Annotated in this window: 195 protein-coding genes and 11 pseudogenes (1 of these 206 only partly in view); 95 read left to right on the top strand and 111 right to left on the bottom strand. The window is 42.0% G+C overall.

The window, feature by feature from the left end; genetic code table 11:
- The first annotated feature begins 2 nt into the window (after positions 1 to 2).
- The 5 genes from hetZ to D1367_RS03960 all read left to right on the top strand — a co-directional run bounded on the left by hetZ (position 3) and on the right by D1367_RS03960 (position 6,464).
- Positions 3 to 1,208 (top strand): heterocyst differentiation protein HetZ, encoded by a 1,206-nt coding sequence (gene hetZ, locus D1367_RS03980; RefSeq protein WP_118163212.1) that lies wholly within the window; start codon positions 3 to 5, stop codon positions 1,206 to 1,208.
- Positions 1,201 to 2,178 (top strand): PatU, encoded by a 978-nt coding sequence (locus tag D1367_RS03975; protein ID WP_118163209.1) that lies wholly within the window; start codon positions 1,201 to 1,203, stop codon positions 2,176 to 2,178. Before hetZ ends, D1367_RS03975 begins: the two co-directional genes overlap by 8 nt.
- 649 nt (positions 2,179 to 2,827) lie before the next feature.
- Positions 2,828 to 5,131 (top strand): transglutaminase TgpA family protein, encoded by a 2,304-nt coding sequence (locus D1367_RS03970; protein WP_181985062.1) that lies wholly within the window; start codon positions 2,828 to 2,830, stop codon positions 5,129 to 5,131.
- A 328-nt stretch (positions 5,132 to 5,459) separates the two neighbouring features.
- Positions 5,460 to 5,597: a hypothetical protein gene (locus D1367_RS03965; RefSeq protein ID WP_181985061.1), complete on the top strand. Its 138-nt coding sequence runs from the start codon at positions 5,460 to 5,462 to the stop codon at positions 5,595 to 5,597.
- Between the two features lie 81 nt (positions 5,598 to 5,678).
- Positions 5,679 to 6,464 (top strand): DUF4058 family protein, encoded by a 786-nt coding sequence (locus tag D1367_RS03960; RefSeq protein ID WP_118163201.1) that lies wholly within the window; start codon positions 5,679 to 5,681, stop codon positions 6,462 to 6,464.
- A gap of 282 nt (positions 6,465 to 6,746) precedes the next feature.
- Here D1367_RS03960 and D1367_RS03955 read toward each other — a convergent pair whose 3' ends face one another.
- The 5 genes from D1367_RS03955 to D1367_RS03935 form a co-directional block, all read right to left on the bottom strand.
- Positions 6,747 to 7,085: a type II toxin-antitoxin system PemK/MazF family toxin gene (locus tag D1367_RS03955; RefSeq protein WP_276469604.1), complete on the bottom strand. Its 339-nt coding sequence runs from the start codon at positions 7,083 to 7,085 to the stop codon at positions 6,747 to 6,749.
- Complete coding sequence (locus D1367_RS03950) at positions 7,085 to 7,321, bottom strand: CopG family ribbon-helix-helix protein (protein WP_118163193.1); 237 nt, start codon at positions 7,319 to 7,321, stop codon at positions 7,085 to 7,087. Before D1367_RS03950 ends, D1367_RS03955 begins: the two co-directional genes overlap by 1 nt.
- A gap of 302 nt (positions 7,322 to 7,623) precedes the next feature.
- A complete protein-coding gene (locus D1367_RS03945) occupies positions 7,624 to 7,725 on the bottom strand; it encodes an NINE protein (RefSeq protein ID WP_244944979.1) in 102 nt (33 codons plus the stop codon).
- Between the two features lie 73 nt (positions 7,726 to 7,798).
- Positions 7,799 to 8,134, bottom strand: a complete 336-nt coding sequence (locus tag D1367_RS03940) for a hypothetical protein (protein WP_118163186.1) — start codon at positions 8,132 to 8,134, stop codon at positions 7,799 to 7,801.
- A gap of 202 nt (positions 8,135 to 8,336) precedes the next feature.
- Complete coding sequence (locus tag D1367_RS03935; RefSeq protein WP_118163183.1) at positions 8,337 to 9,017, bottom strand: uracil-DNA glycosylase; 681 nt, start codon at positions 9,015 to 9,017, stop codon at positions 8,337 to 8,339.
- Positions 9,018 to 9,208: 191 nt separating this feature from the next.
- Between D1367_RS03935 and D1367_RS03930 the strand changes: the two genes are divergently transcribed.
- Positions 9,209 to 9,907, top strand: coding sequence for a phosphoribosyltransferase (locus tag D1367_RS03930; RefSeq protein ID WP_118171097.1), 699 nt, complete (start codon positions 9,209 to 9,211; stop codon positions 9,905 to 9,907).
- Positions 9,908 to 10,060: 153 nt separating this feature from the next.
- Here D1367_RS03930 and D1367_RS03925 read toward each other — a convergent pair.
- From D1367_RS03925 to D1367_RS03910, 4 genes and pseudogenes are all read right to left on the bottom strand, one after another.
- A pseudogene (locus D1367_RS03925) lies at positions 10,061 to 11,160 on the bottom strand (tetratricopeptide repeat protein).
- A 514-nt stretch (positions 11,161 to 11,674) separates the two neighbouring features.
- Positions 11,675 to 12,145, bottom strand: coding sequence for an NADAR family protein (locus D1367_RS03920; protein ID WP_118163180.1), 471 nt, complete (start codon positions 12,143 to 12,145; stop codon positions 11,675 to 11,677).
- A gap of 330 nt (positions 12,146 to 12,475) precedes the next feature.
- Positions 12,476 to 13,318 carry a cyanophycinase gene (locus tag D1367_RS03915; protein WP_118163177.1) on the bottom strand — a complete coding sequence of 281 codons (843 nt, stop codon included), beginning with the start codon at positions 13,316 to 13,318 and terminating at the stop codon, positions 12,476 to 12,478.
- Between the two features lie 310 nt (positions 13,319 to 13,628).
- Positions 13,629 to 13,832 (bottom strand): hypothetical protein, encoded by a 204-nt coding sequence (locus D1367_RS03910; protein WP_118163174.1) that lies wholly within the window; start codon positions 13,830 to 13,832, stop codon positions 13,629 to 13,631.
- 309 nt (positions 13,833 to 14,141) lie between these two features.
- On the opposite strand from D1367_RS03910, the gene D1367_RS03905 reads away from it, so the two are divergent.
- Positions 14,142 to 16,052 carry an acetate--CoA ligase family protein gene (locus D1367_RS03905; RefSeq protein WP_118163169.1) on the top strand — a complete coding sequence of 637 codons (1,911 nt, stop codon included), beginning with the start codon at positions 14,142 to 14,144 and terminating at the stop codon, positions 16,050 to 16,052.
- 373 nt (positions 16,053 to 16,425) lie between these two features.
- Here the strand turns inward: D1367_RS03905 and D1367_RS03900 are convergent, their stop codons facing one another.
- Entirely contained in the window at positions 16,426 to 18,030 is a 1,605-nt protein-coding gene (locus D1367_RS03900) for a tetratricopeptide repeat protein (protein ID WP_118163164.1), read from the bottom strand.
- A gap of 288 nt (positions 18,031 to 18,318) precedes the next feature.
- Between D1367_RS03900 and D1367_RS31560 the strand changes: the two genes are divergently transcribed.
- The 7 genes from D1367_RS31560 (at position 18,319) to D1367_RS03870 (ending at position 24,559) form a co-directional block, all read left to right on the top strand.
- A complete protein-coding gene (locus D1367_RS31560) occupies positions 18,319 to 18,456 on the top strand; it encodes a hypothetical protein (RefSeq protein ID WP_220451003.1) in 138 nt (45 codons plus the stop codon).
- A 92-nt stretch (positions 18,457 to 18,548) separates the two neighbouring features.
- Positions 18,549 to 18,947 carry a VOC family protein gene (locus D1367_RS03895; RefSeq protein WP_118163159.1) on the top strand — a complete coding sequence of 133 codons (399 nt, stop codon included), beginning with the start codon at positions 18,549 to 18,551 and terminating at the stop codon, positions 18,945 to 18,947.
- Between the two features lie 362 nt (positions 18,948 to 19,309).
- Complete coding sequence (locus D1367_RS03890) at positions 19,310 to 20,230, top strand: bestrophin family protein (protein ID WP_118163152.1); 921 nt, start codon at positions 19,310 to 19,312, stop codon at positions 20,228 to 20,230.
- A 118-nt stretch (positions 20,231 to 20,348) separates the two neighbouring features.
- On the top strand, positions 20,349 to 21,185 hold the full coding sequence (locus tag D1367_RS03885) for an alpha/beta fold hydrolase (protein ID WP_118171094.1): 837 nt from the start codon (positions 20,349 to 20,351) through the stop codon (positions 21,183 to 21,185).
- Between the two features lie 276 nt (positions 21,186 to 21,461).
- Positions 21,462 to 23,186 carry a serine/threonine protein kinase gene (locus tag D1367_RS03880; RefSeq protein WP_118163149.1) on the top strand — a complete coding sequence of 575 codons (1,725 nt, stop codon included), beginning with the start codon at positions 21,462 to 21,464 and terminating at the stop codon, positions 23,184 to 23,186.
- Positions 23,187 to 23,315: 129 nt separating this feature from the next.
- A complete protein-coding gene (locus tag D1367_RS03875) occupies positions 23,316 to 24,236 on the top strand; it encodes an RpnC/YadD family protein (protein WP_118163146.1) in 921 nt (306 codons plus the stop codon).
- 38 nt (positions 24,237 to 24,274) lie between these two features.
- The gene (locus D1367_RS03870) at positions 24,275 to 24,559 is read left to right on the top strand and encodes a hypothetical protein (RefSeq protein ID WP_118163140.1); all 285 of its coding nucleotides are present in this window, start codon (positions 24,275 to 24,277) and stop codon (positions 24,557 to 24,559) included.
- 155 nt (positions 24,560 to 24,714) lie between these two features.
- Here D1367_RS03870 and D1367_RS03865 read toward each other — a convergent pair whose 3' ends face one another.
- From D1367_RS03865 to D1367_RS03845, 5 genes are all read right to left on the bottom strand, one after another.
- Positions 24,715 to 25,503: an ABC transporter permease gene (locus tag D1367_RS03865; protein WP_118163135.1), complete on the bottom strand. Its 789-nt coding sequence runs from the start codon at positions 25,501 to 25,503 to the stop codon at positions 24,715 to 24,717.
- 90 nt (positions 25,504 to 25,593) lie between these two features.
- Positions 25,594 to 26,574, bottom strand: a complete 981-nt coding sequence (locus D1367_RS03860; RefSeq protein WP_118163131.1) for an ABC transporter ATP-binding protein — start codon at positions 26,572 to 26,574, stop codon at positions 25,594 to 25,596.
- 149 nt (positions 26,575 to 26,723) lie between these two features.
- A complete protein-coding gene (locus D1367_RS03855) occupies positions 26,724 to 28,370 on the bottom strand; it encodes an ABC1 kinase family protein (RefSeq protein ID WP_118163128.1) in 1,647 nt (548 codons plus the stop codon).
- A gap of 31 nt (positions 28,371 to 28,401) precedes the next feature.
- Positions 28,402 to 28,698 carry a membrane protein insertion efficiency factor YidD gene (gene yidD, locus D1367_RS03850; protein ID WP_118163125.1) on the bottom strand — a complete coding sequence of 99 codons (297 nt, stop codon included), beginning with the start codon at positions 28,696 to 28,698 and terminating at the stop codon, positions 28,402 to 28,404.
- Positions 28,699 to 28,776: 78 nt separating this feature from the next.
- Positions 28,777 to 29,841 carry a mannose-1-phosphate guanylyltransferase gene (locus D1367_RS03845; protein WP_118163121.1) on the bottom strand — a complete coding sequence of 355 codons (1,065 nt, stop codon included), beginning with the start codon at positions 29,839 to 29,841 and terminating at the stop codon, positions 28,777 to 28,779.
- A 115-nt stretch (positions 29,842 to 29,956) separates the two neighbouring features.
- Here D1367_RS03845 and D1367_RS03840 point away from each other — a divergent pair, with 115 nt between their 5' ends.
- Both D1367_RS03840 and D1367_RS03835 read left to right on the top strand, forming a co-directional pair.
- Positions 29,957 to 31,477, top strand: a complete 1,521-nt coding sequence (locus D1367_RS03840) for an LCP family protein (RefSeq protein ID WP_118163118.1) — start codon at positions 29,957 to 29,959, stop codon at positions 31,475 to 31,477.
- A gap of 85 nt (positions 31,478 to 31,562) precedes the next feature.
- The gene (locus D1367_RS03835; protein ID WP_118163114.1) at positions 31,563 to 32,069 is read left to right on the top strand and encodes a pentapeptide repeat-containing protein; all 507 of its coding nucleotides are present in this window, start codon (positions 31,563 to 31,565) and stop codon (positions 32,067 to 32,069) included.
- A gap of 141 nt (positions 32,070 to 32,210) precedes the next feature.
- On the opposite strand, the gene D1367_RS03825 is transcribed toward D1367_RS03835, so the two are convergent.
- Positions 32,211 to 35,228: a GAF domain-containing sensor histidine kinase gene (locus tag D1367_RS03825; RefSeq protein ID WP_118163111.1), complete on the bottom strand. Its 3,018-nt coding sequence runs from the start codon at positions 35,226 to 35,228 to the stop codon at positions 32,211 to 32,213.
- 723 nt (positions 35,229 to 35,951) lie between these two features.
- On the opposite strand from D1367_RS03825, the gene murJ reads away from it, so the two are divergent.
- The 3 genes from murJ to D1367_RS03805 all read left to right on the top strand — a co-directional run bounded on the left by murJ (position 35,952) and on the right by D1367_RS03805 (position 39,176).
- Positions 35,952 to 37,556, top strand: a complete 1,605-nt coding sequence (gene murJ / locus D1367_RS03815) for a murein biosynthesis integral membrane protein MurJ (RefSeq protein WP_118163104.1) — start codon at positions 35,952 to 35,954, stop codon at positions 37,554 to 37,556.
- A gap of 524 nt (positions 37,557 to 38,080) precedes the next feature.
- Positions 38,081 to 38,593, top strand: a complete 513-nt coding sequence (locus tag D1367_RS03810) for a porin family protein (protein ID WP_118163101.1) — start codon at positions 38,081 to 38,083, stop codon at positions 38,591 to 38,593.
- A 298-nt stretch (positions 38,594 to 38,891) separates the two neighbouring features.
- Positions 38,892 to 39,176, top strand: a complete 285-nt coding sequence (locus tag D1367_RS03805) for a hypothetical protein (RefSeq protein WP_118163099.1) — start codon at positions 38,892 to 38,894, stop codon at positions 39,174 to 39,176.
- A gap of 1 nt (position 39,177) precedes the next feature.
- On the opposite strand, the gene D1367_RS03800 is transcribed toward D1367_RS03805, so the two are convergent.
- The 4 genes from D1367_RS03800 to D1367_RS30430 all read right to left on the bottom strand — a co-directional run bounded on the left by D1367_RS03800 (position 39,178) and on the right by D1367_RS30430 (position 44,369).
- Complete coding sequence (locus tag D1367_RS03800; protein ID WP_118163095.1) at positions 39,178 to 42,081, bottom strand: DUF3769 domain-containing protein; 2,904 nt, start codon at positions 42,079 to 42,081, stop codon at positions 39,178 to 39,180.
- A 196-nt stretch (positions 42,082 to 42,277) separates the two neighbouring features.
- Positions 42,278 to 42,394, bottom strand: coding sequence for a photosystem II reaction center protein I (locus D1367_RS03795; RefSeq protein WP_015114068.1), 117 nt, complete (start codon positions 42,392 to 42,394; stop codon positions 42,278 to 42,280).
- 465 nt (positions 42,395 to 42,859) lie between these two features.
- Positions 42,860 to 43,555 (bottom strand): acyltransferase, encoded by a 696-nt coding sequence (locus D1367_RS03790; RefSeq protein ID WP_118163092.1) that lies wholly within the window; start codon positions 43,553 to 43,555, stop codon positions 42,860 to 42,862.
- Between the two features lie 649 nt (positions 43,556 to 44,204).
- Entirely contained in the window at positions 44,205 to 44,369 is a 165-nt protein-coding gene (locus tag D1367_RS30430) for a hypothetical protein (RefSeq protein WP_179063512.1), read from the bottom strand.
- Between the two features lie 720 nt (positions 44,370 to 45,089).
- On the opposite strand from D1367_RS30430, the gene D1367_RS03780 reads away from it, so the two are divergent.
- Both D1367_RS03780 and glgP read left to right on the top strand, forming a co-directional pair.
- The gene (locus D1367_RS03780; protein WP_118163086.1) at positions 45,090 to 45,413 is read left to right on the top strand and encodes a hypothetical protein; all 324 of its coding nucleotides are present in this window, start codon (positions 45,090 to 45,092) and stop codon (positions 45,411 to 45,413) included.
- Between the two features lie 779 nt (positions 45,414 to 46,192).
- Complete coding sequence (gene glgP, locus D1367_RS03775; RefSeq protein WP_118163082.1) at positions 46,193 to 48,760, top strand: alpha-glucan family phosphorylase; 2,568 nt, start codon at positions 46,193 to 46,195, stop codon at positions 48,758 to 48,760.
- Between the two features lie 68 nt (positions 48,761 to 48,828).
- On the opposite strand, the gene D1367_RS03770 is transcribed toward glgP, so the two are convergent.
- Positions 48,829 to 49,296, bottom strand: a complete 468-nt coding sequence (locus D1367_RS03770; protein ID WP_118163078.1) for a DUF29 domain-containing protein — start codon at positions 49,294 to 49,296, stop codon at positions 48,829 to 48,831.
- Positions 49,297 to 49,325: 29 nt separating this feature from the next.
- On the bottom strand, positions 49,326 to 50,072 hold the full coding sequence (locus D1367_RS03765) for a DUF429 domain-containing protein (RefSeq protein WP_118171091.1): 747 nt from the start codon (positions 50,070 to 50,072) through the stop codon (positions 49,326 to 49,328).
- Positions 50,073 to 50,227: 155 nt separating this feature from the next.
- Here D1367_RS03765 and D1367_RS03760 point away from each other — a divergent pair, with 155 nt between their 5' ends.
- The gene (locus D1367_RS03760; protein WP_118163074.1) at positions 50,228 to 51,496 is read left to right on the top strand and encodes a glycosyltransferase family 4 protein; all 1,269 of its coding nucleotides are present in this window, start codon (positions 50,228 to 50,230) and stop codon (positions 51,494 to 51,496) included.
- 92 nt (positions 51,497 to 51,588) lie between these two features.
- On the top strand, positions 51,589 to 52,467 hold the full coding sequence (locus D1367_RS03755; protein WP_118163070.1) for a calcium-binding protein: 879 nt from the start codon (positions 51,589 to 51,591) through the stop codon (positions 52,465 to 52,467).
- Between the two features lie 388 nt (positions 52,468 to 52,855).
- Here D1367_RS03755 and D1367_RS03750 read toward each other — a convergent pair.
- Positions 52,856 to 54,437: pseudogene (locus D1367_RS03750) on the bottom strand (B12-binding domain-containing radical SAM protein).
- Between the two features lie 1,146 nt (positions 54,438 to 55,583).
- Here D1367_RS03750 and trpS point away from each other — a divergent pair.
- Together trpS and D1367_RS03740 are read left to right on the top strand one after the other, a co-directional pair.
- A complete protein-coding gene (gene trpS / locus D1367_RS03745) occupies positions 55,584 to 56,594 on the top strand; it encodes a tryptophan--tRNA ligase (protein WP_118163065.1) in 1,011 nt (336 codons plus the stop codon).
- Positions 56,595 to 56,652: 58 nt separating this feature from the next.
- Positions 56,653 to 57,573 (top strand): methylenetetrahydrofolate reductase, encoded by a 921-nt coding sequence (locus tag D1367_RS03740; RefSeq protein ID WP_118163060.1) that lies wholly within the window; start codon positions 56,653 to 56,655, stop codon positions 57,571 to 57,573.
- Between the two features lie 145 nt (positions 57,574 to 57,718).
- Here D1367_RS03740 and D1367_RS03735 read toward each other — a convergent pair whose 3' ends face one another.
- The 4 genes from D1367_RS03735 to D1367_RS03720 form a co-directional block, all read right to left on the bottom strand.
- Positions 57,719 to 58,579 (bottom strand): class I SAM-dependent methyltransferase, encoded by an 861-nt coding sequence (locus D1367_RS03735; protein ID WP_228674645.1) that lies wholly within the window; start codon positions 58,577 to 58,579, stop codon positions 57,719 to 57,721.
- Between the two features lie 288 nt (positions 58,580 to 58,867).
- A complete protein-coding gene (locus D1367_RS03730) occupies positions 58,868 to 59,113 on the bottom strand; it encodes a hypothetical protein (protein ID WP_118163057.1) in 246 nt (81 codons plus the stop codon).
- A 232-nt stretch (positions 59,114 to 59,345) separates the two neighbouring features.
- The gene (locus D1367_RS03725) at positions 59,346 to 59,894 is read right to left on the bottom strand and encodes a phosphate-starvation-inducible PsiE family protein (protein ID WP_118163053.1); all 549 of its coding nucleotides are present in this window, start codon (positions 59,892 to 59,894) and stop codon (positions 59,346 to 59,348) included.
- Between the two features lie 89 nt (positions 59,895 to 59,983).
- Positions 59,984 to 60,907: a tetratricopeptide repeat protein gene (locus D1367_RS03720; RefSeq protein WP_118163050.1), complete on the bottom strand. Its 924-nt coding sequence runs from the start codon at positions 60,905 to 60,907 to the stop codon at positions 59,984 to 59,986.
- Between the two features lie 264 nt (positions 60,908 to 61,171).
- Here D1367_RS03720 and D1367_RS03715 point away from each other — a divergent pair, with 264 nt between their 5' ends.
- The 3 genes from D1367_RS03715 to D1367_RS03705 all read left to right on the top strand — a co-directional run bounded on the left by D1367_RS03715 (position 61,172) and on the right by D1367_RS03705 (position 65,218).
- Positions 61,172 to 63,220: an elongation factor G gene (locus D1367_RS03715; RefSeq protein ID WP_118171085.1), complete on the top strand. Its 2,049-nt coding sequence runs from the start codon at positions 61,172 to 61,174 to the stop codon at positions 63,218 to 63,220.
- A gap of 841 nt (positions 63,221 to 64,061) precedes the next feature.
- Entirely contained in the window at positions 64,062 to 64,712 is a 651-nt protein-coding gene (locus D1367_RS03710; RefSeq protein WP_118163046.1) for a Uma2 family endonuclease, read from the top strand.
- 113 nt (positions 64,713 to 64,825) lie between these two features.
- A complete protein-coding gene (locus D1367_RS03705) occupies positions 64,826 to 65,218 on the top strand; it encodes a nuclease A inhibitor family protein (RefSeq protein ID WP_118163042.1) in 393 nt (130 codons plus the stop codon).
- Between the two features lie 80 nt (positions 65,219 to 65,298).
- Here D1367_RS03705 and D1367_RS03700 read toward each other — a convergent pair whose 3' ends face one another.
- The gene (locus D1367_RS03700) at positions 65,299 to 66,138 is read right to left on the bottom strand and encodes a DNA/RNA non-specific endonuclease (RefSeq protein ID WP_118163038.1); all 840 of its coding nucleotides are present in this window, start codon (positions 66,136 to 66,138) and stop codon (positions 65,299 to 65,301) included.
- A 572-nt stretch (positions 66,139 to 66,710) separates the two neighbouring features.
- A complete protein-coding gene (locus tag D1367_RS03695; RefSeq protein ID WP_118163034.1) occupies positions 66,711 to 67,214 on the bottom strand; it encodes a DUF6174 domain-containing protein in 504 nt (167 codons plus the stop codon).
- 256 nt (positions 67,215 to 67,470) lie between these two features.
- Between D1367_RS03695 and D1367_RS03690 the strand changes: the two genes are divergently transcribed.
- Positions 67,471 to 67,656 (top strand): transposase family protein, encoded by a 186-nt coding sequence (locus D1367_RS03690; protein WP_118163030.1) that lies wholly within the window; start codon positions 67,471 to 67,473, stop codon positions 67,654 to 67,656.
- Between the two features lie 98 nt (positions 67,657 to 67,754).
- Here D1367_RS03690 and ctpC read toward each other — a convergent pair whose 3' ends face one another.
- Both ctpC and ispG read right to left on the bottom strand, forming a co-directional pair.
- On the bottom strand, positions 67,755 to 69,038 hold the full coding sequence (gene ctpC, locus D1367_RS03685) for a carboxyl-terminal processing protease CtpC (RefSeq protein WP_118163027.1): 1,284 nt from the start codon (positions 69,036 to 69,038) through the stop codon (positions 67,755 to 67,757).
- 314 nt (positions 69,039 to 69,352) lie between these two features.
- A complete protein-coding gene (gene ispG, locus D1367_RS03680; RefSeq protein ID WP_118163022.1) occupies positions 69,353 to 70,579 on the bottom strand; it encodes a (E)-4-hydroxy-3-methylbut-2-enyl-diphosphate synthase in 1,227 nt (408 codons plus the stop codon).
- 607 nt (positions 70,580 to 71,186) lie between these two features.
- Here ispG and D1367_RS03675 point away from each other — a divergent pair.
- The 3 genes from D1367_RS03675 to D1367_RS03665 are packed head-to-tail and all read left to right on the top strand — an operon-like array spanning position 71,187 to position 72,783.
- Positions 71,187 to 71,405, top strand: a complete 219-nt coding sequence (locus tag D1367_RS03675; RefSeq protein ID WP_118163017.1) for a hypothetical protein — start codon at positions 71,187 to 71,189, stop codon at positions 71,403 to 71,405.
- The gene (locus tag D1367_RS03670; RefSeq protein ID WP_118163013.1) at positions 71,402 to 71,686 is read left to right on the top strand and encodes a type II toxin-antitoxin system RelE/ParE family toxin; all 285 of its coding nucleotides are present in this window, start codon (positions 71,402 to 71,404) and stop codon (positions 71,684 to 71,686) included. Before D1367_RS03675 ends, D1367_RS03670 begins: the two co-directional genes overlap by 4 nt.
- Positions 71,687 to 71,745: 59 nt before the next feature.
- Positions 71,746 to 72,783, top strand: a complete 1,038-nt coding sequence (locus tag D1367_RS03665; protein WP_118163008.1) for a cysteine hydrolase family protein — start codon at positions 71,746 to 71,748, stop codon at positions 72,781 to 72,783.
- Positions 72,784 to 72,857: 74 nt separating this feature from the next.
- Here the strand turns inward: D1367_RS03665 and D1367_RS03660 are convergent, their stop codons facing one another.
- The gene (locus D1367_RS03660) at positions 72,858 to 73,748 is read right to left on the bottom strand and encodes a peptidoglycan DD-metalloendopeptidase family protein (RefSeq protein WP_118163004.1); all 891 of its coding nucleotides are present in this window, start codon (positions 73,746 to 73,748) and stop codon (positions 72,858 to 72,860) included.
- Between the two features lie 207 nt (positions 73,749 to 73,955).
- Here D1367_RS03660 and D1367_RS03655 point away from each other — a divergent pair, with 207 nt between their 5' ends.
- A complete protein-coding gene (locus tag D1367_RS03655) occupies positions 73,956 to 75,161 on the top strand; it encodes an HhoA/HhoB/HtrA family serine endopeptidase (RefSeq protein WP_118163001.1) in 1,206 nt (401 codons plus the stop codon).
- A gap of 32 nt (positions 75,162 to 75,193) precedes the next feature.
- Here D1367_RS03655 and D1367_RS31555 read toward each other — a convergent pair whose 3' ends face one another.
- The 4 genes from D1367_RS31555 to ispD all read right to left on the bottom strand — a co-directional run bounded on the left by D1367_RS31555 (position 75,194) and on the right by ispD (position 77,529).
- Complete coding sequence (locus tag D1367_RS31555) at positions 75,194 to 75,343, bottom strand: hypothetical protein (protein ID WP_220451002.1); 150 nt, start codon at positions 75,341 to 75,343, stop codon at positions 75,194 to 75,196.
- 171 nt (positions 75,344 to 75,514) lie between these two features.
- A complete protein-coding gene (locus D1367_RS03650) occupies positions 75,515 to 75,862 on the bottom strand; it encodes a DUF760 domain-containing protein (RefSeq protein ID WP_118162998.1) in 348 nt (115 codons plus the stop codon).
- A gap of 226 nt (positions 75,863 to 76,088) precedes the next feature.
- Positions 76,089 to 76,625 carry an SMC-Scp complex subunit ScpB gene (scpB, locus tag D1367_RS03640; RefSeq protein WP_118162989.1) on the bottom strand — a complete coding sequence of 179 codons (537 nt, stop codon included), beginning with the start codon at positions 76,623 to 76,625 and terminating at the stop codon, positions 76,089 to 76,091.
- A gap of 214 nt (positions 76,626 to 76,839) precedes the next feature.
- Positions 76,840 to 77,529: a 2-C-methyl-D-erythritol 4-phosphate cytidylyltransferase gene (gene ispD / locus D1367_RS03635; RefSeq protein WP_118162984.1), complete on the bottom strand. Its 690-nt coding sequence runs from the start codon at positions 77,527 to 77,529 to the stop codon at positions 76,840 to 76,842.
- 69 nt (positions 77,530 to 77,598) lie between these two features.
- Here ispD and D1367_RS03630 point away from each other — a divergent pair, with 69 nt between their 5' ends.
- A complete protein-coding gene (locus D1367_RS03630) occupies positions 77,599 to 78,558 on the top strand; it encodes a glycosyltransferase family 9 protein (RefSeq protein ID WP_118162980.1) in 960 nt (319 codons plus the stop codon).
- 366 nt (positions 78,559 to 78,924) lie between these two features.
- On the opposite strand, the gene D1367_RS03625 is transcribed toward D1367_RS03630, so the two are convergent.
- A complete protein-coding gene (locus D1367_RS03625; protein WP_118162976.1) occupies positions 78,925 to 79,410 on the bottom strand; it encodes a CRR6 family NdhI maturation factor in 486 nt (161 codons plus the stop codon).
- Between the two features lie 385 nt (positions 79,411 to 79,795).
- On the opposite strand from D1367_RS03625, the gene D1367_RS03620 reads away from it, so the two are divergent.
- Entirely contained in the window at positions 79,796 to 80,242 is a 447-nt protein-coding gene (locus D1367_RS03620) for a Fur family transcriptional regulator (RefSeq protein ID WP_118162972.1), read from the top strand.
- Positions 80,243 to 80,321: 79 nt separating this feature from the next.
- Here D1367_RS03620 and D1367_RS03615 read toward each other — a convergent pair whose 3' ends face one another.
- Positions 80,322 to 83,285, bottom strand: coding sequence for a pentapeptide repeat-containing protein (locus D1367_RS03615; protein ID WP_118162967.1), 2,964 nt, complete (start codon positions 83,283 to 83,285; stop codon positions 80,322 to 80,324).
- A 294-nt stretch (positions 83,286 to 83,579) separates the two neighbouring features.
- Between D1367_RS03615 and D1367_RS03610 the strand changes: the two genes are divergently transcribed.
- Positions 83,580 to 85,349 (top strand): DUF3685 domain-containing protein, encoded by a 1,770-nt coding sequence (locus D1367_RS03610; RefSeq protein ID WP_118162963.1) that lies wholly within the window; start codon positions 83,580 to 83,582, stop codon positions 85,347 to 85,349.
- A 98-nt stretch (positions 85,350 to 85,447) separates the two neighbouring features.
- The gene (locus D1367_RS03605; RefSeq protein ID WP_118162959.1) at positions 85,448 to 86,158 is read left to right on the top strand and encodes a diacylglycerol/polyprenol kinase family protein; all 711 of its coding nucleotides are present in this window, start codon (positions 85,448 to 85,450) and stop codon (positions 86,156 to 86,158) included.
- 321 nt (positions 86,159 to 86,479) lie between these two features.
- Here the strand turns inward: D1367_RS03605 and clpP are convergent, their stop codons facing one another.
- A complete protein-coding gene (gene clpP / locus D1367_RS03600; RefSeq protein ID WP_118162955.1) occupies positions 86,480 to 87,091 on the bottom strand; it encodes an ATP-dependent Clp endopeptidase proteolytic subunit ClpP in 612 nt (203 codons plus the stop codon).
- Positions 87,092 to 87,556: 465 nt separating this feature from the next.
- On the opposite strand from clpP, the gene D1367_RS30425 reads away from it, so the two are divergent.
- The 3 genes from D1367_RS30425 (at position 87,557) to D1367_RS03590 (ending at position 91,655) form a co-directional block, all read left to right on the top strand.
- Positions 87,557 to 87,712 (top strand): hypothetical protein, encoded by a 156-nt coding sequence (locus D1367_RS30425; protein WP_181985059.1) that lies wholly within the window; start codon positions 87,557 to 87,559, stop codon positions 87,710 to 87,712.
- A gap of 567 nt (positions 87,713 to 88,279) precedes the next feature.
- Complete coding sequence (locus D1367_RS03595; RefSeq protein WP_118171082.1) at positions 88,280 to 89,449, top strand: RNA-guided endonuclease InsQ/TnpB family protein; 1,170 nt, start codon at positions 88,280 to 88,282, stop codon at positions 89,447 to 89,449.
- Positions 89,450 to 89,600: 151 nt separating this feature from the next.
- Entirely contained in the window at positions 89,601 to 91,655 is a 2,055-nt protein-coding gene (locus D1367_RS03590) for a thioredoxin domain-containing protein (RefSeq protein WP_118162951.1), read from the top strand.
- 129 nt (positions 91,656 to 91,784) lie between these two features.
- On the opposite strand, the gene D1367_RS03585 is transcribed toward D1367_RS03590, so the two are convergent.
- The gene (locus D1367_RS03585) at positions 91,785 to 92,009 is read right to left on the bottom strand and encodes a hypothetical protein (protein WP_118162948.1); all 225 of its coding nucleotides are present in this window, start codon (positions 92,007 to 92,009) and stop codon (positions 91,785 to 91,787) included.
- Positions 92,010 to 92,102: 93 nt separating this feature from the next.
- Here D1367_RS03585 and D1367_RS03580 point away from each other — a divergent pair, with 93 nt between their 5' ends.
- On the top strand, positions 92,103 to 92,705 hold the full coding sequence (locus D1367_RS03580) for a molybdenum cofactor guanylyltransferase (RefSeq protein WP_118162944.1): 603 nt from the start codon (positions 92,103 to 92,105) through the stop codon (positions 92,703 to 92,705).
- Positions 92,706 to 92,729: 24 nt separating this feature from the next.
- On the opposite strand, the gene D1367_RS03575 is transcribed toward D1367_RS03580, so the two are convergent.
- A complete protein-coding gene (locus tag D1367_RS03575; protein WP_118162939.1) occupies positions 92,730 to 94,229 on the bottom strand; it encodes a family 10 glycosylhydrolase in 1,500 nt (499 codons plus the stop codon).
- 415 nt (positions 94,230 to 94,644) lie between these two features.
- Here D1367_RS03575 and D1367_RS03570 point away from each other — a divergent pair, with 415 nt between their 5' ends.
- Positions 94,645 to 95,580 (top strand): ABC transporter substrate-binding protein, encoded by a 936-nt coding sequence (locus tag D1367_RS03570; RefSeq protein ID WP_118162936.1) that lies wholly within the window; start codon positions 94,645 to 94,647, stop codon positions 95,578 to 95,580.
- Between the two features lie 588 nt (positions 95,581 to 96,168).
- Here the strand turns inward: D1367_RS03570 and D1367_RS03560 are convergent.
- The 5 genes from D1367_RS03560 to D1367_RS03540 all read right to left on the bottom strand — a co-directional run bounded on the left by D1367_RS03560 (position 96,169) and on the right by D1367_RS03540 (position 100,458).
- Complete coding sequence (locus tag D1367_RS03560) at positions 96,169 to 96,408, bottom strand: hypothetical protein (protein WP_181985058.1); 240 nt, start codon at positions 96,406 to 96,408, stop codon at positions 96,169 to 96,171.
- Positions 96,409 to 96,520: 112 nt separating this feature from the next.
- A complete protein-coding gene (locus D1367_RS03555) occupies positions 96,521 to 97,489 on the bottom strand; it encodes an FTR1 family iron permease (protein ID WP_118162931.1) in 969 nt (322 codons plus the stop codon).
- Positions 97,490 to 97,581: 92 nt separating this feature from the next.
- Positions 97,582 to 98,016 carry a ferritin-like domain-containing protein gene (locus D1367_RS03550; protein WP_100901802.1) on the bottom strand — a complete coding sequence of 145 codons (435 nt, stop codon included), beginning with the start codon at positions 98,014 to 98,016 and terminating at the stop codon, positions 97,582 to 97,584.
- A gap of 208 nt (positions 98,017 to 98,224) precedes the next feature.
- Entirely contained in the window at positions 98,225 to 99,262 is a 1,038-nt protein-coding gene (locus tag D1367_RS03545; RefSeq protein WP_118171079.1) for a ComEA family DNA-binding protein, read from the bottom strand.
- 170 nt (positions 99,263 to 99,432) lie between these two features.
- Positions 99,433 to 100,458, bottom strand: coding sequence for a multicopper oxidase domain-containing protein (locus D1367_RS03540; protein ID WP_118162926.1), 1,026 nt, complete (start codon positions 100,456 to 100,458; stop codon positions 99,433 to 99,435).
- A 505-nt stretch (positions 100,459 to 100,963) separates the two neighbouring features.
- Between D1367_RS03540 and D1367_RS03535 the strand changes: the two genes are divergently transcribed.
- The 7 genes and pseudogenes from D1367_RS03535 (at position 100,964) to psb27 (ending at position 111,400) form a co-directional block, all read left to right on the top strand.
- Complete coding sequence (locus D1367_RS03535) at positions 100,964 to 101,155, top strand: CbtB domain-containing protein (RefSeq protein WP_118162921.1); 192 nt, start codon at positions 100,964 to 100,966, stop codon at positions 101,153 to 101,155.
- A 310-nt stretch (positions 101,156 to 101,465) separates the two neighbouring features.
- On the top strand, positions 101,466 to 102,638 hold the full coding sequence (locus D1367_RS03530; RefSeq protein WP_118162914.1) for a hypothetical protein: 1,173 nt from the start codon (positions 101,466 to 101,468) through the stop codon (positions 102,636 to 102,638).
- A 1,241-nt stretch (positions 102,639 to 103,879) separates the two neighbouring features.
- Positions 103,880 to 108,709: a DUF4347 domain-containing protein gene (locus D1367_RS32010; RefSeq protein WP_118162907.1), complete on the top strand. Its 4,830-nt coding sequence runs from the start codon at positions 103,880 to 103,882 to the stop codon at positions 108,707 to 108,709.
- Between the two features lie 227 nt (positions 108,710 to 108,936).
- Positions 108,937 to 109,356: pseudogene (locus tag D1367_RS03515) on the top strand (IS5 family transposase); the annotation flags it as partial.
- Between the two features lie 61 nt (positions 109,357 to 109,417).
- On the top strand, positions 109,418 to 109,621 hold the full coding sequence (locus tag D1367_RS03510) for a hypothetical protein (RefSeq protein ID WP_181985057.1): 204 nt from the start codon (positions 109,418 to 109,420) through the stop codon (positions 109,619 to 109,621).
- 55 nt (positions 109,622 to 109,676) lie between these two features.
- A complete protein-coding gene (cofH, locus tag D1367_RS03505) occupies positions 109,677 to 110,846 on the top strand; it encodes a 7,8-didemethyl-8-hydroxy-5-deazariboflavin synthase subunit CofH (protein ID WP_118162904.1) in 1,170 nt (389 codons plus the stop codon).
- A gap of 149 nt (positions 110,847 to 110,995) precedes the next feature.
- Positions 110,996 to 111,400 (top strand): photosystem II protein Psb27, encoded by a 405-nt coding sequence (gene psb27, locus D1367_RS03500; RefSeq protein WP_181985056.1) that lies wholly within the window; start codon positions 110,996 to 110,998, stop codon positions 111,398 to 111,400.
- Positions 111,401 to 111,717: 317 nt separating this feature from the next.
- On the opposite strand, the gene polA is transcribed toward psb27, so the two are convergent.
- Positions 111,718 to 114,657 carry a DNA polymerase I gene (gene polA / locus D1367_RS03495; protein ID WP_118162899.1) on the bottom strand — a complete coding sequence of 980 codons (2,940 nt, stop codon included), beginning with the start codon at positions 114,655 to 114,657 and terminating at the stop codon, positions 111,718 to 111,720.
- Between the two features lie 373 nt (positions 114,658 to 115,030).
- A complete protein-coding gene (locus D1367_RS03490; protein WP_181985055.1) occupies positions 115,031 to 115,180 on the bottom strand; it encodes a ribbon-helix-helix domain-containing protein in 150 nt (49 codons plus the stop codon).
- 46 nt (positions 115,181 to 115,226) lie between these two features.
- On the opposite strand from D1367_RS03490, the gene D1367_RS03485 reads away from it, so the two are divergent.
- Both D1367_RS03485 and D1367_RS03480 read left to right on the top strand, forming a co-directional pair.
- Entirely contained in the window at positions 115,227 to 116,492 is a 1,266-nt protein-coding gene (locus tag D1367_RS03485) for an RNA-guided endonuclease InsQ/TnpB family protein (protein WP_118162892.1), read from the top strand.
- 54 nt (positions 116,493 to 116,546) lie between these two features.
- A complete protein-coding gene (locus tag D1367_RS03480; RefSeq protein WP_118162889.1) occupies positions 116,547 to 117,416 on the top strand; it encodes a Cof-type HAD-IIB family hydrolase in 870 nt (289 codons plus the stop codon).
- A gap of 179 nt (positions 117,417 to 117,595) precedes the next feature.
- Here D1367_RS03480 and D1367_RS03475 read toward each other — a convergent pair whose 3' ends face one another.
- Positions 117,596 to 118,315 (bottom strand): DALR anticodon-binding domain-containing protein, encoded by a 720-nt coding sequence (locus D1367_RS03475; protein ID WP_323808649.1) that lies wholly within the window; start codon positions 118,313 to 118,315, stop codon positions 117,596 to 117,598.
- 525 nt (positions 118,316 to 118,840) lie between these two features.
- Here D1367_RS03475 and D1367_RS03470 point away from each other — a divergent pair.
- Entirely contained in the window at positions 118,841 to 119,560 is a 720-nt protein-coding gene (locus D1367_RS03470; RefSeq protein ID WP_100901811.1) for a Crp/Fnr family transcriptional regulator, read from the top strand.
- A gap of 79 nt (positions 119,561 to 119,639) precedes the next feature.
- Here the strand turns inward: D1367_RS03470 and D1367_RS03465 are convergent, their stop codons facing one another.
- From D1367_RS03465 to D1367_RS03445, 5 genes are all read right to left on the bottom strand, one after another.
- Positions 119,640 to 120,686 carry a PstS family phosphate ABC transporter substrate-binding protein gene (locus D1367_RS03465; protein WP_118162882.1) on the bottom strand — a complete coding sequence of 349 codons (1,047 nt, stop codon included), beginning with the start codon at positions 120,684 to 120,686 and terminating at the stop codon, positions 119,640 to 119,642.
- Between the two features lie 515 nt (positions 120,687 to 121,201).
- A complete protein-coding gene (locus D1367_RS03460) occupies positions 121,202 to 122,605 on the bottom strand; it encodes an ABC transporter substrate-binding protein (protein ID WP_118162878.1) in 1,404 nt (467 codons plus the stop codon).
- Between the two features lie 64 nt (positions 122,606 to 122,669).
- A complete protein-coding gene (locus D1367_RS03455) occupies positions 122,670 to 123,713 on the bottom strand; it encodes a substrate-binding domain-containing protein (protein ID WP_118162873.1) in 1,044 nt (347 codons plus the stop codon).
- Between the two features lie 26 nt (positions 123,714 to 123,739).
- Positions 123,740 to 125,143, bottom strand: coding sequence for a serine/threonine-protein kinase (locus tag D1367_RS03450; RefSeq protein ID WP_118162870.1), 1,404 nt, complete (start codon positions 125,141 to 125,143; stop codon positions 123,740 to 123,742).
- A 291-nt stretch (positions 125,144 to 125,434) separates the two neighbouring features.
- Positions 125,435 to 126,448 carry a LysR family transcriptional regulator gene (locus D1367_RS03445; RefSeq protein WP_118162865.1) on the bottom strand — a complete coding sequence of 338 codons (1,014 nt, stop codon included), beginning with the start codon at positions 126,446 to 126,448 and terminating at the stop codon, positions 125,435 to 125,437.
- A 212-nt stretch (positions 126,449 to 126,660) separates the two neighbouring features.
- Here D1367_RS03445 and D1367_RS03440 point away from each other — a divergent pair, with 212 nt between their 5' ends.
- From D1367_RS03440 to D1367_RS03415, 6 genes are all read left to right on the top strand, one after another.
- Positions 126,661 to 127,383 (top strand): NnrU family protein, encoded by a 723-nt coding sequence (locus D1367_RS03440; RefSeq protein ID WP_118162860.1) that lies wholly within the window; start codon positions 126,661 to 126,663, stop codon positions 127,381 to 127,383.
- Between the two features lie 416 nt (positions 127,384 to 127,799).
- Complete coding sequence (locus tag D1367_RS03435) at positions 127,800 to 128,186, top strand: thioredoxin family protein (RefSeq protein ID WP_118162856.1); 387 nt, start codon at positions 127,800 to 127,802, stop codon at positions 128,184 to 128,186.
- A gap of 435 nt (positions 128,187 to 128,621) precedes the next feature.
- The gene (locus tag D1367_RS03430; RefSeq protein ID WP_118162853.1) at positions 128,622 to 130,721 is read left to right on the top strand and encodes an NAD(P)H-quinone oxidoreductase subunit 5; all 2,100 of its coding nucleotides are present in this window, start codon (positions 128,622 to 128,624) and stop codon (positions 130,719 to 130,721) included.
- Positions 130,722 to 130,839: 118 nt separating this feature from the next.
- A complete protein-coding gene (locus D1367_RS03425) occupies positions 130,840 to 131,031 on the top strand; it encodes a type II toxin-antitoxin system HicB family antitoxin (RefSeq protein WP_118162850.1) in 192 nt (63 codons plus the stop codon).
- Complete coding sequence (locus tag D1367_RS03420; protein WP_118162847.1) at positions 131,028 to 131,156, top strand: type II toxin-antitoxin system HicA family toxin; 129 nt, start codon at positions 131,028 to 131,030, stop codon at positions 131,154 to 131,156. Before D1367_RS03425 ends, D1367_RS03420 begins: the two co-directional genes overlap by 4 nt.
- A gap of 103 nt (positions 131,157 to 131,259) precedes the next feature.
- Positions 131,260 to 131,490, top strand: coding sequence for an addiction module protein (locus D1367_RS03415; RefSeq protein WP_118162842.1), 231 nt, complete (start codon positions 131,260 to 131,262; stop codon positions 131,488 to 131,490).
- Between the two features lie 43 nt (positions 131,491 to 131,533).
- Here D1367_RS03415 and D1367_RS03410 read toward each other — a convergent pair whose 3' ends face one another.
- The 7 genes from D1367_RS03410 to D1367_RS03380 all read right to left on the bottom strand — a co-directional run bounded on the left by D1367_RS03410 (position 131,534) and on the right by D1367_RS03380 (position 135,113).
- Entirely contained in the window at positions 131,534 to 132,019 is a 486-nt protein-coding gene (locus D1367_RS03410) for a PIN domain-containing protein (RefSeq protein ID WP_118162837.1), read from the bottom strand.
- Positions 132,016 to 132,285, bottom strand: a complete 270-nt coding sequence (locus tag D1367_RS03405; protein ID WP_118162834.1) for a UPF0175 family protein — start codon at positions 132,283 to 132,285, stop codon at positions 132,016 to 132,018. Before D1367_RS03405 ends, D1367_RS03410 begins: the two co-directional genes overlap by 4 nt.
- Before the next feature lie 150 nt (positions 132,286 to 132,435).
- Positions 132,436 to 132,636, bottom strand: a complete 201-nt coding sequence (locus D1367_RS03400) for a hypothetical protein (RefSeq protein WP_118162829.1) — start codon at positions 132,634 to 132,636, stop codon at positions 132,436 to 132,438.
- Positions 132,637 to 133,069: 433 nt separating this feature from the next.
- Complete coding sequence (locus tag D1367_RS03395) at positions 133,070 to 133,555, bottom strand: helix-turn-helix domain-containing protein (RefSeq protein WP_118162826.1); 486 nt, start codon at positions 133,553 to 133,555, stop codon at positions 133,070 to 133,072.
- 42 nt (positions 133,556 to 133,597) lie between these two features.
- On the bottom strand, positions 133,598 to 134,443 hold the full coding sequence (locus tag D1367_RS03390) for a type I restriction enzyme HsdR N-terminal domain-containing protein (RefSeq protein ID WP_118162823.1): 846 nt from the start codon (positions 134,441 to 134,443) through the stop codon (positions 133,598 to 133,600).
- An 81-nt stretch (positions 134,444 to 134,524) separates the two neighbouring features.
- Positions 134,525 to 134,851: a type II toxin-antitoxin system RelE/ParE family toxin gene (locus D1367_RS03385; protein ID WP_118162818.1), complete on the bottom strand. Its 327-nt coding sequence runs from the start codon at positions 134,849 to 134,851 to the stop codon at positions 134,525 to 134,527.
- Positions 134,852 to 134,855: 4 nt separating this feature from the next.
- Positions 134,856 to 135,113, bottom strand: coding sequence for a hypothetical protein (locus D1367_RS03380; RefSeq protein ID WP_118171076.1), 258 nt, complete (start codon positions 135,111 to 135,113; stop codon positions 134,856 to 134,858).
- A gap of 363 nt (positions 135,114 to 135,476) precedes the next feature.
- Here D1367_RS03380 and D1367_RS03375 point away from each other — a divergent pair, with 363 nt between their 5' ends.
- Complete coding sequence (locus D1367_RS03375; RefSeq protein ID WP_118162815.1) at positions 135,477 to 137,054, top strand: NAD(P)H-quinone oxidoreductase subunit 4; 1,578 nt, start codon at positions 135,477 to 135,479, stop codon at positions 137,052 to 137,054.
- A gap of 335 nt (positions 137,055 to 137,389) precedes the next feature.
- Here the strand turns inward: D1367_RS03375 and D1367_RS03370 are convergent.
- Positions 137,390 to 137,653 (bottom strand): annotated as a pseudogene (locus D1367_RS03370) (DUF4351 domain-containing protein); the annotation flags it as partial.
- 122 nt (positions 137,654 to 137,775) lie between these two features.
- Positions 137,776 to 138,525 (bottom strand): annotated as a pseudogene (locus tag D1367_RS03365) (RpnC/YadD family protein); the annotation flags it as partial.
- Between the two features lie 493 nt (positions 138,526 to 139,018).
- Between D1367_RS03365 and D1367_RS03360 the strand changes: the two are divergent.
- Positions 139,019 to 139,741, top strand: a complete 723-nt coding sequence (locus D1367_RS03360; protein ID WP_118162808.1) for a Uma2 family endonuclease — start codon at positions 139,019 to 139,021, stop codon at positions 139,739 to 139,741.
- An 88-nt stretch (positions 139,742 to 139,829) separates the two neighbouring features.
- Here the strand turns inward: D1367_RS03360 and D1367_RS32625 are convergent, their stop codons facing one another.
- Together D1367_RS32625 and D1367_RS30420 are read right to left on the bottom strand one after the other, a co-directional pair.
- Positions 139,830 to 139,955 (bottom strand): hypothetical protein, encoded by a 126-nt coding sequence (locus tag D1367_RS32625; RefSeq protein WP_267255567.1) that lies wholly within the window; start codon positions 139,953 to 139,955, stop codon positions 139,830 to 139,832.
- A gap of 66 nt (positions 139,956 to 140,021) precedes the next feature.
- Entirely contained in the window at positions 140,022 to 140,168 is a 147-nt protein-coding gene (locus tag D1367_RS30420; RefSeq protein ID WP_181985054.1) for a hypothetical protein, read from the bottom strand.
- Positions 140,169 to 140,305: 137 nt separating this feature from the next.
- On the opposite strand from D1367_RS30420, the gene D1367_RS03355 reads away from it, so the two are divergent.
- Entirely contained in the window at positions 140,306 to 141,280 is a 975-nt protein-coding gene (locus D1367_RS03355) for a hypothetical protein (RefSeq protein WP_118162804.1), read from the top strand.
- A gap of 2 nt (positions 141,281 to 141,282) precedes the next feature.
- The gene (locus D1367_RS03350) at positions 141,283 to 141,687 is read left to right on the top strand and encodes a hypothetical protein (RefSeq protein WP_118162800.1); all 405 of its coding nucleotides are present in this window, start codon (positions 141,283 to 141,285) and stop codon (positions 141,685 to 141,687) included.
- A gap of 216 nt (positions 141,688 to 141,903) precedes the next feature.
- On the opposite strand, the gene D1367_RS03345 is transcribed toward D1367_RS03350, so the two are convergent.
- The 4 genes from D1367_RS03345 to D1367_RS03330 all read right to left on the bottom strand — a co-directional run bounded on the left by D1367_RS03345 (position 141,904) and on the right by D1367_RS03330 (position 144,409).
- Entirely contained in the window at positions 141,904 to 142,347 is a 444-nt protein-coding gene (locus tag D1367_RS03345) for a DUF29 domain-containing protein (RefSeq protein ID WP_118162787.1), read from the bottom strand.
- A gap of 5 nt (positions 142,348 to 142,352) precedes the next feature.
- Complete coding sequence (locus D1367_RS03340; RefSeq protein ID WP_118162783.1) at positions 142,353 to 142,550, bottom strand: DUF433 domain-containing protein; 198 nt, start codon at positions 142,548 to 142,550, stop codon at positions 142,353 to 142,355.
- A 13-nt stretch (positions 142,551 to 142,563) separates the two neighbouring features.
- Positions 142,564 to 142,839 carry a LapA family protein gene (locus D1367_RS03335; RefSeq protein ID WP_118162781.1) on the bottom strand — a complete coding sequence of 92 codons (276 nt, stop codon included), beginning with the start codon at positions 142,837 to 142,839 and terminating at the stop codon, positions 142,564 to 142,566.
- Positions 142,840 to 142,984: 145 nt separating this feature from the next.
- Complete coding sequence (locus D1367_RS03330; protein WP_118162778.1) at positions 142,985 to 144,409, bottom strand: phosphoglucomutase/phosphomannomutase family protein; 1,425 nt, start codon at positions 144,407 to 144,409, stop codon at positions 142,985 to 142,987.
- A 146-nt stretch (positions 144,410 to 144,555) separates the two neighbouring features.
- Here D1367_RS03330 and D1367_RS03325 point away from each other — a divergent pair, with 146 nt between their 5' ends.
- Positions 144,556 to 145,416, top strand: a complete 861-nt coding sequence (locus D1367_RS03325; protein WP_118162775.1) for a PD-(D/E)XK nuclease family protein — start codon at positions 144,556 to 144,558, stop codon at positions 145,414 to 145,416.
- Here the strand turns inward: D1367_RS03325 and D1367_RS03320 are convergent.
- The gene (locus D1367_RS03320) at positions 145,406 to 145,780 is read right to left on the bottom strand and encodes an ATP-binding protein (RefSeq protein ID WP_118162773.1); all 375 of its coding nucleotides are present in this window, start codon (positions 145,778 to 145,780) and stop codon (positions 145,406 to 145,408) included. The two genes, D1367_RS03325 and D1367_RS03320, sit on opposite strands and share 11 nt — an antisense overlap.
- A 354-nt stretch (positions 145,781 to 146,134) precedes the next feature.
- Between D1367_RS03320 and D1367_RS03315 the strand changes: the two genes are divergently transcribed.
- Positions 146,135 to 147,403 (top strand): Gfo/Idh/MocA family oxidoreductase, encoded by a 1,269-nt coding sequence (locus D1367_RS03315; RefSeq protein WP_118162770.1) that lies wholly within the window; start codon positions 146,135 to 146,137, stop codon positions 147,401 to 147,403.
- A 416-nt stretch (positions 147,404 to 147,819) separates the two neighbouring features.
- Here the strand turns inward: D1367_RS03315 and D1367_RS03310 are convergent, their stop codons facing one another.
- Positions 147,820 to 149,490, bottom strand: a complete 1,671-nt coding sequence (locus tag D1367_RS03310) for a transglutaminase-like domain-containing protein (protein ID WP_118162768.1) — start codon at positions 149,488 to 149,490, stop codon at positions 147,820 to 147,822.
- Between the two features lie 633 nt (positions 149,491 to 150,123).
- On the opposite strand from D1367_RS03310, the gene D1367_RS03305 reads away from it, so the two are divergent.
- Positions 150,124 to 152,982: a cation-translocating P-type ATPase gene (locus tag D1367_RS03305; RefSeq protein WP_118162765.1), complete on the top strand. Its 2,859-nt coding sequence runs from the start codon at positions 150,124 to 150,126 to the stop codon at positions 152,980 to 152,982.
- A 143-nt stretch (positions 152,983 to 153,125) separates the two neighbouring features.
- Positions 153,126 to 154,248: pseudogene (gene recF, locus D1367_RS03300) on the top strand (DNA replication/repair protein RecF).
- Between the two features lie 55 nt (positions 154,249 to 154,303).
- Here the strand turns inward: recF and D1367_RS03295 are convergent.
- Entirely contained in the window at positions 154,304 to 154,762 is a 459-nt protein-coding gene (locus D1367_RS03295) for an MgtC/SapB family protein (RefSeq protein ID WP_118162763.1), read from the bottom strand.
- Positions 154,763 to 155,747: 985 nt separating this feature from the next.
- Here D1367_RS03295 and D1367_RS03290 point away from each other — a divergent pair.
- Positions 155,748 to 158,106: pseudogene (locus tag D1367_RS03290) on the top strand (putative PEP-binding protein).
- A 35-nt stretch (positions 158,107 to 158,141) separates the two neighbouring features.
- Here D1367_RS03290 and D1367_RS03285 read toward each other — a convergent pair.
- The 6 genes from D1367_RS03285 to D1367_RS03260 all read right to left on the bottom strand — a co-directional run bounded on the left by D1367_RS03285 (position 158,142) and on the right by D1367_RS03260 (position 163,658).
- A complete protein-coding gene (locus D1367_RS03285) occupies positions 158,142 to 158,717 on the bottom strand; it encodes a hypothetical protein (RefSeq protein WP_181985053.1) in 576 nt (191 codons plus the stop codon).
- A gap of 834 nt (positions 158,718 to 159,551) precedes the next feature.
- Positions 159,552 to 160,208, bottom strand: coding sequence for a DUF1361 domain-containing protein (locus tag D1367_RS03280; protein ID WP_118162759.1), 657 nt, complete (start codon positions 160,206 to 160,208; stop codon positions 159,552 to 159,554).
- Between the two features lie 443 nt (positions 160,209 to 160,651).
- On the bottom strand, positions 160,652 to 161,128 hold the full coding sequence (locus tag D1367_RS03275; protein WP_118162756.1) for a hypothetical protein: 477 nt from the start codon (positions 161,126 to 161,128) through the stop codon (positions 160,652 to 160,654).
- A 166-nt stretch (positions 161,129 to 161,294) separates the two neighbouring features.
- Positions 161,295 to 162,059: an energy-coupling factor ABC transporter ATP-binding protein gene (locus D1367_RS03270; RefSeq protein WP_118162753.1), complete on the bottom strand. Its 765-nt coding sequence runs from the start codon at positions 162,057 to 162,059 to the stop codon at positions 161,295 to 161,297.
- 29 nt (positions 162,060 to 162,088) lie between these two features.
- Positions 162,089 to 162,742, bottom strand: a complete 654-nt coding sequence (locus D1367_RS03265; RefSeq protein ID WP_118162751.1) for an energy-coupling factor transporter transmembrane component T family protein — start codon at positions 162,740 to 162,742, stop codon at positions 162,089 to 162,091.
- Positions 162,735 to 163,658 carry an energy-coupling factor ABC transporter permease gene (locus tag D1367_RS03260; RefSeq protein ID WP_118162749.1) on the bottom strand — a complete coding sequence of 308 codons (924 nt, stop codon included), beginning with the start codon at positions 163,656 to 163,658 and terminating at the stop codon, positions 162,735 to 162,737. Before D1367_RS03260 ends, D1367_RS03265 begins: the two co-directional genes overlap by 8 nt.
- A gap of 897 nt (positions 163,659 to 164,555) precedes the next feature.
- Between D1367_RS03260 and D1367_RS03255 the strand changes: the two genes are divergently transcribed.
- From D1367_RS03255 to D1367_RS03245, 3 genes are all read left to right on the top strand, one after another.
- Positions 164,556 to 165,800: a glycosyltransferase gene (locus D1367_RS03255; protein WP_118162747.1), complete on the top strand. Its 1,245-nt coding sequence runs from the start codon at positions 164,556 to 164,558 to the stop codon at positions 165,798 to 165,800.
- Between the two features lie 102 nt (positions 165,801 to 165,902).
- A complete protein-coding gene (locus D1367_RS03250; protein WP_118162745.1) occupies positions 165,903 to 167,744 on the top strand; it encodes a glycosyltransferase family 39 protein in 1,842 nt (613 codons plus the stop codon).
- Between the two features lie 312 nt (positions 167,745 to 168,056).
- Complete coding sequence (locus D1367_RS03245; protein WP_118162742.1) at positions 168,057 to 170,585, top strand: mannose-1-phosphate guanyltransferase; 2,529 nt, start codon at positions 168,057 to 168,059, stop codon at positions 170,583 to 170,585.
- Between the two features lie 451 nt (positions 170,586 to 171,036).
- Here the strand turns inward: D1367_RS03245 and D1367_RS03240 are convergent, their stop codons facing one another.
- A complete protein-coding gene (locus D1367_RS03240) occupies positions 171,037 to 171,339 on the bottom strand; it encodes a hypothetical protein (protein ID WP_118162740.1) in 303 nt (100 codons plus the stop codon).
- Between the two features lie 401 nt (positions 171,340 to 171,740).
- Between D1367_RS03240 and fldA the strand changes: the two genes are divergently transcribed.
- Both fldA and D1367_RS03230 read left to right on the top strand, forming a co-directional pair.
- A complete protein-coding gene (gene fldA / locus D1367_RS03235) occupies positions 171,741 to 172,253 on the top strand; it encodes a flavodoxin FldA (protein WP_118162738.1) in 513 nt (170 codons plus the stop codon).
- A gap of 91 nt (positions 172,254 to 172,344) precedes the next feature.
- Positions 172,345 to 173,097 carry an alpha/beta fold hydrolase gene (locus D1367_RS03230; protein WP_118162736.1) on the top strand — a complete coding sequence of 251 codons (753 nt, stop codon included), beginning with the start codon at positions 172,345 to 172,347 and terminating at the stop codon, positions 173,095 to 173,097.
- Here the strand turns inward: D1367_RS03230 and D1367_RS03225 are convergent.
- Complete coding sequence (locus D1367_RS03225; protein WP_220451001.1) at positions 173,071 to 173,397, bottom strand: hypothetical protein; 327 nt, start codon at positions 173,395 to 173,397, stop codon at positions 173,071 to 173,073. The two genes, D1367_RS03230 and D1367_RS03225, sit on opposite strands and share 27 nt — an antisense overlap.
- Positions 173,398 to 173,599: 202 nt before the next feature.
- Complete coding sequence (locus D1367_RS03220) at positions 173,600 to 174,922, bottom strand: ABC transporter ATP-binding protein (RefSeq protein ID WP_118162731.1); 1,323 nt, start codon at positions 174,920 to 174,922, stop codon at positions 173,600 to 173,602.
- A gap of 377 nt (positions 174,923 to 175,299) precedes the next feature.
- On the opposite strand from D1367_RS03220, the gene D1367_RS03215 reads away from it, so the two are divergent.
- Positions 175,300 to 175,530, top strand: coding sequence for a hypothetical protein (locus D1367_RS03215; RefSeq protein WP_118162729.1), 231 nt, complete (start codon positions 175,300 to 175,302; stop codon positions 175,528 to 175,530).
- Here D1367_RS03215 and tnpA read toward each other — a convergent pair.
- Positions 175,462 to 175,869: an IS200/IS605 family transposase gene (gene tnpA, locus D1367_RS03210; protein ID WP_228674650.1), complete on the bottom strand. Its 408-nt coding sequence runs from the start codon at positions 175,867 to 175,869 to the stop codon at positions 175,462 to 175,464. The genes D1367_RS03215 and tnpA overlap by 69 nt on opposite strands.
- Here tnpA and D1367_RS03205 point away from each other — a divergent pair.
- The 3 genes and pseudogenes from D1367_RS03205 (at position 175,849) to D1367_RS03195 (ending at position 178,375) form a co-directional block, all read left to right on the top strand.
- Positions 175,849 to 177,177 carry an RNA-guided endonuclease InsQ/TnpB family protein gene (locus D1367_RS03205; RefSeq protein ID WP_228674651.1) on the top strand — a complete coding sequence of 443 codons (1,329 nt, stop codon included), beginning with the start codon at positions 175,849 to 175,851 and terminating at the stop codon, positions 177,175 to 177,177. The two genes, tnpA and D1367_RS03205, sit on opposite strands and share 21 nt — an antisense overlap.
- A 7-nt stretch (positions 177,178 to 177,184) precedes the next feature.
- A pseudogene (locus D1367_RS03200) lies at positions 177,185 to 177,508 on the top strand (FAD-dependent monooxygenase); the annotation flags it as partial.
- A gap of 294 nt (positions 177,509 to 177,802) precedes the next feature.
- On the top strand, positions 177,803 to 178,375 hold the full coding sequence (locus D1367_RS03195) for a single-stranded DNA-binding protein (RefSeq protein ID WP_118162721.1): 573 nt from the start codon (positions 177,803 to 177,805) through the stop codon (positions 178,373 to 178,375).
- A gap of 796 nt (positions 178,376 to 179,171) precedes the next feature.
- Here the strand turns inward: D1367_RS03195 and D1367_RS03190 are convergent.
- Positions 179,172 to 179,750, bottom strand: coding sequence for a carbohydrate binding domain-containing protein (locus tag D1367_RS03190; RefSeq protein ID WP_118162718.1), 579 nt, complete (start codon positions 179,748 to 179,750; stop codon positions 179,172 to 179,174).
- 301 nt (positions 179,751 to 180,051) lie between these two features.
- On the opposite strand from D1367_RS03190, the gene D1367_RS03185 reads away from it, so the two are divergent.
- Complete coding sequence (locus D1367_RS03185) at positions 180,052 to 181,917, top strand: ABC transporter ATP-binding protein (protein WP_118162715.1); 1,866 nt, start codon at positions 180,052 to 180,054, stop codon at positions 181,915 to 181,917.
- A gap of 154 nt (positions 181,918 to 182,071) precedes the next feature.
- Here D1367_RS03185 and ureG read toward each other — a convergent pair whose 3' ends face one another.
- The 3 genes from ureG to ureE all read right to left on the bottom strand — a co-directional run bounded on the left by ureG (position 182,072) and on the right by ureE (position 183,851).
- Positions 182,072 to 182,668, bottom strand: a complete 597-nt coding sequence (gene ureG / locus D1367_RS03180; protein WP_100901384.1) for an urease accessory protein UreG — start codon at positions 182,666 to 182,668, stop codon at positions 182,072 to 182,074.
- A gap of 72 nt (positions 182,669 to 182,740) precedes the next feature.
- A complete protein-coding gene (locus D1367_RS03175; protein WP_118162712.1) occupies positions 182,741 to 183,433 on the bottom strand; it encodes an urease accessory protein UreF in 693 nt (230 codons plus the stop codon).
- Positions 183,408 to 183,851, bottom strand: a complete 444-nt coding sequence (gene ureE / locus D1367_RS03170; RefSeq protein WP_118162709.1) for an urease accessory protein UreE — start codon at positions 183,849 to 183,851, stop codon at positions 183,408 to 183,410. The genes D1367_RS03175 and ureE overlap by 26 nt, the downstream gene beginning before the upstream one ends.
- Before the next feature lie 190 nt (positions 183,852 to 184,041).
- On the opposite strand from ureE, the gene D1367_RS03165 reads away from it, so the two are divergent.
- Positions 184,042 to 184,611, top strand: a complete 570-nt coding sequence (locus tag D1367_RS03165; RefSeq protein ID WP_118162707.1) for a Uma2 family endonuclease — start codon at positions 184,042 to 184,044, stop codon at positions 184,609 to 184,611.
- Between the two features lie 46 nt (positions 184,612 to 184,657).
- Here the strand turns inward: D1367_RS03165 and D1367_RS03160 are convergent.
- The 6 genes and pseudogenes from D1367_RS03160 to D1367_RS32620 all read right to left on the bottom strand — a co-directional run.
- A pseudogene (locus D1367_RS03160) lies at positions 184,658 to 184,804 on the bottom strand (IS630 family transposase); the annotation flags it as partial.
- Positions 184,805 to 184,971: 167 nt separating this feature from the next.
- Positions 184,972 to 185,451, bottom strand: a complete 480-nt coding sequence (locus D1367_RS03155) for an HNH endonuclease (protein WP_118162705.1) — start codon at positions 185,449 to 185,451, stop codon at positions 184,972 to 184,974.
- Positions 185,448 to 185,663 (bottom strand): hypothetical protein, encoded by a 216-nt coding sequence (locus D1367_RS03150; RefSeq protein WP_118162702.1) that lies wholly within the window; start codon positions 185,661 to 185,663, stop codon positions 185,448 to 185,450. The genes D1367_RS03155 and D1367_RS03150 overlap by 4 nt, the downstream gene beginning before the upstream one ends.
- A 72-nt stretch (positions 185,664 to 185,735) precedes the next feature.
- Positions 185,736 to 187,508, bottom strand: a complete 1,773-nt coding sequence (locus D1367_RS03145; RefSeq protein WP_118171073.1) for a PAS domain-containing sensor histidine kinase — start codon at positions 187,506 to 187,508, stop codon at positions 185,736 to 185,738.
- A gap of 87 nt (positions 187,509 to 187,595) precedes the next feature.
- Complete coding sequence (locus D1367_RS03140) at positions 187,596 to 190,193, bottom strand: sensor histidine kinase (protein ID WP_118162700.1); 2,598 nt, start codon at positions 190,191 to 190,193, stop codon at positions 187,596 to 187,598.
- Between the two features lie 53 nt (positions 190,194 to 190,246).
- The gene (locus D1367_RS32620; protein ID WP_267255863.1) at positions 190,247 to 190,378 is read right to left on the bottom strand and encodes a hypothetical protein; all 132 of its coding nucleotides are present in this window, start codon (positions 190,376 to 190,378) and stop codon (positions 190,247 to 190,249) included.
- A 577-nt stretch (positions 190,379 to 190,955) separates the two neighbouring features.
- Here D1367_RS32620 and D1367_RS03135 point away from each other — a divergent pair.
- Positions 190,956 to 191,510: a methylated-DNA--[protein]-cysteine S-methyltransferase gene (locus D1367_RS03135; RefSeq protein ID WP_228674652.1), complete on the top strand. Its 555-nt coding sequence runs from the start codon at positions 190,956 to 190,958 to the stop codon at positions 191,508 to 191,510.
- 153 nt (positions 191,511 to 191,663) lie between these two features.
- Here the strand turns inward: D1367_RS03135 and dapF are convergent, their stop codons facing one another.
- On the bottom strand, positions 191,664 to 192,503 hold the full coding sequence (dapF, locus tag D1367_RS03130) for a diaminopimelate epimerase (RefSeq protein WP_118162698.1): 840 nt from the start codon (positions 192,501 to 192,503) through the stop codon (positions 191,664 to 191,666).
- Positions 192,504 to 192,572: 69 nt separating this feature from the next.
- On the opposite strand from dapF, the gene D1367_RS03125 reads away from it, so the two are divergent.
- Entirely contained in the window at positions 192,573 to 192,788 is a 216-nt protein-coding gene (locus D1367_RS03125; RefSeq protein WP_118162696.1) for an Hfq-related RNA-binding protein, read from the top strand.
- Between the two features lie 441 nt (positions 192,789 to 193,229).
- On the top strand, positions 193,230 to 194,186 hold the full coding sequence (locus D1367_RS03120; RefSeq protein WP_244944978.1) for a diguanylate cyclase: 957 nt from the start codon (positions 193,230 to 193,232) through the stop codon (positions 194,184 to 194,186).
- A 52-nt stretch (positions 194,187 to 194,238) separates the two neighbouring features.
- Here D1367_RS03120 and D1367_RS03115 read toward each other — a convergent pair whose 3' ends face one another.
- Positions 194,239 to 196,578, bottom strand: coding sequence for a monovalent cation:proton antiporter family protein (locus D1367_RS03115; RefSeq protein ID WP_118162690.1), 2,340 nt, complete (start codon positions 196,576 to 196,578; stop codon positions 194,239 to 194,241).
- 458 nt (positions 196,579 to 197,036) lie between these two features.
- Between D1367_RS03115 and D1367_RS30415 the strand changes: the two genes are divergently transcribed.
- Complete coding sequence (locus D1367_RS30415; RefSeq protein ID WP_181985051.1) at positions 197,037 to 197,408, top strand: hypothetical protein; 372 nt, start codon at positions 197,037 to 197,039, stop codon at positions 197,406 to 197,408.
- Here the strand turns inward: D1367_RS30415 and D1367_RS03105 are convergent.
- The 5 genes from D1367_RS03105 to D1367_RS03090 all read right to left on the bottom strand — a co-directional run bounded on the left by D1367_RS03105 (position 197,405) and on the right by D1367_RS03090 (position 206,254).
- A complete protein-coding gene (locus D1367_RS03105; RefSeq protein ID WP_118162688.1) occupies positions 197,405 to 198,382 on the bottom strand; it encodes an SDR family NAD(P)-dependent oxidoreductase in 978 nt (325 codons plus the stop codon). The two genes, D1367_RS30415 and D1367_RS03105, sit on opposite strands and share 4 nt — an antisense overlap.
- 206 nt (positions 198,383 to 198,588) lie before the next feature.
- A complete protein-coding gene (locus D1367_RS33195; protein WP_420845985.1) occupies positions 198,589 to 201,852 on the bottom strand; it encodes a hybrid sensor histidine kinase/response regulator in 3,264 nt (1,087 codons plus the stop codon).
- A 124-nt stretch (positions 201,853 to 201,976) separates the two neighbouring features.
- Positions 201,977 to 205,198, bottom strand: coding sequence for a HAMP domain-containing protein (locus D1367_RS33190; protein ID WP_420845967.1), 3,222 nt, complete (start codon positions 205,196 to 205,198; stop codon positions 201,977 to 201,979).
- Between the two features lie 362 nt (positions 205,199 to 205,560).
- Positions 205,561 to 205,785, bottom strand: coding sequence for a hypothetical protein (locus tag D1367_RS03095; RefSeq protein WP_118162685.1), 225 nt, complete (start codon positions 205,783 to 205,785; stop codon positions 205,561 to 205,563).
- On the bottom strand, positions 205,769 to 206,254 hold the full coding sequence (locus D1367_RS03090) for a PIN domain-containing protein (RefSeq protein WP_118162684.1): 486 nt from the start codon (positions 206,252 to 206,254) through the stop codon (positions 205,769 to 205,771). Before D1367_RS03090 ends, D1367_RS03095 begins: the two co-directional genes overlap by 17 nt.
- A gap of 181 nt (positions 206,255 to 206,435) precedes the next feature.
- Between D1367_RS03090 and D1367_RS03085 the strand changes: the two genes are divergently transcribed.
- Positions 206,436 to 207,119 carry a Uma2 family endonuclease gene (locus D1367_RS03085; protein WP_118162681.1) on the top strand — a complete coding sequence of 228 codons (684 nt, stop codon included), beginning with the start codon at positions 206,436 to 206,438 and terminating at the stop codon, positions 207,117 to 207,119.
- A gap of 463 nt (positions 207,120 to 207,582) precedes the next feature.
- On the opposite strand, the gene D1367_RS31540 is transcribed toward D1367_RS03085, so the two are convergent.
- Both D1367_RS31540 and D1367_RS03080 read right to left on the bottom strand, forming a co-directional pair.
- On the bottom strand, positions 207,583 to 207,738 hold the full coding sequence (locus tag D1367_RS31540; RefSeq protein WP_181985173.1) for a hypothetical protein: 156 nt from the start codon (positions 207,736 to 207,738) through the stop codon (positions 207,583 to 207,585).
- A 92-nt stretch (positions 207,739 to 207,830) separates the two neighbouring features.
- Positions 207,831 to 208,271 carry a hypothetical protein gene (locus D1367_RS03080; protein ID WP_118162679.1) on the bottom strand — a complete coding sequence of 147 codons (441 nt, stop codon included), beginning with the start codon at positions 208,269 to 208,271 and terminating at the stop codon, positions 207,831 to 207,833.
- A gap of 201 nt (positions 208,272 to 208,472) precedes the next feature.
- Here D1367_RS03080 and D1367_RS30410 point away from each other — a divergent pair, with 201 nt between their 5' ends.
- Positions 208,473 to 208,655 carry a hypothetical protein gene (locus D1367_RS30410; RefSeq protein ID WP_118162676.1) on the top strand — a complete coding sequence of 61 codons (183 nt, stop codon included), beginning with the start codon at positions 208,473 to 208,475 and terminating at the stop codon, positions 208,653 to 208,655.
- Between the two features lie 719 nt (positions 208,656 to 209,374).
- Positions 209,375 to 210,238, top strand: a complete 864-nt coding sequence (locus tag D1367_RS03070) for a hypothetical protein (protein WP_118162674.1) — start codon at positions 209,375 to 209,377, stop codon at positions 210,236 to 210,238.
- 546 nt (positions 210,239 to 210,784) lie between these two features.
- On the opposite strand, the gene D1367_RS03060 is transcribed toward D1367_RS03070, so the two are convergent.
- Entirely contained in the window at positions 210,785 to 211,006 is a 222-nt protein-coding gene (locus tag D1367_RS03060; RefSeq protein ID WP_118162671.1) for a type II toxin-antitoxin system HicB family antitoxin, read from the bottom strand.
- A gap of 48 nt (positions 211,007 to 211,054) precedes the next feature.
- On the bottom strand, positions 211,055 to 214,744 hold the full coding sequence (gene bchH, locus D1367_RS03055) for a magnesium chelatase subunit H (RefSeq protein ID WP_118162669.1): 3,690 nt from the start codon (positions 214,742 to 214,744) through the stop codon (positions 211,055 to 211,057).
- Between the two features lie 445 nt (positions 214,745 to 215,189).
- On the opposite strand from bchH, the gene D1367_RS03050 reads away from it, so the two are divergent.
- Positions 215,190 to 216,131, top strand: a complete 942-nt coding sequence (locus tag D1367_RS03050) for an N-acetylmuramoyl-L-alanine amidase (RefSeq protein ID WP_118162666.1) — start codon at positions 215,190 to 215,192, stop codon at positions 216,129 to 216,131.
- Positions 216,132 to 217,006: 875 nt separating this feature from the next.
- Positions 217,007 to 217,327 carry a hypothetical protein gene (locus D1367_RS03045; RefSeq protein ID WP_338042141.1) on the top strand — a complete coding sequence of 107 codons (321 nt, stop codon included), beginning with the start codon at positions 217,007 to 217,009 and terminating at the stop codon, positions 217,325 to 217,327.
- A gap of 125 nt (positions 217,328 to 217,452) precedes the next feature.
- Here D1367_RS03045 and D1367_RS03040 read toward each other — a convergent pair whose 3' ends face one another.
- The 3 genes from D1367_RS03040 to D1367_RS31535 form a co-directional block, all read right to left on the bottom strand.
- Positions 217,453 to 218,379: a phosphodiester glycosidase family protein gene (locus D1367_RS03040; RefSeq protein WP_118162663.1), complete on the bottom strand. Its 927-nt coding sequence runs from the start codon at positions 218,377 to 218,379 to the stop codon at positions 217,453 to 217,455.
- Positions 218,380 to 218,463: 84 nt separating this feature from the next.
- Entirely contained in the window at positions 218,464 to 219,720 is a 1,257-nt protein-coding gene (locus D1367_RS03035) for a DUF4912 domain-containing protein (protein WP_118162660.1), read from the bottom strand.
- Between the two features lie 660 nt (positions 219,721 to 220,380).
- On the bottom strand, positions 220,381 to 220,563 hold the full coding sequence (locus D1367_RS31535; RefSeq protein WP_220451000.1) for a hypothetical protein: 183 nt from the start codon (positions 220,561 to 220,563) through the stop codon (positions 220,381 to 220,383).
- 43 nt (positions 220,564 to 220,606) lie between these two features.
- Between D1367_RS31535 and D1367_RS03030 the strand changes: the two are divergent.
- The 4 genes and pseudogenes from D1367_RS03030 to D1367_RS03015 form a co-directional block, all read left to right on the top strand.
- Positions 220,607 to 221,049 (top strand): annotated as a pseudogene (locus D1367_RS03030) (sensor histidine kinase); the annotation flags it as partial.
- Positions 221,043 to 221,243 (top strand): annotated as a pseudogene (locus D1367_RS32005) (response regulator); the annotation flags it as partial. The pseudogenes D1367_RS03030 and D1367_RS32005, both read left to right, overlap by 7 nt.
- On the top strand, positions 221,209 to 223,098 hold the full coding sequence (locus tag D1367_RS03020; protein ID WP_118162658.1) for a hybrid sensor histidine kinase/response regulator: 1,890 nt from the start codon (positions 221,209 to 221,211) through the stop codon (positions 223,096 to 223,098). The pseudogene D1367_RS32005 and the gene D1367_RS03020, both read left to right, overlap by 35 nt.
- A gap of 281 nt (positions 223,099 to 223,379) precedes the next feature.
- On the top strand, positions 223,380 to 223,763 hold the full coding sequence (locus tag D1367_RS03015) for a nuclear transport factor 2 family protein (RefSeq protein WP_118162655.1): 384 nt from the start codon (positions 223,380 to 223,382) through the stop codon (positions 223,761 to 223,763).
- Between the two features lie 267 nt (positions 223,764 to 224,030).
- Here D1367_RS03015 and pyrR read toward each other — a convergent pair whose 3' ends face one another.
- The 3 genes from pyrR to D1367_RS03000 all read right to left on the bottom strand — a co-directional run bounded on the left by pyrR (position 224,031) and on the right by D1367_RS03000 (position 226,539).
- The gene (gene pyrR / locus D1367_RS03010; protein ID WP_118162653.1) at positions 224,031 to 224,567 is read right to left on the bottom strand and encodes a bifunctional pyr operon transcriptional regulator/uracil phosphoribosyltransferase PyrR; all 537 of its coding nucleotides are present in this window, start codon (positions 224,565 to 224,567) and stop codon (positions 224,031 to 224,033) included.
- Positions 224,568 to 224,675: 108 nt separating this feature from the next.
- Complete coding sequence (gene cbiB / locus D1367_RS03005; RefSeq protein ID WP_118162650.1) at positions 224,676 to 225,647, bottom strand: adenosylcobinamide-phosphate synthase CbiB; 972 nt, start codon at positions 225,645 to 225,647, stop codon at positions 224,676 to 224,678.
- Between the two features lie 451 nt (positions 225,648 to 226,098).
- Positions 226,099 to 226,539, bottom strand: a complete 441-nt coding sequence (locus D1367_RS03000) for an Rrf2 family transcriptional regulator (RefSeq protein ID WP_100901398.1) — start codon at positions 226,537 to 226,539, stop codon at positions 226,099 to 226,101.
- A gap of 480 nt (positions 226,540 to 227,019) precedes the next feature.
- On the opposite strand from D1367_RS03000, the gene D1367_RS02995 reads away from it, so the two are divergent.
- Complete coding sequence (locus D1367_RS02995) at positions 227,020 to 227,433, top strand: AbrB family transcriptional regulator (RefSeq protein ID WP_118162648.1); 414 nt, start codon at positions 227,020 to 227,022, stop codon at positions 227,431 to 227,433.
- A gap of 100 nt (positions 227,434 to 227,533) precedes the next feature.
- Here D1367_RS02995 and D1367_RS02990 read toward each other — a convergent pair whose 3' ends face one another.
- Positions 227,534 to 229,438 (bottom strand): chloride channel protein, encoded by a 1,905-nt coding sequence (locus tag D1367_RS02990; RefSeq protein WP_118162645.1) that lies wholly within the window; start codon positions 229,436 to 229,438, stop codon positions 227,534 to 227,536.
- A 188-nt stretch (positions 229,439 to 229,626) separates the two neighbouring features.
- On the opposite strand from D1367_RS02990, the gene D1367_RS30405 reads away from it, so the two are divergent.
- From D1367_RS30405 to D1367_RS32615, 3 genes are all read left to right on the top strand, one after another.
- A complete protein-coding gene (locus D1367_RS30405; RefSeq protein ID WP_181985049.1) occupies positions 229,627 to 229,803 on the top strand; it encodes a hypothetical protein in 177 nt (58 codons plus the stop codon).
- Positions 229,804 to 229,927: 124 nt separating this feature from the next.
- Positions 229,928 to 230,314 (top strand): hypothetical protein, encoded by a 387-nt coding sequence (locus D1367_RS02985; RefSeq protein ID WP_118162643.1) that lies wholly within the window; start codon positions 229,928 to 229,930, stop codon positions 230,312 to 230,314.
- Between the two features lie 151 nt (positions 230,315 to 230,465).
- Entirely contained in the window at positions 230,466 to 230,600 is a 135-nt protein-coding gene (locus D1367_RS32615) for a hypothetical protein (RefSeq protein ID WP_267255568.1), read from the top strand.
- Here D1367_RS32615 and D1367_RS02980 read toward each other — a convergent pair.
- Positions 230,597 to 230,686, bottom strand: partial view of a hypothetical protein gene (locus D1367_RS02980; RefSeq protein WP_220450999.1) — the 3' end only. It continues 348 nt past the right edge of the window; the window shows 90 of its 438 coding nt (coding positions 349-438); its start codon lies beyond the right edge, outside the window; the stop codon is at positions 230,597 to 230,599. The two genes, D1367_RS32615 and D1367_RS02980, sit on opposite strands and share 4 nt — an antisense overlap.

Below are 230,686 nucleotides of genomic sequence, written 5' to 3'. Positions count from 1 at the left end.
CTATGAATTCAGCCGCAACCGCAACTATTCCATCTGCAAATATTCTGGGAGAAAATTCTAAAGGCGTGGAGGTGATCTTTCAACTCCTGTCTAGGGAGTTTCAACAATCAACCAAAGCTTCGGAACAAAATTGCCACGATGTAGCAAGACGTATTACCACCGAAGTATATCGGATTTGCCAAGAAAGCAAACGTATTCAAGCTTCTGGGTCTGTAGAAAGCTCGGCGATGACCCTGGCTCGGCATCGCCTACAACAGTGTCTCAGGTACTATCAGTTGGGTTCAAATCGCGGCAGGGTAGAATTACACAGTACTCTGAGTGCAATTATTTATCGATACATTAACCCGCCTCAGAAGCAATTAAGCTATCAAGGGCGACTGACTATAATTGAAGATTTCTTACAGAGTTTTTATCTGGAGGCATTAAACGCTTTCCGGCGAGAAAATCAACTTGGTGTTACTTATCGCCCTCAAACGCTTCTAGAATTGTCCGAGTACATGGCATTTACCGAACGCTACGGCAAACGACGCATTCCCTTACCAGGCCGTCAGCAGCAGCTAATTATCTTGCGGGCGCAAACTTTTTCTCAACACCAGCCCCCAGAAACCAGTGTAGATATAGAACAAGCCGCAGAAGGCAGCAATAACGAAGGCGATGGTTGTTGGGAAGAACCAGCAGTGCATCAATTACGCTCGACAATGGCGACGCAAGCCGAACCCGAACCTGAAGAAGATACTTTGCGTTCCGTTGTAGTTACAGAATTAATGAATTATCTCGAAGAACGGCAACAATCTGACTGTGCTAATTACTTTTCGCTGCGCCTCCAGGATCTATCAGCACAGGAAATTGAGTCTATTTTAGGTTTAACGCCTCGTCAGAGAGATTACTTACAGCAGCGCTTCAAGTATCATTTGATTCGGTTTGCTTTATTACACCGTTGGGAATTGGTTCACGAGTGGCTGGAAGCTTCTTTGCACACCAATTTGGGCTTAACTCCCCAGCAATGGCAAGTATATACAGCACAGCTGGACAATAAGCAACGGTCTTTACTAGAGTTGAAGCAACAAGGACAAGCCGATGAAAAAATCGCCAAAACTTTAGGGTTGTCAATGGCACAACTTCAAAAACGATGGTTTAAGATTCTTGAGCAAGCTTGGGAAATTCGTAACTCATTAGTGTCCGGATCAGGTGCATCTACTCATGAATAGTGACTCAGAATCCTTACAATCTCAGTATCTCGGTTGGTTATTGACAGATGATGTCAAAAATACCGACCAATCTGTAGAATGTGAGGTAAATGACGGGGTAAAAAACCTCCACAATGAAGCCACTGCTTCAAAAAGCAGTGAGCCAAAATTGGGAGGAACGCCCCAGACCTTTCAATTGGGAGAAATTCCTACTGTGCTAGATCGTTTCCAAGCTGTCCTTAAGAATCGCTTACAAACCCAAGCCCAAGAACACCCACCTTTATTTCCTTGGGAAACACAATTAATCGACTATCCCGATTTTGTTGATGAACCGTCAATGACGCTCGTTCCTACCTGGGGATGGATGGTACAACAGTCGAAGTTGAACCTGCCGCTTCCCTTGCCGGAAAGAGTTTTCCAGCAATTACTAGAAAAATGTCAATCAATGGTGACATCTTCAGTGCCTTTGGGAGCAAAATTAGTTCAAGTGGTGGAGAACTTTTTTCCCAACGAGTCTCAAGCACTAAACGATATCGCGGGATTGGTGCTAAGAAGCACCTACCGATCTGTAAGTACTCTGGAGACAATGCCCAATATTCAGAGCGATTATGCAGATTTACAACCGCGTCAACAAATGGCTTTGTCGTTGCTGGCGGCTAAACAACTGCTGGAAAATCTGACTCTACCACTTTCAGCAACTAGTCCGGTGGTAGAAAGACAATGGCTAACCACTGTCGGTAATTTGAACATCAGGGTAGAGTATCAGTCTGTAGGTAAACTTACGAAGTTACTTGTTCAGGCTGAGTTACCCGTTAAAGGAACTTTGACACTTCGCGGAAGTGGAACTTTAGCAATGGCTACATCTTCAACTCCGGGATACTTAAGTGTAGAGTTAGGTTGCGAGCAACTTAACCCAACTTATACTCTGGAAGTTGAGTTTACTGAAATAGACGAACAGCCGCTTTTGTTTGTGATTAATCCCACTGTGTAACCTTAATTGCCACCGCTAGTACGTAATGCCGAATATCTTAAGGTAACTATTGCTTAGTTGTTGCCTTGGGGCTTTTTCTGTCTCTAGATACTACTAGCAACAGGGTGCTTACTTATACTTAAAGTGTGGTTACAGATTAGCAGTGCGTGTAAACTCACCCTCCATCCCATAATTGATTTTTTGTGGGTAATAGTCAGTCTAATGGGTTATCAGCAAAGCCTGGGGAACGAGTTAGTTTCTTGTGTTGTGCTGATTTTAACTCGCCTGTATTTTGCCAAGCCACCACTTTTTCACAACGAATTTATTCGGTTTGGTTGTTTTTTTATACAAAATTATGTTTAGGCTTGGCGTTACAGTTCACGGTAACGTCGTATCATGTTCGCTTGATTACTTATTAAACTCGAAGAACCCCACCCCCCAACCCCCTCCCCGCAAGCGAGGAGGGGGCTATGATGGTATCTCATTCATGTAATCAAATTTTTTAACATTTAAAACTCCTGTGAGGAATTTAATTTGTAAAATAGGCACTAAACCTTCATAGATGCGTGAAGGCAGGATAAGAAAGCTTCTTCTAACGGGAATACTTTAAAGTAGGGCGAATAGTTTCGTCCTCAGCATTGTTTCCGTGGAATTTTCACTTAGACTCGAAATGCTTAACTTATCCAGGATGAATCGGTTTTGGCGTGTCCCTGTAAATTCGCAGCGATCGCCTTTAATAGAAGTAGAAGATTCAATTTCCTTGCGGCTGCTGGTGCTAGCGTTGGTTGTTTTGGGAATTGTGGCGACGGATATCGCCGCCGAAACTTCATTCAGCTTTTGGGCATTACCTCTGAGTTTATTGGGTGCGATTTGGAGTTACTATCGTCGCCGCGATCGCAATATTACAGTTAAGTTTTGTATTGCCATTGGAATGTTAGTGGCACTGGGTGCTTTCTTTGGGCGATTAGTGGGAGAGTTGAATGATACACGGTTGGGTTTGGCAGAGTTATTAATTCAACTCCAGGTGTTGCATAGCTTTGATACACCCCGCCGCAAAAATTTGGGCTATTCGATTGTTATAGGATTGATTTTATTGGGTGTGGCGGCAACGCTAAGTCAGACTTTAGCATTTGCACCTGTGTTGCTGTTATTTTTAGCGATCGCTCTCCCAACTTTAGTATTAGATTATCGCTCCCGGTTGGGTTTGCAGCCATTAAAAACTGAAAAGGGAAAATTAAATCAGAAGAATTCCTCAACTCTTAATTTTAAATTTTTAATTCTGAATTTCTTCCTAATTGTCGGTCTGGGACTGGCAATTTTTGCTGTTTTACCCAGATTTCCTGGCTATCAATTACGGAATTTTCCTGTAAGTTCTGCGATTCCATTAAAAGGTAATTTCACCGGACGTAGTATCATCAATCCCGGTTATGTCCGTCAAGGTAAAGGTGAAAATCAAGGTAGTGGTACGGGACAAAACCAAGCTGGTCAACCAGGTAAAGTAGATAATAACTTTTATTACGGTTTTAATAGCCAAATTAACCAAAACCTGCGGGGCGAGATGAAACCGAAAGTTGTGATGCGGGTGCGATCGCAAGCTGAGGGTTTTTGGCGAGTATTAGGATTTGACCGTTATACGGGTAAGGGATGGGAAGTTTCGCGTAATGAAGATGTTACAACCATCAAGCGATCGCCTTGGTCTTATCAAATTTTCTTAAACCGACCTCTGATTACTGGTAAAACTCAAGAGATAGTCCAAACTTATACAGTGGTGGCGGATTTGCCTAACCTAATTCCGGCGATGGCTTATCCCAAAGAGATTTACTTTCCCACACCAATGATCGCGGTTGATAAAGAAGACGGATTGCGATCGCCTGTGGAATTATCAGAAGGACTCACTTACACAGTAATCTCTGAAGTACCATACCGCGATCGCACTAAATTAGGTGAAGCTTCTACTAAATATCCACGAGATATTAAACAGCATTATCTGCAAATTCCTCCCGAAATTGCCGAAAAAGTTCGACAACGTACCGAAGAAATTCTTGCTAACTACAGTCGGGAAGGAGTCACAAAGTCTTCTAAAAGCCTAAATTCAGCCTATGAAAAAGCTCTCTACTTAGCTCAATATTTAAAACAACGTTACTCTCTTCCCCAAAATCCCTTAGATTTACCTTATTTGGGAGAAAAAGATGACTTAGTAGAAGCTTTTTTATTCAAATATAAAGGCGGTTATCCAGACCACTTCTCAACAGTTCTGACGGTAATGTTGCGTTCCATTGGCATCCCAGCCCGGTTGGTAGCAGGGTTTAGTGCAGGAGAATTTAATCCATTTACAGGGCTATATGTTGTCCGTAATACTGATGCTTATGCGATGACGGAAGTATATTTTCCTAAATATGGCTGGTTTGCCTTTGATCCGATTCCCAATCATCCCCTCATACCTCCATCAGTAGAAGATACGCAGACTTTTAGTGTGTTGCGTCAATTGTGGCATTGGGTTGCTGGGTGGTTGCCTTCTCCGGTGACAGGTTTGTTGAATAATGTATTTGAGACAATATTTAAGTGGGTGATTGGAGCGATCGCTTGGTTTTTAGCTTTATTCTCTCAAGGTTGGTTTGGGGTATTGACTGGTTTAATCTTGGCAACTACAGCAGCTTTCTTTGGTTGGCTGGGTTGGGGACAGTGGCGAGAGTGGCGTAACCGCCGATGGTTAAAGAAATTGCCAGCAATGGAGAGCCTTTATCAACAAATGTTGCAATGGACAACCCAAAAAGGTTTAGGTAAGCATCCAGCACAAACACCTTTAGAGTATGCCAGAGGATCATACCAGCATCATGCTCCAGCAACTGCTGAGGTAATAGATGAGATTAGCCAAGCCTATGTTAGTTGGCGTTATGGTGGTCATACTCCTAATTTGAAGCGACTGCGACAAAGATGGCAAGGTTTGAAAAAAGCTAGTAAGGCTGATAAGTAATCCGAGTTGCGGGTTATCAACTGACGTGTGTTTGCTAAGGAATGCAAATTTAATAACCTGCAATTCTGATTAAACTGGGAATGGTGCGTTACGCTCCGCTAACACACCCTACTTTTGCACTTTATTTAATCCACGTTCCTAAACTTTCTGCGCTTTCTCAAGCACAAGTAAGAATCACGATAGAAGCGCCAAAGTAAGCGCATCTTGTCAAGAATAACTTCCATATCGTTGTGTTGCATCCACCTGCGACGCCGAATAGCCCGTCGTAGACATCGCAGTACTAAATTTTGTAAGATGAGGAGAGGATGCCGGTCAAGAAAGCCGAAAAATGAGAAGAATTACTGCGAATACGGCTGTCAAATTGTTAGGCTGTCAGGGACATTGGGCGCAGGTGGAATCTCAAGGTGTTAAGGATTGGTTGACAAAAGAATATCAATGTGGTATGGCACTTACCAGTTGTTCTTAGAACCCCATGCCCAACTCTTCCTGGAATGGAAGAGGGGGCTATGAGAGTTAGTTTTAAAATTTTGGTTTTGAGATATTTGCTATGGCTTATCCATTTCCAGGAATGAACCCCTATTTAGAACATCCTGAATTATGGCCAGGAGTACATGGGAGACTAATAGTAGCGATCGCAGATTACCTTTCTCCTCAACTACGTCCTAAATATTTTGTCGCTATTGAAGAACGAATTTATCAAACCACTGGTGATGATAAACTCTTAGTTGGTATTCCTGATGTAATAGTACAAAAGTCGCAGACAGCAATAAATCCTAAAATACCGAATATAGCTGTAGCTACACCTGTCGTTCAACCTAAAACAGTTACAGTTCCTATACCTGAGATAGTAAAAGAGAGATATTTAGAAGTGCGAAAGGTAGGAACAAAAGAAGTAGTGACAGTGATTGAAATTCTCTCTCCAAAAAATAAACGTTTAGGAGAAGGACGCAACGCATACGAAACTAAGCGACAGCGAGTGTTAGGAAGTTCAACACATTTGGTAGAAATTGATTTATTGCGTGTTGGGGAACCAATGTTAGTTTTTGGGTATGGTACGCAAAATGATTATCGTATTTTAGTTAGTCGAGCAGAAAATCGTCCCCAATCTGATTTATATGCCTTTGATTTGCAAGATATAATTCCTTCATTTCTCTTGCCTTTACGAACGGGTGATAGTGAACCGTTGGTGGATTTGCAGAGTTTATTAGCTGGGATTTATGACCGCGCAAGTTATGATTTGGTAATAGATTACAGCAAAGAGGCAGTACCAGCTTTATTAGAAGCAGATGCTGCTTGGGCTAATACACTGTTACGGGAGAAGGATTTACGGTGAATCTATGGATTAGTTCTTTAGAGTCTACTCAGAATTCTGTACTCTAGAAAATGACCGCATCTTTAAAACTAAAGAAGGGCTAATTTTCCTGACTGACTTGATCTAAACTAAACTCAGATGCGATCGTTCGCAATGACATAAGTATTAAGTCGGATATAATATTAAATCCTTACAGCACTTCCGGCAGCTATGAAGTACATCCTTAAAGCTGAAATCTATGCTAAGAGAGGGGCAAGAAGAAAACTGTATTGCATAATAGCAAGAAGCGCTGTATAACCTCACTTAGAGGTACAAAATTGTTCGCAGTCCTTCGTCTATTTCTTCTTGTAGATGTTCTGGTAATGAACCAACGCGCTCTACTAAAAACGTTTTGTCAACAGTAAAAATTTGAGACACATTAGCTACAGAATCTCTGGGTAAACCTGTAGCTTCATGCGGTAACAATACATTGCCTGGTGCTTGTGCTAACTGAGTGTTAGAGGTAATGATTACGACGATTACGGTGCTGATACGACTTTGAGTAAAAACATCATCTTGAACAATCAAAATAGGGCGACGATACCCTGGTTCTGAACCGAGTGGTTCAGGTAAATTTGCCCACCAAATTTCTCCGCGATACACTACCAATCCTCACGGGGCAAGGACATAAATTGTAACTTTGCCAATACTGGATCTAGTTCAGATGGCTCTTCAGAATAAACTGTATTCAGTTGGTTCAACATTTGATTCCGGTTGTACTTCCGCAAATATGCTTTCAAAGCTTTGGTGTAAAGTTCACTACGAGATACCCCTAACTCTCTAGCTAGTGCTTCTGCCTCTTCAAAAACTGAATCTGGAAGCGAAATTGCAGTTTTCATAACTACGCTCGTTTTGGTCAGTATACTTTCAGTTATACTCTGGTTATACCAATTTTAAAATATTCGTGCAAGAAGTCTATTTTTCTTCATTCAGAACCAACCCTTTTTACTGCTGACATAGGTTTGTACGAACTCTCGATCCGATTTTGTTAGGTAAATAATTCCTTCGATAATGCTAATGATAGCTATGATGAACGCACCATAACCCAATACAGTTCAGTTAAGCATTTATTTATTCTCTCAGTGTCCTCTGCGCCTCTGTGGTTCGTTAAAAAACTTGACTCTGCCAAAAGGTTTTAGCCTTAACTGAACAGTATTGCACCATAACCAGCAGTAAACAGGGTTATAAGAAGCATGATAACGCCTTCTTTGGTGTAGCCCAGGATAAACTTATGAATACCCAATGTTCCCAGCAGAATTGCAAAAATTCCGGCAGATATTTTTTTGTCGGCGGTTGCAACATGAGAAGTTACAAATCTAGCTGAGTTTGTTGTTTTTTTGCGTTGGGATTGAAAATTCTGATGTCGTAGAGGATGTAGAGGATTGAGTAACTACTTCTAATTTTTTAAGCTTTAGTGTTTCTAAATCAACTGGCTTGTTCAAAATTTCATCCAATTCATAAGTTAATTCTCCGGCTCTTATCCTCTTAACTCTCTCAATCAATTCAGTTTCCAAATTTATAATTCCCTTGCGGACAAACGCAACTAAAGCTTGTTGATCTGTCACTTGAGCAGATTCCAGCATGATGTGTAAACAACTATCCTTAAATGCAACTTTGGCAGTAATGCCTTTGGGTTGGAGAGATCGATTCATTAAAGCAGCAATAGCTTTTGGATCGCCTTATTTAGCAAGTTGTAGGAGATTAGGTTGTACATTAGTCATGGCTGTCTCTAGAGAAAGTAGTAAATTCTTATCCTAGAGTTCCCCAATTGAGCTTATCGCTCACGCTATCTACAGAAATTTACTTTTTCACAGTGGATAATCTAAAATCTAAAATTGAGTCACTAGATGTTTATTAGTTATTATTTTGGATTTCGTCTAACTTGGCACGCACTGCCTGGATATCCTGCCACATCAACCATTTCGGCGCACCTCTTTCTTTAGAAGGATTACGCAGCAAGTAGGAAGGATGAAAAATTGGCATACATAAACGCCCTTCCCACTCCAGCCACTGTCCGCGAATTTTCGTAATCCCGCGCTTATCACCTGTGATGCCTTTGACAGCAGTTGCACCTGTTAACAGGATTATTTTGGGGTCAACTAGGCGAATTTGTTCTAGTAAGTAGGGTAAACAAGCCGCCACTTCTGTTGGTGTAGGAACTCTATTATCTGGGGGACGACATTTATTGATATTGGCAATATATACATCATGCTCAGTAGTCAGATTCACGGATGCCAGAATTTTCTCCAGCAACTGCCCTGATCTGCCTACAAATGGTAAGCCGGTTTCGTCCTCATTTTGACCAGGCGCTTCCCCTATAACCATAATTGGGGCTTTGAGATTACCGCGTCCGACGACAGCATGAGTTCGAGTGTCTCCCAATGGACAACGGTGGCAGCGATCGCAATGCTGTGTCAACTCCGTTATGTCAGAATAAGTTCCCGGAGCGATCGCAATTTTAGCGTCTGTGGGAATCAGTTCTCGTTGGTTAAGGGTTGAGTCGTCGAAGAGGCTGAGTTGGGTTTCGCTGCTCATGAAAATTAGGTTTTGGCATCAGCACCATCTGTCTTATCTGAGTTAAATACTGCTTTGCTTGGAGATTTATCAGAATCAATAGACTTTTGCTGAATACTTAATTATTTATACAAATCTTATTGTATCAGTTAATTTGAGACAAAATTCAGTCATCATAAAAGCAGTACTGTCCTAACATGCTGGGGGAAACCATGTCACATACCCCGCTTTTCGCCGATCGCACCCATGCGGGTGAGGAATTGGCGCGAGTGATTCATGATGTTTTAACTCAGCAAACTATTGATTCTGGGGTAAAGCCTGTACCAATTGTTTATGCTTTGCCAAGAGGGGGTGTACCAGTAGCAGCACCAATAGCACGTCTTTTGGATTGTCCCTTGACAATCGTCGTAGCAAAAAAGATTAGCCATCCAGAAAACCCAGAGTTAGCAATTGGTGCAGTGACTACTTTTGGAAATGTTCTTTGGACTGATCAAAAGCTATTTCGCCCTAAACATGATGCGCGGTGGCGGGAAGTAGCTTTAAATAAAGCGATAAACCTGGCTAAGTCTCTTGAGGCTCTATTAATTCCTGCTTGTCCACAGGTGAATGCAGAGAATGCTACGCTGATCTTAGTTGATGATGGTATTGCTACAGGTATGACAATAGCGGTAGCGGCAACTGCTCTCAAAACGCTTTCTCCAGCAGCAGTTTGGCTGTGTACTCCAGTAGCGCCACAAACATTGCTACCTTGGTTAGAACAGTGGGGCGATCGCACAATTGTTTTGAAAACACCAGAACCCTTTTGGAGTGTAAGTAATTTTTATGCTCAATTTCCCCAAGTAGATACATTAGAAGTTCTCGCATATCTCCAGCACCAAAAGATAATGGGAGAAATTGACCTATTTGAGTAATTTTATATTATTTTAACTAATTATTAACTATTAATTATTCCTTTCCCTCTCTTGCTTTTTAACGATTTTTCGGACTTTTTGTCATTACGAATTACGAACTTGTACTGAGCTTGTCCTGAGCGTAGTCGAAGGGCGTAGTCGAAGTATTACGAATTACGAATTATTTGAAGATGTTCCTTGCTGGTATTGCATAGCTTTAGCATAATCACCCAAGGCGTAGCAAGCAGTTTTCAGACGATCAAGAGCTTCTTGTTCACTGCGCCGATCTTTGATACTTCTAGCTAACAGCAAACGTTCTTCATAATATTTAATGGCTTTGTTATAGTCACCCAAAGCTTCACAAGCAACTCCTAAATTACCTAAAGACTGTTCCTCGCTACGCTTGTCTTGAATTTCTCGAGCTAATTGCAACCGCTCTTCATAATAGTTAATGGCTGTAGTATAATCACCTAAGGCATAACAAGCATTCCCTAAATTTTTTAGCACCTGAGAAGCACTGCGAACATGTTTTAAGGAGCGTGCTAGTACTACACACTGCTCATAATAGGCGATCGCTTTTGGGTAATTGTCCAAAGCATACCAAGCATTACCCAAATTCTTGAGTACCTGTTCCTCGCCCCAGTTATCTTTGAGTTCCCGGACAATTTCTAGGCTTTGCTGCTGATACTCAATTGCCTGCATAAAGTTGCCCGAGGCTTTATACACCAATCCCAAATTATTCAGTGCTGCTACTTGACTACGTTTGTCTTGCAGCTGTTGCGTTATTTTTAAACATTTTTCCAAAAATTCAATAGCCTTATTATGGTCATTTAGATGACGGTATGCATTCCCTAAATGGGAAAGTGCTTGCATCTGCAATGCTAAATCTGAGTTCTTATTCAGCAAAGACAGACACTGTTCAGAGTAGGAGATAGCACCTTTGTAGTCTCCAGCAGTGTAAGTTACCAATCCTAAAAAAGAAAGTGCCTGTGCTTGTTTTTGCAAATCCCCAACAGACTGAAACAGCCCCAAGGATTGTTGTAAGGACTTCAAAGCCGCTATGAATTCACCAGCTTGCTGCTGCTGAATTCCTTGCCGTAGTAGCTTAGAAGCTTCCGATATGTCGTCACTTTCGTGTATAGGTAGTATTTCTGCTTGTGAACCAGAGTCAAATTCATGGGTAATTGTATTACGCTTCACTGATTTTAAGTATGTTATGGGTAATTGCAGAGGAACTGTATTTTCGATCTGTTATTCCATTCACCTTTAGACATCAACCCTTGCCTGTTAAGTCTGGTGCTAAATCTAGTGTTCCCAAAACCAGGATGTATCTTTCATCAGGTTGGTTTGGTTTAGCACAGCGTAGGTTAAGTAGGCGTAATCCCATTTCACTTTAATAATGATACAAATACGCTCTTTTGGGGCAAGGCGGAATGGCACTAAGAAAAGATACAACCCTTACCCCGACTGGTTCCCAGCCTCCAGGCTGGGAACCCATTCTCTTAGGCTCCGCCTCCAGTAGCTTGACGAGAGGCAGCAGCCCATGAGAATACATTCCCAGCCTGGAGGCTCTTAACGAGGCGACACAAGCCTTTGGGCTTTACAAGCGTGCCATTTGGGGCAAGGTGCAATGCCCATACGTGTCAACTTAAGCTCAAACGCTTTTCAAATCTCGTTTCCAGCAAGAGGCTGGAAATGCTGTTCAATAGCGGCTCTGCCGCCAGAAAGGGAGGCGGAGCCTTTAGGATGGCATTCCCAGTCGGAGACTGGGAACGAGGTAAATATCATTTATTTAACAGTTCTATTATCAACATCTGCGCTGTATGTATGGTGCAGGATCTCTCGCACCTCCATTAAAATTTTTCCTAGCATATTTTTACCACTACCATCGGTTCCACAACCCCAGTAAAAATCTATGGGCGAGTTTTCAACAATTTCTGCATTGCCTGTGGAAAGTAAGATATCCCTGATATCTTTATGAGTTTGAAATTTAGATAGCACAGCTTGCCGCATGATGTCGTCTTTAACTTGTTCCCAATCTTGACGTAAAGGACGGGTTCTCTCACGCCCCATTTTTGCCGCATCTTTAGGTGTTTTAACTAGACGAATTTGTTCTACATGAGGTGTACCCACAAACTTTTGCGCTTGAAAGTAGTGTTCACTAGTTGACCAATATAATCCATCTAATTCAAAGCCGTGCGGCGAAAAGTTAGAGAAACAGCCATATTCTTCACGAGTGCTATAAAAATAGATTGTCATAGAAGTTGATATTACTTTTAATTTACTTATTTTGTAAGGACTTCAGCCCTATTCTAATGGCTGAAGTCCTTACTAAAAGCAAGTTTAAGTAATTTTACATTGCATAACTTAGTTTGATTAATTCTTGCCTACTTACCTAGTTGTAGTAGTTTGCTGAAATTAAGATAGAGAATATTAATAATAAATCCCCCCTTTCCTCCTGAAAATGCGGGGATATATCCGCATTTTCTGAGAGGACTTGGGAGGATATTCAAGAAATAAATGTCAGTAATCTACAATTATTAATTATTGACTCAACTTAAACGCACCTGCAAAAACTTAGGTGTTGATTCAAGCAACAGCTACAGAGACATTTGACACAGAGCCATTATTTAGGATAGGCTGACGGGTTTTCAAATCAAATTTGAAGCCATGTGGCAAAATATGAAGCTTTGCTCCGCAAATCGCCAAAGACTCATCCTTCAAAATTTCGTCCATATTGTTGTATGTAGCCTCTGATTCATCAACAATCGTAACCGCACCTTCACCAATAATTTCAATTTGGTTATCTGTCACTACCATAGCGGTATTCTCGTCAATACCGAATCCCAAAACAGCAGGCTGTAGTATCAAAGCTGAAATTAAACGTCCCAAGCGTCCGCGCTGGGAAAAATGCTGGTCAATTACCACTCCTGGGAGAAAACCAAGACCGGGGCCCATTTCAACAGTTTCAATCCGAGGATGTGTTTCTGAGTCGCCTTCCACAATCATTACGTCTGGCATCACGGCGGCTCCCGCGCTTGTGCCTGCAACAACTACACCTTCAGAGAACCGTTGATGAATCGCCCTATCTATTTCGGTGTCCTTGAGAATGCTGGTGATGCGAGCTTGATCTCCCCCAGTAAAAAATATCCCAGTTGCTTTATTAATTGCTTCCAATGCGGTAGATGAAGATGCATCTTCGCGGGTTTCTGTATCAATAATGCGAGCATTTTCGGCTCCCAGTCGCTCAAATACTCTAATATAATTTTCTCCCACTTCTCTAGGTAATTCTGTCGCCGCCGTCATAATGACAATATACGCCTTTGTACCGCCAGCCCGTCGCACAAAGTCCCGTAGAATTTGGGAATCTCCTTCCTTGTCTTCAGCTCCTCCAATAATTACCAGTTGCCGTTTGGCATTACTTTGTACCATGATGCCCCCTGATGTGAGTTAATAAATTTTACTAAACCATGACAATTCCAAGTATCAAATCATCCCTTTGGTAGATCAGATGATAGAAGGTAGTATTGATATTTGCGTAGACGCAACGAAACCAAAAGATTATTCAAGAAAATTACTATCCTGATTAACGTTCGTTGACTTAATAAAACCCACAGCACCAACTGCCTGTAGAGTGATTTTCTAGAGGCATTGCTAATTGCCGATTGAAAATTTATCGGGCAATTATTAAATAATTGGTATTAACTTTGGCTGGGTGCAATTAGATATCTGATGCTAAGTCCTAATGAATGCGACTTCTGTAAAGCAAGTTAGTTAAGAAAAAACGTGCTTGTTCTAGTGGGAGATGCCTGGGTTTGCCTTGGTAGACAATTTGATACTCATTTATGTCTGGGCCATCACCATGCCCAGAGATCAGCTTTTGGTGAAAAGCTTCCTCAGCAAGTTCTCGAATTTCATCTCTTAGAGCAGCTTCTGTGCTATTCATACTTTGCTGTCTTTCAATACCGCACATTTATTTATACAAATTCTGAGGTGGGTGTTACACCTTTCAAAGGTTATATCTTTGACTAATCATGAGGATGAATTGACTGTAGTTTTTTCTTTGCTGAGGTTGGGGGGTTTAATTATGCCTTGAGATAGTTGAAAATGCTTACTAATAGGTTTAGTGTGGGTTCTGATTAGATCAATGGCTTTGCCATGACTATTTAATGTAAATCAATCTACAATCAATAAGTCTGAGTAACCAGAACTCAGCATTTAAATTTCAGGGTGTTTAGCCAAAGGTTCGTAATCAATGGTTCTACAAAAAAGCAGTGATTTAGTCCGCATTAATGCTAGAAGAACGGATGTATTCGATATTTTCAACTTCAAGCATTATATTGGCCCCAACCCCTATTTAGATATAGGGGCACTAGTATTTGACTTTGCTCTAGTTGAGTCTAGAAAGCCTTTGCCCATTGAAGATTATATTGCAAGGATTGGCGATCGCTATCCAAATCTGGGCAGCCAAAGCTACGAATCTTATGCTCATCTATTTGCCCAAGTTGTCTCCGAAGTCGGAAAACTGGACATGGATTTACACCTTAACCGTTGGAGCGTCAAGCCATATCCAGATTTAGTGCGGATTAGCGTCCAATCACTACATGAACGCACAACTAGAGAGGTAGCTTATTTTGTTTGGGATTGGTTTGAAGCTATTACCCAAGACGAAGACTTTACCTTTGATGAACAATTGGTGAGGCTGCAAAATAAATTCCGCGCCTCTGTCTATGGTGGCCCCACAGTTTACGCCCTATTGCGAACAGCCTACGAAAAAGGTATTCCCGCCTTTTATTTGTGGGAAGAAGGATTAATGCAATACGGCTTGGGAAAAAAACATGTCCGGGGGATAGCAACAACATTTAACTGTGATAGCCATCTAGATTCGGAGTTTACCACCCGCAAAGATGACTGCAAAGCATTTTTGAATACGTTGGGTTTTCCAGTGCCTGAAGGCGATATCGTCTTTACTGAAAAGGAAGCCTTAGCGGCAGCAAGACGAATTGGCTACCCAGTAGCAGTTAAGCCAGTGGTAGGACATAAAGGAATTGGCGTTACGGCTGACGTGCAGGACTCAAAAGAACTTGCTGCTGCTTATAATAGGGCACTGGCAGCGATTCCCGAAGATCAGCTAACTCGGATAATTGTTGAGAAAAGTATTTCCGGATCAGATTTTCGTTTGTTGTGTGTCAATGGCAGATTTGTCGCCGCCACAGAACGCCGTCCAGCATCGGTTATTGGTGATGGCTATTTAACGCTTGCAGAATTAATCCGCCTAGAGAACCGGAAACCTGCACGTTTAGATACGCCTACCTCGCCGATGAGTAAAATTCAAATCGATGAAGCGATGGAACTCTACCTAGAGGAACAGCGCTTATCATTGGACAGCGTTATTGAGAAGGGGCGCACTGTTTACCTCCGTAAAGTCGCTAATCTTTCGGCTGGGGGTATGAGCATCGATGCAACGCACACGGTTCATGATGACAATATTATCTTGGCGCAAGATATTGCCCAACACTTCCAGTTGACTTGCCTTGGTATTGATGTCATGACCAAAAGTCTCTCAGAATCTTGGAAGTCTAGTAACTTTGCCATCTTGGAAATCAATGCTGCACCAGGTGTTTTAATGCATCTTAAACCTTCTGAAGGTGAAAGCGTTGATGTGCCTTCTTATATCTTAGAAACCTTTTTTGAGTCGGGTACAGATTCTCGGATACCGATTATTACCTTTAATAAAATCTCAGTTGAAGAACTGCAAGCAACAATTGACCATATCCTTTTGCAAAATCCCAACTGGACAATAGGCGCTGTTTGTCGTGATGGAGTTTTTGTAAATCGCTCCAAAAAAGTATTAAGTAAAGATTACAATAGCAACGTCCAAACTTTGCTGCGTCATCCAAAACTTGATTTGCTGATTGCCGAGTATGCGGAAGAGATTCTAGATGAAGAGGGAATGTTTTACCCCAGTAGTAATATGGTAGTTTTGGATAATCCCACTGAAACCGAGATGATCCTAGTGCGGGATGTATTCGATGGTTCTACTGTGGTGATTAGAAAAGGCAACGATATTTCTATTCGTCGCAAAGGGTTGATTGAAGATTATACTTTGGGTGAAGATGAACCATTTACGCGGGTTTATTTGAAAGAGACTGGAGCAATTTTGTAGTCTAATTTATTAATAGCCCTGGCGATTAGAAATCGCGGCTATACGAGACTTGTGTTGAGCGGAGTCGAAATACAAAACCCACCTCCGTGGGTTTAAACCTTTTATTTTCTCTTAGCCAAAAACCTTAAACTGCGTAGGTTGGGTTGAGCATAATACCTTTCAGTTAAGCCCCAAATCCAATGCAAGAGACGTTGCATTAGTCTGTTTCCTCGTTCCCAGGCTCTACCTGGGAACGCATTCATTGAGTCTCTGACTCAATGTCTGACAGGAGGCAGCAGCCCCTAAATCAGGCATTCCCATGCTCTGCATGGGAACGAGATAACAGAATTGGTATTAGACTTAAAGTGACTATTTATCCGAATTCATCGATTTTCTAGAAGTTTAAAATATCTAATGATTCTTCTATTTCTAAATCTAATATTATTTCTCGTGTATCTTTGAGTGCTTCTAGCTTACCTTCTTGACGATAGATGTCTGCCGCTTTGTGAAAATCTTCAATTGCTCCTTGTTTATCTGCTATTTCTAAACGGATATTGCCACGATTATAATAAGCATCTGCATAATTTGAATTAATCTGGATTGCTTGAGTATAATCTTCGATTGCTCCTTCAAAATCTCCTAAATCTGAACGAGCATTACCACGGTTGTAATAAGCATCTGCATAATTAGGATTAATCTGTATTGCCTGAGTATAATCTTCAATCGCTCCTTCAAAATCTCCTAAATCTGAACGAGCATTACCACGTTTTTTATAAGCTATGGCATCTTTAGGATTAATCTTGATTGCTTGGGGAAACCCAGGTTGAGAGCCTAATAAATAACGAGCAATCCCACGGTTTTTATAAGCATCAGCATAATGGGGGTTAATTTTAATAGCCTGAGTATAATCTTCAATTGCTCCTTGGTTATCTCCTACATGAGAACGAGCTTCAGCCCGGTTTTTATAAGCTACGGCAACATTAGGATTAATTCTGATCGCTTGGGTATAATCATTAATTGCTTCTTCTAATCTTCCTAGTTGAGACAGAGCTAAACCTCGTTTATTGTAAGATTTAGCATCATGAAGATTTATCTGAATTGCCTGAGAATAATCTGCGATCGCAGCTTCATAATCTCCTATTTGATAATGAGCTAAACCTCGTTTATAATATAAATCAACATCACTAGATTTAACTTGTAAGGCTTGATTATAGTTAGCGATCGCATTTGAATATTCTCCTTTTTCAAAACATTCATCACCTAATCTTACATAAAGTATATTTAAATCTTCATCACGATATTCTGGTTGAAAAGAAGATTTACTCAACTGATTATTAGTTGACTTATATGCAATTTCCTGCATTGGGATATATTTGTAAATTGGTGGTTTTTGCTTAGAAGATTGTAACTGTTCTAGATAACACCATAAACCACCACCATAAAGTAATTGTTCAATCCCAAATGAAATTTTACCAGTCTTCAATTTAATCATCCGGGTTGGGAGAAAGCCAGCCAAAAAAAGGTGATATTCAGATTGTGCTTCACTCACATCTTCTTGAATCAAAATGCAAACTACAACTGCATTTTTTTCAACTTCTTCAGAACTAATTGACCATCTAACTCTATCAATACTACCGTGACGAGATTTAACCTCAATACCAATAGATGGGTCAGAAGTCAAGGTAAAATCTATATTGCCATCGCCGCCGAATCGCTTTTCATAATCGACTTCGGTAATAAAATCAGCTAAACGTTCCTTGACAACTTCCTCACCCAACTTACCTTTAAGATAGCTAAGAAAAACATCACGGACTGGCAAAACACGCTTATATTTCTCAGCCATCTGCCAGCAAAATTCCCGTAGTGCCTTTAATCTCTCTCCAGAGATTATAGTTAATTCACTATATTGACCTTCTGTTTCACAATGAAGCAGACAACCAGATGCTAACCTTTTTATAAAATCAGACTGTAGCGATCGCAGTAGTGTAATCCAGTCCATTTATGTTTCTGCGAATCTTTTGATGAGATTATTCTATTAAAATATCCATTCGGCGTAAACCTTTTAATTAGCTTGGGTGATATTCCCAAAAATTATTTAGTATTTTGTAATAATTATTGACTTACGCAACCCCATAGTTCATCGCTAAATTGATTTGGTTTCCATCTGCGGCGATCGTCACCTAAGACGCCTAGACTAGCTATAGACCGATTGTAACGGTCAAACAGTCGGTAGTGGTAAGCTGATATGCGTCTAAATTATATAAACATTCTTTATAATCGTTGACGGTTGACGGTTATCGGTCATCAGTCAACCGTCAAGAGTCATCAGGTAAATGTACAATATTATTTGCGTAACAGCTTAGACGTACAGGCGCAGCCCGTTGTAGACATCGCTTTTTCCAAAAAGAAACTCCAGATGCCTTAAGCGCATCTGGAGTAGTAACAGGTTTCTAACATCAATCAATTTTGACCTATGCGATCGCCAGATGTCGTTAGGGTATATACTCAAATGTATTTATGTCTGTTCATCCGCAAATCGACCAGCAAATTAGCTTCTTTTATACTCATAATCTCAATGCATCTAGAGAATTCTACGAACAAAAACTCGGTTTGGAGTTATGGCTTGATCAAGGAACCTGTCTGATTTATACTGTCAGTGGTTCTGGATACTTAGGTTTGTGTCAAACAAGCGAAATATCAACTCCTCCAGCCAACAAGCAATCAAGTGTCATTTTTACGTTGGTAACACAGCAGGTAGATGAGTGGTTTGAATATCTCAAAGAACGTGGCGTTGAATTTGAAAAACCACCTACATTAAACGAAAAGTACAACATTTACCACTGTTTTTTACGCGACCCTAGTGGTTATTTAATTGAAATTCAACGTTTTGAGACTACCAACAAAAAAGACATATAGCGATTCTCGTTTACGTGAGGTACACGCGTAGGGGCTTGTCTTTGCCCATAGGTGTCAACTTAACGTGAAAGCCAGCCTAGAACCAGATTTTAGATATTGTCTCGTTGTCTCGTTCCCCTGCTCCGACTGGGAATGCCGTCCTAGAGGCTCCGCCTCAAGACTTGCGGCAGAGAGCCGCAATGATGTGCATTTCCCGACTCTGGCTGGAAACGAGGTTCAAAAAGGGTTTTAGCTTAAGTTGACACCAATGGGCAAAGACAAGCCCCTACACCTGGTGATGTAATGTTGTACCCCATGTCAATTGTGCTATTACTATAGTTATTTATCTATCGGTTCACTAAATATTCTCTTAGGGTGACTACATGACAGCCGAAAAACTCACATGGCTACGGCTAAAATTACAACTTAAAGGTTCAGTCCTGAAAGCAATTTACAAACATGTTTTATGGTGTGGAGCTTTCGGTTTTTTAATTTCTCTACTTTACCATTTTAAAATACCTGTATCCCAACCTATTTTAGGAAGTGTTATTCCTAGTATTGTTTTAGGTTTGTTACTTGTATTTCGCACCAATACTGCTTATGAGAGATTTTGGGAAGGGAGAAAATGCTGGGGTTCTCTAGTAAATAACATCCGAAATTTGGCTCGGCAAATTTGGGTATCAATTGACGAAATTTCACCAGAAGATAAAGAGAATAAAATTACAGCCCTAAATTTATTGGTAGCTTTTGCTGTGACAACTAAATTACATTTGCGGGGAGAAACAGTTAATAGCGAGTTAGAAGATTTAATGCCATCTAGTAAGTATATAAAACTGAAGATTATGAATAATCCCCCCATAGAGGTTGCTTTTTGGATAGGAGATTATTTACAGGAGCAGTATCATCGCAATTGCCTTAATAGCTACCAGTTAACATCTATGCAAGAATTATTGAATAATCTTGTGGATAATTTAGGTGCTTGCGAACGTATTTTAAAAACACCTATGCCATTAGCTTATTCCATTCATCTAAAGCAATTATTGTTACTATATTGTTTCCTGTTCCCATTTCAAATAGTGCAGACTTTGGGTTGGTGGACAGGTTTAATTTCTGCTTTCGTTGGTTTTACAGTATTTGGTATTGAAGCCATCGGTTTGGAGATAGAAAATCCCTTTGGTTATGATCCTAACGACTTACCTCTAGATGCGATTTGCGAGACAATGAAACGTAATATTGACGATTTAATTACTCTGACTCCAAATGCGCGATCGCATCGAGGTAATTTGACCTATGATAAAAGTTGAGATTGGGAATAACTTACAAGGCTTGGTTATAGCTGTCAAGTCCCATCTGGGCGCGTGCATCTTCTTTGGCAGTAATATATAAACGCGAAACAATCTCTTCATTGGTGGATGTGCAATGATGCCTGTACGTCAAACATTATCAAAGCCTGATATTCAACTTTCTTACTTAGAGTGGAACCAAGGGCAAGAACCCTTACTACTGTTACACGGCTTAGGCGACCATGCTCTAGTATGGTCTAGTTTAGGAGATTACCTAGCGGCAGACTACCACATAGTTGCACCAGATATGCGCGGACATGGGCAAAGTAGTAAGCCTGAGAGAGATTATAGCTTTGAAAGTGCGATCGCAGACCTCGAAGCACTCATGGATCATCTGGGATGGACTTTTGCCCATATTGTAAGTCATTCGTGGACAGGGAAATTAGCCGCCATCTGGGCAAGGCAAAACCCAAAGCGTTTGCGAAGTATAATTCTAGTCGATCCAATTTTCATCTGGAAAATGCCCAGCCTTTTCAGGGTAACTTTTCCCATGCTGTATCGCTTCTTGCCTTTTCTCAAAAGCATGGGCCCCTTTGCCAGTTATGAAGAAGCCGAACAACAAGCACAGCAGTTAAAGCAATATCAAGGATGGAGTTCCTTCCAGCAGCAAGTCTTCCAAGCAGGAATAGAACAAAAACTCGATGGTAGTTGGGGCAGCAAATTTACCGTAGCCGCCCGCGATGGCATTTTTGAAGCAGTAATGCAAGTGCCTGGTTTTACAATTCCCCTTAACACCCCTGCCATGTTCGTTCAGCCAGAACAAGGATTGAACCGCCAAAATTGGCAAATTCAACCATACAAAACCTATCTTAAAAACTTACGCATCTGTCAAGTTCCCGGCAACCATTGGCCGTTTTTGACACAACCAGAGCCATTTAACCAAACTGTAGCAGCTTTCTTGGCAGAACACAGATAGAAAATCTCATAATTATTGGACGGGATTATCATACAGCAACAGAAGAATTAATAGGAGTGATGTCTAAGGGCATTGGGCACTTGTACTGAGCGACTTGCCTTGAGCGAAGTCGAAAGGAGTCGAAGTATTGGGCATTGGGCATTGGGAAAGACTTGTTGCAAGTTCTCACCTTTTGTCCCCTTGTATCCCACTCCTAACTCCTAACTTTTGTACAGACGCGATTAATCGCGTCTCTACTCCTAACTCCTAACTCCTAACTCCCCCCACTCCCCACTCATGAGCCTTTGCATCAATCCCGTTTGCCCTAAACCAAATCACCCGGATAATCATCAAAACCGCTTTTGTCAAAGTTGTGGTTCCCATTTGGAATTGCTAGGGCGTTATCGGGTGACGAGCCTGTTAAGTGACAAAACAGGGTTTAGTAAAGTTTATGAAGCTTATGAACAAGATACCCCTAAAATTCTCAAGATACTCAAAGAGGATTTATCAGGCGACACCAAAGCAGTAGAACTATTTCAGCAAGAAGTAACCGTATTAGGACACTTCTTGCATCCCGGCATTCCCAAAGAAGATAGTTACTTCCAATATCAAACCCGAAATGGTTTAGTGTTGCATTGCATTGCAATGGAAAAAATTGGTGGATACAACTTAGAACAGTGGCTAAAGCAGCAGCAGAATTATCCTATTTCGCAGGAACAAGCTATAGCCTGGTTAAAACAATTGGTAGAAATTTTGGATTTAGTGCATAGTAAACAGTACTTACATCGAGATATTAAGCCATCTAATATTATGATTCGATCCCCCCTTGGGAAGGGTTGGGGGAATTTGGTACTAATTGATTTTGGCACTGCCACTGAAATTGATAGAACCTATCCAGACAAACTTAACAACGGCGACGGTATGACAGCACTGATGTCATCTGGCTACAGCGCTCCAGAACAAATGAATGCTCAAGCAGTACCGCAATCAGATTTCTTTGCCTTGGGGCGCACATTTGTATTTTTACTCACGGGATACCATCCTTTAGATATGTATGATGTGCAGCAAAATTTATTGAACTGGCAAAATCATGCTATGCACATCTCACCCTTACTATTGAATTTAATTGATTGGCTCACAGCACCCGATATAGAAAAGCGTCCTGCCAATACTCAGGAAATTTTACAACGCCTAGAAGAAATTGAAACCCAACTAATAGAAACTACGGCTGAAAATCCTAATTTATTAGATAATTGTAACATCGAGAGATTGCCACCACAAATTACTAAAACTTCCTTTGCTCCACAGAAACAGCCAGAAGAAGTACCACTACTGAAATTTTTTGCAGCGCTGCTAGTTATATTAGGATTAATTAGTATAGTCGCTTTAGCAACACGGACATCAAAATTTTCTGTAAGGCAAAATTATGGGCAATCCCCAGAAAAAAAAGGTAATATTGATTATTTTCCTTATCAAGAAGGTAGGGATAGTCAGGGGAGGGTAGCCGAATTTAATATAGCTGTTTTATCAGTAGAATATAAATGGCTTTTAGGTAGTAATTTTCAAATTAAATATAATGATGAAATTATTAGTCTTGACCTTTTAAAGTTGAGCTTAGAACAAGAAGGTATACAGAATATAATGCAAGACCCTAGTGAGATTATTTCTGTAGGCATTTCTTGTAAAGGTAATATAGAAGTTCAACAGCGAATGGCTCTAGAACGTTCTAAACAAATACAATTATTAGTAAAAAAAATATTTATTAATACACCAAGCGTCAAAAGCTATCATATATTAAATTTGGGACAATTTCAACGGAGTGATTGTCAGGCAAATCAGGATTTAACTAAATATCAGAGAAGTATTATAATCATTGGTGTTAAAAAACAATCACCAGGTGTAATTCTCGATGAAGCATTACGGGATAGGTTAGAAAAGAAGCCTTTTGCTGATTTTAAGTTAGAAGATTATTCTTTGGGGACGCCAGAAAAGTTTAAGACAATACCGATAATTCAATTCTGAATTCTGGCTCCTGACTCCTGGATTCTGCTGGATAAAATAAGAAGCAAAATACATCAGTGCATAGGCGTAACCTATAGTAGATATCGCCACTTTAGCCATAAACTACAACTATGCTTATCTACATCCCTTATGGCTAAAGCAGCAGATATTAGCACCAAGCGATTAATCAGCCTCGCACCCGAAAATTGGGTAAAATGGGTAACACAAATTCCCGATATTGTATGCGGAGAAATTATCAACTCCGAATTCCAGTGGATTAGCCGTGAGAGTGATGTCTTAGTCCGCGCCACCAGTCCCCAATATGGCGAATTTATCGTACTCAACGAGTTACAATTACGCTACAAAGCTGAAATGCCCAAACGGATGCGGGCTTATGCAGCACTGGCAGAAGAAAAGTACAATTTGCCCACCTATCCGGTACTAGTTAACATCCTCAAAGAAAGTGATGTTGAAATTCCCACTAGCTATGAATCACAATTTGCAGGTTTACAGGCGCGTCAAGACTACCGCGTTATCAACCTTTGGGAAGTCGATGTGGAAATCGCTTTTACTCAACCTGTTCCTTCCTTGCTTCCTTTTGTCCCAATTCTCAAAGGAGGCGCAGAAGAATCCACTGTGCAACGGGCATTGCAAATTCTCCGCGCCGATGAGCAATTGAGCCAGTTAGAAATTGTTATGGCTTTTTTTGCTACCTTCGTATTAGACAGCGCTTTAGTTCAGCAAATCATGAGGTGGGATATGGCAGTGTTACGCGAATCTCCCTGGTATCAGCAAATTTTGAAAGAGGGCGAACAACGAGGACGGCAAGAAGGACGGCAAGAAGGACGGCGAGAAGGGCGCCAAGAAGGACGGCAAGAAGGACGGCAAGAAGGACAGCGAGAAGGGATGCTTTTAGGTATTGAACTCGCTTTGGAGATAAAATTTGGTGCTGAGGGATTGCAACTGATGCCAGAAATCTCTCAAATTTCAGATTTAGATAGATTAAAAGCAATTCAGCAGGGAATTAAGAGCGTGAATACTCTAGATGAATTACGGCAATTTATCAACTAATGGAACTTCTTTGAGTTTGGCAAATCATGAGGTGAGATATGTCAGTGTTCGAGAAATCTTTCTTTTATCAGGAAATTTTCCAAGAGGCATATCAGAAAAGTTTCCACGAGGCACGGGAAAAAGCGATACAAGAGGAGAGGCTATTGACCATTGAACTGCTTTTGGAGATAAAATTTGGCACTGAGGGATTAGAATTAATGCCAGAAATCTCTCAAATTAATGATTTAGAGCAACTAGAGGTAATTATGCGAAGATTTAAGACGCTAAATACTTTAGACGAATTGCGTGGACTTATCAGTAGTATTCAAACTTCCTCAACTTAGTAGATATTTTTATAAATTTCGTTACGAAAAATTGCCACATATTAAACCTTTGCCTACCCTCTGCCTTTCATCACCCTCAATTCTGCACGGTTTGACGCAAAGCTGTACTTAGCCAAATCATTGGATGGTATTTTTTTAGTTGAATGTTAAATTATTTAAGCTCCCATCCCAGAGTAGCGCTTTAAACCTGCACGCCAAAGAAAGCGATTCGCACCCAAAAACACTAATATCCATCCCACCATTGACGCAAATCCCCGCCCTATATCCACGGGTAGCCCTACCAAAAGACTCGCAGGAAAATCAATCAAATAGGGAAAAGGCGTAAACATCACTATTTTCTGCACAGGTTCTGGAAAGACCTCTAAAGGTGCTATCAAACCAGATAAAAATAGATAAAATAACAACCAAAAATTTTCTAAAGCGCTAGCCCGTTCTGTCCAAAAGGCGAACATAGCAAAGGTGTATTGAATCGTAAACCGCAAAGCAAAAGCTAGCATTACCGCCAATATAAACAGCAAAAATCTACTCAAACTTGGCAACCAAAAAGCTTGGGGATAAAGAATAAAAAACAATCCCACTAATAGAAAAGCAAAGGTTAGCCGAGCAAATCTTTCAGAAATATGACCCGCAACATGATGCCATACTGGGTCGAGTGGTTGTAGCAACTTGGGCGAAAGCTTGCCTTCCACTACCTCTCTTTCAAAGTCCCAAATTACCCAAGCAACTGTTAATTGCCTAACTATGAAAACTGTGATAAAATAACGAGCAAAATCCACAGGTGATAGCCCAAACTGCCCGCCTTGTGCTGCCTGTATCCAGATACCCATAAGGATAATCGGCAAAGAGCCAGCCAAAACCCATAAGATTAGCTCTGCTCGATACTCAACCATATAGGCGTAGTATACTGACAGCAAAGTAAAGGCTTTTCTGATTATCCGCTTCATTTATTCACTTCCCACTACAAAAATTACCCTGAATTCTCCACAGACGCGATTAATCGCGTCTCTACAAGAGAGATGCGATTAATCGCGTCTCTACACAACACCCGCCTGAAATACTCGTCCAATTACTTCCTCTACAGGCGGTTCGGTAACTGTTAAATCAATTACCTCCAAATCCGTCAAAATCTTAGATACGGTACGGGTCAGCGCCTCTCTAGATACCATAAAATGCACCGATCGCCCTTCTAAGTGTTGCACATCACCATAGGTCATAAGTTTTTCTATCGGTAGAGGTTGGGCTAACTCTATATGAACTTCCCGATATGGGGCAAAACGTTCTAGTAGTCCATCTAAACTACCGTCATACATCAGCCTTCCCTCGTGAATCAACAGCACTCGTTGACACAAAGCTGTGATATCAGCCATGTAATGACTCGTCAACAGCACTGTAGCTTGATAACGCTGATTGTAGTCGCGCAAAAAATCGCGCACCGCTACCTGAGCATTTACATCTAGTCCCAGCGTTGGTTCATCTAGGAATAATACGTGGGGACGGTGCAAAAGTGCTGCTAGCAATTCTGCCTTCATCCGTTCACCCAAAGAAAGCTTCCGTACTGCTTGGGTAAGTTTGCCTTCTAGGGAAAGCATCTCTGTTAGTTCTCCCACCCGCCGTTGAAACTCTTTATCAGAGATGTTGTATACAGCAGCATTAATTTTCAAAGAATCTAGCGCTGGCAAGTCCCAAATTAACTGCTGCTTTTGCCCCATTACCAAGGTAATTTTTTGCAAAAATGCTTCTTTGCGCTGAAACGGAATTTGTCCAGCAACTTTGACTGTACCGCTAGAGGGATGAATCAGCCCCGTGAGCATTTTGAGTGTGGTAGTTTTACCAGCACCATTTGGGCCCAAAAAACCCACTACTTCACCAGGGGCAATTTCAAAGGAAACATCCTGAACTGCTTTAATTGAGCGGTAGGTGCGGTGAAAAAAGTGGTTGATTGTACCTTTAATACCCGGACTTTTAACTGCCACGGGATAAGATTTACTCAGATTTTCAGCAATGATAATTGACATATTTTTTATGTTAGAAATTAAATTTTAGACTTTGGCACGATCGCTCAGTCGAAGACTTTTTCCTTCAATCCAAAATCGTTCGACTGAGCATCTCGACTTCGCTCGATGGAACCGAAGTCGAAGTCCAAAATTCAAAATCTAAAATGGTTTTACCGTAAACGTCCCGATCGCAATGTACTAATAATTAACCACAAACCCAATAAACTAGCGACTGCAAACAGGGTGGTGCTTAAAAAAGATAACTGTGTTGTCTGCGCTCTGGTGGATATAATTGCTGCACCCATAATCAGTGAACCCACTAGTATACTAAAAGATAGTCGGTTCGCTGCATCGTCCATAGTGCGACGCACGCCATCTAACCCCCGCAGCGATAAATTCCACTGTAAGGTTTCGGAGGTAACTCGGTCTAATAACAGTTCAATTTGGCGGGGAGATTGGAGAGACAGACTTTTTATATCTAAGGCTGTTCTCAGGAGCGATCGCACTGGATTATCGCCCAGTAATTGCCGACGAAACAAGTCTGTAATTAATGGTTTTACTTCATCAAAAAAGTTAAGTTCCGGGTTGAATGTCCGCGCTACACCCTCTAAATTCGCTAAGGTTTTCGCATACAAACCCATATTACTAGGTAATCTAATTTTATTGTTGCGGGCAACTTGTAAAACTTCATAAATTATCTGACTGAAGTTGATTTCTGTTAGGCTGACATTGTGATACTTTCGCAACATGCGATCGTAATCATTTTCTAACCGTGACAAAATTACTGGTTGAGCAGAATCTGATAGTTGCAAAGTTAATTGAGCGCATCTTTGAGCATCTAAATCAACGATCGCTAACAACATCTCTGTTAATATCTGCTGTGTGCGGGGATCAAGTCTTCCCACCATGCCACAGTCTAAGAGGGCAACACGACTATCTTTGAGATAAAACAAGTTTCCTGGATGGGGATCGGCGTGAAAAAAGCCATCAATATATAGCTGCTGAAAAAATACCCGAAATAACAAAGTAGTTATTTCTTTACGCTTGAGAGCAGGGTCTTTAACGTTGGGGTCATTATCCAAATCCGCCGCTAGGAATGGCACTCCATCCAGCCATTCCATCACCAGTAATTTCTCTGTGGTCAATTCCCAGTTAATTTCCGCAACCACTATTTGTGTGGGATCATACCAGCGACTTTTAGATAAATTGCGCCGCAGTTGGTCTGTAAAACCTGCTTCCCGTGTAAAATCTAACTCGGCTTCTAGAGCTTTGGTAAATTCTTCGGCGATGGATTTAATTTCGTAGGTTTGCCCAAATTCAGTCCGCGCCACTAAATCGGCAATACCTTGAATTAAAGCAATATCTTGGGCAATAGTTAAATCAATTCCGGGACGTTGCACTTTCAGAGCAACTTCTCGACCATCTATTAATGTAGCTCGATGTGTTTGAGCAATTGATCCGGCTGCTACTGGAATCGGGTTAACTGTGCTGAAGGTTTCTGTTAGTGGAAGTTTTAATTCTTTACGGAGGATTATTTCTATCTCTGACCAAGGAACAGGCGGTACTTCGTCTTGTAAAGTAGATAGTTCCTCAATGTAGGCGGCGTTCAGTAAATCTGGACGCGTAGACATTAGCTGACCAAGTTTAACGTAAACTGGCCCCAAGTCTACCAAAATATTTTTTAAAACCGCAGGTGTAGGTAGCTGTGGTTCATCAGCTTTGCCACCAGTAAGTAACCTTCGCATATAGTCCCAGCCATTGCGAAGGAAGACTTCAAGGATTTCTCGTTGACGGGGAACTGTTTGGGTGAGGAACATGTTTGTAAAAAACTGCAAAGAGGCAGAGGAGTTAAAGAGGTAGACAGCAGGGGATGACAATACAACGGAAATCGGCTTTAGTTTTGATGCTTGCTAAAGTTTTGCTAGCTGCCGCACAGTCTTGAAATCTTTTTATGGATGATTGTACAGCTTCTTGGAGCTTCTGTTCAGTCAGCATCCGTTTGACGTAATTAGAGCAGGAATCCCCGCCGTGTAATAAGCGATGGGAACAAGAAAATCCTTTGGACGGAGAAATATATTTTTGATAGGCAGTAATAGAATCAATGGCCATCGTCTTGGCGAGAGGCTCAAAGCTAATAATGTGCATAACTGTCAGATTAAATAACAGACAGTCAAGTTATAATGGAAAAATAGACTTTTTCGCCTCTGCCAAGGGTTTTAACTTTTATAGCAGGTCAGTAAATCGGGAATCGCTTTGGAGAATTTTAAGGATCTGCTTGATTTCCTGGGTACGTTCTTTTTTAACAACGAGGGTGACATTGCGATCGCGCACAATCACCACGTCCTCTAAACCAATTGTAACAACTACATCCTCTGGATTTGAGGCGTAAATAATGGCCCCCTGCGTATCTAAACCTACGTGAGTAGCAAGTTCTACATTGGGATTATCTTCCGTTTTCAGTAAACGTTCGATCGCATTCCAATCTCCTAAATCATCCCAACCAAAATCAACTGGCAAAACGTATGCTAGAGTTGTCTTTTCCATTAGCGCATAGTCTATACTCTTCTTAGGCAACTGGGGATAGATATCAGGGCCATGTTGTTCTAAAGGTTCGATAATTTCTGGCGCATGGGTATGTAGTTCCTTGAGAACAACCCCTGCCCGAAAAACGAACATTCCACTATTCCAGCTAAAGCGTCCCGTAGATAAAAAAGTTTCTGCCGTTTCCCGGTTGGGCTTTTCAGTAAAGCGGTTGACGTGGTAAGCTGGCAACTCATTAAAGCTACCTATTTTTTCACCTTGTTCAATGTAGCCGTAACCGGTTGATGGAAAAGTAGGCTTGATCCCCAGTGTAACGATCGCTGCTGTGTTTGCTGCTAGTTGCGTAGCCGCGCTTAATGTGTGTGCAAACGCCTCTTGGTCAGCGATCCAGTGGTCAGCAGGGAAAAAGCCAATCACAGCGTCTTCTCCATAGCGCTGTTTGATTTCTAAACTTGCCCAAGCAACGGCTGCGGCGGTGTCTCTTCCTTCCGACTCAATCAATAAATTCTGAGATGGTAGATCAGGTAATTGTTGTCTTACCCCTTCAGCTATCTGACTAGAAGTAATTACCCACAAGGAATCCCACCCGCCACCGATTTCAATCAATCGATCGGCGGTTGCTTGTAATAAACTTCTAGAGCTACCATCAAGACTTAAAAATTGCTTGGGTCGGTCTTTGCGACTCAGGGGCCAAAAACGTTCACCTTTACCACCAGCAAGGATTACGGGGAACAATAAAGTATTCATGTTGTCATACACGCCTACCGAAGAACATTACAAGTTTACAGTGAACTTTTGCAGTGGCAATATTTGTAGCTTGCATTAACATACTTTTAGGGAGTGGTTGAGTGGGGAGATAATTGTGATAAAACAAGTCGAATGGTCAGAAAATCCGCTTGGATCTCAGCAAGTTGTAGAATTTGAACCTGAGGTGCGATCGCAGCAACTTCAACGAACAGAAAATCAAGTAGCACCAGCACCAGTAGAGGATTTAGAGGAGGAGGATGTCGAACTAAACCCGCCAGCGAATCCCAACCGTAGCGTTGTCGAATCAGTGGGTGCAATTCCCAATCAGCTTTATGAGAGACTGGGCTTAACCATGCCTCGATGGCTGTTGTGGATCATGACGGTTGTCATCGGCATTATCTTATCTGGTTTACTGGTATCAACCTTAGCGCTGTGGACTCCTTTATGGAGCAATCTAGATCGAACAGATGAAGATTTAGGAACCAATACTAAAGACGAGGTAAAAATACCGCTACCAGGGGAGTTATGGAGCAAACTCTCCCAGTACAACCTTTCACGACCCATGAATATTTTAATTATGGGGATTGAACCAGTTAGCGGTACTGTTGATGGTTCACCAGAAAGCTTTGCTGGGAAAAGCGACACCATGCTGCTAGTAAGGCTTAATCCTAGTGAAAAATCTGTACGGGTGCTTTCCATTCCCAGAGATACGATGATCGCTATCCCAGAAAAGGGAGAAAAGGGATTAACTAAGGTATCTGATGCCAATGCCCAAGGCGGCCCAGTCTTGGCAGCACGGGTAGTTAGCCGTACCTTAAACAATGCCCCAATCGATCGCTATATCCGTATTTCTACCAGTGGCTTACGGCAGTTGGTCGATCAGTTAGGCGGAGTAGAAGTCTTTGTTCCGCAATCAATGGAATATAAAGACTCTAGCAGTCGCCTGTCGATTAATTTAGTTAGTGGCTGGCAAACCCTCAACGGTGAACAAGCAGAACAGTTTGTCCGATTCCGCGAACCAGGTTTGGGAGATTTGCCGAGAGTGCAGCGTCAGCAAGCACTAACAGCAGCATTGCTGCAACGCTTAAATAGTCCTACCGTCTTACCCAGGTTGCCTCAGTTAACTCGCTTGATGCGAAAATACTTTGATACCAACCTGAAGATGGAAGAAATGATGGCGTTGGTGAATTTCGGCCTCAACTTAGATCGAGATAATTTCCAAATGACCGTGTTGCCTGGTACGTTTAGCCGTTTTAGCAAAGACCCTGATAGCTATTGGCTAAATATGACTGGACAACAGAGCCTGTTGAATGATTATGTTGGGGTAAATGTACCTGGTCTGAAACCAGATATGCGTCAGGTTCCTAACCTCAAAATTGCTATTCAAAATGCTTCCAATCAACCTCAGCTAACTGAAAAAGTTATTGCTTATCTGAAACAGAAAGGCTTTACTAATATTTACAAAGTGCCTGATTGGCCAGATACCCAACGTCAAACTCAGATTGTTGTCCAAAAAGGCAACCGACGAGTTGGAGTTGATTTGCAAAAAGTCTTAGGCTTGGGTCAAATTGAGGTAGCGGCGATTGGTGATTTAGAATCTGATCTCACAATTCGGATTGGTAAAGATTGGAAATAGTCAAGAGTCATTAGTCATTAGTCATTAGTCATTGGTTAAATGACAAGCGGCTAATGACAAAGGACTGCTGATAAATAATAAAGTTATGAAAAAGATTTTACTGCGCTTTTTTGGTTTGATTGTGATTTTGATACTGGCATTTGGGTGGGTAATACTTAATCCCAAACCTGCTTTTGCTCAGATAAATACAATTAATTACAACAATATAAATTTAGAAAATCGTGATTTTTCTCATGCTGATTTGGCCGGTGTGACTTTTGTAGCAGCAGAAATGCGGGGGACGAATTTTCAAGGAGCGAATTTAACCAACGCAATTCTCACTAAAGGAGTTTTGTTAAAGGCAAATTTGGAAGGTGCGAACTTGAGCGGCGCTTTAGTCGATCGCGTCACTATGGATGGTGCTAATCTGAAAAATGCCATTTTTACAGAAGCCACTTTGACTCGTAGCCGTTTTTTTGATGCCGAAATTACAGGCGCTGATTTTACCGATGCTTTAATTGACCGTTATCAAGTGTCGCTAATGTGTGAAAGGGCTGATGGGGTAAATCCGGTTACGGGTATGTCAACGCGAGATAGTTTAGGTTGTCGATAGTCGGGTGTGTTAATGCCAATTCAATTAATAATTGCAACACATCCTTGGGTAAAGACGCGATGAATCGCGTCTCTACAAATGACAAATGGTCTATTTGTCGCATTCTTTTTTACAATTGGTATAATTATCGAAAATTCGCCTCTAATTACTGCTGGGAATTTCAATTAAAAACTCTGTTCCTTCTCCTGGTTGTGAGGAACATTTAATCTGACCATGATGTTTTTCAACTATTATTTGATAGCTGATAGATAATCCTAACCCCGTACCTTTACCCGGTGCTTTGGTAGTGAAGAAGGGATCAAATATATGCGATCGCACCTCTTCTGGAATCCCAAGACCATTGTCAGCTATGCTAATTACAATCTGGTTATTAACGGCTTGTGTAGTAATCCAGATAGTTAAAGGTATTGTCGGACACCTTTGGGATAACTTCAAATACCTTTGCTGTATAGTTTTAAACTTTTCCTCTAATGCATCAATACTGTTACTCAAAAGATTCATAAAGACTTGATTTAATTGCGCTGGATAGCATTCGAGCAAACGTAAAGTAGCATATTCTTTCACAATTTCAATAGCTGGGCGTTCATTATTGTTTTTGAGCCGATGCCCTAAGATTAGCAAAGTACTATCCAAGCCTTCATGAATATCTACTCGCTTCAATCCAGCCTCATCTGTACGAGAGAAGTTTCGCAGTGATAGCACAATCTCACAAATGCGCTCTGTTCCTACTTTCATTGACTCAACGGTTTTGGGCAAATCTTCGATGAGAAAGTCCAAATCAGTCTTGTCAATTTGCTCTTGGACAGTTGGCAATATTGAGGAGTTTTGACGGTAAAGTTTCACTACCTTTAGCAGTTCTTGAGTATATTCATTTAAATGGATGAGATTGCCAAAAATAAAACTGATAGGATTGTTGATTTCATGGGCGACTCCAGCAAGTAGTTGTCCTAATCCTGCCATTTTTTCACCCTGAATTAACCGAGTCTGAGTTTGTTTTAATTCTTGCAGAGTTTGAGTAAGTTCTAAGGTTTGACGTTTGGTTTGTTCGAGTAATTCTGCTTGCTGAATCGCAATTCCTAATTGCACCCCAACTTGAGCCAGTAAATTAATTTCTTCCTCTTTCCAATAACGCGGCTGGGAATTTTGATAAGCAACTAATAATCCCCATAATTTTTCACCTTCCCGAATTGGAACAAAGGTTTCATTACGCGGAAGTTCGTTATCGTCGTCTGTGTCCTCAAAAGTTTCTATAATCATTGGTTGAGCTTGTGCAACAGCTTTCCAACCATCTTTAAAAGAATCTGCCACAAATTTACCGCTCCAATCTGAGTTGAAGCGATAGATTGCAACTCGCTCGACTTCGAGCAACTCTCGCACAGCATGAGTAGTGGTTTTAAAAATAGTTTTAATATCGAGTGACTGGCGGATTTTATCAATGGTTGCAGCCAGTAATTCTTGCCGTTCCATTGCTTTCTCGCGTTCAGTAGCTTCTGCTAATTGGACAACCTGCATTTGAACTTGCTTCAAATAAGAATCCTGTTTTAAAGCAACTCCCAATTGCTCGGCTATTTGACTGGCAAATTCAATTTCAGAGGGTTGCCAGTGACGAGGAGCGGTGCATTGGTGAATACACAGCAATCCCCAAAGTTCACCTTTTTTCAATAGAGGTGCGACCAAATTTGCCCGCACTTGAAATTTTTCTAGGATTTGGACGTAGCAACCGGGAAACTTTCCTTGATAAATGTCAGCGATGGCATTTACCCGCCCTTGGGCGTAAAGGTGGACAAAGTTTTCACCAAAGCAATAATCATAAACTTTTTCTGCGATTACCGAGTTACACTCAGCCACAAAATCTTCAGAAATAAACTCTCCTTCCCAATCTTTTTGAGGGTCAAAACGAAAAACTGCTACTCTGTCTGCTTGCAGCATTTGCCGTACCTCAGTGACAGTAGTTTGGAAAATTGTATCTAAATCTAAGGACTCCCGAATTCGAGTAATCACACTAGTTAATGTCTTTTGTTGCTCTGCTTGGTACTGAGCGTATGTGAGCAACTTATGGTGTCGCACTGCTACACCAATTTGTGTGCCGATTTTGGTCAGTGATTCGACTTCATAAGATTGCCACTGTCTGGGTGAGGAATTTTGGTAAGCAGCAATGACTCCCCAAAGTTTGTCTCCTTGGAGAATAGGAGCAGTTGCAAAGGCTTTTGCCTGAAATTGCTCCAACAGGGTTACATGACAGTTTGTTAATCCGGCTTGATAAATGTCATTGACTGTAAATGTCTGGTTGTTAACGTAACGTCCGCCTTGCGTCTGTTGTAAATAAGTATCAGCGATCGCAGGCTGAACGCCAACTAAAGGAGTCCAGCCTTCCGCAAATGATTCAGCAACGAAGTTACCACTCCAATCGTCATTAAAGCTAAAAATGGCAACTCGGTCAGCTTGCAGCAGCTGGCGTATTTCTTGAGTTGTTGTTTTAAAGATGGTTTCAATATCAAGGGGTGAGCGAATTTTATCGACAATCTGAGCAATTACTTGGTCGCGTTGAGCCGCTTGAGCCAATTCTGCGGTTTGCAATTGGACTTCATGGAGATGCTTCGCTTGTTGAATCGCAACGACAAGATGATCGGCAATTTGACGAATAAACTCAATTTCCGATTCTTTCCAGTCACGAGCCTCACTGCACTGATGAATGCAAAGCAATCCCCACAGTTCCGAATGGCGCGATAGAGGGACAACGAGGTTGGCCTTTACCTGAAATTTACTCAAAATTGTGGCGTGACAATCACTCAGTCCCGCCTTGTAAATATCTGCTACTGCCTGCACTCTACCTTGTTGATAACTCGAAGCAAATTGTTCTCCAAAGCAGTGGTCGTAAACTTTTATTGCCAGTGCTGAATCCCAGTCAAGTGCAACATCCTCAGAAACAAATTCTCCTTCCCAGTCTTTCTCTTGGTCAAACTGGAAGACTGCTACACGATCAGCATTTAGCAACTGACGCACTTGTGTAACGGTCGTTTGAAAAATTGTTTTTAAGTCAAGAGACTCCCGAATTCGCACAATTACACTCGCCAGAGCCTTTTGTTGGTCTAGTTGTTCTTGAAGTTGAGCGCTTGACAAAAGAAGTTGATTTTCTGTGAAATTTGAATTGGGTTCCATTGCTCTGGATTATGTCGTTTAATGATTCCTCATACCAAACTTCATGGAATTAAAGGTTGCCAAAAATATGACAAACTGCAAATTTTTGCAGTGTTCAACAATTTCTCAGAAGATGGTTATTGTTATAGTTCCCCTTTCTTTATCTATCCTCATAATGGGTTAAAAAATAATTTGGGCTTGTATATAACAGAGGATATGACTAAGTTAGTGTTGCTGTAATCAGGTTCAGTTAAGATCCCCCCGCCTACGGCGACCCCCTTAAAATGGGGATGAAATCAATTCGCTTTTTCGCCCATTCGCAATTCGCAATTAAACTAAGCCCGACACAACGGGCAGAGGGTTTCAACCTACCAAGAGAATACAAGGATTTTTTCGCTTGACTTCGGGCGAGGTTTTGAACCTTCACTTTTTCCATAAAAGAGGGGCAATAATTTCGTTTTGAGCGTAGGCGTAGCCCGCCTTCGGCATCGTGCCAATACCAAGGCGAAAGCATTTAAAATCACTAATTTGTCAAAATTTACCTGACAGAATGGGGAATTTCAGGTTAAATGTTTTAAGGGAACTCCAAAAAATAAATTATTCCACATTAAAGTCGTTGACTGTTGACTGTTGACTGAAAACTCGTGAACCGTCAACGGTCAACAGTGAACAATAGCAATGGAATATTTTTTTACTTGGAAGTCCCTAAGATATGCACTCTGCAAGAGTTGTCGGGTAATATTCGTGACACAACAAGACCAAAAACCCTCTCGTTCTTTCGCTGGAATTGCTGGCATTGTTGCCGCAGCCACATTAATTAGTAAAATCTTCGGTTTAGTGCGGCAGCAAGCGATCGCTGCCGCTTTTGGTGTTGGTGCTGCTGCCACTGCCTATAGTTATGCCTATATTATCCCTGGCTTTCTATTGATATTACTCGGTGGTGTAAATGGGCCATTACACAGCGCAGTTGTCAGCGTTTTAGCCAAGCGGCGGCGAGAAGAAGCGGCTCCCCTAGTGGAAACCGTGACAACGCTGGTAGCTGGATCGCTGTTGCTGGTGACAGTGGCTCAAGTTTTATTTGCGGATGCGATCGTTGATTTAGTTGGTCATGGTTTGGAAGCGACAACCAGAGCGATCGCCATTCAACAACTCCGCATTATGGCACCGATGGCTTTATTTGCCGGATTAATTGGCATTGGCTTTGGTACTCTTAATGCAGCCAATCAATATTGGTTACTCTCCATTAGTCCCTTATTATCCAGTATTACCGTTGTTGCCGGTCTTGGTATACTGGCGATGCAACTGGGCAAGGACATTATTAAACCAGAGTACGCTTTAATTGGTGGAATGGTTTTAGCTTGGGGAACCTTAGCAGGAGCAGTTCTCCAGTGGTTAGTGCAGCTAATTGTCCAGTGGCGATTAGGACTCGGCACATTACGCCTGCGGTTTGATTTTAAATCCCCAGGCGTTCAAGAAGTGATTAAAATCATGACTCCGGCAACAGTTTCATCTGGAATGATGCCAATTAATGTTGCCACTGACCTTTATTTTGCCAGTCCTATCCCTGGTGCGGCGGCAGGATTTAACTATGCGAATCTATTAGTACAAACTCCGTTGGGGATTATTTCTAATATCATTTTACTGCCCCTGTTACCGATATTTGCCAAACTAGCCAGCCCCGAAAATTGGTCAGATTTAAAATTACGCATTCGCCAAGGGCTGCTACTTACTGCCTTCACCATGCTACCGCTAGGGGCGTTGATGGTGTCGTTATCAGTACCCATTGTGCAGGTGGTATATGAGCGTGGTGCTTTCAAGCCAGAAGCTACACAGCTAGTTTCATCCTTGCTAGTCGCTTATGGAATTGGGATGTTTGTTTATTTGGGACGTGATGTTTTGGTGCGGGTGTTCTACGCTTTAGGCGATGGACAGACACCTTTTCGCATCAGTATTTTTAACATTTTGCTCAACATCGTATTAGATTGGTTTTTCGTTAAACCTTTTGGCGCTCCCGGTTTGGTGTTAGCAACAGTGGGTGTAAATTGTAGCTCAATGTTAATGCTGTTATGGTTGCTCGATCGCAAGCTCAATGGTTTACCTTGGCGTGAGTGGGGTTTGCCGATTTTGGGTTTGACTGCGGGTAGCTTGGTAGCTGGAGTAGCAAGCTATGGGACATTGGTTGGTTCTCAACAATTGCTGGGTAAAACAGGTTTACTGATTCTGGTGTTGCAATTGTGTGTATCAGGCTTCGTGGGGATTGCAGTATTTACTGCGATCGCTTCATCAATGAAAATACCAGAGGTGAATACTTTTATATCTCGTCTAAGTCAGCGCTTTTTGAAGAAATAACTGTTATTGGGACTTAGACAAAAAGTAGCCAGAAAAAACACTCAAATGTATATACAGATGTTGCCCGGACATGATATAGACACTCTCAATAGTATTGGGTTGGGCTGAGGAAGGAAACCCAACATTTTGCGCGGTTTGTTGGGTTTGGCAAAGGTTCAACCCAACCTACCAATATTCAAAACCTACGCAGTTTGGAACAGCTTAGGTAATTTACAACAATTTTTTTAAATAAAGAGCATTTTTGAAAATTATTCTGAGAAAGATAACTTTAGATATTGAAAGGGTTGCTGGTAATGGCTTTTAGCACTCCATCTATGGGAATCATTTTTTAAATTGCTATCAGATAGCGATCGCACCCACTACTCGATTTCAAGAATTTTGAATATTTCACTTGGTACACCCGACTGGGTGAGAAAGAATTCAGCCACTTGGGTGAACCAGGTGTGCGAGGTTACATTTTGTAAAAAAAGAGATTCTAGTACTAGAGAATATTGATTTTACCTAACTCTAGTGAGAAGAATTCTATGAAACTTACAAAATTAGCTGCCTCTTTCCTCGCTGCTACTTCCATTGTCCTCTCGGCTGGAATTGCATCTGCTCAAACAGCTGGTACAAACGCCAATTACATCGGTGCTGGTGTTGCGGTTGGTGCAACCAGTGGCGGACAAGGAAACGATGAAGCACAAATTGGTGGCAATATTCAAGGACGTTACGCCGTTCCCAATGCGCCTGTTTCACTGCGGGGTTCTGTGCTGTATGGTGGTGATGCTGCCGCAATTATGCCCATAGTGACTTACGATGCGCCCATCGCCAAAAATACTAACGTTTACTTCGGTGGTGGTTATTCTTTTGTCACTGACGAAGGTCAAAAAACCCCATTGGGCAATCAGAATTCACCTGTAGTCACCCTTGGTATTGAATCAGAAGTTAGCAATAATGTCATTGCTTATGGCGATACTAAATGGGGCATTGATGCCTACAGAAATAGTGATGCTGATGCTGTCAGCTTCCAAGCTGGATTAGGCTATCGCTTCTAGTGATTCCGAGCTAGAAAGTAGCTTATTTACAACCTAAAGCAATGATATTTGCCAACTGTAATATAGCGGCAATTGCATAGAATACAGACCATTCGTAGGGGCACAGCAATGCTGTGCCCCTACCGTCTATTACATCCAAATGAGAGCCGTAAAAGTAATTCGTTCTCTTCTTTTAACAAACTTCGGCGGGTTTAATCATTTTTATTGATGATTTTGATAAAAAATCATATTGGCTATTATCAAAAGTTTTTCTTAAAGTTAAATGGCTAATTTTAAATACGCGTAAAAGATATTACTCATGGAAAACATTAATCCCATACCAGAAAAACTGGGTGAAACAACTGATGTAGAAGCTTGGCTAATTCGAGCGGGGTTAAGATTTTCAGACTTAGGTAACGATGCTGCAAGTATTGCAATTCGTAAGCAATGGCGAGAGTACCAAGCCGCAGTTCACAGATGCTGTGCAATCCTACACCAACCACCATCACATGTTCAACTAAGCGGCGACTATGCCAAGCTGAGAATACCTGGGGCAGCATCAACCAATTGTGCGATCGCCTGTCGAGTCGTGCCAAATCCTTAGACTAATAATCCTGTTGCACGCCGCCCACTACTGGCTTAACTTCCGAAAATGGATCAGTGCCGCCACCCCAGTTAAAATCACTAATTCGGAAGCTGATCCCGCCTAACTCCAACACCGGATTGTAACGCAAGGTAATGCCATAGGTGCGACGGCTATATTCCACAATGTAGTCGGTGCTAGCTTCTCTACCAGTATCCAAGTTAACAGATGTTTGGAAGCCTAAGCGAAAAGGGCCGTAGATTTGCTGTGATATCCCAGCGCTCAATACTTTGTTATCAACAGAGCGATCGAACAAGAAGGGTGATAATCCGCTGTTTAAGCCTTGAGAGTAACTAATATTAAAGGCGGTATAGTCGAAAAAAGGTCGAGAAAAATGACCAATTTGCCCTTGTAAGCCAATTGTACCAGTTAGGGTACTTTGGTTATCACCATTGGTGTAATAACTGGTAGTGCCTGTAAGTCCAGCGATCGCTTGCAAGTAAGGAACTACAGGGTTAGCCGTGTATCGTAATCCCTCAGTGGCAGTGGGTGGTAATGGTTTTCCCTGCCACAGCAACACCCCACTACTGAGGCTAGCGCTGCCTTGTAAACGACCTAGTGAGATGCGATCGTTTTCCCGCACTGGTTCTAGTAAGTCTTGGCGATCGGTGTTGGCATTGATATATCGAGCGCTTCCCTGATAGGTGAGGTTGATACCACTCTTACCTAAAGGAATTACAGGAGAGGTAATAATGCCGCCAATACTACTCTGAACGGTTTGAAAGCCAAGGGTACCGTTGTAAAAGCGATCGCGGTAGCTATACTCCAGATTCAATATGTGGGGAAGGGAAGTCCCTAATGTCTGGCGCAATCCTAACCTCACCCGCAAATTATCTTCTATTTTGTTCAAGTCAAAACTAGTTAACTGCCCAGTCCCCTCAATTACTGCTCGTGGACTCAAAACAGAATTTATTTTTGTCTTGACTGCAAATAGTGCGCCTAAATCACCCGTGCCTTCTTGCACAGCTTTCTGTATTAACAACTGGGGCGTGATCGTCCAGCGTGTCTGCTCTGTATCGATCACTGGAAAGCCACGCTCAATATACAAACCACCCCGCTCATCTCCATCATAGCCGGGAGAGACTATTGCAGGTGTAACGTCCCGCTCCCGGCGGTCAATAGTCCGCTCATTCACCGGAATTGGTAACGAGATTCTTTGATCCAATACCAAACGCTGCTTCTGTGTCCTGATCCGGTCTACCAAAGGTGATTCTCGCGTCAGAGTTACTGTATCTGCACGCAACTCTAGTTCTGGGGGCGAAAAAGGATCATTGGTGATGCGGACATCCCTTGCTTTCCAGCCTTGCGGATAAAAGTCAATGTGTTCAGCTTCAAACCTGAGTCGATTGACTACACCCCCTGTTTTCGGTGCCGCGATGTTGCTAGCATTTGCCTGACCACCAATTGTTACATCAATTCCTCCAGGGCTGCTCACACCAGAAACGGGCTGATTGGCTCTAATGCGATCGCTGGGCGGACGTTTTGGAACTCCACCAGCAGTTATACTCGTGGGTGAAAAAGCAAAATCTGTTTGTGTTGAGGGTACATAAATTTCTCCTCTACCATTTAGCAGTTCCCCACTATCTTGAACAAAGTTATAGGTAAAGCGTTGTCCACGCAGTACTTGATCGCCCCGTGTTAAAGTTACGTTTCCTTCCCCCGCAGCAATCAAGTTGTCTAAATTGACTTGCAGGCGATCGGCATCCACCACCGCCCCATCAAATCGCACAACTACATTCCCAACAGCTGTAATAATTTGCCGTCGCTCGTCATACTCTTGCCGATCTGAAGTGACTTCCACAATTCTCGGTTTAGCTGGCGGCGTGCTAGCTGGCGCAGTTGTACCAAATGGTTGACTTTGTGGCTGATTTGTGGTATTACCATCTGGTGTAGGCGTTGGTGCTTGAGCTTGTTGTTGGACTTGGGACTTGAATCCTACAGTGATGGGCGATGAGAGTTGGTTTGTTGGGTTACGAGACTTGAATTTTATAAAATTTTGTACTGATTGAGAACTTGGTGCAAGATCAGCAGCAGATACAGAGATATTGTCTGCTTTTGGAGACTGTGGTGCAGTAATATCACTTTGCTGTTTTTGCTGGGTTAACTTCTGTGCTAAAATTCTCCCCTTTGATTCGACTAACTTGTTGCTGTTTGTGGCATTTGGGACAAGTTGAAGAGGAGGCAAAGATTGGGCGATTTGCGGATTTGGGGAAACTCTATAACTAAAGCTACCATCCAAAAAGGTTTGTTTTTCTTTACTAGAGTTGAGAGTTAGCGTAGACGCAAAGCGGCTTGTCGTTAGATATCGCTCACCGAGTTTTTGAGAAGGTTCACGTTTTACGTCTAGGTTGTCAGCTTGCACTCCAACTTTTGTTGGTAACGCAGTGACTTCTGTTTGCGTCTCTCCTTTGCACAGCGCCGCTCTGAGAAGAATTTCCGAGCGCCTAACGCCGACGCTTGGACTTGTTGTGTTTTCTTTAGAACTCTTGCAATTAGAGGTTTTAACCTCCTGCGTGGGATAACTAACAACGAGCGATCGCCCCAATGCAGCAGTTCCAGAACTGTTGATGGGCGAAATTTCTGGTGGGAAGGTTTCTGGTGGATGGGGTACAGAGGGAGTTTCGGCAACTACCAAGTCATTCGGAGTTGAGTTGCTCGGAGTTGGCAATGGCGGATCATTTTTGGTATCACTCGCAATTGGCAACTGGGCCAAATCCTTGGGCTGCTTGGATTTGTCTGTCTTTTCGTGTATTCCAGTATCTACACCTGAAAGAAAGTTTGTATAACTAGCAGATGAGGCGGGATTTACAGCTTGTAAAGATTCGAGGATAAAAGGCGGATCAGGCGGCAGAACTGGATGAAGCATATTTGAGCATAATCGGGCTAACAAACAGCCAAATGACGGAGGGAAGGATGAATATACATTTTGCCTTCCAACTGTCGCCTTCTGCTACCGGTAGCAAGCCACTTTGAGGAGGAAACTTACTAGGCGAAAGTTTAGTAAGTTTCCGTGGCGTTTAATATCTTCCGCCTTCTAAAGTCGCGGATGATTTATCGTCCTTTTACTCTAAGTCCCGACGGCCGGGGTTACGAGCTGGATCGTTTGATAAAAATCCGAAGACGAAGATAGTTACGAAGAAGGCAACAACAATATAAACAGCGATTTTTAAAGTGAGCATAGAAATATCTCCAAGGGGTAAAACAAAGAAAGCTTTTCTTTCAGGATCTGCCATGCAGAAAAGGTAGCTCCTTTATATTACCCAAATCTCGTCCCTTTTTTAGAGGACTCTTACCGCAAGGCGGAAGTCACTCATTCACCCTTCGGCTGCGCTCAGGGTAAAAAAGTCAAAAGTCAAAAGAATTGTATTCTAAGCTCTTACGGTTGTCTGACTTTTAGATGACCCTAAGAAATAACTTAGAGACTGCTAACTCTTGTGACGTTAGCTGAGGGCAAAAGTTTCTTCAAAAAGGGAACAGGTTAGAGCTTACGAGGGATAATTACCATGCCCGAATGGCACGCTTGTTAAACCCAAAAGCTTGTGTCGCCTCGTTAAGAGCCTCCAGGCTGGGAACCAGTCAGACCAGTTAGGACAAGGGCTGTATCTTAACTTAGTGCCATTCCCCCATGCCCCATCCCCTATTTCTCAGCTAGAAGCAATGCTTAAGTCTTTGCCAATTCGGTTTTTGATGACTCGTGCAGGTATGCCTACAGCAACAGAGAAAGGAGGAATATCTCTATTGACAACTGCTCCGGCACCAATAACACTGCCTTTACCGATAGTAACGCCATCTAATACTGTTACTCCATGCCCTAGCCAACAGTCATCCTCAATCACAATTCCTTTGCGAGTAACACCTTGGTATTTAATCGGTTCCATCGGATCGGCAAAATTATGATTATTGGCATAGATCCCTGAGTGGGCAGCAATCAAGCAGTGTTTACCAATTTTAATGTCTCCTGGCCCCTCAATACACACGTTGGGAGCAATGAAGGTGTCTTCGTCAATATGTATATACGTATCTTCCAAACACCCTATGTCAACGTTACGCTCAATAGCGACTCTATTTCCGAGATGAATTCTATTATTTTTGTGTCCTCTAGCATCCATCCGTACACCCTTGAAAATATAGACTCCACTGCCGATCTCAATACAAGAAGTACCGTTAAATTCAACACCATTTTGAATATAAACTGGGCTACCTATCTGGGAAAAAATACTACGATATCCCAAATTACGCAACTTGGGCCCCAGAATAAGTGCAGGAATATCCCCTAACACAGTAGTTAATAAAACTTCTTGCACGCGCTGCAATTTGGAAAAATATTGCTCGTTCTGCATGGCTATATATCTCTTCAATCAATTGTGGTTGGGAGTATTGAAAGTTGTTTTGGCTGTATCCTAATCTTCTGTCAACATCAGAAATTTTGTATTTATCAATACATCAAACTGAATTGGCAGTATTACCGAAATTTACCCATGTTTTTAGATAGTTTTCCAAATACTGAAAAACCAGAGTCAGGCTTTGACTATGTGAGCAATTCTTTAACTTAGGTGGGAGAGAATTACTCAATTGATATGCACAATTGCCTTGGCTCACTAGAAGCTTTTGTACCAGTCATGGCACGTAATGATTTTGCTTCTTTTTCACCAGATCAGTTAACAAAACAATCTCAGTGCATTGCAGGGTCAAACCCCAGACTATTAAATTGTCTGATGGGAAAATTTGTTGGTTTAGATAGGCTACTGTTTCGGTTATCTGGCAAATTAAATAAGCTTGTTACGCAAATAGGGATAAAGTTGTTTACCTTGAGGTTACTTTCTCTCAGGCGGTTTTAGTCTTTTGAAACAACTCATTTCCACAAGCTATTTTGCTACAAAAAATACATTTAACTAGACTATATTCAAAAATTAAATAAAATTTTTGCCTAGCATTACAATGTAATTGTTGTTGGATTTTTATGGGTACTTTTGCCCAAACAAAACCCAACTAGGGTGGATTATCTCCCACATCAGCCATCACATTGAAGTTAACCATCGGTGCAAACAAGTAAGCGCTTCCCCGACTGCTATGACGGCTTTCTTGCAACGAATTTCTAGAGTATGCTGCTCCAATCATGTTGCACACGGATGATTTACAGACTAACCAATTCATGCTTTTAATTACATAAATGGTTTTGAATAACAATTGTTTTTAACGATAGCACATTTTATTTTTAGTGGAACACTCTTATTAGTCATTAGTCATTGGACATTCGTCATTGGTGCATACCCCGTCTCTTGCGATACCCTGAGTAAGTCTTTGGCTGGGCGGAAAAACTTTGCTTTCTCGGACTAATTTAAACCACATTAAAGACTGGCGTGATTTATCTTGGACTAATCACTAGTAACTAATGACTTTGCGTAGGGGTTTGATTTCCAAGTTGCTTGTTGAGCGTAATAGTGAGATTAGTTAACTTTTTTACTAGAGCCTACCCTACTCTGAAATAATTTTATACACTTAGATAAAATTTATTGGAAACGGTGACTTTAAAAATACTCTAAGCCGTTAATTACCATTTTTGTTTATATTTCTAGCGTTACTTGTTAAAGTAATTATATTTTTTTGTGTTAACTCAGAATGATATCTACTATACTGATGACACCCTCTTCGTTAAAAAGCTAAAAATTTTCCTTTTCGCTATTACTTATATATATAAATTTGTAAATCACCCATCCGGGTGAGCCAAGCGGGTGATGCGTGCTTGGCACTACTCATTATAAATTTTATTGAAAGAAAGCTAAAAAGTAGCTTAATTTTCAGGAGAAGTGCAGAAAAAAATATCAAATACCCAGATTGAGGTATCGGTTTTAACTCACACACTTGGTTCAAATTATGGCTTTAATTAAAGAAATTGTCCAAGAAGCTCTAGCTATCGGCTATCTGAGTGTTGTAGCCGAAGATCAACTGCGATCGCAGCTTCAAAGTAATTATGACTCAGAAGACCTCGATGCCTGGATCATTTTACAGCGAGCTATTACCGCAGGTGATATCAAACAAGAGTCGCGCCGAAAAAAAGCTTCTCTCTCTCCTAAAGCCAAGGACGCTTCATCTAGTATCAAACTTGCTTATCAAATGGCAGCAGAGATTGCTTATGCAGCAGCTGTAGCTTTGTCAATGACAAAAAATACCAAAGATCAGCCTTCACTAGGCGCGTAAAATAACACTTTACTAAGTTATTTTCCTGGTTTAGTATTAAATACTTTATACCAAGTAGTTAGCGTAGGTGTAGCCCGCCGCAGGCATCGCTTTTCCTAGTTAACTGCTTGGTATGATTTTTACATACTCCAATTTTAGGTGATGTCTACAATGGGCTATTGGGCATTGCCTCACCTTAACTCAGATATTGCACTTCCCCAATCTTCCGCCAGAGAATAAATTCTCTGGCTCATAGCGAAAGTCCACGCTTTGTGGACTAAAATCCATACCATCAATAGAGTTGAGTCCACTAAGCGAGGAATTTCGCTATTAGCCATAGGTTTCTAAGCTATGGGGGTTTTTGAGACTGATGGAAGATTTAAGTTAAGTCAACTCTTTCCTCTGACAGTGCCTCTACGCTAGGGCGATCTTATTAAAAAATAATTAAAATTTTAACTGTTCACTTGACGCAGCTATGAGGAATTTTCACCCTCAGCCAAGACCTTAGATTGATCCCCGGAATCAATTATAAAATAAATATAAATTCTTTATTCAAAACTAAATTTTTTTTAAGTGATAGATGGCAGTAAATGATTAAATTTTAATATACCAAGTACATGACCCAGAGTAAGGCATAGAATTAGAAACACCTTGGTGTAAACTTTAGCAACGAGGTTAAAAATGAATTCTCAATGCTTAAAAAAGTCATCGCTTTTTCACAAACTACTGTATAAAGAATTGGCAACATTGGTAAAGAGAGTAAACAATAACCATAAATAAACTTGGAGTTTTGCCCTACTATGCAGCCAATTCGCACATTTAACGTATCCCCTTCACTACCGCCGCGACTCGAACCACTACGGCGGCTGGCATATAACTTACACTGGGATTGGAACGTTGACACTAAAGATTTATTTCGTCGCTTAGACTCTGACCTGTGGGAGTCTACCCACCATAACCCGGTGTTGATGCTGGGTACTATCTCTCAATCGCGGCTTTTGGAAGTTGTTGAAGATGAAGGCTTTCTAGCGCAAATGGATCGAGCTGATCGTCAGTTAGACGATTATCTGCAAGAGCGCACCTGGTATCAGAAACAACGAGAGCAGAAACCAAAAGAATGCTACGCCTATTTTTCGGCAGAATTTGGACTTGTAGATTGTTTGCCCGTCTATTCTGGGGGCTTGGGCGTTCTGGCGGGGGATCACCTCAAATCTGCCAGTGACTTGGGGCTACCGCTTGTGGGTGTAGGTTTACTGTATCAGCAAGGCTACTTTGCCCAGTATCTTAATGCCGATGGCTGGCAGCAAGAACGCTACCTGCTCAACGATTTCTACAATATGCCCTTGCATCTAGAGCGCAATGCCGATGGTTCAGAATTGCGAATTGCGGTAGATTATCCAGGACGCAAGGTGTATGCCAGAGTTTGGCGCGTACAGGTGGGAACGGTTCCCCTGTATTTGATGGACACCAATATTGAACCCAACAACACTTACGACCACGACATCACAGATCAGCTGTACGGTGGGGATATCGATATGCGTATCCACCAGGAAATCATGCTGGGGATCGGTGGTGTGCAAATGCTCAAAGCTTTGGGGCTGAAAGTCACCGCTTACCACATGAATGAAGGCCACGCCGCCTTCTCTGCCCTAGAACGCATCCGCTTACTGATTCAGGAAGAGGGACTGGATTATCCCCAAGCTAAACAGGTGGTGGCTTCCAGTAATATCTTTACTACCCACACGCCAGTACCAGCAGGGATTGACTTGTTCGCTCCTGACAAAATGCTGCACTACTTAGGGTACTATGCAGAGATATTTGGGTTGCCCAAAGAGCAATTTTTAGGACTGGGGCGCGAGAATACAGGCGATTTATCTGGGCCTTTCAGTATGGCGGTGCTGGCGCTGAAGATGGCAACATTTTCTAACGGTGTCGCCCAACTGCATGGTGTGGTGTCGCGGCAAATGTTCCAGGGCTTGTGGCAGAATGTGCCAGTAGAAGAAGTGCCGATCGCAGCAATTACTAATGGTGTCCATGCTCGGAGTTGTGTTGCTAAATCAACTCAAGAGTTGTACGATCGCTACCTGGGGCCAAACTGGTCATCAGCACCACCAGATAGCCCATTATGGGATCGGATGGATGCCATACCCGATGAAGAATTGTGGCGCAATCACGAACGCTGCCGCTTGGATATGATTTTGTATGTGCGGGAGCATTTGGTCAAGCATTTAACCGATCGCGGCGCTTCCGCCTCCGAAATTATCCAGGCACAAGAAGTTTTAGATCCCTACGCTTTCACCATCGGCTTTGCCCGTCGGTTTGCCACCTACAAACGCGCTACCCTCTGGATGCGTGATTTGGATCGGATTAAGCGGCTTTTACTAGCTAACAAAGACCGGAAAGTGCAATTTGTGATTGCTGGTAAGGCACATCCCAAGGATATTCCCGGTAAAGAACTCATCCGCGAGATCAATCACTTTATCCGCGAACAACATTTAGAAAAACAGGTAGTGTTTGTTCCCAATTACGACATTCACATCTCCCGGTTGATGGTTGCGGGTTGCGATATCTGGTTAAACACACCGCGTCGTCCACGGGAAGCCTCTGGTACTAGTGGCATGAAAGCTGCCATGAATGGCTTGCCAAATTTAAGTGTACTAGATGGCTGGTGGGATGAAGCTGATTACGTCCGCACAGGCTGGGCAATTGGACATGGAGAGAATTACGACGATCCTAACTACCAAGATGAAGTAGAAGCAAATGCTCTCTATGAGTTGTTAGAGAAGGAAGTTGTACCACTATTTTATGAACATCGGGATACTGATGGTTTGCCCCGTCCGTGGGTTGCCAAAATGAAGGATGCAATTCGGTTGAATTGTCCCTTCTTTAATACAGCGCGGATGGTAGGAGAATATGCACAAAGGGCTTATTTCCCAGCTAGCGATCGCTATCATACCCTGACTGTTGATAACTATGCCCCAGCCAAAGAACTAGCTGCTTGGAAAGAAAAACTGGGCGAACACTGGTTCAACATCAGAATCAAAGATGTTGACGTATCGGCAGCTTCAGACGACATTGAGGTTAATCAAACCGTTGCGGTCATTGCCAAGGTTGACTTGGCAACTTTGACAAATGATGATGTGCAGGTGGAGTTATATCAAGGTGCGATCGATGCCAATGGTGAAATTGTCAACGCTGTGCCAGTGGTGATGGATTACCAAGGTGAAGATGGACAGCAATTGAGTATTTACACGGGTAATATCACCTATACCGCTTCTGGTTTGCAAGGCTTGTCTTTGCGTGTATTACCGAAAAATAAAAATCTGGCTAATCCTTATGAACCAAGGTTAATTGCTTGGGCAGAATAAGAGTGCTGAGTAGTTAATAAATACTCAAGAATAGGCGTTGCTAACTTAATTTAGCAACGTCTTTTATATTACAATTTTTCAGGTAAGTAATTAATATCTAGTAGCTGTTCTAAGGTATAGGTAGAATATTGAGGTAAATTATCGAGTTTGCCTTCAGTTTTCTCAATTACATATCCTAAAGCATCATCATAAATTGATGCTAATTCATTTTCTAAGTATTGATATAAATTATTTGTCAAATTACGTTTTAATTGATTCCTAAAACTTCTAATTTCTGCTTTCCAATGTCCAGAATTATATTGAGTTTCTTCTGTCCAATATTGCAGCAATAAAAGATGTCTAATAACTTGTTCTACTAAACTAGCAACCCTGGCTTTGTCTCTCCGACCCAAATTCTCTAGCTCCTCAATTAAGTTTTCTAAGTCTAATTCTTCTAAATGGTTAGTTTTTAATAACTTGATTGTTTCCTCTAACCAGAGATGTTCGTCAATTTCATAAAGTTGTTTTAAACTCAAATTAGAACTAACTCTTTGCATAAAAACTCCTGGAGTTAAATCTTACAATATTACAATTTTAGGCTAATTCTTTGGGGGATGATAATGTAGCCAGTAGTGCGATCGCCAAGTACTAAATTACGTTGTTCTCCCCAATACCACCAGTATGCAGCAACGTAAGCGCAAATTAGGCTATCTAGTTTATCTTCGGTTGCTTTGAGGGCTGCGCCTGTGGTGGGGATTTCAAGAATAAACGAACCGCCAAGACGCCAAGGGCGCAGAGGAGGAGAAAGAGAGGGGAGGATATTGAGAAGATAATTTTGGAGTTTGATTAGTTCTAGGCGGCGATCGCTGAGGCGTCCTTTTTTGTATTTGAGGATGCGTTCTAAGTTGAATAGGTTAACGATCGCTGGGTGGGGAAAGACTTCTATTTGATATCTGCTGAGTTTTTGCGGTTCGATGGTGGGTGCGTGGACAAAGCCGCGTGATTCTAATTCTAAGCCAAAGTTGATGGTGCGATCGGCAAAGGGTAGGTTTTGATTCGCTGGGTAGCATCCTGCATGATATTTACCGAAGTATTTGTGGCTGAGTTTGTCGGGGAGGCGGCTTCCTGTGGCGTTGGGTATGAGGGTAGGTGCATCTACGGCGATGATGGCTGGTTCGTCTGGTTGGACGCTTTGATCAATCCAGGTGAGGATGTCTGCAATGGCTTCTTTACGGTCTAGATCAAGTAGTTGCAGTTGTCCATCTATCCATTCTAAGCAGCATAGTCCACTTGGTTGCGATCGCCAGCCTAAATCAATGCCAATAAATTTCATGGCCATAACACGAATTTGCAATTATTTTCGCATTTTGCAGCAACGATTCACCTAAATTTACTTGCTAAAAATTGTGAGAAATAATCTTATAATCTTAGATGGATTGTCTTAATTTATTTTATCTGGCAATAAATTAATCAAGATTATTCTAACTAATGAAAATCTTATTTTTACATCCAAATTTTCCCTCGCAATTTCGCAACCTCGCGACAGTTTTAGGTAAAGATCCTAATTGCCAAGTCGTCTTTGGGACAAATCGCCCTGAAGGCGAAATACCTGGCGTTTTTAAAGCTATTTACACTCCTTCTCGTGAAGCTGCTCCCCAAACCCACCACTACGTTCGCAATCTGGAAAATGCTGTTCTCACCGCACAGGCTGTCTATCGCGTGGCAGAAAAATTAAAAGCTGAGGGTTTCATTCCAGATATAGTTTATGGTCATTCTGGTTGGGGGCCGACTTTGTTTATGAAAGATGTTTTCCCTAAAGCAGAATTATTGTGTTATTTCGAGTGGTTTTACCATGCTCACGGTTCCGATGCAGATTTTGATCCCAGTGAACCACTAAATGCTGATGATGAATGCCGCATCAGGGTCAAAAATGCGCCGATTTTGACTGATTTATATAGCTGCGATCGCGGTCTTTCTCCAACGAATTGGCAGCGTCAGCAATTTCCCAAAGAATATCATAGCAAACTCACTGTAATTCATGATGGTGTTGATACCAAATATTTTGTCCCAAAACCAGGCGCAAAATTAGTTTTACCTAGAATAAATCTCGACCTCTCCCATGTGGAAGAGTTGGTAACTTATGTGGGACGGGGGATGGAACCTTATAGAGGTTTTCCGCAGTTTATGGAAACGGTGGCGCTACTTCAACAGCGAAGACCTAAGTGCCATGTGGTAGTTGTGGGAGAAGATAGGGTAGCTTATGGGAAAAATCTTCCTGATGGGCAGACTTATAAACAATTAATGTTAGAAAAATTAGAATCATCTTTAGATTTATCGAGGCTGCACTTTACAGATAGGCTTCCTTATAATGAGTATCTTCAGGTTTTGCAAGCTTCTTCTGCTCATGTTTATTTAACTCGTCCTTTTGTTTTATCCTGGTCAATGTTAGAAGTAATGGCAGCAGGATGTTTACTAGTAGCTTCTAAGACTGCACCAGTATTGGAAGTCTTACAGGATGGGGTGAATGGACTGCTGGTAGATTTCTTTTCTCCCCATAATATTGCTAATCGGGTTGAAGAGGCGCTAAATAATCCTCAAGAAATGCAAGCAATTCGGGCGAATGCGCGAGAGACAATTCTGAAGCGTTATGATTTGGCGAAACTGTTACCACAGCATTTACAATGGATGTTCGCTGGTAAAAGTTCTGATAGTTTAAAAAAGCGCTCAGTTTCTAAAGGATTTGGCAAAAGTCATTAGTCATTAGTCATTGGTCATTGGTCATTAGTCATTAGTCATTAGTCATTAGTTACAACTAACAAAGGACAAAGAAATAAAAAGCGATATTTAAAATGCGAATTCTTTTTACCATTGCCCATTTTTTCAAACCTAGCGGTGAGGGTCGTCATGCTTCCCAACGCAAAGACCCGCAACCCCGCTTGCAGGCGTTAACTAATAGCCTGACTGCCTTACACCAATTATTTGGTAAATCTCAAAGTATCATTAACATTGCTCAACGAATAGCTTTTGCTGCTAACCAGCCGCAGTCGCACGAACTAGATATTGTTATTTGTACAACCCAAGATAATCATCTTTTAAATCAGCTTACCTTACCATCCCATTTATATAAGCATCATTCTACTAATGTAGAACCTCTGCTTTTGGGGTTTGAATGCCAAGCTGTTCTGCAAAGTTGTCTCGGTCAGTATGATTATTACTGCTTCTTGGAAGATGACTTAATTATCCATGATCCTTGGTTTTTTATAAAATTAAATTGGTTTACCCAACAAGCGGGTGATTTAAATTTGCTCCAGCCAAATCGTTATGAAATCTCCCCTTATGCTTTGGTTCATAAAGCTTACATTGATGGGGATTTGGCTTTAAGAGTAACTGCTCCCTTTCAAAATGTGCAGGAGCAACAGGAACTCAAAGGTACAATTATGAATTCACCAATTACCTTTTGTCGTGCCCTAAATCCTCATGCGGGCTGCTATTTTTTGAATGCAAATCAGATGAATTATTGGGCTAATCAAACTTATTTCCTTGACCGGGATATTAGTTTTGTTGGGCCTTTAGAAAGTGCTGCCACCTTGGGAATTATGAAGACATTTCGGATTTACAAAACCTCACCAGAGCAAGCAAGTTTTTTGGAGATTCAGCACTCTGGAACTGGATTTCTAGGGCTAATTGGAGGACAGGTGAGTTTAGCACCAGAGGTAAATAGAATTTAAGAGTTTGGTTTTTGTGAGCAAAATTAATGCGATCGCTATTTATAAAAATACATTACAGCACTTCTCGTTTACGTGAGGTACACTCGTAGGGGCACGGCACTGCCCATTGGTGTCAACTTAAGCAAAAACTCCTTTAAAATCTCGTTTCCAGCCTCCGGCTGGAAATGCATCTCCTGGTGGCTCTGCCGCCAGTAAGGGAGGCGGAGCCTCTTAATAGGCATTCCCAGTCGGAGACTGGGAACGAGGGAACGAGATAATCTGCTAAAAGCTGCTTCTAAGCTGGTTTTCACCTTAAGTTGACACCAATGGGCACTGCCCTGCCCCTACACCCCGCGATATAGCATCTGAATGGGAACGGCTATAGCGATCGCTCAACAATCAACTCATCTTAAATTCTCACTAATGGTTTTTCAACAGGGGTAGGCGTAGTCAACGGATCAAATCCTAACTGCTCAGTAATGCGCTCTCTGGCTAAAAGGCGGTATTCCCAAAAATGCTCGCCAGCAGCACATAAACCCAAATACATATTCACGAATTGCGGCTTAGTGCGAATAATAGCCCAAAGTTGTTGCCAAAATTGACCCCGAATTTCCCGCCGTTGCCAACCTTGTCGCCAGAGCAAGTGTACAAGTAGTCGCAGTCCTTTGCCAGGAGGAAAATACATCGTCTGCTGTAGTTGGGGATTAGGTGTAATCTTGAGGCATTGTTCAAAACAACGTCGGAGATAGTTTTTGGGTTCGTACATTGTCCAAATTGCCTCTAAATATTCTTTTGCAACTTCAGCCATCGGTCGGCTAGGAACAAAATTCATTAAGGAATTCTGATCCCCCACCTCTAAACCTCCAAATCCTTCTAATAATCGCTCCTCTTTTTTTAATCTTTCCCAGAGGGCAGTATTGGGAAGGGCTTGGAGTATACCTAGCATCGGTTGAGGAATGCTGGTTTCTTCAATAAAAGCTTCAATTCGCTCCCCAGCGCCAGTTTTTTCTCCATCAAAACCAATGATAAATCCTGCATAAATTAACAATCCGGCTTCATTGATGTTACGACAGGCTTCTAACAAGGGATTCCGGGTATTTTGAAACTTGCGAGTGAGTTGCAGGCTGTCTTGAATCTGGTGTTTCAATACCCAAAAAGACCGCGTAGAAACCAGCTTTAGCCATTAATTCTAATAGCTCAGTATCTTCTGCTAGGTTGACGGAAGCTTCAGTCATGAAGGTGAAGGGATAATTGCGTTCCTGCATCCACGGAATTAATGCTTGTAAAAGGCGTTTTACATTGCGCTTATTGCCAATGAAGTTATCATCCACTACGAACAGAGATCCGCGCCAGCCTAAGTCATAGAGAGTTTGCAGTTCTGCTAGGGTTTGACTGGGTTCTTTGGTACGTGGTTTGCGACCGTATAAATTGATGATGTCACAAAATTCGCATTCAAAAGGACAACCGCGAGAAAACTGGATTGCCATCATTAAGTACTCATCTCGCTTGAGTAAATCAAAGCGAGGGATGGGGCTTTTGCTCACATCTGGTTTTTCCAAGGCGCGGAAGGTTCCTTGTTCTTCACCTCTAGCGATCGCTTCTAAAAATTGCGGAACTGTAATCTCCCCTTCATCTAAAATCAAGTAGTTAGCTCCTGCTTTGTGGGCAGGTTCTGGTACTGAGGTTGGATAAGGGCCACCCACAGCAACTTTTTTCCCCAGTTGCGCTGCTTTATGAATTTGGGCGAGAAAGTCTTCTTTCTGGGCAAGCATCGCCGAAAGAATTACTATGTCGCACCATTGCCAATCAGCATCCGTTTCTTGGTTAACATTGCGGTCATAAAACCGAATTTCCCAATCTGTTGGTAGCATAGCGGCAACAGTCAGAATCCCTAGCGGTGGAATAACTGCCTTAAGTCCCGCTATTTTCATGAATTCGTCGTAAGACCAAAACGTTTTGGGAAAACGGGGGTAAAGTAAGAGTACTTTCATTACTGTAGTCCTGTAGTTAAATGTTGGTTGGAATATTTTTTACTTTTGATAAATCTGTATTGTGGATCATGATTGCAGAGATGATGTTACAATCCCACTACCCCTATTCTTTCTCTATCTGTCTTTAGATAGACATTTGCATCGGCAAAGGTGATTTTCTAGCCAGTTAGCAGCATTACCACCATTGTAATAAAACCTAATGGCGGGTTTGTGGAGCGAAAAACTGCCATATCAATCGTCTGGTGGGAAATCCAGAAATAATTGAGCATTTTTATGGGTCAGAGTGGTAAACGCAATCTCATTACAATGAGATTGTATTGACTGACAATGGCATTGTATTGACCTACAATGCTTTTGTATCGACTGACAATGGCATTGTATTAACTGACAATGCTATTGTATTGACCTACAAAAATTAACCTACCTTTTATTAAAGCTTTTGTTTGACAGCTTAAATATCAATACGCTTGGGTTAAGGCTAAAACTCTTTATCAAAGTCAGATTTTTTAACGAACCGCCAAGGACGCAAAGGACGCAAAGAGAAAGAAGAGATGCTTAGGGACTTGCGTAAAAATAAAGTACCAGTAAACCGGGTTTCGACTGCGCTCAACCCTCGACGGTTGAGGGTTGAGCGCAGTCGAAACCCGGCTAGTTGGGACACTATTAACCCGCAGATCCCTTAATACCAATTTAATGTGAAGCTGCACTAAATGAGTAACTCTCTATTCTTGGCGCTCTTGGCGTACTTGGCGGTTCGTTTAATATTCTGTGCATCTTCATACAGAATTTATATAAGGTGATTTCTGATGAAAAAAATACTTATCTATATTGACGAGTTTTGACTACTTCGACTTCGCTCAGTACAAGTTCGCTCAACTCTCGACTACTCAGTTGGTTGAGCGTACCCCTGCGGGGAAGCAAGCTACGCGTAGCGTCTCGCAGAGAAGTCGAAACCAACTGACATAGTAATTTTATTACTAGAATTCCCCTAACTGAACTGTATTGGGCTTAAATATCTCATCCGGTAACGGCGAGTTGACCTGGAAAATGTCAAAATTAAATGAGTTTTGCGTAGGCAAAAAGCAATTTGTCGCCAGACATCGCCACTTTACATAGCGCGGATTTGAGATAACTAAGTTGAAATTTATGGGCAAGCAACGTGTTCTTTCTGGAGTTCAACCAACCGGCAATTATCATCTAGGTAACTATTTGGGAGCCATTCGCAACTGGGTAGAAGGTCAGAGCGAATACGAAAATTACCTTTTTGTGGCTGATTTGCACGCAATAACAGTGCCACATGATCCGAAACAATTGGCAGCTGATACCTACACCCTTGCTGCTCTCTATCTAGCTTGTGGTCTTGATTTAAATCACTCCACCATCTTTGTACAATCCCACGTTTCGGCCCACAGTGAACTCACCTGGTTGCTCAACTGCATTACACCCTTAAACTGGCTGCAAGACATGATCCAGTTTAAGGAAAAGGCTGTCAAACAAGGAGAAAATGTCAGTGCAGGTTTATTGGATTACCCTGTGCTAATGGCAGCTGATATTTTGCTTTACCAAGCTGATAAAGTACCAGTGGGTGAAGATCAAAAGCAACATTTGGAATTGACACGGGATATTGCAGCTAGGTTAAATCACCAATTTGGCAAACCAGATCAACCAATTCTGAAGTTACCAGACCCTTTGATTCGTAAGGAAGGGGCAAGGGTGATGAGTTTGGCGGACGGTACACGCAAAATGTCAAAGTCTGATCCTTCTGAGTTAAGCCGAATCAGTTTGCTAGATTCACCAGAACAGATTCAATACAAGATTAAGCGTTGTAAAACCGATCCCATTCGTGGGTTGACTTTCGACGATCCAGCGCGTCCAGAGTGTAATAACTTATTAACGCTGTATACATTGCTTTCTGGGAAGAGAAAGGAAGATGTCGCCGTTGAATGTCAGGATATGGGTTGGGGACAATTCAAGCCATTATTGACGGACACGATAATTGAGTCCTTGAAACCAATTCAAGAAAAATATCAGTCCATAACGGCGGACAAAGGCTATTTGGAATCTGTGTTGCGGGATGGAGGGGAAAAAGCTAGAGCGATCGCAAATCAAACTTTATCACAAGTAAAAACTGCTTTAGGTTACTCTCTTCCTTTATAATTTGTCCTTTTTCGGTGTGATTGGCTATACCATTTAAGAAATTGAAATTCTTAATTTTATGCATCACACCCATAGCCCCACAGCCTTCCACAGAGCTGTCGAAGCAGGTGAATTTCTAGTTACCGCCGAGGTAGCACCGCCGAAAGGGGGAGATCCAGCGCACATGATTCAAATGGCGGCGACTCTTAAGGGAAGGGTTCATGCTGTCAATGTTACTGATGGTAGCCGCGCAGTATTACGGATGTCTTCGTTGATGGCGTCGGTGATTTTGTCACAAAACGGTATAGAGCCGATTTGTCAAATTGCTTGCCGCGATCGCAACCGCATCGGTTTACAAGCTGATTTAATGGGCGCTCATGCTTTAGGTATCCGTAACATTTTAGCTTTGACTGGCGACCCAGTAAAAGCAGGTGATCATCCAGATGCCAAAGCAGTGTTTGACTTAGAAGCGGTGCGACTGCTGCAACTGATTCGGAAGATGAATCAAGGCGTTGATTGCAACGAGAAACCTTTGACTGATGGAGCGTTAGATTTATTTGTTGGTGCAGCAGTAGATCCGCAATGTAAAAGTTGGTCGGGTTTGCAAAGTCGATTTGAACGCAAAATCGAAGCCGGAGCGCAGTTTTTTCAAAGTCAATTGATTACAGATTTTGAGCGCCTAGAAAAGTTCATGGATAACATTGCTGCTGGCTATAAAAAACCGATTTTGGCAGGAATTTTTCTGTTAAAATCGGCAAAAAATGCCCAGTTTATTAATAGATGTGTCCCGGGTGTAAATATTCCCCAACATATTATTGATAGATTGGCAAAAGCCAAAGATCCTTTTGAAGAAGGGATAAAAATTGCCGCCGAGCAAGTGCAAATAGCACGGCAATTGTGTCAAGGTGTCCACATGATGGCGGTGAAGCGAGAAGATGCGATCGCGCCAATTCTAGATTTGGCTGGGGTTGCTCCAGTTAATCAGTTGGTATCTAAGTAAAGCAGATAACTAATCTTTTATTAAAGCAGATGGGAACAGCCATCTGCTTTTTTATGGTGAAAAATGGATAATACACCCAAGCAGAGGGTGTTGCATATCTAGCTCAGGTGCCAGAAACAGGCAAGCGATCAAATCTTATATCTAATTAGGGAGCTTTGGGTTTAACGAACTTAAGGGTCATGCGATCGCTCTCTCCAATGTTGAGGAAGCGTTGCCTGTCTTTTTGACCTTGGATTAAGGTTGGAGGTAGTGTCCAAACTCCGCCCGGATAGTCCTTGGTATCTTTTGGGTTGGCGTTAATCTCTGATTTGCCTACCAATTTAAAGCCAGCTTTTTCTACAGCAGCAATTACCCCATCTTCAGACATATAGCCAGTTTTAATACTATCTTCTAAAGAAATCCCCTCAAGGGCGCGGTGTTCTTCCACTCCCAGAATACCCCCTGGCTTGAGTGCTTTGTAAGCCGCCGCATAAACCTGCTCGGCATAGCCTGCTTTAACCCAGTTGTGAATATTGCGGAAGGTAACAACTAGGTCTACAGAGTTTTCTGGGGCTAGGGTAAGCTCATTTGGCGGATTGATTTGGGCTACTTTGACCTGACCAAAAACCTCTGGATTACCTGCTAGTTTTTCTTGGAAAGCCAAAGTGGGTTTACTCGCGTCAGCCAAGTTAGTAACTATAAGTTGTCCCTTGGACGCTAGGAATGGGGCTAATATCTCGGTATACCAACCGCCCCCTGGCCACAATTCAACTACGGTCATATTTGGGCGCAGACCGAAGAATTGCAAAGTCTGGGTTGGATGGCGGTACTTGTCTCGGAGGCGATTCTGCTCTGAACGATGACTGCTGGTGAGTATGGTTTGGAGCGTGGTTGTGCTGTTGAATGTCGGTTCTTTGCTCTCGTTGGCTAGAACATTAAGGGGCATTACAGATACTGATACGAGGAAAACTAGAGTCAGGACTTTCAGTAAGCCTTGGCGGGGCCTGAGATTTTGTGCAAATTTCATAGCTGTTATTTTTACTTTCCGCTTCAGCATAGGGCAAATAGCGGCCTCATAAATGGGTGCGATGGCGTACCCGTCCGCTATAGGCATTGCTCTCTGCTTTCCCGTTTTCCTCTCTACAAGGCCCTGAACACAAACACGCTCTTTTAAACTTGCTCTTTATTAGTAAATAAGATGCATTTGCCGTTCTCTACCCTAGTATTTAATGTAATCAACAAGTGCGATCGCCTCTTTTATGTTTAGCAGAAGCGATGTCTACGACGGGCTACGCCTACGCACTTCAAACCTGGGTTACATTTTACCGTGTTGCAGCACTTGTTGTAGATGTTGGCGAATCTCTTGTACATGTTCAATATCAGATTGCCGCAATTTCTGGAACAACTCTACACAAGGCTGAGAACCTACTTGCTCTGCATCTTTGATGTAGGTATCGTAAGCTTTAACGGCTTCAGCCTTGTTGTGCAAAACGGTGACAAAATCATACTCCAAGTCGCTAATCGCTGTTTGAGACTGTCCGTTACCTGTATTTGTAGTCATTTCTTGACCCTCTTTTAGAATTTCTAATTAACTTATACTCACCCTAAAAGAGGGATTCATCTTCCAAAAAGAGTATATTTCAATACGTCGGAAGTACCTTGCAAAAGTAAGTTATACCATTTTAGATTTTAGATTTTAGATGCATCCAAGTTACTAATACAGCCCCAAGCAAAGGACTGGAGAGTAAGAAAATACTTTTTCTCCACTCCCCACTCCCCATTTTCATAACAATTTATCCAAGCGGTTGATTCTCATCACATTGACGTGAATACTGGAATTCCAACTCATTTTGCCGTTCTCTACCTCCTCTATAAACAACTGGACAAAACTTAGTATTAGCACTCATACAATCCATGTGTGGCGTTTTAGCACAGACTACGAGTAGTCCACCCAGAACAAATAACAAACCACAAATTGCAAGTGTATTAACCCAAGAAATTTCCAGCGCTCCGTGAACTACTATCTCTCGTAGTAGAGATACAATTGTCACCTCAACTGCGACTCCTACAGAGATACTATGTTCTTGCAAATAGACCATTAATAGTCGGAATAACTCGACTAAAATCAACACAAATAGTATTTTTGCAGTCACATGTTTATAGTCTAGTGGCTGCGTTATGGCGATCGCTATCCCCCACAATTGGATCAGCATGACGGCGAACAATCCCAAACACAAGACAATCACAATTAAGTCTTGAAAGGCTTCCATGTTGCGAACAATTGAGTGCCGGTCGAGCCAGCGATCGCTAAATAAAAATCGACTTTTCTGGCGCTTTTGCATGTACGTTTTATTCCAATCGGGACTAGTTCAGACAACACCAGCGAGTCAACCCAATAGTTTTATGTTATGCAATATTAAGTTTTTCCGCCTCAGCGAGGTTGGTAATTTAAATTTTGTGCTTGTTGCAACAATTGCTCGGCATTTTTCGCCCACTGAGGATTTTTCTGAGCATTATATAAATCTCTCGCAAATTGCAATACTTGCACTGCATCCCCATATTGCTGTAACTGCATAAAAACTAACCCAGCACCATAATAAGCATTGGGATAGTTAGAGTTAGCTTCAGCTGATTTTCTAAAAGCCTCTAATGCCTCTTGCAACTTGCGTTGCCCAAACAAAATTGAGCCGAGATTGTAGTAAGCTTCTGGATATTTAGGATTAATTTTTATTGCCTGATTAAAGGCATCTCTGGCTTGATCGAGTTTGCCTTGTTGGAGATAACACATCCCTATATGATAAGGAGGCTCTGGTGCATTTTTGCTATATTCTATGGCTTTTCTAAAAGATGCGATCGCTTTTTCGCAATCTCCTTGCTGTTCTCGTACCAATCCCAAGTTATAGTGGGCAAATCCCAGTTTGGGATCGAGTTCTAAGGCTCGTTGTAAATAATCGTTAGCTAACTGTAAATTATTCCCCTCTAACAATGCACCACCTAAATTAGCAAAAGCTGGCGCAAACTTAGGATCGGCTTGCGTCGCTCGATAAAATGCATCCGCAGAGGGTTGTAATTGTCCCGTTTGTCTGAATGCTAACCCTAAATTATAGTGCGCTGGTGCTAATGTCGGATCTAATTTAGCTGCTTGTTTAAAGGCGGCGATCGCATCTTGTACCCTTCCCGCCTGAATTGCCTGTAAACCTTGGTTTAACCAGTCTATAGCAGTTTTAGGATTAGATTGTGCCAGCTTTGAGGCGACAGGAGGAGATAGAGAAAGAGAGGGAGAGGAAATACTAACAATCAGCAAAGTTAAACTTACTAACCCTGCTATGCGATATTTCAAGAATGATAATGCCATTGATTTTCTGACTCGCAACAATTTCAGTTAAATTTACTTCATAAAAAATCTTTTACAAAAGTTTTTAATTAGGCATAAAAATTTGTATATATTAACTTTTCTTAAACTAAATCTTACGACACGCTACAATTTTTTTAACTTTCGATTAAAGAGAGGATAATAACAAATTAAAGAAGGGGTAATTATGACTCCAGAGAACCATTTTTTATCCCTGATAAAAACAGAATAATGCGGTTAGGAAAAACTTACCGCAAGGGAGGTTTTATGAACGAAAAAGTAAAATCAGGTTCGCGGAATGTTGCAATTGTCGGGCCTTATTTAAGTGGAAAAACCACTTTACTAGAAAGCTTGTTATTTGTCACAGGGGCAATTTCTCGCAAAGGGAGTATTAAAGACAGCAATACAGTGGGAGATAGTGCTGCCGAGTCGCGCGATCGCCAGATGAGTGTAGAAGTCAGCGCCGCTAGCACTGAGTATAACGGCATTCGCTTCACCTTTATTGACTGTCCGGGAAGTGTAGAATTTGCCCAAGAAACGTACAATGCTTTAATCGGAGTGGATGCGGCAATTGTAGTTTGCGAACCCATCCGCGAACGAGTCCTCACCCTAGCCCCTCTATTTAAATTCCTGGACGATTGGGAAATTCCCCACCTCGTCTTCGTCAACAAAATGGATCGGGCAAATATTCACGTTTTAGAAACGTTACACGCCCTGAAAGCAGTATCTAGCCGTCCTTTGGTGGCGCATCAATATCCCATCATGAACGGGGAAGAACTCACTGGCTTTATTGATATGGTGAGTGAACAAGCATATCAATATCATCCAGGCGCACCTGCTGATCCCATTCCCTTCCCCGAAAGTTTAAAAGAAGAAGAACATACAGCACGGGCAGAAATGCTCGAAGCTTTAGCAAATTTTGACGATCATTTACTCGAAGAACTTTTAGAAGACATCGAACCACCCCAAGAGGAAATCCTCAAAGATTTAAAAATGGAATTAGGGGCAGATTTGGTAGTGCCCGTTTTCTTTGGTGTAGCAGAACAAGATTATGGTGTTAGACCTCTATTAGAAGCTTTGTTACGGGAAGCCCCCGAACCAGAAACCACAGCAGAACGTCGTTTAAAAAACATAAAAGGTGATACAGCTTTAGCGCAGGTATTAAAAACTTACTACACTCCCCAAGGTGGCAAACTCTCTCTGGTGCGTGTTTGGCGGGGCAAATTAACTGATGGCATTGTCCTCAATGGCATTCGCACTGGTGGAATTTACCGCCTCATGGGACAACAACAGCAGATAGTTAACCAAGTTAGTGCTGGTGAAATTGTCGCATTGAGCCGTTTAGAAGGAATCAAGACAGGCGATACAATCTCCACAGAACAGCAGTCGGCAATCAAATTACCCAAAGCTGTAGAGTTGGAACCAGTGTATGCTCTGGCTATTACACCAGAAAAGCGCAACGATGAAGTTAAACTAAGTAGCGCTATCACCAAGTTATTAGAAGAAGACTGTTCACTTGCTTGGGAACAACACGGCGATACTCACGAAGTTATCTTGTGGGGACAAGGCGAGATTCATTTGCAAGTCGCCCTAGACAGACTGCGCCGTAAATATAACTTGCCAATGACAACCCACTTGCCGCAAGTGCCTTACAAAGAAACCATCCGCAAAACAGTGGCTTCAGTACATGGCCGCTACAAACATCAAAGCGGTGGTCACGGACAGTTTGGTGATGTTTTTCTCGAAATCAAGCCTTTACCACGCGGTACAGGTTTCAACTTTAATGAAACCATTGTCGGCGGCGTGGTTCCTAAACAGTACATCCCTGGCGTAGAAATGGGCGTGCGGGAATTTTTGACACATGGGCCTTTGGGCTTTCCAATAGTGGATTTGGCAGTAACTCTGACTAATGGTTCCTATCACAACGTTGATAGTTCCGAACAAGCCTTTAAACAAGCTGCCCGATTGGCAATGCAAACGGGAATACCCCAAGCGGAACCTACCCTATTAGAACCAATTCTGCGGGTGGATGTTACCACACCGAGCGAATTTACCTCCAAAGTGTTGCAACTGTTGAGTGGTAGACGGGGGCAAATTTTAGGCTATGAGGGTAAAAACGATTGGCCGGGCTGGGATAATGTCTCTGCATATTTGCCACAAGCAGAGATGCAAAACTTTATTGTAGAACTGCGATCGCTCACCTTGGGTGTTGGTTCCTTCCACTGGGAATATGACCATCTCCAGGAAGTACCAGAAAAACTCGCCGAACGCGTCATTCAAAGCAATGGCAATGGTAATAACGGCAACGGCAAGTAATACCAATTTGAAAAAGTAATGCGACAAATAGACCATTTGTAGAGACGCGATTCATCGCGTCTTTACCCAAGGATGTGTTGCAATCATTAATTGAATTGGTATAATTTTTGATTTTGAATCAATTGTAGAGTAGCGTAGGCAATGCCTGTCGTAGGTATCGCTTTAAGACTGAGATTCCTGACTTCTGAGAAAAGTCGGGAATCTTTTTCAATCTGTAAAAGAATTAGTAAACCGCTAATTTGTGTGAAATGATACAGCACTTCCGGCAGCTATGAGGTACATCCTCAAATCTGAAAGCTTTGATACGAGAGGGCAAGGAGAAAAACTGTATTGCATAATAGCCGGAAGCGCTGTATTAGTTTCATAAAAGCATTTGGGAATTATGTGATTAAGTATATTCGTCTTAATTACAGAGAAAAAACTGATGGGCTTTATAGTCTCTCTTTTAACTACCCTAAATTCTATGTAATCTATTGTATTTTAATAATTAGTCAGACACAATTAATTACACAATGTCATTGCGAATGGAGCGAAAGCGGAATGAAGCAATCGCAAGGGGTGGGATTGCAACTCTTAGAGACGCTCCGCTCGCAATGACTGTAAATATTTTTGTCCATCTACTTATTGGGTAACTTACATATTGGATCAATCTCAATTATGCTGAGTCTCTTATTTGAGAAGAACACACATCAATCATGTTTTATACATTATTTGCTAGTAAGGTGCGATCGCTCCTTGCTTTTTATATCTCTCGTAAAAAGCTCGATAGTTCAAAATTATTCCTTGCTACGATAGTTACATCTTAGCTTTTACAATCTAAACATGATTTCAATGGTAGGTAATGGTAACACTTCAATTACGACAATTAAGTGTTCCGCCGGGACATAGAGTAATACTCCACGATGTTAGCTGGCAAGAATTTGAAGCGATTTTAGAAGAACTTGGCGACCATCGAGCCTCTCGATTGGCTTACAGCCAAGGAACTTTGGAGATGAGAATGCCATTACCGAAGCATGAGAAAGCCAAAGTCATCATTGGTGATTTGGTAAAAATTCTGCTGGAGGAGTTAAAAATTGACTGTGAAACATTTGGCTCAACCACCTTTAAACGTGAAGATATGGCTTTTGGTGTAGAGCCTGATGATTCTTTCTACATTCAAAATCATGCTCAAATGATTGGTAAAGAGCGAATAGACTTGACGATTGATCCGCCACCCGACTTAGCAATTGAAGTTGATGTTACCTCCAAAACTCAACTGGATGCTTACCAAGCATTGCGAGTTCCTGAACTGTGGCGATATGAAGATAGTAAGCTACAAATTAATATTCTTCAGGATGGCAAATACATTGAGTCTGAAATTAGTTCTACTTTTGGCAACTTGCCCATTGTTGAAGTAATTCCCCGATTTGTCGAACAGAGCCAAACTTTAGGTAGAAGTCCAACGCTTAGAGCATTTCGTCAATGGGTAAGAAAGCAAATCATCCAAACTTAATGTAATTCTTGCTTCATCTGCGCTAAATCTCCTACCCAATGGTCGAGTTGTCCGATTCCCACCTTGCTGTTGGCTGAATGATACAGTATGAGCGTTGCTAGAAACTGATAACTATGAGCGGCGAGATTGTCGAAAAACTAAAGAAAGCTAGTACTGGCTTATTAATGATGAGCGAATCAGATTACCCTTTCGAGGTTGTTCAGTGGAAAGGTGCTGCACCTGCAACACAGGAGAAAATATTACAGCTAACAGGTTCTCAAGACCTGCCAGTAGAAGTAGTAGACTTGGACTATCTCTTTCGTAATTGTGCATTTGAGCAAGAGTGGCACAATGAATTACAGAAAAAAGATGTTAAAAAATTCCAAACACTTGTTCAGACCCTTAAAGATAATCTTAGTGACATCAGCGTTTATCGTGTTGGACAAATAAATATTGACGCTTACATCGTAGGACAAACTAAAGATGGTGACTTAACTGGAGTAGTAACAAAACTGGTTGAAACCTAGTAAGCAGGTTGGAAATTTATCTAAATAAAAGCCTAGCTATCTGTGCAGCTAGGCTTTCTCATTTCTGAAATCATCTAAACTTATAAATTGTCAATTTGCGCTTCTATTACAGACTGAATAGATGTTGAGACTTCTGAGATAAAATTGTATCCAGTTAAGGATTCTAATGAGTCAACGCTAACCCGATAGTTTCTCCAATCCTCTGTTCGCACCCCTTGCCTGTTGGGAATATTGACAGCAATGACTCTCGTGCTGGTTGTCACGCCAGCAAGGCCTAAACCTGGAGTATCCAGTACAACAATAATTTTCCAAGTTGTATTAGGAACTTGAACACGTCCATTAGCTATTGTATAGAACCTTCCTTTAGACCCGATACCGCCCATCCCATATCCACCAGATATGATGTAGAGTTCTTTACCCTGTCCTACTAAAGTTCTGGCATATTCCTCTAAGTTTGCCCAAATCCCCTGATTGTTATCTGGGGCTTGAGCAATCATATTGCTCATCAAAAATGTGGCAGAATTATTGGTAACACTACTAGTTCTGTCACCACTAGGCGTCATGTGACCACGATCAAACCCACTTCCGCTAAAATCGGTAGATTGAACTTGATAGCACCCAGAAGGAAGTGTTGTATCAGCCCGAAAATTATCTTGCCTTGATGTGCTACCTAACCAACTACTATTCAACTGCCAAGACACCCAATTTGCTCTACCTATTGAGCAGTTGTAACCAATTACATACTGTGGTTTTACCAGCAAGTAGTTATTTAGGTTGGAAGTTTCAGCGTTGCTGGGGTTACCAAGGGTTAGGTGAACACTTACTGATGACTGGGCTGGTACGATCTTTGCCAACCCAATTATGAATAAAACTACTACCACAAATGGCAGCAGAAACTTGAAAATCTTGATTTTTTTCACGTTTTTGTACTTTTGATTGCAAAAACAGTGTCCGAGTTATTCACTTCAATATCAAGCATCCACTGATACAAAACTAAAGATTTTTGTAATGGTAAATATGTAGTGACACCATAGCCGGAAATCTTGATTGGGCAAGAGTTAACAATCAACAAATCATTACTTTACCACTACATTGGTGACAAGCAATGTCTACGATGATCACTGAAGCTCACTCGTTCGCGGAGCGTCTCGTAGAGAAGTGCGGGCTATTCGGCGTCGCTTAAAATTTCGCATCCCCACACCAAGATTTATACATCTAATCAGCAATACCAATCTTTTTTCTTAGAGGAAATTTAATTATGCGAAAAATGAAGGCGATTCGCACAGCAGCACATAGAAACTTTAATCCCAGCAGTTAATAGAACTCTTGCAAAACTCAAAAAATCAGGAATGTCATTTTGAGCGGAACTCAGGGGAGAGAAAATTTTCACCAGATGTTTCGCTCCGCTCAAGATAACAATTTAAGCATTTATGCAAGATTAAGGTAAGTATACCTATTGCCTTAATCTCTAATTTTCTGTTTGCAGTGGCAGCTATTTAATTACCTTAAAATTCTCAATGGTGAGATATCTTTCTTCATCAGCTATCTGACTGCTGTAATCGATATCAATTTGGGTTGGATAGCCGTATTGAGGATTGTACCGCACATTCAGGCTGAAGGCCTTACGTTTTATAGCATCTTGAATCACATCAAACAGTTTAGGAATTGTGTTGTAATTTTGAAAGTATTCTTTAACATCTTTACCTGTAGCTACAGAAGTGATAGAACTTGTTTGACCATTACGTACTTTAATTACTACTGGCCCCCTAGCATCGCCTATACAAAAGCAACTATTGCTCAAAGTATAGTCATAGTTGGAAATATTTTTCTGATTCCAGAAATTGCGATTAAATTCTAATCGCTTTTCTGCTCGCTTTAGGTTCAAGTTACTCTTCGCTGGCGATTGTGCTATCTCTATGGGAGATTTGGACATTACTGGTAGGTTCAGTCCGAAAGATAGCAATAACCCGACACTGATAATGATAGGTAAACGCATATCAATCCCTTGAAGTTTAAAAGTATTATATATGTATTATAGATATTAATTTATCTATTTATTTAAGTTCACTTTATATTTTTATTAAAATTCATTAGTGGGTAGCCAAGGGCAAATAGCAAATTTATGGCTGTAAGGGACTGGTTGGTGGGTGTAGCCTATAGCTAAATCAGATCCGATGTAATCGCATACACGCGAGAATATTTTCTATATGCCGTAGAATCTTTACTGTAAAAAACAAATATTTATTTAAAGTATGAATGAATCACAAACTTGGTATATTATCAAGCGTTCTGTAGGTAATTGCGAAATTGTCCCCAGCGACAAAGTTGGCGACGATAATGTAGAGATTATAGAACAGTGGGGGCCTTTTAGTTCGCAAGAAGAAGCGATCGCTCGTCGTGTCGGGCTTATTAGGGCTGGAAAGTGCCAACCAGTTTAAGACGCGATTAATCGCGTCTGTACAGGAGTTAGGAGTTCACAATGATGGTTTTTATTCCTAACTCCTCACTATTCACTCCTAACTTTATTCCCCACTCTTCATTTTTCTGCTGTGGCTGCGCCCTTAGCGGCAATTTTTTTACCTATTACGTCTACTGCTTTAGCGAATTGGGGATCTGCTAAAGTAGCGAGTTTGTCGCGTTCATGGAGCCATAACTCCTCCATCTGGGCTTTACTCAAATCTACCTTTACATCTGGACTAATACCTTTATGATTAATATCTGTACCGTTGGGGGTATAGTAATGAGCAATTGTTACCGCCAATCCTGAGCCATCTTCCAGGGGACGCACCGATTGCACTAGTCCCTTACCAAAGGTTTGAGTACCAACCAAAGTAGCACGCTTGTTGTCCTGCAAAGCCCCTGAGAGGATTTCACTTGCACTGGCTGAACCTTTATCTACCAGTACTACCAAAGGTTTATTTGTCAAGGCGCGTCCGTTTGCCTCTTCTTTGTCTGCCTCTCCTTGGCGTTCAACAGTGGAGACAATCTTACCTTTATCTATCCACATCCGGGCAATGTCTACACTGGAGAAGAGTAAGCCACCTGGATTACCACGCAGATCCAGAATATATCCAGCTACCTTTTTGCTTTCTAAATCTTTGATAGCGGTTTGCATTTCTTTACCAGCATTGGCGCTGAACTGGTTCAGGCGAATGTAGCCAAGATTACCTGCTGGAGTTTTCTTTTGGGAATATTTAACTGGATGAATTTCAATCCGCGCCCGTTTGATATCAAACTGTTTTGTCTGACCGTCACGCTGAATCGTTAACCTGACTTGCGATCCTGCTTCACCTCTAATCATGGATACTGCCTGATTAGTATCCATCCCTTTAGTATTTTTGCCGTCGATTTTGATGATGATATCTTTCGCTAAAACACCAGCTTTAAAAGCTGGTGTATCTTCGATTGGCGCAATTACAACCAATTGCTTGGTTTTTTCATCCTGACTGATTGTGATCCCAATACCTGTCAATTCTCCAGAGGTATCCACTTGCATATTCTTGAATTCTCCTGGATCCATAAACCGGGTGTATGGGTCTTCTAGCTTTTTGAGCATTTCCCGAATGGACTTATACGCTTCCTGCGGATTACTGTAGGACTTGCTCAAGTATTCTTTACGAACAGCCTGCCAATCTACTTGATTAAAAGTACCGTCTACATATTGGCGTTGAACAATTTGCCAAACTTCATCTACTAATTCTTTGGGACTTGCTTTAAATAAAGCCTGACCTCGGGAATGAATGCCAAGGCTAGTAACAGCGATCGTGGAGAGTGTCACTGCCGTAGCACCCAAAACAAGCCTACTTTTTGTAATCACCATAATGACAGCTGCGTCAGAGGGAAAATATATAGTCAGTATGCTCAATCTAACACAGCCTACTACTGTACAGACCGAGTATGTATCCCTAATTTAAATAAAATACTTGACAATCCGGCGAACTTGATGGTTTGTACAAAATTTTGGGGAGTGGGGAGTGGGGAGTGGGGAGTGGGGAGTGGGGAGTGGAGAGTGGGAATGAGGAATCGGGATTGGGCAAAGGAGGCAGGAGGCAGAAGTTTTTGAATTTTGAATTTTGAATTTTGAATTGATTTCTCCCCCACTCCCTACTCCCTATTCCCCACTCCCCCAACCCCTTACGGTTCTACCCAGCGTTCATCTCCCTTAATCAGGTTAATTAATTCCTCTACACCTTTATCTTCTGGGACTTTTTTAATTTCCTCTCTGCCACGATACAGAGAAATGTAACCAGGTGTTTTGCCAACATAACCATAGTCGGCATCTGCCATTTCTCCGGGGCCATTGACAATACAACCCATAACCGCTATGTCAAGACCAGTTAAGTGTTTAGTGGCTTCCCGAACTTTATGCAGCACTTCCTCTAGGTTAAACAAAGTGCGTCCACAGGAAGGACAAGCGACGTATTCCACCATCGTTTTTCGCAATCCCAAAGCTTGGAGAATGCTATAACAGACGGGAATTTCTTTTTCTGGTGCTTCTGTAAGTGAGACGCGAATTGTATCGCCAATGCCGTCAGCAAGTAAGGTAGCAATACCAGCCGTGGATTTAATTCGCCCATATTCGCCATCACCAGCTTCTGTAACGCCTAAATGTAGCGGATAATCCATACCCAGTTCATCCATACGCTTGGCTATCAGGCGATAGGCGGCTAACATCACGGGTACTCGTGAGGCTTTCATAGAAATTACCAAGTTGCGGAAATCCAAAGATTCACAGATGCGAATGAATTCTATGGCAGATTCCACCATGCCTTCTGGGGTGTCACCGTAGGTAAATAGCATCCTCTCAGCGAGGGAACCGTGATTTACCCCAATTCGCATCGATTTACCTTGATCGCGCAAAGAAACTACCAGAGGTTCTAAAGTTTCGCGGATTTTATCGCCAATTTCGTCAAATTCGGCTTTAGTATACTCAGTTCGATTGACGTTGGGCTTTTCAAAGACATATAACCCCGGATTAATCCGCACTTTTTCTATGTGCTTGGAGACTTCCACGGCGATTTTTAGTCCGTTGTGATGGACATCAGCCACAATGGGCACGTCTTGGTAAGTTTTTATTAATTTTTGTTTAATTTCTGCTAAAGCTTTAGCATGAGCCATACTCGGCACTGTGACACGGACAATTTCGCAGCCTATTTCGTGCAGACGACGAATACCAGCCACGGAACCGTCAATATCAAGGGTGTCTTCGTTAATCATTGACTGCACTACAACGGGGTAGCCACCGCCAATGGTGACATTTCCCACCTTTACGGGACGGGTTTTACGCCGCTTGATAGTTGTATCAAAGGTAGGTTGGCTGGATGTAGTATTTGAAGTATCTACTATGGGCAGAGTTTGCATAACCTGATTAGGTAAATTTGCTGTCGCTAAAATATCAGATTTAATAAATCTCTGTTTCCCAGATTGCCACAGCTAGTGGCTCTTTTGAACGATTAATATAGAAAAAAATGGAAAATAACACAGGCAAAGAAATAAAGAGCAATTCAAAGGTTTTGCTCATTTATAAAGATATATTACTGAAAAATTATTTTAACTGAGTAGCTTGAGTAGCGATCGCGCAGGGTTCAGCGGGAGCATCCCAATGCAAGCCAAAAGCTACAGGACTGACACAAAAACCCTGTACAAACCTCTTTCCTTGGCGCTCTTGGCGTCCTTGGCGGTTCGTTATTTCATTATTGTTCTAAGCCAAAATCCCGTATAAAAATAAACTTGCACATTTGGGATGCTCCCGGTTCAGCAGGAAAGCTTAAGGAAGCGATCGCTCTTTCACTGAGTTATAAATACTACTACCTTGGCAAACATTGTAATCGAGTTCATAGTAAGGACTTTAGTCCTAAAAAAAGGACTGAAGTCCTTACTACAAACATTAATACAAATATACTATTGAGTAAACAGATTACACACACCAGCAGCTAAATTAGACTTATCACTAAATTCTTTTACACCCATGCTAGAAAAAACATCTACATTCCAGAAAGCCATAGAAGCGGTAGAAGCATTAGATCCAGAAGCTCAGGCTATTCTTGTAGATATTATCCAAAAGCGCCTCAAACAACAGCGACGGGATGACTTATTAAAAGAAATCGCGCAAGCAGAGAGTGATTATGCTCAAGGGAATGTCCGGCGTGGTTCAGTTGCAGATTTGATGGCGGAGTTAGACGAGTGAAAAATTTGGTTTGGAGTCCGACTTTTGTTCGTGCTTTTAAGCGTCTAGTCAAGAAAAATCCTGAGTTACGTTCTCAAATTGAGCAAGTATTAGAACAAATCGCTGAAAACCCATTTCAACTCAGTTTACGTAGTCACAAGCTAAAAGGTGATTCATTGGGCAGATACTCATGTTCAATTGATTATCGTAATCGGATTTTATTTAAAATTGTTACAAATCCTGAATCAGGAGAGGAAGAAATTTTGTTGCTAACTTTAGGTTCGCATGATGAGGTTTACTAAGTAAGGCATTATATTTAACTGAGGCAAGTTTAATAATTACAACATAAGTGCAGAATTATATGAATACCCAAGCAACAACCCAACTACCAATTCCCCGGCATTTTAACTCCAATAAGGTAGGAGAAGTCTGGCGCGTACCTTACCAAGAATGTGCAGCAACAGGCGAAACATGGGCACAAAAGCACGACATCAAACCAGCATCTTTAGATAAAAGCCGGATTTGCTTACTATTAATTGATGTCCAAAACACCTTCTGCATCCCTGGATTTGAATTATTTGTAGGTGGAAAATCTGGGAATGGGGCTGTGGATGATAACGTCAGATTGTGTGAATTTATATATCGGAATTTGGGAGTAATTACAAAAATTGTACCCACCCTGGACACCCACACAGCAACACAAATCTTCCATCCTATCTTTTGGGTAAACGCTGCGGGAGAACATCCTACTCCAGCAGCTACTAACATTACCCCAAAAGACATCGAACAAGGTATCTGGAAAGTTAACCCAGCAGTTGCTGACAGTGTTACTAATGGGGATTATGAATTATTAGAAAAACATACTTACCATTACATTAAGCAACTAAGTCAAGACGGTAAATATCCCCTGACAGTTTGGCCTTATCATTCGATGTTGGGTGGTATTGGTCATGCTTTAGTTTCGTCAGTAGAAGAAGCGATATTTTTCCACGGCATTGCTCGTCAGAGTCAGACGCAATTTGAACTTAAAGGTGAAAATCCCTTAACAGAAAACTATTCCATTTTGCGTCCAGAGGTGTTGGAAGATTTTGAGCAACGTCCACTTGCTCTAAAAAACACGCGCCTGATTAAACAACTTTTAGAATATGATGCAGTAATTATTGGTGGTCAAGCTAAAAGTCATTGCGTCGCTTGGACAATTGAAGATTTATTAACAGAAATTAAACAGGTAGATGCCACCCTTGCTCAAAAAATCTATTTGCTAGAAGATTCTACTTCGCCTGTTGTTGTTCCCGGTGTTGTGGACTACACAGAACAGGCAGATGCAGCATTTGCAAGATTTGCAGAGGCAGGAATGCACATTATAAAATCTAGCGAAAATATAGCATCCTTTATTTAACGCAAAGGATCGCAAAAGTTTCGCAGAGGAACACAGAGATTTCCTTTGCGTTCCTCTGCGTTTCAAAACAAACCTCATTTCTTCAAATAACCCTTTGGATCTTCCGCTACCCAACCCAGAGATGAGCTAGAACGCACTTCAAAATGGAGATGCGGTTGAGTGGATGTTGGTTTCCCACTAGTACCTACCGTTCCCAGTAAGTCTCCTTTTTTTACTTGTTGACCGACAGAAACCTTGATAGTGTCAAGCTGGGCATAACGGCTTTGGAGTCCGCCACTGTGGTTAATAATGACTAACTTGCCATAAGAACCTTGGTCATTAGCAAAGGCTACGGTTCCAGGTGCGATCGCTAGCACATCTGTACCAACTGGTGCTAATAAATCAACACCACTGTGGAAGAAAACTTCACCTGTAGCAGGATTAATTTGCCAGCCGTAAGCTAATCCCACATTTGCCACTTCCCCCAAAGGATAGCCAGACAAAGATGCACGGTTTGGCGTACCTGCATTAGTAGGTACGGACTTAGTTACAACACCATTGGGCGACCAATTTACCCCCGGAACAAACACAATTCTGGGGTCTTGTTGGCAGCCATTCACCTCAAAAAGGCTATCAGCACGAACTTTGTATTGTGCCGCCACTTGTCGCCAAGTTTGACCACGAGGCACTTCGACGACAATCCCATTGTAGGGAGGAATCTGAAGTACACTACCAACGGGTGCGATTGTACCGCTCTGCAAAGCTGGATTCATGCCGATAATAGTTGTAGGTATGAGATTGTAGCGCTGGGCTATGCTCTCTAAAGTTTCGCCACGAACAACTTTATGGCGTTGGAAGCGAGATAGGGCTGGAGTTGGGCAACCACCCACAGCAGCGTTGGCGCTGTTGATGTTTGGCAGTATGGATACTAAGCTCAAGGCGCTAACTAAGCTACAGAGAAACAGTTGACGAAAGGGTAAAGTCATGTATACAGGTCAAGATCGCATTATTAAATTTTAAATGGCAAGAGTGGGGAGTGGGGAGATGAGTGAGGGACAACAATTAATAACCAATGACCAATGACTAATGACTAATGACTAATGACCAATGACTAAATTGATCTGTCCACTTGCCGTTAGCTTGACTACACTTAGAAATTAGCAACTGCATTTCTGTCCTTAAGCAGAATGATTATGAAGTTATCCTTAAAACAACTGGCGGTTTATGTATTTTTACTGGCGTTTGGCTGTGGTGCAGGTTTATTTGGCAGTCGCTATCTCCTGCTCAAAAATCCCTCATTCCAACAGTTAAAAAATGTAACAATGGCTTCGCCTCCAGAATCTGTAGTGCCATCTTCTAACGGAGCGATTGGGGCTACTGGGGGCGATAATGTGAATTTTATTGCGACGGCAGTGCAAAAAGTTGGCCCGGCTGTGGTACGAATTAATGCCACTCGCAAAGTCGCCAATCCTATCTCTGACGCTTTGAAAAATCCCCTCTTGCGGCGATTCTTTGGAGAGGATGAGCAACCAATTCCGCAAGAACGCATTGAGCGCGGTACAGGATCGGGATTTATTTTGAGCGAAGATGGAGAATTAATCACCAACGCTCATGTGGTAGCCGATACAGATACAGTACAAGTCACCCTCAAAGATGGTCGGAGTTTAGAGGGGAAGGTGGTAGGAGTTGATTCCGTGACAGATGTGGCGGTGGTGAAAATAAAAGCGAATAATTTACCGACTGTGAAATTAGGCAATTCGCAAAACTTAATACCAGGACAATGGGCGATCGCTATTGGCAATCCTCTAGGTTTAGATAATACTGTCACTATCGGCATCGTCAGCGCTACAGATCGCACCAGCACTCAAGTCGGTGTCCCAGATAAGCGAGTCAGCTTTATCCAAACTGATGCCGCAATTAACCCTGGTAATTCCGGTGGCCCCTTGTTAAATGCCCAAGGCGAAGTGATTGGTGTTAACACTGCCATCCGCGCTGATGCTCAAGGACTCGGCTTCGCTATCCCCATTGAAACCGCCGCCCGCATCGCCAATGAACTTTTTACCAAGGGACGTGTGGAACATCCCTTCTTGGGTATTGAAATGGCAGACCTTTCTCCAATCAAAAAACAGCAGATTAATCAAGAAAATCAGATCAACATTCAGCAGGATGCTGGGATTGTGATTAAAGGAGTCACAGATGATTCCCCAGCCAAGCGTGGAGGACTGCTTCCTGGAGACGTGATTCAAAAAGTTAACGGTAAACCAGTCAAAATTTCAGCCCAAGTTCAGAGGGTGGTAGAATCCAGCAAAGTTGGCGACATTTTAGCTATCGAAGTCAACCGTAGCGGTAAAATTCAAACCTTCAAAGTACAATCAGGAGCTTATCCTGAAAGGAAGTAGTCAGGGAACTCCAAAAAATAAATTATTCCACATTAAAGTCGTTGACTGTTGACTGTTGACTGTTGACTGAAAACTCGTGAACCTTCAACGGTCAACAGTGAACAATAGCAATGGAATATTTTTTTACTTGGAAGTCCCTCAAAATAATTAGTAATTCGTAGTTGCAAGACGCTTGCGGACACCAGAAAGCGCGTCGCTATCAGTGGAAGCTTGAACTCTCCACAAATGTCTTGTTAACCACTAAATTTTTAATTCAGTATGGGCTGCTATACCCTTTTTAATTACGAATTACGAATTACGAATTAGTAATTATTTGGTCAATAGTCCCAGAATATTTGACTACTGACTATTGATTATTGACCATTAGACAAATGCTCTAACTGCATTCTTTGTTCCATCTGGCGCAGAAAATACCCTGTCATCATGGCCGACGCTAGAAGCCCAGCTAAATTCTCCCGATCTGTTGTGATTTGCACGTTGAAATTTTCTGGCGGGAGCATTCCCACAAGCCCTTGGACATTTTGCGAGATGATTTGTTTAATTTCGGGGCTGGCGGACTGAGCAATCCTGGCTAAAACATCAGGAGACTGATGCTGTAGATATTTGAGCAACTGATTGGGGTATTGCTCAGAGTGGTCTGAAAGAAGTTGATTAGGGTGTTCCTCAGAGTTGTCATTTAAAAAGTCAGGATTAAACACCATTGGCAGTTTTATTTAGCTTAATTGCTAACTCTACTCTAAACCATAGTACAAGGGTAGCGCATTCACCACACGTATAAGTCAAGAGGAGGGGAATGGGGAATAGGGAATGGGGAATAGGGAATGGGGAATAGGGAATGGGGAATAGGGAATGGGGAATAATCAAGAGTTCTTCTTCCCCTACCTTCCCTGCTCCCTCATCCCCCTCATCCCCCTCATCCCTCACTCCCTACTCCCCACTCCCCACTCCCTCCAGTTCTAGTTCTAGTTGTTCTTCCTTCTGGCTAGTGGAAAGTATTTGGGGGAGTTGTTCGATTTGGAAATATTGATGAAATTTTGGGGTTACTTGCAGTGAATAGGAGCGAGAATCGCTGTCTCGACGCTTGCGGATGAAACCAAGTTCTACGAGTTCTGGAACGTGCTGATATACTCCTGAACCGCGCAGGTTAATCAAGTCGCTCTGGAGTATGGGACTATTGAGGGCGATCGCGGCTAAAGTTCGCAATGCACCTACACCCAATTCTACTGGTATCATCGTTTGCACTAAATCATGAAAATCAGACCGTAGTTGCAAACTGTAACCATCTGAAGTTTCTACTACCTCTAAGGCGCTATCTCGGTGGGCATAGTTGTCCATTAGTTCAATTATGCCTTCTTTGACAGTGGCGCGATCGCACGCGGCATACTCGGCGATTTCGCCGAGCGACAAGGGTTTACCTTTTAAATACAGAATTGCTTCTATCTTTGTCGCTGTGGCTGTAATCATTTAGTCATTAGTCATTAGTCATTGGTCATTAGTCATTTGTCACTTGTACTGAGCGTAGTCGAAGTATTGGTCATTAGTACATGACAACTAACAATCAACAAGTGTGTGGCATTATATCGTAAATTGTCAAAATATTTGTTGACAATTTCAAATTGGGCTTTCAAATTGGGCATTGGAGATTAGTTATTTCCCTCTGCTCCCCAGTCCCCAGTCCTTAGTCCCCAATCCCTCTACTCGTGAGAATAAATTCTGCGATCGCTAAATCTTGGGGAGTTGTCACTTTTAAATTTGTCTCTTCTCCCTCGACAATTCGCACTTCAATACCGCACTTTTCAAACAAAGCGGCATCGTCTGTTACTTCCCAACCTTGACGGACACCTTCAGCGTGGCACTGTTTCAACAACTTGACATCAAATCCTTGGGGAGTTTGTGCCGCCCATAATTGCCGTCTATCGGGTGTTTTTTGAATTATGCCTTGTTCATCGACAACTTTAATGGTGTCTTTGACGGGGACACCAGCAATTAAACCGGGACAATGGCGAATCGCCTCGGCACAAGAGTTAAATAAATCTGGTGTGGCCAGACATCTAGCCCCATCATGAATTAATACTTGTTCTGCGGCTACTGGTAGCGCCTGCAAGCCATTGTAAACAGATTCTTGACGGGTGGAACCACCTGTAATCAATTCCACTGGTTTAGTCAGCTTCAGATCGGCGAGAATTGCGTTGAAGTCTGGCCAATCGGTAGGTTGGGAAATAATTCCGATCCAACTGATTGTATTGGCGGCTTCTGCGGCTAATAGAGTCCAAGCAATAATTGGTTGCGATCGCACGACTAGCAGGAGTTTATTGCGGTTACTACCCATTCTTTTTCCGGTTCCCGCAGCTGGAATTAGTAAATACACAGAATTCCTCAATCTTTAAGCTATATATTTTCCCCTAAAATAGGGAGCGAGTAAGCGTCAATAAATATTATGCGAGTAGTAGCCCTTGTACCTGGCGGAATTGGCGACCAAATTCTCTTCTTTCCGACTCTAGACGACCTAAAGCGCAATTACCCTAACGCTCAGATAGATGTCGTTGTTGAACCCCGGTCAAAGGCTGCCTACCGAGTGAGCAAGTCAGTTCACGAGGTACTGCCCTTTGATTTTCAAGACCGTAACAGTCTGGCGGATTGGGGTAATTTGGTCGGCAACATTCGCGATCGCGAATACGATGTTGCCATTGCTGTTAAGCAAAATTGGTTGATGGGTCTTTTACTCTGGTTAACGGGAATTCCTATACGTATTGGCTACAAAGGCAAAGGATCGGGTTTTCTTACCCATGCTGTGCCATTAAAACCATCCCAGTATGGGGCGGCATTTTACCACGATTTGCTGCAACCATTGGAAATAAATAGTCCTGTCCCAGAATTAGCTGTAAATGTACCAAAAACAGATATTGAGTGGGCAGAAAAGGAACAAAAACGCTTAGGGGTGCATGAAACAGGCTATATCTTGATTCATGGAGGTTCTGGCCAGTTATCCCAGGCTAAAGAACTGGATAAAATCTACCCTGTCGAGAAGTGGCATCAAATTATTCAAAACTTCCAAGAGAAGCAACCGGATTTGCCTGTGGTGGTAATTAAGGGAGTTGACGATGAGCAGTTTGTGCGATCGCTTTTGGGGTCTTCTCCAAATATCAAGGTGACTGCCCCAGATGATATTGGTAAGTTAGCTGCCATAATCGCCGGGGCAAATCTGATGTTGTCTACTGATACTGCGGCACTACAACTGAGTGTTGCAGTCCAAACCTATACCATTGCCCTGTTTGGGCCCACTGATCCTGCTAAGTTGTTGCCGAAAAACGATAAATTCCTGGCCATTGAATCACCCACGCGAAAAACGGCGGATGTTTCACCAAATGCAGTTTTGGAGAAAATTTGGGGGGGCTAAACCAGCAGTTTGTCCCAATTTCTGCAATCGTTCTATTGGATATCCAAGAAATAAATTATCCATCTTGTGGGGTGGGCATCCTGCCCGCCTGAATATGGGACGGGTGTTAGCGTAGCGGCACGCAGTGCGGACACCCATCCCACAAGAAAATTTTGGATGTTTTTTTATTTGGAAGTCCCCTATTGGATATCCAATATAGTTATGCGTTTGTTGAATGACCGCAAAACCTGGACGTGACAGCTAGATTTTGCGGTTATTCAGAAGAAGAATACAGAATCAAGACGCTCCCTACGAGATACTTCTCTATTTCCCAGTCGTCCAAAATTCATATTGAATTCTGGCTCCTGACTCCTGAATTCTTTTTTGTTAAAATATCTCAAAAAAAGCATCATCTAATTCATAACCCAGCATTTGGGCCATAGACTTCAGCCGCGAGAGGCTGGGGATACTTTGCTGTTTGAGCCAATCACCTAAAATAAAGATTTTGTGCATCAAAAATATTTCTAAGGCTTCTGGATTGTACTGAATGCCTTCTTTAGCACTGAACTGGTGTGGTACTAGCATGGCGCTATAACGAGCAAATTCTCCAGCTTTCCAATCTAGTAAAAATGGTAACCAGGGATATTTCGCATCTAGGCGCACAAACCACAGCCGCACCTCTGGAATTTCTGAGAGTTCCCGTGGATCGCCAGGTTCGAGTTCATAATTGATATCAAAGCGTAGCTGCTGTTCATGGGATGCAGCCCCATCTTGCAGCAGTTGTTCAATCACCGTTGACGCAGGCGACAGATCCAGATTGTTAATGAAGTCATTATTGAGTGCGATCGCAATTGTCTTTGACTCAGCAGCCACTTTCTTTTTGCTCAACTGTAGGATCGAGAATATACAGTAGCAGCTTTCAGGCATTGACGCTACATTGACTTTTACTAGCAGAAAGTCTTCTTTACTACGATGCCTGCCATTAGAATTAGCCTACTTGGGGCAGGCGTTGCCTTTCCCAAGGTGGACATTTACAGCAATTTTAAGTTAAAGTTGTAATGAGTTTGTTTTAGATTAAGGTCTGAGAAAGTAAGCATCAACAAGCAAAAAAATCATTATTACCACCTGTCACTTCCGCAGCATCAAAAGCCAAAACACAAGTACAGGTTAAATAGCGGTGTGCAATATCATTGCATATATTAAATAACCAATAAACATTTAGACGGGAAAATCACCCCAACAGTTAAGAAGCTGTAATATGCAAAAAAAAACAATTTCTACAAAACCAATTCGTTCTCTAGAAGATGCGCTTGAGCAGTGCCAAATTTTGGGTATGCGTGTCAGCCGCCAGCGTCGCTTTATTCTAGAATTACTTTGGCAAGCAAATGAACATCTTGCGGCAAGAGAGATTTACGATCGCTTAAACCAACAAGGTAAAGATATCGGTCATACTTCTGTTTATCAAAATTTAGAAGCATTATCTAGTCAGGGTATCATTGAGTGTATTGAACGCTGTGATGGGCGTTTGTACGGCAATATCAGTGACTCTCACAGTCATGTAAATTGTATAGATACAAATCAAATTCTTGATGTTCATGTGGAACTCCCAGAAGAGTTAATCCGCAAAATTGAAGAAGAAACAGGAGTGCGGATTACTGACTATAGTATTAACTTTGTTGGCTACCGTAACCAGGAAGAGGGCTAGGGGGCAGGGGGCAGGGGGCAGGGGGAGAAGAAAAACTATTAGATTCTTGAGCTATTCCCAATGCCCAATGCCCTATTCCCTATTCCCCAATAAAAGTATTGCCAAAAATTGTTTCATCATTGGCATCATCATCATATAAATCTGCTGGTAAAATTGTGCCTTCGGAGCTTTCAATTAGTCCGATCGCAGGGAGTTTGTTCCAATTATTATCTGTGTTTGTCGCAATTTTGACGGTGTTTAAGAAGGGCTGCTGCGATTGCGAATACTTCAATCTTTGAAACGACTCTTGGGAGAAGGAAGCATCATTTTCGCTGGCTAATTTTTTGTCAGCCTCAGTGAGAATGGCATCAAATAAGCAGGCGTTAGTGAGATTGGCAGAATTAAGATTTGCCCCCATGAGATTTGCCTGTTGCAGGTTTGCGCCTGTAAGGTTTGCACCTGCGAGGTTTGCACCTGCGAGGTTCGCCTGTTGCAAATTCGCTCCAGCCAAATTCGCCCCGATTAACTCCGCATTAGATAAGTTTGTCTGCTCAAGATTTACCCCAGTTAACATTACTTGTAACAAAGAGGCTCCCGATAAATTGAGTCCAGCCAGAGACTTAATTCGGGTTATGAAGGCATTCTTATGTAAAAGGGTTGTTCTAGCAATCAGCGCACTTAAAGCCTCTGGATTGAATTCTGCCAAATTTACTGGATTCCCACAAGGCCAAAAAGGAACTTTTGTTTCTCGGTAGCAAGCACAAAGCAATAAAAACACATTCAGTCCCACCGCAGCATTCACCTGCTCAACATTCACCGGGTTTTGCAGTGTATGGAAATGAGTCAAAGCTTTGTGGGCTATACCTTCATCGAACCAACAGCCTTGACAGTAAGCCCGCCAGAAAGACAACAACCGTTGGAACAAAACTTCAAAAGAAAACTTGTGCTTTTGCTCCCGGCGTAAAATTGCGATCGCTAATTCCTCAATTTCTTGGCTAAGTATCCCGTAACCCAGTAAATTGTAAATATGCTGGGCTACATCACTAGGAGAATCAACCACAAAAGTGAGCGTGCCATAAACCTCATTTTGGCACTGAGTCAGTAATTTTAACTCAGCAGTCACAGCCTCAGCACAAAGATATTCTCCTAATTTGACATGCGAAAACTCAATTAAACTAGTTTTTGCTGCGCTTTTTACATCTCGAATTTTAAAATAAAAGGCTGGTAAAGGATTAAATTCACCAGCCAATTTAATTTGATGACGTTGTGAGTGTAAAATTTTCAGAGCGATCGCTTGCATCTGATCAAGTAAATCTTGGGGATAACGACTAGCGAGTAAATTAGCGATCGCTTCGTTAGTCCGGTGGATATGAGCCGATCCTGAGCGCAATAGCATCGTCTTAATACCGCCAATTAGCGGATAGCCCAACAACCATCGACTCAGGCGATGATAAATTTCCCATAACAGAGAATACTTTGGGTTATTAGCCGCTAAGTGTAATATTTCATCATCTAGGAGTCCGTCGCGGTGTAAAATGCCCAATAAATGCAGCATTAGGGGTTGACGGATAAGGGCAGATAATTCTTTTAACTTTGATTGACTGGCAAATAAGCCTGTCTGTTTTAAGAATGTAAAGAAATTTTGAGCGATCGCCAACGATTGCACTTTTGTCCACTGCTGAAACCATTGTTTGAGTTCTTCCGCATCCAACGGCTGAATGATAATTCGCTTCAATGGCAACGGTATTTCTGGGGCAATTTCTGGTAATGTCATTGAGCGACTTGTTAAGAAAATTTTGTGTCGGTGCTGAGATTGAAAGTTCAGTAATTGCTGAATAAAAATTGCTTTTGCCCTTATACCATGAGCAGAAGGGGGTAATTCATCCAAACCATCCAGCAGCAACAAACAAGGGACATTTTCTTGCTCTAACCAAGTTGAAAGATTAACACCAAAGGCAGAATTTAGAGTTTCGATAAAAGTTTTGCCATAAGTTACATCCCGTAACCTAATTACTATAGGCATCCAATTAGGGTAAAATTCTTGTGCTACCTGTGCTGCCCAGAGTTGACAAAAACTAGTTTTTCCATAACCAGGTTCTGACTCAATGAGTGCGATCGTTGCTAAATCAGCTAACTGTTGCTGCGCCCATGTTTTTAAATCAACTGGCTTAACAGTTTTATTATCCTGCTCAGAAATACTTTCCTCTATTGGTAAGCCTTTTTGTGCAACATAGATATCCTTGAGGGCAAAGGATTCTATCAGCAAAGGCATACTGAGGTTTTTAATCAAACTTGCCCGATAATGTTCTCGGTGCAAATCAATTTTCTCAGTGGCTATAGAACCCACTTCTGGGGCGATCAAACTAGGAGATAATGAAATCCCTAAACGAAAAAATTTTTGCAGTTGGGCTAAAGGTGCAGCATTCTCAGTGACGACTACCAGTAAGTGACCAGGAAGTGAGTTAACCAAACGCTGTGTTAAAAGTTTAGCTTCCGGTTCCTCTGCCCCATTGGCAACAAACCAAGCTATGGCAGCGTTATTTATTTGTTGTACCAGTAATGAGTCGGCAACCAAAGACAGCGCTTGTTCAGCTTGAGTATCAGTTAATTTACCTGGACTGAGAGTTTTTAGTAACCCTTGCAGTTGCGGATCTTGGAGGGTGAGTTTACCCATTTCCTCCTTCGGGATGGGTATATTTGCCCGGTCTAGCCACGGTCTTTGCAGGCTTGCTTCCTGTTCTAGAACTGCTTGCAAAGCTTGGAGATAGGCAATTTGAAACGCTAGCCATGTGCCTTCGTTACGTTTTAACGGTTTTTTTTGGCTGAGGCTACGCAACAGGTTTTCTGTCAGATGGGAAATGACATAGATTTCTTCCCAAACAATAGCTAAGGGCAGTTCTAAAACCTCTACCAAAGTACAGATATCAAAAGGCATCAAGCTTTTGACTTCCATATCCTGAACAATCCGGTAGGCAATACCTGCCAATTGTCCCGCCGAAAATCCTCTAATTTGATTGAGTGCGATATAGTGTTCTGCCAACCAGTGCCGAATACTCAAGTTCATTTAATTACACAGTGAAGGCTGCATAAGGCAATTATGATCGAATTATCTGACAATTCAGGTTATGTGGAAAAGTCCACCAAAAACCTAATCCCCTTCCCGACACTCTAAGTGGGAAAATTCAAAGTCTCTCTCCTTAAAGGATGAGAGAAATAGAAGTGAGGTTTTCCAGATACCGCTGAATTGTCAGATCGATTTATCAGTTTGCGAAAACAGGTAACAATGGGAATGACAAAGTTTGGTATCAGAGTTGTTTTCTGATTGGTAAAAAACAGTGCTTGTGTAACTGAGTAGACTATGAGCGATCGCCGGATAAAATTATTGTTAATCGACCAAGACCCGATTTTTCGTCTGGGATTACGGGTAGCTCTAGAAGCAATTCCTAGCCTGGAAGTAACAGGAGTGATAGAAACTGATACTGCTGCCTTGCAGATTTTAGCAGAAATTGCCCAAGAAGACCCAAATCAGGTAAATTTGGTAGTTTTGGAATTCGGTAATGGTCGCTCCACCACCAGTCAACAGCTAGGTTTACAATTCTGTCGGCAACTCAGAGCCTTATATCCCAACCTGCCAATTTTGCTCCTCAGTTCTATTCAACAACAAGGACTGCTATTGGCTGCAAAATCTGTTGGTATTAATGGCTACTGCCCCAAAGGTACACCACTTCCTGAATTAGTCGCCGCCATGCAAGAAGTTGCAGATGGTGGTGACTATTGGTTCCAAGACACGCAACCAATCACAACTCCTAACTCCCCACTCCCTAGTACAGACGCGATTAATCGCGTCTCTACCCACTCCCCACTCCCTTTATTTAGACTCCGAAATAATTTACGTTTGTCAGGAATTGCTCACATTGAAGCTACCTTAGCGGCAGTAACAGCACAATTACAAGTTCCCGGACTACCAGTATTAGATCGAGCAATTCTAGCTGGACAACGGCGAGAACTGCTAGCGGCTCGTTGGTTGCTAAATCGATTGTTGGTTTCATCACAAGAAAAGCAATCAGATATTCCCGTTGCTGATGAGCCGCCTATCACTCCTTCGTTGAGTAGTGCTATTCAACAAAGGCAAATGTCACCTTTACTTAGTCCGGGAACACTACAATCTGCATTATTTGCATCTTGTGTTACCAAACTTCAATTTCCTTTACGAAATGTCACAAATATACCTTTAGAAATTGATATATTTCGTGAAGATAAAAAACGGGAATTACTTTATCTTATACTGCAAAAATTGGCTGGGCAGTTGGATGAATTGCGTACTTCTCAAATAGAGATAAATGAATTATATGAGGTCAGACTGAGATTATTACGCGAGCTATGGCAAGCAGCAATTACAGATTTTTTTGGCAAGTTTTCTCGGATAAAAGTAGGAAACCAAAACATAGAAATTCTTAATTATTTATTACCAAGCATAGAAGTTGTGCAAAGAGATATTCTTAATAAAATTCCGCTAGTTTGTGAGTTATATTCCTATCTACTGTTTCAAACAGAATTGAACATTGATAATACCTCCTATCCAGTAGTCAGCGCGGAAGCCAAGTCCCAAGCATTAATGATTTTAGAGAACTTATTGATTCAGGTAGCGAATGGGGTAGTGCAACCACTGTTAAATTCTTTAGCAGATGTAGAGGAGATTAAGCAAAATTTTTATGGACGGCAATTGATTTCCACAAGAGAGATTGAACGATTTAGAAATGATTTATCGTGGAAATATAGATTAAGAAATTATATAAATGAACCAAAAGCAGTTTTTGAAAGTCGCTACGAACTATTTGTAATTGCGCCTCGTGGGATTGCCATTACTTCAGTTTATGCTCCTCGAAATCAGGAATTAGTAAAATTTTCTAATATTCCTTTAGTAGTGACATTGGTTTTAGAATTTAGTGATGCGATCGCACCGCGTTTAAAATCACTATTAGCTTTTGTAGGTAGCGGTATAGTCTTCATTCTCACCCAAATAATTGGTAGAGGTTTAGGTTTAATCGGTCGTGGTATTCTTCAAGGTATTGGTAGTGCTTCGTTAATAGAAAAAAACTTTAGACGAAATAGCGATCGATCCAAGTGAAGAGGCAGGGGGAGAAATCAATTAAAAATTAAAAATTAAAAATTAAAAAACTTCTGCTTTCTGCCTCCTCTTTCCGAATGACAAATGACAAATGACAAATGACTAACAATGATTTTATCGGACTAGGAATTTCTTATGTTTATGCTATTGGTCTGCTCGTTATTGGCGAGGGACTGCGTAGGCTGCTTGGCGTAAAGCCGGATTTGACCCGCAAGGTAATCCATATTGGTGCAGGGATGTGGGTTTTTGGTGTCCTGCTACTGTTTAAGCACTGGGAAATCGGAATTATACCTTTTGCTACCTTTATCGGACTCAACTACCTGTTTTACCGCTACCGAATCATTGGCGCAATGGATACCCAGGATAGCTCCCCTGGTACAGTTTATTTCGCTATTTCAGTGACGCTGCTTTTCGGGCTACTATGGCGACCAGATGGGCCAGTAGATAGCGTTGCGATCGCAGTAGCTGGGATAATGGCAATGACTTGGGGTGATGCACTAGCAGCATTAATCGGTAGACGCTTCGGGCAGCATAAATACCAAGTGGGAAATTCTGTACGTTCCTGGGAAGGTTCAGCAGCAATGTTTGTGGCGAGTACAGTAGTAATTTTCTTAGTGCTGTTGCTGCTACCTGGTTCGTCACTGAGTCCCCTAGCAAAATCTTTTAGTTTGGCATGGGCCTTATTGACGGCGGTAATAACTGCTACTTTCGCCACCCTAGCAGAGGCAGTTTCACCCCACGGCACAGATAACCTCAGCGTACCTCTAGTAGCTGCGGGAGCAGTGTGGGTAATAATGCAAGTATTTTAAGGGATTCCCAATCTACTAGTACCGCAAAGCGGAAGTCAAAAGTCAAACTAATTCATAATTCAATACAGTTCAGTTAAGGATAATCGTAGGTTGGGTTGAACTTTAGTGTTACCCAACAAATTCTGATAAATGTTGGGTTTCGTTCCTCAACCCAACCTACGCAGTTTAAGGTTTTTGGCTCTAACCCAAGCGTATTGATTCATAATTGATAATTAATAACCACCCATTCCAAAAATAACCCCTCTTCATAACTGAAAAGGGGTTATTTTTAGGGGTTAAGAGAATTAAATGTGGTAAATCACCATTTACCGATCGCGACTATTAATTAAGAACAGCAATTGCTGGGCGGCTACCAGCAGCGTGACGGTCAATCACTTGGTCAATCAAACCGTATTCCCTGGCTTCCTCTGGTGACATGAAGAAGTCACGTTCAGTATCTTCAGCAATCCGCTCAATTGGTTGACCTGTATGTTCAGCTAAATAGTCGTTTAGCCGCCGCTTGTGGTACAGAATTTCCCGCGCCTGAATTTCAATATCAGTCGCCTGTCCTTGAGCGCCGCCTAGAGGTTGATGAATCATAATCCGAGAATGGGGTAAACTCATCCGCTTACCCTTAGCACCAGCACTGAGGAGGAAAGCCCCCATACTCGCCGCCAATCCGGTACAAATTGTACAGACATCAGGGCGAATATGTTTCATAGTGTCAAAAATGCCCATACCAGCCGTCACCGAACCACCGGGAGAATTGATGTACATATAAATGTCTTTCTCCGAGTCTTCGGCATCCAAATACAGCAGTTGGGCAACAATCAAGTTAGCAATGTTGTTGTCAACTTGTTGTCCCAAAAAGATGATGCGCTCACGCAACAGCCGTGAGTAGATGTCAAAGGCGCGTTCGCCTCGGCCCGATTGTTCAATAACGATAGGAATCATGGAAGCGTGTTTGTGGCTACTTTAAATACATTTTATCGGTGACAGCACGAAACTGGGGTTTATCTCTACTGTTCTCAAGCAGATAATCAAACCTTTCTCGTTTTCTCTCGCCCAAAAAGAGTACAAAAGATGATTTGGCGATAAATTCAACCCCCAAGGGCACTTTTTAACCGCAAAAGGTGTCTAAGAGAATATCCCATGAAGACCAAATCAAAAAACTCCAATCATCGCCAACCTCATATCTCGGCATTTGCTGGACAACTTGGCGATGTGGTGATTAGACCGATAACCAAAATCAGATTTGCTTAGGGAATTATGTTAATCCTGTAACAATTTAAACATTTTTTTAGGATTTCCCTCGGCAAATATCAAATTATTTTTGTTACATTCAGTAAGTTGCTCAAACTAAATGTATTTAGAATAACCAGTCATACTTGAAATGCTATCCATTCAGAGAGACGTGCCATGCTGGAAAAACTTATACAAGCCGCCATCATCACCTTCTTGCTCCATCTGATAGCAGGACTTAGCCCAAATAGTTTAATTCAGTCAAAGACAGCATCACCTGTGCGAGAAACGCCACCAAATATTGTTAGTTTACTTTTGCGATCTTTTCAGTAAGAATTTTTCACAAATTGCATAGGTGTCAAAATAATTCGTAATTTATAATTCGTAATTCGTAATTATCACCCCATGACTGAAGTCGCTTGCTCTGAAATCTGACAATTCAGGTTATGTGGAAAAGTCCACGAAAAACCTAACCCCCTAACGCCTAACACGTAGCGATAAGGGGGAAATTCAAAGTCTCTCTCCTTAAAGGATGAGAGAAATAGAAGTGAGGTTTTCCAGATGACCTGAATTGTCAGGCTCTGAAATAAGGAATAAATTTATTTGTCTCCATAAACTTTAGTTAGTTGTTCTGTATCTTTAAATACGAATTACGAATTACGAATTAGTAATTATTTGGTCAGCAATAAGCTGTTATGTATACAACTTGCACAATCAGGGCGCTCATGTTGCCCACCCCACAACCATGTTGAAAAAATATTAGTGCAAATTAAAGGCGCAACAGCTTATCACCAAGCTCCTCGCGCCGTGGAAGCCCCCGGATTTATCCGTGGGGGTAAGGCGCAGGCGAATTTATTCGCCTTTCAAAAAATATTCGTCACCTGTGATATAATCGTACTTATGGAACAAGTACTGACACTGGTTTGCAAGCTTAATCCCACATCTGAACAAATCGCTCAAATCGAGACGACATTGAAAGCGTTTGCGGATGCTTGCAACTATGCTAATCAGCAAGTTAAACCCCAGATAACAAGTAAAACGACCATTCAGAATATGGTCTATCAAGACTTGCGCTCGATGTTTGGGTTGTCTGCTAATTTGGCAGTCAGGGCTTGTGCCAGAGTAGGAGCTAACCGCAAAACTGCTAAACAGAAGAATAAGCCAGTCTTGATTTTTAAACCAACTAGCGCTGATTACGATGCTAGGATTTTTGCTTTTAGAGAGAAAGATTGGACTGTAAGCCTTACATTGTCTGAAGGCAGGGAGCATATCAAATTGGATGTGGGAAACTACCAGCAAGGTAAACTCAAAGGTAGAAAACCAACATCGGCACAGTTGTGCAAACATCGGGATGGTTCCTACTACATTCATATTCAAACTAAGGATGAAGTTCCTGAGCCACTTAAACCAACCAATGTTATTGGTGTGGATTTTGGGCGTAGGGACATAGCCGTAACTAGCAATGGGGACAAGTGGGACGGAAAACAAATAGACGAGGTTCGAGATAGATACGCCAAAACTAGAGCTTCTCTCCAACAAAAAGCTATCATAGGCACAAGGTCTACTCGCCGTCGTGCGAGGCAGATTTTGCAACGGTTGTCGGGGCGTGAGAGAAGATTTCAGCAATGGCTCAACCATCAAATCAGCGTTGCGGTTATTCAACAGGCCAAAAACGCCAAAGCGATTGTCGCTATTGAAAACTTGACTGGGATTAGAGAGCGCACTAATACTCAACCTAGAAGTAAAGTTGAGCGCAGACGGTCTAATTCTTGGTCGTTTTATCAATTGCGATGCTTCCTTGAGTACAAGGGTATCAAAGAAGGAGTTGAGGTGATTGCAGTGCCTCCAGCATATACAAGCCAAACCTGCCACCAATGTTTGCACATTGGGCTGAGGTCGGATAAACGCTTCAAGTGTGGTAACTGCAAATGGCATGGTGATGCTGATTTGAATGGTGCAAAAATGATTTCTTTATTGGGGCAATCTGTAAGCTTGCCCGGAGGTTCGGGTTATTTGTGTTGTAATCTCAGCACAGATAGCTCAGGGCTACTACAAAGCCCCGCCCTTTAGGGCTGGGGTTAGCTTACAGATATGCACTACGACCTCTTACCCAAGAGATAATTCGCTCGTAGGATTTCTTGCTTATCTATATAGCCGTCTAGCCTAAGACTCTTGAGAAGAGGATAGACTGAGCAAAGAAGGCAACTATTTGCATTTAATCATGACCAATCGCCTTGCTGAAGCTAAGAGCCTCTATCTCCGCAAACACGCCGAAAACCCGATTGATTGGTGGTCTTGGTGTGATGAAGCACTTGCAACTGCAAGGGCGCAAAATAAACCGATTTTTCTCTCCATTGGCTACTCTAGTTGCCACTGGTGTACTGTCATGGAAGGCGAGGCTTTTTCTGATATTGCGATCGCCCACTACATGAATGCTAATTATCTTCCCATCAAAGTAGACAGGGAAGAAAGACCTGACCTCGATAGCATCTATATGCAAGCTTTGCAGATGATGAGTGGTCAAGGGGGTTGGCCTTTAAACGTATTTCTTTCCCCAGAAGATTTAGTGCCGTTTTATGCTGGTACTTATTTCCCTGTAGACCCGCGTTATGGTCGTCCGGGATTTTTGCAGGTGTTGCAAGCTCTTCGCCGTTATTACGATACCGAAAAAGCAGAATTACAGCAACGCAAAGCCTTAATTATTGAGTCGCTGCTAACGTCTGCGGTGTTGCAAGATGGTACAACAGATGAGCTTGAAGACCATGAATTACTCCGCCAAGGTTGGGAAACCAGCACAGCTGTAATTACTCCTAGTCAATCTGGCAATAGTTTTCCGATGATTCCATACGCGGAATTAGCACTGCGGGGAACTCGATTTAATTTTGAATCTCGCTATGATGGCAAGCAAGTTTGTACCCAACGCGGATTAGACTTAGCGCTGGGAGGTATTTACGACCATGTGGGCGGTGGCTTTCATCGCTATACTGTTGACGCTACTTGGACAGTACCCCACTTTGAAAAGATGCTCTACGACAATGGACAGATTGTGGAGTATATAGCTTCTTTATGGAGTGCAGGAGTACAAGAAGCAGCCTTTGAAAGAGCAGTTGCTGGTACTGTACAATGGCTAAAGCGAGAAATGACCGCGCCTGAAGGTTACTTCTATGCTGCTCAAGATGCCGACAGCTTCATTGATCCCACGGCAGTAGAACCAGAAGAAGGAGCCTTTTACGTCTGGAGTTACGGCGAACTACAACAACTGTTAACACCTGAAGAATTAACGGAATTAGAACAGTTTACGGTGACACCTAACGGCAACTTTGAAGGACGAAATGTCTTGCAAAGACGCTATTCTGGGCAACTGAGTGCAACGGTGGAAACGGCTCTGAGCAAGCTGTTTACCGCTCGTTATGGCGTTAGTTCTGAGTCTTTAGAAACTTTTCCCCCGGCTCGTAACAACCAGGAAGCAAAAACCACTAACTGGCCAGGTCGCATTCCTTCGGTGACAGATACGAAGATGATTGTTGCTTGGAATAGCTTGATGATTTCTGGACTGGCTAAAGCTGCTGGGGTTTTCCAAGAACCGTTATATCTGGAATTAGCAGCAAGAGCAGCAAATTTTATCTGGGAAAATCAGTTTGTCGATGGGCGTTTTCAGCGACTCAACTATCAAGGAGAACCAACCGTTTTAGCGCAGTCTGAAGATTACGCCTTTTTTATTAAAGCTCTGCTGGATTTACAAGCTTCCAACCCTGAGCATAAGCAATGGTTAGAAAAAGCGATCGCTATCCAAGATGAATTCAACGAATTTCTCTGGAGTGTCGAATTAGGTGGTTACTATAACACATCGAGTGATTCTAGTCAAGATTTAATTGTCAGAGAGCGCAGTTACGTTGATAATGCTACACCATCAGCGAATGGAATTGCGATCGCTAATCTTGTCCGTCTCGCTTTACTCACCGATAATCTAGATTATTTGGATTTAGCGGAACTTGGTTTGAAAGCTTTTAAGAGTGTCATGCATCGCGCTCCTCAAGCTTGTCCTAGTTTATTTACAGCTTTGGATTGGTATCGTAATTCTACCTTGATTCGCAGCACCACTGAGCAAATAAACTCTCTGATCCCCAAGTTTTTACCAACGGCTGTGTTTACCGTAACATCTGATTTACCAGAGGGAAGCATTGGGTTAGTTTGCCAAGGTTTGAAGTGTCTTGCACCAGCAGAAAATGTAGAGCATTTATTGCAGCAAGTAGAGAAAAGTCAGGTGAGGGCGTGAAATAGTTTCCCCACGACTAAAGTCGCTTGCTCTGAAAAAAAGGAATTATGTTTTTTATCTCCATCAATAAATTGATTTGCTCTGTACCATTAATTACGAATTACGAATTACGAATTAGTAATTATTCGGTCATGGAGTGAAGGCATCACGGGGAAGAGTACGATCTCGACTAAGGTCAAGTTCTTCGATGAGTTCAGCCAAGGGGGATTGACGGAAAAACTCTGAGATTTTGCTTGGTTGATCTGGGTGGGTATTGTTATGTGTAGTCAGGCTTTGGGCAAGGAGTTGGATGATGTAGAGTTTATCGTTGGGAGAAAGCTGAAGGAGTTGTTGTTCGAGTTCTTGGATAGCCATGATGGGGTTTAAGTAGAAGATAAATTTATTCTACTTTCAGCGTCAGGGGTTAATTTAGTTTGACTCGTTTTTTACCCTCTATTTTTTTGACGAATGACTATTAACTCGTGTAGTAAATTAAACGCCATAGTTTTAGCAGGTGGCAAAAGTTCTCGGATGGGTCAAGATAAAGCCTTGATTCCCATTCAAGGGATACCTTTGTTGCAGCGAGTTTGTAGCATTGCTCAAAGCTGTGCTGATGTTATTTATATAGTTACTCCCTGGCCAGAACGCTATCAAGATTTGCTTTTGCCTGGTTGCCAGTTTATTCGGGAAGTACCTTTATCTGGAGAATCTCTAGCCCACGGGCCTTTAGTTGGGTTTGCCCAAGGGCTAGCTGAAGTTAAAACAGATTGGGTGCTGTTGCTTGCTTGCGATTTGCCGAGGTTGCGGGTTGAGGTGTTGCAAGATTGGGTAACTAGACTTGATAGCGTGGGAGATGATAAGGTCGCAGCTTTAGCCGATCATCCTAAAGGCTGGGAACCTCTGTGTGGTTTTTATCGCCGTCGCTGTTTGCCACAACTCTTAGAGTTTATCAACCAAGGGGAGCGATCGTTTCAGCAATGGCTGCGGCAATATCCTGTAGAAGTTTTGCCTTTACCAGAACCCGAAATGCTGTTTAACTGTAATACGCCAGCAGACTTGGCTAAGAGTTAAGCCTTAACTCAAGCATATTGCTGTTTACCGACTGCGACAAAATTTGCGATCGTTATCACTTTCAGGATATTGCCAAGAATAGGCAAAATGGCTAACTCCCTTCAGTTGGGGGGCGTATTGGCGAAGTGCCTGCATTTGCGCTTCTAGAGATGGACGATTACTAATAGATTCTCCCCATTTGCCTGCTAAAGCTGGGATTATCTGCGTACCGGGTTTTGCCATACTCAAAACTCGTTGCACTTGCGTCACAATACAACTGACATTACCGCAATTCCCATAAGCCATAGGATGCCACTGCAATGTGGTGGGGAACCGATCCCAAGGTTGCAAACGGGAATCATAACCTTGCCCTACAGTTTGGTTGCCATCCGAAAAAAACACTACTCCCGTAGGAATACCTTGCTGTTTTGCTGGATAACTGGCTATGGTGACAAAATCTAAAATTCCTTGCATGGCATGGGCAACAGCAAGCTGCCATAATTCCCATTGTAAAAGCGGCTGTCTATCGGTTGCAGGCAGAATTGATTTTTGCGCTGGTGCAGGAATGCGTCCTTGCCAGAGGGGTTCGCCTTCTTGGGGATAAAGGTTATCAACTTCCGCTATATCTCCGGCGCCGACGAATCCCTTACTCAAAAAGCGCCGAATCAAGTCCAGCCCTTTGTAATTTAGTGCCCGTTTAAATAAAGCTTCTTGGGTTGCGGGACTATATAGCCATAAATCTGAAACTTTGGTGGCGATGGAATCACTTCCTGCTTGTCGGGGATAGCGTATATAGTCTAATAACAAGCCATCTGGACGACGGCGCAAAATTTCTTTTACTAATTGGTAGTAGTCGCGTTTTGCTTGTAAGTTGTAGGGGTCGATAAATACTTGAGAGCCGTTATCTACCACATATAGGCTCGTTTGACCTTTGCCATTACGAGCGATCGCACTTTCTCTATCTGGGCGCTGGGCGTAAGTATAGCCGAAATTGGTCGTAAACATCCAGGCATAAACCTTTAAACCGCGTTGCCGACCTTTTTGAATTGCTGTGGCGAGTATATCGACGTTTTCTGCTCCTGGGGTGCGAATTACAGAAGGCCAAACCGTCGGGTTAGCTTTTGCTGGCAATAATGCCTGTCCGTCGTAAAATACTTCTAAATAAACTTGGTTGTAGCCACGGTTGACAATCCGATCCATAGTCTGATCAATTATTCCTGGCTGAATGTCACAAGGATACAAGCGCAACCAAATGGCTTGGACTTGCGGCCAAGTTTTAGTGCGGCACTCCTGTAATTTCTGTGCCTGTTCTTGTAGCATGTCTTGATAGCGGGTTTGGGCATCTGGTTTGCCTTTGAGGGCTGACAAACGTAAGTTTTCTTTTTCTTGTGCCGCCGTTGATGATAATTGACAATACTGGGTTACTTGCGCCCTTGCTGGTTCGCTTCCAAAGTTGGGGAACAACGAACTACTAGTGAAAACAATAGCGAACAGGCGCCGCCAAAATAATGTTGATCTTGCAACGTTCAAGGGATGGTTAGACATATCTAGCAGTAGATGGACACAATAATCATCAACCCCAATTCAGATAATTGTGGGTAAAATGTATATAATTATACGTTTAAGCAACAGGGGTTTTTAAACCTATTTTTTTAAGACTACTAAAGGGTTGTTTGTGTTGCTGAATTTTTTGATAAAGACATGAATACATATAGGGAAGTATAAAACATCTGAATACACACCAAGCTTAGCCTGTTATTGGGTAGATTCTGCCTGTACCTTAGTTAGTGAAAATCTGCTTAAGCTGATGCGCGTCTAAAATATATAAACACTATTGATGTGATGGTCGTTAACACTCATCAGTCATCAGTCATCAGTCATCAGTCATCAGTCATCAGGTAAATGTACAAATTAAATGCGTAACAGCTTATGCCATTCTTACCCCAAAAGGAATTTTAATATGCATCGTCGTTGGCTTTTATCTGCTTTAGCACTTTTGATGAGTATACTTTTAGCTGCTTGCACGACTGCAACCACTCAGCAGCCATCAACAAAAATCACAAACCCTACTGAGACGACAAACACAAATTCTCAGCAATTATCAAAAGGATCAGCAAAAAGAGTTGTTGCTCTTTCTTCTCTTTCTGCTGATATTATCTCTCGACTCGATCAGACAAAAATTGTTGGAATCACTGGTAGTAAATTATTTAAGGATGACTCAAAATTTAAGGATATTCCCCGTGTTAGTGAAGGGCAAAGTCCGCCAAATTTAGAAAAAGTGGTAGCACTCAAACCAGATTTAGTTATTGGTGCAGAAGGTTTTTCTAACATCCCAATTCAAAAACTTCAGCAGCTAGGAATTCCGACTTTGCTCACTAAGGTGAATAACTGGGAATCTCTAGAAGAACTTACTAAAAAACTGGCGGTGTTAATTAATGCTGATCCTCAACCTTTGTTAAACCGTTATAAAACTTTCTTGCCAGAAAAGCCAACTCAGGGTTTTTCTACTCTAGCGCTGGTTAGTCGTCAACCAATTTTAGCACCGAATAAAAATAGTTGGGCAGGGGATTTGCTGGCAAAATTCCAAGCTAAAAATATAGCAGCAGATTTACAAGGAAAAAGTCCTGTTGGTGGCTATGTGACGCTTTCGGCTGAGAAAGTTTTAGAAGCAAATCCAGAGGTAATAATTTTGGTTAATCCCCCACAAGGAAATTCGGAAGCAGGGCTTTTAGATTCGCTGAAAAAGGAAGCTTTTTGGCAACAACTGCAAGCAACTAAAAATAACCGAGTCTATGTGTTTGATTATTATGGTCTGGTGAATCCAGGTAGTATAGATGCCATTGAAAAGGCTTGTCAGCAGCTTAAGCAAGCCTTGTTTGTAAAGCAGGGCACTTAGCTCGTCTTACAAATGCCTGTACCCAATAGTAAGACAAGATGAATTAAACAATTACTCTAATTACTTCATAATTAAAATCAGTTTTAACCTACTGCAAAACATCTTTGCCATTCTTTTTTTTGTGCTAAAGAATGATTAACCAATTTATTTTTAAAGCATTTTTTGCACTCAAGATTCTCACTCGGCAATACTCAATACTTTTTATTGCAAAGTAGTTAAATAAAGACAGTTTAGCCTTATAAACAAATCTAACAACTAGCTATTTACAATATTCTTGAAGAAGAGATACAGCTAACTCAAAACTATTAGGTTGAGTTTGTACTGCATAGGCTTCTCTTTATAAATCTTTTCGTTTGATATCGGTATAACGTTGAAAAAATGGTTTAGCATAATTGCTTGGTTGAATGTCTAAGCCTAAAGTTTTGATTTTTCCTTTTCCGGCACATACCTGCGCTGCATGAACAGTTTCATGGATTAAGGGACTTCCAAGTAAAAAAATATTCCATTGCTATTGTTCACTGTTGACCGTTGACGGTTCACGAGTTTTCAGTCAACAGTCAACAGTCAACTACTTGAATGTGGAATAATTTATTTTTTGGAGTTCCCTAATGTTTGAGTCCCGATACCTAACTCAAACACTATGGGATTAATCCAAATTTTTTTGTCAGCTTCTCTTAGTAACCCATAAGCTCCTCGCTTTGGTGGTAGTGCAACAATTACCTGAAACCCTTTTTTTTCTAATTTATTTTTTAAATCTAAAAATTTTATTTCTGGATTGGATATTTGAGAAAGCAACAGTAAGGAATTTAATATAAAAGTTTTGCTCATTGCCTAATCCGCTTTAGAAAAGCTTTGGTTACTTTGTGTTGGTGACAAATACCCATCGCTAAGGTGATTCCCAGTCATAGATAGACTGGGAACGAAGCAACTGACTGTGCTTTTAATCCTTTGTAGAACTAAGTGGTTTTTGACCAAAGGGGATATTTTTTTTACCTTCAGGAGAAGCACCGCCAAGACTGCGGAAATACAGTCCTCCAATGGTAAGTAAAAATGCCACATATCCCACTGCTTGCACAAGATAGAGATTGTCTCTATAACCAAATAAAGATTTGAGAATAATGCCAGGAAACTGTTCGTCAGGCAAGATTGTGGAAGTATTTGAAACCATTGGCCCCAAAATACACGAGTGGACTTTTGTAAAACGTTCGTAATAGAAACAAAGGCCTTCTGTGGCGCGACTGCTAAGGGCAAGGTTAGCCACTGCTTCGTCAAAATGTTTCAAGGCTGATACTACCAACCCAGCGACAATCAACACTAATAAAACGCCCATTACCTGGAAAAACTGGCGGATGTTAATTTTGACACCCCATTTAAATAGCAGCACCCCAATGGCAGATGCCGCTATTAAACCAGTAATAGCACCCAAGGCTGGCATTAATCCCTGTTGAAAATTAGCTGCAACGAAGAGAACAGTTTCAAAGCCTTCGCGGACAACAGCAATTAAAATTAAAGTAAAAACACCCCAACCAGCATTTGAGTTTTGTGTCAGGGCTTCTGTTACTGCTCCCTCAACTGTAGCTTTCATGAATCTGGCTTGTTTAGTCATCCAGATTAGCATCCAACTGAGCATTGCGATCGCTAACACACTAAACACACCCTCTAACGCTGGCTCAACGATGGTGGTGTATTGAGGATTCGCTGCTCCCAGTATTTGAATTACCCAACTGAATAGCACGCCTATTAAGGCACTAACGACAATACCAACGCCGACACCAGCATATACCCAAGAGTTGAGTTGGGATTGTTTAGCTTTTTTCAGCAAAGCTAGCACAATACCAACAACAAGGGCAGCTTCTACTCCTTCTCGGAGCGTTATTACAAAAGTAGGTAAAGCAGTACTAAAATCCATTTTTTATCCTTTGTTTTTGTCATTTGTCCTTTGTCATTTGTCCTTTGTCATTTGTTTTTGACTAAGGACTAATGACTAAGGACTAATGACTATTAACTAAAATCGCGTAGCATCTTTTTGAGTTCGAGATTATGCATCTCTTCTTGCCCAATCATACCGCGAGCGAATTCTTCAAGATAAATGCTGGCATTGGTAACAGTATCGAGCAGATTTTTATACAGATCCAATGCCTTTTTTTCGTGGGATAAGCTTTCTTCCAAGATATCCTTGACTTTATGCTGGTAGGTTTCTTCCATTGGGGCAATTTTCAGGGAGGGATGCCCATCTAAACCGGTGAGAATTTCTCCTACTTGTTCGGCATGAAGTAAAGATTCACTTGCCTGTGCTTTGAAAAAAGCCACGATTGGAATACGGTTAGGGCCAGTCACCATCAAAGAATAATGTGTATAGCGCACTACCCCTGCTAGTTCAAATTCCATGATGGCGTTCAGGAGATCAATGGTCTTTTTATGGTCAAGTTCTTGCATCAGTTGTTAGTTCAAGTAACGAATTTTAATGAGTTAGGAGTTAGGAGCGAGGAGTTAGGAATTGTAAGTTAGAGGTTCGGGATTCATAACTCATAATTCTTGTACGCGATTAATCGCGTCTTTCCTAACTCTTGTACAGACGCGATTAATCGCGTCTCTCCTAACTATTTTAAACTCCTTCCCTTATGCTTCCCATTAAAACAAAATGTTATCGCTGTGCTTGGGTATTGGATTTGTCAACCACTTTTTGAGAGTTTTCCTCAATGGTTTTTACTAGCTTGGTAACATCACTAGTAGTTTTGACTGCTTTTGCTGGTGGGATGGCAGCAGGCCAAACTTTTATGAGTTCAGCGAAACTAGTATCGATCGCTTTGTGTGCTTCGGGATCTGCTTGAGCTACTTGACTAGAAATTCCTTTGTATAATTCATTGGCGTAAACCACAAAACCACGGGAGTCTTGATACTCAATTGGTGCGGTTATTTTACCATTTGCGATCGCAGCGCCATATTCTGAGTTGGCTGAATCTAGCAATTCGTTAATTACCTGTAGCACAAATCCTGGTTTTGAGCGTTGATCTGCTGGCAAAGCTGCGATCGCGGAATCAACTGCTTGCACTGAAGAAGTAAAATTAGTTTTAACTTTGCTATTCTTCGGACTAGATTTCACCAAATCTTGCAAACTTACCAATGTTGTCTTAAATTCTTTGACTTTGCGCTCATTAAGTTGATCTTCTACATCAACGTAAATCTCTTCAACTGGATGTCCAATATGAGGTTCTGCCTGTTTCGGTTGATTCTGATCCAGGAGTTCTTGTGCTACTAAAAGATGCCCTTTCATTAAACCTAATTTAGACATATAGTCAACATCTTTTGCCTCACCCGTGAGTACTACTTCTTGAACACTAACCTGGTCTTTAATTTGGTCGAACTGTTCTTGAGTAATTACTTTTTTAGTAACTAAATCTTCTGAGCTACCATAAGGACGACTTGCTTGGATTTTGTTCGATAAAGCCGGAATACCTAGTTTAGCTTCAAATTTATCTAATTCTGATAATATAGCAGTGTTAATGTTAATTTTTTCTTTGCCACCGTGACTACTGTGATTGTTATTACTTACTGCCTCTGTAGCTTGAGGGCTAGCAACTGGTGCTGATGGATTTTCTGCGGTTGGTGTACCACTACAGGAACTCAAGGTAACTATTAAGGCTGCTGCTGCTGTTAAACAGATATAACGAACTTTTATCATCTTTGCTCCTCGCACAACTAAAAAAGGTATTAATTGAAACATTTCAAACTACTAGAAAGTAGTTTGTTTGACACATTGTCATAGATATTTACTGTCGCATATAATGAGATTTTTTATCAATTATTTATCTATAACTTTAATGAATTAATTAAAAATTACTAATAATATTGTCAGGACTTTTTAACAGTATTTTGAGCGCTGCTCTGGGCAAGTACTTCAAATTGACCCATGCAACCGTTTTCTGCGATCGCATCCTGATGGGGATGGAACATATACTTACCTGGGTAACGAAAAGCAAATTCTAAGATGTGCCTTTCTGCAACACCCATCGTAATCACATCGGTTTTCTCGCTAGGAGTCATACTCATGCCATTGCGATAGACATCAAAGAAGTTGGCGTGGAGGTGAAACGTCACTGCCGGATCGTATTCAATGATGTTGAGAACATACAGCCGAATCAACTGATTTTTATAAATGCGAATCGGGTTATGCATGTAATAGTGCGGCAGACCGTTGAAGGCGTAATAATCGTTATGGCTATCATCATTCACGTCATACCCACCCATCACTAATACCATCTCATCAGCCGGGGGACGGGGAGTAGGTGGATCGATGATGAACATCCCATACAATCCCTTAGCTATGTGGCGGGTGACTGGTGCAATATGGCAGTGGTATAAGTGAACACCATAAGGTTCAGCATCAAATTCGTAAATTGTGGCACTACCATTACTGATTGGGCGAACACCATCCATTTCTGCCGGATGAACGCCATGAAAATGCAAAGAGTGAGAATGTCCCGCTTTGTTGAGAAATAGTACCCGGATGCGATCGCCCTGTTTTGCCCGTAGCGTTGGCCCTGGTATGCGCCCGTTTAAATCCCAGATGTTGTAAGAGACAGCACTATTAAGGTTTATTATGGAAGTACCCGCAGTTAACTGAAATTCCCGGATAGTCCGCCCATTTTCTTGCTTTACCGTCCCATAATCAAAATCCCTGACCATCTTCATCGGGTTAGTAGCGTCGTCTGCTGCTGACATCTCGAATGGTGGCACTTTGACGATTGACTTACTTTGGAGATTTAGCATCTGCCAAAGTCCAGCTGCACCAGTCACTCCAGCACCTGCTAGACCCAGCTTCAGTAATTGACGGCGGCTCCAAGGTTTTCCGTTACCCAGAGCGAAGTTGTTGGGCATGACATTATAGTTACGGTTAGCGCCGAAAAGCAATTGCAAAAGATTTGCAATTGCTTTTAGATATTAGAGGAATTAATAATTATTGTCAATAATTTGAAAGTACTTTCAAACTGCTAGTTAAGTTATTAAATCTAGAGCAAGCGAGAATTAGTTACTGAAAACTCTTGCCAAGTTTCTTTTATCTTAACGGTATTAATACGCTCACTTACGTATAAATCATATTCATGTTAGACTAAACTGTTTTATGACTATTCCTGATATGCTTATTGCTTTAGGAGTACTTCATGTGTCATTCTTTTGTTATTTGTATGGACTTTGTGTGTAGATTTCTTCATCGTGATGAGCCGATGTTCAAAGAATAGTATAGTATTCACTAAAGTTGAGTTGCACAATACATTGGATACACACTTGTCAAATACAAAGTAGATCGTATATCTTTTTGCAATCAAGCGACATCATTCGCTTTGATTGATGAATTACCCAAATTTATAATCAGAGGTCAAAAATGACTACTTTTTCTCATACTTCAGTGTTGCAAAAGTCCGCAGGTATTACCTTATCCAAGCCTGTGCAAGTAACACTCTATATGTTGCTATCTTCTTTAGTTATCTGGACTGTCTTGTTTTCTACCTATCCTGCGGTTCATAATACAGCACACTCAGCGCGTCACCATACCTTAGGCGTTGCATGTCACTAAATGATCAATAATACCAATATTTTTTAGGTGCATGAAGCTTTGCTAGGCAAAATAACAAAGTGACAACGCTAAAACAGGGCGAATTTCGCGCCAATGTTTTTCTGGGAAATAACTTTTAGGTTTTGTAGAGATGCTTTCTTTGACATCTCTACATCACCTTAACTCCACTTAAGATAATACCTTATTTATGACTAATTCTTTGACTGAAATTCTTTTAGTTAGTAATAATAATCTGGAGTAACTTTCATCCACTACTATTAAAATTTTAGTAGCATAAAGTACATGATTTTCAAATTTACCGTAAGTTTTTATGAAAAAATATCGACTTTTTAGAGTTATCAGTGCTGTTTGCGTTACTTTGTCAATTCTTTATTCCTTTGTGGGGAGTTCCCAAACTCCTACGTCTAGAGTGCTACTTTCTACCAACCCACCTTTAGAACGTATTCTACCCTTTGAAGCAGAGGCAGAAAAACCACAAACTCCTGTAAAACTGACGTTACAAGCTGTTGATGCTGCGGGTAAATCGTTAGAAAACGCCAAAATTAGCTTACAAATTCTGACACCGCCGCGTAATCCTTGGTTAACAACAGATTTCCCCATTGTTGAAGGAACAAAGTTGCTGGAAATGAATGCCACTGCACCTAATGGGAAGCTAGAAATTCAGCAGATTTTACCCATCCGTGGCAACTACCAACTGTTAGTTAAAGTATCACCTTTGATAGCAAATACTTTTGCTGCTTATGAACAAACCTTAAATTTGCATGTCCGCGAAAATCCAATCAAATATAAATATTTTGTTGCGATCGCAGCTATTTTAGTATCACTTGGATTGTTGGGTGGTTGGGTTATTGGCGGACAAGAAGAACTGCAACAGGGAGAAATTGCACCACATTCAGTCCGCCTTTTATTAAGTGCATTGACAGTAGTGGCTATAGTAACCCTATTAGTTATCAACATTAGTGCAGAAGTTGCCGAAGCTCACGGTAGTGGACACCAATCAACTAGTACCGAAACTGTTGCACCATCATCTCAAAAGTCTCAGGGATTGGAAATTAACCTTGAGGGAGATAAAAACGCAACTGTCGGAAAACTTGCGAATGTAGCGTTACAGGTGAAAGATAGCGCAACCGGACAACCGATTACAGATGTGGCTTTGCAGGTAAAAGCGATCGCCACAGAACATAATTTAACAGTCTTTGATTACAAAGGTATTCCTGACGAACAAGGGAAGTTAACATGGCTTGAACAATTTTTTGATGGTTCACCCCACAAAATCGAAGTTGAAGCAACACCTATACCAGGATCTAGCCGTCAATTTGCACCAGTGAAGGTAGCGCAAGAAGTTGAAGTTGAAGCGATCGCACCACCAATGTACATCAGATTAATTGGTTTATTCTACTTTACAGCCTTTGTTGGCATTGGTATGGCGATCGGTTTGCTAATACAGCATCGACGAACACCACAAGTCAGGGAAAATCAGTAAGATCCCTCCCCTTATAAAGGCTACGGTGTACACACAAGTCTGATAAGGGACTTCCAAGAAATAAATTATTCCAGGAAACGAACCACAGAGACAAGGCAGCGCGGTCTTGGGGGTTTCCCCCATGAGCGACTGCCGCGCAGAGAACACAGAGGCAAGAGAAATAGAGAGGATTTTTGCCTCAGTTTTGGGATATTTTTTTATTTGGAAGTCCCTAACCTAGTCGCACAACGTTTTGATCCCCCCTAACCCACGCCAGTCGCTCCACTTGGGGAGACCCCTTGGCGTTAGCCTCTCACGGATGGGAGAAGACCGCGCTGGCTCCCCTTAAAAAAGGGGGGAAAAGAATCAAAGTCCCCCAATTTATCGGGGGATTTAGGGGGATCAAACTACATTTTGCACCGGCACATATATGTGTGTACACCGTAGCCGGAGGGCTAGAGTGGGGTAAAAAATATTAATCTTAAACATCTAAAAAGCTGGTTCACAAACTGCTACTACTGTAATTAATGAACTTGCAATCAGCGTTATAACTCGATATTTATGATAAACAGACAATCAGTACTTGCAAAATATTTTCCTCCTATTTGGCTACGATTTTTAATCATTACTTTGTTTTGGACTTTGGACAAAAAAGAAGTGTTCGCGTAATGGGGGCGGCTTTTTGGCTGTGCCGACAACCAAATACGCCCACTTCGGGCTGACATAAGAACGCAATGTGTAGTCTAAATTCAAGTCAGTGTCTACGACGGACTGCGCCTACGCTGTTGGTTTTCCTCGCTTGCGACGGGCTATCGCTCCAGAAAGTCTATGTATCGTCTAACTAGTATCGAGGAAATCTTAGATAAATTCCAGTTCATCTATAAAAACAAATTCGCACTCAGGACTAGCCTCCATCTAGCGAGGCGATCGCTTTTTGAAGAAAAACTTTTTGGTTTACTATTTTTTAATTAATGTGTCAGTTTAATTATTGTCCACTCAGTAAATACAACAGGCTTTGGGCTAAAATTACGTTGTACTATGTGCAATTATCCAAATATCCTTATTATAAATACAGATGTTGTATAAAAACACAATCCTTCTTTGGATAGTTTTTCATCAAGTTCTAAAAAGTAACACTCATCACATCATAAAATTAACCAAAGTTATTGCACCTCTATACTTAGTCAGTAGATTAAAACTCTTGCTAGCACAAGGCTAGGAAAATTCAATTTGAGCTAATTGACTAAAAATTGGGATATAAAATGACCATAATCACTAAATTACAGGTAAGATCAAAACTCACAATCTCTACTGCCAAAACCCACAATCTAGTCTTTATAGACACAGCAGTTGAAGACTATCAGAGTTTAGCCAACGGTGTTACTCCCAACACAAAAGTATTTTTCATAACACCAACACAAAACGGCATAAAGGAAATTACGAAGATTTTGACGAATTATCACGGCCAAAATCTGACTAGTATTCACATTGTGGCTCACGGTGTTCCTGGTTGCTTGTATCTAGGCAACACACACTTAGGACTCGATACCCTTAACAACTATCAAGAACAACTGCAACAATGGCAGCAGCTAACCTCTAAACCAAAATTTGAGAACTTACTCCTCTACAGTTGCAACCTAGCAGCAGGCGATGCCGGGGCAGAATTTATTACAAAATTACACCAACTCACAGGTTTAAATATTGCGGCTTCTCGTGAGCGAGTAGGTACTGCAGCATTAGGCGGTAACTGGAAACTGGAAGTCTGCACTGCACAGATGGAAGTGAGTTTAGCATTTACTCAAACGACGCAACAAGCTTACACCGGAGTATTTGCCACCTTTACGGTTAATAGTATTTCAGATGAAGATGATGGCGATCGCAATAATGGCATTACAACTCTGCGAGAGGCAATTAAGTTAGCCAATAATACTGCTGGGAGCGATACAATTACCTTTGCTGGCGTATTCGCTGATAATACGCCAGATACTATCACCCTCACTTCTGGACAACTGAGGGTTACGGATAATCTAACCATACTAGGAACAGGAGCATCTCAACTGACCATTAGCGGTAATAATGCCTCCAGAGTGTTTGAGATATCAGGATTAGGTACAGATGTTCTTATTGATGGCTTGAAGATTGCCGATGGTAAGCTCAAATTGCCCGATACTTACCCTCAACCGCCAGGAGGCGGAGGTATTTTAGTCAATGAGTCTAGCATCCTCAGCTTAACTAACAGTAAGGTATCTGGCAATAACAGTGGCGGTGGGATCTCTGGGAGGGGGACTATTAGCCTAACTAACAGTACAGTATCTGGGAATACAGCAACACAGTATGGTGGTGGGATCTCTGGGGGAACTATTAGCCTAACTAACAGTATAGTATCTGGGAATACAGCAACTTCCGGTGGTGGGATCTCCGGGGGAACTATTAGCCTAACTAACAGTACAGTATCTGGGAATACAGCAACACAGTATGGTGGTGGCATCTCTGGGGGAACTATTAGCCTAACTAACAGTACAGTATCTGGGAATACAGCAACACAGTATGGTGGTGGCATCTCTGGGGGAACTATTAGCCTAACTAACAGTACAGTAGCTGGGAATACAGCAACACAGTATGGTGGTGGCATCTCTATTTTGAATTTGGGTTCTTTCATAATAGAAAGCAGTACAGTGTCCGACAATACCGCAGGCACAGACGGTGGTGGTATTTATAACTTTGGCATATCTGGTGTATATGGTTACTATGACCAAGACGAACCTTCATCTTCTCTAATTAACAGCACGATTTCTGGCAATAAGGCTAACAATAGCGGTGGTGGCATTTATAATAATCAACCCCTCACTCTGCTCAATACCACAATTACGAATAATACGGCAGATTTAGATAGTGATGGCAATGGCAACGGTGGTGGTATTTTAAATGCAATTAACTACTTTTATGGAGAAACTCGGAGCCTCAATGTTGGCAACAGCATTATTGCCGAAAACTTTGACAACTCTACATCAGGAGAAATATATCCTGATGTAGCTGGCGACTTTATCGACGCTGGCAATAATTTGATTGGTAAGAGCAATGGTAGCACAGGCTTTAATACCAGCACCCTCGTCGGTACAAGCGTTAACCCCATAGATCCCAAACTGGGAACGCTGCAAAATAACGGTGGTAAGACCTTCACTCATACCTTACAACCAGGTAGCCCCGCCATCAATGCAGGTAGTAATACACTAGTTTTTTCTCAAATCAGTACTGATCAACGGAGTGCAGAGCGCATAGCTGACAGTACGGTAGATATTGGAGCCGTTGAACTCCAACCCAGCAGTACCATTACACCACCCACTACCTCTAAACCTAAGGACACAGTTGTCACCAATACTAACGATTCTGGGGAAGGCTCGTTACGTCAAGCTATCCTGAATGCCAATGCCAATGCAGGCGAAGATACAATTACCTTTGCCGGGGTGTTTAGTGATGCTACACCAGATATTATTAATCTCACTTCTGGACAACTGACAATTACTGATGATGTGCGGATCTTGGGAACTGGCACATCTAACCCGACTGTGAGTGGTAATAACGTCTTCAAAGTGTTTGAGATAGGAGAAAACGGGACAGATGCAACTATTGATAGTTTGAAGGTAGCTAATGCAAATAATATATTTGGTGCGATTTTAGTTCATAGCAACACCACCCTCAATCTAAATAACAGCAACGTTTCTAACAGTACTGGCTCTGTAGGCGGCATCTTTAACCGTGGGACTCTCAACCTAACTAACACCACTGTTTCAGATAATATTGGGTTGACAGTAGGTGGCGGTATCTATAACTCTGGTAGTCTCAACCTGAATAACAGTATTGTCGCTAATAATGAAACTTTTCTTTATGATGCTCCTTCCTATGGTGGTGGCATTTTTAACACCGGCACTCTCGAAATAACTAACAGCATTCTTTCTAATAATGAAGCCTTCCCTCGTGGAGTATCTGGTAATGCTCCTGAGTCATCAACCTATGGCGGCAGCATCTATAACTCTGGCATTGCTAAAGTAACTAACAGCACTATATTTGGTAGTAGTGCGGAGTTTGGTGGCGGCATCTATAACTCTGGTAGTCTGAGCTTAACTAACACTACTGTTTCTAGCAATATAGCAAACGGAGGTGGTGGCATCTCTAACTCTGGTAAGCTAACTCTCAGCAACAATACTATTACCGATAATGCTGCAACCCGTCTTTATTCTCCCTGGAAAAGTTTCACGGGAGGAGGAGGTATTGTTAATGAAACCAATGGCACTGTTATTGTTGCAAACACAATTATTGCTGGCAACTACGAATATGATCCATACGTGGGTGAAGATGTCAATTCCGACGTTATTGGCAAATTCACCGACTCCGGCAATAATTTAATTGGTAACAGAACTGGGAGTACAGGTTTTACTACTAGCACCCTCATTGGTACTAGCGACAACCCCATTGATCCCAAACTTGGGCCACTGCAAAATAACGGCGGTACTACCTTGACTCACGCCTTACTCAAGGATAGTCCTGCGATGAACGCTGGCAATAATGCCCTAGTTCCAAAAGGAATCACTACTGATGGGCGAAGTACAGGATTTGACAGAATATTTAACGGCATAGTAGATACAGGTGCTTACGAAGCTACCACTGTTTTGCTAAATCAAAGTCCAGTTAATACCATTCCTAATACTTTAAACACTTTATACTATGCTTATGAAGGCACACCCCGAATATTCTCTGCTGCCCAAAACAGTAAATTTGCCATTAGTGACATTGATGCTGGCACTAACGCAGTACAAGTAACACTGACAGCCACCAACGGCACTCTCACTCTAAACAGCACCTCCGGTCTTAACTTCACTACCGGAGATGGTATTGCGGACTCCAGCCTTACCTTTACTGGCACAATTAGCAGTATTAATAATGCTCTGGATGGTTTATCTTTCACAGCTACTAATTCTAGTGGTACTGGCAGTATTAGCATCACGACGAATGACCTGGGTAATACTGGGCCAGGTGGAGCATTCAGCGATACCGATATTATCGACAATATCTATCTCTCACCTAATATCGTAGACGGAACTTATGGTGATGATACGTTAATAGGTACTAACTATACTGATAGAATTACTGCCACGCGTGGAAACGATACCGTTACAGGTAACAAAGGTAATGACTACTTGAGTGGCTTTTTGGGCGGCAGAGATAGATATATCTACAATTTAGGTGATGGCATTGATACTATCACTGAATTTGGTGGCGTAGGTACAGGCTACAATCCCTCAAAAGACATTATTGCTGAAGTCGATACGATCAAATTTAATGGTGCAGGTTTGACTGCCCATAATTTGTTACTCACCCAAAATAATAAGAATTTGGAAATCACCTTTGAAGGCGTAGCAGATGCAAAAGTTATCCTAGAAGAGTTTACTTTACAAAATTTAGATAACTTGTTTCCAACCGTGACAAAAAGAGCCGTTGGGAATATTCTATTTGATGGGCAAACTAGCATTAGGGATAGCTATGATGTCTTCGATACCACATCCACCCAAAAAACTCTCTTCAATAAAAACACTGTTACTTTCCTCAACGACCTAAACAATAATGTTGAAGGCTTTGACAACTCTGATGATGTGATTAATGCTCAAGGGGGCAATGACGTCATCGACGGCAAGAGTGGTGATGACTTACTCCGTGGAGGTGTCGGGCATGATATGCTAATTGGCGGTGCAGGTAATGATACTCTAATTGGTAATGCCGGGAACGATACCCTAACTGGCGGTAGCGGTAATGACAGGTTTGTATATCAAACTTTGAGCGATCGCGGCTGGGTTGGTGATACAATCACAGACTTTGAAAGCTCCAATGATCAGTTAGTTCTGAGTAATTTATTTGAGAGCCTAGACTATAGTGGTAGCAATCCGATCAGCGACGACTATCTGCGGTTTGTACAATTGGGGACTGATACTCAGGTGCAGGTTAATTCTGGTGATAGCACTGTTGATTTCAATACTCTAGTGACTCTCCATACTTTCACTGCTACAAAACTAGTGCTTGGTACTAATGTCATTGTGTAGTGGTAAATATGTAGTGATAATCAAGGGGTTTTTGTAGCAATCGATGCTGTTGGTGAAGTCAAAAGTAGACAGGAATTCCGTAGAGTGCCAATCTTAGAGTGACACTATATATACCCAGGAGCGTAAGGGATATGTCACTAAGAGGTTGTTTGAAAAGTCGAAGAGATGGTAAAAAACTCTCTCAGTGTAAGCTGTGAATAGATAATAGACAGCACTGAGAGAGGAACATGAGTAAAGCATACCCCAGTAACCTGACCCGCTCCCAGTATGAATTTCTGAGTGAGATGATTCCAGAACCAAAACCAGGTGGTCGCAAGCGTGAAGTCGATATGTGGGAAGTCTTGAACGCGATTTTTTATGTTTTGGTAGAAGGAGTGAGATGGCGAGCAATGCCAGGGGACTTTCCGGCTTGGCAGACAGTGTACACATATTTTCGTAACTGGCGTAAAAACGGGACATGGTTGCACATTCACGATAGTCTGCGAGAGTGGACGAGAATCGAAATTGAACGTCATCCGAGTCCAACAGAAGCAATAATCGACAGTCAAAGCGTTAAGAATGCAGCAATGGTAACTCAAGGAGTGGGCTACGATGCGGGCAAGAAAATTAAAGGACGCAAACGATTTATGACGGTTGATACTTTGGGGAAATAAAGCTAATAACCCACTATTAATTAGTAGTACTTATTCTCTAAATATTGGGGATATAATGTCTCTCATTCATCTGTTAGATCGTCAAGTGCAGATGCAACTGGTAATTGAACCAAGTATGCCAAATATTCCTGATAGTTTCAGTGAGGTATTTTTTTATAATCCTTCTAAAGAATTGAGATATGATATTGAGAAGAAATACAAACTATTCAAGGTTTTCCAGCATAGTAGGCTCTGGCGGCTAGAACAGAAAAGCAGCTAAATTTTATTATTTCCAAGCTCATAAAATTAAGATTTACTGAGAAATTAAGAAAGTAATGCTGACAAAAATTGCGGTTGAAAAAATTCTTGACCGTGCCTTGATGGGGTACGACTTATCTCTAGAAGAGGGAGTGGTATTATTACAACAAACTGACGAGGAGGCGATCGCAGCCATACGTGATACATCCGATACACTCCGCCACACTCAAGCAGGCGATACGGTTACATACATAATTAATCGTAATATTAACTTTACTAATATTTGTGAGCAGCACTGTAGTTTTTGTGCTTTCCGTCGAGATGATGGTGATGCCGATGCATACTGGTTAGATTCGGCGCAAATTTTGGAAAAAGCCACAGATGCAGTCCGACGGGGTGCGACAGAAATCTGTATGCAGGGCGGATTAAATCCACAAGCACTGATAAATGGCAAATCTTTGCCCTATTATCTCAAGGTCGTGGAAACCATTAAACAGGAATTTCCCCACATACATCTCCACGCTTTTTCCCCCCAAGAAGTCGAATTTATCGCCAGACTTGACGGACTTGGGTATGCTGATGTAATTACAGCTTTGCGCGATGCTGGTGTTGGCTCAATGCCGGGAACAGCAGCTGAAGTATTAGACGATAAAGTTAGGCGAATATTGTGTCCAGAGAAGATTGACACAGCCACTTGGCTAGAAATTGTTAGCACTGCTCACAAATTAGGCTTGCATACCACCAGCACGATGTTATCTGGGCATATTGAAACCCACGAACAGCAAATCGGGCATTTAGAAAAATTGCGATCGCTCCAACAAACTGCCATTAATCAGGGATATCCAGCAAGGATCACAGAGTTTATTTTATTACCCTTCGTTGGGCAAGAAGCACCCAAACCCTTACGCCGCCGTGTCGGACGCGATCAACCAGTTTTAAGTGATGCACTGCTGCTAGGTGCTGTGGCGCGGATTTACTTAGGTAATTGGATTCCTAACCATCAGCAGAGTTGGGTAAAACTGGGGCTTGCAGGTGCAACAGAAGCCTTACTTTGGGGTTGCAACGATATCGGCGGCACATTGATGGAGGAGCATATTACCACAATGGCAGGTGCTTTAGGTGGTACGTGTATGGAAGTGAAAAGTTTAGAAGGTGCGATCGCTTCCTTAGGAAGACCTTACCAACAACGCAATACTCTTTATCAAAAAATTACGAGTCAAGTCAAAGGCTTGCGGACAAGTATTTAACTTAGCTGAACGGAGTTCTGAATTCCGAGATGAATGAACGAAGTTTTTTAACTCCTCACTCCTCACTCCTAATTCCTAACTAAATTGATTGATCCCCAAGTTACCAATCCAAGATACGATGGACGTTGATTTACGTATCCTTTTACTTAATGCATATGAAGCGCTATTGGTCGCGTTTGCTTGCGCTGGTTTTGGTTGTATCTATCGGCTTAATGGGCTGTTCTGGCAGTCCAGATAGTTTGACTGGGGATTATCGCCAAGACACCTTAGCTGTGGTCAATGTTATGAGACAAGCTCTGGATATATCACAAGATTCACCAGAAAAAGCAGCAGTTCAAGCAGAAGCGCGTCAAAAAATTAATGACTTTTCGGCTCGCTATCAGCGAGTTAACTCTGTTTCTGGTCTTGGCTCCTTTACAACCATGCGAACAGCCCTCAACTCCCTGGCTGGACACTACAGTTCTTACCCAAATCGTGCAGTACCCGAAAAACTCAAAAATCGTTTAGAGAAGGAGTTACAGCAGGTAGAAGCAGCACTAAAGCGTGGCGGTTAATTCTTAACTATTGCCTACTACTTCATCATCAAGAGTCAATACTTTTGGCTCTTGGTTACTTTGTCAACTTGATATAAATAAAAGTTTGAAATTTTAAAATAAACTGATTGATCCTTTTCTAGCTAAAAGCCTGGTCAAAGTCTCTACAAAGAACTGATTATTGTAAAGACGGCGATTTATCGCGTCTTTGCCATTAGCGGCGTGTCATCAAAAAACCTTATCCGAACCGTATTGAATCCTCTCTCATCTTCCTTTCTTTGCGCTCTCTGCGCCTCTGTGGTTCGTTTTCATTAGATAATTTATTTTTTAGAAATCCCTTACTTCGTCTCCATCCAATTTTCACCAACACGCGCATCCACCAGCAACGGCACACTCAATTGGACTGCATTTTCCATCACCGACTTAATTTGCGGTTGTAATTCTTCCCATTCTTCAGGGGGAATTTCAAACACTAATTCATCGTGAACTTGCAACAACAAACGCGCCTGATAGTTCTTCAGAACCTCATGCAATCTCACCATTGCAATTTTGATAATATCAGCGTTAGAACCTTGAATTGGTGCATTAGCAGCCGAGCGTAGTAAACCTGCATCATAAGCACCTAAATTCTTCAATTTACTCAGTTCAATATCTTCTGGGTTACTGCCTTTTAATTTGCGTAAACTGTTATTAGTAAAGTCAAAATAACGACGGCGACCGAAAATAGTTTCAACATAACCAAGAGCGATCGCTTCTTTTTTCACTCCCTCCAAATATGCAAATACTTTCGGATATCGTTCATTAAACCGCTTAATGAACTCGTTGGCAATATTCTTATCTATCCCAGTTGAGCGCGAAAACCTTAGAGAACCCATTCCATAAATCACGCCAAAATTGATAGTTTTTGCCATCCCTCGTTCTTCGGAGGTTATATTTTCTTTTTCAAACACTAACCGCGCGGTAACAGTGTGAACATCTTCATTTTGCTGATATGCTTGCACTAATATCGGCTCTTGACTCAAATGAGCCAAAATCCGCAATTCAATTTGTGAGTAATCCGCAGCCACCATTAACCAACCAGATTCTGGCAAAAACGCCTTGCGAATTTGGCGACTAAAAGCTGTACGAATGGGGATATTTTGCAAATTTGGATTAGAAGAAGATAATCTACCAGTTGATGTTGCTGCTTGATTAAAATCAGTATGCACTCGCTGGGTATCTGGACGCACCAATGCAGGTAATGCATCAACATAAGTAGACTTTAATTTAGATAGAGTCCGATACTCAATAATCGCCTCAACAAATCCAGTATTATCATCTTCTTGGAGCCTTTCTAGTGTTGCTGCATCTGTAGAGAAGCCCGTTTGAATTTTACGAGAATGTCTAGTGCTTAACCCCAACTTTTCAAACAAGATTTGGCTCAATTGCTTCGGAGAACCCAAGTTAAAATTTTCCCCAGCTATTTCAGTTGCTTCCTCTTTCAACCTGGCTAACTCAGTTTCTAAATGCTGTGAAAGTTCTTGTAAATAAGCTGAATTAATGCGAACACCTGTGTATTCCATTTGGGCTAAAACTGCTTCTAGTGGCTGTTCAACTTCCACGAATAGCTTAGACAAAGTTGGAATTTTATCCAGTTCTTCCCGCAATTTCGGCACTAAGCCAAAGGTAGAATAAGCATCCATACCGCAGTAATCTGCTACCGCAGGAATATCTATATCAGCGATGGTTTTGCCTTTAGGAACTAAATCCAAATAACTTTTCGCTATTAATCCCAAATATCGCTGCGACAAATCCATCAAATTATGACTTGAATCAGGATTTAGAATGTAACTTGCCAGCATGGGATCAAAAACTACTCCTGCCAAATTAATTCCTTGACACTTTAAAACTAAGCGGTCAAATTTGGCATTCTGTAAAGCTTTGGGATAATCAGCACTTTCGAGAATTGGGCGTAATGCTTCTAGCACCAAATCTTTATGCAAATTTTCCCCAGTTTTGTGCCCTACAGGAATATAGGCTACCTCGTCTGGTTGCATTCCCCAACAGCAACCAATTCCTACTAACTCAGCATCTCTTGGTTCTAAAGCTGTAGTTTCAGTATCCCAAGCAACGGGAGTCTCTGGGGTGGTGAATGTTTGCAAAAGTTTCACTAACTCAGTTAATTTGGCTTCAGTGTTAATGATGCGTGGTGTAATTGGAGAAGTGAATTTTTGTGGAACTGCTGCTGTATCACTAGCACTGAAAAACCACAAATCATTATCTTCATCATCCCTGAATTCTGAGTTAGTATTGGAATTACTTGCGTCTGTTTTGGTTTCTTGTTTGTCCTCAATTTTGCCACCAAAACGTTGCTGAAGGTCGTTGATTTTACCTAAAAAAGACTTAAATTCTAATTTTTCTAAAATTGGTGCTAAAACGTTTGTATCAAAGCCTTTTAACTTGCAATCTTCTAAATAAAATTCTATAGGAACATCTAAAACTATGGTTGCCAAATAGCGAGACTTCTCGGCATCTTCTTTACCCGTTGCCAATTTTTTCTGAGTTGCGCCTTTAATTTCATCTAACGCAGCATAAACACCATCAAGTGAACCATAAGTATTTAACAGCTGCACTGCTGTCTTTTCCCCAATTCCCTTGACACCAGGAATATTATCTGATTTATCACCACAAAGAGCTTTAAAATCAACAATTTGTGAAGGTAAAACCCCCATTTTTTCTTTGACTTGTTCTGCTTCAAATTCCGTGATGCTATTTGTAGAGCGTTTTAGGGCATCTGGACTAAAATTCAGAACAGTGATTTCTTTGTCAGAGTCGATTAGTTGAAATAAATCGCGATCGCCAGTCAGAATCTTCACCCTATACCCAGCAGCACTTACTCGTTGTGCTAAGGTTCCCAAAACATCATCAGCCTCGAAACCAGGGGCAGTGAAAATTGGTAGATTGAAGCCATTGAGCAACTCATGCAGGTTTGCTAAATCGGGAATGAAGTCTTCAGGCGTTTCTTTGCGATCGGCTTTATAAGTATCGTCAGCTTCGTGGCGAAAAGTGGCCTCACCCAAATCAAAAGCGATCGCCATTGCTTGTGGCTGTTGTGTTGCCATTACCTCCAGCAGGCACTTCACAAAACCAAAACATATACTGGTAGGAATGCCCGTTTTTGTACGCAGCCCTCCATCTCGCCCTTTGGCGAAAGCAAAGTATGAACGATAAGCCAGCGAGTGTCCATCTACGAGGATGAACGTGGGGCGTGTTGCAGTTGTAGAAGTGATTTCAGACATAGCCCTATTTTAGCCAGAAGCTTCGTCACATAGTTAGCAATTTCCGATGCTAGTTCAGCTTTGCTTTGGCGACAATAGCGCAGTTTTGCGTACTAATTGCTCCTGCATATAATTTTAGACAAAGTGATATCTACGCATTTGCAGCTTTAGTACGGAAGCCAAGTAGAACCAACTTTTGGCAGGGATAAGTACGTAAGTGAGTAGAGAACCGAATTTTTTCTACTACTCCCCACTGGTCGCTAGAGCCTGTTAACCTCTTACAGCTATTAGAGCAGAAAGCCCACCAGCTGCAAGGTTGTTGAGTCACCTTGCCACGTCCTTCTCCTAAAGGGAGACGCTGCGCGAACAGGGGTGAGATAAATGCGTAGCACCTTTAGGTGCAGTCCAGGTATTTCATTAACACTGGTTGAATAGCAAATCTAACTATTTCAGACATGGGAACCTGTCTATCTTCTGCTGCTTTTTGTAGAGCCTGGTACTCTTTCTCGGTCAAATAAAATTGAAACTTTTGTCTTCTAGTCATTGCATATCCTCCCGAATGAGAGTATAATAACATTAAGGAGGAAAAAATGATTGGAACACAAAAGAACGCAACTAAACCTGATGCTGTATCAGAACTAATTTTAAATGTATTAGGTATGGCTTCTAACAGTCTGTACAACACTGGCGTATATTTAAGTCGTCAACAATATTTTGAAAACGGCAAAATCATTAGCTACGGTAAGTTATGCAAGGATTTGAAGGTTGATGAGAACTATAAAGTTATGCACTCGCAAGCAGGACAACAAACCCTTAAAAGTGTTGCTGAAGCATTTAAATCTTTTCAGGCATTAGAGAAAAAAGCAAAAAAAGCAGAACTTAACCAAAAGCCAAAACTACCACATTACCGTGCAAAAGGAGGAATGTACCAAGTAGTTTACCCAGGTCAAGCTATTAAAATAATTGATAAAAATGGAACGAAGTTTTTAGAAGTACCGCTAGGATGTCCTGGAAAGAAATACTTTGAAGGAATTGAGGCAATTACTTTGCCATACCCAAAGCGTCTTTGGGGGAAGCCAATCAAAGAACTCCGGTTCATTCCCACTCATGAGAGTTGGTACACTGAATATGTTTATGAGATGGGTGAAGTATTGCAAGCAACCGGGATTCATGCTCTTGGAATTGACCCAGGTTTAAATAATTGGGTGTCTGCTGTTTGTACTAATGGTAAATCTTTTTTAGTTTGTGGGAAGCGACTTAAGTCTGTTAATCAGTGGTGGAATAAAACCAAAGCTGCACTTAGCACCGCAGTTAGCAAACAGTTTGGCGAGGATGCTTTTTTCACGAAGCGTATGGCTCGTCTGACTGATAAACGCAATAGACAGATGAGGGATGCAACCAACAAAGTAGCAAGACAAGTTATTGATTGGTGCTTGAATAACGCAGTTGTAACCGTGGTTTTTGGTTGCAATCTCGAACAAAAGCAAAATATTAACATTGGGCGGAAAAACAATCAGAATTTTGTGCAAATTCCCACAGCTAAACTAAGAAAGCGGATAGAGCAGTTGTGCGAATTGCATGGAATTAATTATGTAGAGACAGAGGAAAGCTATACTTCCAAGGCTTCGTTTTTAGATGGTGATTTGATACCTAAATTCGGCGAAAAACCTGAAGGGTATAAACCATGTGGCAAACGAGTTAAGCGGGGAATGTATAAAACATCTTCTGGTGAATGCGTTAATGCGGATCTTAATGGAGTCGCCAATATTTTAGCAAAAGTAAGTACAAGACTAGGTTTAGACCTCAGTCGAGTAGGTAGGGGTTGCTTGACGCAACCTATGCGGTTCTACGCATGAATTCTACCCCTTCAAGGAATGGGAGCGTCAATGGAACTTAAAATCTAGGAAATTATGCCGAAAGCATCTGCCACACACTTGGCATCTACTGATCATCAGGCTGCGACAAAAGACATTAAACTACTAGTTTTGGATATAGATGGCACGATCGCCGGAGACTCTAACACCATCAGCGAACCTGTAAAGCAAGCTATTGTTGCAGCGCAAGCACAAGGAATTCAAGTAGCGATCGCCACAGGTAGGATGTATCGTTCAGCATTGCGCTTTCACCAAGATATCGGCTCTACCCTACCATTAATGGCCTATCAAGGAGCCTGGATTCAAGATCCGATCACTCAAAAAATCCATCGCCATTGGGCTGTTTCCAGGGAAATCGCCCATAAGTTACTCGACTATTTTGAACAACCTGAGTTGCGATCGCTCCTATCTGTCCACTTCTACATCAACGATCAACTATACGTCCGTGAAGTAACCAGAGAAACCCAAATTTATGCAGAACGTTCTGATATTACCCCGATTCCCGTGGGTGATTTGCGTCAAGCCTTAACCAATGAACCGACAAAAATTCTTGCTTTGTGTGATGACACAGATGTAATCGACAAACTATTGGGAAATTTGCGCCGTCAGTACACACCGGCTGAACTTTATCTCACAACATCTGTCGCTACTTTCTTTGAAGCAACTAACGCCTCTGTGAATAAGGGAACTGCTGTACGTTACCTAGCCGAAGAATTGCTGGGATTAGAGTTAGCTAACGTTATGGCAATTGGCGATAACTTCAATGATGTAGAAATGCTGGAGTATGTTGGACTGGGTGTAGCTATGGGCAACGCACCAGCAGGAGTGCAAGCGATCGCGCAGTGGGTAGCTCCCAACGTAGAGGAAGACGGAGCAGCAGTAGCAATTGAAAAGTTTTTGCTGTAATGAGGGCAATTTTTCAAACCTAACCCATATAAATCAGAAAGGACACCGACGACTGGCCGTGTTTCGTCTCGGTGTCCTAGCTGGTTCGCTCCTCACACACTTGTTAATGTAGCTGAGGAGATGCATTGAGTCAATAGATATATAAAAGTTTTTATTTTTGCCTAAGGGACATTACCGATTCATAACTCAAGGGGCGCAAAAACACCCAAGTTTTCCTCTAGCACAAATCTTAATACTGACTGAGTAGCCATAAGCAATCCTAGTCTGGCTTGAGCTAACTCTGGTGAAGTAATTTTCACCTCACCCCAAATCCGGCAATTAGACCAAAACTTTTCAAAAGCTTGGCTTAAACTCAGCGCTACTTTTTCCCATTTCACAGAACCCTTAACATCAGGGCATTCTATGTTGTCTACCACTTGTATTAACTCACCAATTAACCGACGCTCATCTGGGTGATTTAGCCGCAGTATTCCGTCACAATTAAGCCAAGGTAAAGGGTTAGGAGAGATAACACTCCAAAAAGCTGGACTAGTATTTGGAACTGGTTCTCTAAGTTTAATCAATCCCTCTCGATGAGCCAGAAGCACTAGCGAACAGCAGCGTGCATGAGCATATTGAACAGTAAACAAATTGAGCCTTGGGCATGGAGAAGAGGCAGAGGGGCGGGGTGCAGGGGGCAGAGGGGAAAATTCTTCTCCCCTGCTCCCTGCTCCCTGCTCCCTGCTCCCTGCTCCCTGCTCCCCTGGTTCCCCACTCCCCTCCACAAGACTTTGTAACCAAGTCGCTAACGTCGAGTGAGTTAATTCAAAATGTATCAAACCAGGGGGAACTATTTGGATACTAAAAACGTCGTCACAGATCCCTGATATATCTGAGGCGATCGCACTGGCAAGCTCCATCGCTTTTCGATTCTGAGATTTTGATAGTCCTATAGACACATTTGAGGTGTATAAAATTCTATGATCATCTCTACCTTTATGTAGACGAATTTTTTCATTCTTTATGCATTCATTTTCTACTTTATAAGTATCAATGCTTAGTGATTTTATTAAATAACTGTACACTAACTGTTTGATTGATGTATAGTTGCTAACTGGTAATTTATGATGCACGTAATATTATTTAAATCATCATGTAAGATATATTTGTTACTATTTTGTCATCCGTCTTGCGGTATAAATTTAATTTAGATAAAGAAAAATGAGAAGAGGATAAAATTTGATGAATAATCGATGAATAGTAAGTAATCTTTACTACCATCATTGTACAGTAGGAAGTATAACAAAAGAGTAGAGAGTAATTTGCTTTCTATTCTTTGGATTGGCTGGCGCTGTTAGGCGTTATGCCTGCCTTGCCAACACAAAGACACTCCTTGCACCCTTTTATTTACGTCTTTGTCTTCAGCCGAACGCTCTTTGTTACCTATGCAATCTCCATCCTCCTTTTCTGAGGCATCACGGCCTTTTTTAACTTGGCAACGCATTCTTGACTGGGCTCAAGAACACTACCGCTGCCGTACCTTTAGCAAAGATGAGCGCATTCCAGCCCGGCCTGGATTGCTATATTTGGTGCAAAGGGGTGCGATCCGGATGGTAGGAACCGCCCAAGTTAGCGCGACTGCCAGCCAGCTAACGTCTCGACGAATTAACAGAACCCCAGAAGAAGCGTTCTTGGGTTTTGTGGGAGCGGGACAGCCATTTGAAATTGTTGCTCAATCACCATTCACACTCCAGTCCTACGCCCATGTTGACCAAACTGCGGTGCTGTGGATGTACTGGCATGACTTAGACAACTGGCCTCACTTCCGTCGTGAAGTCATGGATGCCTTTAGGTATCAGCACCAGCGTAAGCTACTGTGGCTGAGTGCCTTGGGACAACGCCGCACGATTGACCGACTCTTAGGATTTCTCACATTGTTAATTGAGGAATATGGAGAGCCAGCAATGAGCGACACTGATCCTGATGTGATTCGCGGTTATTGTCTGCCCTTCCCCCTCACCCATGCCCAAATTGGTAGCGCGATTGGTTCCACTCGTGTTACCGTCACCCGCTTGATGGGTAAGCTGCGTCAACGTGGGTTAATTCTGACTCAAGGCGATAATCTCATTTGCTTGCCAGCAGAATCGATTAATAGAGCTGGTTAAAGCACAGTTCAGAGCGGCGATTTCCGCCACTCTGTCTTGAGCGCGATGGGCTACGCCCCGCCGGAGACGATCGCAAGAGTCAGCGAATCTTAACAAACCCAGCTTGGGAAATGAGTTCCTGTCCCTGCTCAGTCAGCAGTAAGTTGGCGTAAGCGACACCTGCTTGCTGCTCAGTCTGACCATTCTGTTTTACCACCACAAACAGATTGCGGGTAATCGGGTATTTTCCTGATTGGAAAGCCTCAATGTTCAATTTGTTCCGTTTACCAGGACATTCGGACGGGAGGACAGATGGTTCTTGGTATGGAGCAATATATTGCCCTTGCGTGCGCCCCAACGGCAAGGCTTTGATTGAGCATTGAGGAATCACCTCTGGGGCAGAAGCGTAATAGATACCAGCAGGACTACCAGCCAATTTTTGCAAGGCTTGGGTGGTTGTGGAGATAAATTCCACATTGGGGCTGAAAGCTTGACCACCCAAGATGTCTTGGACAAAAAGTTCGACTGTACCGCCATCAGCAATGCGGCGAGAATACGGCTTAATCGGGACATTGGGGCCACCCACCTGGCTCCAATTATTGATTTTGCCTGTGTAAATTGACTTTAACTGGTCTACCGTTAGTCCTGAGATATTCAGGTTGGGATTAACTGCAACTGCTAAACCATCAATTGCCACAGGAATTTGTTTCAAACTGAACCCACGCTGCTGGGCACGGCTTAACTCCTGATCTAAAACTGGTCGGGAGGACTGGGCAAAGGCTAGTTGTCCGTCTATCAGAGATTGAATGCCAGTACCAGAACCAGGAGACGCATTACTCGGTTCTACATAGCGCAGCCGAAGTTCTGGGCGCGCCGCTTGAATTGCTGAATCAACTACCAGCCGAATCGGTGCCCAAGATGTACTGCCACCGTAATTGAATAATCCTGTAGGAACATCCTGTACTGAAGTGAAAGTATTGCCACTAGGCTGTTCTGATGCGGCTTGGGGCGTTTTGGTATTACCAGAATTAATTGTATTTAGGTTAACACCAGACTTTTTAGTAAACCACCAAAAACCGCCAGCTATTAGCCCGACGGTGATTAGGATGGATAATACAAGAATAGTTGTTTCATTTTTTTGGGACATAGTATAATTACCCACGCGTCCATTCAATATAAGTGCTTGACTTGATAGGTGCTTGCTACTTGAGATTGTATTGGGAGGACGGGTGTTTTGTTAGCAAATTCTGACAAATCCTAACTTCTGACTACTTTAAAAGCGAAGATATAATAATTTCACCTGGATTATTCGTCTCTTATCTCTAGGCTTGAGTGTTTGTGAAGATCAGTTGCTAGTAGTCTGTCCCATTAATTTTGCGGGGTGTAGAGACGCGAAATTTCGCGTCTTTACAGGGTTTTGGTAACAAACTAATCAATCAGAATTAATGAGACAGAGCACTAGTGGTCTGTCCCATTGATTTTGAGGGGCTGCTAGATCCCCGACTTCTTTAAGAAGTCGGGGATCTGAACATCACTAACCTCTCAAAACTTTTGGGACAGACTACTAGTTGACATTAAGATTTTTGCCCATAAAACTCAAGTTCTCATGTTGAGGGTTTTTCCAGGTTAAGTATTGGTTAAGTTTTAATTTTTTATTGCTGATTATCGAACTGGTTCAAAGTCATAATCCGTGCCGGAGCGGGAACCAGGAACAATTTTTACAAGTTGGACTGGGGCATTGCGATCGCCTGATGCTAAAAACCGAATTGTACCAGAAGCGCCGGTGGTAGAAAAGTCAGAGGATAAGAGTGCAAGTTGGACTCCCGAACGTGTGGGGTTGCGTTTTAATGCCTCAATCAGAGCGACGGTGGCATCATAGCTGAGGGCACTTCGCCAACTCACATCAGCACTCCATAGCTGCCGCGATTTCTGAGGAAAATCTGACTTAGGATCGCCCTCAATATGCCAGGGAACTGCCAATACCATCCCCACAGCTTGTTCTCTGCCAATTTCTAAAGTTTTAGCGCTGTAAACATCATCTCCCGCCAGCAGAGTTAACTTTTTCTGGTTAATCTGAATTACTTGCAGCGCTTTATCGAGAGTTTCAGTGTTAGCAGCTAACATCAATACTTCTGCACCTTGCTTAATTGCTTGTTCTATACTTTTAGCCGCACTAAAATCCGCCTTGGATAAGTCAAATTCGCTGGATACTTGTCCACCTTCTAAAGAAACAGATGAGACAAACTCCGACTTTAAAGACTGGCTATAGTTACTCTGAGAATTAAAGAAAACCACTGCATTTTTTTTCTGCAAGGTTCTCACCATGTAATTGGCTAAACTTCTAGCAGCCATAAAATCACTAGGAACCGTGCGAAAAACGTAGCGGCTAAAGTTAGAAATTTTTACAGATGTACTGGTAGGAGAAATTGCTACAAGTTGTCCCGAAGTATAAATACTACCTGCCGCTAAGGTGGAATCGCTAGTATTCGGCCCAACTACACCTAATACTTCGGAATTACTGACTAGGTTGGAAGCGATTTGCTTGGCTATTTCTGGATTATCGTCGTCGTTAGCTATCCCTACCCTCAACGGCACTCCCTTGATTCCCCCAGAGGTGTTAATTTCATTTTGGGCTTGGGCGATGCCACGTAAAATTTCTAAAGCAGCATTGGGGTCAGTGCCGAATGGTACAGAAGCCACAATGGTATAGCTCTTGGAAGAGCCGATGCGGGCATTGTTAAGAAAAATTAGCGTTTCTGGATCGTTACGGCTGAATTTTAGGGCAGATGTGAAATTAGCGATCGCTTTATCATAACTTTTAGCTGCGATCGCCTGTACTCCTTCTTTTTTAACTGGAGAAATCTCACCCGGAGTCAAGGATTTTTCCCCAAAACTAATCCGGTCTTGTAGGGATGGATTGCTGCCTGCTTCCGAACCTGCAATGATGGTATTATTATCGATTTTGACCCCAGAGCCTTTAGTAAACCACCAAACTCCAGCGCCAACTATGCTAACTGTCAGCAGCAGGGCCAAAGCTAAAATTTTGGTTTCATTCTTTTGTGACATGAACAAATTTAAATAAATAAAAAATGTTTATTATTGATTATTTGACTAAATCTAACCGCTTTGATCATTTAATTCTGACAAATCCAGCCTTTTCGATCAGTTCTTGACTCTGAGGTGTCAGCAGCCAATTTGCATAAGCAACGCCTGCTTGCTGATCTGTTTGACCATTCTGTTTAACTATTACAAATAAATTGCGGGTAATTGCATAGTCTCCACTACGAAATGCCTGACTATTCAACTGATTACGCTTACTAGGACATTCAGACTGAGGTATAAAGGGTTCTTGGTAGGGTGGCACAAATTGACCGCTTGTCCGCCCTAGTGGTAGGGATTTAATCATACACTGAGGTACAACCTCTGGGGCAGAAGCATAGTAAATTCCACCAGGAGTTGCAGCTACTTTTCGTACTGCTTCTGTGGTGGTACTAATGTAATTAACGTTATTACCAAAATTCTCTTTATTTAAAACATTTTCTACAAAGAACTCGACTGTTCCCCCAGCTTCTTGACTGCGAGAGTAGACTGTAATTGGTAAATTTGGCCCACTCACCTGTTGCCAATTAGTAATTTTGCCCGTGTAGATATCTTTGAGTTGGGCGACAGTTAAACCAGGGATATTGAGATTGTAGTTAACTGCGATCGCAATTCCATCAATCCCCACCGAAATTTCTTTCAAATTAAATCCTTTTTGTTTAGCTTCGGCATTTTCTTCAGCTTTGACTGAGCGAGAAGATTGAGAAAAAGCTAGTTGATTATCTATCAACATCCTAATGCCAGTTCCAGATCCTGGTTGACCGGAAGCGGGTTGAGTATAGCGTAAATTAAATTGAGGGCACAGGCTTTTTAGTACGGAGTCTACGTCTTTACGGATGGGTGCCCAGGTTGTGCTACCACCATAGTTGAATGTTCCCTCTGGGAGATTTGACACGTTACATTTATTGACAAACTGTTTTGTGGAATTATCTGTATTGCTACTCTCCGAAGGTTTAGGAACAGTTCCATTTAATTGCGCCCACCGTTCCATAAAAAACCATAAGCCACTAAAGATTAAGCCAATGGTGATGATAGCAGCTAAGAAAAGGCTAAGTGTTTCGTTTTTCTGAGACATAGTTAGCTGTTAACACCAAAAGTTTTTTAAAGTAAGAGAGATAATAATTTATAAATAAGTCGAAACACGGCTGTTAAAGAAATGGCTACTAAGGCTGCTGCAACTGATAAAATTACTACTCCCTGAATGCCAAGACCCCCCTGTAAAAAAGGGAGAAAAAAAATAATCGCAAAACTAATTGTCGGAATAATTAATAAATCGAACTTTTCAATCCACCGCCTGGTTTGGGCAAATATCAGTATCCCTAAAATCACACATGCAACAGTGAAAGTAACTATTGGTAATTTTACTAGACTGAAGAGAGCGATCGCAATTAATGCCCCTTCAAATCCACTAAATGCCGCCCCACCCAGCAATTCCACTGTCGAAAACGCTGGTTGAGTTGGTGAAGGGCGGGGGACGACGGGACTAGAACCTTTAGGTGGTTGTGGCGGAAGTGTTACAGAGGGCGAATTAAGTTGTGTAGGGGCTTGAGCCGCCTGTGAGTTCAGTGCATCTAAAACCTCCTGGGCTGACTGGAAGCGCTGATTGGCAGCAGGTAGCAGCATCTTATCTAATATGTCAGCAAGGCGAGGGCTGACAGTCACTTGCGATCGCCATTTCCACTGGTTGCTATAGGCATCAAATAATTGAATTGCTTCTTGATTTGTCAACAAAATAAGAATAGTTACAGCCAAAGCGTATAAATCCGTAGATGGAAATACTTGACCCCCAGCCATCTGCTCAGGCGGTGCAAATCCCATAGAATAAATTCCTGTGGAAGAAGCAGCAGAACCAAGTGCAACATTTGTTACTTGCTTAACTGCGCCAAAATCTAGTAAAAAAAGTCTACCATCACGACGGCGCATGATATTAGAGGGTTTAATATCTCTGTGGATAATGCTTCTATGATGGACAAACTTTAGCACCTTCAGGATTTCTTGCAGCACCTCCAACACTTGCTGCTCAGAAAATTTGCCTTGTTTAACTAATTCTTCTTCTAAATTTTGCCCATCAATGTATTCTTGTACCAAGTAAAAAAACTGGTCTTGCTGTCCTGGTTGCAAACCATTAACTATGACTGGAAAGAAAGCAAACAAGTCAGGGATTTGCTCGTGATCGTTACCCAGTTGTGATAAAACTTCTGCCTCTCTTTCAAACATCAACTGTGCTTGTTGCAGTTGATTTAAGCTTAAATTTCCCGCAGGTTGAAACTGCTTAACTACGCATTGACGCATTCCTGGAATTCGGCGATCGCGTGCCAAAAAGGCTGCTCCAAATCCCCCCCTTCCCAGTAGCTTCACGGGGACATATCGACCATCTAGCAGCAATGGCATACCACAGGTAGTACAGTACTTCTGCTGCGTTGTTTTCAGCGTCGTAATATCATCTAAATCGGCAAAATGGTTTTGTGGGCGTGGGCAACGTGGACGAGTACAGTAAACTTCCATTTTCGTGATTAGTCATTAGTCAAAATAATTCGTAGAAACTAAACTTCATTATCAAGAACAGGAAACTTTTTTACTGATGTCAAATTCTTAGCTTGCCTACGGTACGCTAGGCGAAAAGCTATGAAATAATAATTATGAATTACGAATTAGTTAGCGCCACGCAAAGCGAGTCCGCGAACGCGAGTTCGTCTCGTAGAGAGCGTCATTACGAATTATTTGCTTATTGGTCATTTACAAAAAACATTGGACAAATGACGTAGACGCTCTAAGGGTAGGACTAATCACCAGATTTTAGTCTTCGGCGGCAGAGGTGGATGTCGCTATATCCAATGTAGATATTACTATGCTTTTTTGTGCCAATGTTAACACATCTTGACTCCATCCAGGATTAGCAAACTGGGGCAAAATTTCCCGACTAAAAGCTTCTGCGGCCTTGGATCTATAGCGATTAGGATTAAAAATCAGCCACAGTGTCCGTTTGACGACAACGCCTTCAATGGGGGTACGGTGCAGAACACCCATTTGTAACTCTTTAGCGATCGCACTTGTTGAAACAAAGGCAGCCCCCAAACCAGATTGCACAGCATTTTTAATTGCTTCAATGGAATTTAATTCCATTTCAACCTTAAAACGTCTGGTATCAATTTCACAGCGTCCTAGCACTTGGTCAATTACTTTGCGGATAGTAGATTGAGAATCTAAGGCAATGAATTGTAATTTGTATAGGTCATCTTTTTGGATTTTTTCTAGTTTGCTAAAAGGATGAAAGACAGGTAGGATTAGCGCTAGTTCGTCTTCAGCGTAAGAAACAACTTCCAAAGATTCTGATAATTCGCCAGGAATTTCACCGCCGATAATTGCCAAATCAACTTGTCCGTTAGCGACACTCCAAGCAGTCCGCCGGGTAGAGTGGACGTGTAATTGCACTGCCACATCTGGATATTTTTGTCGGAACATACCGATCATCTTGGGCAAAAGATAAGTGCCGGTGGTTTGAGAAGCACCGACAATTAAAGTACCGCCTTGGAGATTTTGTAAATCCTCGATCGCGCGGCAGGTTTCCTGACACAGACTGAGGATTTTTTCACCGTAACTTAGGAGTAGATGCCCTGCTTCAGTTAATTGGGCGCGTCGTCCTCCCCGATCGAATAGGGGGACATCTAGCTGCCGTTCGAGATTTTGCACTTGCAAGCTGACGGCAGGTTGGGAAACGTAAAGACTATCAGCGGCACGCTTGAAGCTTCCTTCTTGGGCGATCGCTTTGAGGATACGTAACTGATCTAAAGTGAAAGGAAGGTCAGACATAAGGCTCAAACCACAAACTTTAAAAGGAGCGGATGCACACAACAAATCAGGTTTGGCAACAATCAGCCAGGTATGATTTGTTGCATATTAAACTTGAAAACTTGACTCGAAAAAGACAGTAGCACAACATCTTGACTAAAGTCTCCCTTTGAATACTTTGTGGTATTGGTTGTACTGAGTTCCATTTTCTTTAAATTATTTCACCCGTGTATATGCTGTTGATTTCTTGGTTGACACCCAGTCATTTTGTCATGCTGGGGCTACAAATAGTTTTTGCGATCGCTCACAGTGGAGGCGCTGCTTTGCGTCCAAGGGCCGAAAAATATATTGGCCCAAGGCTTTATCGCGTTCTCTTTGCATTAGTTAGCCTACCTTTGGCTGTCATATTAATTATTTACTTTTTTGGGCATCGATATGATGGTTTGCAACTTTGGCAGGTACAAGGAGTGCCAGGAGTGCGAGAATTTGTTTGGCTGCTGTCAGCTATCTCGTTTTTATTTTTATATCCTGCTACCTTCAATCTACTAGAAATTGCTGCCATTCAAAAGCCCCAAGTTCATCTATACGAAACAGGAATTATTCGGATTACCCGTCATCCCCAGATGGTAGGACAAATAATTTGGTGTGTTGCTCATACTCTGTGGCTGGGTACTACCTTTACCCTTGTGACTTCCATTGGATTGGTGTTGCATCACTTATTTGGAGTTTGGCACGGAGATCGCCGTCTAAGCGATCGCTATGGGGAAGCCTTTGAAATTGCCAAACAACGGACATCAATTATTCCCTTTAAAGCAATTATCGACGGGCGTCAATCTATCAAATGGCAGGAATTTCTTCGCCCTTCTTATTTAGGAGTTGTCATTTTCATAGCTTTGCTTTGGTTATCGCACCCTCTGTTGCTGGAAGCAACTAGTAAGATAAGATGGGAAATTTAGGCGATCCCCAGTGTCAGCAGAAAATCCAAAATAGATGAGGATTTCAGCTTATCAATTGCCCTAAATCAATGTACGATAAGTTCAAACATCTATCGATGGGGGTGGTCTGACTCGAATTTAAGATTTTAAATTGGTAGTTGTTGGTCAGTTGCTTTTCCTTGGGAAAACATGGCAGATTCAGTCATATCCCCAGATGGCCACGGCAATCAGGAGCCTAACATCCCAAAAAGCCACCGTGAGAGTGGCGCTGGCTTTTATTGTCAGAGACACATCAACACGCTCAATTTTTGCCTAATTATTCTGTGTCCTGAGATTTGGTTCCTGAAAGCATCTATCGGCAGTTACTGACTTGCCAATCTTTCACTTCAATGCTGATAGGTAGTTTAATATAAAAACCTTATAATCCAAGAGGCGTCATGGTTTTGTCGGTTAGTGAGCGGACATTTACTCAAGAAGTTTTAGAATCACCTATTCCTGTTTTAGTTAATTTTGAAGCACCTTGGTGTGGCTTGTGTCGGATTATCCACCCACTGTTATTGCAATTTCAAGCCCAATGTGGGGAAGAAATTAAATTAGTTGGGGTTAACGCTGATCAAAATTTTAAATTGTCAACTACTTATAAGCTCAAATCACTACCCACTTTACTATTGATTGAAAATGGCACTATTCGCCATCGCTTGGAATGCTTTCGCGGTAGAGAAGATTTACGTCTAGCTTTAGAAGACATTAAAGCTAGGTACACCAGTAGCTCTAAAATTTACAAGAGTTCAAAAACAGTGGACTTAGAGTGTCGGTCAGCCTGATGGATATTGGGCATGGGGCAAAACAGTGCTGAGTTAGGAGTTAGGAGTTAGGAGTAGAGACGCGATTAATCGCGTCTGTACAAGAGTTAGGAGTTAGGAGTAGAGACGCGATTAATCGCGTCTGTACAAGAGTTAGGAGTTAAGAGTTATTCTCCCCTCTGCTCACTCGGAACTCGGAACTCAGCACTTTTGAGGGGCATGGGGCTAAAGACTAATGACCAATGACTAATGACCAATGACCAATGACCAATGACCAATGACCAATGACCAATGACCAATGACCAATGACTAATGACTAATGACCAAATCTAAAACCATGCTTAACACCCCACCCAACTCAGTCTTGGGTGGGTTATTTTATCCTAAAGGGTGTGTGTCACAATTATTAACAGTTTCGACACGCTAAATCAAGAATTCTAAAAGTAGGCGTCAGTGATGGAAGTAATCTATCAGTATGCCTGGCTGATTCCGGTGTTCCCTCTTCTTGGGGCAATGCTGGTCGGTCTAGGGTTAATCTCGTTGAATCAGGTGACAAACCGCCTCCGCCAGCTTAATGCTGTGGTGATTATCTCCATGATGGCAGCAGCTATGGGGATGTCGTTTGCCTTGCTCTGGAGTCAAATTCAAGGACATGCGTCTTATATTCGCACCTTTGAGTGGGCAGCAGCAGGTAATTTTCACCTGAGCATGGGCTACACTATTGACCACCTGACAGCCTTAATGCTGGTGATTGTCACAACGGTAGCCTGCTTAGTCATGGTTTACACCGATGGCTACATGGCTCACGATCCCGGTTACGTGAGGTTTTACGCCTATCTCAGTTTGTTTGGCTCCTCAATGTTAGGTCTGGTGGTCAGCCCCAACCTAGTACAGATTTATATATTCTGGGAACTAGTCGGGATGTGTTCCTACTTGCTGGTCGGTTTTTGGTACGATCGCAAGTCAGCAGCAGATGCCGCGCAAAAAGCGTTTGTGACTAACCGCGTGGGCGACTTTGGTCTATTACTCGGCATTTTAGGGCTGTTCTGGGCAACAGGAAGCTTTGATTTTAATATCATGGGCGATCGCCTCGCCCAACTTGTCGAATCAGGTTCTATCAGCAATTTTCTCGCTGTCCTGTTTGCGATTTTAGTTTTCTTAGGGCCAGTTGCGAAATCAGCCCAATTTCCCCTCCACGTCTGGCTACCAGACGCGATGGAAGGCCCCACTCCCATTTCTGCCTTGATTCACGCGGCAACAATGGTGGCGGCTGGTGTTTTCCTCATTGCCCGGATGTACCCAGTATTTGAAGACGTTCCAGTTGCAATGAATGTTATTGCCTTTACTGGGGCGTTTACGGCGTTTTTGGGGGCAACCATTGCCATTACCCAAAACGACATCAAAAAGGGCTTGGCTTACTCCACCATTTCCCAACTTGGTTACATGGTGATGGCAATGGGAATAGGTTCTTACAGTGCTGGACTATTCCACCTGATGACCCACGCCTATTTCAAGGCGATGCTGTTCTTGGGTTCAGGTTCAGTAATTCACGGTATGGAAGGTGTCGTTGGACACGACCCTGCCTTAGCGCAAGATATGCGCTTGATGGGTGGACTGCGAAAATATATGCCTGTCACAGCAACTACCTTTTTGATTGGTTGCTTGGCAATTTCTGGTATCCCACCCTTTGCTGGTTTCTGGTCAAAAGATGAAATTTTAGGGAAGGCTTTTGAAGCTAACCCACTCCTCTGGTTTATCGGCTGGCTAACTGCCGGGATTACGGCTTTCTATATGTTTAGAATGTATTTCTCAACATTTGAAGGCAAATTCCGGGGTAATGACGAGAAAATCAAGGAAAAACTCAAGAAAGCTGCGGCGACAATTGTCCTGGAATTAGAGTCAGAAGAACCAGTCCCGAATTTTGGGCCTGGGGCAATGAAGAAAGGAGAATTGGCGGCAACTCAGCATCATGATTCCCATGACTCCCACGGGCATCACAGCGACTCCCCCCACGAATCGCCGTGGACAATGACGCTGCCGTTGGCACTGTTGGCTGTGCCTTCGATTTTGATTGGTTTGGTGGGAACTCCCTACGCCAATTATTTTGAAGAGTTTATCTTTCCTCCTAGTGAAACCCTCTCCGAAGTTATAGAAAAGGCTGCCGAGTTCAATCCGACGGAATTCTACATCATGGCGGGTGCTTCAGTCGGAATTTCTTTGATTGCGATTACCCTGGCTTCGCTGATGTATTTGCGCCGTAAAATTGACCCGGCTGCGATCGCTGCTAAAATCCAACCACTTTACGAGTTATCCCTCAACAAGTGGTACTTTGATGACATTTACCATCGGGTTTTTGTCCTCGGCTTGCGTCGCGTAGCCAGACAAGTTATGGAAGTTGACTTCCGCGTTGTAGATGGTGCTGTTAACCTCACAGGCTTTTTCACCCTTGTTAGCGGTGAAGGTCTGAAGTACCTAGAAAACGGTCGCGCTCAATTCTATGCCTTGATTGTGTTTGGGGCGGTTTTGGGCTTAGTGATTGTCTTTGGTGTTACCTGATTTTTATTGGGGTGGGCGATCGTCCGCCCCTAAGTTTTTTTAAGAGTCTAATTTAGACTCTTTTTTTGGCGGATAGTTCAGTAATTCGATAGTTTAGAAAAAGGTGGTGAATAGGCACATGACAAAGAAGAAATACATTTACTGGCAAGATGATGATATGTGGTTAGGGTATCTTGAAGAATATCCTGACTATTGGACTCAGGGTGAAACTGAAGAGGAGTTAAGAGAAAATTTACTCGATATTTACAGTGAATTAACAAGTGGAAATATCCAAAATATTCGTAGAGTTGCAGAACTTGAAGTTTCATGAAACGAAGAGATTTAATCAGTAAGATTGAAGAAATGGGTTGTATCTTCGTTCGTCATGGTGGCAAACATGATTGGTATCAGAATCCAATAACAAAAATTTCTCAAGCCGTTCCCAGACATAGGTAAATTAAGGAGCAACTTGCAAAACATATTATTAAAATGCTTAGTGATGAAGCTGGCTAATGCTTAGAATAAGAGGTAATTGTATTAGAGAGTTTAGGTACTCACTATGACCCTTGAACAGCTTGAAGCCGAAGTTCTTGCACTTCCAAAAGATTCTCAAGTGATTTTATTAGCAAGATTACTGGAAAGATTGGGTCAAGAAAGTGGAATAGATCAAGAAATTGCGGCTAGTTGGGCTGAAGAAGCCCAGAAGCGTGATGAAGATATGAACACCAATCAAATTACTGGTATTCCGGCTGAAGAAGTGTTTCAACGAGTTCGTGCATCTTTACAATGACAAGAATTGTATTTCATCCATTGGCAGAGCAAGAGTGGCAAAATTAACCTTGTTCTTGGTAATAACGATCTAAAAAACTTTGGATGAGGGCAGAAGATGCACGAAAGGTGGTTAATTGCAATTTAGAAATGGCGTTAGGAAAATCAATTATATCTTGGGTTCCTGCACGATAAAGAACACCGAGTAAGCCTGTGACATTAAGACCTTGTGCGATCGCTGCTTGTCGAGCATCCATATCATCTAAGATAATTAGGGCGGCATTGAGTTGGACAGCCAGAGAAATGGTTTCTTGCTCACCTATACCAAGTTTGCTAGATAAGTTGGGTAATAGAGGCGTGGTAGTTTGAATCTCTAACCAGCTTGGAGGTTGGGCAATCCAGTTTTGAACTTGGATGTAAGAACCTTCGGCAAGAAGTTCTGTGCAGACGGCATTGGGGATGGTGATGCGACCGAAAAGTTGAGGCAGAATTTCAACACAATCAATCAAGATGAGATAGCACAAAGGTGAAGTATCGCAAACAACTATCATTGCTGAGTAATTGCTTGGTCAATAGCTTGCAAGTCTTGCTCTAAGTCAGCTACGGTGTAGGGTAGGTAAGCTTCATAGGCTTTAAGAAAAGCATCGGTAGCAAGTCGAGAAGAAAGATTTAACAGACGTTGAACTTGAGCAGTAGAAATTTGCCGATGGCGATAACCTTCAACCACTAGCGATTCTAAGGCGCGGCGAGAAAGTTGGTCAGGGGTATTAGCGAGTTGATGGGCAATGTCATCGGGTATTTCGATGGTAATTTGCATTTGCGGTGTCCTTTGATGGATGTATGATGCTTTTTTTTAAGGATAACTGAGCAGCATCATACATTTTTAGCAATGCTCCGGTTGGGCTAGGCGTAGACGCAAAAGCGGCTTGTTGTAGACATCGCTTCTCAAATTAAACCACTGTACGAGCTATTCCTCAATATCTTTTACATCATCTGGCGGTTCAAACATAATCTCAAAACCTCCATTGGGAATAGTTCGACGCAAAAATCTTAAATGGTCGTCTGCATCTTGGCGGTTAGCAAAACGGGCGACGGTGTGAGATTGGGTAATCACTACAGTTTTTACTATCACCCAAGGATGATTTTGGGCAATAACTGGTTTTATCATGGTGAATGTCTCCTTTTGTTAGGGAGCCAAGAGCCAGCAGGAAGCCTCGGAAACTTATTTGCTGGCTTTTGACAAGATTTGTAATTTTGTTGTCGGGTTGCTGTAAGTGTGAGTGTGTTTTCATCGCTTCTAAACACTCTCATCTCATAGATTTTGTGGTAAAAGCTGCGTTGCATCATGGTCGTGAAGTCCTGGGACAACTAGCCATAGCCACATTCGGCATTTGAACAAGCGCAATGATAGAAGTTCTTCAGGGAATATTTGATTTCTGTGACCTTGCCAGTGTCCAAGGTGTGCAAGTTGTTGTTTGGCGCAGGTTGGGCAGAGGTCGCCTGGTTTTCCTTATTCATTTTACAATGTAGATTGTATATTGACAAAAATAAAACTTACATTGTAAAATGTCAACAGACAGACCCAAGAATTATTTTGACTTCTAGCCTGTTTCTATGTATTTGAATCCAGCCTGATCAGCAACTAAAGTTAGATATTTCGATGTAGCGAGAGTTGGCTGATAGGCGCTGTTTTCCCATTGACTGACTGTTTGTTGATAGACACCTAGCCTTTCTGCAAACTCTGCCTGTGTTAAACCCATGTGAAGACGTAGTGCTTTGATTAATTCGCCATTCCACAGTACAGTGTCACCTTTAAGCTGAACTTGAAAGTTATTAGGAGGTTTATAAAATTTTATTTGTTGCTTATCAAAATCAACTTCCTCAACGCGATATCCTGCTTCTATCCAAGCTGAAGCTTGTAATGCGCCTTTGCTGCGATTACTCCACCATGCCCGTTTATTTCTTGCTGATTCAGGCAAAATATCATTTATTAAAGTCTCAATTTCAGCAAATGATAAAGTTATTTCATTTTGATCATTGCCACGCAAAAATTCAAGGAGTGGCTGGTACTTGCTGCCCTCCTTCATGCGACATCTTCCTCTCCCAACATCATTTTATCCACACTTTTTTCACTTTATAAAAGCTATTTCATTACTAACATTAAATACATAAGCCCGTGATTCTCCTGTTTGCTTTACCAAGTCAATTGTTGCCTGTTCGTCATACCACTTAGCAAACAAGAATTTAACCATTGCATCAACAGCTTCTTGTGGCTGCAAACCCTCGTTATCTCTCAGAATTGAGTGACAACCAGAACGCGTATCTCCCAAAACCTCCCGAAACTTATCACGGGTTAGGGGCGTGAGTCCGGTTTGAATCCCATCTGGTTCACTGGGATTAAGAATTACAGTATAAAAACTGTGCTTTGCGGCTTCACGGGCGCTTTCATACTTCTGCAAATCACCAATTATTTCTAACTTTCTTGGATATTCAAGGTCACGACGATAAATTACTGTATGTTTACCACTGGTTAAAATGGCATAACGGGCAGATGGTGAAGCACTCATGTAAGCATTGAGTCGGTTAAGATGATCAACCCAACCTTCGCCCTCAGTCCCGCCAACTTTTTTACTTGGTTCCATAGCCTCCACCATAATGAAGGCTACATCCAAATTACCTATAGAATCAGCATAACGGTCATCGTAAACTACAATGTCTACACGTCCTTGATAGCGTCGCCCACTTTGATAAGTTCCCTCGGCAAAATCTGAATTTAGTTCTAGTTCCATTGCCTCTAGTGGAACACCGTACTCTTCTACTAAAATCTGAAGCGCCCACATCGTCACAGGGTCTTCTGCTGGACGCACATAAGAACCATCAGCTTTAAATAACTTCAGTAGATTTATATGCTGGCGATACTTCTGTGGTATGTTAGCCGGATTTTGGTAAGGATTAGTAAAATCAGAGAAAGGCATGAAGTTATTGCTATGGGAGACAGACTACACAGTAGATAAATGATATGCGATCGCGGGCGATCGCGCTTTATCTATGTATAGCTATGTCTTTTTAATTGCATCTTCAATCTCTTCTAAGCTCACATCTGCCTGATCCGATTTTGCATAAATGAGTAGAAGTAAGACGCATTCAGGTGAGACAACCTGATAAATTACCCGATATCCGCCACTTTTGCCCGTAGGTATATCACTGTTTTTTGCTCGAACTTTAAAAACGGTTAAGTCTATCCCAGAGATTTGATCGCCGATAAAATTCCCAGCCTGTAGTTGATCGATAATAGGTTGAATGTCAATTTGAATTTGACGATAGCGTTTAGTCAGAGTTTTGAGACGGCGTTTGAAGGGAGGTGTAAAACGGACTTCTGCCATAAATCTAGGCTTCGATATCGTCCCAAAGCTCTGAAACTGGGAAAGTTTGTCCTACTGCTGCTTGTCGCACAGACTCTTGCAAATCGGCTAATATTTGTGCTTTTGGCTCTTGTTCATCAATCCAAGCTAAACCACTGACGTTATCAGAATTTATGGAACTTATAAGCTGTTGCCAAAGTTCTACAGGGACGAGTACATCTGTTGTTTCTCCATTTATGTTGGTCACATAACGAATCTGACTTTCAATTTCTGCGATTATCATTATGTTTAGTTCTCCTGCTATGCTTTTTTGTACTAAATCGCTTTTTTCAACAACCACCAAACAGCATTTTGTATTTTTAGCGATGGGTTGGACTAAGCGTAGACGCGGAGTGGCTTGTCGTAGACATCGCACCCCTAAACTATAATTTTATCGGCTTTTCTAGGGCAAATTTTTGACTTGACAGAGAGTATCACAACGCACATTCCGCACCCCCAAGTGTCAAAAAAGACTCCCAAGAGGAAAAATAGGAGATTACCAATTTAATTAAATCAACCTAACGAGGAAGACGAAATCCTCAAAAAGCTGTTACTTAATAACTAGTGACTTTTTGCCAAACATGATTTTGATAGCAGACGAATTGTGATGAATACAGCTAATTTTCCGTGGCTGACGACGATTATTCTGTTGCCGATAGCCGCTTCACTACTGATTCCCATCATCCCGGATAAAGAAGGCAAAACAGTGCGCTGGTACTCCCTGGTCGTAGGGCTGATAGATTTTGCACTAATTGTTTATGCTTTTTATACTGGGTATGATTTCTCCAATCCAGATTTGCAGTTGGTCGAGAGTTACCCCTGGGTACCCCAACTAGATTTGAATTGGTCAGTAGGGGCAGATGGCTTATCTATGCCCCTAATTATTTTGACTGGATTCATTACCACGCTGGCGATTTTAGCAGCTTGGCCTGTCACCTTCAAGCCGAAGCTATTTTACTTCTTGATTTTGGCGATGTATGGCGGTCAAATTGCCGTGTTCGCTGTCCAGGATATGCTGTTATTTTTCCTGGTGTGGGAACTGGAACTAGTACCGATATACTTTCTGCTGTCGATTTGGGGAGGCAAAAGACGGCAGTATGCAGCGACTAAATTTATTTTATACACCGCCGGCGGTTCGCTGTTTATTTTGCTGTCTGCCCTGACAATGGGATTTTACGGCGATACGGTGACGTTTGACATGCGATCGCTCGGTTTAAAAGACTTTGCCCTCAATTTCCAACTTGCCGTCTATGCTGGCTTCCTGATTGCCTACGCCGTCAAGCTGCCGATTATTCCCTTGCACACCTGGCTACCTGATGCCCACGGTGAAGCAACAGCGCCCGTACACATGTTATTGGCAGGTATTCTTTTGAAAATGGGCGGTTACGCCTTAATTCGGATGAATGCCCAAATGCTCCCCGATGCCCACGCTCTTTTTGCACCAGTGTTGGTAGTTTTGGGGGTAGTTAACATCATCTACGCTGCCTTGACATCCTTTGCCCAGCGCAACCTGAAGCGAAAAATTGCCTACTCCTCAATTTCTCACATGGGCTTTGTGATGATTGGTATTGCCTCCTTCACCGATTTGGGATTGAGTGGGGCAGTATTGCAAATGGTTTCCCACGGGTTAATTGGGGCGAGTTTGTTCTTCCTGGTTGGGGCAACTTACGATCGCACACACACCCTGATGTTAGATGAAATGGGCGGTGTTGCGAAGAGAATGCCGAAGATTTTCGCCATGTTCACCACCTGTTCAATGGCTTCTTTGGCACTGCCAGGGATGAGCGGTTTCGTGGCAGAATTAATGGTATTTGTTGGCTTTGCTACTAGCGATGCTTATAGCTCTACCTTCAAAGTAATTGTGGTATTCTTGATGGCAGTGGGAGTAATTTTAACTCCGATTTATCTGCTGTCGATGTTGCGAGAAATTTTCTACGGAGAAGAGAACAAGGAATTAGTTTCTCACCAAGCTTTGATAGATGCTGAACCCCGTGAAGTATTTATCATTGCCTGTTTGTTGATTCCAATTATTGGTATTGGTTTCTATCCGAAATTGCTGACTCAGATGTATGACGCCACAACTGTACAATTGACAGCAAGATTGCGTGATTCCGTACCGACATTAGCACAGCAAAAAGACGATGCACTAAAGGTTTCTTTGAGTGCCCCTCAAATTGGTAATTAAGTTGCGATCGCTAGTTTAGTTTAAATATTGATTACTTTGAGGGCGGGTTTTGTACCTGCCCTTTTTGTTACTCACTCGAAACGTTTAATTCAGTAAAAAAATAATCGAACTGAGTTCAAAAATCCTGTATTGGTTAAGTGATACCATTTCTTTGTGAGGCTGCACTGAATTTTCTTTCTTTGTGTCCAACTCTTACGAGACGTTGCGCGAATGCGCCCTACCCTGCGGGAAGCCGCTCCGCGTCTATGCGGTTCGTTCCTCATATATTTGGGCGCATCTTCATACATAATTGGTATGAGTGGATGTATTTTTTACAATTTACATAAAAATAGATTTTAAGCTGATTGATTTGTTTGTAACCAGTTAAGTAAATCTTTCATAGCAGTAAAATCTAACAAAGCTTCGCCAAGGGTTTCTAATTGATTTAAAGAAAGAGATCGGATGCGCTCTTGTAATTCTGGTGATAATTCTCCCACTCGTCTTTGTAGTAACCTTAAAATCAGCTGTTGTTCACCTTCTTGTTTACCCTCTGCTTTACCTTCTTGTTTACCCTCTGCTTTACCGCGCTCGTAGCCGATGCGCTCACCTGTAGTTATATATAGGACTCATATTTGATTTTTGAACAAAACTCAGTACACCTTTATTCTTTCTTCCCAGTCCCCAGTCCCCAATCCCCAGTCCCTTACCTCTACAAGTGATTCAGAAATCAAATCGGATTGCTATATCTCATAGTTCGCTCCTGCTCAAATTGTTTAAACTCTTCCCAAAACTGATTTTCTAATGCCTTTGGTAATATCATAACCCAATCGATAAATCGATACAGGTTGCGAATATCCTGCTCTCCTAAGCCCAAATCATATAGTCTGCGAATTAAGCTAAATTTCCATATTTTGCGTTGTTCGGGTGATGAGCGTGTCTGCTGCGTTTTCAAATGCGCCATGACGACAGTTGCAAATGGATTATCGCTATTTTCTAACTCATGAAAGCGATTTTCGTAATCCAAAAGTTTAATACTACCAAATTCAAAAGTTAAGCGAGTATTGGGATAATTGTAGCTGTAATTGCTTGGCCGCCATTCGCGGTTTGAATCGCAGAGAATTGCAAGGCTTATTGCTGGCCGATCAAAGCGGTCAAATATGCGAAAGTTATAGGTAAACATCCGCTTAGGAAAATTATCTTCTTTTTGCGCCTGAATTTCAACATGGACTAATAACCAAAGTTCTTCCCCTTGGATTTGCCAAACTTTGACTAATTGATCGGCATATCTTTTTCCCTGTTCAGCTTCACGAGCTATTTGTTGAAATTCTTTATCTAGAAATTCATAGGGACGTTCCCAATCAATTAATGCAAAAGTTTCTGGAAAAAAGAAATGCATTGCTTGGGGAAAATAAGCTTCTATAATTTCTTTCCAAGGGCTATCAAAATCAGCGCGTAGACGTAGCCCGTCGTAGACATCGCTAATATTAGTCATGAATTGATTGCAGATGATAATTTTGGAAAATTATTAACATTGAGTTTCGCTTTGCTCAACTATAGCATTCATCAATCATGCGTTAAAAAGTGTGCCGACATTAGCAAAAAAATAAGTACCAAAGGTTTTTTTTAATGCACCCAAAATTGCTAATTAGATAGCGATCGCTATTTTAGTTGAAATATTTATTGCTTTGAGGACGAATTTTGTACCGACCCTTTTTGTTACGCTTTTGGAGCAGTACATACCAAATGAAAAATATTCCGCGCTTTTTTGCTATTGTCAGTTAGAGATTCTGGTAATCAGTATCGAAAAACTATGAATTTAATGTAAGATTTTGCAATCAGAAGTCTGTGAATACTGAGAAAGATCCACAGGCGATGTCTAGGACGGGCTACGCCTACAGTAAAAATGGTTCTTTATTCTCGTGGTGCGATCGCACATCAATAGATTACGTACAATCTATCTAGAATCAAATTTGGCAAAACCGCTCATGTTAAACTACAATCCACTGCATTGTTTGCCATCTTCCGAAGAACTACCCGACTCAGATGATACTGCTGTGGATAATGAACTCCAAAATTTAATTCCCGGCTTGCTGAAAACGACACTGGCTTTGGCTTGGTGCGATCGCTGGGATTGGTTCTTTGGTGTTAATATGGGTATTTATTCTCACCCAGACCAACCAGCCATTGTCCCTGATGGATTTCTCAGCTCAGGAGTTAAACGCTTCGTTGATGAGGACTTGCGCCTAAGTTATGTGCTGTGGGAAGAAAAGAAGCCGCCAATTTTAGCACTAGAAGTTGTTTCTCAAATATATCGGGAAGAATATAGCATTAAGAAAGAATTCTATGCCAAAGAATTAGGAATTTTGTATTACGTTGTATATAGTCCGCTTCGGCGTAAAAAGACACCTTTGGAGGTGTATCACCTAGTTGATGGGGAATATATCTTAATGTCAGGAAATCCCGTTTGGCTCCCAGAGATTGGTTTAGGAATTGGGCGAGAACGGGGAATTTATCAAGGTATAGTGCGGGAGTGGCTGTACTGGTATGACGAGGAAGGGCAAAAATTGCTGACACCAGAAGAACGCATCAGGGAAGCGGAAGAACGCACAGCTTTTGAAGAACAGCGACGGGTGGAAGCAGAACAACAGGTGAAAATGTTAATTGAAAGATTCAATGCGCTAGGTGTTGATCCAGAAAGTTTGTTATAGATTCACCAGATTTTGTAATAGCAAGCGATGTCTACGACGGGCTATGACGCTCGCGGACTCGCTTTGCGCTACGCTATCGGCGTCGCGTCTACAACTCACTGATACAGAAATTCTGGACTTTAGGGAACTCCAAAAAATAAATTATTCCACATTCAAGTCGTTGACTGTTGACTGTTGACTGTTGACTGAAAACTCGTGAACCGTCAACGGTCAACAGTGAACAATAGCAATGGAATATTTTTTTACTTGGAAGTCCCTTATTGATTACTTGAAGCTACAACTAACCCAAAATTACCCAACTTAGCTGCTGTTGGGTTAGTGTGCGATAATTCGCCGAATAGCCCGTCGTAGACATCGCTTGTCTATTATGAGATTTTAGCCCCTGTGCGATCGCACTCACACGAAAAAAATTCACAACTGCATTCATCGCAGTCTCAAATTTACACCTTCTGAATGTTCATTAGTTGGTATCTCCGGGAATCATAAGTATAAGGTGATGCCTTGTTTTTATGGCGAACCCGTAGACAAGTAATAACCAAATACTAATCACATCAGGAGTATTTCATGATTCCATTGATTTTGGGCGCTGCTGCTTTGGCTACTGGAGCCTTCGGAGCAGTAAAAGGTGCTGAAGGCATTGGCAATATGAATCAGGCAAAGGAAATTGGTGAACAGGCTCAACAAAAATACGAAAGTAGCTTGCAAAATTTAAAAGCAACCTGGGAAATTACCAACCAATCAGCAGAAGTTTATGGTCAAATGCAGCTTCGTATCAAGCAGAGTACAATTTCAAACTTTATAGCTTTTATTGAAAGAATTGGTCAGCGAGCTTCCCAAAACAATCTGGACATTTTAATTGGCTTAGACATCTCCACTCAACAAATTCAGGAGTACAAAACAGAAGTTATCAAAGCTGAACAGTGGGTGAAAGGTGGTATGTCAGCAGCTGTTGCAGCGTCAGCAGCAGGTTCTAGTGCAGTTACCTTAGCAAGGAGTGTAGGAACTGTTACTGTTTCCAAGTTCTTTGGATTGTGGGCTGGTGAAGTCGCTATTTCACAACTTGGTGGTGCTGCGGCTTGGACTGGAGCCATAACTTGGTTAGGTGGTGGTACTAGTATGGCGGTTGGTGGTGCTGTATTGGGAGGTATTACACTCGGCCCGGCGTTGATGGTTGGGGGTTTTCAACTTGCTGGTAAGGGTGAGGAAGCTTTGACTAAAGCGCGAGAGTATGAAGCTAAGGTAAACATAGAAATTGCCAATATTGAAGCCGCACAAGATTTTCTATTACAGGTTAAACGGCGAACAGTGGAACTGGCTAATTTAGTGTGTAATTTAAACAACCGTGCTAAATCTGCACTTCAAGAGCTTGAAGCCCAACCTTTTAATCGCGATCGCGATGCTAGGAAGTTTCAAGAAGTAGCACTTCTGGTGAAAGCGCTTGCAGAAATTATGAAAACTCCTGTCTTAGACAGTGAAGGGTATCTGAATCCTGCTTGCACGACTATCCAAGCAAAGTATCGTACTTTGGGAGGAAATTAAACATGTCAGTACACAAAATAGCTACTTTTGCACTCGCTAACCTAAATCCTGCTGAATGCCTACAGCTAATGGTTTCAGGCTATACTGAATATAAGATAATTGCCCAACAAGAACAGACAAAGAGACGAGAGATTGATGCTTGGGAAAAAGAAACAATCACCAAGATAAACGCCCAGCGAGAGTTGCTAATGGCGTATCTAGATCGCTCTTTTGATGAACGTGCAGAAAACTTTCGCGCTTTGTTTGCTGTCGTTGATAATGCGATCGCATCCGGCAATAATGAACAACTAGCCCTTACCTTAAACTCAATCACAGAAATAGCTAAATCAAGCCCTTTCAAAGACCTTGCAAATTTAGCTTCTGTTCGCGCCGCTTTAGATGATCCAGATCACGAATGGAAATTTTAATTTTATAACAGCGCGATCGCTCTCCCAAAACTATAAAAGATCCGAGGATAAGTCCTATTACTCCATAGAATATGACGATGAAGTTAGCTTTACTATGTAGTTGATCTACTACTGTCTGAATGACAGAAGAATCGTATTTAACCATGTGATCAAGTTTCCTCTCCCAAGACTTCTACAGATATAATTCCCAAAGTAATACAGTCACAATTACAGTTATTAAATATCGCTTGCTTCCGGTAGCCAGTCTTCATCCAACACTAACTCTACAGAATATGGGCACTCTTCTGGAAACACGGATAAAAGTATCCCCGTTTGCTTGGCTGCTTGCCGACGTGCCCTTTGATAACTTTCCTCAAGTTGCTCTGTAGGATAACTTTTAAGACTAGGACTATCTTCTATTGCTAACTCAATTTGGGTGCGAGAATCGGTGATAGAATCGAGCCAACTATCTGAGCGACGCTGGGGTTGATATTGCCACTTCAGCAAATGCAAGAGTAAGCGAGTTAGTTGACTAGCAATACCCCGCCGTTCACTTTTGCCCAAGCCTTCAACCTCTTCAATCAAATGTTCTACATCAACTTCATGCCAGCGATGCGATCGCAATAGTTGAGTTGTCTGTTCAATCCACAAATTAAAATCTGCTTTATAAGTTGCGCTCATAGCCTTTATCGATCAGCCGCATAGCTTAGGCAAGCCAAAATATCCTCTTGTGTCAAATAAGGAAAGTCATCAAGCAATTCCTCGTAGGTCATGCCAGAGGCAAGATAAGATAAAACATCGTATACAGTAATTCCCATTCCTCGAATACAAGGCTTACCACCTCGTTTTCCTGGTTCGATTGTAATAATGTTTTGATACTGCACAGCTATTCAAACCTCAAAAGTCTTCATCATCAACAAAAAATTCGGCATCGTCTTCCAATCGAGAATTAGGCTGCCCAATACCAGCAAGTCCCCACAGAGGTTGCAGCAGTGCCATGCCAATTAACCCGACAACAGCACTAAAAGCCAGCACTAAACCCATTGGTATCTGAATGGATTGGAATGTTAAGAATTTTAACGATACGGGTGTGGCATTTTGGACTGAAATAATTGCGATCGCAATTACCCAAACCGCTAAAACTAGAGATGTCAAAAAAGGCGCGATTTTCATATTTTGATTGAAATGAGAAGTTAGGAGATAGAAGTTAGGAGTTATATTTTGCTCGAAATTAGAAACGAGGAGTTAAGAGTTGTAAATTAACAATTCTTAACTCCTAATTCATAACTCTTAACTTTTAATTCCTAACTCTGGCAGATTAAACTGCTACTGCCTCTAGTTTAGCAATGGCAATCTCTAACTCTTGGGCGATTCGAGTGAGTTTTTCGGGAGTGTTGGTTTCTAGATAGACGCGCACCAGGGGTTCTGTACCGGAAGGACGCAGCAAAACCCAGCTACCTTCTTCTAAATAGAGCTTAATACCATCTTTACGCCCTACTTCCTTGACTTTAATTCCTGCTACGTCTGTTGGTGGATTTCTAGTAAAGGACTCGATGACGGCGATTTTGTGCGCCTCTGACAGGTGCAAGTCTAGACGGTTGTTGTAAAGTGGGCCATCGGCCTCGGCGATCGCTTCTGCCACCATCTGACTTAGCGGTTTGCCTTCATAAGCGATCGCTTCTGCCACCAGCATATCGGCTAATACTCCGTCTTTTTCGGGAATATGTCCAATAATACTCAAACCGCCTGATTCTTCTCCACCAATTAACACGGCAGTTTCGCGCATTTTTTCGCCGATGTATTTAAAACCAACTGGTGTTTCGTAAATTTGCAGCCCATTTTTAGCCGCGAAATTATCCAGCAGGTGGGTTGTCGCCACAGTGCGGACGATCGCGCCAGTTTTACCTTTATTTCTGATTAAATGACGTGCTAGAACTAACAGCACAGTATTAGGAGTAAGGACAGTTCCTTGTTCATCAACGATGCCAAAGCGATCGCTATCTCCATCCGTCGCCAAGCCCAAATCAGCGCGATCGCGCACTACTGCTTCTACTAACTCAACTAACTGTTCTCCTTTGGGTTCTGGCATTCCACCCCCAAATAAAACATCTCTCCAATCGTGGAAACTTTCTAACTGAACGCCACAATGAAGCAAAACTTCATCTAAATAGCCACGAGAGGTAGAATACAAAGCATCGTACTTTACCTTTAAATTAGCGCTTTTAATCTTTTTTATATCAAGTAGAGTGTAGATAAATTGCAGGTAATCTGGTTTCGGATCGAAAATTGAAATTGAACCTGATGGGTTACTAAGAGGCAACTCATCCGATGCACTTTCTATATTTGCCACAATAGTATCAGTAATCTCTGGAGTGGCAGGCCCAGCATAATCGGGTATATATTTAATTCCACAGTAGGGTGCTGGATTATGACTAGCAGTAAACATTAAAGCCCCTGCGGAATTTAGATGACGGGCGTTGTAGGCAATTACTGGTGTGGGACAATCCCGCTCAGTAATTTTCACAGTCCAACCTAAGTCTGCTAATACTTGGGCTGATGTTTGGGCAAACTGGTCAGCTAAAAAGCGAGTATCGTAGGCAATAAGTACAGGTCTATCTTTTTTGTAGGCTGTATCTAAATAAGTCGCGATCGCCCTTGTTACTTTCCGCACGTTGGGGAAAGTAAAGTCATCGGCAATAATCCCTCGCCATCCATCGGTACCAAATTTTATCTTGCTAGACATTTTTGCCACTTGCTTCGGTACATTATCAGTACTATAAAAGCTTCCCGCAAAGCGTGTGTAGCAGCAACTATCCCCCGAAGTTCTTTTCTAAGGAAGCCTTAGCTTAAACTTCTCCCCACCGTATTTTCTCTCACTGTTTCTGAGCAATGTCAACCCCCGATCGACCTTTTGCCAGTTATCACCTTTGGTCTCTAGTTGCCCCAGCAACCGGGCAAGAACGCTGGCATTGCCAGATGAGACGGGGGTTTATCAAAGCACGGCAACACGAACCACAAGTCAAAGCGCTTTTAGGGCAAGCCACCGCACCCCAGCGCATTGGCATACTCGCCCAAAAAGGCATTTATGAGTTTCATCATCACAGGTATCTGTTGAAGCAAGCCGATGGTGTAGAAAGAGTTGCACAGCTACTTAAATTAGGCAACTCAAGCGAGCAAGTCCAGCAACGCGTGCTGCAAATTCTGAAAAAATATCACGATGCGCCGTTGCTTTTGGATAAAGATATTATCCAATTAACTCCGGGTGATGAAGGCTTTCCTAAACCGATAGTAGTTGAACAAGAAGATTATTGCTTTCGCTTATATGCGGCTATGGACTGCGTTTTCATTGAGAGCGATCGCACAATACATATTTTAGATTTTAAAACTGGTAAATCGGCTTTTGACCGACGACAGGCATTAGTTTACTTATTAGCTGCTCGTTACCTTTACCCTGGACGAGAAGCTGTTGCATCATTTTATAATTTAGAAATATGTAAAAACTCTGAGTTAATTAGCATCAATAATAGTGAATTAGAATACTTAAAATTTGAGTTAGCAAATATTGCCCACAAGCACCAGCACGATTTGCAAAAATATCAGCAAGAAACTACTAATTTCAGTAAAATTTTCCCCCCAAATCCTGGCTCTCACTGTCGCTTTTGTCCATTTAACTCCATCTGTGAGTTTGCCAATTTTAAGCAGCATCAATCATATCCACTGCCAAGTTTAAGAGTTAATATCAGGGGTTAGAAATTTGACGTTGTTGAATTAGGGGAATGCGAATGATAAACTCAGCACCAACTCCTGGTTGCGAAATGCATTCTAAAGAGCCGCCATGTCTTTCTGTGATAATTTGGTGACTAATAGCCAGCCCCATACCCGTACCTTTTCCAACGGTCTTGGTCGTAAAAAAGGGATTAAATAGTTGCTTTTTAACATTTTCTGGTATTCCGAGTCCGTTGTCGGCAATGCCAATTGTGACTTGATTTGGTGTTAGTAATTTGGTGCGAATATAAATTCGGGGATTATCCGTTTTTAGTCGTTTTTTTGTTGTCCACCGAGATGTAACTGATGAATCTTCTAAAGCATCGATCGCATTTACTAAAATATTCATAAATACTTGGTTTAACTGCCCAGCAAGTCAAATTGCTTTAAAAGTCATGCTCCCATTAATCCAGATAATCTCATCAACTTTAATTTTCAGCATCAATCTTTATAATATACTGGCACAATTTAAGTCAAAGATTGTTGTCTAGTTCATGCAATAAAACATACATTTAATCCCTACTTTACAATTTTCTTCTTTATTGCACATAAGCTGAATGAGAGGGAATGAAAAATCAGAATATATTCAGCAGAATACCCCATGTCTAAAGCTAGGGGTTTAAATAAAGAATTTTTTTTGATCTCCATTATTGAAAACGTTCTGTTATTTATTGTCAAACTAAATAACTAATCACAGAGGAATATGAAAGAGCCATTGAAATTATTGCCTAACTCGGTTTTCATCGAAACTCCCGAAAGTCAGCCTCATTTTTATGATCAAGCTTCAAATTTTCAAACAACAATTGTTGGTTATGGACGTTATGGTAAAAATTATATTGGAACTAAATATGCTAAAGATGGATATTTTTGGGAGATCGCAGCTATTGTTGACCCAGTAATTAGTCCCTCTTCATTTGCTGATAGCGTTTTGGGCAAGAAGAAACCACACACTTATCTATTTCAGAGTTTTCATCAATGGTACAATAACTATTTTAAATTATTAAATAATCAACAAAAAGCAAGGCAGGTAATTGAAATTTGCTTAAAGCCAGAATTAGTTTATGAACAACTAATGCTATATATTGAAGCGGGCATCAAAAATTTTATTCTGCCCAAGCCAGTTGTAATAAACCTACAACAAATGGAGCAACTTCTAGAAGTTATTGACAAACATCAGATAAAAGCAGCAGTTGCCTCTCAATGGTATTATTCAGATATTCCTAAGTTTATTAAGCGAGAACTCCAGAAACTTATCAAGCAAAAAAAACAAGAAATTTTACTCACTCCCGGTAATAATCCGAGTATTTATAATTTATATAAAGTAGAAGCTAATTTTTCTAAAGAAAATGGTTTGGCATACGCTACAGATCCGTCACTACTTGAATTACCTCATGTTTTACAATTACTATCTTCAATAGGAATAATTGATTTTAATGATTATCTCTCGATTCCAGAAGTAAATGGTACGAATACATTAGTTAACGTTATTTATCAAACAGAAAATATCAAAGATAGAGTTTATATCCAGTCTAGCATCGATTTGTTACCCGACCCTTTGATAAAAAATGAACATCCGCTATGGGATATTCAAGAACGCTATTTAAAAATTTATTTTGATGAAGATAGTACTCAGCCCGATATAGAAGTAGATTTCTGGATTAAATTTGACCGTTCTGGTGATTTTGCTATTCGTACTGGTAAATTAATTATTGTAGGTGATAATATCTGTAAAAATCGAGAAAAAATAGTTTTAAACTTTGTTGACGATCAACTATTACAGATGAATATAAAAATCTATACTGCATTCCACCATAACTTTGAAGATTTTCAAAATCAAAAGCAAGTTTTGTCTCTTGATAGTTATGTACCCATCGGTAAGCAGATTATGCTAATTCAAAATATTTGGCAATCTGTTAAAGACAAGAACAGCATCCATTCTCAAAACAAGAACTCATTTTTGAGTAAAAATTAGCTGAAATCTCTCGTTTTTTACCAGTAATAAGTGAGTAGTAAAAACCAGTTGATCTTTTTCTCAAAATACATCAGCTTCCGCTTTGGGAAAGAGATCATAAGATAAAAGCCTCAGCGATTGTATCGCTGAGGCTCTAGAAGACTGGCTCAATAATCCTGATAAACAGGAGCTAATTAAAAAGCATAATTTGGACGAAGAAAGGGAAAGGGGGAAAGGGAACCCCATACTTAAAAGCAGGGGTTTCAAGTATGGACACTGCTAAGTTATCGCACTACGTGTCTTAAAAATCTTCTTTTTTTATTCTCCATATTTAAAAATACTTGGCTGGTTACCTTGTGGGGAAAAGTTTTTTATCCTTTCCTTTTCCCCAAACCCAAGACCCCTTTTCCCCTTTTTGGTAAATAAACCGAAGAAATTTAAAAAGGCGGTAACTCTTTAAGAATTGTGAACCGGATATGATTTATCGCCAAATCGCCGATGGGGATATCTTCTTTAGTTAGCCGCTCACCTTGACTTGTCACGGTTTCAAAGGTGATACCTTTGCCAATTTCAATGTGATACCAGCATAAGCCCATAAAAAAGCGCGTCGGATAAGGGCCACCTTCACCTATATCATCGGGATTTGATTCCATTGGCAACCAGCCAAAATTTGGGACGTAGAACTCCAACCAAACATGATTAAAGTCGGGTTGTAGCGGCACTCCTACTAAGTCACTATGGGGAGGGCATTTGTACCTACCTACGGTGCGGCAGGGGATGCCATTTAAACGGGATAGGGCAAGTAAAACGCCGACATATTCGCCACAGGAACCAACGCCCCGTTCTAAAACTGTATCTGGCGTGTCAATGTAAGGTTTAATACCGTAGGACAACTCATCATAGACGTAGTTACGGATGCTGTGCATTTTCCGCAGCACATTGGTTTCAGAACCGATCGCTTCTCTGGCGGCACGGCGAACAATGGTAGTATCCATTGCTAAATCGTCGTCATCCACTAGGTAGCGTGTTTCTAATTCTGGGGATAGTTCAGGTATATCTTCTACATCTCTGGGTGTGATGCGATACTTAATACCGCGAACTTCCAAAAGAGCTTTCCAGCCAAATATATGCCGTTCACCTGGAGCAAGAGAATCAAATTTAAAGACTGCTACACGTTGCCCATCTATCACTTCTTCGGTAAAAGGTATACCAATAGGTTCAACGTGTTTCACCTTTTGCCGCTCTGTTTCCGATGGTAAGGCGATGCGCCATTCGACCTCAGGTAAATAAACCTCGTCTAAGGGGGCAATTTCCTCAGCATAAGACATTTCAATCAGATAGCCATTAGAGAGGGCATAGCGCTTATCTGGATCGTAATGATAATACAGGGGGTGAATAAAAGTGCGATCGCGGAATGTTAACTCATGACTCGGATCGGCATTTGGGTTATCTCGGATATAAGCCTCCTCTGAGGCGTAGGCAACGTAAATACTTTCTTTGCCTGTTTCGTCATTTTTATGGATTGCTATACCTGTAGGACATTCAAAGGGTGTCAGAACACTGAATTGAAGTTCTCCGGTGGCTCTATCCATTGCATAAACTGATTGTTCGGTGCGATCGCAAATCCACAGCATTTCCTGGGTGACTGCTAAATTCTCTATCCCAACGCCTGGGGCATAAAACCTGGTAATCTCTTTTCGCGTTTCGCGGTCATAAATCAGAATGTAGCCTAGCCTTTGGCTGCTGACATAAACTGTTGTTTCCCAAACAGCAACGCCGTCAGCAGGATAAGGCAATGTCACAAAATGTTCCAGACCCAAAGCATTGAGATTGCACAAGTAAACACTATTTTCTCGGCTCACCCACAGGGTATCTTCCCACGCAGCTAGACCAGTGACATCAGTAAATTCTTTAACTTGATGGGGATTAATAATTTTGCTGTTGTCAGAGGTGGGATCAATTTCTAGTAGATACCCATTAATACTGTCAATGGCAATCAGTCTGTCTTTAATGAAAGTAATGCCACACAGGGTAGCAGCAGTAAGCGGTCGAATTGTCTTTTGCCCAAACATCTGGCTAACGGTCAAAGTGGGGAGTGCAAAACTCATATTAAGCATATTTATTGAATGGTTTAGCACGCCTAAGCAATTCAAAATTCAAAATTTGCCTTGAAAAGTTTCCTAGTTCGGGTAATCCTACTGGCACGCCAGTTCACTTGAGCGGGGAAATACGCAAGCGACTGGCTCAACTTTGGACAAAATTCAAAATAAAATGCAATCGTGCCATGCATTTCGGCTAGTGACTAGATGTAAATTAAAGCAATGGCAGCCTAAAATTAATTGTCGCAGATGCTCTGTAACTAAGCTTAAAAGCTCTATTACTCATAATTATGACAATTCAGGTCATCTGGAAAACCTCACTTCTATTTCTCTCATCCTTTAAGGAGAGAGACTTTGAACTTTCCCCCTTCCCGCGACGAGTTGGGGGTTAGGGGGTTAGGTCAATGGTTAACTTTTCCACATAACTGAATTGTCAGTACTCATAATTATCGGTAAAATCTGTTCCGAAAAACTCTTTCGTGAGAGATAACACTATCTGAAAAAAAATAAATTTACAAATGTTAAGAATTACAGATACACTCATGCAACTGGGCGATCGCCTGAATGTAACTTTAGAAGATGGAATTCCTGCCATCACTAAATTATGATCGAATTTTGTAAACATTTCCTGTGACGTACACGATGTCTGCTAATTCTCTGCCTGAAGGTGCCGCCGTTTGGCATAGTTTAGAAATTGATAAAGCGCTAGACCTGCTCGATAGTAATGCAGACAGTGGCTTAACACCCCAAGAAATTCAACAGAGGTTGCAAAAGTACGGCCCCAACGAACTTGAAGAAACTGCTGGGCGTAGTAGTTGGGAAATCCTGCTGGATCAGTTCAAGAACATTATGTTGTTGATGCTGATTGGCGTGGCTCTGATTTCTGGGATTTTAGACCTGGTGGCTTTGCGATCGGGCAGCTTGAAGCCCGGTGAAGTGCCCTTTAAAGATACAATCGCGATTTTAGCAATTGTCATCCTCAATGGCATACTCGGCTACGTCCAAGAAAGCCGTGCCGAAAAAGCCTTGGCTGCTTTGAAAAAAATGACCTCTCCCTTAGTGCGAGTCATCCGCGCCGCTAGACTGGTGGAGATAGCAGCTAAGGAACTAGTTCCAGGGGATGTAATGCTGCTGGAAGCTGGGATGCAGATAGCCGCAGATGGACGTTTGATAGAACAGTCTAATTTACAAGTGCGTGAGTCGGCATTGACTGGTGAAGCCGAAGCCGTGAATAAACAGGCATCACTAAAATTGCCGGAGGAAACATCATTAGGCGATCGCCTAAATGTCGTGTTTCAAGGAACCGAAGTCGTCCAAGGACGCGGTAAGGTTCTGGTGACTAACACCGGCATGACTACAGAACTCGGCAAAATTGCCACCATGTTGCAGTCGGTGGAAAGTGAACCGACACCGTTACAGCAACGGATGACTCAACTGGGTAATGTCCTAGTTACGGGTTCCTTGATTCTTGTGGCGATCGTTGTTATCGGTGGTGTGATCCAGGCAAGAGGTTTTAGCAATATCCAAGAACTCTTGGAAGTTTCCTTGAGTATGGCGGTTGCTGTAGTGCCAGAAGGTTTACCTGCTGTAATTACCGTGACTCTAGCGCTGGGAACCCAGCGAATGGTGCGCCAAAATGCCTTGATTCGCAAACTCCCCGCAGTGGAAACATTGGGTTCTGTAACTACCATCTGTTCTGATAAAACCGGTACGCTGACGCAAAATAAAATGGTGGTGCAATCGGTTTTCACCAATAACAAAACTTTTCGCGTCATTGGCGAAGGTTACACTCCCACAGGAGACTTTCAGCTAGATGGTCAAAAAATTTCTCTAGAAAACTCTCCAGAAATCTCAGCGTTGTCAGTCGCCTGTGCTATTTGTAATGATTCAGTGTTGCAAAAAGAACAAGGTGAATGGGCGATTTTGGGAGATCCCACAGAGGGAGCATTGTTAACACTGGCGGGAAAAGCTGGAATTGAAAAAGACCAGTGGAACAGTAAATTACCCAGAGTTAGGGAGTTTCCCTTTTCCTCAGAACGGAAGCGGATGAGCGTAATTTCTCAGGTGGAGGGAGTCGCTACAGGTGACGCATCTTCGAGAGGCATTGACCCAGCGATCGCTAGTTTTATCCAATCTGAACCTTACTTAATGTTTACCAAAGGTTCTCCAGAGTTAACCTTGGCACGTTGCACTCAGATTCATTTGGGTAATGACACGGGTACTTTAACCGAAGATCAACGCCAGAAAATTCTGGCAGAAAATGACAAAATGGCGAGTAAAGGTTTGCGGGTGCTAGGTTTTGCCTACAAACCCCTCGCCGAAATCCCACCAGAAGGTTCAGACGAAACATCCGAGCAAGGCTTGGTATGGTTGGGATTAGTGGGAATGTTAGATGCCCCACGTCCAGAAGTCAGGGCAGCTGTGCAAGAGTGTCGAGAAGCAGGCATTCGCCCAGTGATGATTACTGGTGACCACCAATTAACAGCACGAGCGATCGCTACCGATTTGGGAATTGCCCAAGAAGGCGATCGCGTCCTCACAGGTCAAGAATTGCAACGGATGAGTGACGAGGAATTGGAGCAAAACGTTGACCTGGTGAGCATTTATGCCAGAGTTTCCCCAGAACACAAACTGCGAATTGTCCAAGCACTGCAACGCCGGGGTCGATTTGTGGCGATGACAGGTGATGGTGTTAACGATGCCCCAGCCCTCAAACAAGCTGACATCGGTATTGCGATGGGCATTACTGGCACTGATGTAAGTAAAGAAGCCAGCGATATGGTATTACTTGATGACAACTTCGCCACCATTGTCAGCGCCACCAAGGAAGGTAGAGTTGTTTACACCAATATTCGCCGCTTTATTAAATACATCTTGGGCAGTAACATTGGCGAAGTTCTCACCATTGCAGCCGCACCCCTAATTGGTTTGGGAGGCGTTCCCCTTACTCCCTTACAAATTTTGTGGATGAACTTGGTAACAGACGGTTTACCAGCTTTAGCATTAGCTGTGGAACCTCCAGAACCGGATGTGATGCAACGTCCGCCTTTTAGTCCCCGCGAAAGTATTTTCGCTAGGGGATTGGGTTCTTACATGATTCGCATTGGGATCATTTTTGCCATTATCAGCATTGCCTTAATGTGGTGGGCTTATCAACATACCCATGCCCCTGAGTATCAGGGAAATCGGGATGCTTGGAAGACAATGGTATTTACTACCTTGTGTCTCGCCCAAATGGGACATGCGATCGCCATTCGCTCTAACAACCGGCTGGCCATTGAGATGAATCCCTTCTCCAATATATTTGTACTAGCGGCTGTTGTCGTCACCACGATTTTGCAGTTGATGCTAGTTTACGTCCCACCCCTGCGAGATTTCTTTGGTACTCACTACCTGAATATGCAAGAGTTGGGGGTTTGTATTGGCTTCAGTGCCTTAATGTTTGTCTGGATTGAAGCGGAGAAGATATTTCTGCGGATTATGGGCAAAAAGGCTGTCTGAAAAAGTGAGGAGTTGGGAGTTAGGAGTTAGAAGTTATGAGTTATGAGTTATGAGTTATGAGTTTAAGAAAATTTTGCATTCAAAACTTAAAATTCCTAACTCCTCACTCCTCACTCCTCACTCCTCACTCCTAACTTTTCGTTATGTACCTCAAAACTCTAAGCCTCCGACAATTTCGCAATTATCAAGACCAAAAGGTTGAGTTTACTGCTGCGAAAACAATTTTGGTAGGTAATAATGCTCAGGGAAAGTCAAATTTGTTGGAGGCGGTGGAGTTGCTGGCGACATTGCGATCGCACCGAATGACCCGCGATCGCGATTTGGTTCAAGAAGGGCAAGACATAGCCCAAATTAATGCCACCCTTGAGCGACAAACAGGCGTTAGTGACCTGACTTTAACCCTCCGCCGCAATGGTCGCCGTAGCGTTGCTCTCAATGGTGAATCTATCCGCCGTCAAATGGATTTTCTCGGCGTTCTCAATGCAGTCCAATTTTCTAGTTTGGATTTAGAACTAGTACGCAGCGGCCCGGAAGGTCGCCGCAACTGGTTAGATACACTGTTAATTCAACTCGAACCGGTTTATGCTCACATTTTGCAGCAATATAACCATGTGTTACGCCAGCGCAATGCCTTTTTAAAACGCCATGTAGAAACGTTAGATGCAACATCTCTACACTCAGAATTGGCGGTGTGGGATGCACAGTTAGCTACTACAGGAACCAGGGTAATTAGACGACGCGATTCGCGCCATCCAAAGATTAGCTCCCATTGCTAGTGCTTGGCACGCCAGTATTAGCGGCAGTACAGAAGCTCTCCAAATCAAGTACCTGCCGAATATTCCTTTAGAGGATAACCGTCCAGAAGAAGTGCAGCAAGCTTTTTTAGCAAAAATCCAGCAACGAGCGATCGCCGAAATGCACCAAGGCACTACTCTTGTTGGCCCCCATCGAGACGAAATAGAATTAACTATTAACCAGACACCCGCTCGTCAATATGGTTCTCAAGGTCAACAACGAACGCTGGTTCTAGCCTTAAAATTAGCAGAATTACAATTAATTGAAGAAGTCGTTAAAGAGCCACCATTGCTATTACTGGATGATGTTCTTGCCGAACTAGATTTATCCCGCCAAAATCAATTACTCGATGCTATTCAAGACCGCTTTCAGACTTTAATTACTACTACTCACTTGGGTTCTTTTGATTCTCAGTGGCTGAAGTCCTCCCAAATTCTTTTTGTGAAAGCAGGAGAAATAATCCCAAATTAGTCGTTTGTGACTTATCAAAAATAAAATCGGAGTTTTATAGATCATTAACTAATAACTAATCACGTTTTTCTAACCTTTTAAAAACGGTGAGAACCAAAAAAGTCAGCAAAGCAGCGATTAATCCTAACTGCCACAAACCACAGCCAGCAGCAATTCCCAAAGCAGCCGAAACCCAAATAGCTGCTGCTGATGTCAATCCGTGAATTTCAAGTCGCTGTGATTCTTGAGAAGATTGGCGGACAATTTCTCCAGCACCGAGAAACCCTACACCGGCTGCAATCCCCTGAATTACGCGGCTAAGTGCATCACGACTGGACTGTGATCCATCTGTTTGCATAATTATGAGAGTAAACACGGCTGAACCGAAACTCACTAGCATGTGAGTTCTTAAACCGGCTGGTTTACGCCTAATTTGGCGTTCTAAGCCGATAATTGCTCCAATAAACAATGCAAGGCACAGCCGGAAACTGATATTTAGCCAATCATTCGTTGCAAGGTAGTAAGTGTTTGGCAATGCTTAGTCTGGGTAGAGAGTTTTATATACTAATACAACATGGCATAAATCTAGGTAATATATATATAAATTAACAAAAGTTGGGGCAAAATCTCATTGTTAAAGGTAGGCAAACTTTCGCCACAGCTACTAGTGCTCTGTCTCATTAATTCTGATTGATTAGTTTGTTACCAAAACCCTGTAAAGACGCGAAATTTCGCGTCTCTACAACCCAGCAAAATTAATGAAACAGACACTAGGTTAATTAGTAAGATTTTTACAAAAATAGTGCAAAAATATTTTAATCTTTTATTGATGGAGTCTAATTAAATGAGTGCAATTTAATAGCCTATATCATATTTTGATTCTATCAATTCGAGAATATTTTTTAGATGCAATTTAATATCTTAGCTTGTTAGGATTATTTACCAATCAAATATTATTTTGGTCAAAAATAAATTTTAAGTTTATTAAATAGGTTTTTAACTATTTTAGGACTTCCGCAAAATATCTCTCAAACTCTGATTTCTCTGTGTCCTCCGTGCCTCTGCGGTTCGTTATTCCATAACTCTTGCGTAAGTCCTATATTTAAAATGAGTGAACTATAAAATTCCACCTTAAATTGCTAGATTTAACCCATACACTCAATAATTAAATATGATACCGCCATCTACAACTCGATCAAACGACTACTAAACCCCCGATTTTACGGAAGAGAGGCTAATTGAAAGAAAATATTTGATTTACAAAGGAGTCGAACTACAGCAATAAGTAAGTCGGTGAGAATAAATCAAACTAGATTAAGTAATGTAAAAAATATTGAGATTAGTTCGTAGTGTTCGCGCAGCGTCTCGAAGAGAGGGCTACAGCCCTCATAAGGTCGGCAAATTAAACGTAAATCCTGGAAACTCTTCCTTTAGTAGGAAGCCAGTGGATTTACGGTTGATAACCCACCAGAAGGAAATGGCTATGGCTACAAATAGATAACTGACAACTAACAAATTGAGTGGACAAACTCTACTGGCTAGACCAAATTAAACTACAAGACCGCGCCAAAGTAGGCGACAAAGCGTTTTACTTGAGCAAAATTATCCAGCGTGGCTATCCGGTGGTGCCTGGTTTTGTCGTTTCGGCAGAGGTTTTACGACAATTTCTCGAAAATCTCAATAGTTCAGAGTCATTAGTGGCTGACTTACCCCATTCTTCGTTACACCTAGATGTAGCTAATTGGCGTCAACTTCAGCAGGTAGCAGGTCGCTTGCGTCAAGAAATTCTCACTGCGACTGTGCCACAGGATTGGGTGAATACAATTTTCCAAGCAGCTAGAGAATGGCAAACTGGCTGTTTGATTCTTCGACCTACCTTAGCAGTATCAAATGCTACTTTAGGGATGAAGAATATATCTGGTTTGCTAGAGTCGGTGTTTTGCCAGTGCGAACCAGAAGCGATCGCTTTTGCCCTCAAGCGTACCTGGAGCCAGATATTTCGTGCTAGAAGTCTCCTATATTGGCAACGGGCAGGAATTAACCTGCAACAAATCAGTTTAGCGGTTTTGGTTCAACCTGTTGAGAATGCGATCGCCAGTGGCTTGCTAAGTGCCAACTCCTCTGGATGGGAAATTGAAGCTACTTGGGGATTAGGAATTGCGAATCGCTCTTGGCGAAGTCCAGCCAGATGTTTACTACATTCAACAAGCAACTGGGGTTGTGCTTGAGCAACAGTTGGGCAATAAAATGCTCGCTTATGGTGTGGATGATGCAGCACCTAAAGCTTTTTCGCAACCCGCGCCCAAGTCAGCCCTAACACCAGATCACACTTGTCTAAATACCTACCTAATTCAGGAAGCCCAACAAAAACAATACGCTCTACAAGAAGAATACATACAGCAAATAATTGCTTTAGGAACTCAACTAGTAAGTGAACTGGGTCAAAACTTTACCATTAAATGGACTATTGCCGAGCAAAATACATCTGGCAAACTCTACATCACACAAGTTAGTTATCCCCAATCTGTAATTAACCACAGACACTTCATTAGGGGAATAGGGGCGGCAGGAGGACGAGTTGTGGCGACTGCCCTAGTAATTAATAATCCGCAGCACAAACCCGAACAATTACCCAAGGGAGTGATTTTAGTAATAACAGCGATCGCACCTGATTGGTTACCATTACTGCACCAAGTTGGTGGTGTTATTACTGAACAAGGCGGATTAACCAGCCACGCTGCAATTCTTGCCAGAGAATTAGGTATCGCAGCAGTAGTTAACGCAACATCTGCGACAAGCTTAATCCAAACTGGCGAACGACTGCTACTCGATGGCGACAGAGGAGAAGTTTATCGGATTAAAGAAGAAGGGGAAAGTGGGACGGGAGAGATGGAGAAGAGGAAAGTGGCAGAAAATCTTCTCCATCCCTCTATTTCCTCATCCCATCCTGTTACTTCTCATCTACCTATGATTGCTACCCAACTGCTGGTTAACTTGAGTCAGTCCAGTTTAATAGAACAAGTGCAAAGCTTTCCTGTGGATGGAGTGGGATTGTTGCGCTCAGAATTGATGGTACTAAATATATTGTCTGGGCAACATCCTAATAGTTGGATTTTAGGCGGACGGCAAGCAGAATTGTTAGAGCTATGGTCTGAGCAGATTATGCAATTTGCCAGTGCCTTTGCACCAAGACCAGTTTTTTATCGTTCTTTAGATTGGCCGCAAGATTTACCATCATTGAGTGATAATTTACAATCTTCAACACAATCGATGTTGGGTGAACGTGGTACTTTCAGCTATTTACGAAATCCCGCAGTCTTTGAGTTAGAATTGCAAGCTTTAGCGAGTGTCCAGCAAGCTGGTTACAACAATGTAAATCTACTATTGCCTTTTGTGCGGACTGTGGAAGAATTTGTCTTTTGCCGTCGTAAAGTTGAGCAAGCTCTTTTAACAGAGGTGTCACAATTTCAATTGTGGATGATGGCAGAAGTGCCAAGCGTCCTATTTTTACTACCAGAATATGTCAAAGCAGGTGCAGCCGGAATTTCTATTGGTACAAATGATTTGACCCAATTATTGCTCGGAGTAGATCGAGAGCAAGGACAGCTAGGAAAAGTATTTAATGAACGTCATCCGGCAGTTATGAGTGCGATCGCACAACTGATCCAAATGGCTAAAAGTGCCGGTATTCCTTGTTCAATCTGCGGTCAAGCACCAGCCATCTATCCAGAAATCATTGATAAGTTAGTGGAATGGGGTATAACTTCCATTTCCGTTGAACCGGAAGCAGTCGAGCGAACATATCAAGCGATCGCTCGTGCTGAACAACGGATAATCTTAGCAGCAGCACGACGTGAATTAAAAGAGGGAGCTTCATAGCTAGCAAGTCTCACTCTTGGCGATCGCACGACTGATTACAGGTAGAAACTACTTTTTAGCAGACTACTGTCAGCAAGCAGAGCTAATCTCTTTTGTTGAAAGTTCAAAATGTTGTTGGTGGATGCTTCTCTGCGTGCGCGACAGTAGATTGGAAGGTCACCATAGCAGCCGTTACCACCGTAGAAATTCGTTTCAATTGCATTGTTCTGACCTAATCGCCAGTATCTATGACGCCACTGCCCAGAAGGACATGTGGCTGTGGCATCATCAGAGGCTTGTGTTCCTCTATAAAAAATAAAGCCTCCGTAACTCATGCCCAACGGTGGATTATCAGATAAAATCATATACGGTTGCTTGTTATAGATCCTCAATCCTACATTCCAGGTACTGCAAACAACTGGTAATGGCTCAGTTGTGTTATAAGAAATTGCATATTCGTAACTAGTACTTGGATAGTTTAGAATCTCACAACTGTTTACATCGATCTGGCTTAGATTTGCACATTGAAGCCAATCACTTGCATAGGCTGGCGAAAGCATAAAGATACCTGTAAAAACTGAAACGAGTTTACAAAAGTTTTTAATTTTTGTTTTCACTTTCTTCATCATCATAATGTTGTGATGTTTTGTAGAGCTTTTATTAAGCACACTTAACCGTAAGCAGTAGTAATCACGCTCTGTTCAAGAGTTTAGGTCTACTCTAAAGGGCAGCGACATAGCCAACAGCTACTGCTCTGGTAATACTGAGTTTTGTTGTACAAGAAGTACAATACCAAAGTAAAAATTACAAGTGCATCAAGTTATGCAAAACTTAATCTTTTATACAAAACAAAAGATTGCACCAAGAAAATTATCCAAGCTTCTAGCAAAAAAGGTAGCCCTGAATAGCGAATAGTAATCATCGTTGGTGTTGTACATATAGCAATACTGAATCATTCGTAAGAAACAAGATCCCCGACTTCTTTGAGAAGTCGGGGATCTACCAATACGCTTAGGTTAAGGATAATCGTAGGTTGGGTTGAACTTTAGTGTTACCCAACAAACCCTCGAAAATGTTGGGTTTTGTTCCTCAACCCAACCTACGCAGTTTAAGATTTTTGACGCTAACACCAAGCGTATTGGGGGATCTACGGCTTGCAATTTTCACAAATCAAATAGGATTGCCATAGCACATTCAACATTAATGTCTTTATTTCCTCTTTAGAGATTAATTGCATATTATATCCCTCCTATCAACGTGACTAAATACATCAGACCAGATCATCGATATTCAATTATCTGATAGGACGTTATTCTCTGATGGTGGCGGTTGAACTTCAACCGTTTCTTTCTGAATTTATTTCACCTGAAGGAGGGTTTAGTTGCATCTTTCTTTTGATAGGCAATATTCATCAAGGGTATTACTAATTAAAACCCCAAATTTCAAAGCCAAAATCGCCACAAGCATCAAATGTTTGGCGTGTTAGAGTTTGCGCGTCCTGAGTTTATGCCGATTCTGCTATTTGGTTGGCTAAGGCCTAAAGTTACTCGTTTCATAATCCAGTACAAACCAGCAAGTACTACAAAGGTGATAGCAATAATTACTAGGGGCTGTTTTCCCAGAATTTCTTCTACCCCTTTGGTTAGTAGGGCATCGGGTTGAGTAATAAAATCCCAACTGTTGAAACGCAAAAATCGCCCCCAATAAACACCAACAGCACACAGAAAATGTGTAATCAACTCAACGCGCCAAATCCATTCGCTTTTGCCAATACGATGTAAGTAGTAACCCCAATTAATTAACGATATGACATAAGCTTCAAATCCACCCATAATTACTAACAAATACAAAGGAATGAGTACCAAAGTAATCATCCAAACTGATTGAATTGTGCGGATATCATCTATCAAGTGAATTACATCGGTTAACAAATATGGTGCATTCGGTAAGAAAGCATAGAAAACTAAGAATCCTAGCCACCAAAGCCAAGAGCCACCACGTCTAAAGCGAAATAGCCACACACTTAAAGCTAAAGGTATAAAAGCCAGAAATAAATTCCAAGTCATCCAACTCATATTAATTCGCAAGACCTGTATAACTCTGGCTATCAATTCTTCTTTCATAGGTGCTAACTCAGAAGATGTTTGATTGATCTAAATTCACTCTGTAGTGTTAGTGTTAACCTCAGTGATTGACTGATAAAATTTTTGTACCCCCAAGGAAATTTGTTTACTCCAAGATCAGACAAGCTTTTTGTGTCACTTGTAAGGAAAAGCACACTGATATATGTCTGAAAATTAGAGTTTTTATGTCTTTCATACTGGGGGATGAAATTTATCAATCAGCTGAAATCACTAGTATAGCCAGAAAATAATCAAGGTAAAATCTACCACACAAAGAAAGTCTGAGCGGCAAAAACGCTGCTGAATACCTTTCTATGGACTTTTTTATGGAAATGTTTACCCTGTGCTAGCTATTATATTGATTTCATTTTGCCCTGCTAGAGTTCCAGAAGCATCCTAAAGTTTTTGCCAAGAGTGTAAAAACTTGTACCCCATCAGATAGATTATTCTGGCTGGCTACAGTATTTATTCATCTGATTGACTAAGGTATCCGACTGCTTGCCAAGTGTTGTAGCTGTTGTCAGCGCTGAGTCAATTTCGGCTCTCGCCTTTTGGATTTTTTCTCTACCAGATGTGGAGGCATCTGCTGTCTTGGTTACACCAAGCGCTTTACCTGCAATGGCGATCGCTTGACTAAGATTTTGAAAAATCTTGACAAAACCGCTTTGAAATTCTTTCAGCTTAGGATCTTTTAAATTCAGTTCCCTAATCGATTTAGTCACAAATTCTAAATCTTTAGATAGCTGTATGCTGGTGATCACTTGCGTTCCTTTATTTTTATCAATCAGAGAAGTTCCGGCATTCACAACTCGAATCAATCGCTGGCACTGGGAGACTTTATTTTCGCTGCAACTAGTAATCAATAAAGCGATGCTTAGGTTAACAGAAGCAAGAACAGTATATTTATGTGAAACAGACATTAATACCCCAACAACAATAAAACCGATAATATAGTATCCAATATTACGAATAAAAGAGGTATTAGGATTAGGGGAGAAGAGAGAGGTGACAGGTAACAGGTGATAGGGAATAATCTGTACCCTGTAACCTATAACCTATTCCCTTCTTCACTTCCCTCATCTGGAATTACCAATCTACTGGCAAACCCAACTGGTCTAAAGTAGCACCATCTTGCAAAAGTGGCTGAATATTGCTGTCTATTTGAATGCGACCATTAGATAGTACTAAAGCGCGTTGAGTAACTCTGCCTAACCAATGTAGGTCATGAGAAGCAATTAATATCACCTGTACGGGTAAATTTAACAACACTTGCGCTAGATGACGCCGCCATGCTGGATCAAGACCGTTAGTTGGCTCATCCAAAATTAAAATTGTCGGGTCTAGGGCTAAAATTGAGGCTAGGGCGGCTAGGCGTCTTTGTCCACCGGAGAGTTCGTGGGCGGAACGATTGGCGTAGGATTCAAGTCCAAAATCAGCTAATAACTGCCGGCCGCGATCGCTTGCTTTGGCTTGCGACATTCCATAGTTGCGTGGCCCAAAGGTGATATCTTCTAAGATGGTGGGCATAAATAGTTGGTCGTTGGCATCTTGGAAGCTAAAGCCGATTTGACGACGGACTTGGGGTAGAGTTTTCGGTTCTACCGGGATGCCATTAATCGTAATTTTCCCAGCTTGCGGTTGTTTTAAGCCGATGAGGTTCTCCAGCAAGGTGCTTTTTCCAGAACCAGTTGCTCCCATCAACGCCACGCGATCGCCCGGATTTAAGGTAAAAGAAATTTCTTGTAATACTGGCTCCTGGCGAGAATAGGCATACGCCAGGTTCTCAACCTCAACTACGGCGGCGTGGGGGTTATGGGTTGGTGATTGGGGATTAGAAGTTAAAGATTTCAAGATTCACAAACTCTATATTGACAACTGCACTAAATTCTGTAAGAAGTAAGAGTTACACAAGCAGCGATCGCCCAAGCTGCTAGTATGGCAAAACGCTCTTTTGGTCTGAGGGTAGAATCTATAGGCAATTGCCCGTTGTAACCACGAGTTACCATTGCTGCATAGACTCGCTCTGCCCTATCTAGACTACGGAGATACAAGGCTCCAATCATGGAAGCACTGGCGTAGCGCAGCCATGCCGCAGTTCCATTCAAACCGCGTAATTGAGCGCTGCGCTGCATCCGCGTCACTTCTGAGAGCAAAATTTCCATATATTGCCCTGCTAACAACAAGTTTTCTTTTAAAGGTGCTGGTACGGGTAAACCTTTGAGGGCGATGCCGAAACTGTGAGGCGGTAAGGTTAACAAAAAACTATTCATAGTAACCAAACAAATCAGAGAACGAACTAGCAAAAAACTGGCTCGTTCCCATCCCAAAGGCAATGCTAACAATGACAAAAAAATCAATTCTGTACCGAGTAATCCTCCCAAGCGGCGAATGGGGACGCGCAACAGCCAAGCCCACAAAAGTGCGATCGCGCCATATACACCTAAGCAATACCAAGCATAATGCTTTAATAAAGCTGCTCCCACTACAATCACTAGTGACAACTGCAAACGTAACGGTAAGGAAAGTTTAAGCATTCTTCGCTTTCACTACCTTGGCAATTCCAAAGGCAACAGCAAAGCAAACCGTAGCTCCCAAAAGCCCAGCGATACTTGTGCCAATTGGCCCTAAACCCTCAATACCATAGTCAGCTAAGGGAGTCGGCACAATTACCCGGACTTTACTGGCTAAGTCGATGAAGCCCGTGTTTTCGGCAACTTTCTCCAAACCATCAGGCCATGCTGAGGCAAAGAGTGACAGCACTCCTGCAATCAAGAAAATGGTGACAATGGGTACAGACCAACCGCGAAACTCCTGCTGTTCCCCTGGTAACAAATCTGGTCTGGCTGTGGCTAAATAAGTCAGCACACCCCCAGTAATTATCCCTTCGCCAATGCCAATCAGAATATGCACACCAGTCATAGCTGGTAAAACTATGGCTGCGGGTGCAGTTCCTGAAAGGGCTAACTCAATGGCACAAGCAATAGCAGCTACCACTACACTTACCCCACCTGCAATGCCAGCAGCCAAAGGTAAGCGCCCTTTAGATCCCCCAAACAGGCGCTGCAAGGTTTGGGTTAAAACCCAGCCAACCCAAACACCAATTACTCCCATGTTCAAAATATTTGCTCCCAAGGCTGTAATGCCACCATCAGCAAACAGCACAGCTTGAATAATTAAAACTGTGGCGATACACAACGTTCCTGCCCAAGGACTGCCCAAAACGATCGCAGCTAAGGTTCCCCCCAACAAGTGACCACTAGTACCCCCTGCTACCGGAAAATTGATCATCTGGGCGGCAAAAATAAAGGCGGTAGTTAATCCCAGTATGGGCGCACGGCGGATACCAAATGCCTCTTGCGATCGCTCGAAGGCAATAAAGAGTGCTGCTACACTCGCTAAACCAGTAGCCCCTGCCACTGGAAGAGAAACAAATCCATCAGGAATATGCATGATCTACCCTGTACAATAGACGTTTATTTACTCAATACAAGCAATAAAACAAAGGCATTAAATTAATAACAAACAAAATTTTCACCTTTTTTGCAATGCCCTCTTGGGGGATTTTATGCTGTTACTTTCGAGATATTTACTATCCAATGGCTGCTAAATAGTATACTTATTTCCTATTTTATTAATTTTTGTTAACTTTATTTTTATATATATCGCTAAATGTTGATAAATTCTTGAAAAAGTCGAAAAAACTTGACTTTAATAAGATAATATGCATTTAATTTGGATATTTTCAATCGCCAAAAGACCAGCTAGGATTGCCTTTCTTCTCTACGAGACGCTACGCAAAAATTTCGACTGCGCTCAATACAAGCATTTTGAATTGTTTTGCTGCTCTTACGAAGAATTCCGAAGTCAGAGTTCAGGATTCAGAATGCAATTAGCTCTTGATTCGGATTTACCACTTTCTTGTTTCCCACCAATTTTAAGATTTTCTGAACCAGTACTTACTAAGTAAGTGCAAATAATTAGAAGCTCGTGTAGTAAGCATAACGCACCAAAAATCTCAAATAGTGGGTTCTAGTCTCCGTAACTGATAAAACGTATATTTGCTGACTTTGCTAACTTAATGGTACAGTATTGATTGTTTGTATAAAAAAAATCTATTAGAAGAGACTAAAAAATACCATAAATTGAAGTGGTTAAATGTAAAGTTTAGATGAAGTTTAGGAAAATATTTTGAATTGAGGCGCGGAAATTACTAAACTTTTCAAAACAGCTAACTGTAATAAAAGTATTCATCAAATTTTGACTAACCAGGTTGAGTCAATCAAGCCAGCAGATGTTCGGCTTTGTTTCTCTCGGTTTTTACACATCCTCGTTCTGTAATGTGAAATTATGAAGACAAACTCATCCAACTCCCTGTTAACAGTACCAACTGGCCCACTAAAGATTTCCGAGTTGCCCCCTAACGATGTGGGTATAAGTGGTGAATCTATCCATCTTTCCCTAGTAATTCCTACTTATAAAGAACGTGACAACATCAAGAATGTAGTCAGCATATTAACTCAGCTACTGGATGAATCTATTCCAGGAAACTATGAATTGATTGTAGTAGACGATGATAGCCCAGACCGAACTTGGGAAATAGCACAATCCTTGATCGCAGAATACCCCCAGTTGCGGGTGATGCGACGCCAACAGGAACGGGGGCTATCAAGTGCGGTGATTCGTGGGTGGCAAGCAGCTACCGGGACTGTGTTGGGGGTAATTGATGGAGATTTGCAGCATCCACCAGAGGTGCTGACGCAACTGTTGCGTAATGTTGATCAGGGAGCAGATTTGGCAGTAGCCAGTCGCCATGTGGACGGAGGCGGTGTCAGTAGCTGGAGTGTTGTTAGACGTATCTTGTCTCGTGGCGCTCAGTTGTTGGGCTTAGTGATTTTGCCGGGGGTACTGGGAAGAGTTTCCGATCCCATGAGTGGTTATTTTATGGTGCGCCGGAGTGCGATCGCAAATGCAACACTTAATCCAGTTGGATACAAAATTCTCCTAGAAGTAATCGGGCGGGGAAAGGTAGGGGAAGTTGCCGAAGTTGGGTATGTGTTCTGCGAACGCAAAGAGGGTGAGAGTAAAGTTACATGGAAGCAATATATAGATTACATCCACCACTTGATACGGTTGCGGCTTTCCACAGGACGCGTAGGACGATTGCGTAGAAAAGTCAATTTCCCAGTTGGTCGATTCATCCGCTTTGGGTTGGTTGGCTTTAGTGGGGTATTTGTGGATATGGCAATACTTTACTTACTCAGCGATCCGACTACCTTGGCTTGGCCACTGACGCGCAGCAAAATTATTGCTGGTGAGATTGCAATTTTAAATAATTTCTTCTGGAATGACGCTTGGACATTTGCGGATGTCAGCGCCAGACAGCAAGGATGGCAGCAACGGCTGAAGCGGTTTGTGAAATTCAATGCCATTTGTCTTGCTGGACTGGTATTGAATGTACTGATATTAAATTTGGTATTCAATTTTATTATTCCTAACCGTTATATTGCCAACTTTATTGCGATCGCAGTTGCTACCGTCTGGAATTTCTGGATTAATTTGAAACTTAGCTGGCGGGTCACCGATGTGAAATAATCACAACGAGGGATTTGAGATTTTGATTTTTGTTCTTAGATTTTAGAACGAACTGAAATCTAAAACGTCAAATCTACAAATCCATTCGTCTGAGGCTCGGCAATGAGAGTTTTTTTCCAAGGTGCATTTGATTTTTACAAAAAAATTATCTCGTTGCTACCTGTCTATGCTGCCCGTTCCGTGCCCATAATAGATGCAAATTCTACCTCAAAACGCCAGCATTGGCATAATTGGCATCGCCTCCCGGATTTCTGGCTTCACCCCTTGCTGAACTTGATCTGGTTGTTCATCGGTATCAGTTTGCGCTTTGCCAACTTGACTGCAAAGCCTCCTTGGACTGATGAGTTTGCCACCTTGGTGTTTAGCTTGGGGAATACTTTTTTATCAATTCCCCTAGATCAAGCGATCGCACCTGATATTCTATTACAACCACTGCAACCAAACCCAGCAGCTAGTATTGGTGATGTGGTTCATAACTTAGCTACACAAGATAGTCATCCACCACTATATTTTGTGCTGGCTTACCTGTGGATAAAATTATTTTCTAGTGAAGGAGGATTAGTATCGCTGTTTGGGGCGCGATCGCTACCAGCGATATTCGGTGCTGCTTCCATACCGTGTTTTTATGTATTAGGCAAAGTAGCATTTCGCTCGAAATTAGTGGGACACTTGACTGCTGCCATGATCGCAGTATCACCTTATGGCGTATTTTTAGCACAAGAAGCGCGTCATTACACTTTGGGAATGTTATGGGTAATTGGTTCCCTCACTTGCTTAATAATTGCCACACGTCATATTCAAAACCGTACACCTTTACCTATATGGGTAGCACTTTTATGGGTAGGAATTAATGCTTTAGGATTTGCTACTCATTATTTCTTCAGCCTCACCCTCTGCACAGAAGCCATAGTTTTGATTTTTCTTGCTTGGCTTCAATTCCAAACTAGCAGCAAATTTGCTCTTTTCTTCTCGGATGGCTGGCGGCGCATTTATGCCGTTGTTGTAGGTACTTGTGTGGCGGGTTTAATTTGGATACCAATCTTACTAGAGAATAAAAATCGTGGTGTTTTGACCGAGTGGATTCGAGGTTCGCGCGTTGGACTAGATTGGTTAAGCCCAATTTTTCAAGCTTTAGGAACATTGATTGCAATGATTTCTCTGTTACCAGTGGAATCTTCTCAAGCTTTGGTTGTGATTCCTTCTGGAGTGGTGATGCTGACTTTCTTTATTTGGGCAGTACCAATTTTGCTGCGTGGGATCAAGATTCAACTACAGCACCGAGAAAACCGGATTATGATTCAGGTGTTTGCTGGAGTGGTGATCAGTGCGATCGCTTTATTCTTTATCTTTACGTACTTTTTGGGTATTGATCTGACCAGGGGTGCTAGATATAACTTTGTTTACTTTCCCGCGATCGTTGTTTTACTAGGCGCAAGTCTCGCAGTTTGTTGGCATCCCCCCAAGGAAATAAAAAGCATAGGTAAATGGGGAATAAACGGTAAAAAAGCCGTGATGTTAATTTGGCTAATGGGATTTTTCAGTGCAGTTACAGTAATCTGCAATCTCGGCTATCAAAAATATTATCGCCCTGACCTGTTTGTGCAACTAATTCAACAAACATCCTCAACACCAGTACTAATTGCCGCCACCCACAAAACTTATGTACACACTGGGGAAATGATGGGAGTCGCTAGGGAGATTAAACTTGCAAATTCACTCCAAAAACCTCTGTTTCTCCTTGCTCATCAAGACAAAGACCCGAATACTTCCACCATTGCTCTGGAAAATACTTTAAATAAATTACCACGACCTTTTGACTTGTGGCTGGTAAACTTTCACGCACCCGTAGCAGAAGCCGTCAAAACCTGCGTTATGTCTGATACTCAATCTTTGAATAGCATAGATGGCTACGAATATAAACTTTATCATTGTCAGCAGAGTTAATCTGACTGGTTCCCAGCCTCCAGGCTGGGAACCCATTCTCTTAGGCTCCGCCTCCAGTAGCTTGACCAGAGGCAGCAGCCCATGAGAATACATTCCCAGCCTGGAGGCTCTTAACGAGGCTAAACAAGCCTTTGGGCTTTACAAGCGTGCCATTCGCCCAATACCCCATGATCAATCCCTAATGCCCCAATCCAGATGCATCTTGTGGAAGTTCCTCAAATATCGATATCCATAGGAGACTAGAGAAAGAAGAAGAAAATATATTTGACACGTTTTCAAGCAGCGAAGGCTGTAACTAGTTAAGGAGGATTTATGCGTGCAGTACTGATGGCGGGGGGTTCGGGGACGCGGCTTCGCCCGTTAACTTGCGATCTGCCTAAACCGATGGTGCCGATCCTTAATCGACCAATTGCCGAACATATTATTAATCTCCTCAAACGACATCAAATTACAGAAGTTATTGCGACATTGCATTATTTACCTGATGTCTTGCGAGACTATTTTCAAGATGGCAGTGATTTTGGCGTCCAGATGACTTATGCTGTCGAAGAAGATCAGCCTTTGGGTACAGCAGGCTGTGTGAAAAACATTGCTGAACTTCTTGATGAAACCTTTTTAGTCATTAGCGGCGATAGCATAACAGATTTTGACCTCACGGCTGCGATCGCATTTCACAAACAAAATAAGTCAAAAGCTACTTTGATTTTAACCAGGGTTCCCAACCCGATTGAGTTTGGGGTGGTGATTACCGATGAGGAAAGACGAATTCGGCGATTTTTAGAAAAACCCTCTAGTAGTGAAATTTTTTCTGATACCGTCAACACTGGCACTTACATTCTCGAACCAGAAGTTTTAGAATATCTGCCAGCAAATATTGAATGTGACTTTTCTAAAGACTTATTCCCCTTACTATTAGCAAAAGATGAGCCAATGTATGGTTACATCGCTCAAGGTTACTGGTGCGATGTTGGCCACTTAGATGCTTATCGTGAGGCTCAATATGATGCCTTAGATGGAAAAGTGCAATTAGATTATGCCTACAAACAAGTTTCTGATGATTTATGGGTAGGTCAAAATACTTACATCGACCAAACGGCCGTGATTGAAGCCCCAGCAGTAATTGGTGATAATTGCCGCATTGGGGCAAGAGTCCAAATTGAAGCAGGAACCGTAATTGGCGATAATGTCACTATTGGCGCTGATGCGAATCTCAAACGTCCCATAGTGTGGAATGGGGCATTTATTGGCGATGAAGCACATCTTTCTGCTTGTGTAATTTCTCGTGGCGCTCGTGTAGATCGCCGCGCCCATGTATTAGAAGCTGCTGTTGTGGGTTCGCTTTCTACGGTGGGAGAAGAAGCCCAAATTAGCCCAGGTGTGCGCGTTTGGCCTAGTAAGAAGATTGAGTCAGGGGCAGTTTTAAACATTAACTTAATTTGGGGGAACACTGCCCAACGGAATTTATTCGGTCAACGTGGTGTGCAAGGATTAGCTAATATTGACATCACCCCAGAATTCGCCGTGAAGTTGGGATCTGCTTACGGTTCTACCTTAAAACCTGGTTCTAAGGTAACGGTTTCCCGTGATCAGCGTAATGTCTCTCGGATGGTGACGCGATCGCTGATTGCTGGTTTGATGTCAGTAGGTATTGATATTCAAAACCTCGATGCGACAGCTATCCCCATTGCCCGCACGGTTATACCCACAATGTCGGTAGCTGGTGGTATCCATGTCCGGGTACACCCCGATCGCCCTGACTACATTTTGATTGAATTCATGGATGCCAAGGGCATTAATATCTCCAAAGCTCTGGAAAAGAAAATTGAAGGGGCTTATTTTAAGGAGGATATGCGGCGAGCGCTAATTCATGAAATTGGCGATGTATCTTATCCTAGCCAAGTCATGGATCGCTACTGCACTGCTTTTGAGAAATTGTTGCATGTTCATACACTCCGCAACAGCCGCGCAAAAGTGGTGATTGACTATGTTTATGCCGTATCGGGGGCAGTTTTACCCCAAATGTTGGATAAATTTGGTGCTGATGCAGTAGTACTGAATGCCAGTGTCAATAAAACGGCGATGTCAATCACCGATCGCGAAGGACTGCTGACTCAGTTAGGTCATGTAGTGGAGGCATTGAAAGCTAACTTTGGTGTGCAAGTATCCGCTAATGGAGAACAGCTAATTTTAGTTGATGAATCCGGCTACCCAATTCGTGGGGAAACTTTAACTGCACTGATGGTAGACATGATTCTGACGGCTAACCCCAGAGGAACGGTAGTTGTACCAGTTCATGCTTCCAGTGCTATTGAACAAGTTGCCCGTCGCCACGATGGTAGAGTGATTCGCACTAAAGCCAATCCTACAGCTTTAATGGAAGCTTGTCAAAAAAACCCGAATGTGGTATTGGGAGGTAGTGGAGATACAGGTTTTATTTTCCCGCAACTGCATCCGGGATTTGATTCTATGTTCTGCATTGCCAAGATAATTGAGATGTTGACTATACAGGAGCGATCGCTTGCTGCTGCGCGAGCGGAATTGCCCCGTGTAATTCACAAAAGTTATACAATACGCTGCCCGTGGACTGCCAAAGGTGCTTTGATGCGTTACTTGGTAGAAACTCACCCAGCGCAAAATCTAGAACTCATTGATGGAGTGAAAATTTGTCAACCCTACGATGACAGTTGGCTATTAGTTTTACCAGATGCTAGCGAACCACTGGTGCATTTGTATGCAAATAGCAACGATCGCGAATGGGTAGATGAGACTGTGAGAAACTACCGCACCCGTGTTCAGTCGTTTGTAGAAAGACAACAAGAATATCAACCAGCCGAAGCATAACTTGTAATTCGTAATTCGTAATTGAATTCTTTAATTACGAACTACGAATTATCTTGATCATCAGCCCAACTATCGGAAGGAAAGTAGGCTTTCACATTTGCCTCTGTAGTTTACTTAAAATATTAAAAATTGGCCAAAAACATAGATAATTTATATTTATAAATCACTCAATTTAAAATATTACCAAATAAAAAATATCGCAATCGAAAAGTTAAATCCCCAACTTCTTAAAGAAGTCGGGGATCTGGACACCGCAAATTTTCACAAATTAGATATGATTCCTATGGCTAACCCTCCTATAGGACTCATATTTGATTTTTGAACAAAACTCAGTACACCTTTATTCTTTCTTCCCAGTCCCCAGTCCCCAATCCCCAGTCCCTTACCTCTACAAGTGATTCAGAAATCAAATCGGATTGCTATAGAATGCTTTGAAAGGGGTTCCAAATTATCATCGAGGACATTCTGGTAAATTTTTATTAGCGTAATTGCAATCAAAATAAATTAAAGCTTCTCTAGTAGAGGGGAATCTTGTAGTTGTGGTGTATGGATCACTATCTGGACTTGCTTCATATAACCAAACTTTCAAATAGTAATGACTATTATCATCGCTAGACCATAATTCATAACGGTAATCACCTCCTGAACCCTCGCTATTTAAATAGTCAGCTAGTACTTTATTTGATGCAGACAACAAGCTCAACACTGTCAAAACAGGAATTACAGCTACTTTTAATGTTGGGATGAATTTCATAAATGCACAAAAAATTTACTTTCTCTAGCTTCTTTTATAGATGTATATTTTAAAACCAGTAATAATTCTGAATATTGTGTGAGCATATCGTAAGCCACTTACAGTAAATAGGGGTGGAATGAAAGTCCGTCCGCCTTTTTGGTTTGTTTCCTGAAATACTTTACAAAATTTTACTTAAATTAAATGATAAAAACTTTCAATAAGTCTGGTAGGATATCTTCAGGCTTATTGAGATAGATATTCATTAAGTCGATAATATATTTCAACAAGACAAATAGGTATCCTGGCGATACCTTCTCTACGAGAGGCTACGCCAACGGTGAGCTTCTCTACGAGACGCTTCTCTTCGAGAGGCTTCGCCAACGCGAACGCTAACGCAAATCCATATATCAGGTAAAAATATGTCGAAAAAAATCGGTCTGTTCTACGGTACTCAAACTGGCAACACTGAATCTGATGCTGAAAAAATTCGGGATGAGTTTGGTGATGATGTTGTAACATTACATCCCATTTACGAGGCGGATACTACAACTTTTGATGAGTATGACTTGCTGATTATTGGCTCTCCCACTTGGGATATTGGTCAACTTCAGAGCGATTGGGAAGGTTTTTTCTCTGATCTGGATGAAATAGATTTTAGTGGTAAGCTGGTTGCCTATTTTGGTGATGGAGATCAATATGGCTATGCCGATAATTTCCAAGATGCAATGGGAATTTTAGAAGAAAAAATTTCCCAGCGAGGCGGTAAAACTGTTGGCTACTGGCCAACTGAGGGTTATGACTTTGAGAATTCTAGAGCTTTGAAAAATGGCAAATTTGTTGGGCTGGCACTTGATGAAGGTAGTCAATCCGATTTAACAGATGAGCGAATTAAAACTTGGGTTGCTCAATTGAAAACAGAATTTGGTTTGTAGAAAGCCTTGGGGCCGGGAGATCCCCGACTTCTTATAGAAGTCGGGGATCTGACAACTAGTGAAATTGATAATTTAGAAGTTATAGGTATTTATGTCTGATTCATTTGATGTTCTGTGGTTAAATGCCAGTCCTATATTGAAGCGTTTTGATAAACCATTACTTGAATACTTATCTGGGTATATAAGCGTCGCCCAGTGGGAATACCAGCAAACCAAAGATGAAGCCAGTTCCATAGATCAAGCTGTGGAATTGCTATATGAGTTTTTAGAATGGCGCGATCGCCCCGTGCATTTAGCCGGTCATGGGATGGGTGGTGCGATCGCCTTAACCTTTGCGCGTAGATTTCCTCAAAAAGTGCGATCGCTCGCCTTGCTAGCTGTAGCGGCTCAACCTGCAAACAATTGGCAAGCTCACTATTACTTTCAACGACAACTTTTTAGCATTAGCCGTGAGCTAGTTTTAGCAAGCAGCGTTCGCAGTCTATTTGGAAATCAACCACCTCATACTACTAAAAAGTTAGTAGCTGCCTTAGATAAAGATTTAGAACAATCTCCCACGTCACACTCTTTATTTAAGTTGGTTTATTTACCCAAGGGTGGAGTTTCTATGCCAATGATGGTATGTGGTAGCAAGACTGATCCGGTAGTCAACTCAACTGTATTGCATGACTGGTTAAATTGGTTAAAGCCAGAAGATAAGCTCTGGGAATGCCCAGAAGGATATCATTTTTTTCATTACTTCTATCCTCAACAGGTTGGTGAAGAGATTTTGAGTTTTTGGAAACGCCACAATCTGCACCTGTTAGAAGCATCTGCACTATCTTTTAGTACTTCTACAAATTAGTAACTCTGCTATATAAGCAACAGATACCTCGAAGTCGTGTTGAAGTACTCCAAAGTCGTTTTGAGGTACTCCAAAGTCGTTTTGAGGTACTTCAAAGTCGTTTTGAGGTACTTCAAAGTCGTGTTGAGGTACTTCAAAGTCGTTTTGAGGTACTTCAAAGTCGTGTTGAGGTACTTCAAAGTCGTTTTGAGGTACTCCAAAGTCGTTTTGAGGTACTTCAAAGTCGTTTTGAGGTACTCCAAAGTCGTTTTGAGGTATTTCAAAGTCGTATGGTGACGCAATAAAGATGCCATAAATCACCACAAAGACGCGATAAATCGCCGTCTCTACAAAAGACTAATTGTAGAGACGGCGATTCATCGCGTCTCTTGCCTACGATTCATCGCATCTCTTGCCTTAACCGAAGAGCCAAAGGGTTTAGCACAGCTTCACAAATAAATGATGTGTATCCAAAATTTAAAATCTAAAATTCGGTAAGTTTATGTTTTTTTATTGATTAATTCTAGGCAAATATCGCTAATTCAGTTTCCGGGTCAAAAAAGTGAATTTTTTCTGGAGTTAGCGATAACCAAAGTTGCTCACCAGGTTGTACAAATCTGTCTGGTGGTATTCGCACTTGTAGGGAATTGGCTGTAGTCGCAGGTTGAGATCCTGGTTCGGCAATTTTAACAGCGAGAAAGGAATCGTTGCCAAGATTCTCCACCAAATCTACTTGCACTGGTAGATTTTTGGTGGCTGGCATACTCAAGTTAAAGTGTTCTGGACGAATGCCTAAAATTAAAGTTTTCCCATCATATTTTTGTAAAGCTTTTCCCCAGACTTCTGGAAGGGTGAAACGCAACTGGGAATGAGTAATCAACTGCGGGGCATGAAATTCTACCGGAATAAAATTCATCGGTGGTGAACCAATGAATTCTGCTACAAAAAGGTTGGCAGGACGGTTGTAAAGTTCTAGGGGAGAAGCGACTTGTTGAATTTTACCCTCAGACATAATCGCAATGCGATCGCCCATTGTCATCGCTTCTGTTTGATCGTGGGTAACGTAAATCGTCGTTGTCCCCAGTTGGCGCTGCAATTTGACAATTTGAGCGCGGGTTTCTGCCCGTAGTTTGGCATCTAAATTAGAAAGCGGCTCATCCATTAAGAATACTTGGGGGTCACGCGCGATCGCTCGTCCCAATGCAACCCGTTGTCTTTGTCCTCCAGATAGCTGTTTGGGTAAGCGATTTAGCAATGTTTCGATTTGCAACAGTTGAGCAACACTACGCACCTGCTCATTCACAGCTCGTTCTTTGTCAGAAGTGTAGCGCAGTCCTTTAGGTAACTTTCTGGTCGCCCCCACAAAAAGATTTTCTGCCCACGCCTGAAAATATTGAGACGAGGAAGTATTTTCTCCTCCGCTCCTCTGCTCCTCTGCTCCCCTGCTTCCCCTACGGCGTAACCCAAAAGCGATGTTGTCATACACCGTCATGTGAGGATAGAGGGCGTAATTTTGAAACACCATTGCGATGTCGCGTTCTTTGGGTGGTAGGTCATTGATTAAGCGATCGCCTATCCAAATATTACCGCCAGTCATCACTTCTAAACCAGCGATTAACCGCAGCAAAGTGCTTTTACCACAACCAGAAGGGCCTACCAGCACCATAAACTCGCCATCTGCGATCGTCAGGTTAATCCGCCGCAAGACGTTAACACTTCCCGCCCGTTCTGGCGCTGCATCAGTTCTTTCCCCAGACGTGAGAGAAGATTGGTTTTCTGAGGTTACACTTTCCCCTTTACGCGGGGAAAAACTTTTATAAACGTTTTCTAAAATAACTTGGGACACAACTAATTATTGTCATTGGGAATTGGGCATGGGGGAATGGCACTAAGAAAAGCCCAAAGGCTTGTGTAGTCTCGTTCCCAGTCTTAAGACTGGGAATGTATTTAGAGAGGCTCTGCCTCTCGTCAAGAAAGAGGAGGCAGCAGCCCTAGAGAATGGGTTCCCAGCCTGGAGGCTCTTAACCAGTCAGGGCAAGGGCTGTATCTTAACTTAGTGCCATTCGGGCATGGGGCATTGGGCATTGGATTTGGACTAATGACCAATGACAGTTTAGCGCCCATCATAATACACCTTCAGGGTAAATACGAAAAGTTAAAAAAACAGCTTGCATCATCAAAAGCAAACTATCCTGAATTTTAGGGCTATCAGGAGGTGTTGTGATGACTACCGACGTACCTAAAAATCTTTCCCAAGATCCGAGTATTAATCCTGTCCATCAAATCCTCCGGGGTACTCCCGCCACATCGGTACTCCGATTGGCGGTGAGGGGGATAGGAGGGCTGATTGAGTGGGGTTCAATACCCCCGAAATCAGCAATTTTCTTAATTGGTTGGGCTGTTTTGCTTCTCAACATAAGACTTAAGTTCGTCGAGGGTAACGCCTCCGCATGAGGCAACAAAGTACGCACCTGTCCAAAAGACTGGTTTACTGTAGAACCGATTAACGTGTTCATGAAACTCCTTGCGAATTAACCGACTAGACACTGTTTTTAGGTTGTTCACTAGCTTGCTTACTTCCACATCCGGTGGGTAACTAATAACTAAGTGAACATGGTCTGATTCTGCGTTGTACTCTGTAACCTTGCTTCTCCACTTAGCGCAAGTACCCTCGAATATCTCTTGTAGTCGTTTGAGTATTGCTTGATTGATAACCTTCCTCCGGTATTTGGTGACAAGCACCAAGTGAATATTAAGACTATAAACTGCTCTGTGTCCTATATTGTAAGTCATGCCACCAAATGGTATTATGACTATATGCTACTAACTTATCAGTTCAAACTCAACCCGACATCCGTTCAAGTTGTCATTCTTGAGACTTGGGGGGAGTTGCTGCGTCGTCATTGGAACTACGCACTAGGCGAGAGGTTAGACTGGTTAAGGCGCACAAGGTCACAAATTGACCGATGCAGTTTAATTTCTGAACCAATTGGTGAGATACCGAATAAACCTGATTACTATACACAAGCGTCAAACCTTAAACAAACTAAAGAGCTATTCCCCGACTACAAAAACATTTACGCCGACTGCCAACAACAAAACCTGATGCGGTTGGATAAAGCGTGGAAACGATGGCTAATACCTGACAAAAAAGGGCATTGTGGAGGTAAGCCACGATTTAAAAAGCGTGGTGATATTTCTTCATTTACCTTCCCGCGTGTTAATTCACCAAAAGCTGGCGCACATCTGACAGGTAACGTTCTCAAACTATCCAAGATTGGTGAGATTGAGGTTATCTTGCATCGCCCAATTCCAGATGGTTTTGAGATTAAACAGGCAACAATTTTAAGTAAAGCTGATGGATGGTATTGCAGTTTTTCTGTTTATGATAAAACTGTACCTGATTCTTTGCCTCTCGATAAGATTAAATCTGCCACAGGTATAGATGTCGGGTTGGAAAAGTTTTTAACTACTGCTGATGGACAAAGTATTGAAGTGCCACAGTATTACCGTAAGGCACAATCAAAATTAGCCCGTCAGCAGCGCAAGCTTGCACGTAAAATTAATGGGTCTAAAAACTACAAGAAACAAACCAAAAAGGTTGCACTTACTCATTTGCACGTTGCAAGACAAAGAAAAGAGTTTCATTATCAAGTTGCTCATTGGTTAGTTAATTCTTATGACTTAATTGTTTTTGAAAACTTGAACATTAGAGGTTTAGCTAGGACACGATTAGCCAAATCGATACTAGATGTTGCGTGGGGTGCATTCCTCCAGATTATGCAAGCAGTAGCGGTAAGACGCGGCAAGCATACGGCAGGAGTTGACCCCAGAGGCACAAGTATTAATTGTTCGAGTTGTGGTGAAAGGGTCGAAAAAACCCTTGCGATCCGTGTTCATAGTTGTTCTTGTGGATTGGTCATTGACCGAGACTGGAACAGTGCATTGAATTTGTTAAAGCGTGGGTTCGCCCCAAGCGTTGTCGAAGGGTCGGTTGGACTACCGATTCCTGGCTGTGGAGGCTTAGACAGTAGTCAGCCTGTGAAGCAGCAAGTCTCATTTGTGAATTTGAGATGCTCCCGCTACACTGCTTGCAGTTAGCGGTGAGAGTTGTCACATAATGTCTCCCGTTGGTGGAGTTGGGATTAACTACGCGATTCAAGATGCTGTCGTCGCAGCGAATGTACTCAGCAAACCGCTCAATAACCGACAAGTACAACTTAGCGACTTAGCAAAAGTACAACGTCAACGCGAGTTGCCCACACGCATCATTCAGGCGTTTCAAACTTTTATCCAAAAGCGGGTATTTGCCCCAGTTCTCACCTCAAATCGCACCTTTGTACCACCTGCGTTTTTGCGCTTACCCATCTTGCGCGACCTTCCAGCCAGGTTGATCGCCTTGGGTGTTTTTCCAGTTCACGTCAAGACTTAATTTTTGGCAAAAATTTTTTCTATTTAATCAATGAGTGGTACAATTATACTACTCAATGCAGAATTCAATGCTCATTTAGTCAGGCGAGGGTGGCGGACGGCATATTTAATGCTGTTCAAAGCGATCGCTTGGCTTTTATGCTAGAAAGGACTAAAAACCAGAGTGGATTTAGAAAATTTGTTCAAACATTATTAAAAAATGCAAAAGATTAAACCTATCTAGATATTAATTGGCACTACATAGAAAAACCTTCTCTTTTTGAATCAGTACTTTTTGCAGTCAGGAGTAATTTTAATGAACAGCTGCGTTTTGATGGCGGAAATTATCAACGAGCCGCAACTGCGTTATACAGCCGATAATCTGGGAGTGACGGAAATGCTGGTGCAGTTTCCCAATTCCCAGAAACCAGAAGAACCGCCAGCCACGCTGAAAGTTGTCGGCTGGGGGAATTTAGCGACAGAAATTCAGCAAAACTACCATCAAGGCGATCGCGTCATCCTGGTAGGACGTTTAAGCATGAATACTGTTGAACGTCAAGAAGGTTTTAAAGAAAAACGTGCTGAATTGACAGTACAACAAATTCAACCTGTTGGAGGTAGTTTTAATACTGATCCATTGCCCTCAGCAACCGTAACTCCATCATTCACTGAAACTGCTCCACGACAACCATCAGCATCTCGTCCGGCACAGAAAGAGTTTCCCAGTTACGATTCACCACGTCCAGCGCCTACCCCGGCTACAAATCCTGTTGGCGTTGCTCCCCAAGCGACAACTTACGAACCCATACCCCAACCCGCAAATTATGAGCGAACCACTTATCCAGCAGTGAAAGAGCAAGAACCAGATCCAGATGATATTCCGTTCTAAAGTTGGTAGTTGAGCATGTATTCAATTTGCTTACATACTTAGCAAAAAGCATTATAATTAGACATTTTTAGGACTTACGCATTGACAGAAAAGCCAAAATAACAGGTAGAGTTTTCAAGGCTGATAGCTAGATTTTTCAATGAGATTTTAGCGATCGCACTCAATCAAAGGTGATTGATAAAAGCCTGAAACAACGTATTTAGGTTGATGCACAAGATAGTTATTTTGTACAGTGCGTAAGTCCTAATTTTTTACAAATATAGGATTCCTATTTGATTTTTGAACAACTAAGCTGCCTACAAGCTTGATATACAAAGCTTTACTTCTCAGTATACTGAGCAAGATTCAAGTAGGATTCCTATAGCCATCCTTTAGGATGTGCTATTTTTTTGTATGCGTTGATCCTTTGCATCTTGTGGTGAAACATCGCTTACCTACTCTTATTTCAATACGCTTGAGTTAAGCCAGAAAAATAAATTTGCGTAGTAGCGTGGCAACCCAATAAATTAAGCGCTGATTTCGGCGGATTGTATTCCCAAGCAGAAATCAAGGACTGGTAAGGCTTCTGGAAAACTTTTCGGTCTACTGAAATTCCACTTTCATTCCAGCTCGTCAACATTTAGATGCGTTTGCCCTGAGATTGGGTGGATCGCAGTGGAAAATCGATGTTCTGATAAGCTATTTAGCATAAAAAGTACTTTCTTTATTTATGCTGAATTCTTGCCTTTATTTTAGGCTTCTGTACTCCACCGTATAGTCTTGTATACTTCTTCAAAAATCAATAGGAGTCCTATAGCTATGGTGCAGGAGTAACGTTGATATTATCTAGAAATCCATCTATTCCATCAGTCTCAAAACTAGTGTCACTAAATTTAATTATTGTCTGATTACTAGTTGCAATAAAAGACAGACTGTAAGAACTCAAGATATTACCTAAATTATTGCTACCAGTAGGGTCAATAATTATCTGGCTCACTAGAGAAGCATTACTAGAATCAAGAATATCTACCTTAATAGATTGAGTTCCGATAGACAAACCTGGAGACCTATAGTTACCATAAAGAAAAGATAAAACGTATTTTTGTCCTGCTATGGTAGAAATAGTTTGAGAAATACTACCACTAGGGATTGTATTGCCACTGTTAAAAGTAACCAAAAAAGGTTCAGATGAAGATATTCCTATTGCTTGTATTGTTCGATAAGCATCGTAAGTACTAATACCTACATTTCCAAGCAAGAGCCATTGAGATTGACTTAAACCGTTATCAAAACTCCCATTTTTAATCAGATTCACAGCCTTAGCTGGTGACAGATTAGTTAGTATTGATGCTAAAAAAGCAGATAGTATTAACAGAGTTTTACTAGTACCGATCATTACTTTTATCTCCTTGCAATTTTGAAATCTCTAAAATCTAAAAGAGCTTGACGGCTGAAAGAGGATCTAGCGTTAGCTATAACGATACTTTGTCTTTTTCAAATCATCAAGCTATTATACTGCTATTTGCTCCGTATTGATAGTACGCTCTGGGGTGATATCAAATTTGGCATGTATATTGTGGAAGTATGCGGTGTCAGAAAAACTGCCAAAGAGTCTAAAAAGCAAATTTACCCACACATATATCAAAACTATTGTTAAAATCCAGATAATTTTAAGTTAATATTCATACCCAACTCCTATGAGAGAAACTGTCCTAGAGGTTCGCAATATACAAGTTGAATTTCCCGGTGATGGCAATGTTGTCAGAGCTTTGGATGGTATTTCCTTTGGGCTGCATCGAGGTGAAACTCTAGGAATAGTAGGAGAATCGGGGAGTGGTAAATCGGTGACAGCCCTAGCTGTAATGGGTTTGTTGCAAAGTCCCGGTATCGTTACTGGCGGTGAAATCTGGTTTCGTCCTCAAGAGAATGGCAATGCCATCGATTTGGTAAAATTGCCTCCTGAGCAAATGCAGTTACACCGGGGTGGCGATATCGCCATGATTTTTCAAGAACCGATGAGTTCGCTTAATCCGGTTTATAACATCGGATTTCAGCTAACAGAAGCAATTATGCGGCATCAAAGTGTGTCAGCAGCCCAAGCACGACAAATTGCGATCGCAGGTCTACAAGAGGTTAAACTCCTACCTAGCGATGAGGAGATCCAACAGCAGTATACCGAAACTTCGTCGAAACCCGAACCATCAAAGTTGGCACAGATGGTTAAAGAACACAAAGAAGCCATGCTAGAACGCTACCCTCATGAACTTTCTGGGGGTCAGTTGCAACGGGTAATGATTGCAATGGCAATTTCTTGCAACCCATTAATTTTAATTGCCGATGAACCAACCACAGCTTTAGATGTGACGGTGCAAGCGACTATTTTGGACTTGTTGCGAGAATTGCAGCAAAGTCGTGACATGGCAATGATTTTCATCACCCACGACTTGGGGCTAATTTCAGAAATTGCTGACGAAGTAGCGGTGATGTATAAAGGTAAAGTTGTCGAATCTGGTACTTCTCGGCAAATTTTCAGCAGTCCCCAGCATCCATATACTAAAGGTTTGATAGCTTGTCGCCCTACACTCAACCGCCGTCCCCAAAAATTACTCACTGTTTCTGATTACATGAGTGCAGAAGAGACTGCAACGGGACAAGTGGTAATTCAGGCGAAAGAACCAGCACAACCCACAGAAGTCACCACAGAAGAGATTGCTGCAAGATTGGCAAACTTCAATAAAAAGGAACCCCTGTTGCAAATCCGCAACCTGAAAGTTGGTTTTCCAGTGCGCGGGGTGTTTGGTGGTACAAAACGCTACAATATGGCAGTTAATGGCGTTTCCTTTGATGTCAAACCAGGAGAAACACTAGGTTTAGTAGGAGAATCTGGTTGCGGTAAAACCACCCTTGGTAGAGCTTTGCTGCGATTAATTGAACCGATGAGTGGTCAGATTATCTTTGAGAAACAAGATATTACTAACCTCAAAGGTGAACCGTTGCAAAAACTGCGGCGGGAAATGCAAATAGTCTTCCAAAACCCTTTTAGTTCCCTAGATCCACGGATGAAAATTGGTGATGCGGTGATGGAACCATTGTTAATTCACGCCGTGGGTAAGACAAAGCAACAACGACGCGGGCGGGTAGTTGAACTTTTAGAACGGGTGGGGTTGAGTGCAGATGCAATTAACCGCTATCCTCATCAGTTTTCTGGTGGTCAACGCCAACGGATTTGCATAGCTCGTTCTTTGGCGTTAAATCCTAAGTTTATCATTTGTGATGAATCAGTTTCAGCGTTGGATGTTTCAGTGCAAGCGCAGGTATTAAATCTCCTCAAAGAATTACAGTCAGACTTTCAGCTTACTTATATCTTTATTTCTCACGATTTAAGTGTAGTGAAATTTATGAGCGATCGCATTTTAGTCATGAATCGCGGTCAAATTGTTGAAGAAGGCACAGCCGAAAATATTTACCAAGAACCCAAAGAAGAATACACGCAAAAATTAATTGCTGCGATTCCTACTGGTAGTGCTGAACGGGTGCGAAGTCGTCATCTGAGGGCTTTATAGAAAGTCCCGTTAGAAACCGCATCTACACAAGAGACGCGATAAATCGCCGTCTCTACAAGTGTTTCGGTCTTATCTGAACTGTATTGGGTTATATGCGTTTCTAATTTAGATGGGGTACAACGTTACGTAAACGAGAACTGCTATAAAATCCTTTTTAACAGATATTTGTGCAAACAAAGTTAATTACATCTGCAAGTCCAGACTGAGTTTTTAAATTAGTAAAAATAAAAGGTTTATCGCCGCGCATTTTTTTTGCATCTCGTTCCATCACACTTAAATCTGCACCAACATAAGGCGCTAAATCAGTTTTGTTAATCACTAACAAGTCAGATTTAGTAATGCCGGGGCCACCCTTGCGGGGAATTTTATCACCAGCCGCAACATCGATGACGTAAATCGTTAAATCTACCAATTCTGGACTAAAGGTAGCAGCTAAATTATCACCGCCACTTTCCAAAAATACCAAATCCAAATCGATAAAACGTTCTTCTAACTGTTCAATTGCCGCCAAATTCATCGAAGCATCTTCGCGGATAGCAGTATGGGGACAACCGCCAGTCTCTACACCCAAAATGCGATCGCTTGCCAACGCCTGAGAACGCACTAAAAACTGAGCATCCTCCTGAGTATAAATGTCATTCGTCACCACCGCAATCTGATACTGCTCACGTAATCCCTTACACAAAGCATCTACTAAAGCCGTCTTCCCCGAACCCACTGGCCCAGCAACCCCCACTCTAAATGCATTCATAACTCTTCACTAACTCCTAACTTTTAACTTTTAACTCCTAACTCCTAACTCCTAACTCCTAACTCCTCACTCCTAACTCCTAAACAACCTTGTATACTGCGTTTCATGCTGCATACTTGCCAGCGACAAACCCCAACTACAACAGGCGAGTTGATCATCCTCCAACGCGAGAATTTCTAACGCCGTAACCCTAAATAATGGTTGTAAATCTAGTAATAACTGCTGTCCTGCTGTTTGTCCAAGGGGGATAAGTTTCACACCCGCAGTAATCAAATTACTTGCCCAACTATGCAGATATGCGAGTAATGCGGCTTGGATGCTGATTTGCCAATGGGCAATAGCAATGCCAAAAGCGATCGCATAATTGCAAGGATTACCCACAGCATTGGCAATAGGTACAATCTGCGGTTCTAGTTTACCAAGTAATTGGATCAGCGATCGCCCCATCTGCCAACTAGAGGCGCGTAATTCTTCTGTTTCTCTAGCTGCGGATAACCACAGATTCCAACGGCATAGGGACTCTAGATCACCCATTTTTGCAGATTGCTGCGATCGTACCATTACCGCCGCCTCTAACCGAATTGCCCCGGAGAGCAACTCTGCTTTTAACCAATCTTTGAGATGTGTGTGGTTAGCGATCGTACCATTTTCTACCAGCATTTCCAAACCTTCAGAATAACTATATGATCCCACAGGTAAAGCGGGGCTAGCCAGTTGTAAAATACTTAAAAGATGGCTATCAGTGAGCATGATGGTGTTGTCCATAAGCTCCTAATTCTGGCTGAAACGGTAAAATTTCCTCTTTAACTTCTAACCCCAGTTGTTCTAACATGGTGCGTAAAACTGAGTCTGAAGACAAGCGTAAATAAGCCGGAGTAATTTCTACAGGTACATGGCGATTTCCCAGATGGTATGCCGCCCGTAATAATAAAAGTGGTGTTTGGGCAAAAGCAGTCAGCACTAGTTCTGGTTTGGCAGTAATTCTGATTAAACTGCTATGGGTTTCTTCTAGCAAAATATCGCCATCGTGTAAAACAGTTCCTCTGGGTAAATGTAAAAACACAATACCATCTTCCGTTTCAAAACGATGACGGCTGCGGGTACGTTCTTCTGCTGTCAGCGCCAGAGTAAAACTAACTGCGGCATCGTAATTAGGTGGTTTAAATTGAGTAAATGTCAGCATACAGAGTTTTGCCTGAACTTCCGCTTTTTATTATGCTTTTAATTTAACTAATTACGAATTACGAATTACGTTAGCGCAGCGTTAGCGACGTAGGAGCGCCATTACGAATTATTTTAAACCCCATAGTTGCCTTGCCCGAATAAAAGATAAAATTAAACAAATAAAGGCAACGAGCCAAACGGGGACAATTATGAACCAAGCCGTTGAGGGAGTACGCTGGACAATTCACGATTTAGAGGTTCTACCCGAAAATGAGTGGACACGCTATGAAATTATTAATGGAGAACTCTTTGTGACTCGCACTCCTCACCGCCGTCATCAACAAGTTTGTGGCAAAATATTTCGACAACTCGATGTTTGGTCAGATTCGAGTGGTTTAGGGGAAACAATTGTAGCTCCAGGGGTGCTTTTTTCGCAAGCAGATAGCGTTATACCGGATGTCGTTTGGGTAAGTCGAGAACGATTGGCGCAAATTGAAGATGAAGCGGGACATTTGACGGGCGCACCAGAGTTAGTAGTAGAGGTTTTATCCCCTGGTAAACAAAACGAACTTCGAGACAAAGAAGCAAAACTGAAACTATATTCAGTTCAAGGTGTGCGTGAGTATTGGATTATTGATCGCTTTACTGAAAAAATCGAAGTTTATCGGCGAGAAAAAGCAAAGTTGGTTTTAGTTGCTACTCTGCTAGGTGATGATGAAATAACATCCCCACTTTTACCCGGATTTTGTTGTTCTATCGGTTTATTTTTTCCTGAATAATAGCAAGCAAATTCGAGAATATTTATGGAAACCTAACCGCTAGATATTGATTTGCAATTGGTTCATCAATCAAAGTCCACAATCTTTCAGCAGCTTGCAATTCGGGAGAATGAGAGGGCAAAAATGTTAAATGTAACCCTTCAGGAATTTTTAATTTATGGCTAATATGCCAGCCAGCACGGTCAGCAGCAATACAACAAACGAGTTATTACAGATGCTCCGGTTCGTTGCCGTGCTTCGCTAATTGATAAAAAAGTTGGTGTTTTAAAACGTATTCTATCCGCTTCCTAAGTAAACAAGTGCGAGGACTCCTGTTATGGCTAGGAAGGTTGATGTAAGTCCCCGCAATTCAGCCATTAGTTAAATGTGCCTCCAAGTTTTACCCTTAGCTATACACGAGATTATTGCTTGGCTAACTCCAAACAGTTGCGCTATCTCAACATGTGTCATTTCCCCTTCAAATAACAAGCGTTTAATCTCTAACACACTAGCGGGGTTTAACTTCAGCGTGTTCTGTGTCCCTTGATTAACTCGGTCTAAGGTGTTGTTACGCTTAGTATCCCAGCGAAGGTTATCTAGTCGGTTGTTAAAAGGATTACCGTCGTTGTGACAAGCCTCCATTCCTTCTGGGCACTCACCAACAAACGTTAGAAGTACTAGACGATGGACAGACAACTTTTGCCCTACTCCGTTGAAAAATAACTCTACTAACCTTCTTTGTCCACGGTCGTTAAAAGACTTTAAAATCTGTGTTTCTCCTTGTCTTCGGTAGTTCAAGCTGTAGATGTTTCCTTCCTCATCTACGGCGTATAGACCTTCGTATCCAGGAATGTCTTTCACTGGTTTATTCCTCCATCTAGTTTTTTGTTTAATCTGTTAAATGCGGCGGCTGCCTTGGTTTTTGACGGCTCTTGCTGGCGCGTTGTTTCATCGATTGGCATTTGCTGGCTTTTAGTGGCTTCAGGAGTCCTCGCTGTGGCTTCTAAAGGCTTGGCGTGACTTTGCGTGGCTTCGGTTGGCGCACTATTCAGACAGTGGCTACAGCGTTTCAAGTTCTTACTTCCGAATTTGACTATTCTTTTCTTCCTGGTTCGTAAAAAAAATATTTTTGAGAGTAAAAAGGTTTAATTAGCAACTTCATCCTGTAAATCGGCTACTCTACTAATAGGTAATGTAAACCAAAATGTTGCCCCTACATCCAATGCACTGTTCACACCAATTTCGCCGCCGTGAGCATTGATAATTTGCTTACATAAATACAAGCCCAATCCCAAACTTACAGAATTGCGGATACTTGCACCCCGAAAATAAAGGTCAAAAAGCCGATCGCTTTGTTGTTGACTAATGCCCACACCGTTATCACGAACAGTACAATAAATCATCTCACCCTCATGGGTAGCGTTAATTGTCAAGAGCAAGCCGGGGGGATTATGTTTCAGAGCATTCACAATTAAGTTAGAAAAAACTCGCCATAGTTGCGTGGGATCTGCATTTATTAATGGTAAATCTGCGGTGATCAAATTTCTCAAGGTTGCTTGATTTCGCTCTAGCAATGGCTCTAAATCTGCGATCGCAGCTTCGACAACTGTCAGTAATTGTACGGCTTGACGCTGCAAAATAACACCTTGCACCTCGCCGACATGAGCTTCCATCAACGAATTAATTAAATTAAGTTGGCGATCGCTACTTTGAATCATCCGCTCTAAAATTGAGCGTGAAATGGAAATATTCTCTTCTTTCCGTGCAAGGAAGTTTTTCAGCACCATTAAAGTACCCAGCACTGGGTTACGTAAGTCGTGGGAAACTGCATGGAAAAATACTCGTAGTTCTTCTTCAGTTTGTTTGCGCTGGGTAATATCTTCAATCAAACCTTCGTAGTAAAGCAGTTTTCCTTCTTCGTCACGCACTGCGTAGGCTTTTTCTGAAATCCAGACAATACTTCCGTCTCGGCGATAAATTTGGGATTCAAACTCGGAAATGCTGCCATACTTTTCCATTAGGCGGACAAATTCGGCGCGGCGCTTCGGATCAACGTACAATTGTTCAATAACAGTGGAATTTGCTGTCACTTCCTCCGCCAAGGAGTAGCCATAAATCCGTGCTAAAGCCGGATTTGCTGTAATATAACGTCCATCGGGACTGCTTTGAAAAATCCCTTCAACGGCGTTTTCAAAAATGCTGCGATATTTAGCTTCTGCAACCTTGAGTTTTTGGTAGGCAGATTCTAATTCTTGACGAGCGTAAAATTCAGAACGTTGCAGGCGATCGTACAGATAAACACCAATGTCGCATATAGCACAAAACCAAAAAATGTATAAAATGAACGTTAAATTATATATTCCTGGATGTCCCGGTATTGGTGTTTTTAGCCCAAGTGCTGTATTCACACCAAAATAGTAAATCAGTACACTCACTTGAGTCAGTAAATGAAGAATCCAGCAGACGGGTATCAACACAGCTTGGCTTAAGAACAACAGCGACCAGCCGATGGTATCGGGTAGTGCGAAACCTGTGATGGTTGCGAACAACTGTGATGCTAGACTAATTGACCAAGAAGACCCCAAAAATAATAAATCTGGACGATCGCGACCTAACTTAGTTTTATGTAAGGCAAAGCAGATTAGTATATTCAGCAACATTGCAATATTAATTACAAGGCGCTGAGTTCTAAGTACTTCTGGCAGCTGCTGCAACTCTGCAAAAGGAAAAAACAAGCCGTAAATGTCTCGCAAAGTAAAAGACAACAGACACATCAGCGCCAGCAATAACCATAAACGCAATCTCTGCCACAAAAAACGGTTACGCCAATCTCTGTAAAGAGTAGTGGTTTCATCTCTTGTTGGTGCAGAAAAGCTTTGTCTGCACCACCTTTGCACTGTTGTAAACAGAGTAGCCATTAGCATCCGAGCAACTTTGCCCATACTTTGAGGGTGTTTCCCTAACTCAACATTGCCATAAATAACACCCTCTCATTTTTTGGTGATTTATGGGCGATTTGCTGTCGATGTTGCTAAAGGTAGTGTAAACCAGAAAGTTAACCCACGCTTGCGGTTACTAATAACACCGATTTCGCCGCCATGTGCTTTAATAACTTTCCGACAAAGATACGTTTTTAAGCCAATGCTTGTAGAACAACAATCTTGAGGATCGCGGACATGGAGATCGAAAAGGCGATCGCACTCTAGTTTACTCATTACCACACCGTCATCTTGAATCTGAGTCCGAATCATTTTGCCCTCAACGCTGGCACTCAGAATAAAATTTAATCCTGGTGGATTATTTTGCAAGCTATGTGTTATCAAATGTGCTAAAACTTTCTCTAACCGAGTTGCATCTGCCATTACTAACGGTAAATCGGCGGGAACCAAGTTCTTCAGAGTTGCTTGATTTTGTGTCAGTATGGGTTCCAACTGGGTGAATGTTGCTCTCAGTAGAGTGTTAAAATCCACAGGTTCGGGTTTAATATCAATACCTTGTTTTTCACAAGAATTAATTTCTAGCAATGAGTTTATCATCGTCAGTTGGCGATCGTTGCCTTGAATCATCCGCTCAATTATTGAGCGAGATACTGAAATTTGTGATTGGGAATTGGGGATTGGGGATTGGAAAGAGACTTTTTCAATAATTCCCCCTTGTCCTTGATTCCCAGCCCCTAGTCCCCAGTCCCCAGCCCCTGATCCCCCTTGTCCCCTTTTCCCCTGATCCCCACTCCCCACTCCCTGATTTAACAAATTCTTTAACACCATCAAGTTACCCATCACCGAAGTTCGTAAATCGTGGGCAACTGTGTGCAAAACAACATCTTTTACCCGATGCAATTCTTCAACTTCTTGCATTTTCTGCTGCAATTGTGCTGTTCGTTCTTGTACCTGGTGTTCTAAATTAGTGTTAAGTTCTGCGAGTTTTTGGTAAATCTGGCTTTGGTGAATGGCGATCGCTACCTGTTCTGACATCTGCTGTAACAAATCAATTTCTATTGGTTGCCAATGACGCGGGCTTGAACATTGATTGGCAATTAACGCCCCAAATAATTCATTACCTAGCATAATTGGTACACTCAAAGTCGCCTTCGTTTGGAATTTTTGAAAGTGCGCTTTGACTTTGGGAGATAATGCTACTTGCGTTATATCTTCAATGACACCCACAACATTATCTTTGATTAAGTTTCTTAATTCTTGTAAATAAGCTTCATCAGTAGTAGACCATCCTGTGACTGATGGATACTTAGGATCTACTGATTCTGCAAGAGTTCTGACTCCTAATTTGGGATTATTTAAGCCAATAAAAACCCGATCTGCTTGCAGAAATTGCCTGACTTCGGTGACGGTGGTTTGAAGAATTTCCTCTAAGTTAAGGGAAGATCGAATTCTGACTAAGGTTTCTGCCAACAAGCGATCGCGTTCTGCTGATAGACGTAATTGTGCTTCCACCTGCTTGCGTTCTGTAATGTCGTGATGGACTGCTAAAATCGAAGGCAGACCATCTAAATCAATGATTTCGGCTGAAAGCAGCGTTGTAATTATTTTGCCAGACTTTTGCCGAAATTCAAATTCTAAGTTGCGAACAACTCCTGTGGCTTGTAACTCCTGTAACAAATTCTGGCGATCGCGATCGTGTACCCAAAGATTTAACTCAAAAGAAGTTTTACCAATCGCCTCATCTCGCTCATAACCTGAGAGTTTCACAAAACTGTCGTTAACTTCGATGAAGCGTCCTTCTTCGAGTGTGCTAATAGTAATTGAATCGGGGCTGCAACTAAAAGCTTTAGCAAATTTTTGGGCAAGATTTTGTAAAGCGACTTCTGCTTGTTTGCGTTCTGTGATATCTCGGACAATTGCGACTACCTCATCTTCACCACTTACTACCAACCGCGCCTCATAATCTTTGACTCCCAAAGGCGTTGGTAGCTGATATTCGCAAGTTTGCAAAGTTCCAGAATCTAAAGTTTTAGCGATCGCTTCTAGGCTAATTGCGGCAACATCACTAGGCAATAACTCATCCACATGTTTCCCAACTATTTCTTCTCTCGAAAGAATGACATTTGCTCCCTCACTTTTCAAATCAAGATATTCGCTATCACGGCTGATGCGAAACATTAAATCGGGGATAGCATCCAAAATTGCTTGATAGCGTGCTTCACTCTCAAGTAATTTTTCTTGGGCTTGTTTTCGGTCTGTAATATCCATCACCAAGCCATTCCAAAGCAAATCACCTGATTCTTGTAATTCGGGTTGCGAAGTAGCTTGAATCCATTTAATCCCACTAGGCGTAATGATGCGACCTTCCCAATGCCAAGATGTAATATTTGTAGTACAATAATCGATAGATTCTGTAAAAGCTTTTATATCTTGTGGATGAATCAGTTTGTATAGCACCCGAAAGTCTTTCTGTATAGCTTCTGGTTCTAATTCATACAAATATTCACAACCAGAACTAACATAAAGAACTAACACAGAACCATCCTGCTGTTGCAGAACTTGAAAAATCATTCCTGGTAAATTGAGAGCAAGTTTTGAGAGCAAGTTAATAGCGTCTTGCGGGCAATTTGGTGTATACAGCGATTTTACAACGGTTTCATCCACTCTTTGACCCTTTGATACACAAGCTATTGATGTACAATTAAAAGCCAGAATAACTAATTTAACAATTTTAATTCTGTAGGCATAATTGCTAACAGAATTAAAACTGCACCTTCTTTCAGAGTAGTTCCTGTTGAGGCGATCGCATTCCCCCAATCGGGTGAACGATTTGCCAAGGGGAGAATCATTTCAGGAGTGCTGAGTTATATCATGTCCGGGTAATTAGTTATGATTCCATAGTCATTGCACCCTACACACCAGATGCTCCACTTGGCGTCTTTGCGAATCCCATTTGTGAGAGGCTATCCGGCCCAAGCCTTTGAGAATTGCAACCCGCAGATCCCCGACTTCGTAAAAGTTGTCGGGGATCCAATACTGTTCGGTTAAGAAGATTTGTAGGTTGGGTTGAACTTTAGTGAAACCCAACAAATCCCTGAAAATGTTGGGTTTCGTTCCTCAACCCAACCTACATTGGAGTTATTTTTTAGGCTTAACGGAACAGTATTGGTCGGGGATCTTGTTTCTGCGCGTTTGATTCAGGATTGCTATATTAGTCCATCAAGCTAACGAAAGCCTGGTAATTAGTACACCATTTCATTAATTCGTAGCGAATTATCTATAGAAACACTCTGCGTTCCTTTGCGCTAACCTCCGCGTTCCTTTGCGTTTAAAAAAGTTACGAACTTATGCAAAGCGGTACTTAGTAAGCACGCTTTGTGTTTAATATAAGGACTAAAGTTCACAGGCGCACCTAAACAATTGGGAATGACACCAAAAACTTACCAACAAGCTGGAAAGACAATCAGCATTGTTTATGCGATCGCTCCATGTTCACTAGGATATTTACTTGTGGCAACAACAGAGAAGGGTATCTGTGCCGTTAAACTAGGTGATGAAGCAGACAAGCTTGAACATATCTTGAACCAGGAATTTCACCAAGCGCACATCATCCGTGATGACCACACACTCAAGGAATGGATACAAGCAATCCTCAATTTTATTGCGGGAGGCGAGGCACATCTTAATTTACCACTTGATGTCCGTGGGACAGCATTTCAGAAACAAGTGTGGGAAGCATTACAAAAAATTCCTTATGGCGAAACCCGTACTTACACTGATATCGCCTGTGATATGGCCAAACCCCATGCAGTCCGCGCTGTAGGTAATGCTTGTGGGGCTAATCCGATCGCGCTGATTGTACCATGTCATCGGGTGCTGCGGAGTGATGGCAGTCTTGGTGGTTATCACTGGGGAATTGAGCGCAAACAAAAACTCCTTACACAAGAATCGAAATTTCTCAAAGATGACTCAACGCCCTGAAATAAATTTCGGGCTAATAGCTAAAGTCCGTTGAAACGCACTAAAATTCCAGAAAATAAAGGCTTTTAGTCCACTAAGCGTGGAGTTGGGCTAAAAGCCTGTGAACTTTAGTTCTGGGCGGGTTTATGTCTAGAACGAAATAGCCCTGGTTGGTTACAGTTTACCCGTAAAGACCCGTTCAGCCGGGCCTGTCATGTAAACTCGTTGGTCGATTTCTGACCATTCAATTTGCAAGGGGCCACCTGGTAATTCTACAGTTGCGGCGCGATCGCATTTCCCGGTTAATACTCCAGCTACCAAGGAAGCACAAGCACCAGTACCACAAGCTAATGTAATCCCAGCCCCCCGTTCCCACACCCGCATTTTCAAATAGTCACGGTGTACCACTTGAATAAATTCGGTATTTATGCGTTGGGGAAAAACTGGGTGATGCTCAAATTTTGGGCCGATGGTTTCTAGCTCAATTGCTGCTACATCTTCTACAAAAGTAATGCAGTGGGGATTTCCCATATTTACACAGGTGACTTCCCAAGTTTGTCCCGCCACCTCCAACGGCTGAGAAATGACTTTTTCTTCATTGGGTGTAAGATTAGTGGGAATTTCGCTAGCGAGTAACTTGGGTAAACCCATATCTACTTTAACTTGACCATCAGATAAGAGTTGGGGAGTCATTACCCCACCCAAAGTATGAATGCGATATGAGTCTTGATTCCGGGATTCGCCTTCTAAATCTGCCAAAAAGCCCGCTAAACAGCGAATGCCATTGCCACACATTTCCGGTTCGGAACCATCAGAATTGAAAATCCGCATAGTGTAGTCAGTGCCATTTTCTCCAGGTAGGGCAAAAATTACACCATCAGCACCGATGCCAAAATGGCGATCGCACAACTTGATGGCTTGCTCTGGAGTCACTACAGGCAATGATGACGAGCGATTGTCAATCAAAATAAAGTCGTTGCCTAGACCATGATACTTAGTAAATTCGATTGCCATTTCTTCAAGGATGAATTATCAAGGATTAGTTACTCTTTATTTTGCCTTGTAGGTTCATCTTTACTAAAAATGCTTACCGAATTTGACACTACTTTACCCAGTATTATCCAAGTCCAAAACCTGATTAAACAAACAACGCCAGTAGAGTTAAAGCTGCTGACTGGTGATGTGCTGACAGGGAGGGTTTTATGGCAAGATCCGCAGTGTATCTGTATTGCTGATGAAAATAGTCAGCACACCACCGTTTGGAAACAAGCGATCGCTTATATTAAACCCAAGAGTTAGACATTCGTCCTTTATCGTTAAATCAGATTTTTCGCTCCTGATTTTATCAAGCGATGTCTACGCCAGGATGTTCGATGACGCTGATTTCAACCCAGATAGGGAAAACCTTGTAGTGGTATAAATCCTTCTTATTACCACTATAAAAAATCCTTAACGTTACCAACTCAAACCAGTGACCAATTATTCCTTGATGGTACAGAGCAACTAAATTTATTTATGGATAGATAAATTTTAAACAATGCAGGGTTCAAGCCCCAGGATAAATCCTGGGGCTTTAATTGCGAATTGCGAATTGTGCTGACAGTTTTTTAGCCGAAGTTAGCAGAGAATAGCGATCGCTTACTTTTGCATTTTAGATTTTTCTATTCCTAAAGTAATAAAACAGACATCAATCAAATAAACATCTAATATAATTAAATTTTTATATATATTAAGATGATTGTGCAGTTAGACAATCTCCCTTCTTATTGCCAAACATTTAGTGCTTGGCTAGCATCCGGCTATCAAGATGAGTCATGTTTACTGCGGGGGCAGGCATTGCTAGAGGCTTTAGACTGGGCACAGGGCAAAAGCTTAAGCAATTTGGACTATCAGTTTTTGGTAGCCAGCCAAGAACTAGAGCGTCGCCAACTTCAGCAAAAACTACAAGCCGCTAATCAAGAATTGCAGCGATTAAGTACTATAGCTAATATCGATTTTTTAACTCAAGTAGCTAACCGCCGACGATTTGAAGAGTATCTTGATATTGAGTGGCGGCGCATGACACGCTCACAACAGCCGCTCTCACTCATCCTTGTTGATGTAGATTTATTCAAATCCTACAACGATACCTATGGTCATCCAATGGGCGATCGCTGTCTTAGTAAAATTGCTAGAGCCATCAAAGATGTTGTTCAACGTCCTGCTGATTTAGTTGCCCGTTATGGTGGGGAAGAATTTGCTGTAATTTTGTCTAACACAGACATACTTGGTGCTGTTCACATTGCAGAAAAAATTTGCTTTGCTGTACGGAAACTGGCAATTCCCCATGAAAATTCACAAGTTAGTTCTTATGTAACCGTGAGTGCTGGGTTAGCTACAGTAATTCCTATATTAAACTTTAACTTTCAAAAAATAATTGTGGCGGCGGATAAAGCATTGTATCAAGCAAAGGTAGCAGGACGCGATCGTGTCTGCTCTCAAGAGCAAACTGAAAATCTAGAAGTAAAGCGGATTGCAACTCTTGCAAAGCTTTTCCCCTCAGATAAGTTGTTCATTAGAGAGGAATTATGGCTGTCTATACAGAAATCCCAGCAGATTAGCAAGGAAAGCCAACAGCTTATGAAGCAACTCCAACAGGGTATGGAAAAAAACAAACAGATTATGCAGAAAAGCCGCGAGATTATGCAGAAAATCTGACAGATTATCCAGAAAACCCAACAGGGAAAAACTGATGATCAATGACTAATGATTACTCCGACAAATTATCCATAGGCAGAAACTCTTTGAGCGCTTCTGCTGAGGCAGCTTTTACCACTGGTATAGAAAGGGGTACTGAAGCGGCGATCGCAAATAACTGTTGTAGTTGACTTAGACCTGTTAACTTACCACATAACAATACTTGGTCGCCAACTCGCAAGTCCATACCGTCATCAGGATAGCGAATAAACTTACCATCTCGCCGGATTGCCTGTACTTGTACTCCATATTGCTTGCCGATATCTAAATCTGCAAGGGTTTTACCTAGCGTTGGCGTATCTGCATTCACTGTAACCCACTGGCAAGCACTATTTTCTCCGGGAACAGCAGCTTGTCCTTTAGCGAATTCTGCCAAAGCCGCCAGTTCTTCATCTGCTCCTACAATCAGCAAGCGATCGCCTTCTGCCAATTTGGTTTGATTATTGGGATAATCGATTTCATCGCCGTTAGCGCGGCGAATTGCCATCAAACTCGCTCCTGTTAAATAGCGCATATCTGCTTCTTCTATGCTCATGCCAATTAAGGGCGAATCAGTTGGTAAAGGATACCAGCGCTGATTTAGATCGCGAGTTGCTTGGCGCAAATCACGAGCAACTTCAGTAGCAGAACGCTCTGGGCGAAAATCTAAATAATGATCGTTGCGGATTTTCTGCATTTCCAGTTGGACGACAGCTGGCGACAACAAGCCTAAGCTAGTTAATAAGTGAGTTGCCATTTCTAAGCTGGCTTCAAACTCTGGTTGCACAACTTCTTTCGCTCCCAATTGATACAGCACCTCAATATTTTTATCCTGGGTAGCACGGACAACCAAATCTAATTCTGGGCGCAATTCCAGAGCGCGTTTCAAACAAAGACGGGTACTCATGGGGTCTGGAAGTGCGATCGCCATTCCTTTGGCATGACTCACCCCGGCGGTTTCTAAAACATGTAAACTCACGCAATTGCCATAGACATAAGACACCCCAGCCTCACGCAACTGCTGAATTCTACTTTCTGATTGGTCGATTACTACCACAGGTAGGCCGTGTTGCAGCAATAACTTTACTAAATTTTTGCCGACTCGCCCATAACCGCAGACTACCAGATGGTCTTTGAAAGGCAAATCTTCCGATACATCCCGTACCTGATCTTCTTGTAAATACGGTTTCAACCAGGGCATTGATTCGGCAAAGTTAAATAAAAATGGCACTAACCGCAGGACGAAGGGAGTCAGCATAAGAGTAACTGCGGTGGTTCCCAAAATTAATAAGTATATTTGTCGGGACACCAGCCCCAAAGTTTGCCCTTCACTAGCGAGAACAAAGGAAAATTCTCCAATTTGCGCCAGTCCCAAACCGGCGATTATCGCTGTTTTCAAAGGGTAGCCAAACAGCTTTACTAGGGGGGTGATAATCAAAAATTTACCTACGAAAACTAGTGCCACCAGTCCTAAAATCAATTCCAGGTTGTTCCACAAAAACACTGGGTCGATTAACATGCCAATGGCAGCAAAAAATAAACTGGCAAAGATATCTCGCAATGGTTCCACATAAGTTAGGGTTTGATCGGCGTATTCCACCTCAGAAATCATCAAACCCGCGACAAATGCCCCCATTTCAATCGATAGCCCTAAATGCTCTGTCAACAGAGCAATGCCCAAACATAAAGCTACAACCCCTAATAAAAATAGTTCTTTACTTTCGGTACGGGCTAGCAGTCGCAACAAAGGCGGTATCAGCCAAATCCCCGCAGCTATTGCACCAGCAGCGAATAAAGCAATCGAAGCAAGAGCTGTGAGGACGGCGATACCAATGGTTTCTGCGGGTTGGTTGAGGGCTGGTAAGACTGCTAACATCAGTCCCAGTGCCAAGTCTTGTACTACCAAAATCCCCAGCATTACTTGCCCGTGAGGGGTTTCTGTTTCGTTGCGCTCCATCAAGCACTTGAGGACAACGGCTGTGGAAGACAAGGATAGAATACACCCCAAGAACATCCCCTTAGCAGGTAAAGTTCCCCAGGCTCCGGTTAAGCCGCATACTACAACTGTTACTAAAATTGTCAGAGCAATCTGGAGTCCACCTCCACCAAGAGCGATCGCTTTTACTTTCTTGAGTTCCGCAAAGGAAAATTCTACACCCAAGGCGAATAACAAAAAGGCGACGCCGAACTGTGCCAGAGTCTCTACTTGAATAAGTTCTTTAATTAATCCCAGTCCGGCTGGGCCAATGATCATACCGCCGATGAGATATCCTAGCAACACGGGTTGCCGCAAAAGTGCTGCCAAGAGTCCACCACAGGCGGCAACGCCTAAAACTAAAACTAAATCAACAATTAGCCTAAAATCTTCTTGCACCAGTTTTAAAAGAACTATTAATTAAGACCTATTAATTCAGGATACAAAGTTTTATCATCTCAAGCAGGTTGTTTAGTGAAGGGGTAATAAAATTTGCAGGAGGGCAGGGGGGAAATTTTGGAAGTTGCTAAATCATCCTGCTTTCTTTCTCTGCAACCCCGATATATCACAATACGGTTCAGTTAAGCGCTACTTCTACAAAATCGTGGGTTTGGAGACGCGATAAATCGCCGTCTGTACAAGACGCGATAAATCGCCGTCTGTACAAGACGCGATAAATCGCCGTCTGTACAAGACGCGATAAATCGCCGTCTCTACAAGTGTTTTGGTCTTATCTGAACTGTATTGCGATATATCAACCTTTGGTATCTTGAATTTATCTCGTTCCCATGCTCTGCATGGGAATGGCTTATTAGAGGTTCCACCTCCAGTCAGATATTGAGTCAGAGACTCAATTAATGCATTCCCAGTCGGAGACTGGGAACGAGGAACGAGGAATACTCGTGGATGAGTCTTTGATACTCGTGGACGAGTCTTTGATACTCGTGGACGAGTCTTTGATACTCGTGGACGAGTCTTTAATACTCGTGAATGAGTCTTTGATACTCGTGAATGAGTCTTTGATACTCGCGGATGAGTCTTTGATACTCGTGGACGAGTCTTTGATACTCGTGAATGAGTCTTTGATACTCGTGGACGAGTCTTTGATACTCGTGAATGAGTTTTTGATACTCGTGAATGAGTTTTTGATACTCGTGAATGAGTTTTTGATACTCGTGAATGAGTCTATAAAAACTCTACTTGCTCCAATGCCCCATAATACCCATTAAATCTTAGGCGAACCAAGGGCGACAAGTAGCAGTAGTGACCACGGCACTTTAATATCGGGTATGAGCGATGAGTACTTTTTCAGTACAGGTAATGCAGCCGGCAGCAGAAAACGCGAAGAGCGTAGCGACGCGGGCCGATCGCCATTTTCATCTACAATTCCATATTTATTAGCCAGTTCGGCAACAATCTGCACGCGTCCTGTATGGCGCATGAGATTTGGCTCACCAGCAAGTGCAGCGATCGCTCGTCCAGTAAATAAGGGAGTTTCCCAGTTGTAGCGATCGCTAAGAAATGAGTAATTTTTTTCGGTAGTATTGGTTTGATTCACTTCAGAAGCAAAACTGGAAAAAAGCTCAGTACCAACAATACCTGGCCAAATTGAAACAGAAGCGACATTATGGGGTTTGAGTTCAACAGCCATATCAGCTGCTAGGCGATCGCAAGCTGCTTTACCAACACCATAAGCTGTCTTAAAAAGATAAAACATACTACCCCACGAGGAAATGGTGCAAATTAGTCCAGAGTTCCGCTTGGTCATCATTCGAGCAGCAAAAACACTTGCAACATAGTGGCTACGAAGACCAACGTTATTGCTAGCATCCCAAAGACTTGGTTCACAATCCCAAAAGGGCTGACTGTATGCGTCTTTTAATGCCTGAACTCCTGAGTAAGCATTATTCACCAGTAAGTCAAGTTGTCCATCCTGCTCATCTTGGATGCGCTCAAATAGTAAACGTACTTGCTCATCGTCGCTGTGGTCTACTTGCACGGGAATGCCCACACCACCGGCTTCTTCTATGGCTAATTGGGTTTCACTAAGACTCCCAAAAACCCCGTCACTCGAAGAGTTGTTGAGGCTGCGCCCAGTGACGTATACAGTTGCACCAGCCTCACCCAAGCCTATAGCAATTCCCCTACCAATTCCCCGCGTAGCACCTGTGACTAATGCCACTTTACCCTCAAGGTGTTTCATAATCGCTTTTCTCTGCCTCTTGCAAAAAAACCCTGTAGAGACGCGAAATTTCGCGTCTCTACAACCCCGCAAAATGAATGGGACAGACTACTACTGGTCTGTCCCATTATTTCTGATTGATTAGTTTATTACCAAAACCCTGTAAAGACGCGAAATTTCGCGTCTCTACAGCCCCGCAAAATTTTTGGGACAGACTACTACCTTTATCAACGGTATAGCCAAACCCGCAAGAGTGAAAGCAATTGCTCAGTATCTACGGGTTTAGTAATGTAATCTGATGCACCGGCTTCAATACACTTCTCGCGATCGCCTTGCATGGCTTTAGCGGTTAGTGCAATAATCGGCAAAGATTTAAATTGCTCGTTTTGGCGGATTATGCGGGTTGTTTCGTAACCATCCATTTCTGGCATCATTACATCCATCAAAACGACATCAACATCTGGTGTACTTTCCAATAGGGTGATCCCCTCCCTGCCGTTTTCAGCGTATAAAACCTGTATTTGATAACGCTCCAACATACTTGTCAGCGCAAAGATATTACGCATATCGTCGTCTACAATTAATGCTTTCTTGCCAGCGAGTAAGTAGTCTATGGAATGCAGTTGTTCAAGTATTTCTCGCTTGGGTGCTGGTAAATTTGCTTGGACTCGGTGTAAAAATAATGCTGTTTCATCAAGGAGACGTTCAGGCGATCGCACATCTTTAATGATGATTGTTTCGGCAATTCGTCTGAGTTCCGTTTCTTGAGCTTTGCTAATTTCTCTACCTGTGTAGACAATAATTGGTAAAGTTTTACCGTGAGGTAAAAGCTTTATCTGCTCAATTAGTTCAAACCCCGTCATGTCGGGTAGCCCCAAATCGAGGACAAGGCAATCAAAATGCTGGGCGCGAATGGCTTCTAAAGCTGCTGCACCAGTGCCAACCGCAGTAGTAGAAACATCACTGTTACCAATCAACTCAACAATACTACGCCGTTGAGTGTCGTCGTCTTCGACTACCAATAAATTTTTCACCTGGCGCTCAACAAAACCTTTTATTTTGGTCAACGCCTCAGATATTGTCTCACTGGTTAAGGGCTTTTGCAGATATGCGATCGCACCTAGTTGCAAACCGCGCTGTCTCCCTTCTTCAACGGTCATGATATGTACAGGAATGTGACGGGTATTTGGGTCATGCTTCAGACGATCTAATACAGTCCAACCATCCATTTCTGGCAACCGGATATCTAGCAAAATGGCTGATGGCTGGAATTGCTGCGCTAACATCAAACCTGTAGTGCCTGTTTGGGCAGTGATCACCTTGAATCCTTGCTGTTGCGCCATATTTAGCAGGATACGCGCAAAATTAACGTCATCCTCAACAATTAGTAACACGCGATCGCCTCTTTCAATCGTAGTGCGATCGTCATTAATCATTGTAGAGACGCGATTCATCGCGTCTGTATTAGTATTAGACCCCATTAATCGCGTTTCTAAGTAAGGAGTGCTAGATTGTGTCGATATTGACTCAGGACTCAATTGTGGGAAGTAGAATGTAAACGTGCTACCTTGACCGGGTTGGCTGATTAGTTTAATTTCGCCGCCAAAGAGACGGGCGATTTCGCGGCTAATTGATAAGCCCAATCCCGTACCGCCGTATCTGCGACTGGTAGAGCCATCGGCTTGCTGAAATGCCTCGAAAATAACTTTCTGCTTGTCGGGAGCAATGCCAATTCCTGTATCGCTGACTGAAAAGGCGATGACATTTTGGGCGCGATTTAAAGTTTCTTGGTCTTTGCTCCATCCCTGCTTCGCTACCGCAATCTGTAAACGTACCTCCCCTTTTTCTGTAAATTTAAAAGCGTTGGAGAGGAGATTTTTCAACACCTGTTGTAAGCGTTTGACATCTGAATAGATGGTGTTTGGCAATTCGGGAGTCAATTCAATTGTGAAACTAAGTCCTTTGCTCTGAGCGATTTGTCGGAAGGTGCGCTCAATCACATCACCCAACTCTCCCAATGGCATTGGGATCAAGTCAATGGACATGGTTCCCGATTCAATTTTAGCGAGATCCAGAATGTCATTGATTAACGTCAATAAATCAGTACCGGCTGAGTAAATTGTCTGGCTGTATTCGACTTGCTTGGCGGTGAGGTTGTGATCGATATTATCTGTCAACAATTTCGCCAAAATTAACAAGCTGTTTAGCGGTGTCCGCAGTTCATGGGACATGTTGGCGAGAAACTCTGATTTGTATTTTGAAGAAAGGGCGAGTTGTTCAGCCTTGTCTTCTAAAGAGAGTCTTGCTTGTTCAATTTCCCGATTTTTGCGCTCAACTTCTTTCTTCTGCATCGCCAACAACTCTGCCTTTTCTTCTAACTCGGCGTTGGTTTGTTGCAGTTCCTCTTGTTGTCCTTTGAGTAAATCCTCAGAGGCTTTGAGTGATTGCGCTTGTTCTTCTAAGCGCTTGTTAGTTTCCCTGAGTTCGCTTTGCTGGGATTGTAGTTCTTCAGCTAAAGATTGCGACTGCTTGAGTAATTCTTCAGTTCGCATGGATGCTGCGATCGTGTTGAGAACGATCGCTATACTTTCGGTAAGCTGGTCGAAGAATGTCAGATGAATTTCGCTAAACCGGCGGAAGGATGCTAATTCTATGACTGCTGTTACCTGTCCTTCAAAGAGTACAGGTAAGACTACGGCATTCAGGGGAGACGATTCTCCTAAACCAGAGGCAATTCTGACATAATCACTTGGTACGTCTGTCAACAGTATTCGCTCTTTTTCTAAAGCGCATTGTCCCACCAAACCTTCACCCAAGTAGAAGCGGTTAGCTAAATGTCTGCGTTCGCGGTAAGCGTAGCTACTAATTAATTTCAAATACGGTACATTTTCCCCAGATTCCATCAGGAAGAATACGCCGTGTTGCGCTCCTACTAAGGGCGCTAGTTCTGAGAGAATTAGTTTAGATACGGTTTCTAAGTCTCGCTGCCCTTGGAGCATTCTGGTAAACTTGGCTAAGTTAGTTTTCAACCAGTCTTGCTCAGTATTTTTCTGCGTTGTCTCCCGCAGATTAGCAATCATCTGGTTGATGTTGTCTTTGAGGATGGCAACTTCGCCTAGTGCTTCGACGGCAATTGAACGAGTTAAATCACCTTTAGTTACAGCTGTAGCAACTTCTGCGATCGCTCTTAATTGAGTTGTCAGTGTAGCAGCAAGTTCATTTACATTATCCGTCAAATCTTTCCAAGTTCCAGCCGCCCCTGGTACTCTAGCTTGTCCGCCCAACTTCCCTTCAATTCCCACTTCCCGCGCTACTGTGGTTACCTGATTGGCAAATGTCGCTAGAGTATCAATCATCTCGTTGATTGTCTCTGCTAAAGTTTCAATTTCTCCTTTAGCATCTAGCATTAGTTTTCGTTTCAAGTCACCGTTAGCAACTGCTGTTACAACTCTGGCGATACCGCGCACTTGTGCCGTTAAATTACCCGCCATCGAGTTAACGTTATCCGTTAAATCTTTCCAAGTACCTGCAACACCTTGGACTTGCGCTTGTCCACCTAACTTCCCTTCAGTTCCCACTTCTCGCGCCACCCGCGTTACTTCACTTGCAAAGGAACTAAGTTGAATCCACCATCGTGTTGGTGGTGTTCTTCAAGTCTAAAATTTCGCCTTTGGCATCGACGGTAATTTTCTTAGATAAGTCGCCATTCGCTACCGCCTTAGTAACTTCCGCGATGTTGCGAACTTGTCCGGTGAGGTTCCCCGCCATCGAGTTAACGTTGTCTGTTAAATCTTTCCAAGTTCCTGCAACTCCTCTAACGTAAGCTTGCACGCCAAGTTTACCTTCAGTTCCCACCTCACGGGCAACCCTGGTAACTTCTGATGCAAAAGAATTTAGCTGATCCACCATTGTATTAATGGTGTTTTTAAGTTCCTGAATTTCGCCTTTCACATCAACGGTGATTTTCTTGGATAAGTCGCCGTTTGCTACCGCTGTCGTAACTTCGGCAATGTTCCGCACTTGTGCTGTTAAACTTCCCGCCATGAAGTTTACGCTATCAGTTAAATCTTTCCAAGTTCCGGCTACACCCTTAACTTCTGCTTGTACACCTAATTTACCTTCAGTTCCCACCTCACGGGCGACTCGCGTCACTTCACTTGCAAAGGAATTTAGTTGATCAACCATTGTATTAACGGTATTTTTCAACTCTAAAATTTCACCTTTGACATCAACGGAGATTTTCTTAGATAAATCGCCATTAGCTACAGCTGTAGTGACGGCGGCAATATTTCGCACCTGTGCCGTTAAACTTCCCGCCATGAAGTTCACGCTGTCGGTTAAATCTTTCCAAGTTCCAGCTACGCCGCGCACATCTGCTTGTACACCTAATTTACCTTCGCTTCCCACCTCACGGGCAACTCTTGTAACTTCACTTGCAAAGGAGTTGAGTTGATCCACCATTATATTGATGGTATTCTTGAGTTCTAGAATTTCGCCTTTGACAGCAACAGTAATTTTTTTGGATAAGTCACCATTTGCGATCGCAGTTGTCACTTCGGCAATGTTCCGCACCTGTGCTGTCAAGCTTCCCGCCATGAAGTTCACGCTGTCGGTTAAATCTTTCCAAGTACCTGCAACGTCTTTGACTTCCGCTTGTACACCCAATTTCCCTTCAGTTCCCACCTCACGGGCAACTCGCGTTACTTCACTTGCAAAGGAACTGAGTTGATCCACCATTGTATTAATGGTATTTTTCAACTCCAGAATTTCACCTTTGACATCAACAGTAATTTTCTTAGATAAGTCGCCTGTTGCAACCGCCGTTGTTACTTCGGCAATATTCCGCACCTGCGCTGTCAAGCTTCCCGCCATGAAGTTTACGCTGTCGGTTAAATCTTTCCAAGTACCCGCCACGCCGCGTACTTCTGCTTGCACGCCAAGTTTACCTTCACTTCCCACCTCACGGGCAACCCTTGTTACTTCTGATGCAAAGGAATTGAGTTGATCCACCATTGTGTTAATGGTGTTTTTGAGTTCTAGAATTTCACCTTTGACATCGACAGTGATTTTCTTGGATAAGTCGCCTGTTGCAACCGCCGTAGTTACTTCGGCAATGTTTCGCACCTGTGCCGTTAAACTTCCCGCCATGAAGTTTACGCTGTCAGTTAAATCTTTCCAAGTTCCAGCCACGCCGCGCACATCAGCTTGCACACCCAGTTTACCTTCACTGCCCACTTCACGAGCAACCCTTGTTACTTCACTTGCAAAGGAACTGAGTTGATCCACCATTATATTGATGGTATTCTTGAGTTCAAAAATTTCACCTCTAACATCGACCGTGATTTTTTTAGATAGATCGCCATTTGCGATCGCAGTGGCAACTTCAGCAATATTCCGCACCTGTCCGGTGAGATTACCCGCCATTAAGTTAACGTTATCAGTTAAATCTTTCCAAGTCCCCGCAACTCCCCGGACTTCTGCTTGTACGCCTAACTTCCCTTCAGTTCCCACCTCACGCGCAACTCTTGTCACTTCTGATGCAAAAGAATTAAGCTGATCCACCATTGTATTAATGGTGTTTTTAAGTTCCAGAATTTCGCCTTTGACATCGACAGTGATTTTCTTGGATAAATCGCCATTTGCAACCGCCGTTGTCACTTCCGCAATATTCCGCACCTGTGCCGTCAAGCTTCCCGCCATGAAGTTTACGCTGTCGGTAAGGTCTTTCCACGTACCCGCTACCCCGCGCACTTCTGCTTGTCCGCCTAATTTTCCTTCTGCACCCACCTCACGGGCAACCCTTGTTACTTCCGATGCAAAAGAATTAAGTTGATCCACCATGATGTTGACGGTGTTTTTCAACTCTAAAATTTCACCTTTTACATCAACAGTAATTTTCTTGGATAAGTCGCCATTCGCTACCGCCGTTGTCACTTCCGCAATGTTACGGACTTGGGCTGTCAAATTACCTGCCATCAAATTAACGTTGTCGGTTAAATCTTTCCAAGTACCTGCAACTCCTTTAACCTCGGCTTGTACGCCCAACTTCCCTTCAGTACCCACTTCACGGGCAACTCGCGTTACTTCCGATGCAAAAGAATTAAGCTGATCCACCATCGTGTTGACGGTGTTTTTTAGTTCCAGAATTTCGCCTTTGACATTAACAGTGATTTTTTTCGATAAGTCACCATTTGCGATCGCAGTGGCAACTTCGGCAATGTTGCGAACTTGTCCGGTGAGATTACCCGCCATCAAGTTAACGTTATCCGTCAAATCTTTCCAAGTGCCAGCTACACCTTGCACTTCGGCTTGAACGCCCAATTTCCCTTCAGTTCCCACTTCACGGGCAACTCTTGTTACTTCCGATGCAAAAGAACCAAGCCGTTCTACCATCGTGTTGACGATATTAGCAGTTTGGAGAAACTCACCTTGCAGAGGTCGTCCATCAATTTCTGTGGCGATCGTTTGCGATAAATCACCATTGGCGACAGACCGAATTACCCGCGTAGTTTCAGCTGTTGGTTGAACTAAATCTGTAATTAGAGTATTGACAGAAGTAACACAATCTGACCAAGAACCGCGAACATCTCCGAGAGAGGCGCGATCGGCAATTTTGCCTTCTTTGCCGACAACATTACCAATGCGTTGTAATTCGGCCGCCATCCGCTCATTTTGATCAATAATATCATTGAGCGTATCAGCTATTTTCCCTGCCACACCAGTATGATCTATGGGCATCCGAGCCGAGAAGTCACCTTGTTTAACAGCATTCAGCGTTCTTAGTAGCTGATTTAAATCTAGATTATCACTGTCTCTGGTTAACTGTTCGGTTGCCATAGCCTGATCTCTAAAGAATTTAGTACGTTTTTGTGTTTAAAAAAGGTTTTATCCAACCAGAAAGTTGATTTTAACTCTTATCAGTGTTTTTAAGTTTTCTGGTACTCGCCATAGCAACAAATCTTTGGTAATTTGATTAGCTTGGAGTATGTAGTTATTTAACTGTCCAATGTCCCTGGTAGTGACTGATACTGAGGCTTGCACTAGTAAGACGTACTCATTCTAATGATAACGGGGGAAATTAAAATTTCTCAACGGGCAAGGCAAGAGGGCTTGGTTAGGAAATGCCTCAATTTTGACGTAGTGGTGCGCCCCAAGCTGTCAAAGGCATAGCGCGATTAATTCAAATATTCTCTAAATCGCTACTCAATAATTTCATCATATTGATTGGTGTCGTCTTCGGGTAATTCTTTAATCTCTACCAATACATCCGCCAAAGTTTTTTCATCTAGCCATTGATGACGTTCTTTGGTGTAGTCTCCTTTACCCGGACTGAAATATTGAATAAACCGAATAGTATCGGCAACTCCCAGAGAATTTATCAAGGCATCGTAGCCTTGTTTAATAATTTCATTTTGGGTTTTCATCATTACTTTCCTCGACTTGTATTACTTCAGCCAGCCATTGAACGGGATTATTAATCAATACGTTAATTAATTGAGAGTTTTTTTGAGCTTTTTTGAAGAGTCTGTCATCTGTTGTGAGAAATACATCAGGCTTACTTCTTTCGGCGCTGGCGATGTGGGTGGCATCATAGCTGGAGAATCCTAATTTTTGAAGTTGAGCGGCTCTGTCTTCAATGAAGGTGCTATTAATAACTTTAATTTTAGCAATATCGAGTAATTTTTTGACGTTTTGTAGTCTTTCTAAATCAGGTGTTTGGTTTAATTCGGCGATTAAAGCACTGCTGTTGATCAGTTTCCAAGCCAGTGATTGACATTGATTTAGAATTGTCATAACTGCCTGTGCTTCTAAATAAATACGAGATTGCGTCTGGTCATCAAACGGACGATTCAAACAACAAGCATCCAGATAGATTTTATATTGTTTACTCATGGTGTTTACTCATCTGAATCATATTCAAGTCGAGTTGACTCCGTGAGTAATTTCTATATTATGCCCTCTTTGAGGGCTTTATAATTTTTGGAATTTGAGGAAAGCAGCAAATCAATAAATTCTAACTGATAACTGAGGTTTGCTAAAGTCAGAAATATCCGGCAACTCCAAGGATTGACAAATGGTTAGAGAGTACTCAGCCCAGAGACATCTGCCTCCGCTTGAAAGTGGCGATCGCTTAACTCGTCCTGAATTTGAACGGCGTTATGCGGCTGCACCCCATATCAAGAAAGCAGAACTAATTGAAGGAATTGTTTACGTGGCATCTCCATTAAGACATGAGCAACATGGCAAACCCCATAGTCGGGTGATAACTTGGTTAGGAGTCTACCAATCATTTACTCCTGGCGTTGATTTGAGTGATGCCGCAACAGTCAGACTAGATTTAGACAATGAACCCCAGCCAGATGTAGTACTGTTTATTGAACCAGACGCAGGCGGACAAACCCGTTTGAGCCGCGACGGTTATATTGAAGGATCTCCCGAATTAATTGTTGAAATTGCCGCAAGTAGCGTTGCGATCGATACAGGAAGCAAAAAGCAGGTTTATCGTCGTAATGGAGTGTTGGAGTACGTAATCTGGCAATCTTACGAGAATAAAATTGAATGGTTTTGCCTAATTGATGGCGACTATCAATTACTATCTCCCGGCGCAGATGGAATTATTCGCTCTGGGGTGTTTCCGGGTTTGTGGTTAGAGGTGGAGGCGCTGTTAAACAATCAGATGGTGCGAGTGTTGGAGGTAGTGCAAGCGGGGTTGAAGTCACCGGAACATAATGCGTTTGTGCAGCAATTGAAGAAATAGACAAGTTTGAAATAGTTTACTCACTGAGTTTTCGTGTTAAATTACCCCACCCTAACCCTCCTTTTGTAAAGGGGAGGGAACTAGATTTCCTGTTTCCCCCCAATGCATCGGGGGGATTAAGGGGGGTAATTCGACTTGATACTACACAATAAAACGCTCAATCCTTTTTATGATGCCCATGTTACAAAAGTAAAATTGATATCCCGCAAGGAACTGAAGTTCCTTGCTAATAGCAAAAGTCATCTGAAGATGACTAAATATACTCAAAAATATTTAGTCTACTAAAGTAGACTTTAGCTATTAGCCTGGGAATTGATTCCCAGGCGGGTGAGGAAGCTAACAGATCAATGTTGGGTTTCGCTAAAGCTCAACCCAACCTACAAATTTTAGGGAACTCCAAAAAATAAATTATTCCACATTCAAGTCGTTGACTGTTGACTGTTGACTGAAAACTCGTGAACCGTCAACGGTCAACAGTGAACAATAGCAAAAGTCGTTGACTGTTGACTGTTGACTGTTGACTGAAAACTCGTGAACCGTCAACGGTCAACAGTGAACAATAGCAAAAGTCGTTGACTGTTGACTGTTGACTGTTGACTGAAAACTCGTGAACCGTCAACGGTCAACAGTGAACAATAGCAATAGAATATTTTTTTACTTGGAAGTCCCTTATTGCAACAATTTAGTCTTGACACGCTACTACGTATTTTTTCAACTCACGATCGCACCCGACACCCCATTCATAGATCCATTTGTAGAAGAAAGCTTCACAGAATCAGCTGTTAAAGAATTGGTGACTTTAGAATTGTCTAATACGCTTCGCTTCTTCTTAGTATTACCTCGTCTAGCACCACCCGCCATCTCGTATTCTGGGCTGGTTTTACCGTAACGGCTGCCAACTCCTAGTAACATTTTTTCTGACATCGCTATTACAGCCTTTTCGGCGTTATTCACGTCATCTGTGAGTTTGTCAATGGTAGATAATGCAGTGTTGTAGGCAGCAAGCTTAGACCGGAGATTGTTAATTGTCACGGTGTAAGCTTGTATAGTCAATCCTTGGCCAAAGTCAAGTTGTACACTGATAGATTGTAAACTTTCAATCCGGCGATCGGCTCGTTCTAAAACGCTGGAATTTCTTTTACGACGTGCCATAATACATCTCTGCTACTAGGTTGATAGTACTGTTTTATACTAAAATGCTTCTGATTGTCATAGGGAAATATAGCAAATCGGTTGCAATTACATTTCTCAATGTTTAGTTAATTTCACTTAGACTATATTTTATTCCCGGTAATAAATAGATTCATAAGTTCGTTACAACAATTGCTGCAATGATTTAAGCCTTTCTTATACATGGAAGAACATTTGTTGCAAAGCATTAAACAATTGCAGCAACGACTTATACATTTGCAAGAAAAACTTAAGCCTTTCTTATACATGGAAGAACCTTTGTTGCAAAGTATTAAGCGTTTGCAGCAACGACTTATACATTTGCAAGAAAAACTTAAGCCTTTCTTATACATGGAAGAACATTAGCTGCAAAGGTTTAAATTTTTACAACCTCAAGCGTAAGAGCGTAGGCGTAGCCCGCACTTCGAGTGAGCTTCAGTGACCATCGTAGACATCACTTTTGCTTGTTGTCTGAGATTAAACCTTTTGCATAAATCAAAAATAATCCCATTGTCAGTTGAAACAATGGCATTGTCAGTTGAAACAATGGCATTGTCAGTTGAGACAATGGCATTGTCAGTAGAAACAATCGCATTGTCAGTAGAAAATTTTGATTAGTTTAGTATAAAAAATTACTAGGATACAACTTATTTTGAAGTTATATTACTCAATTGGCTCTGTTGGCAAAATGCGATCGCTATCTTCACAGCCTTGAAACGTCATAGCTGCTTACACCAGAAATTGCAATTCGCTAACAGAACCATAATTGACGAGAATAAATCTTTTTTGTTCAATAATATAATTCCAGGGATTTAGTGTATGATATTTTTGCGTGTAAAGAACAGATCGTTTTCTTTTACGTAATATTACTTGAAATCTAACCAAGAAAACCTCTTGGAGAGTTTTCGAGTAATTATTGACTCTCCCCAAGACAAACGAGTAATTATTGACTCTCCCCAAGACAAAATTGTCGAAACCCTTGATTTTTCTTTGATCAGTATGGGGGAGTGTCAACGGTTACGTTTGCCCCAAGACCTTTAAGTGCTGAATGAGAATCTATCCTATACTTTAACCACGGTTAAACTATGAGCATTGTAAAGTTACGGAAATTTATTCAACCCTTGGTAACTATTCCAATGGTTGGGCTGACTACCTTCTCGATTATTTGTTTAGCGCACAACGACTCAGCATTGGCAGGCCCAGATACCTCAAGCCCTTGGGCGATTATTCAAAATACTTTTTCCTGGGCACGTTGGGCACCTGCTCCCTTTCTGCGCTGGGATTTCTATAGCGATCTTGACAATAAGGTGCAAATAGTTGCCGATCCAACAAATAAAAGTGCCGTTTACTTCTTGAAGTCAGATGGTAGTGTCGGCTATCGCAACGTTGACCAAAATATCAACAAAACCTTCCCTGGTATCACTGCCAAGCAAATCGCAGTCGGCCAATCTGGTCGCTTATGGGCGATTACCACTGATGGGCGCTGGGCACGTTGGGCACCTGCTCCCTTTCTGCGTTGGGATATCTACAACGATCTTGACAATAAGGTGCAATTAGTTGGCGATCCTTTGTCGGAGGGTGGAATTTATTTCCGCAAGTCTGACGGTAGTGTTGGCTATCGCAACGTTGACCAAAATATCAACAAAACCTTCCCTGGTATCACTGCCAACCAAATCGCAGTCGGCAAATCTGGTCGCTTATGGGCGATTACCACTAATGGGCGCTGGGCACGTTGGGCACCTGCTCCCTTTCTGCGCTGGGATATCTATAACGATCTTGACAATAAGGTGCAATTAGTTGGCGATCCTCAATCCGAAGGCGGAATTTACTTCCGCAAGTCTGACGGTAGTGTTGGCTATCGCAACGTTGACCAAAATATCAACAAAACCTACCCTGGTAGTGGTAAGACCACCGATCTGACGGTTTCTGACCCCGAACCACCGATCTGAGGGTTTCTGACTCCGAGTTGTAAACCTCCTGTAGGTTGAAATCCGTAGTTTTTCCTCATCAGATTTCAGATGAGTTGTCACCCACAAAGGATCTGCCACTGTATTGAGACAGGCGTTAATTTCTTGTTGAAATGCTAAAACTTGTTCAATCAGATCAGACCCTTTAATAATTAAATTTAGAGTAGGGTAGCACAGCTAGCTGTGCTACCCTACTCTAAATTTCTGTAAGCCTGGTTAAAAGGCAATACGCTTGGCTTTGTGGAAAATTGCTTTGTTGGGTTAAGCTTTAGCGTTACCCAACAAAGTCCCGAAATGTTGGGTTTCGTTCCTCAACCCAACCTACACATTTCAAGGTTTTTGACTAGGGTGGGGAAATCTCCAAATCTTTGCAAATCTTGATAGCTAGAATCTCAACAATCTCAGTATGCCTTGGAACTGCGGAGGTTCTGTTGTTTGATGGATTGTAATAAATCGTATGCCTTCCGCCCTCTCGAAGGAACAAACAGCCGTTCTTTTCCTAATGGCGAATCAATTCACGTCTTTTCACTATAATTTGACATTAATCTGTTCACGGACGACATCTTTACCGGAAATTTGTTGCTCTGCGAGTTCCCGATTTGAGATTAGAATCAACTCTATCGCTTCCCGTAGACTTTCTCTAGCTTCTTCCAGAGTTCTTTCTTGGACATTTGCACCGGGTAACTCTTGGACGTAACCGATATACCAATCATCTATCTTTTCAAATACAGCAGTGAAAGAATTTTCCATATAATTTGCTCTTGAAATGCATTAACAATGCCTAACATACCCAACTCACTAAACTGTCACACCTTCCAATTCCTCATCTGTCAACTCATACAATTGCCGCAACTTATCCAACTTATCACCATCAGCTTCCCAGAAACCCCGCCCATGCGCTTCCAACATTCTCCCTAAAATATTGCGAAAAGCTTCAGGATTTGCCTTACGTAATTTATCCGCCATCTCTGCATCTAAAGCATAAGTATCAGCCGCTTGGTCATAAACCCAATCATCGGTAAAATCGGCAGTACCACCCCAACCAATCAACGCCGTCATCCGTTGGGAAATTTCAAAAGCACCACCAGAACCTTGATTCGCCATCGCTTGCGCCCATTTGGGATTTACCAACTTAGTGCGATACTCCATTCGCAGCAAATCATCTAAATTGCGCGGTGTAGTATCCTTCGAGAAACTTTCCACAAAGCTGGTTGTAACCTTCTTACCGCCTTGTTTTTCTGCTGCCCTTTTCAAACCGCCCGTATTGGCGTAATATTCTTGAATATCAGTTAAACCATATTCTACCGAATCAATTTCTTGAACAATGCGATCGCTAGTTTTTAACAAAGTATTCAACACTTCCGGTCTAGCTTGACCCTTATCTTCTCTCCCATAGCTGAATACATTGCGACTTTGCCAAGTATTCCCCAACTCCTCACCAGATTCCCAGTTCCCATCAACCACGCGATCGTTTACCAAAGAACCAAAATCACCCGCCGGATTAGAAAACAATCTCGCTGATGCATTTTCCACACCTTGGGCTTTTAAAGCTAAAGCGTGTCTTCTAATAAAATTTTGATCATCCGGTTCATCAGCATCAGCCGCCCGTTGAAATAAATCATCTAATAATTCGATAATATTTACAAAACTATCCCGAAAAATCCCAGACAAATTACCCAACACATCAATGCGGGGATATCCAACCTCCGCCAACGGCTTCAACTCATAACGAACAACCCTACCAGTTCCTTCCTTAATAGGTTCAGCCCCCACCAACTCCAAAAGAATCCCCAAAGATTCACCCTTAGTTTTAATCGCATCCAACCCCCATAACATCACCGCCACCGTTTCAGGATATTTACCATATTCATCCAAATGCTGGGCGATAATTTTTTGGGCAATTTCCCGTCCCCGTTCATAAGCAGCAGGCGAAGGCATCCGATAAGGATCTAAAGCATGAATATTCCTCCCAGTCGGCAAAACCCCAGCCCCATCCCTTAACAAATCCCCACCAGGCGCAGGCGGAATATACTCCCCATTCAACCCCCTCAACAAATTCGTTAACTCATCCGTAGACTGCATCAACAAATCTGTAATTTGCTTTTCTTCCTCTTGGCGTTCTTGGCGTCTTGGCGGTTCGTCTCCAAAATAAGCCTCCAAATACCCCTCCAACTCCTCCTCACTCGGCTTTTCCCCCAAAACATGCAACCCCGAAGAAAACAACCGATTTTCTAAAACCTGCAAATATCCATACAACTCCACCAAATAATCATCAAAAGCATGACCACTAAACATCCGCACATTCTCCGGCGTAAACGCAATCCCCAACCGTTTAGCATCCGCAAACGGACAATCAGCATCCAACCCAGAATCCAAAATCTTTTTACAAATCCCTTCCTTCAAAACATAATTCTTTTGTGGATCTTCCCGATACTCCGCAATCAAATCCCGCAACGCCACCAATTCCTTATACAAACCTGCGCGACCATAAGGCGGTACATTATGAGAAATCAACACACCATAACCGCGACGTTTCGCCAACATCGACTCAGACGGATTATTCGCCGCATATATATATAGATTAGGCAAATTTCCTAACAGAATATCCGACCAAGAATAACCCGTATTACCCAACGGCGAACCAGGCAACCATTCCACCGTCCCATGCATTCCAAAGTGAACTACAGCATCAGCTTGAAACTCATTTTGTAGCCATTTATAATAAGCAGCATATTGCGGATGTGGCGTTAAATCCCGTTCAAACATTAAACGCATCGGGTCGCCTTGTATCCCCAAAGGTGGTTGTACACCTATCCACACATTGCCTAATTGCACACCGCCAATCTGGAATTCGTCGCCATAAGTTTTAATACCAGTTCCCGTGAGAGATTTCCATTGTTTTTCGATGCGAGATGTTTGCAGATATCCCAGCCATTTTTCTAAAGTACGGGCATTAACAGACGCGGGAATATTTTTTGTATCATCAATTTCATCCGCTTCTTTCACCCAGCGAATCAATTCTTCCCCATCTTCTGGTAAATCTCCAACGGTGTAACCTTGTTCTTTGAGTGCATGGAGAAACTTCAGCAAACTACGCGGCACATTTAATAATGCAGCTGTACCTACAGCCCCATAACCTGGGGGAAACCCATATAAAATAATTGCAATCTTGCGTTCAGATGCAGGTTTTTGCCGCAAAGCCACCCAAGTTTTTACCCTACCAATTAATCGCTGCACCCGTTCGGGAACCAGATAAATATTTTCGCCCACCAAACCACCAAGGGGAACGGTATCAATCGCCCCATCTAATTCTGGTAAGGCGTATAACACTACACTTTGCAATCCGCCGATACCTTGGCACGTCCACGAAGAAATATCTTGAATTAATAGTGGTGCAGCAACAATATAAGGGACATTCTTGGCAGTGAGGATGCGCTTTGCTACTTCTATTTGACGGCCACCTTCCATTGAACCAGCCGGGCCACCCACGAGAGGAAAGCCAATTGTGGAAACAATCGCATCTACTTTTACTGCTTCACTTGATAGTGAGGGAGTTTCTATATTACCTAGTTTTCGTTGCTGAATTTCATGGTCGGTTGTCATTAAATCTCGTACTGCTACATGTCCTTCTACGCCGTTGATGAATATGGGTAAAGGAGTTAAGCCGGCTTTTTCAAAACTGCGAATTAGTTGGGGAATATAGGGCTGTTTGGTGATGACGTGTTTTCGGTAGAGGAGAATTCCGATAACTGGTTTTGTAGGGACGCGATTCATCGCGTCTTCCCAATAGACGCGATGAATCGCGTCTCTACAATGGGTTTTATGCCATTCTAAATAGTCGCGGGGGGATTCAAAAAATCCTGGATAGTCAGGGTGGAGTAATCCGATGTTGGGGGTTTCAATTAGCGGGGGTATGTCGCCGACTTTTAAATTTAAATATTTTTCTGCTAGTGTCCAGAATAATGAAGCGACGTTTTCTGAACCGCCAGCATTCCAATAACCATAGATAATTAACCAGTTGCGTAAGTCTTGGACTTTTTGCACTGGTACGTATTTCAGTAGTTTGGGGCCAATTTTTAAGAAGCTGATATAACCAGCGAGTTTGTCTTCTTCTCGTCCGTTGCTAAATTTGTCGAGGATGAATTTAACTGGTTTGGGCATTCCTTTGGGTTTGTCGCCAATGGCAAAGTCACCCAGCTTGGTTAAACTCATCAATTCTAAGGCTGACTCAAATACCAGACGGATGGGAATTTGGGCAATGCGATCGCGCAACCACACAACCTGGTCATAATCAAATAGGAGGCTACCGAAAAACACATCAGCGCCATCAAGTGCTGTTTCTACCTCAGTGCGTTTATTGGTAAGATCGCGATCGCTAAATACCCGAATATCCAACTCAGGAGTGCGAGAGTTAGCCAAAAAAGCTGCTTTTCTATACAAGTCAGCGTTAAACGATTCAAACCCAGCAACCAAGACGATGCGTTTCATGCCTGTAAGCTACGAAATATTTCTTTACTTAAATTTTAAACTGGCTCACAGGTTGATTGTTAAATATCTACCCACAGATTCCGGTCATTTAGCTGTACTAGGTACATTTGTCATAGCCTTCTACTTTTACGAAGCGTTATTATTTTAAGGATGGGCGCAATTGCTGCATTTCAGTTTATTGCGACAATCACCGGATTATTCCCGATTTTGATAAATTATGATGGTTGTATTTTTTCTGACAATCAACTTGCAAAAAGCAGGTTTTGCCACATAAAATCTGCTTAACAAGTTCGCAAAAAACTTATTTTATTTACCAGTATATTAATGGTTAAAATAATGCGACCATTGTCAACAAGTAGCTAAAGAAATTTATTAACAAAACTTTTTCTCTGAAACTTGAAGAGTTTTGAAGCAGTATCAAAATAAGTAAGTTGAGGATTAAATCATGAAATTTGGAATAGATAGTGGGCACAATTGTCCACCAGACACCGGAGCTAGAGGTATTAAATTTGAGGATAATTTAACTCTAGATGTAAGTAATAGAGTTATAGCCAAATTAAGAGCTTTAGGAAATGAAGTTGTAGTATGTAAACCAAGTAGTGCTAGTACAGTCCGTGACTCACTCTCAAAAAGATGTTCTACAGCTAATGCCAGTAGAGTAGATATTTATGTTTCAATTCACTTTAATGCTTTTAACGGACAAGCTAACGGCACAGAAGTATTTGCAACTAGTGAAAATGGTAGAAAAATCGCTAAACCTGTATTAGATGAAATCATCAAGTTAGGATTTTTTAATCGCGGCATTAAGAGTGGTTCCCACTTGTTTGTTCTGAAAAATACAGATATGCCTGCTATCTTGATAGAATGTTGCTTTATCGATTCGCAAAAAGATATGAATCTTTTTAATCCTGAAGCAATGGCTAATGCGATCGTTAAAGGCTTAACTGGTAAAGTGCCAAGTGTTCCTGTTAACTCCGTACAAGATGAAGAAGATAATGTAGATGCAACTATTCTCAGACTGCAAAAATCCTTAAATCGACTCAAAATAACTGATAGAAATGGTAAGGTGTTAGTAGAAGATGGCTTCACCGGGGCTAACACCAAATCTGCCGTAGAAAAATTTCAAACTATTGTCGGGGTTCAGCCAACTGGAATTGCTGACGAAGCTACATGGAATGCCATAAATCTAATTTTGGCAAAACGAATTCTTAGACCAAACCATGCCGGTGGTGCAGTTGTCAGATACTTGCAATACCGTTTAGGTGTTGAGAATGATGGCATCTACGGCCCGCAAACAGAGGTTACAGTTAAGAACTTTCAAAAGCAAAATGGTTTAGATGCCGATGGCATTATCGGCCCTGCTAGCTGGCAGAAACTAATTGGTTAGATTCAGGGGTAGGCATTGTTCGTAGTTGGCGCTTTAGCGCTAAAGCACCAACTACGAACTTAATTGTCTCGAAGTCTGGTTCCCAGTCTCCGACTGGGAATGCCGTCCTAGAGGCTCTGCCTCAAGACTTGCGGCAGAGCCGCAATTGAAGAGCATTTCCCGACTCTGGCTGGAAACGAGGTTTGAAAAAGGTTTGCGCTTAAGTTGACACCTATGGGCATTGCGCCTTGCCCCAAAAGAGCGTATTCATTATTAAAGTGAAATGGTATCAAGGCAGAGCATCACAATTTTTATAATAAATTTAATTTATTCTTTTAACAAACAAGACTATTTGCTTTTATTGCACAAGCCGCTTTATCCTAAAATCAGTAGAGATTTGTACTTTAAACAAATACAAACTTAGCTTGCGATTAATACAAACCTTTAACTGAGTAAGGACTTACACAAAACTATACGCGGTAGGGGTAATACCCTGCGGGAAGCCGCTCCGCGTCTACATGAATTGCCCTAAGAATCAAATCAGGTTTTCGGCTATTGTTTGCGTCAGTCCTGTGAGTAATTAACTTTGCAAATCTTTAATGATATAGGACTCATATTTGATTTTTGAACAAAACTCAGTACACCTTTATTCTTTCTTCCCAGTCCCCAGTCCCCAATCCCCAGTCCCTTACCTCTACAAGTGATTCAGAAATCAAATCGGATTGCTATATCAAATTTAGGTGTCTTGCCAGCCTTGAAAGAGCAAACTAATGCTAACTAAATTGCCCAAATAACTTTTAATGTACATAACTTTTAACTTTGAGAAAGCAAAGGAGAATAATCATTAAATGCTAGATCAGCAGATTGATTACCCCACCAGACCCAAGACAAGTGCAATGATCATGAAACTTTTCCAAATCACTTTAGTGGTCTTAGTACTTTTAGTCAACTTAGCAATTGCTTTCCCCTCTTGGGCAGAAAAAGCGCCTTCTTTAACTAGTAATGCTGACTACTTTCAAGTAGGGCAAAAAGTCATTTGGCTTTACAAGCCTCGCGCGGATTCTAGCGATGTCCAAAGAATTCCAGCCGTTGTAGTCAAGTTAAGTTCCAAGCAAGTGCAAATCAAGGTGTACAAACATAATCACGAATTTGTTAATCGTTGGGTGAATCCAAACAAGCTTGAGAATTCGCAAAAAGTTAAAGAGTCAGTATTGTAAAATTGAGTTATATGGAAGTAAATAAATCACTGATTATTGTAAAGACGGCGATTTATCGGGTCTTTGCGATTAGCGGCGTGTCATCAAAAAACCTTATCCGAACCCTATTGAGTCCTCAACTATATTTATTTTTTGTAAATCAAAAAAGCTGAACCAATTGGGCCAAGGTTTTCTACATAAGTTTTCTGGTTATAATACAATCCTGGAGACATACCGCCATCAAATAATATCCCTTCTTGAATCTTACCTAAACAGTTATTGCTAGCAATACCTTCCAGGACATTATCAAACATATCTGGCAGTAACTCTTGATTAAGTTGAGATAATTCAATATCTGAATTAGCTTTCAAGTCATTAACTAATAAAATTACATAGCCTTGATTAGTGATAGCTGCCATAGAGCGGTTTTTAGCATTTTTACAAGCAAATTCTCCTAAATCTTGACAAATATCTTTAAATTTACCCTGACGATAAAATCTGCCATTACCACCCACTAAATTGTAATTGAGAATATCACTTTTTCTTCTACCAGCTTGGATAGTAGCCTGTCGCTGGCTGGGTATACCTCCTGATATCCCAAAGGAAGAACGCTTAGTTTTAAATGCTCCTGAATACTCGACACCACGAGAAATATTTAAGCCTTGTGGTTTATCATCAGTACCTATATAGTCGGCATTAATTGCGGCAATGGGTAGCTGTCCGTTTAATTTGGCATTCTCATCGCCGATGAGTTCACGAAACTGTTTTGGTACATATTCTTTACGCAGTTTCCCCCTAGCATCTTTGGCGTAGAGTTTATGAGATAAACCAACATTAACTTTGAAGTCTAATTTTGCTGATTTAGGATTAAAAATAATCACATTGTTAATACCTCTTTGATTTTTTTTACCTTGATTATTGGTTTTAAAAAAATCAATGCTGAACTTAGCATCTTTGCCAGGGCAAGTTTTCGATGCTTTTGGGGCTGAATTTGCTTCAATCTCTTCACAACCTGATAATAAGGTTGCACCAATTATCAAGATAAATAACAAAAATAATTTTTTTGTATACATATAATGCAAAAAAAACCGCTACAGAATTACTATAGCGGGGAATAATTTAAAATTTCAGTCTGGAGTTTATCTCAGAACCAAAACTTAAGAGAACCATTCTAAAACAGCTTCTTCTTTGGTGTTGGTATTTCTAGATGGTGTCTCACGGTTAAATTTCATCTGAATTGACCGGGTTTGCTCACCATCAGCAGCTACAGCCAAGATTGGATAGTCAATTAAACCATCCTGGAAGGACATCTGGAAGCGGAATGTTCCATCTGGATTTAGCTGAATTGGACGGCCACCAATGGTTACGGTAGCATCGGGTTCGGTTGCACCGTAGACTATCAATTCAGCATCAGCAATTAACCAGAACTGGCGCGGACGCACTGGTACGGCGGAAGCTGAGAAGCCAACACCTGACATTCCTGCACCGCTTGCGGTTAAGCCTGACGCGGTGGGAACTGCCCACATACCCACACCAGATGGGAAAATGTAGGAGCTAATGGGTTGCACTGCACCTGCTGCTTGGTGCTGGGAACCGAAGATAGAACCAGCAACTCGTAGTGCTTCGGCAGATTCGGCTAAACCAAAGATTTGGTCGTAGATGGGGTTGCCGTTACCATTGACAACAGCAGCATTACCATTGGCGGTAGCTGCAACCTTCTTGGCAGGGGGAACTAGTTCGTACTGAGTCTTACCACGCAAATCTTCTTCAAAGTTGACAGTGATGAAGACATCTTCAATCCAGTCAGAAGGATAAACGGGAGGAATGTGTACTCTAGTAGAACGAGCGAGTACCAACCAGCGTCCATCAGCAGCACGATAGCCGATATCGATTACATAATCGCGATCGCTAACTGGAACTGGTAGATACCATTCTCTAGCTAGTTCATCAGCAGGATATTCTTGAATGCTGTGGGGGCTTTGGAATTCGATATTGATGTCGGTAACATCATAAATCCGTAGTGCGAGTTGTTGTCCCCCTTGTCGGCGCAGTTCCTCTTTATGCTCATTGGGAATATCCCAGTAAGTGTAAGCCCACTGAGGATCGCGTGGTAAGAGGACAATCCGGCTTTCACCATAGCCAGAGGGCAAATCTGCGAGTCCTTCATCAACATCAGCCAAAGATCCACCAGTCCGATCTTCCTGACCTAATTCAAACTTTGCAGCTTCCACGGTTTCCTGTGCCTCCAATGAACGAGATGGACTAAGTAAGTTTTTACTGCGCTGGACTTCTTGAATTGATGCCAGCAATTGTGATTTACGCATTCGGCTATACCGAGAGATGCTATATTCGCTAGCAACTTTGCGTAGTTGGCGTAAGGTCATCTCCTCTAGTGGCGGGCGTTCTTTTGCCATTAATTTGGCCTCCAGTAGTTTAAGCGGTAAATGATTTCCCCTGGTTAAAGAATGCTATATAAAATGTCATCCACTCCAGATGAATTTCTTATCCTGACTCCTGGTTTTGCCCAGTTTTTAAGTTTTTAATCTGTTTTTAAATTGGGGTAACTTCCAATCAATTCCTTAGTTATGCCAAAATTAGCATTTCTTTGGGATCGGAGAAGTTCTATCTGTTAAGTCAATATTAACCACTAAGCATATCTAGGGATCAAGGGGTAACAAGTAGCTTTTTTGCCTGTTTCACGAATTTACAAGCCCTTCTGGGATCGTATTGTCATGATTTCATAACATTACTAGCTAGTTAGAGGTTGAGCAATAGGAATAATATCAAAGTTTCATGACATTGGGTTTTGGGCATTGAAACCACTACTATAGGGTTTCTGTTTTGAGTTCAATATAGACCTAACAAGAACAGCCCCTTAAGAGCTAGCGTTGGGGAGTAAGATTCAAAGCTTCTCTCCTAAAAAGAGAGAGGTCGGAGTGTATTGGATACAAACCGATCATAGCGATCGCATCTGTGTGAGCAATTGACAGAAGCAGGGTATCAGGTGGTAGAAGCGAGTAATGGGTTAGAGGCGATCGCCTCAAAACGACCTGTGGCGACACGTAGAGACGTGACTACCTAGAACAAATGCAGAATGCTGCATCGATAATGCAAACATTAGGGAACTCCAAAAAATAAATTATTCCACATTCAAGTCGTTGACTGTTGACTGTTGACTGTTGACTGTTGACTGTTGACTGTTGACTGTTGACTGTTGACTGTTGACTGTTGACTGAAAGTGAACCGTCAACGGTCAACAGTGAACAATAGCAATGGAATATTTTTTTACTTGGAAGTCCCTTAATTGAAGACTTGTTAACACTTTCACGAGTTACTACCACGCAACCTTTTGTATCAGTAAATCTCACCAATATTGCCCAAGAGGTATTGTTTGATTTAGAACTTTATGTGCAACAAACTGGAGGAAGTGTAGAAATCGGGGAATTACCCACCATAGAAGCTGATCCTTTACAGATGCGACAATTGCTGCAAAATATCATTGGTAACGCCCTCAAATTCCACCTATTATCAAAATTTATAGTCAATTTTTAAACAATCAAGCAGATAACATCTTTGCCAATTCTGAACTTTGTCAAATCATCGCAGAAGAGAATGGTATTGGTTTTGAAGAAAAATATCTTAATCGAATTTCCAATGTTTTTCAACGATTGCATAGTAGCATTGAGTACGAAGGCACTGGCATAGGTTTAGCTATCTGTCGGAAAATTATTGAGCGTCAACATCACGAAGAGAAGAAGATATATATAATACTTACGATTTGGGTGCAAACTCTTTCATCACTAAGCCAGTGACTTTTGCTTCATTAGTTGAGGTCATGAAAACTCTAGTTAAATACTGGTTTGAAATTGTGAAACTGCCACTAGAAGCTGTGAAAGAAAAACATGGACAACAGCCCTATCAAAGTTCTGTTCATTGATGATGACGAAGATGACTATATTTTGACTCGTTATTGGTTCAGTGAATTTCAGGTAGCAAACTGCGAGTTGGAATGGGTAAATAATTATGAAGCAGCAAGGAATGCGATCGCGAGCGATCAACATGACATTTATCTTGTAGACTACCGTTTGGGGCAAGACAGTGGACTGGAACTTTTGCGCGAAGCAATTGCTAACGGCTGTTGTTCTCCGATAATTTTGCTGACTGGTCAAGGCGACTGGGAAATAGATATTGAAGCGATGAAAGCCCAAGCCGCAGATTATCTCGAAAAAAGCCAGTTGACTGCACCTTTGTTAGAGCGTTCTATCCGTTATGCCATTGAGCGCAAACAAACACAACAGAAAATCCGCGAACAAGCCGCTTTACTAGATGTTGCCACCGATGCGATTTTTGTGTGTGATTTAGACGATAAAATTTTATTTTGGAACAAAGCTGCCGAGAGCCTGTACAGTTGGAAAAAAGAAGAAGCTATCAATAAAAAGACACGAGTTCTCTGGGATGAAAAACATGTGTCTCAAGTTGAAAAAGCACTCACTATTCTGATGAAAAATGGCTCTTGGGAGGGCGAGTTACATCAAAAAACAAAATCAGGTAAAGAAATTATTGTTGAAAGTCGTTGGACACTGGTGCATGAATTCAGTAATAAAGCACAATCTATTCTCATTGTTAATACTGACATCACACAAAAAAAACAACTAGAAGCGCAATTTCTCCGCGCCCAGCGATTGGAAAGTATTGGCACTTTAGCCAGTGGTATCGCCCACGACCTAAATAATATTCTTGCCCCGATTCTAATGACAGCCCAACTGTTAGAGCCACAAGTCGATGATGAGCGTTCTCGGCGACTATTGCAAATATTGATTATAAATGCTAAACGTGGGGCTACTTTAGTTAAGCAAGTATTATCTTTTACTCGCGGAATTGAGGGCGATCGCACAATATTGCAATTAAAGCATTTAATAGTAGAAATTCAGCAAATTATTAGAGAAACTTTTCCCAAATCCATTGAAGTTTCCACTCAAATTCCGCAAAATCTTTGGCCTGTATGTGGCGATGCTACCCAATTGCATCAAGTACTGATGAATCTGTGTGTTAATGCTCGTGACGCTATGCCCAATGGGGGAACTTTAAAAATATTGGCAGAAAATTTCTTAATTGATGAAAATTACGCCAAGATGCATATAGATGCTAAAGTTGGTCAGCACATTGTGATTACAGTTAGTGATAGCGGAATTGGTATTCAAACAGAAATATTAGATCGGATATTTGAGCCATTTTTTACTACTAAAGAACTCAGTAAAGGTACTGGTCTTGGTCTGTCTACAGTACTTGGCATTATTAAAAGCCACGGCGGTTTTATCGACGTAGTAAGCGTTCAGGGAAAAGGCAGCCAATTTAAGGTGTATTTGCCAGCACAAGAGGCCGTGGAAACTATAGAAGAACAAGAACAGGTATTACCTTCTGGGGAAGGAGAATTAATTTTAGTAGTAGATGACGAAGCTGCCATTCGAGATGTGACAAAAACATCTCTAGAAAGCCATAACTACAAAGCAATCACAGCGAGTGATGGCATTGAAGCAATAGCCTTATATGCAGAACATCGAGATGAAATATCTCTTGTATTAACTGATATGATCATGCCGTCAATGGATGGAATAACTACTATCCGCACCCTGAGAAAAATCAATCCAGATGTCAAAATAATTGCTGTCAGTGGACTGACTTCGCAGGATAAAGTTAATATAGCTTATGATATGGGTATTAAAGCCTTTTTATCCAAGCCTTATACAGCTAGCCAATTATTGCAAACTATAAGCACAGTCAAAAATAATTAGGAGTTGGGCATTGGGAATTACTAATTTATTTGTCAATCTTGAGAGTTATAATTTAATAATATAAAGTCAGCATAATTAGTTGCGATTCCCACAGTCATTGCACCCCAACCCTTAATCCCCTCCCCAAAGCATCGGGGAGGGAAGACAAAGCATAGCTTTGGCGGGGTGGGGTTATTTGAGTTTAATAAGTAATCAAGCAGGCATGATATAACTCCAAACTCCAAACTCCAAGCTCCAAACTCCAAACTCCAAACTCCTAACTCCTAACTATTTAATTCCCCATGACTAAGGATGAAGTCTTAGCGGCTAATGCAGCTTTTTATCGAGCTTTTGAAAGAAAAGATATTGAGACAATGAGTGCAATATGGTCACAAGGAACTGGTAGTTTTTGTATTCATCCTGGAAGTAATATACTGCGAGGTTGGAAGGAGATTCGCACCTCTTGGGAGCAGATATTTAAAAATACCGCTTATATCGAAATCAACACAGATATAATTGCTACAGAAATAACTGGTAATATTGCCTATGTTGTGCTGAGAGAAAATGTGTTCCAAGTAGTAGGTGGCAGAAGACTTGAAGCACAATCAACAGCTACAAATATATTTCAGTTCCTTGGCGGAAAGTGGTATTTAGTTCATCATCACGGTAGCCCAATTTTGCGGTGAGATGGGGGAGCAGGGGGAGAATAACAAATGACTAATGACTAATGACTAATGACTAACGCTCTTTTATGACTCTCGTGGGATAAAAATCATCCACCCTTATTTTTAAGGACTTTGATGAACTTAGGCTTTTGTTGGGTTGAGGAACGAAACCCAACACCAACAATCTCTGATTTTGTTGGGTTTCACTTCGTTCAACCCAACCTACAAATATTTTATTTTTTCGGAGTAATAAAAGAGCGCTAATGACTAATGACTAATGACTAATGACTAATGACTAATTAACTCGACTGCATCTCGTCCATCGCAATTTTGTAAGTAAACTTTGACAACTTCTTCTTTAGCAGTAGGTAACTTTTTGCCAATAAAATCTGGGTGGATTGGTAATTCCCGATGACCCCTATCTACTAACACAGCTAAACGAATCACTTCTGGTCTACCGTAGTCGTTGACTGCGTTCAAAGCAGCGCGAATCGTCCGTCCTTTGAAAATCACATCATCCACCAGTACAACCGTTTTACCCGTCAGGTCAAAAGGAATTTCGCTTTTCGCTGGAGTCCGCAATCCAATTTTGTCAAGGTCATCTCGATAAAATGTAATGTCCAAAGCGCCTACTGACACGGCTACACCTTCAAGCATCTCAATTTGACGCGCCAACAATTCGGCTAATAACGCACCTCTGGTATAAATACCAAGAAGCACCAGTTGAGACAAATCACGCGTCCTTTCCACAATTTGAGAGGCAAGGCGAGTCAAGGTACGACGGATTTCTTCGGATGAGAGAATTTCAACTACTTTAGCAGACATAGTGAGTGATAAGTTAGGAGTTAGGAGTTAGGAGTTAGGAGTTTTTATTCTTAACTCCTGTACAGACGCGATTAATCGAGTCTCTAACTCCTAACTTTACATTTATCATTACCTATTTGGGAGTATTAAGAATATTGCGATCGCTATCCCTAACCATACCAAAAAACAATATCGGGTCAACTGCAAAGCATTCTGAATGGAAGTTTCAGTAATGGGGTAAATAGCATCTCCTAGCAGTGGTTTGTATTTAGCTACCCCACGATACCAATTTGTACCCCCCATCTGCACACCCAAAAAAGCAGCATAGGCGCACTCACTCCAGCCAGAATTAGGACTAGGATCGTTAATCGCATCCCGACGACAAATTCGCCAAACATACATCGGTTTACCTGATAACAGCGCCAGAGTCACGACTGTTAACCGACAAGGTAGCCAAGTCAAACAATCTTCCAACCTCGCACAAAACCATCCCAAATAAGTATAGGGTGCTTCCCGGTAGCCCACCATTGAATCAAGGGTACTGCTGGCTTTATATGCTAAAGCCAAAGGAGTTGGCCCCACAAATGGCACAAAGACACCAACAATTGCATAAAAAAGTGGAGCCGTTACTCCATCAGTGGCATTTTCTGCAACCGTTTCTAAAACGGCTCGGAAAATTTCTGCTTGTGAAAGGTTTTGGGTATCTCGACCAACGTAATTACTTAAAATCTTCCGAGCCTTCTCTAAATCTCCTGCTGTTAAAGGTTCTAAAACAGCCACTGCTGCGACTCGCAAACTTCTGCCAGCAAAACAACTAGCCAAAAGAATGCTATTTATTACAATTCCTAACAAAGGATGAACCAATTTGGCACTTTGAATAATCAAAAAGCCAACAAGTCCACTACCAATTATGAGGATAATACTTAGTAAAATTCCAGCTAGGCGTTGTGTGAGAGAATTTTTACACAATTGGAGAGAAAATTTAGTTAGGCGAGAAATTACCCAGCCCATAACTTGCACTGGATGAGGCAAATTCCAAGGATCGCCAATTAAGTAATCTAAAAATGCAGCAATTATTAAGATGTAGATGCTATTGGTCATAAGTTACGAGTCAAGGGTCAAGAGTCAAGGGTCAATATTTGGACTATTGACCAGCAATTTTAGATTTTGGATTTTAGATTTTGGATTTTGGATTTTGGATTACAACAGTTTTTAGGTATTTAGGCCACGATTGAGGCGGGGAATGGGTAGAGACGCGATTAATCGCGTCTCTACTGAGTGGTGTAGTTCAATTAGTTGAAAAGCGCTGTAAAATAATTTTTGGTTCATGCCCCGTCTCTTGTGGATGGAACCAATCTAAAAGACGCTCTCTAGGAGACGCTGCGCGATCGCAAATCTAAAATCCTTGAGCTAAGTCCTCTTGTGGGCAGAGTCAATCCAAAATTGCAAATCGTTCGACTGAGCGGCTTGCCTTGAGCGACTTGTACTGAGCGACATCGTAAGTAAGTCGAAAGGAGTCGAAGTCTAAAATCCAAAATTGTTTAACTTTTGACTAAACCACAAAACTAGCTTCTTCTCCAAGGGCAGCTTGCCAGCTACGAGCATCATAATAAAGGTCTGCCAAAGTAATACTGTACAAAGCTTCTTTGAGCTTTTGGTTGAGTCTCTGCCAGAGGCTAAATGTTACCCAATCTTCAGCTTGTGCAGGTGCTGGGGTGTGATGGGGTAAATGGCTAGTCTCACCAACTGCTTCTAAAATTTGTCCTATAGATATTTGTGCAGGCTCTCTTGCCAATTGGTATCCGCCGATGCTACCACGAATTGATTTAACTATTGATGCACGACGCATTTCTATTAGTAGTTTTTCGAGGTAAGGAGCTGGAATATCTTGGCGTTTAGCGATCGCTCTTACAGATACAGGGCCATATTTTGGCTGTAAACTCAAATCTAGCAACGCCTTCACACTATAGTGTCCTCTGGTAGTTAGTTTCATTTTGGCAAGCTTTGTTGTTTGTCCTTTGTAAATAACCAATACTTCTCTTACGAGAGGCTGCGCCCTAAGCGTAGCTATGCCGCAGGCTTTACGACAACGGCTCCATCGAGCGAAGTCGAGATGCTCAGTACAAGTGACTAATGACCAATGACCAATGACTAAGGATCAGTTTTACTTATCATTCTGTGACACTGTTATCATCCTCAGCAAGTAAACAACTTTTCGAGCATCAATGAAAGAAAACTTAAAACTTGTATAGTCTAGCAGTGATTCACTAACTATATAGTTATGAGCATTGCCAGCATTATCTAAAATAGATTGTCTTAGAAATATTGGTAATGGGATAACAATTGTGCATCTGAGTGTAATATACTTGGCTAGGTTGAGATAAAAACTAAAGGATTATGTTCCTATTAGCTCAACGTCAGCTAAAATAAAATCGATTCAAACACTTCAAACATTCATTTTCGACCTAAGTTGATGCCTAAACTGAAAAAAATTGAACCCCTACTCGGTGAAGAACTGCTCAAAAAAGTCAAAGAGCTAGAGAGCGAGAGCAAGGAAGATAAAGCCAAGAAGTGCGGCTACTATACCGTTACAAAAAATGGTATAGAGCGCGTCAATATGATGAAGTTCTTAAATGCCCTAATTGATGCTGAAGGCATTCAGTTGGACAGTACACCTAGCGCTAATGGGCGTGGTGGACGTAGTGCTAGCTATAGAATTAGTGTGCAATCGAATGGTAATTTACTTATAGGTTCAGCTTATACAAAACAGATGAATCTGAAACCAGGAGATGAGTTTCTGATTACTTTAGGCAAAAAGCACATTCGTCTGAAACAGGTAGACCCAGAAGATCGGGAAGATGATGAAGACATAGACGCTACAGCTTAATAGATGGTCATTAGTCAATTGTCATTTGTCCTTTGTGAAAACCAATGACCAATGACCAATACTTCGGCTCCGCTCAGTACAAGTGACTAATGACTAATGACTAATGACTGATGACTATATCTGTGGTCGGTAAGATTGGTAAATAGTGGCGAAGTGCCTTGCGCGTAACGGCTAAATTGCAGGTTAATGCAATTTGCTCTTTTTCTAATAAACCCAAAATGCGATCGGGTTTGTCTCTTGCTACCACTGGTAATTGATGTAAACCTCGAAGACTCATGCGGTCTAAAGCTTCAGATAATAGTTCATCTTGCCATGCATAGAGGATTTCAGTAGTACAAATGTCTATGAGGGTTTGACTGGATAAATTATCTGGAATTTCAGTTAGTGAATTTGGATAAGTTGGCCAAAGAGCAAGGGCACGGTTAATATCTTCCAGAGAAAGTATACCAACTAATTGCTCTGCTTCATCAATTACTAAAGCACTGCGGACGCGATCGCGGATCATTTCTACAGCTGCATCTAGCACTCCAAGAGTTGCAGATAACTTTTTTGGACAGGGATACATGGCATCTTCTACCAAAATTTGCTGCACAATTTCCGCTTGTTCATCTTTCAATTCCGAAAGACCAATTTGTTGTAAGTTAGAGTTAGAGTTAAAAGTTGGTTTAATTCTTTCTACTAGCCAAACACTCAAACCCACAGCTGCCATCAACGGTAAAACAATCCGATAGTCGCGGGTTAATTCAAACAGCATTAAAATAGCTGTTAACGGCGCTCTAACACTACCAGCCAGCACTGCTGCCATTCCTACCATTGCGTAAGCTGGGGGAGCCGCCATTTGATCGCAAATAGCCGGGAATGCCACAGCCAAAATTTTGGCGTAAGCCGATCCAAAAGAAGCACCTAAAAACATTGCTGGTGCAAACAAACCGCCGATGAAACCACTACCTGCACTAATTGCAGTCATCAATAACTTTACCACCAACAGCACCACCAAAAGGTAGAGTGGAAACTCCACATCCTGAAGCATTGCTTCTACAGTTTCATAACCCACGCCCAGAATTTGCGGGAAGTGCAAAGCAACTGCGCCAATCATCACACCGCCAATAATTGGATGAATCGGCTCAGGAATTCGTGCCAAAAAGGCAAAACCTGGAACTTTCCCAGCAAAGCAAGCTTTTGATAAGCGAATTGATTCAGTATAAGCCAGAGAAACTAGGCTGGCCCCTAAACCCAAACCAAGATAAAGGGGTAATTCTAAGGGACTGCGGACTTGGTAAACAGGTAAATCAAAAGCAGGTTGTGCCCCCAAACCAATTTGGGCAATTAATGCTGCTACCACCGCCGCTAGCAGCACCACACTCACAGCAGAAGTAGCGAAAGATGTTGCTCCCATCACCACCTCTAGGGCAAAAAATACTCCAGCAATGGGAGCATTAAATCCAGCCGCAAGTCCAGCAGCCGCCCCAGCACCTAAAAGCAAACGTTGTCGTTCTTGAGATACATTCAGGATCACAGAGAACAACATGCCAAAATTGGCGCCAATTTCTACACTCGGCCCCTCAGGCCCCAAAGAAGCACCGCTTCCCAAAGAAACAGATGCGGCCAGCATCTTCGTAACTGGTCGTAGTGGTCGCCTAATCTCTGTTCCCTGAGAGGCGGCGATGAGAGATGAAAGTTCAGGGCCAAAATCTTGAGTGCGCCAGCGCATCAAGCCAACAATTAATCCGCCAAGGGTGGGAACGCAGGCTAAAGTCCAAGCACCCCAGACGCCAATTTGACCCATTAAGTTTTCCAGCATCAACTGGTGAATCAGCTGGATTAAATAGTGAAAGGTGACCACACCCATACCAGTACCACCGCCAATGAGCATGGCTAAAAACAGGACAACGGTTTCTGGGGATGGTTGAAAACGATTAATTAGGTGGGCTAAACGAGCAGAAGGTGTAGGAAAGGCAGGTTGTTCCGTTACCTTCCTCAGTTGAGTGGGAGGCAAGAGAGTCATTGAGAGGCGGGGTAAATGTAAGAAAAAATTTAAATTTTTATCTGTTACTTATCATTGTGAGCCATTATTTAGCAACCAGACAAGTAGACTTTATTTGCTTGATTTACAAAGATTTCGTAAAAAATGTCATTGTGCAAAATTTTGTGGGGAGAATGGTTAAATGGGAGACAATTATTTAAGGGTCAGCGATGCCTAGCTTGGACTTAGCTGCGGCTAGTGGGGTGAGAGTGAGCGCCAACGCTATTCTTTCTAGAGACAACGAATTTTTGTGGGCTGGGTGGACGCACGGGCAAACAAAAACTTGGAGTCATCCTTGCCTAAATCTAGCTATACTCGTGTTGCGACCATTGAGCCATCCTTGGTAGTAATACAATGTATGTGTGATTTATGGCTGATGTCAGACCATACTTGGAAGTCTGCTAAGTATTGATCCCAATTCAGTATAGCTATTGTTATAGAGCGAGTAAATGGACTAGGCGGACGAGGTAAATGAATATACACACCTTTGATAATCATTATGTTACTTGCCCAATTTGCCAAAGAAATGCTACACCTAAACCAGTGAAAACGCGCATGGGCTTGTTCTGCTGTCCTTATTGTCAGGAACGGCTAGTAGTTTGCCAAAGTGGTCATTATGTCCGCGATCCCTTTACTTGGAGACAATTAATGGTTGCTTCGTCGCTACGTCGTCAAAGCCGACCTTTAGCTAGGATTATCAGAGATTTTGTCTTGCTGAAGCGTCCTATGATAGCCTTGGCTGTAGGGAGTGCCATTTTATTTAGTGCGATCGCCTTAACTCAAGAAAGGACAAACTACGATCACCCAGGATCTCCCACAACAGAGAAAGTTAATAAACCAGGAAAAAACTCTCAGTAAATGGATTACTTTGGTATAAATAAAATATTACTTTGATTTTTGTAATATTATAACCTAATACTTCTATGAAACCGTGTCTTATTGCCCCAAATAGGACACGGTTTTACATCATGTCCGCTTAAATGTCTTTGACGCTTGAACTAGCGATCGCATGAGATACTGGAAACACCACTTCAACGATAACCTCAAGCAGCCTAAGACCAAACTGCGATCGTTAAAAGGTTTAGAACAGGTATTTGATCAGATGAAAGCGCGTCAGATGATTAAAGTGGCGATGATTCCTTAATTTTTTGCGGGATACAGTAGATGATCTGGATCTAGCCAAACAATGTAGAAAATCTCGTCAATAAAGAATCCATGAACCCTACCATG

Source organism: Nostoc sphaeroides, assembly GCF_003443655.1.
Taxonomy (GTDB): Bacteria; Cyanobacteriota; Cyanobacteriia; order Cyanobacteriales; family Nostocaceae; genus Nostoc; species Nostoc sphaeroides.
The sequence above is the reverse complement of the archived record's forward strand: the minus strand, read 5'-3'. Positions and strand labels throughout refer to the sequence as shown.

Coding starts and splice junctions, on each gene's coding strand:
- hetZ (WP_118163212.1), top strand. CDS start 3: ATGAATTCAGCCGCAACCGCAACTATTCCATCTGCAAATATTCTGGGA.
- D1367_RS03975 (WP_118163209.1), top strand. CDS start 1,201: ATGAATAGTGACTCAGAATCCTTACAATCTCAGTATCTCGGTTGGTTA.
- D1367_RS03970 (WP_181985062.1), top strand. CDS start 2,828: ATGCTTAACTTATCCAGGATGAATCGGTTTTGGCGTGTCCCTGTAAAT.
- D1367_RS03965 (WP_181985061.1), top strand. CDS start 5,460: ATGAGAAGAATTACTGCGAATACGGCTGTCAAATTGTTAGGCTGTCAG.
- D1367_RS03960 (WP_118163201.1), top strand. CDS start 5,679: ATGGCTTATCCATTTCCAGGAATGAACCCCTATTTAGAACATCCTGAA.
- D1367_RS03950 (WP_118163193.1), bottom strand. CDS start 7,321: ATGAAAACTGCAATTTCGCTTCCAGATTCAGTTTTTGAAGAGGCAGAA.
- D1367_RS03940 (WP_118163186.1), bottom strand. CDS start 8,134: ATGAATCGATCTCTCCAACCCAAAGGCATTACTGCCAAAGTTGCATTT.
- D1367_RS03935 (WP_118163183.1), bottom strand. CDS start 9,017: ATGAGCAGCGAAACCCAACTCAGCCTCTTCGACGACTCAACCCTTAAC.
- D1367_RS03930 (WP_118171097.1), top strand. CDS start 9,209: ATGTCACATACCCCGCTTTTCGCCGATCGCACCCATGCGGGTGAGGAA.
- D1367_RS03920 (WP_118163180.1), bottom strand. CDS start 12,145: ATGACAATCTATTTTTATAGCACTCGTGAAGAATATGGCTGTTTCTCT.
- D1367_RS03915 (WP_118163177.1), bottom strand. CDS start 13,318: ATGGTACAAAGTAATGCCAAACGGCAACTGGTAATTATTGGAGGAGCT.
- D1367_RS03910 (WP_118163174.1), bottom strand. CDS start 13,832: ATGAATAGCACAGAAGCTGCTCTAAGAGATGAAATTCGAGAACTTGCT.
- D1367_RS03905 (WP_118163169.1), top strand. CDS start 14,142: ATGGTTCTACAAAAAAGCAGTGATTTAGTCCGCATTAATGCTAGAAGA.
- D1367_RS03900 (WP_118163164.1), bottom strand. CDS start 18,030: ATGGACTGGATTACACTACTGCGATCGCTACAGTCTGATTTTATAAAA.
- D1367_RS03895 (WP_118163159.1), top strand. CDS start 18,549: ATGTCTGTTCATCCGCAAATCGACCAGCAAATTAGCTTCTTTTATACT.
- D1367_RS03890 (WP_118163152.1), top strand. CDS start 19,310: ATGACAGCCGAAAAACTCACATGGCTACGGCTAAAATTACAACTTAAA.
- D1367_RS03885 (WP_118171094.1), top strand. CDS start 20,349: ATGCCTGTACGTCAAACATTATCAAAGCCTGATATTCAACTTTCTTAC.
- D1367_RS03880 (WP_118163149.1), top strand. CDS start 21,462: ATGAGCCTTTGCATCAATCCCGTTTGCCCTAAACCAAATCACCCGGAT.
- D1367_RS03875 (WP_118163146.1), top strand. CDS start 23,316: ATGGCTAAAGCAGCAGATATTAGCACCAAGCGATTAATCAGCCTCGCA.
- D1367_RS03870 (WP_118163140.1), top strand. CDS start 24,275: ATGTCAGTGTTCGAGAAATCTTTCTTTTATCAGGAAATTTTCCAAGAG.
- D1367_RS03865 (WP_118163135.1), bottom strand. CDS start 25,503: ATGAAGCGGATAATCAGAAAAGCCTTTACTTTGCTGTCAGTATACTAC.
- D1367_RS03860 (WP_118163131.1), bottom strand. CDS start 26,574: ATGTCAATTATCATTGCTGAAAATCTGAGTAAATCTTATCCCGTGGCA.
- D1367_RS03855 (WP_118163128.1), bottom strand. CDS start 28,370: ATGTTCCTCACCCAAACAGTTCCCCGTCAACGAGAAATCCTTGAAGTC.
- yidD (WP_118163125.1), bottom strand. CDS start 28,698: ATGCACATTATTAGCTTTGAGCCTCTCGCCAAGACGATGGCCATTGAT.
- D1367_RS03845 (WP_118163121.1), bottom strand. CDS start 29,841: ATGAATACTTTATTGTTCCCCGTAATCCTTGCTGGTGGTAAAGGTGAA.
- D1367_RS03835 (WP_118163114.1), top strand. CDS start 31,563: ATGAAAAAGATTTTACTGCGCTTTTTTGGTTTGATTGTGATTTTGATA.
- D1367_RS03825 (WP_118163111.1), bottom strand. CDS start 35,228: ATGGAACCCAATTCAAATTTCACAGAAAATCAACTTCTTTTGTCAAGC.
- D1367_RS03810 (WP_118163101.1), top strand. CDS start 38,081: ATGAAACTTACAAAATTAGCTGCCTCTTTCCTCGCTGCTACTTCCATT.
- D1367_RS03805 (WP_118163099.1), top strand. CDS start 38,892: ATGGAAAACATTAATCCCATACCAGAAAAACTGGGTGAAACAACTGAT.
- D1367_RS03800 (WP_118163095.1), bottom strand. CDS start 42,081: ATGCTTCATCCAGTTCTGCCGCCTGATCCGCCTTTTATCCTCGAATCT.
- D1367_RS03795 (WP_015114068.1), bottom strand. CDS start 42,394: ATGCTCACTTTAAAAATCGCTGTTTATATTGTTGTTGCCTTCTTCGTA.
- D1367_RS03790 (WP_118163092.1), bottom strand. CDS start 43,555: ATGCAGAACGAGCAATATTTTTCCAAATTGCAGCGCGTGCAAGAAGTT.
- D1367_RS30430 (WP_179063512.1), bottom strand. CDS start 44,369: ATGAATTGGTTAGTCTGTAAATCATCCGTGTGCAACATGATTGGAGCA.
- D1367_RS03780 (WP_118163086.1), top strand. CDS start 45,090: ATGGCTTTAATTAAAGAAATTGTCCAAGAAGCTCTAGCTATCGGCTAT.
- glgP (WP_118163082.1), top strand. CDS start 46,193: ATGCAGCCAATTCGCACATTTAACGTATCCCCTTCACTACCGCCGCGA.
- D1367_RS03770 (WP_118163078.1), bottom strand. CDS start 49,296: ATGCAAAGAGTTAGTTCTAATTTGAGTTTAAAACAACTTTATGAAATT.
- D1367_RS03765 (WP_118171091.1), bottom strand. CDS start 50,072: ATGAAATTTATTGGCATTGATTTAGGCTGGCGATCGCAACCAAGTGGA.
- D1367_RS03760 (WP_118163074.1), top strand. CDS start 50,228: ATGAAAATCTTATTTTTACATCCAAATTTTCCCTCGCAATTTCGCAAC.
- D1367_RS03755 (WP_118163070.1), top strand. CDS start 51,589: ATGCGAATTCTTTTTACCATTGCCCATTTTTTCAAACCTAGCGGTGAG.
- trpS (WP_118163065.1), top strand. CDS start 55,584: ATGGGCAAGCAACGTGTTCTTTCTGGAGTTCAACCAACCGGCAATTAT.
- D1367_RS03740 (WP_118163060.1), top strand. CDS start 56,653: ATGCATCACACCCATAGCCCCACAGCCTTCCACAGAGCTGTCGAAGCA.
- D1367_RS03735 (WP_228674645.1), bottom strand. CDS start 58,579: ATGAAATTTGCACAAAATCTCAGGCCCCGCCAAGGCTTACTGAAAGTC.
- D1367_RS03730 (WP_118163057.1), bottom strand. CDS start 59,113: ATGACTACAAATACAGGTAACGGACAGTCTCAAACAGCGATTAGCGAC.
- D1367_RS03725 (WP_118163053.1), bottom strand. CDS start 59,894: ATGCAAAAGCGCCAGAAAAGTCGATTTTTATTTAGCGATCGCTGGCTC.
- D1367_RS03720 (WP_118163050.1), bottom strand. CDS start 60,907: ATGGCATTATCATTCTTGAAATATCGCATAGCAGGGTTAGTAAGTTTA.
- D1367_RS03715 (WP_118171085.1), top strand. CDS start 61,172: ATGAACGAAAAAGTAAAATCAGGTTCGCGGAATGTTGCAATTGTCGGG.
- D1367_RS03710 (WP_118163046.1), top strand. CDS start 64,062: ATGGTAACACTTCAATTACGACAATTAAGTGTTCCGCCGGGACATAGA.
- D1367_RS03705 (WP_118163042.1), top strand. CDS start 64,826: ATGAGCGGCGAGATTGTCGAAAAACTAAAGAAAGCTAGTACTGGCTTA.
- D1367_RS03695 (WP_118163034.1), bottom strand. CDS start 67,214: ATGCGTTTACCTATCATTATCAGTGTCGGGTTATTGCTATCTTTCGGA.
- D1367_RS03690 (WP_118163030.1), top strand. CDS start 67,471: ATGAATGAATCACAAACTTGGTATATTATCAAGCGTTCTGTAGGTAAT.
- ctpC (WP_118163027.1), bottom strand. CDS start 69,038: ATGGTGATTACAAAAAGTAGGCTTGTTTTGGGTGCTACGGCAGTGACA.
- ispG (WP_118163022.1), bottom strand. CDS start 70,579: ATGCAAACTCTGCCCATAGTAGATACTTCAAATACTACATCCAGCCAA.
- D1367_RS03675 (WP_118163017.1), top strand. CDS start 71,187: ATGCTAGAAAAAACATCTACATTCCAGAAAGCCATAGAAGCGGTAGAA.
- D1367_RS03665 (WP_118163008.1), top strand. CDS start 71,746: ATGAATACCCAAGCAACAACCCAACTACCAATTCCCCGGCATTTTAAC.
- D1367_RS03660 (WP_118163004.1), bottom strand. CDS start 73,748: ATGACTTTACCCTTTCGTCAACTGTTTCTCTGTAGCTTAGTTAGCGCC.
- D1367_RS03655 (WP_118163001.1), top strand. CDS start 73,956: ATGAAGTTATCCTTAAAACAACTGGCGGTTTATGTATTTTTACTGGCG.
- D1367_RS03650 (WP_118162998.1), bottom strand. CDS start 75,862: ATGGTGTTTAATCCTGACTTTTTAAATGACAACTCTGAGGAACACCCT.
- scpB (WP_118162989.1), bottom strand. CDS start 76,625: ATGATTACAGCCACAGCGACAAAGATAGAAGCAATTCTGTATTTAAAA.
- D1367_RS03630 (WP_118162980.1), top strand. CDS start 77,599: ATGCGAGTAGTAGCCCTTGTACCTGGCGGAATTGGCGACCAAATTCTC.
- D1367_RS03620 (WP_118162972.1), top strand. CDS start 79,796: ATGCAAAAAAAAACAATTTCTACAAAACCAATTCGTTCTCTAGAAGAT.
- D1367_RS03615 (WP_118162967.1), bottom strand. CDS start 83,285: ATGAACTTGAGTATTCGGCACTGGTTGGCAGAACACTATATCGCACTC.
- D1367_RS03610 (WP_118162963.1), top strand. CDS start 83,580: ATGAGCGATCGCCGGATAAAATTATTGTTAATCGACCAAGACCCGATT.
- D1367_RS03605 (WP_118162959.1), top strand. CDS start 85,448: ATGACTAACAATGATTTTATCGGACTAGGAATTTCTTATGTTTATGCT.
- clpP (WP_118162955.1), bottom strand. CDS start 87,091: ATGATTCCTATCGTTATTGAACAATCGGGCCGAGGCGAACGCGCCTTT.
- D1367_RS30425 (WP_181985059.1), top strand. CDS start 87,557: ATGCTGGAAAAACTTATACAAGCCGCCATCATCACCTTCTTGCTCCAT.
- D1367_RS03595 (WP_118171082.1), top strand. CDS start 88,280: ATGGAACAAGTACTGACACTGGTTTGCAAGCTTAATCCCACATCTGAA.
- D1367_RS03590 (WP_118162951.1), top strand. CDS start 89,601: ATGACCAATCGCCTTGCTGAAGCTAAGAGCCTCTATCTCCGCAAACAC.
- D1367_RS03585 (WP_118162948.1), bottom strand. CDS start 92,009: ATGGCTATCCAAGAACTCGAACAACAACTCCTTCAGCTTTCTCCCAAC.
- D1367_RS03580 (WP_118162944.1), top strand. CDS start 92,103: ATGACTATTAACTCGTGTAGTAAATTAAACGCCATAGTTTTAGCAGGT.
- D1367_RS03575 (WP_118162939.1), bottom strand. CDS start 94,229: ATGTCTAACCATCCCTTGAACGTTGCAAGATCAACATTATTTTGGCGG.
- D1367_RS03570 (WP_118162936.1), top strand. CDS start 94,645: ATGCATCGTCGTTGGCTTTTATCTGCTTTAGCACTTTTGATGAGTATA.
- D1367_RS03560 (WP_181985058.1), bottom strand. CDS start 96,408: ATGAGCAAAACTTTTATATTAAATTCCTTACTGTTGCTTTCTCAAATA.
- D1367_RS03555 (WP_118162931.1), bottom strand. CDS start 97,489: ATGGATTTTAGTACTGCTTTACCTACTTTTGTAATAACGCTCCGAGAA.
- D1367_RS03550 (WP_100901802.1), bottom strand. CDS start 98,016: ATGCAAGAACTTGACCATAAAAAGACCATTGATCTCCTGAACGCCATC.
- D1367_RS03545 (WP_118171079.1), bottom strand. CDS start 99,262: ATGATAAAAGTTCGTTATATCTGTTTAACAGCAGCAGCAGCCTTAATA.
- D1367_RS03540 (WP_118162926.1), bottom strand. CDS start 100,458: ATGCCCAACAACTTCGCTCTGGGTAACGGAAAACCTTGGAGCCGCCGT.
- D1367_RS03535 (WP_118162921.1), top strand. CDS start 100,964: ATGACTACTTTTTCTCATACTTCAGTGTTGCAAAAGTCCGCAGGTATT.
- D1367_RS03530 (WP_118162914.1), top strand. CDS start 101,466: ATGAAAAAATATCGACTTTTTAGAGTTATCAGTGCTGTTTGCGTTACT.
- D1367_RS32010 (WP_118162907.1), top strand. CDS start 103,880: ATGACCATAATCACTAAATTACAGGTAAGATCAAAACTCACAATCTCT.
- D1367_RS03510 (WP_181985057.1), top strand. CDS start 109,418: ATGTCTCTCATTCATCTGTTAGATCGTCAAGTGCAGATGCAACTGGTA.
- cofH (WP_118162904.1), top strand. CDS start 109,677: ATGCTGACAAAAATTGCGGTTGAAAAAATTCTTGACCGTGCCTTGATG.
- psb27 (WP_181985056.1), top strand. CDS start 110,996: ATGCATATGAAGCGCTATTGGTCGCGTTTGCTTGCGCTGGTTTTGGTT.
- polA (WP_118162899.1), bottom strand. CDS start 114,657: ATGTCTGAAATCACTTCTACAACTGCAACACGCCCCACGTTCATCCTC.
- D1367_RS03490 (WP_181985055.1), bottom strand. CDS start 115,180: ATGACTAGAAGACAAAAGTTTCAATTTTATTTGACCGAGAAAGAGTAC.
- D1367_RS03485 (WP_118162892.1), top strand. CDS start 115,227: ATGATTGGAACACAAAAGAACGCAACTAAACCTGATGCTGTATCAGAA.
- D1367_RS03480 (WP_118162889.1), top strand. CDS start 116,547: ATGCCGAAAGCATCTGCCACACACTTGGCATCTACTGATCATCAGGCT.
- D1367_RS03475 (WP_323808649.1), bottom strand. CDS start 118,315: ATGGAGCTTGCCAGTGCGATCGCCTCAGATATATCAGGGATCTGTGAC.
- D1367_RS03470 (WP_100901811.1), top strand. CDS start 118,841: ATGCAATCTCCATCCTCCTTTTCTGAGGCATCACGGCCTTTTTTAACT.
- D1367_RS03465 (WP_118162882.1), bottom strand. CDS start 120,686: ATGTCCCAAAAAAATGAAACAACTATTCTTGTATTATCCATCCTAATC.
- D1367_RS03460 (WP_118162878.1), bottom strand. CDS start 122,605: ATGTCACAAAAGAATGAAACCAAAATTTTAGCTTTGGCCCTGCTGCTG.
- D1367_RS03455 (WP_118162873.1), bottom strand. CDS start 123,713: ATGTCTCAGAAAAACGAAACACTTAGCCTTTTCTTAGCTGCTATCATC.
- D1367_RS03450 (WP_118162870.1), bottom strand. CDS start 125,143: ATGGAAGTTTACTGTACTCGTCCACGTTGCCCACGCCCACAAAACCAT.
- D1367_RS03445 (WP_118162865.1), bottom strand. CDS start 126,448: ATGTCTGACCTTCCTTTCACTTTAGATCAGTTACGTATCCTCAAAGCG.
- D1367_RS03440 (WP_118162860.1), top strand. CDS start 126,661: ATGCTGTTGATTTCTTGGTTGACACCCAGTCATTTTGTCATGCTGGGG.
- D1367_RS03435 (WP_118162856.1), top strand. CDS start 127,800: ATGGTTTTGTCGGTTAGTGAGCGGACATTTACTCAAGAAGTTTTAGAA.
- D1367_RS03430 (WP_118162853.1), top strand. CDS start 128,622: ATGGAAGTAATCTATCAGTATGCCTGGCTGATTCCGGTGTTCCCTCTT.
- D1367_RS03425 (WP_118162850.1), top strand. CDS start 130,840: ATGACAAAGAAGAAATACATTTACTGGCAAGATGATGATATGTGGTTA.
- D1367_RS03420 (WP_118162847.1), top strand. CDS start 131,028: ATGAAACGAAGAGATTTAATCAGTAAGATTGAAGAAATGGGTTGTATC.
- D1367_RS03415 (WP_118162842.1), top strand. CDS start 131,260: ATGACCCTTGAACAGCTTGAAGCCGAAGTTCTTGCACTTCCAAAAGAT.
- D1367_RS03410 (WP_118162837.1), bottom strand. CDS start 132,019: ATGATAGTTGTTTGCGATACTTCACCTTTGTGCTATCTCATCTTGATT.
- D1367_RS03405 (WP_118162834.1), bottom strand. CDS start 132,285: ATGCAAATTACCATCGAAATACCCGATGACATTGCCCATCAACTCGCT.
- D1367_RS03400 (WP_118162829.1), bottom strand. CDS start 132,636: ATGATAAAACCAGTTATTGCCCAAAATCATCCTTGGGTGATAGTAAAA.
- D1367_RS03395 (WP_118162826.1), bottom strand. CDS start 133,555: ATGAAGGAGGGCAGCAAGTACCAGCCACTCCTTGAATTTTTGCGTGGC.
- D1367_RS03390 (WP_118162823.1), bottom strand. CDS start 134,443: ATGCCTTTCTCTGATTTTACTAATCCTTACCAAAATCCGGCTAACATA.
- D1367_RS03385 (WP_118162818.1), bottom strand. CDS start 134,851: ATGGCAGAAGTCCGTTTTACACCTCCCTTCAAACGCCGTCTCAAAACT.
- D1367_RS03380 (WP_118171076.1), bottom strand. CDS start 135,113: ATGATAATCGCAGAAATTGAAAGTCAGATTCGTTATGTGACCAACATA.
- D1367_RS03375 (WP_118162815.1), top strand. CDS start 135,477: ATGAATACAGCTAATTTTCCGTGGCTGACGACGATTATTCTGTTGCCG.
- D1367_RS03360 (WP_118162808.1), top strand. CDS start 139,019: ATGTTAAACTACAATCCACTGCATTGTTTGCCATCTTCCGAAGAACTA.
- D1367_RS30420 (WP_181985054.1), bottom strand. CDS start 140,168: ATGAATGCAGTTGTGAATTTTTTTCGTGTGAGTGCGATCGCACAGGGG.
- D1367_RS03355 (WP_118162804.1), top strand. CDS start 140,306: ATGATTCCATTGATTTTGGGCGCTGCTGCTTTGGCTACTGGAGCCTTC.
- D1367_RS03350 (WP_118162800.1), top strand. CDS start 141,283: ATGTCAGTACACAAAATAGCTACTTTTGCACTCGCTAACCTAAATCCT.
- D1367_RS03345 (WP_118162787.1), bottom strand. CDS start 142,347: ATGAGCGCAACTTATAAAGCAGATTTTAATTTGTGGATTGAACAGACA.
- D1367_RS03335 (WP_118162781.1), bottom strand. CDS start 142,839: ATGAAAATCGCGCCTTTTTTGACATCTCTAGTTTTAGCGGTTTGGGTA.
- D1367_RS03330 (WP_118162778.1), bottom strand. CDS start 144,409: ATGTCTAGCAAGATAAAATTTGGTACCGATGGATGGCGAGGGATTATT.
- D1367_RS03325 (WP_118162775.1), top strand. CDS start 144,556: ATGTCAACCCCCGATCGACCTTTTGCCAGTTATCACCTTTGGTCTCTA.
- D1367_RS03320 (WP_118162773.1), bottom strand. CDS start 145,780: ATGAATATTTTAGTAAATGCGATCGATGCTTTAGAAGATTCATCAGTT.
- D1367_RS03315 (WP_118162770.1), top strand. CDS start 146,135: ATGAAAGAGCCATTGAAATTATTGCCTAACTCGGTTTTCATCGAAACT.
- D1367_RS03310 (WP_118162768.1), bottom strand. CDS start 149,490: ATGAGTTTTGCACTCCCCACTTTGACCGTTAGCCAGATGTTTGGGCAA.
- D1367_RS03305 (WP_118162765.1), top strand. CDS start 150,124: ATGTCTGCTAATTCTCTGCCTGAAGGTGCCGCCGTTTGGCATAGTTTA.
- D1367_RS03285 (WP_181985053.1), bottom strand. CDS start 158,717: ATGATGATGAAGAAAGTGAAAACAAAAATTAAAAACTTTTGTAAACTC.
- D1367_RS03280 (WP_118162759.1), bottom strand. CDS start 160,208: ATGAAAGAAGAATTGATAGCCAGAGTTATACAGGTCTTGCGAATTAAT.
- D1367_RS03275 (WP_118162756.1), bottom strand. CDS start 161,128: ATGTCTGTTTCACATAAATATACTGTTCTTGCTTCTGTTAACCTAAGC.
- D1367_RS03265 (WP_118162751.1), bottom strand. CDS start 162,742: ATGCTTAAACTTTCCTTACCGTTACGTTTGCAGTTGTCACTAGTGATT.
- D1367_RS03260 (WP_118162749.1), bottom strand. CDS start 163,658: ATGCATATTCCTGATGGATTTGTTTCTCTTCCAGTGGCAGGGGCTACT.
- D1367_RS03255 (WP_118162747.1), top strand. CDS start 164,556: ATGAAGACAAACTCATCCAACTCCCTGTTAACAGTACCAACTGGCCCA.
- D1367_RS03250 (WP_118162745.1), top strand. CDS start 165,903: ATGAGAGTTTTTTTCCAAGGTGCATTTGATTTTTACAAAAAAATTATC.
- D1367_RS03245 (WP_118162742.1), top strand. CDS start 168,057: ATGCGTGCAGTACTGATGGCGGGGGGTTCGGGGACGCGGCTTCGCCCG.
- D1367_RS03240 (WP_118162740.1), bottom strand. CDS start 171,339: ATGAAATTCATCCCAACATTAAAAGTAGCTGTAATTCCTGTTTTGACA.
- fldA (WP_118162738.1), top strand. CDS start 171,741: ATGTCGAAAAAAATCGGTCTGTTCTACGGTACTCAAACTGGCAACACT.
- D1367_RS03230 (WP_118162736.1), top strand. CDS start 172,345: ATGTCTGATTCATTTGATGTTCTGTGGTTAAATGCCAGTCCTATATTG.
- D1367_RS03215 (WP_118162729.1), top strand. CDS start 175,300: ATGACTACCGACGTACCTAAAAATCTTTCCCAAGATCCGAGTATTAAT.
- tnpA (WP_228674650.1), bottom strand. CDS start 175,869: ATGACTTACAATATAGGACACAGAGCAGTTTATAGTCTTAATATTCAC.
- D1367_RS03195 (WP_118162721.1), top strand. CDS start 177,803: ATGAACAGCTGCGTTTTGATGGCGGAAATTATCAACGAGCCGCAACTG.
- D1367_RS03190 (WP_118162718.1), bottom strand. CDS start 179,750: ATGATCGGTACTAGTAAAACTCTGTTAATACTATCTGCTTTTTTAGCA.
- D1367_RS03185 (WP_118162715.1), top strand. CDS start 180,052: ATGAGAGAAACTGTCCTAGAGGTTCGCAATATACAAGTTGAATTTCCC.
- ureG (WP_100901384.1), bottom strand. CDS start 182,668: ATGAATGCATTTAGAGTGGGGGTTGCTGGGCCAGTGGGTTCGGGGAAG.
- D1367_RS03175 (WP_118162712.1), bottom strand. CDS start 183,433: ATGGACAACACCATCATGCTCACTGATAGCCATCTTTTAAGTATTTTA.
- ureE (WP_118162709.1), bottom strand. CDS start 183,851: ATGCTGACATTTACTCAATTTAAACCACCTAATTACGATGCCGCAGTT.
- D1367_RS03165 (WP_118162707.1), top strand. CDS start 184,042: ATGAACCAAGCCGTTGAGGGAGTACGCTGGACAATTCACGATTTAGAG.
- D1367_RS03145 (WP_118171073.1), bottom strand. CDS start 187,508: ATGGCTACTCTGTTTACAACAGTGCAAAGGTGGTGCAGACAAAGCTTT.
- D1367_RS32620 (WP_267255863.1), bottom strand. CDS start 190,378: ATGATTCTCCCCTTGGCAAATCGTTCACCCGATTGGGGGAATGCGATC.
- D1367_RS03135 (WP_228674652.1), top strand. CDS start 190,956: ATGACACCAAAAACTTACCAACAAGCTGGAAAGACAATCAGCATTGTT.
- dapF (WP_118162698.1), bottom strand. CDS start 192,503: ATGGCAATCGAATTTACTAAGTATCATGGTCTAGGCAACGACTTTATT.
- D1367_RS03125 (WP_118162696.1), top strand. CDS start 192,573: ATGCTTACCGAATTTGACACTACTTTACCCAGTATTATCCAAGTCCAA.
- D1367_RS30415 (WP_181985051.1), top strand. CDS start 197,037: ATGCATTCCCAGTCGGAGACTGGGAACGAGGAACGAGGAATACTCGTG.
- D1367_RS03105 (WP_118162688.1), bottom strand. CDS start 198,382: ATGAAACACCTTGAGGGTAAAGTGGCATTAGTCACAGGTGCTACGCGG.
- D1367_RS33195 (WP_420845985.1), bottom strand. CDS start 201,852: ATGGCGGGTAATTTAACGGCACAAGTGCGCGGTATCGCCAGAGTTGTA.
- D1367_RS33190 (WP_420845967.1), bottom strand. CDS start 205,198: ATGGCAACCGAACAGTTAACCAGAGACAGTGATAATCTAGATTTAAAT.
- D1367_RS03095 (WP_118162685.1), bottom strand. CDS start 205,785: ATGAAAACCCAAAATGAAATTATTAAACAAGGCTACGATGCCTTGATA.
- D1367_RS03090 (WP_118162684.1), bottom strand. CDS start 206,254: ATGAGTAAACAATATAAAATCTATCTGGATGCTTGTTGTTTGAATCGT.
- D1367_RS03085 (WP_118162681.1), top strand. CDS start 206,436: ATGGTTAGAGAGTACTCAGCCCAGAGACATCTGCCTCCGCTTGAAAGT.
- D1367_RS03080 (WP_118162679.1), bottom strand. CDS start 208,271: ATGGCACGTCGTAAAAGAAATTCCAGCGTTTTAGAACGAGCCGATCGC.
- D1367_RS30410 (WP_118162676.1), top strand. CDS start 208,473: ATGGAAGAACATTTGTTGCAAAGCATTAAACAATTGCAGCAACGACTT.
- D1367_RS03070 (WP_118162674.1), top strand. CDS start 209,375: ATGAGCATTGTAAAGTTACGGAAATTTATTCAACCCTTGGTAACTATT.
- D1367_RS03060 (WP_118162671.1), bottom strand. CDS start 211,006: ATGGAAAATTCTTTCACTGCTGTATTTGAAAAGATAGATGATTGGTAT.
- bchH (WP_118162669.1), bottom strand. CDS start 214,744: ATGAAACGCATCGTCTTGGTTGCTGGGTTTGAATCGTTTAACGCTGAC.
- D1367_RS03050 (WP_118162666.1), top strand. CDS start 215,190: ATGAAATTTGGAATAGATAGTGGGCACAATTGTCCACCAGACACCGGA.
- D1367_RS03045 (WP_338042141.1), top strand. CDS start 217,007: ATGATCATGAAACTTTTCCAAATCACTTTAGTGGTCTTAGTACTTTTA.
- D1367_RS03040 (WP_118162663.1), bottom strand. CDS start 218,379: ATGTATACAAAAAAATTATTTTTGTTATTTATCTTGATAATTGGTGCA.
- D1367_RS03035 (WP_118162660.1), bottom strand. CDS start 219,720: ATGGCAAAAGAACGCCCGCCACTAGAGGAGATGACCTTACGCCAACTA.
- D1367_RS03020 (WP_118162658.1), top strand. CDS start 221,209: ATGGACAACAGCCCTATCAAAGTTCTGTTCATTGATGATGACGAAGAT.
- D1367_RS03015 (WP_118162655.1), top strand. CDS start 223,380: ATGACTAAGGATGAAGTCTTAGCGGCTAATGCAGCTTTTTATCGAGCT.
- pyrR (WP_118162653.1), bottom strand. CDS start 224,567: ATGTCTGCTAAAGTAGTTGAAATTCTCTCATCCGAAGAAATCCGTCGT.
- cbiB (WP_118162650.1), bottom strand. CDS start 225,647: ATGACCAATAGCATCTACATCTTAATAATTGCTGCATTTTTAGATTAC.
- D1367_RS03000 (WP_100901398.1), bottom strand. CDS start 226,539: ATGAAACTAACTACCAGAGGACACTATAGTGTGAAGGCGTTGCTAGAT.
- D1367_RS02995 (WP_118162648.1), top strand. CDS start 227,020: ATGCCTAAACTGAAAAAAATTGAACCCCTACTCGGTGAAGAACTGCTC.
- D1367_RS02990 (WP_118162645.1), bottom strand. CDS start 229,438: ATGACTCTCTTGCCTCCCACTCAACTGAGGAAGGTAACGGAACAACCT.
- D1367_RS30405 (WP_181985049.1), top strand. CDS start 229,627: ATGCCTAGCTTGGACTTAGCTGCGGCTAGTGGGGTGAGAGTGAGCGCC.
- D1367_RS02985 (WP_118162643.1), top strand. CDS start 229,928: ATGAATATACACACCTTTGATAATCATTATGTTACTTGCCCAATTTGC.
- D1367_RS32615 (WP_267255568.1), top strand. CDS start 230,466: ATGAGATACTGGAAACACCACTTCAACGATAACCTCAAGCAGCCTAAG.